Annotated in this window: 196 protein-coding genes, 3 tRNA genes and 2 riboswitches (2 of these 201 cut by a window edge); of the genes, 98 read left to right on the top strand and 101 right to left on the bottom strand. The window is 47.1% G+C overall.

What is annotated here, in order from left to right:
• Positions 1-6: the 5' portion of an OmpA family protein gene (locus MKA69_RS15630; RefSeq protein ID WP_305848443.1), read on the bottom strand. It extends 609 nt beyond the left edge of the window; 6 of the gene's 615 nt are visible here — the first part of the coding sequence; its start codon is at positions 4-6; its stop codon lies beyond the left edge, outside the window.
• A 218-nt stretch (positions 7-224) separates the two neighbouring features.
• Between MKA69_RS15630 and MKA69_RS15625 the strand changes: the two genes are divergently transcribed.
• Positions 225-698 (top strand): FKBP-type peptidyl-prolyl cis-trans isomerase, encoded by a 474-nt coding sequence (locus tag MKA69_RS15625; protein WP_305848442.1) that lies wholly within the window; start codon positions 225-227, stop codon positions 696-698.
• A gap of 55 nt (positions 699-753) precedes the next feature.
• On the opposite strand, the gene MKA69_RS15620 is transcribed toward MKA69_RS15625, so the two are convergent.
• Positions 754-1,392, bottom strand: coding sequence for a beta-phosphoglucomutase family hydrolase (locus MKA69_RS15620; RefSeq protein ID WP_305848441.1), 639 nt, complete (start codon positions 1,390-1,392; stop codon positions 754-756).
• 147 nt (positions 1,393-1,539) lie between these two features.
• Between MKA69_RS15620 and MKA69_RS15615 the strand changes: the two genes are divergently transcribed.
• Together MKA69_RS15615 and dcuC are read left to right on the top strand one after the other, a co-directional pair.
• Positions 1,540-3,306: a methyl-accepting chemotaxis protein gene (locus MKA69_RS15615; protein ID WP_095468944.1), complete on the top strand. Its 1,767-nt coding sequence runs from the start codon at positions 1,540-1,542 to the stop codon at positions 3,304-3,306.
• A gap of 338 nt (positions 3,307-3,644) precedes the next feature.
• Complete coding sequence (dcuC, locus tag MKA69_RS15610; protein WP_000891419.1) at positions 3,645-5,012, top strand: anaerobic C4-dicarboxylate transporter DcuC; 1,368 nt, start codon at positions 3,645-3,647, stop codon at positions 5,010-5,012.
• A gap of 111 nt (positions 5,013-5,123) precedes the next feature.
• On the opposite strand, the gene MKA69_RS15605 is transcribed toward dcuC, so the two are convergent.
• The 3 genes from MKA69_RS15605 to narQ form a co-directional block, all read right to left on the bottom strand.
• The gene (locus tag MKA69_RS15605; RefSeq protein WP_305848440.1) at positions 5,124-6,494 is read right to left on the bottom strand and encodes an L-serine ammonia-lyase; all 1,371 of its coding nucleotides are present in this window, start codon (positions 6,492-6,494) and stop codon (positions 5,124-5,126) included.
• 75 nt (positions 6,495-6,569) lie between these two features.
• On the bottom strand, positions 6,570-7,193 hold the full coding sequence (locus MKA69_RS15600) for a response regulator (protein WP_055029510.1): 624 nt from the start codon (positions 7,191-7,193) through the stop codon (positions 6,570-6,572).
• The gene (gene narQ, locus MKA69_RS15595) at positions 7,183-8,871 is read right to left on the bottom strand and encodes a nitrate/nitrite two-component system sensor histidine kinase NarQ (RefSeq protein WP_055031949.1); all 1,689 of its coding nucleotides are present in this window, start codon (positions 8,869-8,871) and stop codon (positions 7,183-7,185) included. Before narQ ends, MKA69_RS15600 begins: the two co-directional genes overlap by 11 nt.
• 233 nt (positions 8,872-9,104) lie before the next feature.
• Here narQ and napF point away from each other — a divergent pair, with 233 nt between their 5' ends.
• From napF to MKA69_RS15565, 6 genes are all read left to right on the top strand, one after another.
• The gene (napF, locus tag MKA69_RS15590; RefSeq protein WP_055029509.1) at positions 9,105-9,587 is read left to right on the top strand and encodes a ferredoxin-type protein NapF; all 483 of its coding nucleotides are present in this window, start codon (positions 9,105-9,107) and stop codon (positions 9,585-9,587) included.
• Positions 9,588-9,625: 38 nt separating this feature from the next.
• The gene (locus MKA69_RS15585; protein WP_000019208.1) at positions 9,626-9,946 is read left to right on the top strand and encodes a chaperone NapD; all 321 of its coding nucleotides are present in this window, start codon (positions 9,626-9,628) and stop codon (positions 9,944-9,946) included.
• Complete coding sequence (napA, locus tag MKA69_RS15580; RefSeq protein ID WP_000784563.1) at positions 9,943-12,432, top strand: periplasmic nitrate reductase subunit alpha; 2,490 nt, start codon at positions 9,943-9,945, stop codon at positions 12,430-12,432. Before MKA69_RS15585 ends, napA begins: the two co-directional genes overlap by 4 nt.
• A 67-nt stretch (positions 12,433-12,499) precedes the next feature.
• Entirely contained in the window at positions 12,500-12,955 is a 456-nt protein-coding gene (locus tag MKA69_RS15575; protein WP_002045214.1) for a nitrate reductase cytochrome c-type subunit, read from the top strand.
• A 17-nt stretch (positions 12,956-12,972) separates the two neighbouring features.
• On the top strand, positions 12,973-13,548 hold the full coding sequence (locus tag MKA69_RS15570) for a NapC/NirT family cytochrome c (protein WP_000670282.1): 576 nt from the start codon (positions 12,973-12,975) through the stop codon (positions 13,546-13,548).
• A gap of 11 nt (positions 13,549-13,559) precedes the next feature.
• Positions 13,560-13,688 carry a TIGR02808 family protein gene (locus MKA69_RS15565; protein ID WP_000105480.1) on the top strand — a complete coding sequence of 43 codons (129 nt, stop codon included), beginning with the start codon at positions 13,560-13,562 and terminating at the stop codon, positions 13,686-13,688.
• Positions 13,689-13,753: 65 nt separating this feature from the next.
• Here MKA69_RS15565 and MKA69_RS15560 read toward each other — a convergent pair whose 3' ends face one another.
• Positions 13,754-15,055 carry an HD-GYP domain-containing protein gene (locus tag MKA69_RS15560; RefSeq protein ID WP_305848439.1) on the bottom strand — a complete coding sequence of 434 codons (1,302 nt, stop codon included), beginning with the start codon at positions 15,053-15,055 and terminating at the stop codon, positions 13,754-13,756.
• A 307-nt stretch (positions 15,056-15,362) separates the two neighbouring features.
• Here MKA69_RS15560 and MKA69_RS15555 point away from each other — a divergent pair, with 307 nt between their 5' ends.
• The 6 genes from MKA69_RS15555 (at position 15,363) to fbpC (ending at position 23,374) form a co-directional block, all read left to right on the top strand.
• A complete protein-coding gene (locus MKA69_RS15555) occupies positions 15,363-15,989 on the top strand; it encodes a response regulator transcription factor (protein ID WP_095475841.1) in 627 nt (208 codons plus the stop codon).
• Between the two features lie 2 nt (positions 15,990-15,991).
• The gene (gene uhpB / locus MKA69_RS15550) at positions 15,992-17,575 is read left to right on the top strand and encodes a signal transduction histidine-protein kinase/phosphatase UhpB (protein ID WP_095456703.1); all 1,584 of its coding nucleotides are present in this window, start codon (positions 15,992-15,994) and stop codon (positions 17,573-17,575) included.
• Positions 17,576-17,642: 67 nt separating this feature from the next.
• Entirely contained in the window at positions 17,643-18,950 is a 1,308-nt protein-coding gene (uhpC, locus tag MKA69_RS15545) for an MFS transporter family glucose-6-phosphate receptor UhpC (protein WP_305848438.1), read from the top strand.
• 116 nt (positions 18,951-19,066) lie between these two features.
• A complete protein-coding gene (locus tag MKA69_RS15540) occupies positions 19,067-20,101 on the top strand; it encodes an ABC transporter substrate-binding protein (protein WP_305848437.1) in 1,035 nt (344 codons plus the stop codon).
• 109 nt (positions 20,102-20,210) lie between these two features.
• Positions 20,211-22,307, top strand: a complete 2,097-nt coding sequence (locus tag MKA69_RS15535; RefSeq protein ID WP_055044579.1) for an iron ABC transporter permease — start codon at positions 20,211-20,213, stop codon at positions 22,305-22,307.
• Between the two features lie 11 nt (positions 22,308-22,318).
• Positions 22,319-23,374, top strand: a complete 1,056-nt coding sequence (gene fbpC / locus MKA69_RS15530; RefSeq protein ID WP_305848436.1) for a ferric ABC transporter ATP-binding protein — start codon at positions 22,319-22,321, stop codon at positions 23,372-23,374.
• A gap of 78 nt (positions 23,375-23,452) precedes the next feature.
• Here fbpC and MKA69_RS15525 read toward each other — a convergent pair whose 3' ends face one another.
• From MKA69_RS15525 to MKA69_RS15490, 8 genes are all read right to left on the bottom strand, one after another.
• Positions 23,453-25,228, bottom strand: coding sequence for a class I poly(R)-hydroxyalkanoic acid synthase (locus MKA69_RS15525; protein WP_305848435.1), 1,776 nt, complete (start codon positions 25,226-25,228; stop codon positions 23,453-23,455).
• 57 nt (positions 25,229-25,285) lie between these two features.
• Complete coding sequence (locus MKA69_RS15520) at positions 25,286-25,633, bottom strand: phasin family protein (protein WP_055029499.1); 348 nt, start codon at positions 25,631-25,633, stop codon at positions 25,286-25,288.
• Between the two features lie 29 nt (positions 25,634-25,662).
• Positions 25,663-26,868 (bottom strand): acetyl-CoA C-acetyltransferase, encoded by a 1,206-nt coding sequence (locus MKA69_RS15515; RefSeq protein ID WP_305848434.1) that lies wholly within the window; start codon positions 26,866-26,868, stop codon positions 25,663-25,665.
• A 13-nt stretch (positions 26,869-26,881) separates the two neighbouring features.
• Positions 26,882-27,622 (bottom strand): SDR family oxidoreductase, encoded by a 741-nt coding sequence (locus tag MKA69_RS15510; protein ID WP_055029497.1) that lies wholly within the window; start codon positions 27,620-27,622, stop codon positions 26,882-26,884.
• Between the two features lie 682 nt (positions 27,623-28,304).
• The gene (gene secF, locus MKA69_RS15505; RefSeq protein WP_095474705.1) at positions 28,305-29,207 is read right to left on the bottom strand and encodes a protein translocase subunit SecF; all 903 of its coding nucleotides are present in this window, start codon (positions 29,205-29,207) and stop codon (positions 28,305-28,307) included.
• A gap of 2 nt (positions 29,208-29,209) precedes the next feature.
• A complete protein-coding gene (gene secD / locus MKA69_RS15500; RefSeq protein WP_158119324.1) occupies positions 29,210-31,048 on the bottom strand; it encodes a protein translocase subunit SecD in 1,839 nt (612 codons plus the stop codon).
• 69 nt (positions 31,049-31,117) lie between these two features.
• A complete protein-coding gene (locus tag MKA69_RS15495; RefSeq protein ID WP_000498901.1) occupies positions 31,118-31,573 on the bottom strand; it encodes a hypothetical protein in 456 nt (151 codons plus the stop codon).
• A 77-nt stretch (positions 31,574-31,650) separates the two neighbouring features.
• Positions 31,651-32,310: a hypothetical protein gene (locus tag MKA69_RS15490; protein ID WP_162231935.1), complete on the bottom strand. Its 660-nt coding sequence runs from the start codon at positions 32,308-32,310 to the stop codon at positions 31,651-31,653.
• A gap of 408 nt (positions 32,311-32,718) precedes the next feature.
• On the opposite strand from MKA69_RS15490, the gene MKA69_RS15485 reads away from it, so the two are divergent.
• Entirely contained in the window at positions 32,719-34,593 is a 1,875-nt protein-coding gene (locus tag MKA69_RS15485) for a sensor domain-containing diguanylate cyclase (RefSeq protein WP_305848433.1), read from the top strand.
• A 202-nt stretch (positions 34,594-34,795) separates the two neighbouring features.
• A complete protein-coding gene (gene glgC, locus MKA69_RS15480) occupies positions 34,796-36,025 on the top strand; it encodes a glucose-1-phosphate adenylyltransferase (RefSeq protein ID WP_095475847.1) in 1,230 nt (409 codons plus the stop codon).
• 153 nt (positions 36,026-36,178) lie between these two features.
• Here glgC and tnpA read toward each other — a convergent pair whose 3' ends face one another.
• Positions 36,179-36,637 carry an IS200/IS605 family transposase gene (gene tnpA, locus MKA69_RS15475; protein ID WP_055027481.1) on the bottom strand — a complete coding sequence of 153 codons (459 nt, stop codon included), beginning with the start codon at positions 36,635-36,637 and terminating at the stop codon, positions 36,179-36,181.
• Positions 36,638-36,835: 198 nt separating this feature from the next.
• A complete protein-coding gene (locus MKA69_RS15470) occupies positions 36,836-39,985 on the bottom strand; it encodes a chitinase C-terminal domain-containing protein (protein WP_305848432.1) in 3,150 nt (1,049 codons plus the stop codon).
• A gap of 551 nt (positions 39,986-40,536) precedes the next feature.
• Between MKA69_RS15470 and MKA69_RS15465 the strand changes: the two genes are divergently transcribed.
• Positions 40,537-41,685, top strand: coding sequence for an iron-containing alcohol dehydrogenase (locus MKA69_RS15465; protein ID WP_095456694.1), 1,149 nt, complete (start codon positions 40,537-40,539; stop codon positions 41,683-41,685).
• 123 nt (positions 41,686-41,808) lie between these two features.
• Positions 41,809-42,426, top strand: coding sequence for a lysoplasmalogenase (locus tag MKA69_RS15460; RefSeq protein WP_055035256.1), 618 nt, complete (start codon positions 41,809-41,811; stop codon positions 42,424-42,426).
• On the opposite strand, the gene MKA69_RS15455 is transcribed toward MKA69_RS15460, so the two are convergent.
• The 3 genes from MKA69_RS15455 to MKA69_RS15445 are packed head-to-tail and all read right to left on the bottom strand — an operon-like array spanning position 42,423 to position 47,324.
• Complete coding sequence (locus tag MKA69_RS15455; RefSeq protein WP_055065227.1) at positions 42,423-43,685, bottom strand: sigma-54 dependent transcriptional regulator; 1,263 nt, start codon at positions 43,683-43,685, stop codon at positions 42,423-42,425. The genes MKA69_RS15460 and MKA69_RS15455 overlap by 4 nt on opposite strands.
• Entirely contained in the window at positions 43,660-46,032 is a 2,373-nt protein-coding gene (locus MKA69_RS15450) for an ATP-binding protein (protein ID WP_305848431.1), read from the bottom strand. Before MKA69_RS15450 ends, MKA69_RS15455 begins: the two co-directional genes overlap by 26 nt.
• Positions 46,029-47,324 (bottom strand): ABC transporter substrate-binding protein, encoded by a 1,296-nt coding sequence (locus MKA69_RS15445; protein ID WP_305848430.1) that lies wholly within the window; start codon positions 47,322-47,324, stop codon positions 46,029-46,031. Before MKA69_RS15445 ends, MKA69_RS15450 begins: the two co-directional genes overlap by 4 nt.
• A gap of 276 nt (positions 47,325-47,600) precedes the next feature.
• Between MKA69_RS15445 and MKA69_RS15440 the strand changes: the two genes are divergently transcribed.
• Positions 47,601-48,980, top strand: a complete 1,380-nt coding sequence (locus MKA69_RS15440) for an MFS transporter (protein WP_305848429.1) — start codon at positions 47,601-47,603, stop codon at positions 48,978-48,980.
• A gap of 121 nt (positions 48,981-49,101) precedes the next feature.
• Positions 49,102-50,562 carry a pyruvate kinase gene (gene pyk / locus MKA69_RS15435; protein ID WP_305848428.1) on the top strand — a complete coding sequence of 487 codons (1,461 nt, stop codon included), beginning with the start codon at positions 49,102-49,104 and terminating at the stop codon, positions 50,560-50,562.
• 118 nt (positions 50,563-50,680) lie between these two features.
• On the opposite strand, the gene torS is transcribed toward pyk, so the two are convergent.
• On the bottom strand, positions 50,681-53,536 hold the full coding sequence (gene torS, locus MKA69_RS15430; RefSeq protein ID WP_371131883.1) for a TMAO reductase system sensor histidine kinase/response regulator TorS: 2,856 nt from the start codon (positions 53,534-53,536) through the stop codon (positions 50,681-50,683).
• 141 nt (positions 53,537-53,677) lie between these two features.
• Between torS and torT the strand changes: the two genes are divergently transcribed.
• A complete protein-coding gene (gene torT / locus MKA69_RS15425) occupies positions 53,678-54,670 on the top strand; it encodes a TMAO reductase system periplasmic protein TorT (RefSeq protein ID WP_305848426.1) in 993 nt (330 codons plus the stop codon).
• A 54-nt stretch (positions 54,671-54,724) separates the two neighbouring features.
• Positions 54,725-55,180, top strand: coding sequence for a methylglyoxal synthase (locus tag MKA69_RS15420; RefSeq protein ID WP_000754098.1), 456 nt, complete (start codon positions 54,725-54,727; stop codon positions 55,178-55,180).
• Between the two features lie 57 nt (positions 55,181-55,237).
• On the opposite strand, the gene pncA is transcribed toward MKA69_RS15420, so the two are convergent.
• Complete coding sequence (gene pncA, locus MKA69_RS15415; RefSeq protein WP_305848425.1) at positions 55,238-55,858, bottom strand: bifunctional nicotinamidase/pyrazinamidase; 621 nt, start codon at positions 55,856-55,858, stop codon at positions 55,238-55,240.
• A gap of 259 nt (positions 55,859-56,117) precedes the next feature.
• On the opposite strand from pncA, the gene MKA69_RS15410 reads away from it, so the two are divergent.
• The gene (locus MKA69_RS15410) at positions 56,118-56,495 is read left to right on the top strand and encodes a diacylglycerol kinase (RefSeq protein WP_305848424.1); all 378 of its coding nucleotides are present in this window, start codon (positions 56,118-56,120) and stop codon (positions 56,493-56,495) included.
• Between the two features lie 78 nt (positions 56,496-56,573).
• Here the strand turns inward: MKA69_RS15410 and helD are convergent, their stop codons facing one another.
• Complete coding sequence (helD, locus tag MKA69_RS15405; RefSeq protein ID WP_305848423.1) at positions 56,574-58,637, bottom strand: DNA helicase IV; 2,064 nt, start codon at positions 58,635-58,637, stop codon at positions 56,574-56,576.
• 243 nt (positions 58,638-58,880) lie between these two features.
• On the opposite strand from helD, the gene yccS reads away from it, so the two are divergent.
• The 4 genes from yccS to MKA69_RS15385 all read left to right on the top strand — a co-directional run bounded on the left by yccS (position 58,881) and on the right by MKA69_RS15385 (position 63,183).
• A complete protein-coding gene (gene yccS, locus MKA69_RS15400) occupies positions 58,881-61,049 on the top strand; it encodes a YccS family putative transporter (protein WP_305848422.1) in 2,169 nt (722 codons plus the stop codon).
• A gap of 270 nt (positions 61,050-61,319) precedes the next feature.
• Positions 61,320-61,481: a hypothetical protein gene (locus MKA69_RS15395; protein WP_081020398.1), complete on the top strand. Its 162-nt coding sequence runs from the start codon at positions 61,320-61,322 to the stop codon at positions 61,479-61,481.
• Positions 61,482-61,537: 56 nt separating this feature from the next.
• A complete protein-coding gene (locus MKA69_RS15390; protein ID WP_055031913.1) occupies positions 61,538-61,828 on the top strand; it encodes a hypothetical protein in 291 nt (96 codons plus the stop codon).
• Positions 61,829-61,914: 86 nt separating this feature from the next.
• Entirely contained in the window at positions 61,915-63,183 is a 1,269-nt protein-coding gene (locus MKA69_RS15385; protein ID WP_305848421.1) for a hydroxymethylglutaryl-CoA reductase, read from the top strand.
• A gap of 71 nt (positions 63,184-63,254) precedes the next feature.
• Here the strand turns inward: MKA69_RS15385 and modC are convergent, their stop codons facing one another.
• Genes modC through MKA69_RS15365 form a run of 4 tightly spaced genes read right to left on the bottom strand, consistent with a single transcriptional unit; the run spans position 63,255 to position 67,284 of the window.
• Positions 63,255-64,355, bottom strand: a complete 1,101-nt coding sequence (gene modC, locus MKA69_RS15380; protein ID WP_305848420.1) for a molybdenum ABC transporter ATP-binding protein ModC — start codon at positions 64,353-64,355, stop codon at positions 63,255-63,257.
• Positions 64,355-65,044, bottom strand: a complete 690-nt coding sequence (modB, locus tag MKA69_RS15375; RefSeq protein ID WP_055033671.1) for a molybdate ABC transporter permease subunit — start codon at positions 65,042-65,044, stop codon at positions 64,355-64,357. Before modB ends, modC begins: the two co-directional genes overlap by 1 nt.
• Positions 65,045-65,050: 6 nt before the next feature.
• A complete protein-coding gene (modA, locus tag MKA69_RS15370; protein ID WP_055031910.1) occupies positions 65,051-65,809 on the bottom strand; it encodes a molybdate ABC transporter substrate-binding protein in 759 nt (252 codons plus the stop codon).
• An 11-nt stretch (positions 65,810-65,820) separates the two neighbouring features.
• Entirely contained in the window at positions 65,821-67,284 is a 1,464-nt protein-coding gene (locus MKA69_RS15365; protein ID WP_305848419.1) for a cobyric acid synthase, read from the bottom strand.
• A 177-nt stretch (positions 67,285-67,461) separates the two neighbouring features.
• On the opposite strand from MKA69_RS15365, the gene MKA69_RS15360 reads away from it, so the two are divergent.
• The 3 genes from MKA69_RS15360 to MKA69_RS15350 all read left to right on the top strand — a co-directional run bounded on the left by MKA69_RS15360 (position 67,462) and on the right by MKA69_RS15350 (position 69,407).
• On the top strand, positions 67,462-67,860 hold the full coding sequence (locus MKA69_RS15360; protein WP_258463511.1) for a YgiW/YdeI family stress tolerance OB fold protein: 399 nt from the start codon (positions 67,462-67,464) through the stop codon (positions 67,858-67,860).
• 209 nt (positions 67,861-68,069) lie between these two features.
• Positions 68,070-68,588, top strand: a complete 519-nt coding sequence (locus MKA69_RS15355) for a hypothetical protein (protein ID WP_055029468.1) — start codon at positions 68,070-68,072, stop codon at positions 68,586-68,588.
• Between the two features lie 153 nt (positions 68,589-68,741).
• A complete protein-coding gene (locus tag MKA69_RS15350; RefSeq protein ID WP_000268205.1) occupies positions 68,742-69,407 on the top strand; it encodes a PilZ domain-containing protein in 666 nt (221 codons plus the stop codon).
• Here the strand turns inward: MKA69_RS15350 and luxQ are convergent.
• The 6 genes from luxQ to MKA69_RS15320 all read right to left on the bottom strand — a co-directional run bounded on the left by luxQ (position 69,399) and on the right by MKA69_RS15320 (position 75,745).
• Positions 69,399-71,969, bottom strand: a complete 2,571-nt coding sequence (luxQ, locus tag MKA69_RS15345; RefSeq protein ID WP_055065238.1) for a quorum-sensing autoinducer 2 sensor kinase/phosphatase LuxQ — start codon at positions 71,967-71,969, stop codon at positions 69,399-69,401. The genes MKA69_RS15350 and luxQ overlap by 9 nt on opposite strands.
• Before the next feature lie 19 nt (positions 71,970-71,988).
• The gene (locus MKA69_RS15340; RefSeq protein ID WP_305848418.1) at positions 71,989-73,083 is read right to left on the bottom strand and encodes an autoinducer 2-binding periplasmic protein LuxP; all 1,095 of its coding nucleotides are present in this window, start codon (positions 73,081-73,083) and stop codon (positions 71,989-71,991) included.
• 206 nt (positions 73,084-73,289) lie between these two features.
• Positions 73,290-74,450 (bottom strand): conjugal transfer protein TraF, encoded by a 1,161-nt coding sequence (gene traF, locus MKA69_RS15335; protein WP_095468917.1) that lies wholly within the window; start codon positions 74,448-74,450, stop codon positions 73,290-73,292.
• Between the two features lie 100 nt (positions 74,451-74,550).
• On the bottom strand, positions 74,551-74,856 hold the full coding sequence (locus tag MKA69_RS15330) for a GIY-YIG nuclease family protein (protein ID WP_305848417.1): 306 nt from the start codon (positions 74,854-74,856) through the stop codon (positions 74,551-74,553).
• Entirely contained in the window at positions 74,856-75,506 is a 651-nt protein-coding gene (locus tag MKA69_RS15325) for a YceH family protein (protein WP_055029463.1), read from the bottom strand. The genes MKA69_RS15330 and MKA69_RS15325 overlap by 1 nt, the downstream gene beginning before the upstream one ends.
• A gap of 41 nt (positions 75,507-75,547) precedes the next feature.
• Positions 75,548-75,745 carry a hypothetical protein gene (locus MKA69_RS15320; RefSeq protein ID WP_001222790.1) on the bottom strand — a complete coding sequence of 66 codons (198 nt, stop codon included), beginning with the start codon at positions 75,743-75,745 and terminating at the stop codon, positions 75,548-75,550.
• 187 nt (positions 75,746-75,932) lie between these two features.
• Here MKA69_RS15320 and MKA69_RS15315 point away from each other — a divergent pair, with 187 nt between their 5' ends.
• Together MKA69_RS15315 and MKA69_RS15310 are read left to right on the top strand one after the other, a co-directional pair.
• Positions 75,933-76,253: a DUF496 family protein gene (locus MKA69_RS15315; protein WP_001089529.1), complete on the top strand. Its 321-nt coding sequence runs from the start codon at positions 75,933-75,935 to the stop codon at positions 76,251-76,253.
• Between the two features lie 390 nt (positions 76,254-76,643).
• Complete coding sequence (locus tag MKA69_RS15310) at positions 76,644-76,895, top strand: YgjV family protein (RefSeq protein WP_009355552.1); 252 nt, start codon at positions 76,644-76,646, stop codon at positions 76,893-76,895.
• A gap of 64 nt (positions 76,896-76,959) precedes the next feature.
• Here MKA69_RS15310 and glpK read toward each other — a convergent pair whose 3' ends face one another.
• A complete protein-coding gene (gene glpK, locus MKA69_RS15305) occupies positions 76,960-78,477 on the bottom strand; it encodes a glycerol kinase GlpK (RefSeq protein WP_304573015.1) in 1,518 nt (505 codons plus the stop codon).
• Between the two features lie 60 nt (positions 78,478-78,537).
• A complete protein-coding gene (locus MKA69_RS15300; RefSeq protein WP_305848416.1) occupies positions 78,538-79,392 on the bottom strand; it encodes an MIP/aquaporin family protein in 855 nt (284 codons plus the stop codon).
• 654 nt (positions 79,393-80,046) lie between these two features.
• Here MKA69_RS15300 and glpA point away from each other — a divergent pair.
• From glpA to glpC, 3 genes are read left to right on the top strand one after another with little or no spacing between them, the layout of a single operon-like run.
• Positions 80,047-81,690, top strand: a complete 1,644-nt coding sequence (glpA, locus tag MKA69_RS15295) for an anaerobic glycerol-3-phosphate dehydrogenase subunit A (RefSeq protein ID WP_000128108.1) — start codon at positions 80,047-80,049, stop codon at positions 81,688-81,690.
• A complete protein-coding gene (gene glpB / locus MKA69_RS15290; protein ID WP_053034407.1) occupies positions 81,687-82,997 on the top strand; it encodes a glycerol-3-phosphate dehydrogenase subunit GlpB in 1,311 nt (436 codons plus the stop codon). Before glpA ends, glpB begins: the two co-directional genes overlap by 4 nt.
• A complete protein-coding gene (gene glpC / locus MKA69_RS15285; protein WP_053034408.1) occupies positions 82,994-84,235 on the top strand; it encodes an anaerobic glycerol-3-phosphate dehydrogenase subunit GlpC in 1,242 nt (413 codons plus the stop codon). The genes glpB and glpC overlap by 4 nt, the downstream gene beginning before the upstream one ends.
• A 141-nt stretch (positions 84,236-84,376) precedes the next feature.
• Here the strand turns inward: glpC and MKA69_RS15280 are convergent, their stop codons facing one another.
• Positions 84,377-85,465, bottom strand: a complete 1,089-nt coding sequence (locus tag MKA69_RS15280; protein ID WP_000189731.1) for a ketoacyl-ACP synthase III — start codon at positions 85,463-85,465, stop codon at positions 84,377-84,379.
• A gap of 168 nt (positions 85,466-85,633) precedes the next feature.
• Between MKA69_RS15280 and trxC the strand changes: the two genes are divergently transcribed.
• The 3 genes from trxC (at position 85,634) to MKA69_RS15265 (ending at position 88,326) form a co-directional block, all read left to right on the top strand.
• Positions 85,634-86,068 (top strand): thioredoxin TrxC, encoded by a 435-nt coding sequence (gene trxC, locus MKA69_RS15275; protein WP_000102967.1) that lies wholly within the window; start codon positions 85,634-85,636, stop codon positions 86,066-86,068.
• A gap of 188 nt (positions 86,069-86,256) precedes the next feature.
• Complete coding sequence (locus MKA69_RS15270; protein WP_114716785.1) at positions 86,257-87,411, top strand: MFS transporter; 1,155 nt, start codon at positions 86,257-86,259, stop codon at positions 87,409-87,411.
• Positions 87,412-87,537: 126 nt separating this feature from the next.
• Positions 87,538-88,326 (top strand): lipase, encoded by a 789-nt coding sequence (locus MKA69_RS15265; RefSeq protein WP_187380425.1) that lies wholly within the window; start codon positions 87,538-87,540, stop codon positions 88,324-88,326.
• Positions 88,327-88,356: 30 nt separating this feature from the next.
• On the opposite strand, the gene MKA69_RS15260 is transcribed toward MKA69_RS15265, so the two are convergent.
• From MKA69_RS15260 to MKA69_RS15210, 11 genes are all read right to left on the bottom strand, one after another.
• Positions 88,357-89,850, bottom strand: coding sequence for a methyl-accepting chemotaxis protein (locus tag MKA69_RS15260; protein WP_305848415.1), 1,494 nt, complete (start codon positions 89,848-89,850; stop codon positions 88,357-88,359).
• A 10-nt stretch (positions 89,851-89,860) separates the two neighbouring features.
• Entirely contained in the window at positions 89,861-90,388 is a 528-nt protein-coding gene (locus MKA69_RS15255; RefSeq protein WP_055031597.1) for a PAS domain-containing protein, read from the bottom strand.
• A gap of 200 nt (positions 90,389-90,588) precedes the next feature.
• Positions 90,589-90,662: transfer RNA gene (locus MKA69_RS15250), tRNA-Cys, on the bottom strand.
• 24 nt (positions 90,663-90,686) lie between these two features.
• Positions 90,687-90,773: transfer RNA gene (locus MKA69_RS15245), tRNA-Leu, on the bottom strand.
• A gap of 185 nt (positions 90,774-90,958) precedes the next feature.
• On the bottom strand, positions 90,959-91,627 hold the full coding sequence (artM, locus tag MKA69_RS15240) for an arginine ABC transporter permease ArtM (RefSeq protein WP_055044611.1): 669 nt from the start codon (positions 91,625-91,627) through the stop codon (positions 90,959-90,961).
• Positions 91,624-92,313 (bottom strand): arginine ABC transporter permease ArtQ, encoded by a 690-nt coding sequence (gene artQ, locus MKA69_RS15235; protein WP_055029455.1) that lies wholly within the window; start codon positions 92,311-92,313, stop codon positions 91,624-91,626. Before artQ ends, artM begins: the two co-directional genes overlap by 4 nt.
• A 1-nt stretch (position 92,314) precedes the next feature.
• The gene (locus MKA69_RS15230; RefSeq protein ID WP_055044613.1) at positions 92,315-93,046 is read right to left on the bottom strand and encodes an arginine ABC transporter substrate-binding protein; all 732 of its coding nucleotides are present in this window, start codon (positions 93,044-93,046) and stop codon (positions 92,315-92,317) included.
• Positions 93,047-93,116: 70 nt separating this feature from the next.
• A complete protein-coding gene (gene artP / locus MKA69_RS15225) occupies positions 93,117-93,845 on the bottom strand; it encodes an arginine ABC transporter ATP-binding protein ArtP (RefSeq protein ID WP_081020396.1) in 729 nt (242 codons plus the stop codon).
• 294 nt (positions 93,846-94,139) lie between these two features.
• Positions 94,140-94,213: transfer RNA gene (locus MKA69_RS15220), tRNA-Cys, on the bottom strand.
• Between the two features lie 168 nt (positions 94,214-94,381).
• On the bottom strand, positions 94,382-95,827 hold the full coding sequence (viaA, locus tag MKA69_RS15215) for an ATPase RavA stimulator ViaA (RefSeq protein ID WP_305848414.1): 1,446 nt from the start codon (positions 95,825-95,827) through the stop codon (positions 94,382-94,384).
• An 8-nt stretch (positions 95,828-95,835) separates the two neighbouring features.
• Positions 95,836-97,494, bottom strand: coding sequence for an ATPase RavA domain-containing protein (locus tag MKA69_RS15210; RefSeq protein WP_000941300.1), 1,659 nt, complete (start codon positions 97,492-97,494; stop codon positions 95,836-95,838).
• A 289-nt stretch (positions 97,495-97,783) separates the two neighbouring features.
• On the opposite strand from MKA69_RS15210, the gene MKA69_RS15205 reads away from it, so the two are divergent.
• The 4 genes from MKA69_RS15205 (at position 97,784) to MKA69_RS15190 (ending at position 100,584) form a co-directional block, all read left to right on the top strand.
• On the top strand, positions 97,784-98,299 hold the full coding sequence (locus MKA69_RS15205) for an NUDIX hydrolase (RefSeq protein WP_000034748.1): 516 nt from the start codon (positions 97,784-97,786) through the stop codon (positions 98,297-98,299).
• A gap of 8 nt (positions 98,300-98,307) precedes the next feature.
• Complete coding sequence (gene ltaE, locus MKA69_RS15200) at positions 98,308-99,315, top strand: low-specificity L-threonine aldolase (protein ID WP_305848413.1); 1,008 nt, start codon at positions 98,308-98,310, stop codon at positions 99,313-99,315.
• Between the two features lie 117 nt (positions 99,316-99,432).
• Positions 99,433-99,741 (top strand): cytochrome c, encoded by a 309-nt coding sequence (locus MKA69_RS15195; RefSeq protein ID WP_305848412.1) that lies wholly within the window; start codon positions 99,433-99,435, stop codon positions 99,739-99,741.
• 102 nt (positions 99,742-99,843) lie between these two features.
• Positions 99,844-100,584, top strand: a complete 741-nt coding sequence (locus MKA69_RS15190) for a TetR/AcrR family transcriptional regulator (protein ID WP_000570592.1) — start codon at positions 99,844-99,846, stop codon at positions 100,582-100,584.
• A 72-nt stretch (positions 100,585-100,656) separates the two neighbouring features.
• On the opposite strand, the gene MKA69_RS15185 is transcribed toward MKA69_RS15190, so the two are convergent.
• Both MKA69_RS15185 and MKA69_RS15180 read right to left on the bottom strand, forming a co-directional pair.
• The gene (locus tag MKA69_RS15185; protein ID WP_305848411.1) at positions 100,657-101,925 is read right to left on the bottom strand and encodes a DEAD/DEAH box helicase; all 1,269 of its coding nucleotides are present in this window, start codon (positions 101,923-101,925) and stop codon (positions 100,657-100,659) included.
• A 37-nt stretch (positions 101,926-101,962) separates the two neighbouring features.
• On the bottom strand, positions 101,963-102,544 hold the full coding sequence (locus tag MKA69_RS15180; RefSeq protein WP_305848410.1) for an ACP phosphodiesterase: 582 nt from the start codon (positions 102,542-102,544) through the stop codon (positions 101,963-101,965).
• A 477-nt stretch (positions 102,545-103,021) separates the two neighbouring features.
• Here MKA69_RS15180 and MKA69_RS15175 point away from each other — a divergent pair, with 477 nt between their 5' ends.
• Both MKA69_RS15175 and MKA69_RS15170 read left to right on the top strand, forming a co-directional pair.
• On the top strand, positions 103,022-104,224 hold the full coding sequence (locus MKA69_RS15175; RefSeq protein ID WP_000079233.1) for an aromatic amino acid transport family protein: 1,203 nt from the start codon (positions 103,022-103,024) through the stop codon (positions 104,222-104,224).
• A 195-nt stretch (positions 104,225-104,419) separates the two neighbouring features.
• Positions 104,420-105,841, top strand: coding sequence for a methyl-accepting chemotaxis protein (locus tag MKA69_RS15170; RefSeq protein WP_305848409.1), 1,422 nt, complete (start codon positions 104,420-104,422; stop codon positions 105,839-105,841).
• Positions 105,842-105,956: 115 nt separating this feature from the next.
• Here MKA69_RS15170 and galE read toward each other — a convergent pair whose 3' ends face one another.
• On the bottom strand, positions 105,957-106,973 hold the full coding sequence (galE, locus tag MKA69_RS15165; RefSeq protein WP_095458310.1) for a UDP-glucose 4-epimerase GalE: 1,017 nt from the start codon (positions 106,971-106,973) through the stop codon (positions 105,957-105,959).
• 330 nt (positions 106,974-107,303) lie between these two features.
• Here galE and MKA69_RS15160 point away from each other — a divergent pair, with 330 nt between their 5' ends.
• The 3 genes from MKA69_RS15160 to MKA69_RS15150 are packed head-to-tail and all read left to right on the top strand — an operon-like array spanning position 107,304 to position 109,691.
• Positions 107,304-108,044 (top strand): 5-oxoprolinase subunit PxpA, encoded by a 741-nt coding sequence (locus MKA69_RS15160; protein ID WP_000044783.1) that lies wholly within the window; start codon positions 107,304-107,306, stop codon positions 108,042-108,044.
• A gap of 3 nt (positions 108,045-108,047) precedes the next feature.
• Positions 108,048-108,752 (top strand): allophanate hydrolase subunit 1, encoded by a 705-nt coding sequence (locus tag MKA69_RS15155; protein WP_305848408.1) that lies wholly within the window; start codon positions 108,048-108,050, stop codon positions 108,750-108,752.
• A 9-nt stretch (positions 108,753-108,761) separates the two neighbouring features.
• A complete protein-coding gene (locus tag MKA69_RS15150) occupies positions 108,762-109,691 on the top strand; it encodes a biotin-dependent carboxyltransferase family protein (RefSeq protein WP_305848407.1) in 930 nt (309 codons plus the stop codon).
• 51 nt (positions 109,692-109,742) lie between these two features.
• On the opposite strand, the gene MKA69_RS15145 is transcribed toward MKA69_RS15150, so the two are convergent.
• From MKA69_RS15145 to MKA69_RS15130, 4 genes are all read right to left on the bottom strand, one after another.
• Positions 109,743-111,176, bottom strand: coding sequence for an FAD-dependent oxidoreductase (locus tag MKA69_RS15145; RefSeq protein ID WP_305848406.1), 1,434 nt, complete (start codon positions 111,174-111,176; stop codon positions 109,743-109,745).
• Positions 111,177-111,284: 108 nt separating this feature from the next.
• Positions 111,285-112,451 (bottom strand): nucleotide sugar dehydrogenase, encoded by a 1,167-nt coding sequence (locus MKA69_RS15140; protein ID WP_000684080.1) that lies wholly within the window; start codon positions 112,449-112,451, stop codon positions 111,285-111,287.
• A 363-nt stretch (positions 112,452-112,814) separates the two neighbouring features.
• On the bottom strand, positions 112,815-115,262 hold the full coding sequence (locus MKA69_RS15135; protein WP_305848405.1) for an ABC transporter permease: 2,448 nt from the start codon (positions 115,260-115,262) through the stop codon (positions 112,815-112,817).
• Entirely contained in the window at positions 115,259-115,936 is a 678-nt protein-coding gene (locus MKA69_RS15130) for an ABC transporter ATP-binding protein (protein WP_001194964.1), read from the bottom strand. The genes MKA69_RS15135 and MKA69_RS15130 overlap by 4 nt, the downstream gene beginning before the upstream one ends.
• Here MKA69_RS15130 and tesA point away from each other — a divergent pair.
• The 4 genes from tesA to MKA69_RS15110 all read left to right on the top strand — a co-directional run bounded on the left by tesA (position 115,935) and on the right by MKA69_RS15110 (position 121,817).
• Positions 115,935-116,534 (top strand): multifunctional acyl-CoA thioesterase I/protease I/lysophospholipase L1, encoded by a 600-nt coding sequence (tesA, locus tag MKA69_RS15125; RefSeq protein WP_141238909.1) that lies wholly within the window; start codon positions 115,935-115,937, stop codon positions 116,532-116,534. The genes MKA69_RS15130 and tesA overlap by 2 nt on opposite strands.
• A gap of 89 nt (positions 116,535-116,623) precedes the next feature.
• A complete protein-coding gene (gene fabV / locus MKA69_RS15120; RefSeq protein WP_055031613.1) occupies positions 116,624-117,814 on the top strand; it encodes an enoyl-ACP reductase FabV in 1,191 nt (396 codons plus the stop codon).
• 341 nt (positions 117,815-118,155) lie between these two features.
• Positions 118,156-120,054: an EAL domain-containing protein gene (locus tag MKA69_RS15115; RefSeq protein ID WP_009355556.1), complete on the top strand. Its 1,899-nt coding sequence runs from the start codon at positions 118,156-118,158 to the stop codon at positions 120,052-120,054.
• A gap of 113 nt (positions 120,055-120,167) precedes the next feature.
• On the top strand, positions 120,168-121,817 hold the full coding sequence (locus MKA69_RS15110; RefSeq protein WP_000375440.1) for an ABC-ATPase domain-containing protein: 1,650 nt from the start codon (positions 120,168-120,170) through the stop codon (positions 121,815-121,817).
• A gap of 58 nt (positions 121,818-121,875) precedes the next feature.
• Here MKA69_RS15110 and MKA69_RS15105 read toward each other — a convergent pair whose 3' ends face one another.
• Positions 121,876-122,499, bottom strand: a complete 624-nt coding sequence (locus MKA69_RS15105) for a DNA-J related domain-containing protein (RefSeq protein ID WP_055044624.1) — start codon at positions 122,497-122,499, stop codon at positions 121,876-121,878.
• Between the two features lie 238 nt (positions 122,500-122,737).
• On the opposite strand from MKA69_RS15105, the gene MKA69_RS15100 reads away from it, so the two are divergent.
• Positions 122,738-123,325 (top strand): DUF2238 domain-containing protein, encoded by a 588-nt coding sequence (locus tag MKA69_RS15100; protein ID WP_001131381.1) that lies wholly within the window; start codon positions 122,738-122,740, stop codon positions 123,323-123,325.
• 247 nt (positions 123,326-123,572) lie between these two features.
• Positions 123,573-123,782, top strand: coding sequence for a transcription initiation factor TFIIIB (locus MKA69_RS15095; RefSeq protein WP_009355559.1), 210 nt, complete (start codon positions 123,573-123,575; stop codon positions 123,780-123,782).
• 87 nt (positions 123,783-123,869) lie between these two features.
• Here MKA69_RS15095 and MKA69_RS15090 read toward each other — a convergent pair whose 3' ends face one another.
• Together MKA69_RS15090 and MKA69_RS15085 are read right to left on the bottom strand one after the other, a co-directional pair.
• Positions 123,870-124,550 carry an HAD family hydrolase gene (locus MKA69_RS15090; protein WP_000138805.1) on the bottom strand — a complete coding sequence of 227 codons (681 nt, stop codon included), beginning with the start codon at positions 124,548-124,550 and terminating at the stop codon, positions 123,870-123,872.
• 132 nt (positions 124,551-124,682) lie between these two features.
• Positions 124,683-125,189: a hypothetical protein gene (locus MKA69_RS15085; RefSeq protein WP_055031639.1), complete on the bottom strand. Its 507-nt coding sequence runs from the start codon at positions 125,187-125,189 to the stop codon at positions 124,683-124,685.
• A gap of 209 nt (positions 125,190-125,398) precedes the next feature.
• Between MKA69_RS15085 and MKA69_RS15080 the strand changes: the two genes are divergently transcribed.
• Together MKA69_RS15080 and MKA69_RS15075 are read left to right on the top strand one after the other, a co-directional pair.
• Positions 125,399-125,881 (top strand): CreA family protein, encoded by a 483-nt coding sequence (locus tag MKA69_RS15080; RefSeq protein WP_055029436.1) that lies wholly within the window; start codon positions 125,399-125,401, stop codon positions 125,879-125,881.
• A gap of 114 nt (positions 125,882-125,995) precedes the next feature.
• Complete coding sequence (locus tag MKA69_RS15075; RefSeq protein ID WP_305848404.1) at positions 125,996-127,300, top strand: inosine/guanosine kinase; 1,305 nt, start codon at positions 125,996-125,998, stop codon at positions 127,298-127,300.
• Between the two features lie 91 nt (positions 127,301-127,391).
• Here the strand turns inward: MKA69_RS15075 and vesA are convergent, their stop codons facing one another.
• Both vesA and MKA69_RS15065 read right to left on the bottom strand, forming a co-directional pair.
• A complete protein-coding gene (vesA, locus tag MKA69_RS15070) occupies positions 127,392-128,387 on the bottom strand; it encodes a GlyGly-anchored extracellular serine protease VesA (RefSeq protein WP_305848403.1) in 996 nt (331 codons plus the stop codon).
• Between the two features lie 143 nt (positions 128,388-128,530).
• A complete protein-coding gene (locus tag MKA69_RS15065) occupies positions 128,531-130,462 on the bottom strand; it encodes a DEAD/DEAH box helicase (protein WP_305848402.1) in 1,932 nt (643 codons plus the stop codon).
• A gap of 373 nt (positions 130,463-130,835) precedes the next feature.
• Between MKA69_RS15065 and rnb the strand changes: the two genes are divergently transcribed.
• Positions 130,836-132,854, top strand: coding sequence for an exoribonuclease II (rnb, locus tag MKA69_RS15060; protein ID WP_305848401.1), 2,019 nt, complete (start codon positions 130,836-130,838; stop codon positions 132,852-132,854).
• Positions 132,855-132,945: 91 nt separating this feature from the next.
• Here rnb and MKA69_RS15055 read toward each other — a convergent pair whose 3' ends face one another.
• Positions 132,946-133,299: a DUF3024 domain-containing protein gene (locus MKA69_RS15055; protein ID WP_000636804.1), complete on the bottom strand. Its 354-nt coding sequence runs from the start codon at positions 133,297-133,299 to the stop codon at positions 132,946-132,948.
• Between the two features lie 206 nt (positions 133,300-133,505).
• Between MKA69_RS15055 and MKA69_RS15050 the strand changes: the two genes are divergently transcribed.
• Positions 133,506-134,342, top strand: coding sequence for a phosphate ABC transporter substrate-binding protein PstS family protein (locus MKA69_RS15050; protein ID WP_305848400.1), 837 nt, complete (start codon positions 133,506-133,508; stop codon positions 134,340-134,342).
• Between the two features lie 82 nt (positions 134,343-134,424).
• On the opposite strand, the gene MKA69_RS15045 is transcribed toward MKA69_RS15050, so the two are convergent.
• Both MKA69_RS15045 and MKA69_RS15040 read right to left on the bottom strand, forming a co-directional pair.
• Positions 134,425-135,096: a MaoC family dehydratase gene (locus tag MKA69_RS15045; RefSeq protein WP_001261546.1), complete on the bottom strand. Its 672-nt coding sequence runs from the start codon at positions 135,094-135,096 to the stop codon at positions 134,425-134,427.
• A 332-nt stretch (positions 135,097-135,428) separates the two neighbouring features.
• On the bottom strand, positions 135,429-136,979 hold the full coding sequence (locus MKA69_RS15040) for a cryptochrome/photolyase family protein (protein ID WP_305848399.1): 1,551 nt from the start codon (positions 136,977-136,979) through the stop codon (positions 135,429-135,431).
• Between the two features lie 269 nt (positions 136,980-137,248).
• Positions 137,249-137,359, top strand: a riboswitch (cyclic di-GMP riboswitch).
• An 85-nt stretch (positions 137,360-137,444) separates the two neighbouring features.
• On the opposite strand from MKA69_RS15040, the gene gbpA reads away from it, so the two are divergent.
• Positions 137,445-138,902: an N-acetylglucosamine-binding protein GbpA gene (gene gbpA / locus MKA69_RS15035; protein ID WP_055033704.1), complete on the top strand. Its 1,458-nt coding sequence runs from the start codon at positions 137,445-137,447 to the stop codon at positions 138,900-138,902.
• A gap of 111 nt (positions 138,903-139,013) precedes the next feature.
• Here gbpA and MKA69_RS15030 read toward each other — a convergent pair whose 3' ends face one another.
• Complete coding sequence (locus tag MKA69_RS15030) at positions 139,014-139,394, bottom strand: hypothetical protein (protein ID WP_055028071.1); 381 nt, start codon at positions 139,392-139,394, stop codon at positions 139,014-139,016.
• Between the two features lie 192 nt (positions 139,395-139,586).
• Here MKA69_RS15030 and MKA69_RS15025 point away from each other — a divergent pair, with 192 nt between their 5' ends.
• From MKA69_RS15025 to MKA69_RS14990, 8 genes are all read left to right on the top strand, one after another.
• Positions 139,587-140,765: a MerR family transcriptional regulator gene (locus MKA69_RS15025; protein WP_305848398.1), complete on the top strand. Its 1,179-nt coding sequence runs from the start codon at positions 139,587-139,589 to the stop codon at positions 140,763-140,765.
• Between the two features lie 10 nt (positions 140,766-140,775).
• The gene (locus MKA69_RS15020) at positions 140,776-141,318 is read left to right on the top strand and encodes a GNAT family N-acetyltransferase (RefSeq protein WP_055033707.1); all 543 of its coding nucleotides are present in this window, start codon (positions 140,776-140,778) and stop codon (positions 141,316-141,318) included.
• A 212-nt stretch (positions 141,319-141,530) separates the two neighbouring features.
• Positions 141,531-142,043, top strand: a complete 513-nt coding sequence (locus MKA69_RS15015) for a cupin domain-containing protein (RefSeq protein WP_055029427.1) — start codon at positions 141,531-141,533, stop codon at positions 142,041-142,043.
• 102 nt (positions 142,044-142,145) lie between these two features.
• Complete coding sequence (locus tag MKA69_RS15010) at positions 142,146-143,600, top strand: DUF3404 domain-containing protein (RefSeq protein WP_305848397.1); 1,455 nt, start codon at positions 142,146-142,148, stop codon at positions 143,598-143,600.
• A complete protein-coding gene (locus tag MKA69_RS15005) occupies positions 143,597-144,247 on the top strand; it encodes a response regulator transcription factor (RefSeq protein WP_305848396.1) in 651 nt (216 codons plus the stop codon). The genes MKA69_RS15010 and MKA69_RS15005 overlap by 4 nt, the downstream gene beginning before the upstream one ends.
• Positions 144,244-145,074 (top strand): DUF2861 family protein, encoded by an 831-nt coding sequence (locus MKA69_RS15000; RefSeq protein WP_305848395.1) that lies wholly within the window; start codon positions 144,244-144,246, stop codon positions 145,072-145,074. The genes MKA69_RS15005 and MKA69_RS15000 overlap by 4 nt, the downstream gene beginning before the upstream one ends.
• Before the next feature lie 88 nt (positions 145,075-145,162).
• The gene (locus MKA69_RS14995; protein ID WP_305848394.1) at positions 145,163-147,394 is read left to right on the top strand and encodes a glycoside hydrolase; all 2,232 of its coding nucleotides are present in this window, start codon (positions 145,163-145,165) and stop codon (positions 147,392-147,394) included.
• A gap of 250 nt (positions 147,395-147,644) precedes the next feature.
• Positions 147,645-148,178 carry a cytochrome b gene (locus MKA69_RS14990; protein ID WP_305848393.1) on the top strand — a complete coding sequence of 178 codons (534 nt, stop codon included), beginning with the start codon at positions 147,645-147,647 and terminating at the stop codon, positions 148,176-148,178.
• Between the two features lie 99 nt (positions 148,179-148,277).
• Here MKA69_RS14990 and ulaG read toward each other — a convergent pair whose 3' ends face one another.
• Both ulaG and ulaR read right to left on the bottom strand, forming a co-directional pair.
• Positions 148,278-149,345 carry an L-ascorbate 6-phosphate lactonase gene (gene ulaG, locus MKA69_RS14985; RefSeq protein ID WP_095463421.1) on the bottom strand — a complete coding sequence of 356 codons (1,068 nt, stop codon included), beginning with the start codon at positions 149,343-149,345 and terminating at the stop codon, positions 148,278-148,280.
• Between the two features lie 126 nt (positions 149,346-149,471).
• Entirely contained in the window at positions 149,472-150,227 is a 756-nt protein-coding gene (ulaR, locus tag MKA69_RS14980; RefSeq protein WP_017686548.1) for an HTH-type transcriptional regulator UlaR, read from the bottom strand.
• Between the two features lie 363 nt (positions 150,228-150,590).
• Here ulaR and MKA69_RS14975 point away from each other — a divergent pair, with 363 nt between their 5' ends.
• The 7 genes from MKA69_RS14975 (at position 150,591) to MKA69_RS14945 (ending at position 156,619) form a co-directional block, all read left to right on the top strand.
• Positions 150,591-152,351, top strand: coding sequence for a PTS ascorbate-specific subunit IIBC (locus tag MKA69_RS14975; protein WP_305848392.1), 1,761 nt, complete (start codon positions 150,591-150,593; stop codon positions 152,349-152,351).
• Positions 152,352-152,447: 96 nt separating this feature from the next.
• Positions 152,448-152,954: a PTS sugar transporter subunit IIA gene (locus tag MKA69_RS14970; protein ID WP_001897404.1), complete on the top strand. Its 507-nt coding sequence runs from the start codon at positions 152,448-152,450 to the stop codon at positions 152,952-152,954.
• Positions 152,955-152,962: 8 nt separating this feature from the next.
• Positions 152,963-153,655, top strand: a complete 693-nt coding sequence (locus MKA69_RS14965; RefSeq protein ID WP_000286772.1) for an L-ribulose-5-phosphate 4-epimerase — start codon at positions 152,963-152,965, stop codon at positions 153,653-153,655.
• Between the two features lie 5 nt (positions 153,656-153,660).
• The gene (locus tag MKA69_RS14960) at positions 153,661-154,482 is read left to right on the top strand and encodes a Cof-type HAD-IIB family hydrolase (protein WP_095467491.1); all 822 of its coding nucleotides are present in this window, start codon (positions 153,661-153,663) and stop codon (positions 154,480-154,482) included.
• A gap of 5 nt (positions 154,483-154,487) precedes the next feature.
• Positions 154,488-155,135 carry a 3-keto-L-gulonate-6-phosphate decarboxylase UlaD gene (locus MKA69_RS14955; RefSeq protein WP_000165660.1) on the top strand — a complete coding sequence of 216 codons (648 nt, stop codon included), beginning with the start codon at positions 154,488-154,490 and terminating at the stop codon, positions 155,133-155,135.
• 11 nt (positions 155,136-155,146) lie between these two features.
• On the top strand, positions 155,147-156,031 hold the full coding sequence (locus MKA69_RS14950; protein ID WP_000284318.1) for an L-ribulose-5-phosphate 3-epimerase: 885 nt from the start codon (positions 155,147-155,149) through the stop codon (positions 156,029-156,031).
• 156 nt (positions 156,032-156,187) lie between these two features.
• A complete protein-coding gene (locus MKA69_RS14945) occupies positions 156,188-156,619 on the top strand; it encodes a hypothetical protein (RefSeq protein WP_084998109.1) in 432 nt (143 codons plus the stop codon).
• Between the two features lie 51 nt (positions 156,620-156,670).
• Here MKA69_RS14945 and MKA69_RS14940 read toward each other — a convergent pair whose 3' ends face one another.
• From MKA69_RS14940 to vctA, 9 genes are all read right to left on the bottom strand, one after another.
• The gene (locus MKA69_RS14940; RefSeq protein ID WP_232477803.1) at positions 156,671-156,976 is read right to left on the bottom strand and encodes a DUF202 domain-containing protein; all 306 of its coding nucleotides are present in this window, start codon (positions 156,974-156,976) and stop codon (positions 156,671-156,673) included.
• A gap of 5 nt (positions 156,977-156,981) precedes the next feature.
• Positions 156,982-157,317, bottom strand: coding sequence for a YidH family protein (locus MKA69_RS14935; RefSeq protein WP_001913933.1), 336 nt, complete (start codon positions 157,315-157,317; stop codon positions 156,982-156,984).
• 22 nt (positions 157,318-157,339) lie between these two features.
• Positions 157,340-158,185 (bottom strand): MurR/RpiR family transcriptional regulator, encoded by an 846-nt coding sequence (locus MKA69_RS14930; RefSeq protein WP_000359366.1) that lies wholly within the window; start codon positions 158,183-158,185, stop codon positions 157,340-157,342.
• 66 nt (positions 158,186-158,251) lie between these two features.
• Positions 158,252-159,619: a PTS transporter subunit EIIC gene (locus MKA69_RS14925; RefSeq protein WP_305848391.1), complete on the bottom strand. Its 1,368-nt coding sequence runs from the start codon at positions 159,617-159,619 to the stop codon at positions 158,252-158,254.
• A gap of 1 nt (position 159,620) precedes the next feature.
• Positions 159,621-160,523 (bottom strand): N-acetylmuramic acid 6-phosphate etherase, encoded by a 903-nt coding sequence (gene murQ / locus MKA69_RS14920; protein ID WP_305848390.1) that lies wholly within the window; start codon positions 160,521-160,523, stop codon positions 159,621-159,623.
• A 251-nt stretch (positions 160,524-160,774) separates the two neighbouring features.
• Entirely contained in the window at positions 160,775-163,414 is a 2,640-nt protein-coding gene (locus MKA69_RS14915) for a hypothetical protein (RefSeq protein WP_305848389.1), read from the bottom strand.
• 435 nt (positions 163,415-163,849) lie between these two features.
• The gene (locus tag MKA69_RS14910) at positions 163,850-165,043 is read right to left on the bottom strand and encodes an acetate/propionate family kinase (RefSeq protein WP_055034902.1); all 1,194 of its coding nucleotides are present in this window, start codon (positions 165,041-165,043) and stop codon (positions 163,850-163,852) included.
• Between the two features lie 269 nt (positions 165,044-165,312).
• Positions 165,313-165,633 (bottom strand): DUF2218 domain-containing protein, encoded by a 321-nt coding sequence (locus tag MKA69_RS14905; protein ID WP_055034901.1) that lies wholly within the window; start codon positions 165,631-165,633, stop codon positions 165,313-165,315.
• Positions 165,634-165,689: 56 nt separating this feature from the next.
• Positions 165,690-167,669 (bottom strand): TonB-dependent iron chelate receptor VctA, encoded by a 1,980-nt coding sequence (vctA, locus tag MKA69_RS14900; RefSeq protein WP_305848388.1) that lies wholly within the window; start codon positions 167,667-167,669, stop codon positions 165,690-165,692.
• Positions 167,670-167,754: 85 nt separating this feature from the next.
• Between vctA and MKA69_RS14895 the strand changes: the two genes are divergently transcribed.
• Positions 167,755-168,789 (top strand): AraC family transcriptional regulator, encoded by a 1,035-nt coding sequence (locus MKA69_RS14895; protein WP_305848387.1) that lies wholly within the window; start codon positions 167,755-167,757, stop codon positions 168,787-168,789.
• On the opposite strand, the gene vctC is transcribed toward MKA69_RS14895, so the two are convergent.
• The 5 genes from vctC to MKA69_RS14870 all read right to left on the bottom strand — a co-directional run bounded on the left by vctC (position 168,779) and on the right by MKA69_RS14870 (position 173,352).
• Entirely contained in the window at positions 168,779-169,546 is a 768-nt protein-coding gene (gene vctC, locus MKA69_RS14890; protein WP_000615299.1) for an iron chelate ABC transporter ATP-binding protein VctC, read from the bottom strand. The genes MKA69_RS14895 and vctC overlap by 11 nt on opposite strands.
• 2 nt (positions 169,547-169,548) lie before the next feature.
• Positions 169,549-170,499, bottom strand: a complete 951-nt coding sequence (gene vctG / locus MKA69_RS14885; protein WP_055044656.1) for an iron chelate uptake ABC transporter permease subunit VctG — start codon at positions 170,497-170,499, stop codon at positions 169,549-169,551.
• Entirely contained in the window at positions 170,489-171,427 is a 939-nt protein-coding gene (gene vctD / locus MKA69_RS14880; RefSeq protein WP_055029410.1) for an iron chelate uptake ABC transporter permease subunit VctD, read from the bottom strand. Before vctD ends, vctG begins: the two co-directional genes overlap by 11 nt.
• A gap of 51 nt (positions 171,428-171,478) precedes the next feature.
• Complete coding sequence (gene vctP, locus MKA69_RS14875; RefSeq protein WP_095474749.1) at positions 171,479-172,390, bottom strand: iron chelate ABC transporter substrate-binding protein VctP; 912 nt, start codon at positions 172,388-172,390, stop codon at positions 171,479-171,481.
• 203 nt (positions 172,391-172,593) lie between these two features.
• Complete coding sequence (locus MKA69_RS14870; protein WP_055031158.1) at positions 172,594-173,352, bottom strand: class II glutamine amidotransferase; 759 nt, start codon at positions 173,350-173,352, stop codon at positions 172,594-172,596.
• A 639-nt stretch (positions 173,353-173,991) separates the two neighbouring features.
• Here MKA69_RS14870 and MKA69_RS14865 point away from each other — a divergent pair.
• Together MKA69_RS14865 and prtV are read left to right on the top strand one after the other, a co-directional pair.
• Positions 173,992-174,276 (top strand): hypothetical protein, encoded by a 285-nt coding sequence (locus MKA69_RS14865; RefSeq protein WP_305848386.1) that lies wholly within the window; start codon positions 173,992-173,994, stop codon positions 174,274-174,276.
• Between the two features lie 78 nt (positions 174,277-174,354).
• The gene (prtV, locus tag MKA69_RS14860; protein WP_305848385.1) at positions 174,355-177,111 is read left to right on the top strand and encodes a M6 family metalloprotease PrtV; all 2,757 of its coding nucleotides are present in this window, start codon (positions 174,355-174,357) and stop codon (positions 177,109-177,111) included.
• 74 nt (positions 177,112-177,185) lie between these two features.
• Here the strand turns inward: prtV and MKA69_RS14855 are convergent, their stop codons facing one another.
• The 4 genes from MKA69_RS14855 to MKA69_RS14840 all read right to left on the bottom strand — a co-directional run bounded on the left by MKA69_RS14855 (position 177,186) and on the right by MKA69_RS14840 (position 183,412).
• Positions 177,186-178,040 (bottom strand): lipase secretion chaperone, encoded by an 855-nt coding sequence (locus MKA69_RS14855; protein ID WP_305848638.1) that lies wholly within the window; start codon positions 178,038-178,040, stop codon positions 177,186-177,188.
• Between the two features lie 9 nt (positions 178,041-178,049).
• Entirely contained in the window at positions 178,050-178,988 is a 939-nt protein-coding gene (locus tag MKA69_RS14850; RefSeq protein WP_095457365.1) for a triacylglycerol lipase, read from the bottom strand.
• A 279-nt stretch (positions 178,989-179,267) separates the two neighbouring features.
• Complete coding sequence (locus MKA69_RS14845) at positions 179,268-180,914, bottom strand: methyl-accepting chemotaxis protein (RefSeq protein ID WP_055031142.1); 1,647 nt, start codon at positions 180,912-180,914, stop codon at positions 179,268-179,270.
• A gap of 272 nt (positions 180,915-181,186) precedes the next feature.
• Positions 181,187-183,412 carry a leukocidin family pore-forming toxin gene (locus MKA69_RS14840; RefSeq protein ID WP_305848384.1) on the bottom strand — a complete coding sequence of 742 codons (2,226 nt, stop codon included), beginning with the start codon at positions 183,410-183,412 and terminating at the stop codon, positions 181,187-181,189.
• 763 nt (positions 183,413-184,175) lie between these two features.
• On the opposite strand from MKA69_RS14840, the gene MKA69_RS14835 reads away from it, so the two are divergent.
• The gene (locus tag MKA69_RS14835; protein ID WP_305848383.1) at positions 184,176-185,432 is read left to right on the top strand and encodes an SGNH/GDSL hydrolase family protein; all 1,257 of its coding nucleotides are present in this window, start codon (positions 184,176-184,178) and stop codon (positions 185,430-185,432) included.
• Positions 185,433-185,544: 112 nt separating this feature from the next.
• Positions 185,545-186,618, top strand: a complete 1,074-nt coding sequence (locus MKA69_RS14830; RefSeq protein WP_055044776.1) for a GGDEF domain-containing protein — start codon at positions 185,545-185,547, stop codon at positions 186,616-186,618.
• Here MKA69_RS14830 and MKA69_RS14825 read toward each other — a convergent pair.
• Positions 186,609-186,875 carry a hypothetical protein gene (locus MKA69_RS14825; protein ID WP_055029603.1) on the bottom strand — a complete coding sequence of 89 codons (267 nt, stop codon included), beginning with the start codon at positions 186,873-186,875 and terminating at the stop codon, positions 186,609-186,611. The genes MKA69_RS14830 and MKA69_RS14825 overlap by 10 nt on opposite strands.
• Before the next feature lie 264 nt (positions 186,876-187,139).
• Here MKA69_RS14825 and emrD point away from each other — a divergent pair, with 264 nt between their 5' ends.
• Together emrD and MKA69_RS14815 are read left to right on the top strand one after the other, a co-directional pair.
• A complete protein-coding gene (gene emrD, locus MKA69_RS14820; RefSeq protein ID WP_001276504.1) occupies positions 187,140-188,345 on the top strand; it encodes a multidrug efflux MFS transporter EmrD in 1,206 nt (401 codons plus the stop codon).
• Positions 188,346-188,497: 152 nt separating this feature from the next.
• Positions 188,498-188,670, top strand: a riboswitch (Lysine riboswitch).
• Positions 188,671-188,748: 78 nt separating this feature from the next.
• Entirely contained in the window at positions 188,749-190,329 is a 1,581-nt protein-coding gene (locus MKA69_RS14815; protein WP_055034892.1) for a Na+/H+ antiporter NhaC family protein, read from the top strand.
• 43 nt (positions 190,330-190,372) lie between these two features.
• Here MKA69_RS14815 and MKA69_RS14810 read toward each other — a convergent pair whose 3' ends face one another.
• The gene (locus tag MKA69_RS14810) at positions 190,373-191,347 is read right to left on the bottom strand and encodes an ABC transporter substrate-binding protein (RefSeq protein ID WP_001267866.1); all 975 of its coding nucleotides are present in this window, start codon (positions 191,345-191,347) and stop codon (positions 190,373-190,375) included.
• Between the two features lie 176 nt (positions 191,348-191,523).
• Here MKA69_RS14810 and MKA69_RS14805 point away from each other — a divergent pair, with 176 nt between their 5' ends.
• Positions 191,524-193,470 (top strand): ATP-binding protein, encoded by a 1,947-nt coding sequence (locus MKA69_RS14805; RefSeq protein WP_305848382.1) that lies wholly within the window; start codon positions 191,524-191,526, stop codon positions 193,468-193,470.
• A 108-nt stretch (positions 193,471-193,578) separates the two neighbouring features.
• Here the strand turns inward: MKA69_RS14805 and MKA69_RS14800 are convergent, their stop codons facing one another.
• Positions 193,579-195,120: a DUF3369 domain-containing protein gene (locus MKA69_RS14800; RefSeq protein ID WP_000362862.1), complete on the bottom strand. Its 1,542-nt coding sequence runs from the start codon at positions 195,118-195,120 to the stop codon at positions 193,579-193,581.
• 213 nt (positions 195,121-195,333) lie between these two features.
• Between MKA69_RS14800 and MKA69_RS14795 the strand changes: the two genes are divergently transcribed.
• Positions 195,334-197,331: a methyl-accepting chemotaxis protein gene (locus tag MKA69_RS14795; protein WP_305848381.1), complete on the top strand. Its 1,998-nt coding sequence runs from the start codon at positions 195,334-195,336 to the stop codon at positions 197,329-197,331.
• A gap of 19 nt (positions 197,332-197,350) precedes the next feature.
• Here the strand turns inward: MKA69_RS14795 and MKA69_RS14790 are convergent, their stop codons facing one another.
• The gene (locus MKA69_RS14790) at positions 197,351-197,878 is read right to left on the bottom strand and encodes a nicotinate-nicotinamide nucleotide adenylyltransferase (protein ID WP_000717531.1); all 528 of its coding nucleotides are present in this window, start codon (positions 197,876-197,878) and stop codon (positions 197,351-197,353) included.
• A 102-nt stretch (positions 197,879-197,980) separates the two neighbouring features.
• Here MKA69_RS14790 and nadE point away from each other — a divergent pair, with 102 nt between their 5' ends.
• The 3 genes from nadE (at position 197,981) to MKA69_RS14775 (ending at position 201,975) form a co-directional block, all read left to right on the top strand.
• A complete protein-coding gene (gene nadE / locus MKA69_RS14785) occupies positions 197,981-198,811 on the top strand; it encodes an ammonia-dependent NAD(+) synthetase (RefSeq protein WP_158119231.1) in 831 nt (276 codons plus the stop codon).
• A gap of 250 nt (positions 198,812-199,061) precedes the next feature.
• Entirely contained in the window at positions 199,062-200,390 is a 1,329-nt protein-coding gene (locus tag MKA69_RS14780; RefSeq protein WP_000967514.1) for an anaerobic C4-dicarboxylate transporter, read from the top strand.
• A gap of 190 nt (positions 200,391-200,580) precedes the next feature.
• Positions 200,581-201,975, top strand: coding sequence for a DEAD/DEAH box helicase (locus MKA69_RS14775; RefSeq protein WP_305848380.1), 1,395 nt, complete (start codon positions 200,581-200,583; stop codon positions 201,973-201,975).
• A 69-nt stretch (positions 201,976-202,044) separates the two neighbouring features.
• Here MKA69_RS14775 and MKA69_RS14770 read toward each other — a convergent pair whose 3' ends face one another.
• Positions 202,045-203,088, bottom strand: a complete 1,044-nt coding sequence (locus MKA69_RS14770; protein WP_001217706.1) for a GMP reductase — start codon at positions 203,086-203,088, stop codon at positions 202,045-202,047.
• Positions 203,089-203,608: 520 nt separating this feature from the next.
• On the opposite strand from MKA69_RS14770, the gene MKA69_RS14765 reads away from it, so the two are divergent.
• Both MKA69_RS14765 and MKA69_RS14760 read left to right on the top strand, forming a co-directional pair.
• Complete coding sequence (locus MKA69_RS14765; protein ID WP_158119200.1) at positions 203,609-204,160, top strand: outer membrane beta-barrel protein; 552 nt, start codon at positions 203,609-203,611, stop codon at positions 204,158-204,160.
• A gap of 64 nt (positions 204,161-204,224) precedes the next feature.
• Positions 204,225-205,049, top strand: coding sequence for a potassium channel family protein (locus tag MKA69_RS14760; protein WP_000761426.1), 825 nt, complete (start codon positions 204,225-204,227; stop codon positions 205,047-205,049).
• Positions 205,050-205,055: 6 nt separating this feature from the next.
• On the opposite strand, the gene MKA69_RS14755 is transcribed toward MKA69_RS14760, so the two are convergent.
• Complete coding sequence (locus MKA69_RS14755; protein WP_305848637.1) at positions 205,056-206,333, bottom strand: Na+/H+ antiporter NhaC family protein; 1,278 nt, start codon at positions 206,331-206,333, stop codon at positions 205,056-205,058.
• A gap of 241 nt (positions 206,334-206,574) precedes the next feature.
• On the opposite strand from MKA69_RS14755, the gene MKA69_RS14750 reads away from it, so the two are divergent.
• The gene (locus MKA69_RS14750; RefSeq protein ID WP_305848379.1) at positions 206,575-207,570 is read left to right on the top strand and encodes a 2-hydroxyacid dehydrogenase; all 996 of its coding nucleotides are present in this window, start codon (positions 206,575-206,577) and stop codon (positions 207,568-207,570) included.
• On the opposite strand, the gene MKA69_RS14745 is transcribed toward MKA69_RS14750, so the two are convergent.
• The 7 genes from MKA69_RS14745 to MKA69_RS14715 all read right to left on the bottom strand — a co-directional run bounded on the left by MKA69_RS14745 (position 207,559) and on the right by MKA69_RS14715 (position 213,496).
• Positions 207,559-209,031 (bottom strand): NAD(P)H-hydrate dehydratase, encoded by a 1,473-nt coding sequence (locus MKA69_RS14745; protein ID WP_032470201.1) that lies wholly within the window; start codon positions 209,029-209,031, stop codon positions 207,559-207,561. The genes MKA69_RS14750 and MKA69_RS14745 overlap by 12 nt on opposite strands.
• A gap of 50 nt (positions 209,032-209,081) precedes the next feature.
• Entirely contained in the window at positions 209,082-209,528 is a 447-nt protein-coding gene (locus tag MKA69_RS14740; protein WP_000880545.1) for a PAS domain-containing protein, read from the bottom strand.
• Positions 209,528-210,532, bottom strand: a complete 1,005-nt coding sequence (locus MKA69_RS14735) for a response regulator (protein WP_000009682.1) — start codon at positions 210,530-210,532, stop codon at positions 209,528-209,530. Before MKA69_RS14735 ends, MKA69_RS14740 begins: the two co-directional genes overlap by 1 nt.
• Before the next feature lie 87 nt (positions 210,533-210,619).
• Positions 210,620-210,859 (bottom strand): hypothetical protein, encoded by a 240-nt coding sequence (locus tag MKA69_RS14730; protein ID WP_055029385.1) that lies wholly within the window; start codon positions 210,857-210,859, stop codon positions 210,620-210,622.
• A 165-nt stretch (positions 210,860-211,024) separates the two neighbouring features.
• On the bottom strand, positions 211,025-212,350 hold the full coding sequence (locus MKA69_RS14725; protein ID WP_305847582.1) for an IS4 family transposase: 1,326 nt from the start codon (positions 212,348-212,350) through the stop codon (positions 211,025-211,027).
• Between the two features lie 135 nt (positions 212,351-212,485).
• On the bottom strand, positions 212,486-212,863 hold the full coding sequence (locus MKA69_RS14720; RefSeq protein WP_000765286.1) for a hypothetical protein: 378 nt from the start codon (positions 212,861-212,863) through the stop codon (positions 212,486-212,488).
• Positions 212,864-213,271: 408 nt separating this feature from the next.
• Positions 213,272-213,496 (bottom strand): alternative ribosome-rescue factor A, encoded by a 225-nt coding sequence (locus MKA69_RS14715; RefSeq protein ID WP_000660858.1) that lies wholly within the window; start codon positions 213,494-213,496, stop codon positions 213,272-213,274.
• 359 nt (positions 213,497-213,855) lie between these two features.
• Between MKA69_RS14715 and MKA69_RS14710 the strand changes: the two genes are divergently transcribed.
• Complete coding sequence (locus tag MKA69_RS14710) at positions 213,856-214,065, top strand: cold-shock protein (RefSeq protein WP_000106983.1); 210 nt, start codon at positions 213,856-213,858, stop codon at positions 214,063-214,065.
• A 57-nt stretch (positions 214,066-214,122) separates the two neighbouring features.
• Here MKA69_RS14710 and hmpA read toward each other — a convergent pair whose 3' ends face one another.
• Positions 214,123-215,307 (bottom strand): NO-inducible flavohemoprotein, encoded by a 1,185-nt coding sequence (gene hmpA / locus MKA69_RS14705; RefSeq protein ID WP_305848378.1) that lies wholly within the window; start codon positions 215,305-215,307, stop codon positions 214,123-214,125.
• A 193-nt stretch (positions 215,308-215,500) separates the two neighbouring features.
• On the opposite strand from hmpA, the gene norR reads away from it, so the two are divergent.
• Positions 215,501-217,093: a nitric oxide reductase transcriptional regulator NorR gene (gene norR, locus MKA69_RS14700; RefSeq protein ID WP_305848377.1), complete on the top strand. Its 1,593-nt coding sequence runs from the start codon at positions 215,501-215,503 to the stop codon at positions 217,091-217,093.
• Here the strand turns inward: norR and MKA69_RS14695 are convergent.
• The 3 genes from MKA69_RS14695 to MKA69_RS14685 form a co-directional block, all read right to left on the bottom strand.
• Positions 217,090-217,947, bottom strand: a complete 858-nt coding sequence (locus MKA69_RS14695; RefSeq protein ID WP_055029382.1) for a mechanosensitive ion channel family protein — start codon at positions 217,945-217,947, stop codon at positions 217,090-217,092. The two genes, norR and MKA69_RS14695, sit on opposite strands and share 4 nt — an antisense overlap.
• A gap of 209 nt (positions 217,948-218,156) precedes the next feature.
• Positions 218,157-219,389 carry a peptidase T gene (gene pepT / locus MKA69_RS14690; RefSeq protein ID WP_305848376.1) on the bottom strand — a complete coding sequence of 411 codons (1,233 nt, stop codon included), beginning with the start codon at positions 219,387-219,389 and terminating at the stop codon, positions 218,157-218,159.
• A gap of 347 nt (positions 219,390-219,736) precedes the next feature.
• On the bottom strand, positions 219,737-220,945 hold the full coding sequence (locus tag MKA69_RS14685) for a NupC/NupG family nucleoside CNT transporter (RefSeq protein ID WP_055029381.1): 1,209 nt from the start codon (positions 220,943-220,945) through the stop codon (positions 219,737-219,739).
• Between the two features lie 670 nt (positions 220,946-221,615).
• Between MKA69_RS14685 and MKA69_RS14680 the strand changes: the two genes are divergently transcribed.
• Positions 221,616-222,269 (top strand): DsbA family oxidoreductase, encoded by a 654-nt coding sequence (locus tag MKA69_RS14680; protein ID WP_000549398.1) that lies wholly within the window; start codon positions 221,616-221,618, stop codon positions 222,267-222,269.
• Positions 222,270-222,374: 105 nt separating this feature from the next.
• Here the strand turns inward: MKA69_RS14680 and MKA69_RS14675 are convergent, their stop codons facing one another.
• Complete coding sequence (locus tag MKA69_RS14675; protein WP_000997592.1) at positions 222,375-222,575, bottom strand: chromosome segregation ATPase; 201 nt, start codon at positions 222,573-222,575, stop codon at positions 222,375-222,377.
• Between the two features lie 59 nt (positions 222,576-222,634).
• Positions 222,635-224,551, bottom strand: a complete 1,917-nt coding sequence (locus MKA69_RS14670) for a methyl-accepting chemotaxis protein (RefSeq protein ID WP_000475375.1) — start codon at positions 224,549-224,551, stop codon at positions 222,635-222,637.
• 413 nt (positions 224,552-224,964) lie between these two features.
• Here MKA69_RS14670 and MKA69_RS14665 point away from each other — a divergent pair, with 413 nt between their 5' ends.
• The 6 genes in view from MKA69_RS14665 to MKA69_RS14640 are tightly spaced (at most 3 nt apart) and all read left to right on the top strand, a layout consistent with a single transcriptional unit that may run on beyond the window.
• Positions 224,965-225,921, top strand: a complete 957-nt coding sequence (locus MKA69_RS14665; RefSeq protein WP_000009894.1) for a MoxR family ATPase — start codon at positions 224,965-224,967, stop codon at positions 225,919-225,921.
• Between the two features lie 3 nt (positions 225,922-225,924).
• Entirely contained in the window at positions 225,925-226,857 is a 933-nt protein-coding gene (locus tag MKA69_RS14660; protein ID WP_055029378.1) for a DUF58 domain-containing protein, read from the top strand.
• Positions 226,854-227,342, top strand: coding sequence for a DUF4381 domain-containing protein (locus MKA69_RS14655; protein WP_000665189.1), 489 nt, complete (start codon positions 226,854-226,856; stop codon positions 227,340-227,342). Before MKA69_RS14660 ends, MKA69_RS14655 begins: the two co-directional genes overlap by 4 nt.
• Positions 227,329-228,285, top strand: coding sequence for a VWA domain-containing protein (locus tag MKA69_RS14650; RefSeq protein ID WP_055027892.1), 957 nt, complete (start codon positions 227,329-227,331; stop codon positions 228,283-228,285). The genes MKA69_RS14655 and MKA69_RS14650 overlap by 14 nt, the downstream gene beginning before the upstream one ends.
• A 1-nt stretch (position 228,286) precedes the next feature.
• Positions 228,287-230,155 (top strand): VWA domain-containing protein, encoded by a 1,869-nt coding sequence (locus MKA69_RS14645; RefSeq protein WP_305848375.1) that lies wholly within the window; start codon positions 228,287-228,289, stop codon positions 230,153-230,155.
• Positions 230,149-230,686: the 5' portion of a BatD family protein gene (locus MKA69_RS14640; RefSeq protein ID WP_305848374.1), read on the top strand. Its footprint extends 1,106 nt past the window's final position; 538 of the gene's 1,644 nt are visible here — the first part of the coding sequence; its start codon is at positions 230,149-230,151; its stop codon lies off the right edge, out of view. The genes MKA69_RS14645 and MKA69_RS14640 overlap by 7 nt, the downstream gene beginning before the upstream one ends.

The following is a 230,686-nucleotide window of genomic DNA, read 5'->3' as shown; positions in this document are numbered from 1 at the left end:
TTTCATTTTCAACACTCAGCCATTGAACTCTATTCAGTTATCGGCATTTTTTGAAAAACTTTATCGCTCATCAACAACAATTTACAAATGGCTTGCTTGCCATCACACAATCCCTCGTTAGAATGTCAGCCATTCATTACTCCCTGATGGCCTTGTGGTCAGGCGCTTTCATTCTCAAATAGCGTTGATGGGAAAGACATTTGTTAAAGGACACTACACGCTTTATGTCTAAAATTATTATTCCCTTAGTGGTTGCTTTACTCGCTGGCTTTATGATTTATCGTACTTGGACTAACCATAAAGCCGCCGATGCCAACTTTTCTGCTGGCCAACAGTTTCTCGCTGAAAATGGTCAACGTGAAAATGTGATTACGACCGATAGCGGTTTGCAATATGAGGTGTTGCAAGCAGGCACTGGCACTGAACACCCAGGCCCGAAAAGCCGAGTGAAAGTACATTATCATGGTGAATTACTGGATGGGACCTTGTTCGATAGTTCGGTCGAGCGTGGTGAACCTATCAGTTTCGGTCTCAATCAAGTCATCAAAGGCTGGCAAGAAGGTGTACAACTTATGGTGGTGGGTGAAAAAACACGCTTCTATATTCCCAGTAACCTAGGCTATGGAAAAAGTGGTACAGGCCCGATCCCACCTTCTGCCGTACTGATCTTTGAAGTCGAACTACTCGCTATCGAATAAGTGACAACAGGGTTTCGATCTGACAATAAAAAAGCTGCCTCGGCAGCTTTTTTATTTACGCCGCACAAGGATAAAAGGCTAATCCCTGCTGCGTCACCAATACACAATCCATGCCTCCAGCGTGTGCGGCTTGTAACCCCAATTGAGTATCCTCAAAAACCAGACATCGCTTGGGTTGCAGCTCCAGTTGCTCGCACGCCATTAAAAAAGTTTCTGGGTGTGGTTTGTGTTCCGTCACATCGCTTGCCGTCACCACCGCATCAAATTTATCCAGCACTTGTGCTGTGTCCAATAAACGTAAAGCACTGTCACGTTGGCTACCCGTTCCAATCGCCATTTTCTTTTTGCCCTGCCATTCGCACAGCAGCGCATATGTTGCGGGGATCACCTCGGCTTGCATCCCAATACTCGCAAACCGATCCATCTTGTAACCCGCCACGAGCTCCGGATTGAGGGTTAATCCTAATTTTTTGTTGATATGCATCGTAATTTTGGTGCTCGGCATGCCACCTAAGCCGTGTAGCCATTGTTCATCAAATGGAAAACCAAAATGCTCTGCGGCTTCTTTCCAAGCCGCTAAATGAGCGGGCATGGTATCGAGCAGCGTTCCATCCATGTCAAAAATAAATCCGTCATAACAATCAAAGTCGATTTCGAACACATCATCACCCGTTTTTTGTAATAAATTTGTCATTAATATTTAATATAAAGCCGAAAGCCATGAACGACACTAGTATTGATAGTTTCATTATTCTCAGTACACTGCTGAACGGTTTGCACCAAGACACCTATCAACGCTTATTGGTTGTCTATTGAGCAAGAATAATAAGTAGGTAACACCATGAATATTAGAAATAAGCTTTACACTTTGGGCATCATAGCCATTTTAGGATCCATCGCAATTTTCTTTACTACCTCACAATTTGCCCGCACCAACGATGAACTCAATCGAGCCATCAACCAAGTTGATAAACTGGAAGTAAGACTTCTCAATTTAAGACGCAACGAAAAAGACTTTCTGCTACGTAGCGATGCTAAATATCTGGATACCTTCCAAAAAAATAGCGATCTCTTCCTTAGCTTACAAGCTGAACTTGATGCGATCATGCTCAAATACAAACTCGGTGATTCCAATGCGCTGCGCACTGACTTGCTGCAATATAAACAAGGTTTTGAACAATTGGTTAAGGCTTACCAAACTCTCGGTTTAGATCAAGAAAGCGGTTTGCTGAAAAATTACTATCAAGCGCTTAATCAAGCCAAACAACAAGCGACTGCCGAAGAGTTATTAGCCCTTACTGATTTTCATCAGCAAACGTTGGCGGGTTCCGTAAATTCGACAGCGCTGGGTCAATATACGCAACTGATTACCGCAGCGCAGGCGGTAGTGGCTCAAGAGAAAGTGATCGGTTTGAAATATAACGAAGGCTTACTCGGTAGTACTCGAGCCCAATCTCATGATGTAGAAGAGATGTTTAAAACCTTTTCAGAAACGATCACCAAAGCAGTCGCTGAAAAGCAGCAAAGCATGAATAACATTAAGCTAGCGATCACCATTGCCGTTGTATTGGTGATTTTATTGGTGATTTTCCAGATCAGCCGCTCCATCAACTTACGCGTCAGCCAATTATTGTTGGTGATCCAGCGTATTGCACAATCGAATGACATCTCATTGCGGGCCGAGATTAAAGGGCAAGATGAGATCACCTCTGTCGCTCGTTACTTCAACGGCTTACTGGATAAATTCGAAGAATTGATCAGCGGATCACAAAGCAAATCCCACCAACTGTATACCAGCACCTCCAGCATGCATAACGAGTTGGAAGGCGTGATCGAACAATTCAATGTGCAGTCTGAACACATGGCATTAATGGCCACTTCAGTGCAACAAATGGTTTCCACAATCAGCGAAATTTCAGAAAGTACTAACGTAGCGGTAGAGGGCGTAAACCAAGCCGCGCGTAACGCAGAACATGGTCGTAGTGTGGTGGTTAGCACCGTGAAAAATATCGACCTCCTTTCTTCAACCTTGCAAAAAAGCCAACACTCCATTGGTTCACTTAACGCATTTGTTGAAAAAATTGGCGGCGCAGTCAGCATCATTCAAGGCATTGCTGAGCAAACGAACCTTTTGGCACTCAACGCCGCCATCGAAGCGGCTCGCGCAGGAGAGCAAGGACGTGGATTTGCAGTGGTTGCCGATGAAGTCCGTTCATTAGCCACTCGTACGCACCAATCGACAGAAGAAATTACCCGTGTTGTTTCAAACATTCAGTCACAAATGAGCCAAGTGGTGGATGATATTGACCTGTGCAACAACCAAGGACAAGCCACTCTCACCGCATCCACTCAACTTGACGAGAGCTTGCAGCAGATCCTGCGAGATATGAACACCATTCAAGACAATTCCCAGCGCATTGCCGCCGCCATTGAAGAGCAAGGCAGCGTAATGAATCATGTCAGTGAATCCATTACGGAACTCAATACTATTTCCGATAACAACATGCGTTCAGCACAACAATGCCTAACTGAAGTCGATACGGTATCTCGCCAAGCTCATGCTATGGATGAAGCGGTCGCGGAATTTCGCACCAACCGCCGTCACTAACCAACACGGGTTAACGGCCCATAAGTAAAGGCTCCTCACGGAGCCTTTACTCTTTTTGAAACACTCAACTAATAGATGATTAAGATTCACTCACCACATCTAGCACATCGCCACAAAACCACTTATTCACAACACAAATAACTAAAAATATACAGCAACACATTATTAACCAATAAAAAACAAGCGATTATCAAGAATTAATCACCAATAATAATTGATATATTTATTGCTTTAGATCATGCAAAGTGCAAGTTGAACTCGTGCTACAAATTAATTTTCAGTAAATTCCTGACATACATTTTACAGTTTGACATAAACGGACATTTTTGGAGATTGCTATGCTTGAGCTTCTGATTGGCTTAGTCGTAACCTTTGCGGTTGGCTATTTCATCGTTAAGGGCTATAAGCCTGCGGGTATCCTACTCACCGCAGGGATTTTGCTACTGATTTTAACGGGTATTTTGGGTCACAAGGTACTCCCCGGAAAAATGGACACCACCGGTAACCTACTCACTGACTCAATGGAGTATGTGAAATTCATGCTGCAAAACCGTGGTGGTGGCTTAGGTATGCAGATCATGTTGCTGTGTGGTTTCGCCTCTTACATGACCCACATCGGTGCCAACAATGTGGTGGTTAAACAGTTTTCTAAACCACTTTCTTTTATTAAATCGCCATACGTTTTACTCGTGGCGGCGTACATTGTGGCGTGCTTAATGTCATTGGCCGTGAGCTCTGCAACGGGTCTCGGTGTTTTGCTAATGGCAACCTTGTTCCCAATGATGACCGCGATGGGCATTTCTCGCCCTGCCGCCGTGGCGGTGTGTGCTTCACCAGCTGCTATTATTTTGTCACCCACCTCAGGTGACGTCGTCATCGCGGCTGAAAAATCAGGTCTACCACTGCACGTATTTGCGGTTGAAACTGTATTGCCTGTTTCTATTTGCGCGATCCTTGTAATGGCCGCCGCCGCCTACTTCTGGAACAAATATCTCGACAAAAAAGACAATACACCGATGGAGAAAGTGGACCTTTCTGAAATGGAAGTGAAAGCCCCAGCGTATTACGCCATTCTGCCTTTCCTGCCTATCATTGGCGTGTTTGTTTTCAACGGTGAAACACTACCTGGCATTACGCTAGACATCTACACTATCGTGGTTCTTTCGATCTTTATTGGTGTGGTGGTGGATTACATCACCAAGCGCTTTAACGGTAAGAAAACCTTGGAAGATCTTGAAGCCTGCTACGAAGGTATGGCGGATGCGTTCAAAGGCGTGGTCATGCTGTTAGTTGCCGCCGGTGTTTTTGCACAAGGTTTGATGTCGATCGGCGCGATCGATAACCTACTGCATTTAGCGGAAGTTGCCGGTGCAGGCGGTATTGCCCTGATGTTAATCCTAACGGGCTTAACGGTAGCCGCAGCAATTGCGACTGGCTCTGGTAACGCACCTTTCTATGCGTTTGTGGAACTCGCGCCATCATTGGCAGCCAAAATGGGATTAAGTCCGGCGTTCTTGATTATCCCAATGCTGCAAGCCTCAAACCTTGGTCGCACCATTTCTCCGGTTTCAGGTGTGGTCGTTGCAACGGCTGGTATGGGTAAAATCAGCCCATTTGAAGTGGTAAAACGCACTTCGGTGCCAGTTCTTCTGGGTCTTATCACGGTCATCATCGGCACCATGGTACTGGTACCTATGCACGCTTAATTGTGTGTGTAATGAGCAAAACTCAAAAGGGCGTGAATTTCACGCCCTTTCTTTTTCAGTCTAAACGACTTGAGTATGAGATACTCGGCTTTTCTTATGGCCTCTGTTCGATCACTCACAAGGCGGCGCAAGATGGATCAGCGCCAAACCTCCTAACGAAGTTTCGCGGTATTTTTTATTCATATCTTTTCCGGTTTGATACATAGTCTCGATGACCTTATCGAGTGAAATCAAACACTTACTAGTACGTTTGAGTGCCATACGTGAAGCGTTAATGGCTTTCATCGCCCCCATCGCGTTACGTTCAATACAGGGAACTTGTACCAATCCCCCGATGGGGTCGCAGGTCATACCCAGTGAGTGTTCCATTGCAATTTCTGCCGCCATGCAGATTTGCTCATTACTACCACCACGCAAAGCCGTTAAGCCTGCGGCGGCCATCGAGGACGAGACACCAACCTCGCCCTGACACCCCACCTCAGCACCGGAAATGGAGGCATTGGTTTTGTATAAAATGCCTATCGCACCTGAAACCGCGATAAAATCCTTAAGCTGTTTGGTATCGAGCGCCTTGATAAAACGGTGGTAATACATCAAAACCGCAGGGATCACGCCCGCGGCCCCATTGGTGGGTGACGTCACCACTTGTCCACCAGCGGCATTTTCTTCACTGACTGCAAAAGCAAAGAGGTTAATCCAGTCCATCACTTCCATCGGATCATTTTCAATCGCCGCATTCGCTTCCAGCTTTTTGAGCAAACTCGGTGCACGGCGAGTCACATTCAACCCGCCCTCTAAAATACCTTCGGTGGCAAAACCACGTTCCATACATTGGCTCATCACTTGCCATATTTGATCGGCTTTGGCATCAATCACCGCCATGTCTTGAAATGCCAACTCATTACGCAGAATCATTCCGCCTAAACTCAAACCATGTTTTTCAGCTTGGTGCAGCATTTCATCTGCGCTTCGGAAAGGGTAAGTGACGGAAACATCGGCACTGGCGGTGCCATTTTTCAGTTGTTCCTCGGTGGCAACAAACCCGCCACCAACAGAGTAATAGGTTTCAAAATCAATCTGCTGTCCTTGTGCATCAAATGCACTCAGCGTCATACCATTTTCATGCAGCGGCAGATTATCTTGATGAAAGAGGAGGTTTTGATGGTAATCAAAAAGAATCTCATGTTGACCATTGAGACGCAGATTACCCGTTTGCAACGCTTCACGCAGAGTCTGGTTGGCTTCACTAATCTTGATGGTGGCTGGTTGATTACCCATTAAGCCAAGCAAGGTAGCACGATCAGTATGATGGCCTTTGCCAGTGAGTGATAACGAGCCATACAGATCGACCTGTATGCGAGCAACCTGATTGAGTTGTGGCAATAACTGCTGCACAAAGCGGTAACCTGCAATCATCGGCCCATTGGTATGCGAGCTGGAAGGGCCAACCCCAATTTTGTAGATATCAAAGATTGAGAGCATCACTTTCCCCTTAATGCGTAAGAGTTCAAGCTATCTTATCAACCAGTATATACCTTCTCGCCTAAATGCGGCTGTTTAGCTTCCGTACCGTTCTAGATAAAGAATCGTCGCGGCAGTACGCGAAGGCACATTCAATTTTTTCAATAAACTTTTCATATGCACTTTCACCGTCGACTCTGAAATAAACAGGCGATCGGCGATTTGGCGGTTGCGATAACCTTTCGCGACTTCCGACATAATTTGCATTTCACGTTCCGTCAACGCTTCAAAAGGGTTACTCGCTTCATCGCGATTTAAAAGGTAGCGCTCCACCGATTCACTAAAGGCTTTTTCACCTTGCATCGCTTGTTTGAGTAATGTCACCAGTTGATCTGGCTCGGTATCTTTCAGTAAATAGCCATCAGCACCAGCTTTGACCAGTGCTTCAATATCTGCTGCACTATCGGAGACGGTGAGGATCACCACTAAGGCGTCGCATTCATCGGTACGCAGTGCCGTGAGAGTGTCCAAACCCGACATGCCTTTCATATTCAGGTCGAGCAGGATCAAATCAGGCTGTAAGTCATGCGCCAAAGCGATAGCTTCTGCACCGTTACTTGCTTCGGCAACTACCTCAAATTCCGCTTCAAAACTTAGTAATTGATTGATACCACGGCGCATCAGCGGGTGATCATCCACCAATAAAACTCTACAACTCATTTTTATTTTTCTCCTCGCCCTGCTGGTAAGTCAGTACAATTTTGCACCCCTTACCCGGAGCGGATTCCACTTTTAATTCGCCGCGTAAGCGAGCGGTACGTTCTTGCATAATGCTCATACCATAGTGGTTGAGCTTGTGATCTTGTGGGTCAAACCCCACTCCATCATCTTCAATAGTGACTTGAACTGTGTCACCGACTTCTTGGCAATTAACCACAATTCGATTGGCTTGAGCATGCTTGATGGCATTGATGGTCGCTTCTCGGATCAACTGCACGAGATGCACTTGCTGATGAGCATCTAGCGCTATCGAGGAAAGTGCATTGTTCAGTTCAATTTTGGCTTCCGTTTGCCCCGAAAGCTGGCTCAACATACCTTGTAGAGACTGACCAAAACTGCCCTCCGTTAAAGTGAGGCGGAAAGTGGTCAGCAGCTCACGCAGTTGGGTATAAGCGTCCGATAAGCCTTGATCAATCTCGCCAATGATCGCTTCAATGTTATTCATTTCCCCATGCGGATTTGATGTAACCACTGAGCGTTTCAATAAGGTTAGTTGAATCTTTAAGTAGGAAAGGGATTGCGCCAGAGAATCATGCAGTTCTCGCGCAATCGTGGCTCGCTCTTCCATCAAAAGCAGCTGCTCAGCTTGGCGCTGTGCCTGATTGTAATAAATGGCTCGCGATAAAATCAGAGCAAAGTTATCAATTAAAGCGCGATCAGGCTCTGGCGATCCTGCATCCCAATATAAAAAACCAAGATGGCGTCCATCCAACGTCAGTGGGGTGTGAAACATCACCGCTCCGCTTGGTTCACCTTCTTGCAAAATTAATGATTTACCCGCTTCTTCTTCAATTTCTAAGCGTAGTGCGTTAATGCCATCGACTCGGATCCAATGGCGAAGAATGGTTTGAAAATTGCTCGCGGTGATGCGTGATGCCGTCAACTCTTGTGAAGAGTGATACAACACCTGCAACGACTGATTCGCCATTTGTAGTTTGTGCGTTTTTTCGTTGACTGCATGCTCTAACCCGCGGTACAGCTTACCGAGATCCCCCGCCATACTGTTAAAGGTGCGCGTCAGGATGCCCATCTCTGTACTGCTGGTTTCATCCAGCGTCACTTCAAACACCCGATTTTTGATTTTTTCACTGGCTCCTACCATCGCATTGAGCGGGCGAACAACCTCTTCGCGGATGTAGTAAACCACGAACAGGGAAACCGCAAAAATACCCCCTAAGCCAAAACTGCCGACCGCCGCTAAAGCAATCAACTTACGCTCAGAAAAACGCTGCAGCTTAAGAACAAAGTTATCGACTAAACTCACAAAAGGCGCGACATGGTGTAGATATTCTGCTTTATGCTCACTGTTGAGCACTTTTTTTAGCTGATGCCAGCGTTCTATTAATTGGTAATAATCCCGTTGAATATCATCTGGCACTGTCCAATTCAGCAGGGCAAGCATGGAAGGCGAATAGAGCGAGTTTTCAAATAAAAAGATATGGGCAGGATAATCCGGCGATTGGGTTTGGATGTCATAAGCTAAACGGTAGCTTTGCATCCGCATCGAACCAGACACATTCACCGCTTCCGCATCATTGAGAGAGGACGCCAAAGTGACGATCGCCACCCCCGTTGTCAACGCTGACAAAAACAGAATCAACAGCATGGCTTTCGCCATGGTACGAGTTAATGATTTACGAACTGGACTCGACAACGCGGTTTCTCTTTCATTAATGAGCAAGGCTCCACCTCTTTAGGGCTACACACTATCCGAAACGCGCAGGTTAATTTATTGATCCAAAACAATCCACCACCCTATTTACCTCCTAAGAGGTATTTATACTAATATGTCAAAAACTACAATTTGTGTATCGAAATGTGGCAAGTTGTGAACGGTTTTGGAGAGATGAGATGGTCGATTTAAGTAAACGACGCTGGTTTGCCCCCGCTCGTCAGTTAGACCAAAGCCAAGTCCGGCTACCTTGGCTAGCACGCCCACAAACTTTTATCGATGAATGTACCCGTTGTGGTAAGTGCGTAGATGCTTGTGAAACCCACATTATTGAAAAAGGCGATGGCGGTTTTCCACGGGTGAATTTTGCCGTGGATGAGTGCACATTTTGTTATCAATGTGCTCAAAGCTGCCCTGAACCGATTTTCCTACCACAAGACCAAACCCCTTGGAAAGCCGCGGTTGACATCTCCAGCCAATGTTTAGCGAATAACCAAGTTGAGTGTCGTTCTTGCCAAGATGCCTGCCCTGAAGATGCGATTCATTTTGCGCTGCAAATTGGTCGTACTGCGAGCCCGCAGGTGAATGCCCAAAACTGCTCAGGTTGTGGTGCTTGTGTTTCGGTTTGTCCGAGCGATGCCATGACGGTTCACTATAATTAATAACATTGCTGAAACGGCAAGATGATTTGGAGAGCAATATGTCACACCCTGCAGACTCACTACACGAAGTACATATCTCAAGTTTGGTGATTCACACCTTACCGGAGCATTTACTCGCAGTAAAAAAACAAGTGAGCGAACTGCGTGACGTAGAAATTTACGGCGAAGATCCGCAAGGAAAACTCGTCGTGGTGATCGAAACCGATCGACAAGGATTCATCACCGAAACCATTGAATATATAAATAATCTTCCCCAAGTGCTCAACGCTTTTCTGGTATTTCATCAGGTAGAGACCGCAACGGAAGACGAACAATTACACACTGGAAATGCCTTTTCTCAAATCGAGGGTAATGTATGAAAATGACCAGACGCGCGTTTGTGAAAGCAAACGCAGCCGCCTCCGCTGCGGCGGTTGCAGGGATCACCCTCCCCGCTTCTGCCACCAATTTGATCGCTAGCTCCGATCAAACCGCCATTCACTGGGACAAAGCGCCTTGTCGTTTTTGTGGTACAGGTTGCTCTGTACTGGTCGGAACCCAAGACGGTCGCGTTGTGGCGACACAAGGTGACCCTGAAGCACCAGTGAACAAAGGCCTTAACTGTATTAAGGGCTACTTCCTTTCAAAAATCATGTACGGCCAAGATCGTCTAAAAACACCGCTACTGCGCATGAAAGATGGCCAGTACCACAAAGACGGCGATTTCATGCCTGTCTCTTGGGATACCGCTTTTGATGTGATGGCAGAAAAATGGAAAGCGTCATTAAAAGCCAAAGGCCCAACCAGCGTAGGTATGTTCGGTTCTGGTCAGTGGACGGTAATGGAAGGTTACGCCGCAGTAAAACTGATGAAGGCTGGCTTCCGTTCTAACAACATTGACCCGAACGCTCGCCACTGTATGGCTTCAGCGGTGGTCGGCTTCATGCGTACCTTTGGTATTGATGAACCGATGGGCTGTTATGACGATTTTGAACACGCCGATGCTTTCGTGCTTTGGGGTTCAAACATGGCAGAAATGCACCCAGTGCTCTGGACACGCATTACTGATCGTCGCCTAAGCCATCCTCACGTTAAAGTGAATGTGCTTTCGACGTACTACCATCGTTCCTTTGAATTGGCCGATCACGGTTACATTTTCGAACCACAGTCTGACTTAGCGATCGCCAACTTCATCGCCAACTACATCATTGAAAACGATGCAGTAAACTGGGATTTTGTGAACAAGCACACCCACTTCAAACAAGCGGCTACGGATATCGGTTACGGCCTGCGTGATGATCATCCTTTGCAAAAACAAGCGAAGAATGCCAACTCAGGTGATGTCAGCAATATCTCGTTTGAAGAGTACAAAAAATCGGTTGCACCTTACACGGTTGAAAAAGCCTCTGAAATTTCAGGTGTGGCACCGGATAAACTGATCACGCTCGCGAAACAATATGCAGATCCTAACACCAAAGTGATGTCACTTTGGACTATGGGTATGAACCAACATACACGTGGTGTATGGATGCAAAGCTTGGTGTACAACCTGCACCTGCTGACTGGCAAAATCGCAACCCCTGGTAACAGCCCATTCTCACTGACCGGTCAACCTTCGGCGTGTGGTACGGCGCGTGAAGTGGGTACCTTTGCTCACCGTTTGCCTGCCGACATGGTGGTTACCGATCCAAAACACCGTGCGATTACAGAAAAAGTGTGGAAACTGCCTGAAGGCACTATCCCACCGAAACCGGGCTTCCACGCGGTACAACAAGACCGCATGCTGAAAGATGGTGTACTGAACTGTTACTGGGTGCAATGTAATAACAACATGCAAGCGGGTCCAAACATCAATACTGAACGTTTACCGGGCTACCGTAACCCTGAAAACTTTATCGTGGTGTCTGACGCTTACCCAACCGTTACTGCACAAGCCGCGGATCTGATTCTGCCAACGGCAATGTGGGTAGAAAAAGAAGGCGCTTACGGTAACGCCGAACGCCGTACCCAAGTGTGGTACCAACAAGTAGAAACTGTCGGTGAATCTCACTCCGACTCATGGCAAGTCATTGAATTCTCAAAACGCTTCAAAGTTGAAGAAGTGTGGCCAGAGGAACTATTGGCAAAAGCTCCGCAATACCGTGGCAAAACCCTGTATGACGTGCTGTTCAAAAACGGTCAAGTTGACAAGTACCCAGTGAGCGAAGCGCGTGAGCTGAACGATGATGCCCACCACTTTGGTTTCTACATTCAAAAAGGTCTGTTTGAAGAGTATGCCGAGTTCGGTCGCGGCCATGGTCACGATTTAGCACCTTATGATGTTTACCACCAAGTGCGTGGCCTGCGTTGGCCTGTGGTTGATGGTAAAGAGACCAAATGGCGCTTTAAAGAAGGCTCTGACCCTTATGCGAAAGCAGGTTCAGGCTGGGATTTCTACGGTAAACCAGATGGTAAAGCGTGGATCATCTCTTCTCCTTACGAAGCACCACCAGAAGTACCGAATGAAGAGTACGATCTGTGGCTCTGTACTGGTCGTGTTCTTGAGCACTGGCATACCGGCACCATGACGCGTCGTGTACCTGAGCTTTACAAAGCGGTACCAGATGCGCTGTGCTTTATGCACCATGAAGATGCACAAGCACGCGGTTTACGCCGCGGCGATGAAGTGCTGATTTCGAATGCTCGTGGTGAAGTTCGCGTACGCGTTGAAACCCGTGGCCGTAACAAGCCGCCTAAAGGCTTGGTGTTCGTGCCTTTCTTTGATGCACGCATTCTGATCAACAAGTTGATCTTGGATGCGACTGACCCACTCTCGAAGCAAACTGACTTCAAGAAGTGTCCAGTGAAGATCACTAAAGTCGCGTAACCCTGATTGCACTGGGCTGGTCAGCCAGCCCAGACTAAGTATTAAGCCGCAAGGCGGAGAATTTACGATGAAAAAACAACTCATTGCCTTTCTTTCAGTGTTTACTGTGCTGGCAGGTATCGCTCATGCTGAGCTGAACAATCCAGGCGGTATCGGTGGTTTAGAATCACTGCGTGGGGCGAGTGAAATTGAAGCAACTCGCGCTGCAGACCCAATGAAGAAATACCCACGTGAGCAAGCGTTGGACAGTGACTTTGTCTATCAGCCACCACTGATCCCACACAACATTCGCAACTATGAAGTATCACTGAACGCGAACAAGTGCCTTTCTTGTCACAGTTGGAAAAATGCCAAAGAGATGGGCGCAACCAAAATCAGCGTGACTCACTTTGTGAACCGTGAAGATGCGGTACTGTCGGATGTTTCTCCACGCCGTTATTTCTGTTTGCAGTGCCATGTTCCTCAAGCGGATGCAAAACCGTTGGTTGAGAACGATTTCGAACGCGTTGATTCACTGCGTTAAGCGTAAAGAGGCCATTTATGAAATTTTTAAAAGCGTTTTGGCTTCGTTTGTCCCGTCCAAGTAAAGCCGCCGTGGGTGTGGTTTTACTGATGGGCTTCGTGGGCGGCTTGCTGTTTTGGGGCGCGTTCAACACGGGGATGGAAGCAACCAACAGCGAAGAATTCTGTTCAGGTTGTCACGCACCGATCGTCGCAGAAATCCAAGAAACGATTCACTATTCGAACCGTTCTGGCGTTCGCGCAATTTGTTCTGACTGCCATGTACCCCACGAATGGACAGATAAAATTGTACGTAAAGTCCAAGCATCGAAAGAACTGGTCGCGCACTTTATCGGCACTATCGATACTCAAGAGAAGTTCCAAGCCCGCCGCGCACATTTGGCGGAACGTGAATGGGCTCGGTTGAAAAAGAACGATTCATTGGAATGTCGAAACTGTCACCAGTTCAACTACATGGATTTTTCAGAGCAAAGTAGCCGCGCGGTGCAACAGCACTCTACGGCCTTGGCCTCTGGTGAAAAAACCTGTGTTGACTGCCATAAAGGTATCGCACATAACCTACCCGACATGCACGGTGTTGAAGGCTGGCAATAAGGAGAGCCACAATGAGTACTCTTGAATCGATTTTTTGGCACGTGCTAGGCTACAGCGCTATGCCTGTGATCATTCTGGCCGGCTTCCTTGGCGTTGCCGTTGTCTCACTTGGCTTGCTAGCCATGACCAAAGACAAGTAAAACAGATAAGCAAAAAAATAAATCCGGTGCAAAGCACCGGATTTTTATTTTCCATCCACTTAACCTTAGCTGGCATTCATCTGCCGGCCAGAATGCTCGGTCACCCATTCATTGACACTGTCTTGGATAGACAGCGTGTAAAACTCTTCCGCGTTATGCACAATAACCTCGAACACTTTGCTATCGAGGCGTCCACAGCTCACTTCATGGGACAGAATATTCATCACCTCTTTGAGCGACATTCTTCCTCGATAAGGCCGCGCTTGTGTTAACGCTTGAAATACGTCCGCTACCGCAATGATCCGTGAAGGCAGATCGATGTCTAACCCTTGTAACCCTCTTGGATAACCTGAACCATCCAACCGCTCGTGATGATTGCCTGCCCATTCACAAATTATGGAGTTACCAAACATCATCTGTAAGGTGTAGCGAGAATCGGTAGAGTGACGCTGAATGCACAAGTACTCGCTCTCATTGAGTTTTCCGGGTTTATGTAAAATATCTTCTGGCGTATGCAGCTTACCGATGTCGTGGACTAAGCCTGTCAGATATAAAGCCTTTTGCATCTCAGGATCCAACCCTAGCTCTTTGGCTAACCGCTGGCAAATCTCCGCTACTTTTTGTGAATGATAAAAAGTAAATTGGCTTTTAGCATCGACAATATTCGCCATCAACATCGCAATCGACATCACATCATCAACCCCTAACTTTTGCTCAAAGAAAGGAATGGACGGCAGGTTTTGTCCAATCGATTCAACATACTGATATTCCATGGAAAACCAAATAAACTCTTTTTCCAATAAGTTCTGCATTTCTCGAACTAGGTCACGCTCAAACAAGGTTCCACTTAAACGCCCAATCTCTAAGCAAACTTGGTTACGCGCTTCTTGGGTTACGTTGCCAAATTGATCTTTGGGGTACAGTTCTTTGAGGTAATCAATCCGGTCTGATAAAAAAATCAACGCAGCAAAACGTTTATCTCGATCTGCAATATCAATATTTTTCAAATCTTTCCAAGGCGTATGGTGATACAAGATCGCATCAGCAAACAGGGATAAGGGAGGACAGTGCGAAAGCAGCTCATAACCTCTCACACAGTGTTGACGAACATTGTCTGGCTGCATGTTTTCAAGCAAATTATAGAAATCACGCTTCTGGGCTACGCCACAGTCATGAATCAAACCTAAAGAGAACACTAACTGGCACTCTTCTTCACTCCATTCCATCGCTTTGGCGCAGGAATACGCCATATATCCAACACGATGACCATGATTAATATCATCAATGCCCACCGAATCTAACGCTCGCGCGATGCAGAAGAATGTTTGTCTTAAATCGACATGCCACTGGATTTTTACTGATTTCATTATATGCATCTCGTGCCTAACCACTCGATTGAACAATCACCATATAATAAAAATATAGTAGACCACCACGAGCTTGCTAAACGAAAGTTTATTTTGGTGCAACACACCCGCTCGGAAGCGGCATTGTTAAAAAATCACAACGCTAAATACGCAACCAAAACCACTCAACTAATTGTTATAAAAGCCATTTTATAAACATATTGCGATTGATTAGACCATCAATCGCTCTTCGTGCGACATGTCTCAGCCATCCCTCCGTAAAAACATTACACTTTTGTGAATTTGATTCTGCAAAGTGATACGTACCATGATTACCATCGCGCTGATTGATGACCATACTATTGTTCGTTCGGGCTTCGCCCAATTACTCAATCTTGAGCAAGATATCGCGGTGCAAGGTGAGTACGAAAACGCAAAAGAGGCCTTTCATGCCCTCACCCACCATGAAGTTGATGTCGCCATCATCGATATTTCGATGCCCGATGAAAATGGTCTGAGTCTGCTTGAGCGCCTGCGCCAACATAATCCGCGTTTTAAAGCGATCATCCTTAGCATTTATGATTCCGCTTCGTTTGTGAAAAAAGCGTTGGATGCTGGTGCGCAAGGTTACCTTTCAAAACGTTGTGGCCCAAGCGAGCTGGTGAGTGCGATTCGTACCGTTGCCTCTGGCAGGCGCTATTTGTGCGCCGATGCCTTGGTCAATTTGAGTAATCCCGATATCAATAATGTGCTTGCCGACCTCACCAAGCGTGAAGTTGAAGTGTTTGATTTATTGGTACAAGGCAAAGAGGTGAAAGAGATCGCGCAAACGCTGTTTCTCAGCCATAAAACCGTTCACGTTCACCGAGCCAACATTTTGAGCAAATTAAACCTAACCAATAACGTGGATGTGATCCGCTTTGCTTTGCAGCACCATCTGCTCGTGGAAGGTTAAGCATGGCCAAGCTGTTTCCACTGATTTTTGCTTTTGTGCTCTACAGTATTAGTCAATTTAGTCTGTGGAATGTCAGCCAATATTTGAGCCACAATCCGCTCCAAGCCTACTTACTTTTCCCCACAGGTGTACGTTTGGCGGTCTATTTGTTAGCTCGCCAAACACAGACTTGGGTTTGGTTACTCAGTGACATGCTCTTAGCGGGCGCGATCTTAGTGTTACTTCCAGAACAGTCCAACGCCTTGATGTTATTAATGCCTTGGGTCGTTTGGTTTGCCACCTCCCTCGCACGCCAACACTGGCAAAAACTAAACTTATATTGGCAAAAACTGCTGCTGATCGTTGCACTGGTGCTGCTGCACACCATTTTGGTTGGCCTGACTTTTACCTTACTCGCGAAACCACTACACATGGGGGCTGATACGTTAATTGCCGTGAGTATTGCTGCGCTCACGGGAGGCATTGTGCTGACCCCATTTTTGTATCTGGTGGCCGACTATCTTAGTCACCAAACTTGGCATCCGCTCTCTCCGCAACTGATCCACCACGATGTGAAACTTAAGCCGAAAATGCTGGTATGGAGTTTACTGTTTTTCAGCTTAGGACTGCTGGCGGAGCTGACGTTACTTGAGCAGATGAAGCCGTTTGCCCTTTTGATCATCTTACTGCCGACGATTTTTCTTGCCTATCGCTATGGCTGGCAAGGCGGCGTGTTGGCGAGCAGTTTAAACTGCATTCTGCTAGCGACGGCACGCCAGTTCAGTGGCTCCTTTTCTTCGGATCAAGAGTTGCTGATCTTTATGTCAAGCCAAGCGTTTGTGGGGCTTGGATTGGGCATCGCCATCAGCCGCCAACATCAGCTCGCTTTATTGCTGCAAAAAATGAACACCCGCCTAGCCAAAGAGCTGCGTGAAAAGCAAGACCTCGCGCGCCAGCTCGTTTCTGTTGAAGAGCAAATTCGCAAATCGGTGGCTCGCGAACTGCACGATGAGATCGGCCAAAACATTACCGCGATTCAAATTCAATCCATGCTTGCAGAACGTTTAGCCAGTAATCATCAAGCCAAACAGGCGGCCTCTAGCGTGCAGTCGCTCGCTATGCGGATTCATCAATCCACACGTCAGCTCTTAAAGCAACTACGCCCGCATATTTTGGATGAACTCGGGTTAGAACATGCCATTCGTCAACTGGTGCAAGAAATGCGTTTTGCCGAACAAGGTATTACGGTGCGCCTCAATATGGGAGTCAATCCGCAAAAGCTGGACGATACGACTCGGGTGACTCTATATCGGATTGTGCAGGAGTTGCTGAACAACATTTCCAAGCATGCCAAAGCCACCCGCGTACACATCAGCCTATTTCCGGGAAGTGAAATGATTCTGGAAGTCAAAGATGACGGCATTGGTTTGCCCACCGACTGGCGGGTGCGTGGACAAGGCTTAAAAGGATTGAGTGAGCGTGTATCCGCACTCGGTGGTCAATTAAAGATGACGACATCCACTTTCCAAACTGGCACGCGAATAATTGTTAACTTACCCACAAAACGCTCAATAACCAGCGAAAAACTAGGAAATATTCCTAGATGAATACAACTCCTTCCCATGTTTTTCCCACCTCGCTTGATTAGGATGAAACTCAATAAGGACAAGCAATATGAAGATTGTACCTATGGTGCAACCCATTCAGGCAATGGAAATCGATCAGGCTTATCGCCACTGGCGCATTCATTTAATGATTTCCATGTATGTCGGTTATGGCGTGTTCTATCTCACTCGTAAAAGCTTCAATTTTGCGATGCCGCAAATGCTCAGTGAGTTAGGACTCGATTATTCCGATTTGGGTTTTCTCGGTACGCTGTTCTACCTCACTTACGGGGTGTCTAAATTTGTTTCAGGTTTGATGATCGACCGCTCCCGCTCACGCTATTTCATGGGATTGGGGCTGATAGCAACCGGCATCATCAACCTCGCTTTTGGTTTTAGCTCGTCCTTGTTGGCTTTTACTTTGTTATGGACGGCGAATGCCTTTTTTCAAGGCTGGGGCTGGCCTGCGTGTGCCAAGGTGCTAACGCACTGGTATTCGCGTAGTGAACGGGGCTTTTGGTGGTCAATTTGGAACACTTGCCACAACTTAAGTGGCGCATTGATCCCCATCGTGATTGGCTTTATCAGCTTAACTTTTGGCTGGCGTTATGGGTTCTTGTTTGCCGGTGGGATTGCGATTTTAGTTGGGCTTTGGCTCTGCTATCGCATCCAAGAAAAACCGACTGAAATGGGGTTGCCTTCGGTCGGTGAATGGCGCGGTGATGCACTTGAACAGGAACACGAAAAAGAAGGCCAAGGCCTCGCCTTCCGCGTTGCGGTTTATCGCTATGTACTGACAAATCGCTACATTTGGCTGTTGTGTGGATCTTACTTGCTGGTGTACGTGGTCAGAATTGGCATTAACGACTGGGGAGCGCTCTATCTGGTTGAGCGGCATGCGTACAACATTCTCAGTGCCAATAGCGCAGTAGCCATGTTTGAAGTGGGCGGTTTTTTGGGTTCATTGCTTGGCGGTTGGGGTTCCGACTATTACTTTCGCGGCAACCGAGCCCCGATGAATTTGATTTTTGCGTTAGGCATTTTTGCCTCTGTAGCCGCTTTATGGCTAACCCCGATCGATCATTTATGGTTTTTAGCTGGCTGCTTCTTTTGTATCGGTTTTTTTGTCTTCGGCCCGCAAATGATGATTGGTATGGCCGCCGCAGAATGTGCAAGGAAAGATTTGGCAGGCACCGCGACTGGATTTGTTGGCTTATTTAGCTATCTCGGTGCAGCGTTAGCCAGCTACCCCATGTCACTCGCTATTGAAGCATGGGGTTGGGAAGGCTTCTTCTGCCTCATTACTGCGGCAGCAGCCGTGATCAGTTTACAGCTGCTGCCCTTTATAAAAGCTCAGCAAACCGGTGACGGAAGATGAGTGATAAATACAACCAATCTTTACCATCCAATAACGTAACTGTGCTCCACTTTATGACCTGACGCAGTACCGACCTGATAAGGACACAAGGGAGCATCAACCAGAGGGAAAACCCAATGATTGTTAATGCAAAACGCACGCTGCTGGCACTGAGTGTTCTTGGTTCGATGATGACCGCGCCACTGGTTCATGCTGAAGGCCGTTTGGTGGTTTACTGCAGTGCCACCAATGCGATGTGTGAAGCCGGAACCAAAGCGTTCGCGGAAAAATACAATGTGAATACCTCCTTTGTGCGCAATGGCTCAGGCAGTACACTTGCAAAAATTGATGCAGAAAAAAACAACCCACGCGCGGATGTTTGGTACGGCGGCACGCTTGACCCACAATCACAAGCGGGTGAAATGGATTTACTCCAAGCTTACCAATCCCCAGAACTGGCCAACATCATGGAAGGTTTCCGTGATCCGGCTAAACGCAAAGGCAACTATTCTTCTGCGGTTTACATGGGCATTTTAGGCTTTGGGGTAAACACCGAACGCTTGGCACAAAAAGACATTCCAATCCCGCGTTGCTGGGCGGATTTGACTAAGCCAGAATACAAAGGCGAAATTCAAATCTCCGACCCACAAAGCTCTGGCACGGCGTATACCGCTCTTGCGACCTTCATCCAGCTCTGGGATGAACCCACCGCATTTGAGTATTTCAAAAAGCTCGATAAAAACGTCTCTCAATACACTAAATCAGGGGTAACGCCATCACGCAACTCGGCGCGCGGTGAAGTAGCGATTGGTATTGGATTCCTGCACGACTACTCGCTGGAGCAAGCTAAAGGCGCACCGCTGGAACTCATTTCTCCTTGTGAAGGCACTGGGTACGAAATTGGGGGCGTCAGCATTATCAAAGGTGCACGTAACCTCGATAACGCCAAACTGTTTGTTGACTGGGTATTGTCGAAAGAAGGCCAAGAAGTGGCATGGAAACAAGGTGAGTCCTACCAAATCTTGACCAATACCCAAGCGGAACAATCACCCAATGCGCTTGACCCGAAAGCACTCAAACTGATCAATTACGATATGGAAACCTATGGTTCATCCGATGAGCGTAAACGTTTGATCACCAAATGGGTTAACGAAATCAAAATGGGTAACTAACCCGACATCGTAGTCGCGCCGCCACTCAGTGGCGGTATTTCTCTCATGACACTTGGCCTGCTCACTGCTTGCGGGCAGGTTAAGTGCGACTCAATATTAAGGTTTGACCATGCATGAGCCTTCTCAAACGCTAAACCTAACACTCCACCAACCCGTCAAAACCGATCCGGTTTTTTACTGGCTGGCGGCGGTGCTGTTTAGCTTTATTCTTCTGCCATCCTTTGCTCTGGATTATGGGCTGTTTGAATCGACTCCAGATGAATTCTACGCGGCGATGGGTTGGAGTGAGCCAAACATTTCTTGGTTCTGGTTTAGCTTGCCTTTATTGCTCGTATTTCGACCTCGGCAAGCTCAGGGACGTCAATCCACAAACCGCCACTATCTCGATATTGCCTACTCTGGCTTCTGTATGCTGGCTATTTTGCTCAGCGCATGGCTAAACGGTAAAGGGTTGGGCTATTCCAGCATCATTCTGTTCACTGCTCTTGGCGCGATCATGACGCTCGCCTTCGCCCGCTTGGAATACCTCGGTGGCGACCACTTTGTCATTGGCTCGCTGATCAGCATTATTCTGCTGATTGTGATTTTTATTGTTTATCCGAGCATCGCCATTTTCCTGCCGATGTTTAAAGATGACATGGGCAATTGGACGGCATGGCAGTTCATGACGATCCTTTCCCAGTCTCATACCCTCACCGTCATTTACAACTCGATTGCACTCGGTATTGCGGTAGGTGTTGGCGCAACCTTTTTCGGGCTGATTTTTGCCATTTACACTACACGTATTGCTAAGCGCTCCGCCTTTATCGCGCGCGTGTTTTCTATTTTACCGATCGTGACACCGCCCTTTATTGTCGGGTTGGGTGTGACTTTAATGCTGGGTCGTTCGGGTTATATCACTGAGTTGATGGTCGATGGGTTTGGTTTACAGAAAACCAACTGGTTGTATGGTTTCACGGGCATTTGGCTCGCACAGGTGTTGGCGTTTGCGCCGATGTCATTCATGATTTTGGATGGTGCGCTCAAGTCACTGCATCCTTCGTTGGAAGAGGCTTCTTATACGCTCAAAGCCAACCGTTATCAAACCTTCTTTGGCATCATCATGCCGCTGCTTAAACCCGCATTAGCCAACTCGTTTTTGATCATTTTCGTGCAATCATTGGCAGACTTCAGTAACCCCTTAGTACTAGGCGGCAGCTTTGATGTGCTCGCAACGCAAATCTATTTCTATATTGCAGGGGCGCAGCTGGATTACGCTTCAGCCAGTACGCTCGGCTCGGTTCTGTTGCTGTTCTCACTCGCGATTTTTGTGGTGCAGTATTTGTGGATTGGCCAGCGCTCCTACGTCACCATTTCCGGCAAAGCCTACCGTGGCGATGTGCAAGAGATGCCAGCCTCGCTGAAATTGGGCGTCACTGTGACTTTGTATGCGTGGATGATCTTTAACGTTCTGCTCTACGGCAGCATCTTCTTCGGCAGCTTTACCGTGAACTGGGGGGTCGATTACACCCTGACCTTCAAAAACTACCTTAACCTGTTTGGCAATGGCATGTCTGATGGTGCTTGGCCGTCACTGATCACCACCATGATTTATGCGGGTGTGGCGGCTCCGATTACTGCCCTGTTCGGTTTATTGATTGCTTATGTGGTAGTAAGACAGCAGTTCTACGGCAAAAAAGTGATCGAGTTTTCAACCATGCTCTGCTTTGCCGTACCCGGTACAGTGGCAGGCGTTTCCTACATCTTAGCGTTTAACGATGCGCCGATTTATTTAACTGGTACCGCCGCAATTGTGGTTATCTCAATGGTGATGCGTAACGTGCCCGTGGGGATCCGCTCTGGTATTGCAGGGCTTGGACAGCTCGATAAATCATTGGATGAAGCTTCACTGAGCTTACGTGCCAGCTCATTACAAACCATTCGCTACATCATTTTGCCACTGCTGCGCCCCGCGATTCTTTCTACGCTGGTGTACAGCTTTGTACGGGCGATGACTACAGTCAGTGCGATCATCTTTCTGGTTACCCCAGAAACCCGCGTTGCAACGTCCTACATTCTGAACCGAGTCGAAGATGGTGAGTACGGCATCGCTATCGCCTACGGTTCCGTGCTGATTGTCGTGATGTTAGCCATCATTTTGTTGTTCGATTTACTGGTCGGTGAAGCTCGCGTTTCTCGTTCCAAAGCCACTAATCAAGATTCTTAGGAGACATCACCGTGGAAAAACAAAACTTTGTTGTGCTCAAAAACATCTGCAAACGCTTTGGTAGCAATACCGTGATTGGCAACTTAGATCTTGAGATCAAAAAAGGCAGCTTAGTCACGCTACTTGGCCCTTCCGGTTGCGGGAAAACCACCGTTTTGCGTTTGGTTGCCGGCTTAGAGAAACCGACCAGCGGGCAGATTTTCATTGATGGTGAAGACGTCACCGAACGTTCCATCCAACAACGCGATATCTGTATGGTGTTTCAGTCTTACGCCCTATTCCCACACATGTCTCTGTACGAAAACGTGGCTTATGGCTTAAAGATGCTCAAATTGCCGAGTGAAGAAGTGCGTCAGCGAGTTGATGAGGCACTCAAAATTGTTGATCTCGAAGGAATGGGTGAACGCTATGTTGACCAGATTTCCGGCGGTCAGCAGCAGCGAGTTGCCCTCGCCCGCGCTTTAGTGCTCAAACCTAAAGTGCTGTTGTTTGATGAGCCATTGAGTAACTTAGATGCCAACTTGCGCCGCAGCATGCGTGAAACCATTCGCGAACTGCAACAGCGTTTTGATATTACCTCGCTCTACGTGACGCACGATCAGGCAGAAGCCTTCGCGGTATCAGATACCGTTATCGTGATGAAACAAGGCGATATTATGCAAATTGGCACGCCACAAGAGTTGTATAAAGCGCCTAAGTCGATGTTTATGGCAAACTTTATGGGTGAAGCCAACATGTTCCAAGGCCATTTTGACGGGCAGCAGATCCACATTAATGGCTATGCGATTGATGCCGATCTTGAAGTGACGCGGGATAAGCCTACCGGCGAATATCAAATTGGTGTCCGGCCAGAAGCCATTACCTTACATACGCAAGGCAGCGAAAGCCAAGCCTGCCAAATCCTTAAATCCGCGTATATGGGTTCAATGTATGAAGTGACCGTAAAATGGCACGCTCAAGAGCTCCTATTACAGCTCAATTCCACGCAGTTTAATCACGCGTTAACTCAGCACGCGTATTTGGTCTTTAACCCTCGCGGCCTATTTTTGCTGCCCTATGCCGAATAGTGATAATACGTTGAGTCTCTCTCGACATTTAAACTCAAGTACAAGCAAGAATAACGCCACCCTAAGGTGGCGTTACTTTTAAGCTTCTTGGATGGGTAATACCTGTTTTACATACTCACCCGGTGCACTGTACAACACCGGATAGTCGGCATTGCCTAATGGATAAGGTTCGACTTTGCTGCCATCTGCAAAACCGTTTAACCACTCATTCCAATGCACCCACCATGAACCTTCTCGGTGCTGAGCCGTTTCCAGCCAATCTTCCGCAGAATCATCCAAGGTGTCGTTAACCCAGTATCCATACTTACGTTTGTCAGGATGGTTAACGATTCCCGCAATATGCCCAGATTCACCCAGTACAAAGGTTTTGTTACCCCCCGTACGTAATGCGCCGCGGTAAGTGCCTTGCCACAGAGCGATGTGATCTTCCTTGGTGGAAATGAAATAACTCGGCACTTTGATTTTATCTAAATCAATCCAGACGCCACCGACTTTCACGCCCTTGTCCTGAACCAACTTGTTCTCAAGATAGAGCTCTCGTAACAAGAAGTTATGACAAGCACCTGCCACGTTAGTGCTGTCGCTATTCCAGTACAGAAGGTCAAAATCAACCGGACTCTGCCCTTTCAGGTAGTTGTCCACGTAGTAATTCCAGTACAGGCTATTTTCACGTAGCAAACTGAATGTCACGCTGAGTGAGCGTCCATCCATATAGCCTTTGGCATTATTTTGCAGCTCAATGGCTCGAATAATGGTGTCGTTGATGTAGGCTCCCACTTCTCCCGGTTGAGAGAAATCCAGCAAGGTGGTGAAAAAGCTCGCGGTTTTGATGCGTTTTTTCATGCGTTTAGCCGCGTAGTAAGCGATGGTTGTCGCTAATACTGTTCCGCCAATGCAGTAACCTGCCGCGTTGATCTGCTCTTGCCCGGTGATCGACTCAATCGCATTCACCGCTTTGACAACGCCTTCGAGCACATAATCTTCAAAATTGAGTTGGGCTTGCGCCGCTCCCGGATTACGCCATGAGATCATAAACACAGAGTGACCTTGCTCGACTAGCCAGCGCACCATGGAGTTTTTCTCACGCAAATCAAGAATGTAGTATTTGTTGATAAAAGGCGGAACAATCAACAGCGGCGTTACTGCCACTTGCTCCGTCAGGGGTTTGTATTGAATGAGCTCAAACACTTCATTTTTGAACACCACCTCGCCCGGCGTGTTGGCAACATCTTCGCCAAGACGGAAAGCATTATTGTTGGTCATGCGAATTTTGAGAATATCGGCACTGGACGTGACATCCTCTTTCAGTTGCTCAAGACCCGCAATCAGGTTCTCACCATTTTTCTCTAGAGTTAGGCGCAGCAACTCTGGGTTCGTCGCAATGAAATTGCTCGGAGAGAGCGCATTGATCATCTGGCGTGAGAAGAACAAAATCCGCTCTTTGGATTTCTCATCGAGGCCTTCAATAGCGTTGATGGTATCGAGGTAAGTTTTACTAAATAGCAGATAGGATTGTTTGATGAAGTTGAAGAAAGGGTCTTGCTGCCATGCTTCATGGCTAAAACGCTTGTCTCCTTTTTCCGCTTCCATGATGGATTGAACTTTGGACTCTAGCACCACTTTTTGCCAAATCTGGAGTTGCTGCTCCCACCATTGGGTTTGCAATTTTAACAAGGCAGCCGGTTGGTTGGCAGCTTGCTCAAAGAACTTGAGAGAGTCTTCCAGATTGACTTCTTGCATCGCTTTATTGAGTGGGGAATTGACGGCCGCTTTGCTCTGTTCAACCTCTTTCCACCAACGTTGATTCACTTGTTGTAATTGGACAAGGTAGTCCGTAAAGGCATGTTGGAACATACACTTACTCCTTAAAACAGAAAAAAGCGCCGCCCGAAGGCGGCGCGAAATACAGTGTTACGCAGGGGTCACTGTCTTAAGGTTTTCAGAGGCAAGTTTTTCTACATCTTCTTTAAACTCTTTTGCGATGTTTTGCAGTTTTTTGCTGTCATCCATCATTTGCTGAGAGAGCTTGTTCAGTACGCCCAACTGTTGAGAGTTGAACGAGGTTAAGGAAGTCACATCTTTGATCTCACTGGCCGCTTTCATTTGCGCCAAACCCAGATCGCTGTATGTGCGGATAGCATTCAGTTGTAGCTCAGTCAGCACTTCAACATTCTTGGTCACCAGTTTGTTGAACTTGATATACGGTTCGAAGTTTTTCTCTGTCTGATCGCTGAATGTTTTAAAAAATTCCGTGTACATACGTTATCTCCTAATGAATGATTTTTAAATTAAACAGTTTTAATCACGATCGCGGTGCCCATGCCACCACCAACGCACAATGAAGCAACACCATATTTTTGATGGCGACGCTGTAATTCATGAAGCAAAGAAACCAAGATACGATTACCCGATGCGCCTAATGGATGCCCTAAGGCAATCGCTCCACCATTCACATTGGCTTTATCTAAAATCGCTTCTGATTTGATTGAATGCTGATCCGCAAGCCCATGCACAACACCAAGCGCTTGTGCAGCAAAGGCTTCGTTAAGCTCAAACAGATCAATATTCTCGATAGATAATTCAGCCTTCGCCAACGCTTGAGTCACAGCACTGACGGGGCCTAATCCCATAATTTGAGGATCTAAACCTGTCTGCGCGTAACTGATGACCTCTGCGATAGGTGTTAAGCCAAACTCTTGTACCGCACTTTCACTGGCAACAATCACCGCACTTGCACCATCATTAATACCTGAGGCGTTGCCCGCCGTGACCGTACCTTGTGCATCAAATGCGGCTCTCAACCCTTGCAGTGCCGCCAAAGTAGTATTGGGTTTAGGGTATTCATCCGTATCAAAGACCACTGTTTCACGACGTTTTTTCACCGAGATAGGTACAATTTCTCGCTTAAAATGTCCCGCTTCAATAGCGGCCGTCGCTTTCATTTGGCTCGCCAACGCAAATTCATCCTGCGCTTCACGTGAGATGGTGAATTGCTTAGCTACGTTTTCTGCCGTTACCCCCATGTGGTATTGGTTAAAAACATCGGTCAAACCGTCATGGATGAGCAGATCTTTTATTTCAAATGCCCCCATTTTGTGGCCATCACGCAGACTGGCTGGCGTCGCAAATGGAATCTGAGACATCACTTCAACGCCTGCGGCTACTACCACAGCGGCATCTCTAGCTTTGATGTGTGAAACCGCATCCATCACCGATTTCATCCCACTGCCGCACACCATATTGATGCTGTAGGCTGGAACCGATTGTGGTATGCCTGCTGCCAACGCAGCTTGACGGCCAACACCCATGCCTTGTCCAGCACTGATGACATTGCCAACAATCACTTCATCAACGGCTTCAGGTTTGACTTGTGCGGCTACAAGAGCCGCTTGGATGACTTGCCCCGCCAAAGTCCCTGCAGAACAATCTTTGAGTGAACCACCAAAAGCCCCGATTGCTGAGCGCTTGGCGCCCACAATATAGATTTTTTCCATGCATCCTCCTGCTTTAGCGCATATATAAGCCGCCGTTCACCGACAAGGTTTCCCCTGTGATATAGGCGGCTGCATCACTGGCTAAATAACTGACGGCGCTGGCTATTTCTTCCGGCTTAGCTAAGCGTTTCATCGGAACTTGGTCAACAATCGATTGCAAAACCTCAGCACGCATTTGCTCAACCATTGGGGTAAGCGTGTAGCCGGGAGCGATGACATTCACAGTCACACCATAGCGTGCGCCTTCTGCTGCAAGCGCCTTAGAGAAACCGATCATCCCCGCTTTGGCAGCCGAGTAATTGGTTTGACCAAATTGACCTTTTAAGCCGTTGACTGAGGAGATATTGATAATGCGGCCAGATCCTTTCTCGCACATGGCAGCAAACAAAGGCTGAGAAACATTAAATACACTGTTGAGATTCGTCTCTATGACTTCTTTCCACGCTTGAGGCGACATTTTTTTAAATACACTGTCACGCGTAATGCCTGCGTTATTGACGATGACATCAATGGTGCCTTCTTCTTGAAGCAATTTTGCTAAGCGCTCTGCACACTCTTCGGTGTTGGTAACATCCAACTCCAAAAGCCGGACTTGATCCTCGGTAAATTGCTTTTCATTAAACCAATCTAACGCACACTGATGATTACCCGTGTAATAAGTGGCAATCACCCGATAACCTTCACTGACCAACTGGGTTGAAATAGCAGAACCTATCCCGCCTTTCGATCCTGTGATCAAAGCGATTTTTCTCATTAAAGACTCCATTCTCAACAGCAAATTTATATATCTTTACTACAAGTGTGATTCATCAATTTCCCATCATCACAGTAGTAAATCGTTTGGTTAACGTTTTGAAGAATATTTTCACCAACAAGTTATCATTCATGATCAGATATTTATCAAACAATCAATTAGAGAGACCATTACTATTTCCTTGTCATCATTAAAGCTAATCCCTGTTTATGACAATTCCAATTCACTTGGATGTATTTTCTAAATAGATTGATCTAGCTCTACCTTCTGATGAAATGAAAATAAATTGTTAAATAAATAAATGATGATGAAATTTAAGAGATTTTTATTGAGGTGACAGAATGAAAAAATCACAGATCCATTACAAATCATACAGTTAAAAATATTTATTTTGTTACATGTGAACCCATAAGTCTGCCACAGCACCAATATGATACTTTTGATAAATAGTTAAAATAATCAATATAACGAGAACAAAGAATGACAATTCAGTCATTAATAATTTTAACCATACGAATAAGTGAACAGAAGGATTTATATTAAAAGTCACAGGTCTAGCTACTGGAATAATCAGTTCACTGATAGTTTATTTTTAAAAAACAGAATTAAATGAGTTAACTTATTATTTGGTAGATAATAAAAAAGCCAGTATAAACTGGCTTTTTTATCGCTTAAATAAAGATTATGGTGCGGCATCTAACTCTACAGGGAGATAATGCTTCGGCTCTAAACCTAACCATTCTGGTAATACTGTACCAATAGAAATCGAAGACCAAGTTCCTGAAATAACCCCAATAAACATTGCAATCGCAAAGCCTTGTAATGGTGCACCACCCATCAACCATAGTGCTGAAATGGTCATCAAGGTTGTCCCTGATGTCACCATAGTTCGTGAGAAGGTAGCAATGATAGCTTGGTCATTAATCTCTGCCGTAGGTGTTTGTTGTTTCGCTAACAACAGTTCACGAATTCGATCGGCGATGATGATCGAGTCATTCAATGAGTAACCGAGCACAGCCAAGACCGCAGCAAACACCGTCAAATTAAATTCCATTTGGGTGATGGCAAAGAATCCGAGTACCAGTACCACATCATGCAACAGAGCCAATAAAGCCCCACTTGCCAAACGCCATTCGAAGCGAAAGCTCAAATAACCCAGGATAGACAAGAGACAGATCAATAATGCTAAGCCGCCCTGATCGACTAATTCTTGCCCAACCTGTGAACCAACCATACTATTGCTGACAATCTGTACTTGATCCGAGATCTGATGCAGTTCTGCGGCAATATCAACTGGTGTAGAGTTTTCTGTAGGCAATGGATAACGAATCACCCAGCGTCCATCTTCTCCTGAAGGGGTAACGGAAACGGATTCTCCTAACGTCGGTTGTAACTTTTCAAGCAGCTGAACTTTACTGACGGAACGATTAATCGTCGCTTCTGTAACCATTCCTCCCGTAAAATCGAGCCCCATGTTTAGGCCTTTAATCGCAAAAGCACCTAACGAGATCACCATCAATAACAGAGAAATGATGCCCGTGACATAACGAATTGGACGAATTCGAGATTTTAAGTATTCAACCATGATTAGACCCTTACATCACGACGCGTATCGCGTCCCCAGACCAAATTAATTAACGCTCGTGAAGCAAACACCCCACTGAACATACTGGTGAGTAGGCCTAAGCCTAACGTCAGTGCAAAGCCCTGAATTGGGCCATTACCAATCGAATACAAAATCACCGCGGTGATCATGGTTGTGACGTTGGCATCCAAGATGGTACTGAAAGCGCTATCAAACCCCGTGTCAATCGCTTGCGCGAAATTACGTCCTTCTCCGAGTTTGTCTCGGATCCTTTCAAAAATCAGTACGTTAGTATCTACCGCCATACCTACGGTTAATACCAAGCCCGCGATCCCCGGCAAAGTCAGCACTGCACCGGGTAACAGCGCGATAAGCCCTAATAAGCAGGCCATGTTGATCAACAAAGCAACATTGGCCACCCAACCTAAACGACGATACCAAAGCGCCATGAAGGTTAATGTCATGGCCATCCCCAACGCTAATGCAGCAAAGCCATTAGCAATGTTCTCTTCACCCAAAGAAGCACCAATGGTGCGCTCCTCAACAATCGTGACAGGTGCCGTCAATGAACCCGCACGCAATAGCAATGCTAGTTGCTGTGCTTCTTCCATAGATCCAGCACCCGTAATTCGAAACTGGCTACCTAATTGAGATTGAATAGTCGCCACGCTGATCACTTTTTCGCTGCGAACCGTTTCGCCACGAGCGTTGGTTTTATACTCGCGATACACGGTCGCCATGGGTTTACCAATGTGTTTACCGGAAAAATCACTCATGATTTTGCCGCCTGCGTGATCCAGTGAAATATTCACCTCTGACATCCCCATGTTGTCCACCCCCGCACGAGCGTTGACAATGTGCTCGCCACTCAGCACAGGGCGTTTGGCCAGAATCACAGGTCGTCCACTGCCATCAGCTAGAATTAAATCATCGAAACTGCGAGCATCCGTTGCAGATTTGGCTTCATAGAACGCCAAACTGGCAGTCGCACCAATCACATTCTTAGCTTGTGATGGATCTTGCACCCCAGGAAGTTCAATACGAATCGCATGTTCGCCTTGGCGCTGAACGAGAGCCTCAGTAATACCCAGTTCTTCAATCCGATCCCGCATAATTTTTAAGTTTTGCTGAATGGTGGCGGTTTGAAATTCCGTTTTATTTTGCTGTGAAGGCTGAACCTGTAAATGATCCGAGCCCTGACGGATATCCCAACCACGATAGTTTTCTTGCAAGTATTTGCGTACATGATTCAAAGCTTGTGGCTGTTCGGCTTTTACCTCAAAACCATCATTACCAAATGCCGCAATTGAAACGCCGCGTAAACGCTCGGTACGCAGTGAATCCTTCACGGCATCGATCATGCTCTCTCGCTGTTCTTGAAAGGCTTTGTCCACATCGACATTCAATAAAAATTGCACGCCACCACGTAAATCCAACCCTAATTTTATTGGAGAAAAACCCAAATTATCTAGCCACTTAGGTGCTACCGACACATAGGAGTATGTGATGGAATCTCCTTCTTTCACTAGCGAATCCAGTACATTTCTCGCTTGTGATTGCTGGCTCTCATTGGCAAACACCAAGGTTGTTTTATCACCCTGCTGAGTGATCTCATCAGCGGAAAGATTCTGCTTATTTAAGATCTGAGCCAGTTCCGGCACATTACGCAAAACACTGGCGGCATCTTTGGTTTGCAGTTGGATTGAGGGTTGCTCACCATACCAAGTTGGAATTGCACTTAACGTTAGAATGATGATGGTGATGATTAACACCACATATTTCCATGCAGAATAGTGGTTAATCAGGCGCTTTGTAGCCTGTTTTTGTTCTCTTTTTTTCATAGTTTCCCTCTCAGCCTAAACTGAGTTATTCAACAAGTGACAATGTCACACTAAATTTTGAATATGGAACTATGAATACTGGCTGTTAAGAGCAACATACATCGCATTACTCTCTTTCCAGCCTGCGAGTCTGTGAGTAGAAGTGAAAAAGTCGTAGCTTCGATTCGAATAACGGATCGCGATAAACAGAGGTCGACTGACAGCGCCTAATTGAGGTTCATCGGCGTCAAAATCGAAAGGAATATCAGAACCAAAACCAGTGAGTACACGTTGAGTTGGTGCACTACGAGAGTGGTTCAAAATGGCATAGGAGCGATGAGTGATATGTGATTGTGAGCTCGGTATCGCAGGAGGCGATGCCGAATCTAACAACCAATCATGATTAATCGTCTGACCTTGAGAAAGAGGGAAGTCAAGGCTTGGTAGCACCGAGCGTTCATTATCCAGCGCACAAGCCATCACTTGCGAAGGTAGTACCATCGCAAGCAGAGCAAACCAACACTGTATAAGGACACGCCAGAACATGATCAAAGCTCTAACTTACATCAACAAGCCTGCAGTGTAGGCCGATGCCTGCTTTTGCTCAAGAGAAAAAATGTGATCTAACGATAGAAAATTTTCCCCGTATCCGCATTTAGATAAATTTTATTCGCCTGACTCAAGCCCCCACAATAAATAAAATACACGGGTTGCTTTTCAAATGTCACCGAGCGAACCCACCCTCTCAGTTCTTCAAAATCTTTGGGAGAACAAGTGCCTTCCTTGAGTAAGGTATCGGTTGTTTTAAGAAATATGTCTTGGTAGAGCAAAAAGTCATCCGAACCTTCAATATATCCCTTGAGGGTTTTTGTCCGCTCCTCGGGCGTAATCACTGGCGGTTCAACGACTAATCCATCTAAGGGGATCCACTCTGCAACTTCAGGCCCTCCATCTTGATAAACGTAATAATCGGAAATACGCCCCCACCCTGCTTTCTTTTCCAGTAAGTGAACTTTATCACCTCGATATAGCTGTTTATCGACATCAGGATACACATTCGCATCCGGCTGTTCTCGAATGCCTAGCGTCGTAGCATCAACATAAAAGTCCATGACTTCAGGCTTAGCTTCAGCAGCTGGAGTGGGTGCTGTAGGTTCGGTTGCCGGTGCTATTTCCGCGGCAGCATTAGCTTTCGCCGCTTCTGCATCCATTTGTGGTTTGAGGTAAAACAAATAGTACCCCCCACCTGCACACCCCAATCCAATCAATAACACGAGTAGCATTAGTATTTTTTTCATTTACCCTCGCTCGTGAAATCCATAAAAACGCAACTTGCTCAGCAAGAAAATGCGACAGATTTTACTTTTCATATCAATATAGCGGGATAAATGCACAAAACTTAACCAAAACTCACAGAGTGGAGGATCTTTTTTGAAGTGGGAGCACAATTCTGTATGCATTGACGGCTTGAGTAACGCCCACTCAAGCTTATCCATGCTGTCAATCACTGAAACTGATAAACAAGATTTACAATGTAAATGTTGTACATCGCTTATTTAGCGGGGGATATTGAACTCGATCGTTTTATTCAACCACTCGAACTATGATCGAGTGCACGAAGTGAAGTTTTGGAAGCGAAATCTCATTAAAATCACTATATAGTATGCACTTAAATACTTATAAACAGAATTATGTACACGTCAGCTCGAAAATACCTTATTCAATTCTCCATTGTTGCCTTTGTGCTCGGGTTTATTCCTTCACTGTATTTCATACATGAAGCCAGTAAGCTTGAGACACAAGCCGTCAGCCGCGTAGAAAAGCAGACACGCTTACAACTTGAATTTAGTCAGCATGATTTATTACAAATGCTGAAAAAAGCACATCAATCCACAGAAGTCTTAGCAAGAAGTGACACCTTACTCTCCGCCGCCAAAGGGTTGAATACGACTACACTCCATCAGTTAAAAACGCTGTGGGATGTCACCTTGCAATCTCAAGACATTTTTTCCTCATTCCAGTTGCTTGACCTTCAAGGACGCGAGCAACTTCGAGCTATTTATGATGGAAAAAAGGTAACGTTTGTCGAATCCGCGCAAACCACCGATGCCTTTAGCCAAGCGATTGTCGCTAAATATGCCAACCTTCCAACCAACCAAGTGTGGGCAAGCGGTTTAGCCATCAACCCCGGAGACCCATCGGGAGCTTTGCCTACCTTTCGTTTTGTTACTCGTACCGAACAGCATGGCCAATCGCTAGGTTACCTTACCGTGACCGTGAAATTACAGTCGCTTTATCAGCGACTCTCATTTATCTATGACCAGTTCGATTCTCCCGACATTCTAAATTTAGCGGGGGAGTTATTACTGAGCGAATCAAGAACGGATAGCAAGTCTCACTTTAGTTTTCCCAACCAACATCCGGGTCTATGGCAGAAAGTGTTAATCAACCAACAAGGATTCGCTCTGTCTAACCAAACTTGGTTTAGTTACGCGCAAGTTGACCTTAGTTCTGTACTGCCTGACGCGAAACCGTTGGTATTGGTGCTGCGCGTCAACCAAAAAGAGATAGAAAATACTTATGCCAATGCGCAATGGTCCTTATTGAGCCAAGCGGTAACCGTATTATCGTTACTCACCATCATTGCAGCAGGATTCGCCGCATGGAATATCAACCATCTCAAAAATAGCCTCGACAGCAAACTGGCTCGCGCGGCGATGGATGGTATGTCGGCCGTAGTTGTCACCGACCGTAGTAACCGGATCATCAAAGTGAATCATGAATTTACTCGGCTTAGTGGCTATACCTTTGAAGAGGTCAAAGGTAAACAACCTTCTATTTTTGCTTCCGGCTTACATCGAACGGAGTTCTACATGCAGATGTGGAAAGCACTGCAAGACAATGGCGTATGGGAAGGTGAAGTCATTAACAAACGCAAAGATGGGGAGAGTATTACCGAGATTTTACGTATTCAAAGTATCCGTGATGAAAACGATGTGATTCAGTTTTACGTTGCCTCTTTCGTGGATATTTCTCACCGCAAAGCGTTGGAAAATCGCCTCCGAGAATTGAGTGAAAAAGATGCCTTAACCGATTTATGGAACCGACGTAAATTCGATCAAGCGATCCATTTAGAATGTGCCAAGATCCGCCGTTACCCTGACATAGCTCAAGCTTGCTTAGCGATTGTGGATATCGATCATTTTAAAATGATTAACGATAAATTAGGGCATAGTGAGGGTGACCATGTTCTGCGGAGTGTCGCGAATGGGATACAAGAACAGTTGCGTGAGTCTGATTTTGTGGCTCGCATTGGTGGAGAAGAGTTTGCCATTATCTTCCCGCATACCTCAGTAGAAGAAGCGGAGCGCGTGCTCAATCGCGTTCGCCTGTACATCGCTTCCATTCATCAACAAAAAGTGACACTCAGCGGTGGCGTAACCGATCTCTGTTCCATTCCCGATCAAAGTTATAAACGTGCTGACCTTGCATTGTATGAGTCAAAATCCTCCGGTCGTAACCAAATCGCTGTACTCACTGCCGCGGAAATGCATCACTTTGCCTGATGTAAAATTTTACAAAGTTCGAGAATTACTACGAGCTATCTCACAGCTTGTGTATGTTCATATATTAACTTTGCCGTTGTATTACAAAGCGTTTATCTAACCTCTCTATCCTGTACTACGCTTGATATATTTGTTTCAGCTCACATTTTGCGCAGGGGTTGTACCCTAAAGCAGCGTACAAATATCTTCAGGGAGATAAATCATGCAGGACTCTTTAGCTGTCATACTGGCTGGAGGAATGGGATCGCGCCTTTCCCCACTTACGGATGACAGAGCCAAACCCGCCGTGCCTTTTGGCGGAAAATATCGGATTATTGATTTCACATTAACCAATTGCTTGCACTCGGGGCTGCGCCGAATCTTAGTTCTCACCCAATACAAATCTCATTCGTTGCACAAACATCTGCGAAATGGTTGGTCTATTTTCAACCCTGAATTGGGTGAGTTCATTACTGTCGTCCCACCACAAATGCGCAAAGGTGGTAAATGGTACGAAGGTACCGCCGATGCACTATTCCACAACATGTGGTTACTGGCACGCAGTGATGCCAAGTACGTCGTCGTTCTATCGGGTGATCACATCTATCGCATGGACTATGCTGCCATGCTCGAAGAGCATATTGAGAAAAATGCCACTCTCACCATCGCCTGCATGGAGGTGGCTCGCCATGAGGCTTCCGCTTTTGGTGTGATGGCGATTGATGATCAATCACGCATCACATGTTTTGTTGAGAAACCCAGTGATCCACCCTGCATTCCGCACAAGCCAGATCGCAGTTTGGCTTCGATGGGGATCTATATTTTTAATATGGACGTGCTTAAAAAAGCCCTTAAGGAAGATTCGGAGATCGAACAATCTAGCCACGACTTTGGTAAAGATGTGATCCCGAAACTCATCGAAACCGGCAGCGTGTTTGCTTACGCGTTTTGCTCGGGTAAAGGCCGAGTTGCTCGTGATTGCTACTGGCGTGATGTGGGTACCATCGACTCTTTTTATGACGCCAATATGGATTTATTACAGCCCGTGCCACCGATGAATCTGTATCAGAAAAACTGGGCTATTCGCACCTACGAACAACAATACCCACCGGCAAGAACCGTTTCCTCAGCCACGGGGAATGAAGGGATTTTTATTAACTCGATCATTGCTAACGGTGTTATCAACTCTGGCGGTTCAGTGCAGCATTCGATTATTTCTTCCAACGTACGCATTAATGATTCTGCATTGATTGTGGATAGCATTCTGTTTGATGATGTTGAGGTAGGTGAAGGCAGTAAACTGGTTCACTGCATTATCGATAAACACGTAAAAATCCCGCCCAATACTGAGATTGGGTTGAACCCGAGTGAAGACAGTAAACGCTTCCATATTTCAGAACGTGGTGTGGTTGTGGTTCCCGAAAGTTATCAGTTTTTCTGTGAGCTCATTTAAATACGGTGATGTGCTTTCTGCGCACTATGTGTGAACCCCGTGAGTAAAAAATATCCTCCGGCATAGCCGGAGGTTTTTCATATGCGCCTATAAGGCTTTCTTACAAGCAGCACCCTAACAGGCGCATTACGATCTGACATTTGCATATGACGATTAATTACGGCCCGTAAACGGGCTTCCTGCATATGGGATCGACAATTGCTCTCCCATTTTATCCTGCTCCAACTGATGCTTTATGTAGTTCTGTATCTTGGTCGTATTTTTACCAACCGTATCTACATAATACCCTCGGCACCAAAATTCCCGATTCCGATATTTAAATTTCAAATCTCCGAATCGTTCATAAAGCATTAGGCTACTTTTACCTTTCAAGTATCCCATAAAAGCTGAAACGCTCATTTTCGGCGGAATTTCTAAAAGCATGTGGATATGATCCGAACAGCACTCTGCTTCAAGAATGTTCACATTTTTCCATTCACATAGTTTCCTCAATATTTCTCCCACTGCTCTACGTTTTTCTCCGTAGAACACCTGACGTCGATATTTCGGTGCAAAGACTATGTGGTATTTACAGTTCCAGCGCGTGTGCGCTAAGCTCTTTTCGTCCCCCATTGGGACCCCCTTTCAATTTCTGTTTAACTCTCGCAGTTGCCAGACCGCAAGAGTGTTTTAACAAATTGAAAGGGGCTTTATAACTGACTTATAGCTGAAAGCTTTACGGAACCCCCAGCCTAGCTGGGGGTTTTCTCTATACAATAAGAAACCCCGCTTAGCGGGGTTTCTTGACTTAATGAAGCAATCTCTTCAATTCTAAGGACAAGTCACTTCAGTCCAGAACCAATTGGATTGAGTGGGTGATTCCCAAACACCTGGATTATTCTTTGCAACAAAGCATTTTCCATTGAAAATCACGGTATCACCGCTTTTCACTTGTGTAGAGCCAGCAACCCACTGAATAACACTCCCAGTGGAGCCACCAGTATTGCCTCCTGTATTACCGCCCGTATTGCCACCAGTATTCCCTCCAGTAGAAAGATCCGCTTTTGGTAAATCAGGCTGTTCAAAAGCAAAGGCGTAATCCACGTTATTGATCTTCACGCTGTAGTTGGCAGGGCCAGAAATTGGCAAGTAATACACCATATCCAACTCATAGGTTGCACCCGCTGGAAGTGACTTCCAAGAAGGCAGAGTGAACGCCACACGATGCATGGTTCCCTCTAATCCACCAATGTTGTTGGCTTTGCTGTGGCCAGAAGCGATCACTTTCAAACCCGCACCAGACTGGTCCTTCGCGTTATCAGGAGCCGAAACAGGAATGTCAAACTGGAACTCTGTTCCTCCGGGCAGTTCTACGCCCGTATTGTTCGTGAACGTAATTTTAGGGTTAATCGGATAGTTCTGATCGCCCACTTTGAAACCGCCCACTTTCACCGCAATATTCACCGCTTCTGTTGGGGTTGCACCTGTAGCCACTTTATTACCATACGGTGTCGCAGCCTTGAACTTGTCGTAGATAGCTTTGGTCATGGTGTTACCCATGTGGTACTCACCTTTGCCTGTCGCACACGCTTGCTCAGTTGGGTCGACTGACGTGCGTTTGCCGTTAGCATCGAGGTTGTAACAACTATAATCCCCCGCCAGTTCCCAGAACATGATACCGCCAATCTCTTTGTCGATAACATAATCCGCTTTGACATCGATAGACTGTTTATCCTCGGTCGACAAGAACACTTTCTTCTCTGCATTCCACAACCATGGTGCTACGGCAACACTGTCATAATGGCGAGTATACGTTCCAATCAGCGGTGTCGTAGTAGGGTCAAGTTGGTATGCCGCTGCGTATGAACCCCAAATGCCTTTTTCTAGGTTCTTCGCATGCCACATAGGGTTAGAACCGGCGCCCATTTCATCACCAGCGGCATTCACATCATGCCACATGTTGTCGATACCACTCGCACCATAACCACAGTTATTTTTCTCACCCTCTCCGGTTCCTGGTGGGCATTGATTTTGATTCGGTAGCGCGGCTCGTCCCCACAGGCCATTGTCTCCGCCCGTAACACCTTGCCAACCACGGGTATAGTAAGGAACACCAATGTTGATGCGACCTGCTGGCATTGAGCCGCGGAAGTAGTGGTAAGCCCAGTCGGTATTTAGGTAGCCAATACCACTATACTCTGCCGTGCCATACACATTCCACATCGCTAACTCGGAGTCTTTACCGGTATCATACAAGGCGGCATTATGACCAACATGATCATTCCACGCGCCATGCAAGTCATACGACATGATGTTGACGTAATCGAGATATTTAGTCACATCAAAGGTTTCCATGCCACGCAGTAGGTAACCAGAAGATGGTGCGGCGATCGTCAACATGTAATGATGACCATCTTGAGCTGAAGCTCGATCGAGTTTCTCACGTAGAACACGCATCAGTTCTTGATAAGAAGCCCACAAATACGCACGACGTGGTTCCATCTGCGCTTTGTCATCTGGGTTACCGGCTCCCGCCATTGACGTTGGGTACTCGTAATCGATATCCACACCATCAAACTGGTACTTGCGGATCATCTCGACTGCGGATGTCGCAAACTTTTCAATACCGGCATAGTTAATGGAGCCGTCTGCATTGGTGGTCATTGAATAGAAACCACCGTCTGCCACACGATTACCATTGTTATCAAAATGGCCACCCGTTTCAGCCCAACCGCCAATCGAAATTAATGTTTTTACATCGTATTTCTTCTTATACGTCGCTAAAGCGCCAAAATGACCTTTAAAGCCTAGTGTTGGATCAATCTCCACTCCCGGCCACTCTTTACCAACCGCGGCGTTGTTTGGATCGTTCACATCCCCGACATTCACTTTGCCATCAGAACCAATGCTGACAAACGCATAGTTAATGTGAGTCAATTGCTCCCAAGGAATATCTTTTACCAGATAGGCGGTTTGATCGTCATCTCCTGAACGCCAACTGGTGAAGTAACCAATCACACGACGAGGATGATCGGCACCCATTTTCTCACGGCCTGCTTCATCATAAACAGTGCAATACGGTACTTGAACACCTTCGGTTTGATACAAACCATCAGGACGGCAGCTTGCCACAGGAGCAACGCCATTAACGACTAAAGTTGTCAGTGCAGAATCGGTGGTTGCCCCTAAATTGTCGGTGGTACGCGCATAAACGGCCAGTGAACCTGCTTTGGTTGTCGTGTAATTGAGTGTGTAAGGCGCTTTAGCCGATGTGCCAACCAAAGTTCCACCCACATAGAAATCGACCTTATCAACAGAGCCATCGGCATCCGCAGCATTCGCGGTAAGGGTCACTACTGCGCCAACATCCACAGTAGCCGCAGACAGTGTAATGGAAACGGTTGGAGCTTGGTTAGCCGGGCCGGAAGCCTCTTTTACCGTTACGGTTACCGCATTTTTGACACTCACCGCGCCCTTGTCATCAAAGGCTATTGCACTGAATTCATGTGCACCTTTAGTGGCTGTCCAATTCGTGGTGTAAGGAGCTTTGTTCACTTGCGCGACAAGCACACCATCGATAGAAAACTCAACACGAGCGACAGAACCGTCGGCATCCGCTGCATTCGCCGCCAAGCTCACTACCTCACCCTCAGTGATCTGTGCAGTGGCAAGCGGAGAGGTTAGGTTTACGGTTGGAGCTTGGTTAGTACCGCCGGATGTCGAACAAGAATCCACCCGTTTCCACTGAGCGTAGTTACCAGAAAACTTTTCTGGGTCGTTATTTTGTGTCCAGTAGTTGGCTTGATAAGCATTGCCCTTGTACTGAACCTTCGCGCCACCAGTATAGACAGCAGATGATTGCCATTCTGGTAGTGCTGAACAATCTACTGCGGCGTAGCTATTAAACGCCATCAAACACGAGGCGGTTAAGGTACTGAGAGTAAAAATTCTCTTCACGCCCGTTCCATCGTTAATACGCATTTTTATGTTTCCCTTAAGTTATTGTTTCACTAATTAAATAAAACCACGTCGACATGGGTTCACTTAAATTCTTGCGTAAAACAACTTTAGAATAGCGGGATAATTTGGCACTCAGAAAAGTGTGAATTTTAATAATGACTCGCAAATGATTGTCTATTTTATGCAATGAGCAAGGGGTTATTTTGCATCAACAACCAATTATTCATTAATTTTTAGCCATAAAAAAAGCCCCGTTTTTCAGAACAAAATACGGGGTTCAACAAATTTTTTGTGACAAATTTTCCTAAGAGGGAGTGTTAGCCTACAACTATGCTTAATGTTGCAAAAGAGTAAAAATCACGTCTCCAAACTTCCTCTTTTCTCAATCTTTTGATTTTGTTATTCATCTCAACACATAAAACACAAAAAATTCTCGTAATTGACCTATTTTGCACAGTCACTACGTATGAAAATCGGTATCGTATTTCTTAATCGTTTTCACACCCAAACCGCATGGCGAAATTAACGCCAAGTGGTAAAAGTAAACTCATCACACAGATAAGGTGAACACTATGTACTTTAGTTATGTAAACCCGACTAAAATTCACTTTGGACAAGGCCAAATCGCCAGCATTCGCAAAGAAATCCCTAAAGATCACAAAGTATTAGTTATTTACGGTGGCGGCTCTATCAAACGTAATGGCGTTTATGACCAAGTGGTTGAGGCGCTGAGTGAACACCAGTGGGTCGAATTTTCTGGGGTTGAGCCAAACCCCACCAAAGAAACATTGGATAACGCGGTGACCATGGTGAAGCAGCAACACATCGATTTTATTCTTGCGGTTGGGGGCGGCTCGGTCATTGATGGTTCAAAATATGTTGCGGCCGCCGCATATTATGAAGGTGATGGCTGGGATATTTTGACAGGGCAACACACCGTACAACAGGCGACACCGATCGGTGCAATTTTGACTTTGCCTGCCACGGGGTCTGAATCCAATACTGGTGCGGTGATCACCAAAGCGGAAACTCAAGATAAACTGGCCTTTCTCTCTCCTGCCGTTCAGCCACGCTTTGCGGTGCTTGACCCAGATGTGATGAAAACCCTCCCCGAGCGCCAACTGGTCAATGGTTTGGTGGATGCTTGGGTTCATGTTTGTGAACAATATTTGACACTACCTACTCAAGCCATGGTGCAAGAAGGCTATGCTGAAGTGCTGCTAAGAAACTTATTAGCCCTAGGTGCGGATTTTGCGAATCGAGACAACGATGCGTGGCGAGCCAATCTGATGTGGACAGCCAACCAAGCATTAAATGGTTTGATCGGTACCGGTGTTCCGCAAGATTGGGCAACGCATATGATTGGACATGAACTCACCGCACTATGGCACGTAGACCATGCTCGCTCACTCGCTATTGTTCAACCTTCATTGCTACGCAACCAGCTTGAGTATAAAAAGCCCAAACTGGAACAGATGGGCAAAAATGTCTTTGGTCTACCGAAATCCGATGATTTAGCGGAAAAAACCATTGCGGCCATTGAAGCTTTTTACCACCAACTGAATGTGGCGACCCAATTTGGTGAACATGGTATGGAAAAAGCGGCTGCGGTTGACGCCGTCATCCAACAATTGACCACCCACGGAATGTTGAAGTTGGGTGAACAAGGCACCATCACCCTCCAAGAATCACGCAAAATACTTGAAAGCGCTTTGTATTAGATCTGAGGCAAGTAGCGCTATTCTGTCGTCAACAAATCCTGTTACACTCTCGCGGCACGCTAATCCACTATAGATTGCGTGCCTATTTGGGGTGATTGGGGATACGTTGTTGCGGATAAGTTTATGTGGCTGGTGATTATTGCTTTCTGTTTCGTTCAATTAATGACAATTGAGCGCGGCCCGCGTTGGCTATTTTATCTGTCTAAACCTACCCCCATTTTGCTCATGGCGCTGACGATCCTTGTCACCCCCAGTCCTTTATCCGTTTTCGCATGGTGGATTGTCGTAGGTCTCGTACTTTCAGCGTTGGGAGATGTGTTGCTGATGCTTCCCAAGGACAGATTTGTCTCCGGTTTAGTGGTTTTTTTATTAGCACACATCGCTTACACCCTAGGGTTTAGCACCACGGTTACGCACATCACTTGGTGGCCAATCGCCGTTTGGGCTGCCGTGGGAATCATCGCTTTCCTTTTGCTATTGCCCTCACTCGGCAACATGGCACTTCCCGTTGCCGGTTATGTCATCGTTATTGTCTTGATGACATGTGCTGCAACCGAGTACTGGCTTGGATACAACAACAATGCCTCACGCCTTGCTCTGGTGGGGGCCGCTATGTTTATGCTTTCCGATCTGGTGTTAGCGATTGACCGCTTTCGCTCTTCATCGCAGTTCTCGCGACATGTGGTGATGTTTAGTTATTACAGCGCACAGGCTTTACTGACCTTATCTGTCATCCCCTAACCACGGGCTTTAAACGCATCCTTTTCTAAACCATGCTTTTTCATTCTCAGATAGAGCTTTTTACGCGGCACTTGTAGGTAATTCGCGGCATCGGCGACGCGACCAGAGAACAAAAACAGCGCATCTTCAATTACTTGCTTTTCGTAGTCGTCCACCAACTCATCCAGTGGCGACAACATTTCTTCCTGATTGTAGATCCGCTCTTTGCCCGCCAGTTTTACAATGCCAATCGCATACAATTCCGCCACATTGCGCAGTTCGCGCACATTACCCGGCCACTGGTGAGCACGTAACAAGGCGAGATAATGCGCCTCAACATTCGGCATAGGTTTGCCCAGCTTGTAACAGCTCTGTTTTAGGAAATAGTGGAACAGTGCCGCGATGTCATCCGGCCTTTGGCGCAGTAAAGGCACATCGATCTGCCCCTGATTCAACAAATAGTAAAGCTCTGGCAAAAGCTGGTTTTGAGCAATCAACTGCTCGGGTGACTGATCAATCACGGCAATTACGCGCGTTCTTGGTCGATTGAGTCGCTCTTGGTTGAGTAAGCTCTGTACCAAATTGCGCTGCACTTCTTCGGTCAGAAACTCAATATGATCAATCAATAACGTTCCTCCAGCACTTTCCTGAACTTTCGGCTCCATCGCGCTCCATTCGGTTTTTTCCGAAGCAACGAACTCAACCAAGGGTAAGTTGCCATTATTGATAGTGAGCTGATGAATAAGATAGGCGATGGTGTGTCTCCCACACCCCGATTCGCCCACAATCACTACGTGGCGGTTCAACAGCGCATATTGCGCAACATGGGAACGAATTTGCTCCATTTGTGCCGATTTACCAACCAATTCACGCTTCACTGAACGTGAGAGAAGCAGTTTTTGTTCGATGAAAGAACGACGCAACTCAAGATGCTGCTTGATCAGCGTGAGCAATTGAGGCGGGTTGATCGGTTTTTCGAGAAAATCACACGCACCGATTTTTACCGCTTCCACCGCCATCGGGATATCACCATGTCCAGTGATCACAATCACTGGGATTTTGTCGTCCACGGCTTTGATCTGCTTGAGCAATTCCATGCCATGCAGCTGTGGCATGTACATATCGAGCAGCACCACTCCGTTCCAGTCGGGCTGGATATGGTTCATCGCCAGCGTGGGATCAATCACTGCTTTTGCTGTTAAGCCAGCAATCGACATCAAATGTAGATAGGATTCCAACACGTCCTGATCATCATCAATCAGCAGTACGGTACTTTTCATCTTGCTGTAACTCCAAAATGACCATTGCACCTTTCCCCAGATCGGAGGCCAGTGCAATTCGGCCATGCATTTTTTCAACTAATGATTGGCAAATGCTCAATCCCAGCCCCAACCCCACTTCCTTGGTGGTCGTAAATGGGGTAAATAGTTTATCGACAACATCGTGTTCAAAGCCCAACCCACTATCGACCACCGCGATGCGCAACATGCCTTTACTCGACGCGCCCAACACCATTAATTTGACCCACGCGGGTGCGCGAGTGGTTGAAGCATCACAGCCATTCACAATCAAATTGATTAAGACTTGCTCCAAACTCAACGCATCCGCCATAACGATTAAATCGTCAGGTAGCTCATTGATAAGCTGAACTTGCTGCCGCCTCGCCTTGGTTTGTACTAGAACCAAAGCCTGTTCAACAACGCTGTTTAGGCGTATCGGTTGTAGCGTTTCATCGCTGCTATTCTTGCGGGCAAATTGGCGAAGGCTATTCACAATTTTCCCCATCCGCGTGGTTAAGCTTTCAATATGGTCGAGTGATTCTGACAATTGAGCTTGCGGGGTTTCCTCTAATGCCAATCGAGCAGAAAACAGATAGGTCGACATCGCGCTTAGCGGCTGATTGAGCTCATGGGCCAAGCTCGTCATCGTCTGCCCGACTACTGCCATTTTCGCCGCTTGGATCAGTTCGCCTTGTGTTTTTTTCAGGTGAGCTTCGGCACGTTGCCGCTCTTCCACTTCAGCTTGTAACTCTCGGTTTTTCTCACGCAGTGATTGGGTTTTCTCTTTGACCCGCTGCTCCAGCAAGCGATTGGCATGTTCTTGGTCTGTGACGTCGGTAATGGTGACAATAATCTTATCTTGTAGCCCTTGGTTGTAACGACGCAGATAGAGACGCAAGTAGTGAGGCTTTTCCGAGTTACCGAGTGATAGGGTTAAACTCTCCGCCCCTTTCTGAATTAAATTACCTTTTTTATCAAATAATTGGCTTACTTTAGGTTGAATGTATTCAGCAAAGCAGCTCCATAACGTCAGTGGTTGAGCGATAGATTCCAAACGCAGCGTTGCCATCGCACTCGGGTTGGCGGATTCAATTTTCCCCAGCAAATCACAGGTGATCAAACTCGCTTGTGTGTTATTGATGAGGCTTAACGCGTTAGTGCGTTCCATCTCCTCCACTTTTTTGCCATACAAGATGAGCTGTTCACTCAATGCCCCGATCTCGTCTTTACCATCCACGGTGATCGGGTGGGAAAGATCGTTATGAATAATCGCATCCAAACTTTCACTTAAGCGGTGTAACCGTCCAACAATGCGCTTATGAACAAAGTAATACATCAGTAATAAGCTCAGCCCAATCGAAAGGCCAAAGCAAACTAGCAATACTCGGTTGCCTTCTTTCACCAGTTGGGCGGTCTGTTTTTTGACTTGCACAAAGAGAGAATCGGCATTCGCCACCAGATCTGCAATTGCCGTATGCTGCTGATCTAACTGGATTTGTAACTGTTCACTCGTACGATCTAACTGCTGCGTCAATCTCACCATATCACGCAAACTGTGATGAAAATCCCCTTCAAGACGCAGCACATTTCGCCATTCTTCAAGCAGTTGTTGGTAAGCGATGGAGGAAGGCTGGGAAAACAGCGGCTGACTTAATCGATTTATTTCATCAAGTCGATACTGCAAAACACGCATACCGTTATCCACTTGGGTGAGGTGCTTAGCTTTAAGTAGTTCATCTACAAACAAAAAGGCTTGTGTTTCACCATCTAAGATCGTTTGGATCAGATTAATGGTTTGAAACATGATTTGAGCCTGAGGTTGTGCCGCGCCGCCTCGTTCTAATTGCCACTGCAATTCTTGACGCATCGGCGACAGCTCCATCCCAATATCTTGATGCAGCCAATCCAACTGTTCCGCAAAGAGAGCTAAACGGCGATTCACATCAATACGAGCCGAAACCAGATCGTTAATCTGCTGCGTGGTTTGTTGCAATTCCGTGTAGCCTCGTTGCAGAGCCGCTTGTTCTTCCGTTTGCTGTAAACTGGCTAATGCGGAGTGGATCGCGGTGAGATCATCTTGCAAACGTAAGTGCTGCTGACTGAGGATGACTTTACTGGTCGCACTGACGATCAATTGGATTCGCCGGCGGATTTCTGAACTGCGGGTTTCCAATACATAACTCGTGTTGTATTTCGGCACGCTTTGATTGAGCAACTCTTCCACCTGATAGTCCAATCGGCTCCATGTCCCCCACGCCACTAAGCTGACGATGGTGAGCAGCGAAGTGCTAAACGCAAACGCTAGCAACAATCTTGCGCCTATGGTATGGCGAGTGGTCATGCTCATTGCGCTTCCTCAGCGAGCAACATTTTTAATTGCTGATTGGCTTGCTCTAACTGCTTTTCCAAGCGGGTTTGCCATTCATGCCCTTTTTCTGCAAGCAGCATGGCGGATTCCGCTTGCTGCTCTTCACTCAGCGCCGAGTTTGGCGCGATTTGTATGGCTAAAGCATCAACCTCTTGCTCGAAAATCGGCATGGTAAAAACCGTGCGTTCAATCTGCCCAATTTTGCTCAATACGGCAGGACGATGTGCAAACTGCGCCTTCGCTTCAAGTACCGCAAGTAGCGTATCTTTTAGTTGCGGCAGTTGCTTGGTGATGGCCAAATCGAATAAATCGTTCAGGCACTCTTCGCGGCGGATAATGCTGCCCATCGGCAAGCGAGTGAAATGCTCATTAAACAGCGATTTATCTTGAACACTGTGTTTCGCAAAGTCGTTGCCTTCCATGTTGGTTTGTACTGCACTGGACATGAGAAGCTCAATGAACGCTTTCGCATATTGATCGTTATGATTTTGTCTAACTTGGGCGACATACGTCGGCATTAAGGTAAAACTCTCATCGTACACAAATTGCACGTAGTCGAGTTTGCGACCAAGAATCAAGGCATAGCTGTCGATGGTCGGGCCAACCCCAAACTGACCATTGGCAATATAGTCACTCACGCCAAAACTTCTGGCCGAGGCAGTCGCTAGATTGGCGCCGACTCGCAGCAAGATCTCCCACCCTTTTTGCCAGCCATATTTGGCCAATATGCTTTCCACCATCATCTGCGTGGTGCCAGAGCGCGCAGGGGTACTCATGGTGACATGCCCAAAATAAATAGGTTTAGCCAGATCGCTAAATTGCTTCGGCTCGGGAAGCTGATGAGTTTTGAGGTAATCTTGGTTCCAAACCAAACCCGCCCCAGAATAGCCAATGGTTGCGACCTGATCAGTAATCGGTAACGCGTATGGCTTCAACCACTCTGGCGTTTGCATCGGTTCGGGTAAGGTCACTAACTTGCCACTTTGCGCTAAGTGGTGCATCAAGTATGGCGATGAGCTCAACACCAGATCGATGTTCTGGATATAGCTTTTATTGAGCAGTTGTACACTCGATTGAGCTCGCCGATGGATAATTTGTACTTCAACCCCTTGGTAGCGACGGCTGAACTCTTCCACTAAAGGCAGTAAAGGCTCACGAGAGAAGGTGGTGAGAATGACCAACTCCCTTTCTGCGGCATGAACTTGAGCCGGCAGCACACCTAAAGTCAGCAAGAGGCTGGGCAAAATTAAAGCAAAAATCCATCGCTGCATGGGGCAAATCCCTAGTTTTTGTGCGTTCACTCAAATCTCTATCAATTGTTCAAAAAAAGTCATCTGCGTGTTTGGGTCAACTCTGACCTTTCCTGTCATTAATTTTATCAGCAATTGCTTATCCACTGAGGGCAAAATTCCCAGTTTTGACTCACTCATCAAGCGTATTTGAGTCACTTCTGTCCCAAAAGGGGGCTTTTGAGCGACAAGTCGCTTTATTTGATGATGCCTCCCGACAAACAGAACGTTTGATCTCGTGAACTAGGGAGAGCTCTTATGCTTAATTTCTTTAAAACCCGCCCAGACCTGCCGTTACTCAGCAGCTCAAAAGCGGAAATGTTAAAACGTTACAAAAGCTATCAGTGGCAAGTCTTTATTGGCCTGATTTTCGGTTATGCCATGTTCTACGTCGTGCGTATGGCGCTCGGCGTAGTGAAAAAGCCGATGCTGGATGCCGGCATCGTCACCCTCGAAGAACTCGGCATCATGGGTTCGGCATTCTTCTTTACTTATGCCTTTGGTAAGTTCCTGAACGGCTTCCTGTCTGACTATGCCAACATTGGCCGCTTTATGTCGTTCTCACTGCTGCTATCGGGCGTTGCCTCCATTTTCATGGGGATGAACACCGTCGCTTTCTTTTTCGTTCTGCTCTGGGGCTTGAATGGTTGGTTCCAGTCAGTCGGTTCTGCGCCCTCTTGCGTCTCTATCTACCAATGGTTCTCACCAAAGCAACGTGGTAGCCGTTACTCAATTTGGGGTGGCTCACGTAACATCGGTGAAGGTATCACTTGGATCCTAACCGCAAGCTTGGTGAGCTACTTCGGCTGGCGTGCAGGTTTCATCGGTGCGGGTATCGCGGGTGTCGTGGCTTCTCTCATCATGTTTAAGCTACTGAAAGACCGCCCACAAACTTACGGTATGCCCGATCCAGGTACCGTGTTTGATGAAGGTACTGAAATCAAGAAAGCCAACGATCCAAAAGAAACGCGTCGTGCGCAAATGTTCATCCTGAAGCAACCTGTGGTATGGCTCATCGCTCTCGCTTGTGCGGCGATGTACATATCTCGCTACGCGATGTCTTCTTGGGCGGTTCTGTTTCTGCAAGAGCAAAAAGGCTACTCACTGATTGACGCTGGTTTTGCGATGTCTATGTACCCAACAGCGGGTCTGGCGGGTGCGATTTTGTCGGGAGTTTTGTCTGACAAAGTGTTCAAAGGTAACCGTAACATCCCGAACCTGCTGTACGGATTGACCAACATCGCGGGTATGTGTCTGATGTTCTTCGGCCCAGATAACCGTATCGTGGATGCGGTAGCACTGAGCATGATCGGCTTCTCCATCGGTGGTCTAGTCGTATTCCTAGCTGGCCTTATCGCTTGTGACCTGATGCCGAAAAACGCAGTCGGTGCAGTGAAAGGTTTGATCGGTCTTTGTTCTTACATCGCCGCTTCTGCTCAAGAGTTGATCTCTGCATCACTGATCACAGTGACTGAAGTCGAAGGCGTAAAACACTATGACTTCGGTAACGCTCAATACTTCTGGTTGGCCGCGGGTGTGGTTTCCGTACTGCTCGCACTGACAGTGTGGAATGCGAAGAAAGTCGTTGATATCGATGAAGCTGAAAGCAAATCGTTGAAAACCCAAACCGCCTCTTAATCGACACCCGTCCTACTTGGCACTACAGCGCCAAGTAGGACGACGATGACAGCAGGAGCTAAGCTACTGCTTACTTTCTCTTTTTTATTTTCTTGTTGAGCGTCGTTATAGGAATTGCAATATGTGTAAAACCAAAATTGTGGCCACTTTAGGCCCTGCTAGCCAAACTCGTGAAACCCTGACTCAACTCATCCAAGCTGGCGTGAACGTGGTTCGCCTTAACTTTTCTCACGGCAGCGCTGAAGAACACATTGCTCGCGCCGAAATGGTTCGTGAAATCGCTCAAGAGCTGAATGTGAGCGTTGGCGTACTGGTTGACCTGCAAGGTCCTAAAATTCGTATCGCTTGCTTTGAAGAAGGCGCGATTCAACTCGCCGCAGGCGACACCTTTATTCTTGATGGCAATTTAGATCGTCAAGCCGGTACTCAAGATCGCGTGGGTTTAGACTACCCAGAACTGATTGATGATCTGAAAGTGGGCAATATCCTGCTCCTTGATGATGGCCGTATCCAACTTGAAGTGACCGCGGTAGATGCCCAAACTCGCATCGTTCACACTATCGCACTCAACAGCGGCAAACTTTCAAACCGTAAAGGCATTAACCTGCTGGGCGGCGGTCTTTCAGCACCGGCACTGACTGAAAAAGACAAAATCGACATCATTACTGCAGCTGAGCTGCAAGCAGACTTCTTAGCCGTGTCTTTCCCACGTAATGCACAAGACATTGAATACGCACGCCAATTAGCCGTACAAGCGGGTTGTCATGCGCATATTGTGGCTAAAGTTGAGCGCGCGGAAGTGGTGGCCAGTGAAGCGGCCATGGACAGCGTTATTCGTGCGTCCGATGTGATCATGGTAGCGCGTGGTGACTTAGGCGTAGAAATTGGTGATGCTCGCCTGCCAAGTGTACAAAAAGCGCTGATCGCGCGTGCTAAGCATTTAGGTAAGCCAGTGATCACAGCCACGCAAATGATGGAGTCTATGATCGAAAACCCACTGCCAACGCGTGCAGAAGTGTTAGACGTGGCGAACGCGGTGATTGATGGTACTGACGCGATCATGCTTTCTGCGGAATCCGCTGCGGGACGTTACCCTGTTGAAGCGGTGCAAGCGATGGTGCGTATCGCACAAGGTGTTGAGCATGAAACTCACTGCGCGCAAGATTGCTGGGATGCGCTACAACATCTGTGTAATGATGCGGGCAAAAGTTTCGCTCTGTCATCCATGATTTCCGCATCCAAAGTGAACAAAGACCTTGGTGTTGCGATTGTGACGGAGCAAGGCGAAACGCCACTGTTGATGTCACGTTGTCAAAGCCAAGCCACCATTTGGGCGGTGTCTGATAAGCCCGCGCTACTGCGTAAGCTATCCATTCTGCGTGGTGTAACACCGACTTATTTCCAGCATTTAGACAAGCAAGATGATATTGCGACTCAGCTGATTCACTTGCTGCGTAAACCTGCTCAGGATAAGCAAATTTCTTCCATCCTAGTGACTCAACTGGAGTCACTCGAAGGGGTTGGTCACATTAACGTGTGCCGACTACTGAATTTGGCGCAACAGGAAGCCTTGTTCGCCTAACCTAATAAGTGACGTGGAAAGTAGGGTTCCGCGTCACTTATATCCCCCAAAACTTTGTAATCATACTCTCCCAAATGCTCCACATAGGGACTTGACCTGCGCTTGCCGCAGGTCTTTTTTATTCTTTCGTCAATGAATCGAGTGCTTGATACAACGCCTGCTTAGCCTTTTCCACCGCATCGCTCAGAGGGGTTCGCTGATAGACTTCAGCCGGAGATTCGGCTTTCTCAATTTGCTGGCACAGTTGATAAAGTTCCGTTAGCCACAATGCCCCCGCCGATCCTTTTAACTTATGTGCTTGGCTTTTGATCTGCACATCATTATCACTTTTTGCTGCACAGAGTGCGAAAAACTCATCACATCCCAGCTCAAAATACCCTACGATCTCGCGCATTTTATCCACACCGAGGATCTGTACATCTTGTTCAAACTTAGCCAGTTCTATGATCGGGTAACGTTCTGGTTCTACTCGTGTAGGGAGTAAAACGTGTTGCTGAGATGATGATAATGCCTCATTTCCTCCGTTTTTATGGCTAGACAGTTGTTGTCGCAGCATGGTGGCAAGTTGCTCTTTCACTAGCGGTTTCGGCAAATAACCATCAAATCCAGCCGCTAAATATCCTGCCACATCTTCAGTAAATACATGGGCAGAAACCGCAATAAACGGGATCACGGCGTTGTGTGTACTGTCTTCCATCTCACGTAAATCACGCAGCAAATCAACACCATTGCCGTCAGGTAAATGGATGTCGAGCAGAGCAATATCAAAACGCTGTTCTTGGAAACGTCGTTTGGCTTCCTGCACACTTTTGGCGAGGGTGACACGGTGTCCTAAACCGGTTAAAAATCCTTGTGCAACCAGACAGTTCACCTCGTTATCTTCCACTACCAATACGTTAGCTACGGGTAATTCATCAACCGCAAGAATGGGAGTATCAACCGGTTGCCCCTGTTGCAAAGGTAACGTGAAATAAAAACAGCTTCCTTGCCCCAACTGCGATGATAATTGCAGCTCACCGCCCATTGCCTCGACCAACTTACGACTGATCGCTAAACCTAAACCTGTACCCCCTTGTTTACGACGGCCAGCCTCTGCTTGTGTAAAGGCATCAAACAGCGAGACTTGATCTTGTTCTGCGATACCAATCCCTGAATCTTCAACCGCAAAGCAGAGCCCTCCACTTTGCGTATCGAAGCGGACTCGAATACACACCTGCCCTTGTTCGGTAAATTTAATCCCATTACCCACCAAATTGTTCAATACCTGCCCGATGCGGATTTCATCGCCCTGCCAGTATTGCGAGACATTTTCATCAATCTGGTAAGACAGCGTAATGCTTTTTTCTAAAGCGCGGCTTTGCATCAGTTCATGCGTTTCACGCACTAAGCGATAGAGATCGAAATGGGATTGATGGATTTCCAGATGTCCGGCTTCGATTTTCGAATAATCCAACACATCGTTAAGGATCGCGAGCAACGAGCGGCCACTACGGTTAATCACTTGCACGTAGTGTTGCTGAGTTGATGTAAGAGAGGTTTCCTGCAACAAACGCGCAGTACCCAGTACGCCATTCATTGGGGTGCGAATTTCATGGCTCATGGTCGCTAAAAAGGCCGACTTCGCACGGTTTGCCTGCTCTGCTTGGTAACGCGCTTTTACATGGTTCAGCACTTCTTGATTGAGTTTATGGTTAATGTCACTCAATTGATGAGTACGTTGTTCAACCAGTTCTTCCAAATGCTCTTTATGTTGTTGCAGTTCACGCTTGGCTAGCACTTCACTTTCCGCCACCACCTTAAGCGCTTTGGCGGTATCGCGCGCATGCGCTATCGCCAGCCCCATTTGTGCCAACTCATCTTTACCTTGTGTTTCAACCTCAACCTCAAGTTGGCCTTTAGCCACAGAAAGCAGTGCCGCGGTATGTTTATCCAGCCTCTGAATCACCGAACGGTACACCACTTGCCACACTATCCACACCACGATTACCAAACCGAGCACCCCCAAGATGGTCAAGATCAGCTGTGCGTAATACAAAGTATTGGAAAGTTTCCCCACCGCCTCTGTAGTCACTTGGTTTGAGGCGTCCACTAACTGGTTAACCGTTTTATTGAGGCTCGCAAATTGGGTCAGGCTGTCTTGCAACAGTTGTTGTGCTGCTTGTTCGTTATCGTAGCGTTGTTTGAGTAAATAAAACACGATGCGCCGTTTTTCTAGTTCGCGCAATAAACTGACCATCTGTTTCGAACGGGTTGGATCTTCCACCGCTTGCACACGGCGCTGCATAATGCTCAGGTTCTGTGCAAATTCCGCATCCAAAGCCAAGATCCGCTCCAAATCAGTCACGGTTTGCGTTTCTTCAATTTCATTGAGCACTTTAAAAGCCAGAAGATGCAGCTCATGCAAACGCTCCGCCAGATCTAAATCCACCTCAACTAGATTATCTAAAGCCCGATACACCTGTGCTTGCTGCTGTTTTTGTAATAGATCGTAGATGTGAGTGACATTCGCCACCGCAATCGTGCTGGTATTGAGCACTTGCGTGCGCGTTAACTGCTCAAGCTCTTGCGCCAATTTACGCATCTCTTTCACACTCAGCCCCAGCTGTCCCTCCAATGAGAGACGCTGTTCAACTCGACGCCCTAGCTGCGCGAGCGAATCAATCACGTTTTGCACATCCCGTTCTAGGCGATCAAGCAAGACGCTGTCAAAGGCCTCCTCTCCCAATTGCTGAATGTGGGTGAGCAAGGTTTCCAATTGAGTAAACACTTTCTGCCCAGTTTCTTGGTGTTCTTGCTCATTTTTGGCACTAGAGAGGGTTTGGGCAGACGCAATGATTTGGTGGCTAAGCTCCGCCACTTGACGAGCTTCAATCATCGATGGAATGGCATTATTAACCATATCCCGTTCTGTTTTCGCGACCAGAGAAAAGCCTAAAACACCGATCAATGCGGAGAGAAGCACTAGCAACGCCATCGCGCTGAAAGAGAATAAGAGCTTGCGACCAATACTGGCTTTAGCGAGACGCATGGGGAAAACCTTCTTGTTGACTTCTTCTGCGTGACGGATTGGGCTATATTGTGCAGTGTTTACTCCGGTTCGCCAACGAATAACCTCATGTTAAATCTGCGCTTGTACTCATTTTCTCTGATTTCTGCATTTTTACTGCTCTGCCCACTGCCAGTGGCCGCAGCAGTAAAACTTTGTGCGCTCTACCCCCACCTCAAAGATTCTTACTGGTTGTCAGTGAATTACGGCATGGTGGAAGAGGCGCGTAAACTCAACCTTGATTTACGCGTGATGGAAGCTGGGGGTTACCCTAACCACGATAAGCAGAAGCAACAAATTGCCCTATGCGTGCGTTGGGGTGCGGACGCGATTCTGCTCGGAACCGTATCTCCAGAACTCTACCAACACGATTTAGCACGCTATACACGCTCCGTGCCTGTATTTGCTACCGTGAATCAACTTTTGTTGGATGAAAAACAGCAAAAACATCTTAAAGGTGAAGTGGGGGTCGATTGGTACTGGATGGGATTTTATGCCGGAGAATATTTAGCCCGCAAACATCCGAAAGGCAGCGGTGAAGTGAATATTGTGGCATTGCCTGGCCCTGCTTCCAGTGGTGGTACTCAGCCGGTCATGCAAGGATTACAGGATGCCATACGCGACAGTGATGTGCGTATTATCCAAACCTTGTGGGCAGACAACGATAAAGAGTTACAACGCAATCTCATTCAACAAGTGTTAGAGCAACACAAGATACGTTATTTGGTTGGCAGTGCTGTTGCCATCGAGGCCGCTATCAGTGAATTACGGACACTAAACCAAAGCGAGCAAATTGGGCTGATTGCGACCTATTTAAGTCACGGCGTTTATCGTGGATTATTGCGTGGACGTGTTGAGTTTGCCCCAACCGATCAAATGGTCGAGCAAGGTCGGCTTTCTGTACGCCAAGCCGCCGCGTTTTTACGAGCACAACCCTACACAAAACAGCAAGCCCCTAAAATTGAAGCGTTAACTCCAACTCACCTAGAGAAAAAAATCATTGCGGATTCGTTATCTCCATCCGAGTACAGACCCGTTTTTCACGTAAAAGCGGTTGAATAAACGCAAATTTTTGGTTATCAAGCATCTAATCCAAACATATTAGGAAATGTACCAATGAAAAAAACCACCCGCACTATGGCAGCGCATAAACACGTTGCTCTTGTGGCTCACGATAATTGCAAAGGTGAACTGCTGCGTTGGGTACAAGAAAATAAGGAAAAACTGCAACGCCATTTTCTGTATGCCACAGGCACTACGGGGCATATGCTCAGTAAAGAGACTGGACTTGCGATCAAAAGCATGATCAGTGGTCCTATGGGTGGTGACCAACAGCTTGGTGCGTTGATTTCCGAAGGTAAAATTGATGTGCTGATTTTCTTTTGGGATCCGCTCAATGCGGTTCCACATGACCCAGATGTGAAAGCGCTACTGCGTATCGCCAGTGTGTGGAATATTCCCGTCGCGACCAACCGCGCCAGTGCTAAATTTTTGTTTTCGTCGTCTTTGATGGAACAGGAAGTGGATATTGAAATCCCTGATTACCAGGCTTATCTCGCTGAGCGCACCTAAAACTTAGCCTAATCACAACAATGGCTCTCTTTTCAAAAGAGCCATTGTTGAATTCATTTAACCCACGAGTAGCTGTTGCGCATTGATCAACTGACATCCGGCAGTTTGCATTTCATGCCATGCCGTAGCGCAATCCCCGACATTCAGCTCCACACCACGACATGCATCTTGGATCACCCAAGTATTAAAGCAGAGTGAAATTGCGTCCAGTGCAGTGAATTTCACACAGTAATCGGTGGCTAAACCAGCGATATAGACATCCGAAATGCCGTGGCGACTCAAATACTCGGCGAGTCCTGTCGCATGAAAGCGTTGGTTATCAAAAAAACCGCTATAACTATCAACGTCAGGATGGGTTCCCTTGAGCACAGTATGGGTAATCTGCTGCACCTCTAGCCCATCAATAAACTCTGCGCCTTGTGTATTTTGGATACAATGCTCCGACCACATTACCTGAGGAATACCATTGAGCTCTATGACTTCTCCGGGGATTTTCCCCTGAACAGAGGCAAAACTGGCGTGTTTGGCAGGGTGCCAGTCTTTGGTTGCAATAACATGCTCAAACAGAGGAATCAGTTGATTAATCACCGGAACTACAGCGTCCCCATCAGGCACAGGCAAGGCACCTCTGGGTGAAAAATCATTCTGAATATCAACTAATAGAAGTGCTTTGCTCATTGCCTCGTTTCCTTTGTCGGGAGTGGGGGTTATTTAGTGGTGTAACTGATTGGTTTAGGCGGCCACTTTACAAAACTCGTTGCAGCGTGAAAAGAAAATCTTCCCACTCACCTATACCTAAACTCCGTGGAGTGACGACGAGATCAAGCACACAGATTACCCATTGCCTCGTTACCTCAACGCAGATTAACGCTGCCGACATTCCCAATAAGAGTATATAATCATGCACTTATTCTTATAGACTAACCGAGTTCTCTGCATGAAACCCTCTCGTACTGGCTTAACTCGCCTTGTTTACGCCACTGGATATTCGATGAAAGGCTTTGCCGCGGCATGGAAAAATGAAGCCGCGTTTCGTCAGGAAGTAGCCTTATCATTCCCTTTGCTCGCCTTGAGCTTTTTCCTTCCAATAAGCACGGCTGAACAGATATTAATGGTGGGCAGTTTAGTGTTGATCTTAATTGCCGAATTACTCAATTCAGCGATTGAAGCCGTGGTGGATCGCATTGGTGCAGAACGTCACGAATTGAGCGGTCGCGCCAAGGATATTGGCTCCGCAGCCGTGTTTGTTGCCCTCTGTTTTTCCGCATTTACGTGGGGCGTTATTTTATTTAAGACCTACTATTTGGCGAATTAAACACTAGATAAACTACAGTAAGTAGCGGGCGATGGCTTTTCACCAGCCCGCTTTATACCTAAGCTTACAGGGCAACACTTACTTCAGCTTCACGACAGGATAATCATCATTCAGCAGTTCTTGCACAAAACTCGAACCATTACCGCTGAAGGTAACCCAAACTTTCTCTTTGGCACGGGTCAACGCAACATAAAATAAACGCCGCTCTTCTGCATAAGCAAAGTCATCTTCACCTTGGCTCAACGCGCTATCGAGATGCAATGCTTTCACTCTAGCAGGAAATTGTCCTTCATCGACCGCCAAAATAATCACAAAATCAGCCTCTTTACCTTTACTCGCATGGCAAGTCATAAAATCAATTTTTAAGGAGAGATAGCGATTTTGCCAATCTTTCAAAAGCTCTGGTTTATGGTAGTGGTTACGGCCAAGTAGAAGCACTGTTTTTAGTTTATTCGTTGAACGATTGAGCTCATCGAGAATTTTTTCCACCGCGTTATTGGATGCCAGCACGACTGATTTTTGCTTTTGCGTTTTGAAGCTGTTCAGCGTTTTCGGTAACTGATTCGGATTTTGCTGAATAAAGCGGTTAGCGACAGCCCCAATCTGATCATTAAAACGATAAGTCGTATCCAGATGATGCACTGTCGATTGAGCAAAACGTGTGGCAAAACCAGTGGTTAAATCCACATCCGAACCCGCAAATTGATAAACCGATTGCCAGTCATCCCCCACCGCAAACAAGTTACACTGGCCTTGGTTCTGCTCACACAACGCTTGTAGCAAACGTAAGCGCTGCGGCGAAATGTCTTGATACTCATCGACCATGATGAATTTCCATGGCGAACGGAATTTGCCTTTTTCAACATACTCAGTTGCTCGGGTAATCATGATATTGAAATCGATCTGGTTCTGATCTTTGAGCATTTGCTGCCAAGCTTGATAGCATGGCCAACACAGCGAAAGCTCACTGTTTAAGCGCGGAAAATCCTCATGGTCGACTAAGCGCTCCTGCAGCTCTTTCTTACTCAAACCTAGTTGTGCCAACTGATCGAGCTGCTTCTCTAACCAAGCAATCAATTTAGGGTTTTCAACATGACTACCGAGCTCATCATCACCAGCCAGATAAGCAATTGGCCATTTTGCTAAATGCTTTTGCCAACGTTTAAAGTTGGTTGGCGTCATCCAATGTCGCTTTAGCCAATCAATACACCAAGCTTGCTTCAGTTTATTGTCGTTCGCCAGTGGAGACATCATGACCGTTTTTCCTTCCACTCGGTTGAGGATCCGCAATCCCAACTGATGGAAAGTGTTAACGTGCAGCCGATCGGCTTCCAAGCCAATTTTATTTTTTAAACGCTCAGCCATTTCTTGTGCAGCATCGCGTGCAAAAGCCACCATCAAAATTTGCTCAGGCTTCGCCAAGTGACTTTGCAACAAATAAGAAACTCGCGCAGTTAACACACTTGTTTTACCAGAGCCCGCCCCAGCCAACACAAGGTTATGATCATCATTGAGTAAGACTGCGTATTGTTGCGATACATTGAGGGGCGAAGATTCACACTGTGAAAATAGCACCGCCCAATTTGCACGCTCTATCTCCAACCAAGCTTGGTTGCGTTCATGAAGTGCGGCTGAGGTGTCGAGTAACCAAGGCAATAAAGTATCAAATACCGTAGGAAGGTGCTTTTGTGCTTCATGCAGCGTCATATCCATCCGTTTTAAGTCGGCGTATACCTGCTCGACCCAAGCTTCGATAGACGAATGTGACAAGAAAGAAGGCAGACGTTTTAAGCGCGACAATTCTTGTTGCCAGCGAGGAAAATACAGGCTCAACTGCTCACACTGTTGATTGTGCCAAGCCTGATAATGCGCGACGAGTTGATGCGCAAAATGCCGACACTCTGGCCAAGGTAGCCCTTGTACTAGCCAGCTACGTTGTACGCCATTCTCAGGATGCGCAAAAAACTGCAATGTCCCCCAGACTAACCCTCTGCGGATCTGCACTTCTCCATTCCACACATGGAATGGAATACGCTCTTCGCTACTGAGCGAAGTAAGAACCAGCCACTCTTTTTCAAGTTGGACTTGGTAATATTCATTGGCAATAAAGAACTGTGCAGTCTTATTTGCGTTCAGCTGCATTGGTAAAAGCCCACTAACAAAGTTGTCGGCAATAATAACCTAATCCCCCTCCCCGATGAAAAGATAATGTCAATATTCTTAGTGATTAATCAATACTCAACAATCACTTGGCAGCCCGGTGATTCAACCAACCCCACCTTATCGCTTCATAGCAGAAAGACGATTTTTCTTTATCTTGATCAGAATCTTATTACTTCAATCTGCTAAACTCCCCACTTTCTATACTCACTGACGTGCTGCGCTGTGCCAAAAATCAACCAACTGCGCCTCTATTGGGCAAATAAAACTGTTAACTACAGTGTTTTGATCTTACTGACTTTACTTGGTGTAGTGATCCCCGCTTGGCACTATCAGCTCAATACTTGGATTACCCCTCTCATTTTAGGCGTGATTGCGGCGGCACTCGCCGAGCGTGATGACCGTTTTAGCGGGCGCTTGAAATCGATCACCCTGACATTGATCTGTTTCGCGATCGCGGCTTTTTCAATTGAAATTCTGTTTCGCACCCCTTGGTTGTTCGCCATTGGCCTTTTCAGTTCAACCTTCGGCTTTATCATGCTTGGCGCGCTGGGATCACGTTACGCCAGCATCGCGTTTGCTTCACTGTTGATCGCGATTTACACCATGCTCGGGGCGCACCAAAGCACCAATATCTGGTTCCAGCCTTTGCTGCTACTCAGTGGCAGCGCGTGGTACTACTTAATGTCGATGCTTTGGCATGCATTCTGGCCAATGCAACCGGTACAGCAAAATCTCGCCAATATATTTTTGCAATTGGCTAATTACTTGGAAGCCAAATCCATCCTGTTTCATCCCGTATCGAATATGGTACCGCAGCCTTATCGCATCACAGAAGCGAACCTGAACGCCGCCACAGTAAACGCACTGAACCAGTGTAAAGCCATCTTTCTTACGCGCTCTAAACGCGGGCATGTCGACAGTGCCAGTGACCGATTTTTGAACATCTATTTTCTCGCGCAAGATATTCACGAACGCGTCAGCTCAAGCCACTATCGTTACCAAGAACTGGCTGATCATTTTGGTCGCTCAGACATCCTCTTTCGCTTTAAATATCTGTTGGAAACGCAAGCCAAAGCTTGTCGGGATATCGCGCAGTCCATCCGTTTAGGTCACAGCTACCAGCATGATTCAGCATCCATCGTCGCACTGGATGAACTGCAACTGTCTCTCAGTTATTTACGCCAGCAAGATCGCCGAGATTGGAAGAGTTTACTCGGCCAATTAGGGTATCTGTTTAATAACCTCGCCACTGTAGAAAAGCAGCTCAATAACGTGAGTAACCCGGATGTCGCAAAGCCTGAAGAAGGGATGTTAGATGATACCGAAGCACACACCTTAGGCAGCATGTGGCAACGTTTACGCGCAAATCTAAATAAAGATTCTTTGTTGTTTCGTCATGCGTTACGCATGTCTATCGCACTAACCGCCGGTTACGGCATCATTCAAGGATTAGGAATTGAGCGCGGTTACTGGATCTTGCTCACCACCTTATTTGTTTGTCAGCCAAACTATGCCGCGACCAAACAGAAACTCACCGCTCGAATCATAGGAACGTTAGCCGGATTGTTTGTCGGTGTACCATTACTGACATTCTTCCCGTCACAAGAAAGCCAACTGGTGTTTATTGTGCTTTCTGGGGTGATGTTCTTTGCCTTTCGCTTGAACAATTACGGCTATGCCACAGGCTTTATTACCTTACTGGTGCTGTTTTGTTTTAACCAACTCGGGGAAGGCTATGCTGTTGTACTACCAAGGTTAGCCGATACCTTAATTGGTTGTGCTCTAGCCGTTGCGGCCGTCGCGTGGATTTTGCCTGACTGGCAATCGAAACGCTTACATAAGGTCATGGCTGAAGCTGTGGATGCCAATAAGCAGTATCTCGCGCAAATCATCGGTCAGTATCGAATTGGGAAAAAAGACAGCTTGAGCTATCGCATTTCTCGCCGTCATGCCCATAACCAAGATGCGGCGCTTTCTGCCGCAGTCACCAATATGCTGGCGGAACCGGGGCGTTATCGAGCGGCAGCCGATGAGAGCTTCCGTTTCTTAACCCTCAATCATGCCTTGCTTAGTTACATCTCTGCGCTCGGTGCTCATCGAACTCGGCTTGATGATGAAACGGTGCATCAGTTGGTGCTCGATTCACATCGCGTGATTCATCAGCATCTCGACTTGCTTCACCAACAGTTATTCCACCACTGTGAAGAGTGTGATACCAGCAACATTGATAGCTCGGGATTGGAAAAACGTCTGGCTGAATGGCGTGAAGATGATGATGGTTCAGCACGGATGGTACTGCAACAATTGCACTTGATATATCGCATGTTGCCAGAGCTGCACTCCCTCGCGAGTAAGTTTGCAGTACGAGTGAGTTCGAATACTGACAAATAATACTTAAGCCAGTCCGATGACGACTGGCTTTTTATCCCCTCAAACTCCGCGACATCGAACTCATCTTAATTATCCTCGAACGTTATTGAGCTTTCTCTAAACTATATCACCGCATTTTTTGAAAACACTGACACTTTTCGGACAAAAAAACACCGGCTCAGCGCTAATTTTTGCCTATTACAACAAAGCGACATGGAGCGAATCAAAATGAGCACCGATTGTCGAAAGCGTCTAAACAATGACCTATTTTTATTACTACCGGAACACACTATGAATCATCAACAATTTGAACGCTGGAAATCGCAATTACAGCAGTTAAGCCCGCAGCAACTTCGTGCGCTACAAGGCGAAATTGATCGTTCACTCCACCAAAATGCAACCTCAATTTTGACGGAAGAAGAGCGCGATGCGATTGCACATCTGTTTTCTTAGCTTGAGTAACCGACACGATACGACTAAACTTTAATCACAACGGTGAGGTAAGCACTATGCCCGTATCAGCAGTTCCCAATGGTTCATCGATGCTCATGCAATCTTCCAAAATGATGGAGGATGCCGCGCGTGACATTCAACAATCTAGCCTCCCTGCTGAATCATCAAACAACAAAAATGTTGACCCAAGCCTACAACCTGCCCCTCCGGCACTCAAAAAACAGTATGCTGATCATATTGATGCTTTAAATGCCCTCAACCAAGCATCACATTACAGTCGCATCGGTACCAACATCATTCAGCGCGATCAAGACATGCTCGGCACCATGCTGGATGTGCGTGTTTAAACCAAACTGTAAGCTTTTTTATCCTTGCGTTGAAATTCACCTCGTTCGCTTTACAATGCCCAACAAACTCAATACCAAGAATTGCTATGCCCAAGTTTGCTCTGCTGCCCCCGTACTCGCCAGATGTGGCGACGATCGAAAACCATACTCTTGATAACGATAGACTCACCGAGCAACTGGCTCCGCGCTTTCACCGCCCCCATTTACGCCTAACACCCAGCCCAGCCTTAACTGAGCAACAAGTGATGAAACGGTGGCACAAACTGGATGCTCCCCAAGCTCAAGCACTACTGCTCGATGAACATACCGAGCAGACCATGCTGGCGTACCAGAAAAACATCGAATATTTTATTGGCACGGTGAAGTTACCGGTTGGTATCGCAGGCCCACTGCGTATCAATGGTTCACATGCTCAGGGAGATTATCTAGTCCCACTCGCCACCACGGAAGCGGCCTTGGTGGCGTCATACCACCGCGGTAGCCAATTGATCACCGCAGCAGGTGGCGCAAGTGCGCTATTGATCAATGAAGGGGTGACTCGAACGCCTGTCTTTGCCTTTCTCTCTTTGGCGCAAGCCGGACAATTTGTCGGTTGGGTCACCAGCCAATTCGAGCAGATGAAAGAGATTGCTCAATCCACCACCGCTCACGGTAAGCTCAAAGATATTCAAGTCAATATTGAGGGTAATCACGTCTATCTGGTGTTTGAATACACCACTGGCGATGCGAGTGGGCAGAACATGGTGACCATCGCTACGCACGCGGTATTTGAGTTTATTTTGAGCCACTCTCCGGTCACACCGACTCAAGCCTTTTTGGACGGTAACCTCTCCGGCGATAAAAAAGCCAACAGCTACACGCTACGCAGTGTACGTGGTAAGAAAGTAACCGCCGAAGTTCACCTATCCACTGAGTTAGTCAAAAAATATCTACACACCACACCAGAAAAAATGGTGCAGTTTGGGCAAATGACCACAGTGGGAGGTGCACTCAGTGGCACCATCGGAGTCAACGCGCATTACGCGAATGCCCTAGCGGCACTCTACATTGCGTGCGGACAAGATGCCGCATGTGTGGCGGAATCCGCGATTGGGATGACACGTATGGAGATCCCCCCGAAAGGCGGCCTGTATGCCAGCGTGACGTTACCCAATTTGATGGTAGGAACGGTTGGGGGCGGAACAAGTCTACCCAGCCAACAGGCTTGCTTATCTTTAATGGGTTTAGCGGGGCAAGGTCACGCAAGAGCCTTAGCGGAAGTGGCGGCAGCACTCTGTCTTGCCGGTGAGTTATCGATTGTCGGGGCGTTTTGTGCAGGGCATTTTTCGCGTGCACACCATAAGCTCGCGCGCTGAACACTCAGCGCGCAAAACCCATTTCCTGTGCGAAGCAATACCAGAATCAGTAAGGCTAAGGAACAAAAAGATTAGTGGGTCAGGATCACATCGCGTTGTGACACACTGACCCCTTTAATTTGCGCGAATACTGACATCCCCACATTTAGCGCCAACTCCGCGTAAGCCCATTCCGTAACCGCCGCCCACAAGTAGCATTTCGGTGCTAACTCCAATTTCAGCGAAACACTTTTTTTGCTCGGTTGTTGGTGTTCAATCGCCACAATGCGCGCTGGCAAAATATTTCGAATAGAGCTCGCGGTGGGTTTGTCTAACGCTATCGACACATCATTGGCACGCACTTGCATGCGCACACTGCTGCCGATTTCAGCATCCACTTGTTGTACCCAAAGTAGAACCTCGTCCGCCAAGCGAACTTGGGTCAAACCGTATTCTTGGTGATGTTTGCTCACCGTTGCGGAAAACAGAGTGCTTTGTTCACTGAATGATTGCCAAGGGCGCATCGCTTTGGATGACCAAACTTGCTCAATCGGCCCCGAACTCAAAACTTTGCCCTGTTCCAACACCACCAGATGATCGGCCAAGCGCAAAATTTCCTGCATGCTGTGTGAGACATAAAGGATCGGCAGTTGAAAATGCTGCGCGAGGTTTTCCAGAAAAGGCATCACCTCTTTCTTGCGCGGCATATCGAGCGATGCCAGCGGTTCATCCATCAGCAACAAATCGGGTTTAGACAGCAGTGCGCGGCCAATCGCCACACGCTGCTTTTCTCCACCGGAGAGATCGCGCGGGTGACGATCTAATAACGGCTCTAATGCCAATAAGCGAGCGACGCTGGCAAAGTAATCAGGATCGGCTTGAGTCACCCCGTAATTGAGGTTACCACGCACCGTATAGTGCGGAAAAAGCCGTGCATCTTGGAACACATAACCGATCTTGCGCCGTTCAATTGGCAGATTAATGCACAGTGATGAACTAAACAGAGTCCGTCCGGCAAGGTGAATTTCACCGTGCTCAGGCGTGGTTAATCCACTGATCAGGTTAATCAGCGAGGTTTTCCCCGCTCCAGAACGGCCAAAAATGGCGCAAATTCCTGATGCAGGCAGTCGTAAATCCACATCGAGGTGCGTTTCCCCCAATTGCTTTTGGATCTGTAAAATAACCTCGCTCATTACTGCACTCCTAGTCGGAGCTTCATGCGCCGACTTAACCATTCCGAAGTAAACAGTGAACCCAATGCAGTAACGATGGAGATCACACACAGCCGTGCGGCTTCCATTTCCGAACCCGGTGTTTCTAAAAAGGTGAACATGGCCAGAGGGATGGTTTGCGTTTCCCCAGGGATGTTAGAAACAAAACTGATGGTGGCGCCAAACTCGCCAAGGCTACGCGCAAAAGCCAACATCACCCCAGTCAAAATTCCCGGCAAAGTTAAGGGCAAAGTGATGGTGAAAAAGACTCGCAGTGGCGATGCGCCTAAAGTGCGGGCGGCTTGTTCGAGTTTTTGATCGACGCTTTCCAGACTGAGACGAATCGAACGCACCATTAAAGGCAGCGCAATCACCATGCAAGCCAACACTGCGCCACGCCAACTGAAGCTGAAACTCAGCCCAAACACTTGATAAAGCCATTGGCCGATAAAACCTTGCCGACCCATACTGATCAGCAGCAAATAGCCAATCACTACCGGCGGCAAAACCAGTGGTAAGTGTACTAAACTATCAATCAGCCCTTTGCCGACAAAAGAAGTACGCGCCAACACCCACGCTAGCACGATGCCGATCGGCAGCAGCCATAACGTGGCGTAGCCCGCCACTTTCAAACTCAGCACCAGTGCTGCCCATTCGTAATCGGTCAACACAACGCATTACTCGCTAACAGATTCAAAACCAAAGCCTTGCAAAATTTGTTGTGCTTGGGCTGAGCGGAAATACTTCACCAACTCAGCACTTGCGGCTTTATCGTTAAGTTGTGCCAGTGGATAACGAATCGCTTGATGTGACTGCGCCGAGAAAGTCGTCACGATCGTGACTTTGTCACTGAGCATCGCATCGGTTTTATAGACAATCCCAAGGGGAGATTCACCACGTTCCACCAACGCCAGAGCCAAACGCACGTTATTGGTTTGCGCAAGGCGTGATTCCAGTGGCGACCATACTCCGGCATGTTGCAAAGCTTGCTTGGCATAAATACCCGCAGGTACGGCATCGACTTGTGCCACCGCCAATCGTGAGTCCGCTAATGCCGCTTGCCATGCTGATAGATTTTGCACATCAAATGCTTCAATAGGCTGCGTAGAAGGACGAATCAAGACCAAACTGTTTGCCGCAAGCGTTGTGACGTTTTGTGCCTTGACCAAAGACTTTTCAACCAAATAATTCGCCCACTCTTCATTGGCGGAGATAAACAGGTCAGCTGGTGCGCCCGCTTCAATTTGGCGAGCCAAAGAAGAAGAACCACCGTACACCGTCACCAACTTAACATCATGCTGCTGTTGATAGGCTTCGACCAAGGCATTGACCGCATTGGTCATCGACGATGCCGCATAAATGTGCAGTGTCTCTTTTGCGCTCACAACCTGCACGTTAAAAGCGATACACAGCACTAACAAGATTCGTTTGAACATGTGAATTTTCCTTATAAGTCTGGCCACAAGAGTTTGAGATCGAGGTGCTCTTCAATCGCATCGGCGATACGGTCAATCGCCCGCTCTTGTACTGCTCTGTGGTCATACTGTTCGATTTCGACAGCGCCTGCCCATTGGCAAACACGCAGCGCGGTTTCAGGGCGGTCAAAAATACCATGTAAATAGGTACCAAAGAGTTGATTGCAGTCACTGACTAACCCATCGACACAACCATCACTGAGCAAAATCGGACTTTTTTGATCTTCAGTCCAAGTCGAACGCCCAGCATGGATCTCATAACCTTGCGCGATAACTTCTTGTCCATCGAGCATTAAAGTGCCTTGCACATTGGTGAGACGCTTTTCTGCGGTGAGCTCAGTTTCCATCGCAAATAGACCCAGCCCTTCGCAGCTTCCGGCTTCACCTTCAATACCAAGCGGATCATGTACCCATTCTCCAAGCATTTGGAAACCGCCACAAATGCCCATGACTTTGCCACCCAAGCGCATGTGACGAAGGAGCTCTTTATCCCATCCTTGAGAACGTAAATAAGCGAGATCCGCTCGCGTTGATTTAGTACCGGGGAGAATGATCAGATCCGCTCCCGAAAGTGATTCACCCTGCCCGACATAACGAAAATCGATATTAGGATTCAGTCGCAGCGGGTCAAAATCGGTGTGATTGCTGATTCGGGTAAACACGGGGACTGCAACACGCAGTTGGTGATCCGCCGAAAGTGTTTGATGTGCTGAAATCGCATCTTCCGCTTCCAGATCAAACCCGTGCAGGTAAGGCAATACGCCAATCACAGGCTTCCCCGTTTTCTGCTCTAACCAGTCTAGTCCAGATTGCAGCAACGCAATATCACCGCGGAAACGGTTAACCACAAAGCCTTTGACTCGTGCCTGCTCAGACTCTGAAAGCAAAGCCAACGTGCCATATAAATGGGCAAACACGCCACCGCGGTCAATATCTGCCACAATAATCACCGGAACATCAGCCTTTTCTGCAAAGCCCATATTGGCAATGTCATTGGCACGTAAGTTGATTTCGGCAGGGCTACCCGCCCCTTCAATCATGATCGCTTCGTAGTCGTTTTGTAGATGCAGGAAGGAATCCATCACGGTATCCATCGCGACTTTTTTATAGTCATGATAAGCGTTAGCTTCCATGTTGGATAATGCACGTCCTTGCAAAATCACTTGTGCACCCGTATCGGAATTGGGTTTGAGCAATACCGGATTCATGTGCACGCTTGGGGCAATACCGCATGCCTGTGCTTGTACGGCTTGCGCACGGCCAATTTCCCCACCGTCAGGGGTTACCGCGCTGTTCAACGCCATATTCTGGGGCTTAAACGGGGCTACCTTGATGCCACGGCGAGCCAATACACGGCACAGCCCCACAACCAAAACACTTTTGCCAGCATCTGAAGTGGTGCCTTGTACCATCAAGGCTTGTGATGTCGAAATCATGTCAACTTAACTCTCTGAATTTGGCGACATAATAAGTGCTGAACCCAGCTCACTCAACAAAATGAACCGAATATTAATCGTCACCTCAGTATTGGTTCAAATCCGATCGCGTTTAATAGCCACATCAAGACAACAAAGAGTCTCACTACGAGACAACTTCATTAAAAAGGAAAAACTATGAAACGTACTATTATCGCTCTGACTTCTGCTCTGATCCTAGCTCCTGCTATCACTATGGCTGCTGATAATTCTCAGCACATCAAATTTATTGGCGATAACCAAACACAAACCGGTGTGCAATTCCAAGGTCCTGTGGAAGTGGTGAAAGTGCAATCTCTGCTGGATTCATCAAACCCTTTCATGGAGCAAAAAGTAGTAGTGGAAGGCAACTTGGTTCGCCAACTGCGTAAGGACACTTATATGTTTTCTGATGGTAGCAATGAAATTCAAGTTGAGTTGGATGATGACATTCACCTGAATACAACCCTAACTCCAGAAACCAAAGTGCGCCTATTCGGTGAATTTGAAAACGGCCGCACACCTGAAATCGAAGTCGATCATATCGAACTGCTGTAATTTCAGACGCTGATCATCAATAGCGATGCCTTGCGCATCGCTATTGATTTTCCTTTTGAAACACGTCATGACCTCTCTTGAACACCTCTGAGATCCCTTTTTCTGGCGTAAAATCCCCCAATAAGTCCTCAATTGGAATAAATGGCCTGTAATTTGCTTCCTATTACGGTATCTTTGCCACCTATTTGATTGCTTGCGGACAACGTCACATGCTTAACAAACAACACCTTTCCTTGCTACTCGGCTTAGCACTTTCAGCGCCCGCGATGGCCAACAACTTTAACTACAACTTTCTTGAGTTCAGAACCGCAATGAACCCAGAGTCTGGTGGCGTCGAGTACAGCACTTACTTTACCGATAATTCACACTTTATTGCACGCATCGACTCTCAACTGGATAGTGATTGGGATATTGCAGGTGGGATTGGTTTTAATGGTCCAGTGAATCAATTTGCCGATGTGTATGGGCAAATGTTGGTGCACAACATCCGTATGCCGAAAGAGTTAGGCGGAGCAAAAGAGACCGAGCTTGAATTCAACCTCGGCGGCCGTGTTTGGCTAACCAACCAAGTAGAAGGCCATGCGCGCATCGGTCGCTTGGGAGATCACTCGGTTTTCATGGCTGGGATTCGCTTTCATTCAACGGATCAGTTGTCACTCACGGCAGAAACTCGTAATGCTGGCGTTTGGGGCCCACAAATCGGTATGGGCGTACGTTTTCAGTTTTAATGCTCAACCGTTTTGTCGCCAAGTTGAGACAACACTCAGCTTGGCCTCATCCTATCCGTCAACTTAGTGTAAGAATGCAGAACAAGAAGTAGCAAATACCCAGCTTTCAGGTGTATAACTTTGCCAATAATAAAAAACCTCTAAGAGTTTGATATGGCAGTCGGTTCCAATGACCTCAATAAACTGGCGTTACTGTTAAAGCCCGGCATGCGAGTCTCAGCTGAAATTCAATTCGGACCTCAAGACAACTACGCGTTCCACACCACTCTTATTGGCCACAAGATCGATCAACACATTATTTTGGATTTTCCACTCAAGGCTCATGAAGCCTTAGTGATGCGCAAACTCAACAATGTGCAAATTGTGCTGCGCGGTATGTGTGATACTGAATTGGGGCATATTCTGGCGTTTCAAAGCTCGATTTTACAAGCCAACACCAAACCTTTCTGTATTTTGTTTTTACGCCCGCCTAAACATTTTGCCACCAAGGCCATTCGTAGCCATGAACGCTACAAAATTGCTATTCCTGCAGAGCTCAGTGAAGGCGATAAAACTTACATCGGGATGCTGGTTGATTTTTCCGCTTCTGGCTGCGGAGTGTTTATTGAGGGTGAAAATGAATTAAACAAGGGTTCCAAGGTTCGGATCAACAGTGAACTGGATTCGTATCTACCCAAACGGATCAAAAGTCATATCGTCAATATTCGCCGTCAAGGCAACGGGCATCTGATCGGTATCCAATTCGATCAACCAATTAGCTTAACGGAAACTCTCAAAAAACAGGTTTTAGAGCAAGCCTTTCTCGCCGGCTCAATTTGAGCTTCTCTGATTCAGATGCTGGTTTTTGAAATGCTCTAACGCTTTATGTAAGGTTTGTTCTTTAAGTGGCTTAACCAAAACATATTCCGCCCCTGCGTGGAAAAAGGCTTGTCGAGTCTCCTCTAAACCATCGGCAGTACAGGCATACACCACCGTCGGTAAATGCAACACCTGTTTGATGGTCCTCGTGGTTTCCACACCGTCCAGATAAGGCAACTGATTATCCATCAACACTAAGTCGTAGCGATGCAATTTCAACTCTTCAATGGCTTGCAAACCATCGGTAACCCAACTCACATCCAGACCATATTTTCGACAGAAGGCTTGTGCAATAAAAGCATTCGTATGGTTATCTTCAACCAATAACACTCGCAGAGGTTTATCAAATAAGCGATGAAGATCAGGCAACAACAATGGAGGTTGCGCCGGCTCGACCACTTCTACCAACTCGATAGGTAGCTGGATCTCAAAACGGGTGCCGACACCATATTCTGAGCTGACATGCAGCTGTCCACTGAGCATTTCCACCAAACTATGCACAATGGTTAACCCCAAACCACTGCCGCCATATTCACGCGTGGTGGTTGATTCCGCCTGCATAAAAGGTTCAAAAATCACCGCCAGATCTTGCTCACGAATACCAATTCCCGTATCAATCACTTGAATCACTAATTGTGCCAGTGGATCACCCACCATCAATTCCAGTTCAACTCGCACTGAGCCTTGGTGGGTAAACTTGATCGCGTTGTTGAGTAAGTTAAATAAGATCTGATTGATGCGAATTTGGTCACTACGTACCATCGTTGAGCGGGTAATATTCGAATTGACGATCAGTTGTAGCCCTTTGTCATTGCAGAGTGGACGATAAATTCGGTCAATAGCACACACTAGCTCTTGGAGAGGAAACTCATTTTTTTGAATGCGGAATTTACCTTGCTCTAAACGAGAAAAATCCAAAATATCATTCAGCACCGCAAGCAGATGTTCGCCACTGCTGCACAAGACGGCGACATGTTCACGCTGCTCATCCGTCAATGATGTGCGTTTAAGCAGCTGCGAAACCCCTAAAACTCCATTCAGTGGCGTACGTAACTCATGGCTCATCTTCGCCAAAAATTCGGCCCTGACTCTCGCAGATTCTTCAGCCTCTCGGCGGGCAACTTGGCTCTGTTTTTCGGCTTCCGCTATCGAAGTTACATCCTGACCTTGGGTGATAACAGAAATAATTTGCCCTTCCACCATAATCGGGGAGAGGTTCCAGCGATACACTCGTCCATCAACTTCCGTCGTCACTTCACTGGGATTTTTACCTTGTGCAACGTAGGTAATCATCGGTAACAGCTGTTTTTCAAGAATCTCAAACAAGAAGTGGTTTTGAGCATCTTCACGTAAAAACTGAATTTGTGCAGAGGGATTCATGCGAATCAAACGCCCCGCGGTATTCCACAGCATGGTGGGTGATAATGCAAAGTTAAAGAGATCTTCAAACTGCTTTTCTTTATTCGCTAAACGGCGAAATGACTGTTCGAGAGTTCGCCCAAAATAATCGAACTCGTAAATTTTTGACCCCGCAAATTGGCTCTTCGTATCCAAATCCATCAATTTGTGGGTGTAATTCATTAAGGTTTCAATTTCGGCCTGAATACGTTTTTGTAACCACCAACGAGAAGCCATTGAAACGCCGATCATCGTCACCAATGCAAACGCCATCCAAAAATAGAAGTTATCACGTAAAGTCAGTACGTTTTGGTTAGTTTGGATAGAATAAACACACAGATACGTTGGTACGTTTTCTACTTCTAAAAAAGTTTGCCCAACAATGAAGCTATCACGCATCGCATCTTTGGCACTATGCACGACATAATCTAGCGAGTAGGGTTCGTTCCCTTTTAAGGTGGAAACCAGTGGCGTGCTGTCTACCGCCAGCACGAGATTTTCGGAATTACTGCCACTGCGAATGGTCTCCACCAGGGCAAAATTGTCATTCAAGACCACGCCGACATAGAGATACCCCATCACATGTCCGGTAACGGATTCAATCAAAGAGGAGCGACGAACCAAAACATAAAGCGATTTACCATCACTCGGCATTTGAACTAAATGCCAGTTACCGCTGATCGCAACTTTACGGATCAACTTATTCAGCTCTTGCGCGGCAATCCCGTAGAAAGAGGCATTACCGTCATCCCACAAAATCGTATCGTTACTGGAAATAAAACGCAGATCAGGGGAATTAGACAATTCGAGCTCATCAACACTCGAAAAAAACTCATCCAACTGGCTAGCTTGGCGGCTGTCTAGCGCCCGAATTAAGCTGGCATTTTTGGCGGTACTGTCTTGATGAATCTTGAGTGCAGCAAGCCGAAAATCAAATAGGCTTTGAATTAAGCTGGAAGTTTGAACAGAGGTACGCTGCCCTTCTTGAGCCATTAAACGACTGCTGATCTGATAGCTTTGAAATAAAACACTGACGATCAAAATCCCCATTGCGATAACGACAGCATGCGTAATGAAGGAGGCAATGCGTTGTTTGTGCTTTATTTGGCTAGGTCGAATGTTCAAACACGTAATCCTCTTTTCCCTAGCGATCTGAATAACGGAACGCGCGGGCTTTCAATGCTTCAACGTGTTTGGCGGAGTCTTGTTGAGTCACGATTTCAAAATCTCCGGAATATACCAAAGGCACCATTTTGCCTTCCAGATCCCATTTAATCGCTTCCGCCATGGCCACTCCCGTATCATCGTTCATACGCATCACGGTCATATTGAGTTCGCCATTGGCCAACGCCTCCAACTCCGCAGAGCCCCCACCCCAACCATTGAGTAGAATATCCTGCCGCCCCAGTTCTTTTAACGCTTGAGCTGCGCCCAAAGCAATGTCTGTGGCACACGCATAAATAAACCCAATTTCTGGGTTGTTCTTGACTATGTTCAAGGTCGCCTCATACCCACTTTGCTCGGTCGCCTTAGTGTAATAAGAAGAGGCGAGCTGAAAACGCTGCGCTTCATTCATTTCTTGAATGAACGTATCTCCGCGCGCTTCGCTGATATAGCCCTCAGAGAAATACAGGATCGAGTATGGTTTGCTCGGAGCCATCGCTTGGTAGTGTTTCGCTAATTGCAGCGCCCCTAACTCATGGTCGAAACCGATATACATCATGGGCTGTCGGCCTTGCCAATCTTTCACTGGCGTCGTGATGTTTTGTAATATCAATTTAGTTTGCGATGACTGTAGTACGTGCTCAATAAACTTGCGATGACGCGTCGTATCTAGTGTAAAGATCAGATAATCGCTTTTGTTTTTGAGTGCTTCCATCAATGAAACACTTTGTTGGCGAGTATCGAGATTAGGGCGAGTAAAGACTTGATTAATTTGGTAGCGAATCCCGAGTTCATCCATCCTTTTTTCAAAAGCTTTGATGTTCCGAACCCAATAGTCCGAGATTTGTTGCCCTGGATAAACAACAGAAATCACCACGGGTTGTTTTTGCTCAATACCAAGAGGGATCGGTTTATCTCGAACCGTTTTCGCCAGTTGATCCGTCAACTGATGTTGTTCGGGGAACTCCGCGAGAAACTCATCGTAATGCCAATAACCTTTGAGTGAATCGGCGTAACCTTCTGCACTGAAGAGTGCTGCTGTTAAAAGCAGCGAGAACATTAGCTTTTTTTTCATAGCTTCCTCACGAGCTTTCTTCCCCCTCTGACCACGAATGGCACCAATAAGCTCGGTGACGGTTCATAAATAAAAGGTGAACTTTTTGCCCTGAGTGGGAAATCGATGTTACTGATTATTAAGCATCATGGAGGTAATTCATAGTGCAGGTGTGGGAAAAATGGATTCTCACACCTGCAACTGCTCACTTATTCAGCAAATCATCCTCAGAATGTAAAGGCGATATTCGCAGAAAGCCCAAATTGGTTATCCCCGGCATAAGAACCTGCAAAATCAAGATTCACAAAGTCTCCGGGACTGATACCCAAACCAACAGAAACCGAATTAGCTAACGAGTTTTGCAAATCCACTTCATACCCTGCTCGTAGCTGCGCCCAGTTCCAAGCATTCCCTTCAATCCCGAAACGCATAAACTGTGTATCGTCATTATCACCGTTAAATCGACGCTGTTTAGTCACATCAAGATCAATGGCCGCAACGAAAAAATTGCTCACATAGCTGGCAGATACCGTTACTTGGGTATCGAGCTTGTAGGTGTTGTTTTTATTCATGGTTTGGATATCTTTGGCAAACAGATCTTTCGCCACCACCCCCAAACGATACTGATCTAGCAACCAAACCGCACCCATATCCAAGTTAAAAGAGTTATCTTTTACTTCACTCTGATCATAGTTATCTAATTCAAATGCTTTGACGGAGACATTCTGTTGATAGGTTCTGAGTTGCTGCACTTTGGGCGTGACCCCTAATGCCACCGTTTGTCCCGCCAGAACCACTTGCTTGGCAATAGCAATACCCACTTCGGTATAACCAAACGCCGTTAAATCCACATCCGAGTTCTCATAACGGCTTTGCACATCGTTAGCGGTATTGCCGGTTTTATCTGCCACATTGGCTTTGCCAATCACTTCAGCATAACCGCGGGTGAAAAAATTCAGTGATACCGCATCCATCGGTAAGGCAACCGCCAGACCAATACCGGCTGTCACCGCCAACGGTTTATCATCCGCAAGATCATCAAGATAGCGATTGAGCTGATCAATATTATCTTGAGTTGCCGCTCCCGCGCCAAGGCGTTCAAACTGATTAATTGAATCTTGTAAATCGTCAATCGTCGTCAGTGAACTGTCTTTGTCCTCGGCTCTGACCCCAATCGTAGGAATCAACACGCCAAAAGAATCTTTTTTCCGATAAACCGCGCTCAGCGCTGGGTTGTAATAAGGAGCAAGCAGGTAGTCTGCCGTAGAAACGCCTGTATTTCCCATGCCTGCACCACGGGCATCCATCACTAAATTGGTGGCGAACGCCGTTGATGAGGCTGCCATAGCAATGGCCACTGCTAGAGTTGTTTTTATCTGAATATTCATTCCTTTACCAACCTATTTTTGGTGATTCCATAAACAAGGTTAATACAAGAATGAGGTTTGCCAAGTAGACCAGGCGATCCTGTTCACTAATTTGGAACAATTACCTGAAAATGATGTCACTTTGTTCGATGTAAGCACAACCAGAAACTAATGCCTCTTTCTGCGCTTTAGAGAGTGTTTTGATTCGGCATTCGAGTTTGAGTGCGGCGCTTTTTCCCTCCGCAACAGGGAGTGTCCAAACCAACGTCAGTGGCCCTTTACCACGTAACGCTTTCGCGCCGCTGCCCTTTTGATGTTGGGCAAAGCGGCGTGATACATCGGTAGTGATGCCACAATAGAGTGCGTTGTTAGCACAACGCACCAAATAAACAAACCAAGGTGAAAGCAATTCTGTCGACGTTTCCATTAGCCTAAATGCAGTTCAATCAGTGCGCGTAGTTCTGCCACTTCTTCACGCAGTGCTGCCACTTCTTGCTCTAATTCTGCTAGCTGAGAGGATGCCACGTTTTCGTTTTCCGAACTCGACGCAAAAGCACTCATATCAACATCACCGCAAAACAGATGGTGATAACGTGACTCACGTTTGCCCGGTTCACGGGGTAACTTCACCACTAAGGCTCCAGAATCGCGGTTGGCCAAACGGTCTAACACCGCTTCGGTTTCTTTCACGTCGCTAAAGTTACACAAGCGATTAGTGCGGGTGCGCAGCTCACCCGGTGTTTGTGCTCCACGCAGCAATAAGCAGCAAACCAAACCTAACTCTTGTTCATTGAGCTTCAAATCACCAAATTCTGTATTGCAGAACCGATGCTGATATTTGCTGGTGCGGCTATTAAAGCTGCTTTCGTCGCTAACTAAACGACGGGCAATCAGCGCCTCCACCGTATCTTGTACTTCCGCTTCACTGAGGTTGAGTACCGGTTCACGATTGCTCTTTTGATTGCATGCCGTCGTCAGGCTATTCAGCGTCAGTGGGTAATGGTCAGGGGTCGTGACTTCTTTTTCAATCAAACAGCCAATTACGCGGGCTTCGAGTGGGGAGAGTTGAATATTCATCGTGCTGTCCTTCTGCTGGCGGGCGAACCCGCAGTCGGTATTTAGTGCTCGGTTAACAGGGGTAACCGAACCAACTTGCCATCCTCGTCAATCATGACAATTTTGGCGCGGTTTAATTCAATTTCGGTCAACTCAAGCTCATGACGCTCTTGCACATAAGCTTCACGCAACTTTACTGCAGTCGCGTCAGGCTCAGTTTGCACCGGCGGCTGGGGAACCAAAATCTCAGAAATACGCATGGTTGCTCATCATGTCTTCATGAATGGCGCACATGATATAGCGCATTTTTTCTTATGTACAATCGACTAGCGCACTGAGTGGCGATAAATTGGCCAAGTTAAGCCGCATATTGATCTTAAGTCTGTTATGAAAAGAATTGTTGTGTTTTAATCTTCGCAGTTGCATTAAAAGTAGGAAAAGGAACCTATGAACAGCGTATTTGAAATTGTGAGCTTGGCTCGTCGCAAAAATAAACTTCAACGCGAACTCGATGATAACGAGAAAAAAGTTCGTGATAACCGTAAGCGTGTTGAACTGTTGGTTAACCTGTTGGACTACATCAAGCCAAACATGAGCCACGAAGAGATTCTTGGCATCATCAAAAACATGAAGTCTGACTATGAAGATCGTGTCGATGACCACATCATCAAGAGCGCGGAAATTTCTAAAGAGCGCCGTGACATCAGCCGCCGTATCAAAGATTTGACTGAGCACGATAAGCAGATGACTCAAGGCAAGAAAGCCTAATGATTTAAGACCCACCGCAAGGTGGGTTTTCTTTTTTGATTCGATCTATCCCGAAACTAACCTCTCTATCAATCGATGAATGCGAAAACTGAACGTGATCGACATTAAACGTTTGCGTAATCGCTAACCTTCTCCGAACAAAATTACGAGCCTTTCATCACATATTTTCCATTGCTATAGTGGTGGTAGTGAATCAACTGGATGCCCCAGCAAGCGCAACATTGACTAAAATAGCGATACAGCGGCATCTTTTCTTGAGGGTTTGAGCCTGTATATTCAGCCTTAAACTTACCAAGATAACCATTCGAGGCATGGAGCTTCCTCACTACTCTCACGATGAGAGGATTGGTACGACACTGACACTGTCCACACTTTATAGAGGGTCAAATAATGGAAATGAGTATGGTTGAAATTTTGGGGTACGCGGCATCAATTATGGTGGCGGTATCGTTAACCATGAAGGACATCGTAAGACTGCGTGTACTAAATTTTATTGGTTGTGCACTGTTTACCGCATACGGTCTGATGATTGATGCTTGGCCTGTAGTGGTCACCAACGGTTTTATTGCCTGCGTCAACGTCTACTTCTTGGTGAAAATGCAGCAGGAAAAAAAGCCTGACGCGTCTTCGAGCGCGGCTTAATTCCCCCAGACGAAAAAATAATGCCCGGTTTACCCGGGCATTATTTTTGTCAAGAAGGCGACTTCTACTCTTCTTCGTTATGCAGCTCAGCCCATGCTTGGGCGCATTTCACCGCACGTTTCCAACCTTTGTAGCGACGTTGACGTTTCTCTTCATCATGGTGTGGTGCAAAGCTACGATCGATTTCCGCTTTGCCTTGCAGCTCTTCCAAACCATCCCAGAAACCAACAGCCAGACCGGCCAGATACGCGGCACCTAATGCGGTCACTTCCGTGACTTTCGGACGATGCACTTCGGTATCAAGCACATCGGCTTGGAACTGCATGAGGAAGTTATTCGCCACCGCACCACCATCGACGCGCAGCGCAGAAAGCTTGATGCCGGAATCCGCTTGCATCGCATCCAACACATCACGTGTTTGGTAAGCGATACTTTCCAGCGTTGCGCGAATAATGTGGTTAGAGTTCACACCACGAGTTAAGCCGACAATCGTGCCACGCGCATACGCATCCCAATATGGAGCGCCTAAGCCAGTGAAGGCTGGCACTACATACACACCATTTGAGGTATCCACTTTGGTGGCGAAGTATTCTGAGTCGCGAGCATCGGAAATCAGTTTCAGTTCATCACGCAGCCATTGAATAGATGCACCGCCCATAAACACCGCACCTTCCAGTGCATAAGCGGGTTCACCGCGTGGGCCACACGCTAGCGTGGTCAGCAAACCGTTGTTCGAGGTCACTTTTTCTTGTCCCGTGTTCATCAACAAGAAGCAACCCGTGCCGTAGGTGTTTTTCGCTTGTCCCGCTTGCACACACATTTGGCCGTACAGCGCCGCTTGTTGGTCACCGGCAATACCGGCGATAGGAATACGTGTACCGCCTTTACCACCAATGTTGGTTTGGCCATACACTTCCGACGATTTTTTCACTTCCGGCATCATGGAAAGCGGAATATTGAATTCGGCGAGAATTTTTTCATCCCACTGTAACGTGTTGATGTTGAACAGCATGGTACGTGATGCGTTGGTATAGTCCGTCACATGCACACGACCTTGGGTCATTTTCCATACTAGCCAAGTATCAACGGTTCCGAACAATAGTTCACCTGCCTCGGCTTGTTCACGCGCCCCTTCTACGTTATCCAAAATCCATTTAATTTTGGTGCCTGAGAAGTAAGGGTCGAGCACCAAACCGGTGTTTTCACGAATATAACTTTCTAATCCACGTGCTTTTAGCTCTTCACAAATTGCCGCGGTACGGCGACATTGCCAAACAATCGCGTTGTAGACAGGCTTACCTGTTTCTTTATTCCACACCACTGTGGTTTCACGTTGGTTGGTGATCCCAATCGCCGCCACTTGATCACTGCGGATGCCCGCTTTCCCTAACGCTTCAACCAGAGTTGAACTTTGGGTTGCATAAATTTCTAGCGGATCGTGTTCTACCCACCCAGCTTCTGGGTAGATTTGAGTAAATTCACGCTGAGAAACGCTCACGATGTTCGCATCGTGATCCAATACCACAGCACGAGAACTGGTTGTGCCTTGATCGAGAGCGACGATGTATTTTTGCTCAGTCATGTTCTATTCCTTATAGTTTCACGTTCTTGCTTAAAAGGTTCTTTTCTGATTTTTTACGTGTTATACGTGGGCTTCTTTGGCGTCTTCTTCACTATCGCATTGATTAGGGATAGTACAACCTGTACCCGTTTTTGGCAGATAAACCGCGATAAACTTCGGATATGCCCACGCGCCAAAACATGCACCCAAAATCGGAGCCACAATCGGTACGATGAAATAAGGGATCTCTTTTGCGCCAGTCAGGGCATAATCCCATCCCGCGAAGTAGGCAAACAGTTTAGGGCCGAAATCACGCGCAGGGTTCATGGCAAAGCCCGTCAATGGGCCTAATGAGCCACCAATCACCGCAATCAAAATACCGATTAACAAGGGGTTCATCGCATTGCGATGCGCGCCATTGTTTTCATCACCCAACGCCAAAATCGCGAACATCAGTACCGCTGTAATGGTGAACTCAACGGCCATGGCTCCCATAAAAGAGAGAGAAGCATGCGGATAAGTTGAGAAGATCCCCGCAGTCGCTAAGGCTTCTTGGCTGCTACGTACAAAATTGTGGGCGATTTCGTAGTCGGTAAAAAGGTTGCTGTACAAGCTGTAGACCAGTGCCGCAGCACAAAACGCACCAGCCACTTGCGAAACGATGTAAGGTAATACTTTCGCTTTATCAAAACCGTGGAAAGCGGCCAGAGCGATAGTGACGGCAGGGTTAATGTGCGCGCCAGAAACCCCAGCCGTACAATAAATGGCAATCGATACGCCAAAACCCCAGACAATGCTGATTTCCCACTGTCCGAATTGAGCACCTGCTAAAACGAGTGCGGCCACGCAGCCGACGCCGAAGAAAATCAGTAATCCTGTACCGATAAACTCGGCGATACACTGCCCGAGCAGAGTATGTTGCTTTGTTTGGTTCATAGTTCAGAGTCCTTTTTGTTATCTTGCTACCAGAGCCGTATCGAACAGCCATCCACACCCGTTATACTTAGAAAGTCAGCATAAATATCTGCAGTCTCACTATTTTTCGGTTTATATTGTGGTCGCCGCCTACACCCGTCGGCTCTAATCGCATCATGAAATAGCCGTTATTGGATGAACAATCTCACTGTTCGCGGTGAATCTGGCACAAAAATATCACCTCGAAAACAAACGACCGCAATTAATGAGTGTTCGAGCACAATTATGTTATTAACAAATTCGTTTTTTGTTAAACAACGCATCTTTTTTCTCTCTCTTCTCCGGTGTCTGAAAATGGCTAATCTTTTGGTTTAGCAATCACTAAATCATGAGTGCAAGCCAGATTCAACGCACGATCGCGCTAAAAAATCGACAGATATTCCCTTATTAAGTCACGAACATATTCACTCAAACGAACATTAAATGTGTCATATATGTTACAAACAGTGTTAATCATCAATAAGTGAATCGCATAAAATTACGCCACTGAAAGGTTCCATCCACTTCTATCCGCCATTTAATGCTCGTTCGCGCTTTTGTGAGCAAAACAACGAACATGAAATGAAAATAATGGCACACTAACCGTATGTGTTTTGATTGCATAAGGTTGAGCTCATGACGGCTTATCAAAGAATGGAAACCGACGTGGTCATCATTGGCGGCGGCGCAACAGGAACTGGAATCTTGCGCGACTGCGCATTGCGCGGATTGCGCTGTATTCTGGTTGAAAAAGATGACATTGCCGCGGGCACCACAGGTCGCAATCATGGTTTGCTGCACTCCGGCGCTCGTTACGCGGTCACTGACTCTGAATCAGCACGCGAGTGTATCCAAGAGAACAAAATTCTGAAATCCATCGCGCGCCACTGCGTTGAAGCCACCGATGGTTTGTTTATCACTCTGCCAGAAGATGATTTAGGCTTTCAGGAGTCGTTTATTCACGCCTGCAGTGATGCAGGGATTGAAACGCAGCGCTTAACACCTAAAGAAGCCTTGTTACTTGAGCCGAATGTCAACCCTGCTTTGATTGGCGCGGTGAAAGTGCCTGACGGTACGCTCGACCCTTTTCGCCTGTGTGCGGCCAATGTGCTGGATGCCAAAGAACATGGCGCGCGAATGTTTAACCGCACTATTGTGACCCAGTTGATCCGTGAGGGAGATACCGTGCTTGGCGTGCGTTGCCAGCATTTAGGCAGTGGCGCTAAGTTTGATATTTTCGCCCAGCAAGTGATTAATGCGGCAGGTATTTGGGGACAAAACATCTGCGAATACGCGGACCTCAATATCAAGATGTTCCCAGCCAAAGGCTCGCTGCTGATCTTGGATTACCGCATTAATAATCTGGTGATTAACCGCTGCCGTAAGCCATCGGATGCGGACATTTTGGTTCCCGGCGATACCATTTCGCTGATTGGCACCACTTCCGAACACATTGATTATGACCAGATCGATAATCTGCATGTCACTGAACGAGAAGTGGATATTTTGCTCGCCGAGGGCGCCAAACTTGCCCCGATCATGGCCAACACTCGTGTATTGCGCGCGTATGCGGGCGTTCGTCCACTGGTCGCGGTGGATGATGATGGCAGTGGCCGCAATATCAGTCGTGGCATTGTTTTGCTGGATCACGAGCAGCGTGACGGCTTGAAAGGCTTCACCACCATTACCGGTGGCAAACTGATGACTTATCGTTTGATGGCCGAGTGGGCCACCGATCTGGTCGCCAAAAAACTTGGCAATACCCAAAGTTGCCAAACGCACCTGCGCCCTTTACCAGGATCTCAGCAAGCGCCAAAAGCACTCAAAAAAACTGCCAGTATCGCCAAACCGGTTTATGAATCCGCCATTTATCGCCACGGTGAGCGTGCTGCGAGCTTTTTAGCCAACGATGCGAAAAGCCAAGCGGTGATCTGCGAGTGCGAAATGGTCACCGCCGGTGAAATCGAATACGCCATCAAGCAGTTGGATGTGAATAATTTGGTCGACCTACGACGCCGTACTCGTTTGGGTATGGGGCCTTGTCAGGGTGAGCTGTGTAGCTATCGCGCAGCCAGTCTGTTTAGTGAATACGGGCAAGTTTCGGGTTGCCAATCGAGCCACTTATTGGTCGATTTTCTGGAAGAGCGCTGGAAAGGCATCAAACCGATTTTCTGGGGCGATGCGCTACGCGAAGCAGAATTTAGCTACTGGATTTACGAAGGCTTGCTCGGTGCAAGCGATTTACCTTCCTTCGACTCAGCCACGGAGAAACAACAATGATGCATTATGATGTGGCCGTCATCGGTGGCGGAATTGCCGGATACAGCGCCGCCCTGCGCGCACTGCAAGCCGGAAAAAAAGTGGTGTTAATCAACCAAGGGCAAAGTGCGCTGCATTTTTCTTCCGGCTCGATTGATGTGCTTGGCCGTTTGCCGGATGGCAGCGTAGTGAATCAGCCGTTTGACGCACTTTCAGCTTTACAACGGCAAGCACCAGAGCACCCTTACAGCAAAGTCGGACGCAAAAACAGCGAAAAAGGTTTGATGTGGTTCAAACGTACTTTAGACAGTGCACACGTCCCTTTGCACCACGAACCCGATGGGGCCAACCACTGGCGTATTACCCCACTTGGCACTCTAAAAAATACTTGGCTGTCGCAGCCTTTTGTTTACCCTTATCGCGGCAATGCCGACTTTTCACGCATTATGATTGTTGCGATTGACGGCTATCGCGATTTTCAACCTGCGATGCTGCGCGATAACCTCGCTCAGCGCCCTGAGCTTGCTAACACGCCGATGCTCACAGTGAATGTTTCTATCCCCGGCTTTGAAGGGTTCAGACGTAATCCTAACGAGCTGCGCTCGATTGATATTGCCCGTTTGCTGCGCCAAGAATCGGCGTGGAATTCATTGTGCGATCAGCTGATGCGCGTTGCGCGTCCTGATGATCTGGTGATCATGCCTGCCATCATGGGCAACGGTGATGGTTTGCATTTGATGAGCAAACTCCAACAGGTAACCCAACTGCGCTTTCATGAAGTGCCGACTATGCCCCCATCACTGCTCGGGATCCGCATTGAAGAAGCGCTGCATCGTAGTTTCATCCAAGGTGGCGGCGTGCAACTCAAGGGAGACAAAGTGATTGGTGGCGATTTTGCAGGCTCTCGCCTCACTGCTATTCATACTCAAAATCTGCGCGATTTCCCAATCAGTGCTGAGCACTATGTGATGGCGACCGGCAGTTACTTCAGCCAAGGATTACAAGCCTCACAACATGCGATTCAAGAGCCGACCTTTGCGCTGGACGTCCAGCAAAACCCTGACCGCGCTCAGTGGCGACATGCCCAATTTATCGCCGCACAATCACACCCGTTTATGACTTTCGGCGTCACTACCGATGCCAATTTGCATCCGTCACGCCAAGGAAAAACCATTGACAATCTATGGTGTTGCGGCGCAATGCTCAGTGGGTACGACCCCGTGTTTGAAGGCTGTGGCGGAGGCGTAGCGATTGCGACCGCTTATCATGCCGTAGAACAGATCCTTGCGACTTATGCGCAACCCAAACAACCGGAGGTGCTGCTATGAACCATGCCTTTATTCACTCTGCACCGCAAAATACCACCTTTGATCAATGCATCAAATGCACGGTGTGCACTGTGTATTGCCCCGTTGCCAAAGCCAACCCAAACTATCCCGGCCCCAAACAGTGTGGCCCAGATGGTGAGCGTTTACGGATCAAAAGTGCCGAATATTATGATGACGCGCTCAAGCTGTGCACCAACTGTAAACGCTGTGAAACCGCCTGCCCTTCAGGCGTTAAAATTGGCGATATGATCGCCGTGGCGCGTGGCAAATACGGCAAAAAACCGCTTAACCCTAAATTGGTGCGCGACTTTGTGCTCAGCCACACCGACTTATTTGGCTCGATCGCCACACCGTTTGCGCCACTCGTCAACGCCGCAACCTCGTTGCCATTGGTGAAAAAGCTGATGCACAAAACCATTGGCGTGCATGACCATAAAACCTTGCCCAAATATTCGCACGGCACCTTCCGCCGCTGGTTTAAACAGAACTGTACCAGCCAGCCGCTCTACCAAAGACAAGTAGCTTATTTCCATGGTTGCTACGTTAACTATAACCATCCGCAACTGGGCAAAGACTTTGTGCGAGTGATGAACGCGATGAACATTGGTGTGCGTTTGCTTGATAGCGAAAAATGTTGCGGTGTGCCCCTGATCGCCAACGGTTTTCACAACAAAGCGCGTAAAAACGCGCTGCACAACGTCAAACACCTTACGGCTATGGTCAATGATTACCATGCGCCGGTGCTTTCCACCTCTTCCACCTGCTCGTTTACCTTGCAGCAAGAATACCCGCATGTGTTAGGGGTAGATAACAGCCAAGTGGTAAATCAAATTCATTATGTGACGCGTTTTCTGCTCAAAGAGTTTATGAGCGGTAACGCGCCGAAGATGAAACCCGTCCACAAAAAAGTGGTGTATCACACCCCTTGCCATTTAGAGCGCAGTGGTAATGTGATGTTTACGATTGAGCTACTGAAAATGATCCCCGGCTTAGAGCTGGTGGTGCTCGACAGTGAGTGTTGTGGCCTAGCCGGAACCTATGGTTTTAAAGAAGAGAACTACGAGGTATCGAAGAAAATTGGTTCGCATCTGTTTGATGCGATTCAAACCTCTGATGCCGATTATGCGGTGACCGATTGTGAAACCTGTAAGTGGCAAATCGAAGAAAACGCGCACTTGGAAACCATTCATCCAGTAAGTTTACTGGCGATGGCGCTAATCGATGAGCCTCGTGCTTGAGCGTGAATAGCCACTTCCTACTTGAAGCCAAAAGCTGGACGGAAATATTAAACAATCACCACTGCTGAAAGCCGTGGTTTAGGGAGGGCAGTAAATAGGGCAAGTAAAACTTGCCCTATTCTTATTCCAACATTCAGAAAATCATTCTGATTGATGACGCTTGCAGTGCTCAATAGCCTTGCTCAACAGATCTAACGCAGTGTGATCACAAGCAGGCAATTGCGCATCGCTTTTACCCAGAGGCGTTACCCGCTCACCCCAGCGAATATGACCCGCTCCCCACGTTAGCCCTGCTCCAAAAGCAGCGACCAACAGATCATCATGAGGTTTGATTTTGCCTTGCTCTAACGCTTCGCACAGGGCAATCGGCACCGTAGCCGCAGAGGTATTACCGTAGCGATGAATATTGACAAAGGCTTTGTCTTGCGCGATGCCCGCCAAATCACACAGGGTTTGAATAATGCGGATATTGGCTTGATGCGGGATCACCACATCGATTTCTTCGGTCGATAAACCGCTACGCGCCAGCACTTGCTGCGCCGCAGCACCCATGCCACGCACCGCACGTTTAAAGATCTCTTTACCCACGAAATCAAATGCCCAGTAACCATTGTCTGCATCAAAACGATCCATCGCGGTTCCAAACTTAGGTACCGCTAAAATATCTCGTCCTTGGGCATCACAGCCAATTTGCGCATCTTGCAAGCCCACTTTCTGTTCGGTCTTGCTCAATACCACAGCACCTGCGCCATCTCCAAACAGCACGGCGGTGTCACGCTTCGTCCAGTCCAGATAGAAAGAGAGGCGCTCAGCACCAATCACCAAAGCATGGCGATAATGGCTCGCTTGCATCAAGCGTGTCGCGGTTTCTAAACCATAGAGGAAACCAGTACAGGCGGCGTTGAGATCAAAGGCGGCAGCAGAAGGAATGCCTAAATTTTGCTGCACTTTTGAAGCAATATTGGGAATTAACGAATCCGGTGAACAGGTTGCCACAATAATCAGGTCTATCTCTTCAACGCTTACGCCCGCACAGGCAATAGCATGCTGAGCGGCAACGGTGGCGAGATCGGAAGTATTCACATGGCTGATCCGACGCTGTTCAATCCCAGTACGTGATTGAATCCACTCATCGGAAGTATCAAGAAAGGTGCTCAAATCGTGATTGGAGAGCGTCGCAGGTGGCAGACATTTACCCCACCCAGTAATTTCGGCATAACATTGAGTCATAAAAATTCCGTCTATGCTGCTTATTGTAATTTGGCGGAGCGTCCCAAGATATTGATCAACGCCCGTGGCCATTGTCGGCAATGGGCAGAAGTATACGCCGATTTTCGAACCATGGTTAACCATTGAGCTTAAACTGGTAACGAAAGCGCAAAATAAAGAGAGGAAGTCATGTCAACATTCAATACCCGCTGCCCATCTTGCCACAGCCTTAACCGTGTGCCAGAAGAGCGGATTACCGAAAGCCCAAATTGTGGCAAATGCCAAAGTGCGCTACTCGATGGCGCACCAATTGAAGGTACCGAAGCCAATTTTTCCGCGCTGCTGCAAAGCGACAAACCTGTCGTCGTCGATTTTTGGGCACCATGGTGTAACCCTTGTGTCGGCTTCGCACCGATTTTTAGTGATGTTGCCGCCGAGCGTAAAGGCCAGATCCGCTGCGTGAAAATTGATACTGAAGCGCAGCAAAATCTTGCTGCACATTTTCAAATTCGCAGTATTCCCACCATTATGGTGTTCAAAAATGGCCAACGCATCGACATGATCAATGGTGCACTGCCAAAATCTCAATTTGACCAATGGTTAAACCAAGCGCTGACTAAATAATCGCATCTGGCGATCGACAATTAAGTTGGCATTTTCGATAAAATTATGCCAACTTAACTGGCACTTTCCCCGCCCTTCTCCTCAACAAGCAAAGTTTATCGTCAAGAACGTTTTTTTTCGTTTTACTCTGCGCATTATTCGTCCCATATTCGCGCCAACTGTTCCTTCTGCTGTTCCCGAGGCCTGCTGTGGAAATCCATTCTTCTGCACCAAACCGCATTGCGGTGCCTGTTATTGCGTTAACTCTGTATGCGATTGCCGCAGGCTACTTAATGAGTCTAGTGCCTTTAATGCTGCCGCATTACCAACTCGAATCTGATTTGGCCAGTTGGCTGGCAAGCGTTTTTTATGGTGGATTATTAGCGGGCGCGCTGGTTGCAGAGCCTTTCGTTAATCGTTTAGGCCACCGTAAAGCCTTTGTATGGTGCTTGAGCTTACTGCAACTGTCGATTGTGGTTATGCCGCTATTGCCCTACGCCAGTGTTTGGCTTTTGGCGCGCTTGGTCGCAGGTATCGCCGTGGCCGGTATTTTTGTGGTGGTGGAATCTTGGTTACTGCATGGCGATGAACAAGGTCGCGCTAAGCGTCTTGGCATTTACATGGTGTCACTCTATGGCGGTACTGCACTCGGACAAATGGCAATTGGCCAACTGGGGGTGGCAGGTGCCGTGCCTTTTATTGCGATCACCACACTACTTTTGATTGCTTCCATGGTGCTGATGTACGTAGATTCGGATCAGCCTTCCACGCAGCAAGCCAGCTCACTTTCGTTGCGTCAGATTTTCAAGCTCAGTAAAGCGGCGATGATCGGCTGCCTCGTTTCGGGCCTGACATTAGGAGCAATTTACGGTTTGATGCCGGTGGAACTTGCCAACCGTGGCATTAGCCATACTGATCTGGGTAACTTAATGGCGCTGGTGATTTTAGGCGGAATGGCGGTGCAACCTCTGGTGCCTTGGCTGTCAAAATTTTTAGGTCGCACTCTGCAGATGGCGCTGTTCTGCTTACTTGGCACAGCAGCCATCACGCTGACCGTGTTCGATGATTCGCTGCTCGTACTGGGCGTTAGCCTGTTTATTTTAGGCATGGCGACCTTCGCCCTCTACCCAATCGCGATTAATTTAGGCTGCGACAAATTGGATGCGAGCTACATTGTTTCTGCAACCCAAGTGATGCTGCTCAGCTACAGCGTAGGCTCGGTGGTGGGTCCGGTATTGGCCGATTGGTTTATGCAAGATCGCCACGGCTTGATGGCTTACTTGTTTGCCATCCTACTCGCGACTTGTTTGTATATGCTGATCAAAAGCGTCAAAACCAAACGCCAATGGGTGGCGGGCGAGTAACCTTCTTTTAGAGCAAGTTTCTATCACTCAGCGTGAGGGAGAGAAACTTGCTTTTCCGACCCAAGCTTAATCTAAGCTTCATATTTGCCCCATACAGTCATCATAAACCGAATCATTGATGTCACTGTGAAACCACTCAAACGCTACCAATACGAACGCTACGCCGTTTTGTGCAACCTCTCTTATCCGCGCATTTTTAAGCAGACTCGTTACGGGTTTGATCCTAACGGACAGCGTGTGATCACCAATCAGTTTGGCAAAATCATGATCCGAGTATTGTGGAGCCGAGCGAGCGATGAAGTAGTCGTTGTGATTAAAGGCTCACACAGCCTCACCGACTGGCTACTCAACTTCGCCCTCTGGACACGTAGCTGCCGCCATTTAGGTCTGCAATACCGCATTCATGCTGGTTTTTATCACTTACTGCATCAAGAGAGCCAACCGAGCCGCAACCAAGATACGCTTGGCATGACGGTGATTGAAAAACTGGAACAGACCCTACTGCCGCTGATTGAACAAGGCAAACGCATTGCAATCACTGGGCACTCTTCCGGCGGCGCGATTGGCTGCGTGTTTGCGGACTATTTTGAACGAAAATATCCACGCACGATCAAGCGGGTCGTCACTTTTGGTCAACCTGCGATCGGGGATTGGCGCTTTCCGAAATACTATGGGCTGACTCATAAAACCTATCGCATCTGCTGCGATCTGGACATCGTAACCTTCATGCCGCCCGTGCCATTTCTGTACTGGCATGCCGGAAAATTACTCTGGCTGTATAACGGCAGAATTTACGAAAACACACCGACATGGGAGCGTTTAGGACGTTCGATCATCAGTTGGTTAATTCGACCGTTTTCTTATCACTTGATGAGTAAATACATCCGCAATAAAGATTTTTTTGATGAACGCTAATCCATTCCGAAATTACGTTTTACATCTGCTTCATACCCGTCCATTATGCTTAATGCGATGTTTCTCGATCACCATATCCGAGATGCCGCGCACAACCTTATGACTTGCCGCCTCCGCTTTTGATACAGCATTAACCACACCATTAAGTACTGAATCATCCGCCATCCAGTCTTTGGTAACCAGTGCCATGGCTTGCTGCATATATTGATGTACATCTCGATGAAATGGCTCAGTTTCACGATACGATGGAAGATGACTAAATGAGTGGAAACCTTGCCCTTCGTAATACCATTTTCCAAATCGGCAGTTATGATGATTCACACCCACAGCATGTGCTTCATGCCCATCACCGTGGTTTTCTAAACCTATGTAGCCATTTTGCATATAGATAATGTGATCCAACTTAACCAAAGAGGCAAAAGAGACATCCTTAGCTTCACTCACTAATGAAATTGATTTTTGCGATGCATTGGTCACTTGCTCAAAACTGATAGAAAAATTATTTATCGTATCACTCGCCATTTGAGTGTATTTTTCCGCATCCATCGTTTGACGAACCATTTCAGAAATTTGGTTCGTCAGCGAAGAGATCACTCCACTGATCTCAACAGTTGAGGTTCTCGTCCTATCCGCGAGTAACCTAACCTCATCCGCAACCACCGCAAATCCTCGTCCCAGATCGCCTGCCCGAGCAGCTTCTATAGCCGCATTCAAAGCCAGTAAATTGGTCTGCTCAGCAATATCCGTAATCATACTCACGGTTTCTGAAATTCTTACGCTGTCTTGCCCTAGCTTTTGAGCTCTTTCACCCATTAGCTTCATGCGTGAATTCATATTGTTAAGCTCATTACTTAGATCTTTGACCAACGATCGGCTCTCTTCTGCGCCATCACGACTTTCCGTTGCGATTACTATGACATCGTCCATTTTGTTCGATAACGCAACCATCTCTTCTTGGTTGTTTTTTAATTTTATCAATAGATTAGAAGTATTTGTTTTATGTAGTTCGCTGCGCAATCGATCTTGCCTAGAAAAAACATAAGCATCTTGCATGGATTGAACCGCTTTATTGATGTTTTTCATCGTGTGTGAAAATTCACCCGGTAAGCCATCATGAAACCCTTTACGATGAAACTGATGTTGCGCGGTTTTTTCAAAAGTATTGGAGAGTTCCTTAAAGTTAGTTTCCACAATGTCTAACAAATCATTGAGTTCCCACGCCACATGCCCTACTTCACCCAATCCTTTGGTATTTGTGATACGAACATGGATATTACCGTTTTTAGCTTCAGCCAAAACCTCTCGAATTCGCTCTAACACGGCTAATGGCTTTTGGTGATCATAAAGGGCATAAAAAGTAAACAAAACACTGGCAGCAGGTATGACTAAATTAGAGAGATGAAAGCCATACAAAAATATATTTGTCGCTGATAGGACAATATTAATCAGGACAAAAATCATACACATCAGAATAAATTTCTGCCTTAAAAATAGAAACTTCTTACTTACCTGACTGGTACGCATGCGAACTCTCCTAATTCTGGTATTGCTTATACAATGCCAGCACAAACTCTTCGTAAGACTGTTGATGTTGTTGAGAGATCATCTCCACTAAGCCGTTCCATGATTTCTCTGGCGCCTCATTTTTATTCATGCGCAGCTCATTACTCATCATATCGCTGTATAGCTGGGAGATAACCTTAATCGCTTGCTTTTCCGGTGCTCGACGTACGGAGTAATACCCAACAATTTTTCCATTCATGATGTCTGGTGTGATATTCGCAAACACCCAATAGTAGTTTTTATCCGCAGTATAGTTTTTAACAAACCCAAAGAACTCATCACCGGACTTCAGTGTTTTCCATAGACCATAAAAAACACCTCTGGGCATAGAGGGGTGTCGAATAATGTTGTGATTTTGGTTGAGTAGCTGTTGTTCAGAATAATTAGACACACGCATAAATGTTCGATTTGCGTAAGTAATCTTTCCTTGAACATCTGTTTTACTGATAATAAGTTCATCACGCGAAAAGGTGATTTCTTTTTCTTGGGGAGATGACATTTTTGCCTCAACAATAATAGCCAACTCAAATAACTATATGTGTTAAGTAGCATCTAGCAAGGCAGATTCCCGCAATTATTTCAAAATTCTAGAGATCAATTATAGATTAGAAAAAACTAAAAACGATCCAAACCAAGTTATCAATCGCTCAAAGCAAAATGGAATAAAAACAAGAAGAAATTAGACATGAAGAAAGAGTATGGAGGCGCGTCCCGGAGTCGAACCGAGGTTCACGGATTTGCAATCCGCTGCATGGCCACTCTGCCAACGCGCCTTAATGGATGTGTCTTGAGGATGATGGTGCCCCGGGCCGGACTTGAACCGGCACGACTCGAAAGTCGAGGGATTTTAAATCCCTTGTGTCTACCGATTTCACCACCAGGGCAACGCATACTGCGATGGAAGACACCATCTGTTCTAACGAGCTTTGCCGTGAGAACGAGGCGTACTTTAACGGATTGAGATTTCTGGTCAATAAGAAATTTTCATTAATTTAATCAAGTGATTAAAAAGCGATCCACAAAGTACAAATGACACGCACAACGCCTAAAAACCACGCAACCTTAAATGTTAATATGATTCAAACGCTAACGCTTTTTTCTCGATTTGGCGGAAGAGCAAGGTCAGAATGCCATTCACCGCAAGGTAAAATGCTCCGGCAACCCCAAAGACCGTCAGCGTATCGTAGGTTTGAGCGTTGATGCGTTGCGCATAGCCCATCAAATCCATAATGGTGATCGTACTAGCCAACGAAGTGCCTTTAAACACCAAAATCACTTCGTTGGAATAGGCTGGCACCGCACGGCGCAAAGCATAAGGTAGCAACACTCGTAGCGTTGCAATCTTATTCATGCCCAATGCGCGGCACGCTTGCCACTGCCCACTAGGAATGGCGTTAAATGCGCCTTTAAACAGTTGCGTGCTGTACGCTGCCGTGTTGAGCGCCAAAGCAAACATAGCGCAAAACCATGGTTGGCTGAGCCATACCCAAAGTACACTTTCGCGGATCCATTCAAACTGCCCAGGGCCGTAATACACCAAGAAAATTTGCACCAACAGCGGAGTGCCAGTGAACAAGGTGATCACCGCACGGCTAAACCAATGCACAACGGGCGTGCGCATGACTAAGCTCACGGTCATCAAGAGCGACAATATGCAACCCACCAGCAGCGAAGCCGCCGTCAGTTGCAAACTGGTGCCTAGGCCTTCAAGCAATTGCCATAGATGTTGCTCCTTCATGCGTTGGCTCCTTGGCTATGGCTCATACCCTGTACGGCAAATTTGTGATCAATGACTTTCACGGCGCGTTGTGTGATCAATGTGATGACCAGATACACCGCGGCTGCCGTAGCATACCAAGTAAAAGCTTCATGAGTTGCGGCAGAAGTGAGTTGCGCTTGCTTGAGCAGATCCGTCACCCCAATCAAAGAAACTAACGCGGTATCTTTAAGTAACACTAGCCATTGGTTCATTAAACCCGGCAACGCGTGGCGTACCGCCTGCGGCAGCACAATCCGGAAGAACGCATGAGCCGGCGGAATACCTAATGCGCTAGCCGCTTCACGCTGCCCTCTGCCCACGGCTTTGAGTGCGCCACGCAACGTCTGCGCAGCGTACGAAGCAAAAATCAGCGAGAGCGCAATCACACCAGAGATAAACGGGCTGATCTCAATGAATTCACCAGTAAGCAAAAACAGCACTTGGGTCGAGCCAAAATAGATAAACAGCACCACTAATAGCTCAGGCAAACCGCGGATCACGGTGACCAACAAGGTGGTTGGCCATTTGATCAGCTTGAGTTTTGCCATTTCACCGCCAGCAAAGACCAGTGCCAACAGTAAACCGACCAGCAAGCTGGCAAACGCAATTTGCAGCGTCATCCAGCTTGCTTGTACCAGTGATAAAGAGTAGCCCGTTAACACCATCTTAGTTTCCGAAGTACTTATTAAAGATCGCGGCATATTCGCCATTTTCTTTCACGGCTTCCAACGCGGCGTTGAGCTGATCGACTAGCGCTTGGTTATCTTTATTCACGGCAATGCCAAAGCCATTACCGAAGTACTGCGCATTCGTGACACGCTCACCAACGTAAGCAAGGTTGTTATCACCCTTAAACCATTCTGCAACAACGGCCGTGTCACCGAATACCGAATCAATACGGCCATTTTTCATATCGATGAACGCATCTTGGTAGCTTGAGTAAGGCACCGCAACCACGTCCGGCAGTTGCTCAAGTAGGAAACTTTGATGCGTCGAGCCATTTTGCACACCAACACGTTTGCCTTTCAGTGCCGCTTGATCTGCCACTTTGCCCGCCAGAGAAACAAAGGCGGCTGAGTTGTCGTAGTACGGATTGGAGAAATTCACCTGCTCTAAACGCGCTTCGGTGATGTCCATTGCCGAAATGGCAGCATCATAACGTTTGAATTTCAGGGCTGGGATCAAGCTATCAAACGCTTGGTTGTGGAAGCTGCATTTCGCTTCAAGTTGCTTACACAGCGCATTGGCTAAATCCACATCAAAACCTTGGATCTGGTTGTTCTCATCCATGTATTCGAACGGCGCGTAAGTCGCTTCCATCACAAACTTGATCTCTTGTTGCGCAGCTGCGCTAGCAGAAACCAAACCAATCAAAGACGCAAGTAGGATCTTTTTCATTGCAATACTCCATGTGTTCTGCGAAATCTGGCACATCACTGGCCAGAATCTGTGGGCTAATATCAGTAACTTAATGTTTCAAATAATCGGCAAACTGCTGAGTTTGCGGATGAATAAAGGATTGATGCGTACCGTGTTCAATGATGCGCCCTTTTTCAAGGTAGAGCACATGGCTGGCAATTTTCTTGGCAAAGTCAACTTCATGAGTCACCACCACTTGCGTGATCCCAGTTCCACTTAACTCTTTGATAATTTTGACGACTTGATTAGTAATCTCAGGATCAAGTGCCGCCGTTGGCTCATCAAACAGCAGTACATCGGGTTTCATCATCAGTGCACGCGCAATCGCCACACGTTGCTGCTGACCACCCGAGAGCTGTAGCGGCCACGCGTCGGCTTTATCTGCCAGTTGCAATGTTTTCAGGATGTCCATCGCTTGCTGTTTAGCTTGCGTTTTCGCCACGCCTGCAACTTTCACAGGGGCTTCCACCAGATTTTCCAACACGGTCATATGTGGCCATAAATGGTATTGCTGAAACACCATACCCACTTTGCGACGTAGCGCTAAGCCTTGTTGCTCAGAAGGATGGGTTGAAAAATCAAAAGATTGGTTCGCGATATGCAGTTGGCCGTTATCGGCAGTTTCTAATAGGTTGAGCACGCGCAGCAAAGAACTTTTACCCGCACCACTAGGGCCAAGTAACACTAAGGTTTCGCCTTTCGCGCATTCAAAATGGATGTCGTGCAGCACCTGAGTGGCGCCATAAGACTTGTTAATTCCGTTAACTCGAATACTCATGCTGACATACTGCATTAATTATCATCTGGCATTCATACTACTACGAATGTATTTTTATGCAATAAAAATGTATAAAAACCAAGACAACTGAGTTTTTGTATAAAAAATCGTCATTAGAATAGCAAAAACGACTGGTTAAACCACACACAGATGCATAAAGCGTGATAAGCAAACAGGAAATACTCTCTAAGGAGCAATGGGACATAAATGGGGTATAGAATGAGGACTTGATTGAAAAACATCAGGCACAAAAAAACCAGCACGTGGCTGGCTTAAGCGTTAACTTCAGAAAAATGGAGGCGCGTCCCGGAGTCGAACCGAGGTTCACGGATTTGCAATCCGCTGCATGGCCACTCTGCCAACGCGCCTCTGAAGTCAAACAAGGTTATCGCCCTTGCTGCTTTCGCTGCGTACTTTACGGATTATGCGAGTCGAGTCAAATAAAAAAAGGCAATCGCGGTTCGTTTGCTGAGAATTACAACGATTTGTTTAACTAGCACGCAACATAGCACACCACGACATGGGTTTACCGCCCGTTACCACTTCTTCATTAAGCGTCCAACCAAACTTGGATGATAGCTCCAGCAGTGATCAAACATGCTCATCAACTGCGGATTACCGTATTTAGAGAGGCTAATGGCATGGAAACGATTTTTCCGAGCTTTCAGTGCTGCGACTTTTGCCAGCAGTTCTTCACTCTGTTTCGGTGCAATGAAATCCGACATGACCACTAAATCACCGTTGCGGTATTTATCGCTACTCATTAACTCGATGGATTTTAAAATCACTGGCTCAAAGTCTGTACCGCCGTGGAAGGTGTAGCTGAGAAAATCGCTCGCTTCACGTAACCCATCTTGGCGCGTTAATTCATAAGTAATGAATTCGGAGGAAAACAACATCACATAACAATCACGATCTTCTGCCAATGCAATTTGCATTAAGGCGTAAGCCATGGCTTTGGCACATTGTTCTGGAAAACCACTCATCGATCCAGAGGCATCAACACAAAGTACAAACGGCCCTTTTTCGATATCAACATGCTTATTGTCCGGCCGATGCGCCCTCACTTTACGTAGTGTGCGAGATTTGCCCTGCATTCGATAGTTCATCAACCGTTTATCGACCAAGTGCTTATAAAACACCACTTCCAATTCTGGGTAGGCCAAGAACATGGTTTCGTTAGGCAATAACTTATTCAGATCGTCACTTTCGTGAATACCAACAATATCATCGGTGGCTTCGTCCGAACGCTCCTCAACCATTTGCAGCTCTTCAGCGGGAGCTCGGTTGAGATCAGGATCATCCACCTGCCCTGCCATTCGGCCAAGTTGCTCAGCGATCTCCTGCATCCCTTTGTGTTTTTTGAGGAACTCTGCGTAACGCTTCATCACACTCAAATCACCACGGCTCAATTTTTCGGAGGCCATATCCCAAAGCCGGCCAACGATCGCTTCATCGCCCGCAGCGGTGACGTTGTCCATATTACGCATGGTTTCCATACGTTGATAAAGATCCGCAAACATGCGTTCTTTATTGGCGGTAAGTTCTAGTAGCTGAGCTTGGCGAATCGCATCGGACAGCGATTTATACCATTGATCGCAAAAGAAATGAGGAAACATTGGGTTATGGTGTAGCTGCTCTTTTTCGATCAAGCGGCGCGCTTCCAAATAAAATGCGGAATCCCACTCTAGCTTTTTAAGCACCTCTGGGACTTGCGTGAAGAAGGTTTCCTCATCCCAATGAATCACTTCTTGATAAAGCGCTAACTCACGTTGAAAACGCTCCGTTTCGCACACTTTGGTCATACGGCGGCGAACATTACTTCGCCACTTGAGAAGGTGGTTTTTCACCGAAGTGCCGACACCGCGGTTTTCTGCCATCATCATGACCTGTGAGCGTGCGATCAAATCATTGACCGCGGTATCAATCAACCCAGACTCCGCAATGCTTAACACCAGATTGAACGCGTCCGCACCTAGCATAGCAACCCCTAGGCAAAAAATTGATTGAGATTACGAATACGCATTACGCTGCGCTCACATTCCACTTGCGTTGATTCCAACTGCTGCTGCAACGAATGCAAAGTGGCCTCCATCGCGGTTGGTAGCTCAGGGTCAATAAAGCTGTGGGGTAAAGCATCATGAAATTTCAAACGGACTTTGCGTAGATGATGTTCGGCATGCGTTAATTGCGCCATAGCTTGGTTTGCTTTCGCCAACCAGTTTTGATAAAGCGTTTCTTCCAAGCCTTGCTCAGTGACCATCGACACCAGTACCGAACGGTTGGCGATGTCTTTAATCACGAGATTGTTGCTGGCATCAAGGTCAAAACGCAGGCGGCAAAGGTTGGTGTTTTGGTTTACGTAACCATAGGCTTCACCGTGGCCCTCTTTAATAACGCGTTCTAACTCACTTTTCGGTACGTAGATCCAGCGGCTATCGCCTTTTTCTCCTTCGGATACTGACATATTGCTTTGAAGCAGAACGAGTTTGATCAGATTTGCAGTGACGCCAACTTTGTAAATTTTAGCGTCTGATAAGTCATATTGGTGGTGAACTTGCTTTTTGATTAACCCATTGGAGGTTTCGAGTGAAAGCACCATCGCAAATTCTGACTCTAACTCTTCTTGGATCTGGTTTAACTCAAGGCGGCAAAGATCTAATTGTTGTTCAACTTCGGCTTGGTCAAAGGCGTAGCGCAGCGCAAACTCGCGGATCACCTCATACACTACTTCGTGAGACTCTGGGGTATTCCACAAACAGTTTTGTAAAAGCAGCAGATCCAGAGGATTGATCTCATCGCGGCCATTAAAAAAGGCACTGGCTTTCAAAAGTTTTGCGGCTTTTTTCCAACGTCGGTCAGAAACATACATTTCCAGATCCGAGCCGGCGCTGTCTTTTGAGCGTTCTTCAACCATATTTTTCAGCTGATACAACTTTTCAAACACATCATCGGTGAGTTCCAGCTTGTCGAGCTGTTTCTGCCATTGGTGGTACTCTGCATCAGTGATCGGCAGCCCTGCGGGTACTTGCGCTTCTTGCGCCGTTCCAACCGTAAGCATGGATTTGAAGTTTTGTTTGTTTTGAATTCGGTTAACGAAGATACGCACTAACATCCGATCGTAAAGTGCTTCAAGTCCGCTGTCTTCATCGGGTAATTCGTTAGAAGCGGTGACCAACAAGCGCATCGGTACACGTTCTATATCACTGCCGTTTTTAAATGTTTTTTCGTTCACAACGGTCAATAAGGTGTTGAGAATCGCAGGGCCAGCTTTCCAGATTTCATCCAAAAAAACCACTTGTGCGGTGGGCAAGTAACCTTTGGTTAAGCGCACGTAGCGACCATTATCTTTTAATTCTTGAATACTCAGTGGACCAAACACTTCTTCTGGTGTCGAGAAGCGAGTCATTAGATATTCAAAGTAACTACTGTTGTCGAAGGCTTGGATCAAACGTTTTGCGATCAAACTTTTGGCGATCCCGGGAGGGCCTAACAAGAACACGCTCTCACCCGCGAGTGCCGTTAATAAGCAGAGCTTAATGGTATTTTCTCGCTCATACACACCATCAGAGAGCGCTTTGGCCAGCTTATTGATTCGCTCTGAAAGCAGCGCTTTTTGCGCGTGAGAGCCAGTGGTCGGTTGCAGCATCTCTTCATTCCTCGGACAAGAAACCCAGCTGGGTCAAATAGAATTCATAAACAATCAGTTTATACATTTGTTGTGGTTTTGTTACAAAGTGTATTTTCGTTTTTGCTCACCCTTATAACAGATCTCATTTCCTTGAAACAACTGGTAATCATTGATTGCATATTTCATGGCTCAACTTCTCACCAACTCGCTCCAAGCCGCTCAAAAAGTGTAATTTATTCTTGGGGAAGCTGCTTAACGTGAGTTAAGGTAACCCTTTCATCACAACGCTTCGTTTTCAAGACATCCCATGAGCAAAATCATCCATCAATGGAAAAGTATCGCGCTGGTCGAGGAAGAGGTTTTGCTTCCTAATGGTCATTCTGTGACGCACACCACCATCGCTCACCCTGGTGCCGCTGTGATTTTACCGGTGACAGAGCAAGGTGACATTGTGCTCATTCGCCAGTTTCGCCCTTCTCTTAACAAGTGGTTAATCGAGCTACCCGCGGGCACCATAGAGCAAGACGAGCCGCCCTTAGCCTGCGCCCAACGCGAGCTGGAAGAAGAAACGGGTTTTAGCGCCACGCAATTTATTGAATTAGGTCAGGTGACGCCATTAGCCGGATTTTGTGATGAAATCCAACATCTGTTTGTCGCCAAAGGCCTGAGTAAAACGGCTCGCTATTCTTGCGATGAGGACGAAGTGATTGAAGTCCTGATTCTTACTGCGCAAGAATTGGAGTACAAAATTATTGCTGGCGATATTACCGATTCAAAAACCATTGCTTGTTTAAGTAAAGCCAAACTTTGCGGATATTTGTAGGAGAAAAGATGGACTTTCGTTCGGATACAGTAACCCAACCTACCGAAGCTATGCGTTTCGCCATGGCACAAGCTCCTGTCGGTGATGATGTGTATGGCGATGACCCGACAGTGAATGCTCTAGAATCTTGGGCGGCTGAGCGTCATGGCTTTGAAGCCGCGCTGTTTACCACTTCAGGCACTCAAGCCAACTTATTAGGCTTGCTTGCTCACTGTGAGCGAGGCGATGAATATCTGTGTGGTCAACAAGCCCATAACTATCGTTATGAAGCTGGCGGCGCCGCGGTGCTCGGCTCGATCCAACCTCAACCAATCGAAAACGAACCAGACGGCACTCTCGACTTTGCCAAACTGAAAGCGGCGATCAAACCGGATGATGCCCACTTTGCGCGTACCAAACTGCTCAGTTTAGAAAACACCATTAATGGTAAAGTGTTGCCTTTACGTTATTTGGCACAAGCGCGTGACTTCGTTAATCAACATGGTTTACAACTGCATCTCGATGGTGCTCGTGTTTACAATGCTGCCGTCGCACTGAATGTGGATGTGAAAGAAATTGCGCAATACTTTGATTCCATGACCGTGTGCCTCTCTAAAGGGTTAGCGGCACCTGTCGGCTCATTATTGTTGGGCTCTCACGAGTACATTGCCAAAGCAAGACGCTGGCGCAAAATGGTCGGTGGCGGCATGCGCCAAGCGGGTATTTTAGCCGCAGCGGGTAAATTGGCGCTGACCGAACAAGTGGCTCAGCTCAAAATCGATCATGACAATGCCTACTACTTGGCGCAGGAGCTCAACAACTTGCCCGGTTTCTCCGTTAACACGCAATGGGTTCAAACCAATATTGTATTTGCGAAGTTAGAAGCGGATATCGATATCACCTCGATCGCAGCCAGCTTGCTTCAAGAGGGGATCATCATTACACCTGGAAATCCGCTGCGCTTAGTTACTCATAAAGACATTACTCGCAGCGATATTGAAACTTTTCTGGTCAAGCTGAAAACCATGCTCGCTTGAGAAGCGAGCCTCTCTGCCGAGCGAATCGCTCATCTCCCAAGCTTTAACTCTTGAGCTTCCCCTTAGGGGAAGCTTTATACTGCGCGCCATCTACTGAATGTTGATTTGGAACCAACAATGTATCGTTCATTGACCTTTATTTTGCTCTCTTTACTGTCTAGCTATGCCTTCGCCGCGGGCGAGCCGATTCTTGGTCAGCAAAAAGCCCAAAGTTGTGTTTTTTGCCACGGCAGTGATGGCATCGCCACCCAATCAAGCTATCCTAATCTGCGTGGTCAAACCGCAGACTACCTGTTTCAGTCCATGAAATCCTATCAACAGGGCGAGCGAAGTGGCCCAATGGCAGACCTGATGAAAGCACAGTTGCAGCGTTTGAATGATCAAGATTTGCGCGACGTTGCCGCATTTTATGCATCAAAACCGTAAGTTTTCTCGGCAAATCCCGCTTTTATGCGAAATGGCGATGAAAAGTGCACGCAGATCTGGTAAAAACGAGGCGTTTCCGTGACCGCTAAACGTTAGGTTGACATGATTGAAAAAAAACAAGGGCGCCGTAGTGCACAAGACGCCCAAAAAACGCGTTATCACATCATCACCATTGCCGCAGAACTGTTCTGCGAGCTAGGCTATTCACGCGTATCACTACGCCATATCAGCGAAAAAGCGGGTGTCTCGCACAGCTTGATTCGCCACCATTTCGGCAGTAAAGAGAAGATTTGGCACAGCATTAGTGACGGTTTACACGCCTACATGATTCGCTATATGCAAACGGTATTGCAGGCGATCCCAGCAGAAACTCCAGTCAACGTTAAACTTTACTACTTCCTCATGCGCATGTTGGCTCACGGTTTGATCATCAAGCAGCCGATTCAGTTGATTGCCGACGCCGTACGCCAAGAAGATAAGTTGTTCGATTATTTCCTCGACACTTCCGGAGAGATTGAAAGCTTGGTTGAATCCTTGGCGGACGACTACAACCGGCAGCATCCTAAAACGCCGATCCACCTGTGGGAAATCAAATGGCAGCTGATTATGTACACTCACAGTGCCGCCAGTTTAACTCCTTTCATGCGCTCAACTTGGGCTCCTGAGATTGAAGATATGGCAGGTTGCCTCCTCAAACATTGGCAGCTTTTTAACTCGATCATGGCTGAGAAATTTCATGTTGCTCAGTCTTACATCATGCAGCCAACATCCGTTGATGCACTGGTGTATACCTTGAACTGTGATTGGCGTGATTTCTATAAAGAAAGCGAAGAGTGGGATTAGATAAAAAGAAAGCGCAATGCGGTTCCGATTTGTAATCGAAAAACAATATTGCGCTTTTTATTTTTGCCGTGTTTAACGCGCTTTTTTACCACGTTGCGCATGGATTTTAAGCTGTGCTTTCATCTTGCGCTTTTCTGCCGAACGCCCACTTGAGCGGCGAGGCGAATTTTCCTCTCGCACTTCTGGGCTTGGCTCAAAACCTTTTAACCACTCTTGTGGAAGACGCGTGTTCAGTAGACGTTCAATCGCTTCCAATTGTGGTGTTTCATCGTGTGACAGCAGAGAAACCGCCAAACCAGCCAAACCTGCGCGGCCAGTACGCCCAATGCGGTGTACATAATCTTCCGCTTTAAACGGCATATCATAGTTCACGACTTGCTCCAGTTGGGCAATGTCTAACCCACGAGCGGCCACATCGGTAGCAATCAACGCACGCACTTTACCCGCTTTGAAATCATCCAGAGCTTTCTGGCGCGCACCTTGGCTTTTATCACCGTTGATCGACACCGCTTTGATGCCATCTAGCTTTAACTCTTCGGCAAGTGCATCACTCCCCTGCCGAGTTTTGGTAAATACCAACACCTGCTGCCAATTTTTAGAGCCTATCAAATAAGCAAGCAGTTCACGCTTACGCTTTTTATCTACCGGATACACCATCTGCTGCACCGTTTCTGCAGTCGAGTTCGATGGTGTCACCTGTACTTCGGTCGGATCACGCATGATGCGATACGCTACAGCTTTGATTTTGCTATCAAACGTTGCAGAGAAAAACAATGTTTGGCGCAATGGTGATAAACGGCGCAGTACACGCTGAAGATCCGGCATAAAGCCCATGTCGAGCATGCGATCCGCTTCATCGAGTACCAAAACTTCAACTTTACCCAAAAACAGTGATTTGACATGAGCGTGATCGAGCAAGCGACCCGGTGTCGCAATCAAAATATCCACACCACCACGCAGATGGTTGAGCTGAACTTTCATACTCGTGCCACCATACACCGCAACGATCTTAAGGTCAGTCCCTTTTGCGTAGGCTTGCAGGCTATCCAAGACTTGCTGAGCCAGTTCACGCGTTGGCACTAAGACTAATGCACGAATTTCTTTACTGTTTTCCTCGCGCTGCCAAGGTTGATCGATAAAGCGTTGGATCAACGGCAGGCCAAAAGCGGCGGTTTTCCCAGTTCCGGTTTGCGCACCTGCCAATACATCTCGTCCTTGCAATACATGCGAAATAGCTTGCTGCTGGATAGGGGTGGGATTGACGATTCCCAGATCGCTCAACGTATTCAGCAAACGAGAATCTAATCCGAGTTGCGAAAAAGTGATGGGGGTTTCTGACATGTCGCGTACCTAATGAACTTTGGGGGCGCGGATTGTATCAAAGAGTGCGGCGTTTGGCTTTCTCTAAAACATCATGATAAAGCAGATTAAACTGCGCTTGTAAGGCGGCATAGTTTGCTTCAAGCGCCTCGGCACTATGAACCAGAGGTTGCATCCGTTCGCTACGCAAAGCCATCCGGCTCAGCGCATAACGAATGTTGTCAAACTCAGCATAGGACTCAAGCCATTGCCCTTGCCACATGGCGGTATTCACTCGCTCAAAACGCTCAGGCAACGTAACGGTGCTTTCCGCCGTAATGCCTTGCCGTGTTCGCGTTAAAAACTGCGTTAAAGGCTCGGAGTGCCAACTCGACCACGTATTCACTAAACAGTGATCCCAAAACAGATCCAAAGCAATCGGAGCAAAGCGTTGCTGTGAGTTAGGAAAGAGCAATTTTGATGCTTTCATCACTGGGTGGCTATCGGTATAAGCATCAACCCAGCGATGTAAACGGATACCTTGCACCACACTCTGTGGATACTGATTTGTCGGATCACCTTTGACAAAATCCCCTAGCAAATTGCCTAACAGGCTACTTTGACAGTGATGGGCGATATGCAGATGGGCAAGAAAATTCATGGACGTGTGATATTCGGCTCACACCGAACTGGGGATGATTATGCTGGTGTAACGTCTGATGACTCTTGAGCTTCGGTTTGGTAATGGCTCAAGGCAAAACCAATTTCCATCGCATCAAGCAGCTCTAAGCATTCATCATATTGACTGTGGTCACTCATGGTTGACCTCCTTCTTTAACTCTTCTCTTTATCCTTTTAACCATTCTTGATGAAGCTTTTATGACAAGCTCAATCAGAACGCGATTAAGATGTACCACAGCTTGCAGTAACTACCAAGATTTCTTTCTACGAAAAATTGGTCACACTAGAAGTGTAAAATTTAAATTACACTTTCGGGTTTAAATTTTTACAAACAGATTGACGCAAATAGATTACTTCTACAAAATAGCGAAAACCTAGCGTAAGACGACTACCATTTGCTCAACTTTCGCACAAAACACTACCCACAACATCCAGAATCGTATAAAAGAGTTTACACATGGCACAATCAAAGCTTTTAGGCAGTACTTTGATTATCGCGGGCACCACGATTGGTGCAGGAATGCTAGCGCTGCCTCTAGCTTCCGCTGGTATCGGTTTCTCCACTTCACTGATCATTATGCTGGGCTTGTGGATGCTAATGGCATTTACCGCACTGCTGATGGTGGAAATTCATCAATACGCAGAAAAAGAAGCCACATTACATACCCTCGCTAAGCAAATTTTAGGTGATAAAGGTAAATGGGTGGCGACCTTTGCTATGTTGTTCCTGTTTTACTCACTGTGTGCGGCCTACATCGCCGGTGGCGGTGCGCAATTTACTCAACGGATTAGCACCATTACTGGAGTGACCGTCGGAGGTTCGAGTGGTACGTTGCTGTTTACTTTGATTGTCGCGTTAGTCGTAACCATTGGCACAGGTACGGTGGATCGTGTCAACCGCGTTTTATTTGCTGGCAAAATGATCGCGATGGTGGCGGTGCTCTTTTTCCTCGCCCCTAACGTTTCACACTCTTACCTGTTGAGTATGCCGATTGAACAAGGTTTGATCGTGGCTGCCATTCCGGTAATTTTTACCTCTTTCGGTTTCCACGGCAGTATTCCAGCCATAGTCAATTATTTGGATGGCAACACACCAGCACTACGCAAAGCCATTTTAGTCGGCTCTGCCATTCCGCTGGTGATCTACATTTTCTGGCAACTGGTGACTCTCGGCGTAGTCAGCCAATCCGCCCTACTCGATAACATGGGCTTAACCGCGCTGATCGGGGTGCTATCAACCACGGTTCATCAATCGAACCTAAGCAACATCATTGGTGTATTTGCAGACTTAGCACTGCTCACCTCTTTCTTGGGGGTCAGCTTAGGCTTGTTCGAATTCATGGGGGACTCTCTGCGTAACAAGCAAGGAAAAATCAATCGCCCACTGGCTTCTATGGTCACCTTTTTACCACCATTGGCTTTTGCGCTGTTTTATCCTCAAGGCTTTATTATGGCACTGGGTTACGCAGCGATTGCTCTCGCGATCCTAGCCATCTTTTTACCTTTGGTGATGGTGGTGAAAGTACGCCAACAAGCGACTGACCAACATTACCAAGTGACTGGGGGAAATATGGCTCTGATACTTACAGGCTTAGTGGGATTCCTCATTATCAGTGCGCAAATTTTTATCACGCTAGGCGTGTTACCCGCACTGGGTTAAAGGCCAATCTAAAAAGCAATCTAGGGCGGATATTGATGTATTCGCCCTGTTTTTATGCAACAGAATAGATTTGAATTCCGTCACAAAATTAAGCCAATCCAAGGAGCGCATTTCATTTTTATAAGATGCAAATCTCACTTTTGTCACTAAAATCGGGTTACCTTGTGCCAGCAATTTTGCTAGGCAGGAACCATTATGAAAGAAGTTCAATTCAGGACGATTGATCGAATCTTCATCCGTATGTCAATCAATGACAAAATGTGGGTGATTTTTTTACTGTTTCTTACTGCAATCACTACGATTGCAGGCGCTCGTTACTGGCACACCTTAACCAGCATTGAGCAGCAATCACAATTGGCGGTCGAATACAAATTACAAGGGTTACTCACCCATCCCGACCCCGCCCAACTCCCGATGTTGAAAGCTCAAAACCGGTTAACGGAAACCGCTTATTCACAAGGTATTGTTACGGCCAGCGCCACCAGTTCAAGTGGGCAAATATACGCTTATAGTGAATCAATGCAGCAGTATGAACAGCCAGCTCGCGGACAAGCCCTACGTAGCTTTTTATTGGCCTACCTGTGGGCAATTCCTTTTGCAATCTTTACCTATTGGGTCGCGACTTTCATTGGTGGTGCGCTGTGGGTGCTTTATTCTACGACTCAAAAAATCGCCGATGGAGATCTGACCTCACGATTGGGATTTCATCCTGGACGTGATGAGTTTGGGACGATTGGTTGTGCTCTTGATAAAGCGATGGATACTCTCGCAGAACTGATTATCGCCGTAAAACAAAACAGCGCTACACTACGTGACACTGCCAATACTTTCGCGCAGGAAGTGAAAGAGTCTGAAATTCAGATCCAAAATCAATACAGTTCGCTGGATTCTGTTGCTACCGCTATGGAACAGATGACCGCATCGGCAGAAGAGGTGTCTAGCACTTCACAACGAGCCACAGAGCAAACCGAGCAGGACACGCAACAAGTTGAACGTAGTCAGCAACGCGTCAAAAAAGCCATTCAAGATATTGAACAGCTTTCTCGCTATATCGCACAGGCGTCTTCCTCAGTTGACACTCTCAATACTAATGCCACGCAAATCAACGCCGTAATCACCACCATCAATGCCATTTCCGAACAAACCAACTTGCTTGCCCTCAACGCGGCAATTGAAGCCGCAAGAGCCGGCGAACAAGGACGCGGATTTGCCGTCGTCGCCGATGAAGTACGAACTCTGGCAAGCCGTACCCAATCGGCGACCGTTGAAATTCAAGCGATGATCGAAAAGTTGCAAGTGGAAAGTCAAAACATTGCCAAGCTAACCGAACAAACGGTTAACCAAGCACATACCAGTAGCCAATTAGTGAGTGAAGTGGGTAACGATGTACAAGCCATCGCTCATTCTGCGCAGTTGATTAACGAACTCAGTGTGCAGATTTCCACATCCGCCACAGAGCAAAGCTCAGTCGCCAGCGGGATCTCCTCAGAGCTGAGTGATATTCGCAGCCAATCCAATACCTTACGCCGCGTCGCGCAACAAACATCGCAAGGTATCAGTGAGATCACTCAAGCCACTCGGAATTTGGGTGATATTTTGTCTCGTTACCGCACTTAACGGCTTATCCGTCTTGGAACATCAGTTCCACAAGTGAACACCCAAAAAAACAAACGCCCATCGAATAGATGGGCGTTTGCGTATGATGCATTGAGTTGATGAAGCTCTGGAATACTTACGCTTCAGGATAACCTTGTGGGTTATTGGACTGCCAACGCCAAGTATCTTGAGTCATTTCATCGAGAGTGCGGGTGGCTTTCCAGCCAAGATCTTGTGCAGCTTTACTTGGGTCTGCCCAGCACTCAGCAATGTCACCAGGGCGACGCTCTACAATACGGTAAGGCACTTCACAGCCAGAGGCAGCTTCAAACGCTTTCACCATTTCTAAAACGCTGTAACCATTGCCTGTGCCTAGGTTGTAAATATGCAAACCTGCTTGTGAACCTACCTTTTCCAGCGCAGCGATATGGCCATCAGCCAGATCCATCACATGGATATAATCACGCACACCCGTACCATCTTTGGTTGGGTAATCACTACCAAACACCGATAGAAACTCACGGCGTCCCACCGCCACTTGTGAGACAAACGGCATCAGGTTATTGGGGATGCCTTGTGGATCTTCGCCAAGCTCGCCTGATGGGTGAGAGCCAACTGGGTTAAAGTAACGCAGTAGCGTAATACTCCAATCTGGATTGGCTTTTTGGAAGTCAGTTAAACACTCTTCTACCATCAACTTGCTGCGGCCGTATGGGTTAGTCGCACTGGTTGGGAAAGATTCCGTAATGGGTACTGAGGCAGGATCGCCATACACAGTCGCCGATGAACTGAACACGAGCGATTTGACACCCGCTTCACGCATAGCGGCCACCAGCACTAAAGTACCGTTGACGTTGTTGTCATAATACTCAAGCGGTTTTTGCACTGATTCACCCACCGCCTTTAAGCCAGCAAAATGTACAACGGCTTTAATTTGGTGCTGTTTCATCAGCTCAACCAGCAAAGCTTGATCACGAATATCGCCCTGCACAAACAGAGGACGAACACCCGCCACTTTTTCAATCCGCCCAAGCACAGTGGATTTGCTGTTATACAAATTATCTAGGATCACTGGGGTCATACCCGCTTGGATCATCTGAATACAGGTGTGACTACCGATATATCCCATGCCACCTGTAACTAATACTTTCATTCCTAGCCTCCTTGATGTTTTCGGCGATTGTAACGGCTTTTTAGCGTTCGCCAAAGCATTGATGCTTCTGGATTTACAGAATAGCTCGCACTATACCTTAATAAATTGCGTCGAATCTGAGATCCCGACTTCAGTTTCTAGAAACATCGTTTCATTTTTAAAAGAGACTGTTATGCCATGAATCGCTCAAAAAAGAAACCAATGCTATTTTTCGTTCTCACTGGATGGCATTCGCACACGCAAATGTAGTTACTCGAAAGCAAATTCGGCTGACGAAATCCTGCTTTTTCGTTACCTTAACAAACAGAATTGACAAAAGGATGTACGACAGTGAGCAAACGGACAATTCAACTCAATTGCGATATGGGTGAAAGCTTCGGTATTTGGACTATGGGAGCCGATGAAGACGTGATGCCTTGGATTGACATGGCCAATATCGCTTGCGGTTTTCACGCTTCTGATCCCCATGTGATGAGTCGTACTATAGATCTCGCGCTTGAACACCAAGTCATGATTGGCGCTCATCCTAGCTACCCAGATTTGCAAGGTTTTGGGCGCCGTTCGTTGGCAATGAGCGAACAAGAAATCAGTGAAATCATCCTCTATCAAGTGGGGGCTCTGAAAGCACTGTGCGAAAGTAAAAATGGCCAGTTAAGTTACGTGAAACCTCACGGCGCGCTGTATAACGACATGATGAGCGATCCCAGTATCTTTCGGGCGGTGGTTGATGCGGTTTCCTGTTTTAATTTGCCCTTAATGGTGCTCGCCTCTGCCAACAACCAAGATTATCTCGATATTGCTGATCGCTTTGATGTACCGCTGCTGTTTGAAGCCTTTGCTGATCGTACTTATCTCGCCAATGGGAAACTGACGCCACGCTCACAGCCCAATGCAGTTCTTACGACTGATGAAGATATTTTGAGCCAAGTGCGGCAAATTGCTCGCTACGGTAAAGTCACCAGTTCAGATGGTTTTGTGATTCCGATTGAAGCCGATACCTTATGTGTACACGGAGATAATCCAAACTCGATTGCTTTGATCGCGCGAATTCGTGCCGCGTTGGATGAGTAAACCATGTCCATTCCATTTCAAATTGAACCGATTGCCGAAGGCAGCTTACTGGTGCGCTTTCAGCATTCGGCCGATGCCACTTTAGCGATTCATATCGGTGCATGTGCTCATGACATCATGCAGAATTTTGCGCATGGACTGATGAATGTCACGCCCTCTTACACCACTTTACTGATTGACTACCTTCCCTATCGTGTAGCACAAAACGATCTGATCGCTCAGTTAACCTCGCTGTTAAACCAACCTCGGCTTACAAATCAAACCAATGCAAATATCATTGAGTTGCCCGTTTACTACCATCCTGATGTGGGACCGGATATCATTCGTTATCACGAGCAAGGGCTTTCATTCTCAGAGGTTATTCAGTTACATACTTCCGTCACCTACACCGTATGCGCAATTGGGTTTGCACCGGGTTTTGCCTTTATGACGGAGGTCGCTGAACCGTTACGCCGACCTAGACGCACTACTCCGCGTTTGATGCTACCGAAAGGCAGTGTGGGCATCGCTGAGCACCAAACCGCGATTTACCCCAACGACTCACCAGGAGGTTGGAATATTATCGGCAACTGTCCGGTGAGTTTATTTAACCCAGACCAAACACCAATGTCGCCGTGGCAAATTGGTTCCCAAGTGCGATTTCGTTCCATTGAACGAGAGGAGTTTGTCCAATTAGGCGGTGTCATTCAGCCACAACGTTTTCAGTAAGGAAGAAAGATGCGAGGGATGCTAAAGGTGCTCAAGGCTGGGCCAATGACCTTACTTCACGATTTGGGACGTTATGGCTTCAGTCATTTGGGGATTAGTCCATCCGGCCCCTTGGATGAATACGCTTACAGTTGGGCTAACCATTTGCTTGGCAATCCAGTCAATCAAGCAACATTGGAGATCACTTTAGGCCCTGCAGAATTTCGTTTACAGCGCGATGCGCAGCTCGCAATCACAGGTGGCGATCTCAACGCGACTCTTGATGGTGTTCCCATTCCGAATTGGAGCCGCTTTTATGTACAGAAGGGGCAAATTCTGCGCTTTGGTCTGCCACGTAACGGACTCCGCGCTTATCTCGCGGTTCAAGGTGGCTTTATGGTAACGCCGCAGCTTGGCTCCGTCTCGACTCATATTCGACAAGGTTTAGGCGGTTTTCACCAACAAGGGCAAGCGTTACAGCAAGGTGATGAGTTGGCCTTTGACTCCTTACAAATCGCCTTAAAACCCGCACATATGACCTTCCGCTTCCGTCCTGATTACAACTTGCCTTTGCGGCTCAGAGTCATTGAGAGTTACCAACATAGTCAGTTTTCCCAATCGGCAATAGAGTGCTTTTATCACAGCAAGTTTGTGGTGACGCCAAACAGCGATCGCATGGGTTACCGTTTGCAAGGTGAAAGCGTGACACCGCCAGAAAAGCCTATTTTATCGGAAGGGATTGCCTTGGGTGCCATTCAAATCCCCCCCGACGGCCAACCGATCATTTTGCTTAATGATCGACAGACAATTGGTGGCTATCCCAAATTCGGTTGTGTGGCGAGAATTGATTTACCCCGTTTAGCACAAGCTAAACCGGGGCATTCCGTACAGTTTGTCGCTGGCGATCTCGCAGGACTACAAGCGGTATGGTGCCGATGGGCGCGTTTCTTTGGTTACTAAGCTGTTATTGGACCACTGAGCTCAAGGCCCGTGACCTTGTCTGAATATCTTTTACAACCCATACACTCTGGCTAGCGCACTAGGGTAACCACGTTCCTGAGTTAATCTGATGGCATGCTGCTCAACCTGATCTGCCGTTAACATCATGCTCTGTGGATGCGCTTCTTCGATGGAGAACGTCGTTTGAGTTGGCTTCAGTTGCCACACTTCCACCAACTGCCGAGCTGCGCGCAGTGCAGACGAACCTTTCACCACTTCCAATCTCGCGTAATGGTTCGCTTCAAAGCTGACATCCGCCGCGCGCAACGTCACATCATCACCGGGAATTTGCTGCGCCCCAAACAGTGGCGTTCCTGCGTATTCTGCATGGCCAAACGCAGGTACAAACCGGCTCATGTGTTCAATAGCACGTAGAGTTCGCTCTTGTTGAGCGACCATCGGCCAACCGCGTGCAATTTTATGCTGTAGGTAGCTCGGTAATTGAGGCTGCGCAGAATCAGCACTGGAGGCCACTAGGCCATCAGAAAATAGAGTGATCGCTTCTGTCATACCGTGCAGCTGGAACGTGCCATCCGCATAAGGCGTTAACTGCGCCATGCCATTCTCACTGCCACGCGGCCCATGGAAGATCACTTCCGGCCACCATTGATGACACGCAGGCCAATGGGTCACATACGCAGCTTTAAACTCCACCAAACGCTGTCTAGGGTGGCTTGCCATATCGTCCACCTGTCCGGTTTCAAAGCCACACGCATTGACCAGATAATCGACGGTCTGTGTATGACGCTCACCTTGTGCATCCTGATAGGTTAATCGCCACTGGTTATCTTGATACTGCGCATCAACAAGCTCAGTACGTAGCATCACTTCACAATTAGGCAGTGCAGCAAGCGTGAGATCCACACTCGCCGCGAGACGAAACACGCTCCAACCATACTCTTGCACCAACACCACTGGGTATTTGAGCTGATCCAAATCCGCGTTTTGCGCAAAAGGTATAACCCAATCGTCATCACTGCGTGGCGGGTTAGGCTGCTCCGCTTGCGCGAGATGATCCAACTCTTCACGCTGATAAAGGCGGTAATAGTTTTCGACTTCACCCAACACTTTATTAGCCGGATCTTGCTCTACCCTCTGCTGGTAAGCATTTTGAATGGTTGCTAATCGCGGCAAAATATCTTGAGGCTCACCCGGATCCGATTTAGGAATGGTGATAAGGGTTGGACGCACATTCAAGGTGTGTGGATAAAGACGAACGGTTTCAATTGATTGATCAAGCAAATCAATACACTGTTGCTCAGAGATTTCTCGATAGAGATTTCCCCCCGCATGTAAATGACAAATCGGTGGTCCGCTGACTAACCCCGCACTTTTTTCGATTAACAGTACATTCAATCCAAGCTCACCCAAGTGAACGGCCGCGGTTGCACCTGCAATACCACCACCAATGATAGCAATTCGGGGATCTTGAGATCTCAATGTCATATTTTACCTACAGTTACATCAAGGCGAACAAAAGTGGCTGCTATTCTAAAGGGTATGAAACGTTAATAAAATCACATTTTTTACGCGGACTTATCCTTTGCGGATCACTCAATCTTGCCCAAACAGATCGCGGGTATAAATTTTGTCCTGCACATCGTCGAGTTCTGCCACCAGACGATTGGTCACAATCACTTCCGCCACCGCTTTAAACTGCGCTAAGTCATTAATGACGGGAGAGCCGTAGAACGTCGATTCGCTGAGCACTGGCTCATAAATCACAACGTCGATACCTCGGGCTTTGATGCGTTTCATAATCCCCAGAATTGACGAAGCACGATAATTGTCAGAGCCCGCTTTCATGATCAACCGATAAATCCCCACCACTTTAGGGTTTCGATTCAATATTGAAAACGCAATATGGTCTTTACGTGTGGTATTGGCATCAACAATCGCACGAATCAAGTTATTCGGTACATCTTCAAAATTACGCAATAGCTGGCGGGTATCTTTCGGTAAACAGTAACCACCATAACCAAACGAAGGGTTGTTGTAGTGATTGCCAATACGAGGATCAAGCCCGACGCCTTCAATAATCTGTTGGGTATCTAAACCATGCGTTTCCGCGTAAGTATCCAACTCGTTAAAGAAAGAGACACGCATTGCAAGATAAGTATTAGAGAAGAGCTTGACCGCTTCAGCCTCGGTTGAATGGGTCAGTAAAATTGGAATGTTGGTCTTCTTTGCACCCTGAGCTAATAGCTCGGCAAAGGCCTGTGCGCGCTCTGATTTTTCGCCCACGATGATCCTTGATGGGTATAAGTTGTCATACAAAGCGCGGCCTTCGCGTAGAAACTCTGGGGAAAACACAATATTGTTGCAGCACAGCCGCTGTTTGATGCGCTTCGTATAGCCAACTGGCACTGTGGATTTGATTACCATGATGGCATTTGGATTGATGGCTAGCACATCATCAATCACCGCTTCCACCGTTCGTGTGTCAAAGTAGTTGGTTTCTGGATTGTAATCTGTCGGCGTAGCAATCACGACATACTGCGCATCTTGATACGCTTCCTCTTTATTGCAAGTGGCACGAAAGTCGATAGGTTGATGTTGCAGGAATTCTTCGATTTCCGGATCTGCGATAGGTGATATTTTATCATTAAGCTGCTGAACTCGACTCGGCACAATATCCAGAGCAACCACTTGATGATGCTGAGCGAGCAGCACTCCATTTGATAGACCGACATATCCAGTACCCGCAATCGCAATCTTCATGCTTGATCCTTTCACTTGATGTTCTAAGACGTTTCAAGTTTTACCATGCCATAAAAAATTGACGATTTAGTGACTGCAAATCGCTTGCCGAAAAGGTCCTGAAGAAACAAAAACAACCTGTAACATAAGGATTTTTGATCAAACGCACTCGGGCTAAACAAAGACGGTTTTAAGCCGAAAAAATATAAAAAAATGCTTGACTCAAATTTGCCATTATTGAGTTTTCATCACTTTGTGAATAACCCAATCTCGCAAACCTCGGCCACTACGGGGCTAGCACCTAATCACCCCGAAATAGCCTCTTTACTTATCCCAGAAGTTATCCACTGATTTTGTGGATAACTAACCCATTTACCCAATGTCTCAATCACTGAACGCTTTATTCACGGGGGCTAACAGCCGTTTGAGCATACTGCTCACAACCACAGCAAGTGTGCAAAAAGTCAGGGCGGGTAAAGCCAACCACAACACCATATGCAAACTGGGATTTAAGCTAAATCCCCATTTCATCACCGCAGCAACGACCAGATCGGCACTCAAACTCGCCACGAATCCGCCGACCAATGCCATCACCCCATATTCGGCCCAAATGGTGTGTACCACTCGACGGCGACTCGCGCCTAAGGTGCGGTATAAACGAATTTCCTGCTGACGTTGGCTGAGGCTTAAACGCAGTAAAGTGAAAATCAACAGAACTCCGGCCAATACTCCAAGCGCAGCCAGAACAGTCACAGACCACACTATCTGCGTCAGCAAAGCTTGAATTTTTGCCCCCATAGTGCGGATATCCATCAGGCTCACCGTGGGATGTTGACGCGAGAGTTGACTTAGCAATGCATCATGCTCGGGCAAAACGCGAAAGCTAATCAAGTAACTCACGGGCAGGTTTTGCACCACATCGGGGCTAAAAATGAAGTAAAAATTGGGCTTCATTTCCCGCCATTCAACCTGACGAATGGTGTTCACTTTTGCGGTCACCACTTGGCTATTTATCGTAAAACTGAGCGTATCACCCAGCTTGAGGCCAAGATCGCTCGCCACTTCTTGCTCCACTGACACGCCATTGTGGCTTTGCCATTCACCTTGCAAAATCGGGTTGTAATCGGGTAGCTGTTCAGCCCACGTTAAGTTCAACTCTCGGCGCAGCGCATCGGAACTCTCTTCTCCATTCTGGGCATAGTGTTTGGCTTCTTGCCCATTAATATGGGTTAAGCGGCCACGCATAATCGGGTACGCTGCCGAGCGTTCAATATGGGCATTGTCTAATGCGGCCAGATATGTGGTTTTTTCCGACTCGCTGATATTGAGTGCGAATGCATTCGGCGCATTTTCGGGCAGCGTACGTTGCCAATCTGAGAGTAAATCGGTACGCACTAACCAGATGATCGCCAACAGCATCAAAGAGAGCGCTAATGCGCCAAATTGTAAACCGCTAGCCGTGCCAGAGCGATTAATTCGGCTTAATGCTAATGCCATCGGTGGATTTAACGGAAGCTTAGCGAATAAACGAGTGACCACCACACTCACCAAAGCCAACACCACAAACAGGGCAACAATCCCCATCAGCACAATCCAAATCAGTTGGTTTTGCCAATACACCAGTAGCAGGGGTACGACAGGCACCATCATCAGCAGCAGATTACGTTGCCAACGCCGCTCAGGTTGCACTGGCTGCATCACCGCCACGGCACTCACCGACAATAAGCGGCCAAGCGGAATGCCCAAAGCAGGAACGGCAATCAATAAGCTACTGGTAAGCGCAATCCACAGAGGACGTAAACCGTAACTGGGGAGTGGATCTGGCAATAAATCTTTTAGTGGCAAACGTAGCAGCGACTCCAACCCAACACCAATGATACCGCCCAACACCACCGCAAACGCCAGCAACAGAGCCACTTGCAGTGCTAACCAACGACGTAACCACTGACGACTTGCGCCAAGACTTTTGAGCATTGCGATGGTGTGCATTCGAGTGGACACATAATGCTGACAGGTCAACACCAAGGTGGTCGCCGCCATCAAGATCACAATCGCCACCGTCAACGAGAGATACTGTTGAGTGCGCTCAAACACTTCATTGGTGCGGCTCGCACTCTCTTGATCACGCCAGCGATCACTCGGTGTTAAATTAATCTCTTGTTTAATCGCCTTAATCACCGAATCATCACCGGTAATAAACAAGCTAAATTGCACACGACTACCGGGTTGAATCGCCCCGGTTTTGGCGATATCCGAAGCATGAATATAAACCGAGGGCATTTGTTGGAATGGGTTAAAACTTAGCCCAGGCTCTTCGAGCACTTCACCACTCACCACAAAATCCGCATCTCCTATCGTGACATTGTCACCGATATTCACACCCAACTGGTCTTTCACTCTCGGCTCTAGCCACAGTTGGTTAGCACTGACGTGATTCAACACCTGTAGGCCATCACTCAAACGCATTTCGCCACGCAGAGGGTAAGCACTATCTACGGCTTTGACCGTCACCAACTGCATACCTTGATCACTGAACGCCATCGTGGCGAAACGGGTCATTTGCGAAGTTGGTGTGGCTTGCTTAGCCGTTAAAGTTAATAGCGATTCCGGCAGTGGGTTGGCAGAGACAAACACGGTGTCCGCAGTTAAAGCATCGCGCCCTTGCTTAACAATCACTTGCTCCATACGTTGTGCCAGTGCCGTTAATGCAAAAATGGAGGCGATAATCAACGTCAGCGCCACTGTAACCGGCCACAACTGCCCGTGACGGATTTCACTCAAACTCCAGCGCAATAAACGGCGATTCAGCGCCGCAGAGGGCAATGCCGTCATACTCGCTCCTCCAACTCACCCGCTTGCATGAAAAATCGGCGCTGGCAGCGCTGCGCCAGTTTCGGATCATGGGTCACCAAGACTAATGTCGTGCCATGTTCACGGTTGAGTTCAAACAACAGGTCAATCACTTTCGCGGCGGTTTCTTGGTCCAAGTTTCCAGTCGGCTCATCGGCGAACAGCACTTGCGGACGAATCATAAACGCGCGAGCAATCGCGACACGCTGTTGCTCACCACCGGATAATTGCGCAGGAGAATGGTGTATACGGTGTTCCAACCCGACCGATTTCAGTAACATTTGCGCACGTTCGCGATCTTCCGCCTCACCTTTAAGCAAACAGGGCAAGGTCACATTTTCCAACGCCGAAAGGCTTGGGATCAGCAGAAAGCTTTGAAATACAAACCCGACCGACTCACTGCGCAGTGCTGCGCGCGCCTCATCATCAAGCTTTGATAATGGCTTACCCAGTAAATAAACTTCGCCTTCACTGGGCGTATCGAGCCCGGCAAGCAAGGTCATTAAGGTGGACTTACCGGCACCAGAGGCACCAACAATCGCCACGCTTTCTCCCGCCTGAATCGAGAGATTCACCTGTTTGAGGATTGTTAAATGTTCCTGATTGGTGGACACTAGTTTGGATAATGACTGCGCTGAAATAATGGATGTTTGCATGACTCGACGACTTTCCTTTGTGTTTATTCTTCTTTTTTCCGCTACGGTGAGCAGTAAAACCCTGTTGATCCTTGGCGATAGTTTGAGCGCGGGATACGAAATGCCCATCGAACAAGCGTGGCCCAGTCTACTGGCTGGCGCACTGGCTGAAAAAGGCAAAACAGTATCCGTCGTTAACGGCAGCATTTCCGGCGACACCACAGGTAACGGATTAGCTCGCCTGCCTTCGCTACTGACTCAACATACCCCAGATGCAGTGCTGATTGAACTAGGCGCAAACGATGGTTTACGTGGTTTTCCGCCCAAAACGGTGAGCACAAACTTAGCCACCATGATTGAACAAATCCAAGCTCAGAATACGGCTGTAATTTTAATGCAGATCCGTATACCACCTAACTATGGCAAACGCTATAGCGATGCTTTTTATCAAGTGTATCCGAGCTTAGCGCAGCAATTCTCCGTTCCACTCATTCCGTTTTTTCTTGAGCAAGTGATTGTAAAACCGGAATGGATGATGAGTGATGGCTTACACCCAAAACCAGAAGCGCAGCCTTGGATCGCCGACTTCGTAGCGGATCAAATCATCACTTATTTGTAACACCATCCCTCTATTTACTGGTTTAGCTCAATAAAATTTACTCAGCTTTACGTTATTTTTGAGCTCTTAACCACACAATAGGTAACCCTATGCACATCAAGCCACTCATTCAGGGCGTTGTTGCACGCAGCGCCCATCCTTATGGCTGCGAACAGGCAGTTCTACAGCAGATCCAATACGTAAAACAGGCAAATCCGATCAAATCAGGTCCTAAACGTGTATTGATCCTCGGCGCCTCTTCTGGTTTTGGGTTAGCAGCGCGGATCGCTCTCACCTTCGGAGGTGCAAAAGCCAACACAATTGGTGTCTCTTTTGAACGCGCACCCAGTGAAACTCAAACTGGCAGTGCTGGCTTCTACAACAACCTCTTTTTTAAGCAATATGCAGAGCAAGAAGGCCGTATTGCAATCAATTTAGAGGGCGATGTGTTTTCTGCAGAAATGCGTGAACAGGTAGTTGAAGCGATTGAAACCTACTTTGAAGGCGAAGTGGATTTAGTGATCTACAGCATCGCGAGCGGCATGCGCCGTAAGCCTGATGGTGAGTTTTGGCGCTCAGCAATCAAGCCAATTGGTCAAGCCGTCTCCGGCGCATCCATCATGTTAGACAACGACACTTGGACTGACACCACTTTAGAGCCTGCTACAGAAGAGGAAATTGAAGGAACGCTACGTGTGATGGGCGGTGATGATTGGGAAAATTGGATTGATACCTTGATCAATGCCGAATCACTTGCCGAAGGCTGTAAAACCATTGCGTTTTCTTACATGGGCCCAGAAGTAACCCATCCTATTTATCTGGATGGTACTTTAGGCCGAGCAAAAATCGATCTTCACCAAACCAGCCACTCACTGAATCTTAAACTCGCTAATTTTGATGGCGGTGCATATGCCGTGGTTTGTAAAGCCCTCGTAACCAAAGCCAGCGTGTTCATCCCCGGCTTAAGTCCCTACCTCATCGCACTCTATCAAGTGATGAAGAACAAAGGGACTCATGAAGGTTGTATCGAACAGATGCAGCGCTTGTTTAGCGACAAATTATATGGCCATTCCCGCATTCCTCTTGATAGTGAACGCCTCATACGCATGGATGATTGGGAGATGAATCCCGATACCCAAGCACGAGTTGCGGAGCTCCTCGCTCAAATGAACAGTCATAATTTTCAGCAATTCGGTGACTATGTGGGCTTTAAACAAGCATTTATGCAGTTGAATGGTTTTGAGTTTGAGCGGATAGACTATAGCCAATCTGTTGATATGCATAAGTTTATTAACAAATAAATGATACCGCATTCTGTTTTAGATTTGAGAATTCACACAAGCTAATCGAAATCACTCTGCCATTCTGATCGGCTTTTGTTAGAGTGACTGACCATTGAAGTAAAGGTATTACTTCTCAAGTACAGTCACTCTAACGACACAAATATTCAATGCCGCACTATTCTCTAGGAAGAAGATAGTTGCTGCATGTATACCTCATTAACTTGCCGTTGCAGCCAGTTGACAGAATCGATGGTTGTCCAATACCCAAAGGCGTTTTGGATCCTGACAAAACGAGCATGACTGCGCGATAAGAGCAAGAGATGGGTAACGTTTTACCAGCCAAACTCAAGGACTCATTAATGGCACCGATCCTTCCACAATCGATACCCATCCCTGCGACGATGCTTGCGAGTTGGCAAAATATGCTCAATTTACTCGGCGAGATACTTAAGGTGCCAGCCACCGTGATTATGCGATTACGCCATCACGATCTTGACGTCTTTTGCGCCAATCAGGGACTCGATAATCCATACCGAGTCGGTATGACCGAACGGTTAGGAAAAGGGTTGTACTGTGAAACCGTGATCAATACTCGCCAACCTTTAATCGTGAGTAATGCCGAAACCGATCCGCTCTGGAAAGAGAACCCCGATATGGAATATGGCATGCGCGCCTATTGTGGAGTCCCCTTGTTATGGCCTAATGGTGACCTTTTCGGCACTCTGTGTGCTACCGATCGCAAAGAACACCACTTTCTCGCTTTAGAACAGCAGTTGCTCAGCACGTTTCGAGAATCGATTGAAGCGCAACTCAAAACCCTCTATCAGCGTGAAACACTGCTACAAATGAACCAAGATTTGCATTTCAAAGTCCGTAACAAAATGCAAAGCATTGCTTCACTTAACCAATCGCTTCACCAAGAAATAGACAAACGTCGCGCAGCAGAGCAGCAAATTGAGTACCAGCGCAGTCACGATGTGGGGACCGGTTTTCTCAATCGAAATGCACTAGAACAACACATTGCCTTACAGCTCAATCAATTAGAAGAAAATGAAGAACTCGCCGTCGTGCATATTGGCTTTGCTAATGCTCGCCAATTACAAGCACGGATTGGTTTTCATCTGTGGGATGATGTATTAAAACAGCTACGCGAGAGGCTCGGTCCTGTTACAGAAGGCGAATTACTCACCGCGCGCCCTAACTCGACCAACCTCACCTTACTGTTGAAAAGCACACAATTGGATGGGCATTTAAACCAGTTGTGTCATCGCTTGATCCATGCCGGCCAAGCACAATTCATTGCCGAAGGCCTGCCTTTGCATCTCAACCCTTACATTGGAGTTGCCCTTAGCCGAGAAACGCGCGATCCGCAGCAATTGTTACGCCATGCGGTCAGTAGCATGTTGGCATGTAAAGATTCGGGGTATAAAGTTTTTTTCCATTCTCCCGCATTGGCCGACAACCATGCTCGACAAAATCAACTGGAAAATTACCTCTTACAGGCTGTGCGCAATAATGACCTAATGCTCTATTTTCAGCCCAAAGTGAGCGTAAAAACACAGCATTGGGTTGGCGCAGAAGCACTGCTGCGTTGGAAGCATCCGCTGTTGGGTGAATTTTCGAATGAAACCTTAATCCATATGGCAGAACAAAATGGCTTAATTTTCGAGGTCGGCCATTTTGTGCTGCACCATGCCATCAAAGCCGCCAGCGACTGGTTAGCCATATACCCAAACTTCCATATCGCAATCAACATCTCTTCAGTGCAGCTAAAAAACAGCCGCTTTGTTGACCAGATTCGTGAACTGCTCGCGCTTTACCATTTTCCAGCGCATCAATTGGAATTAGAAATCACGGAAAGTGGTTTAATTGTGGATGAACCGACAGCCAGTGACATACTCAATAGACTACACACTCTGGGCGTAACCTTATCATTAGATGATTTCGGCACCGGTTACGCTTCTTTTCAGTACCTAAAAAAATTCCCATTTGATGGCATTAAAATCGACAAAAGCTTTCTAGAACAAATCGAACATAGCGAAAGCGATCAAGAAATTGTGCGTTCTATGCTGCACGTTGCTAAAAAACTCAAACTGAATGTGGTTGTGGAAGGCATCGAAACCCCACAACAAGAGCAGTTTATTCTGGAGCATGGGTGCGACATCGGCCAAGGTTTTCTATACGGCCGGCCGATGCCTAGCGATGAATTTGAGCAGAAGCTAAAAAGTCACACTCAACCATCACACAAGCCAGAATAAGTACAGGGATGGTTGTCGCTCATTAAGAGATTGGCTTATCATTCCTTTACTCTTCAGTGGGCGCTACCTATAATCGCGCTCCTCTTTTTCTTTCCCTATGAGCGATAATCGAGATGGATCGACTAATTGCAACACTTAAAAAACTCGAAAAGCAGAACTATCGTGCTTATCAGCAGATCAAAGGTCAGTATGACTTTGGTGACTTTACTCTGTTCATCGACCACATTCAGTCTGATCCATACGCTTCAGCCTCTCGCCTGCGCGCGACTCGCGCTTGGTCGTTGACCGGTTTAGATTGGCTCAAAGAAAAATCGCCTGCGTATCAAATGGCAGCGCGTGATTTTATTGCTCGCGCCTTTGCTGAATTTGCAAAGCAAGACAATAGCCTGTCCATCGCTATCAGCGGCCAAACCGTTCTCGACAGCACTTCTGTCCTGTTTAACGAGCACGGTATCGAACTGCGTTTTCGCATGAGTATGCCTGCGGAAGGACGTGATATTTTGGCTAAAAAAGCGCTGAATATTCTGACTTTCCATCTGCCAAAATACATTCGCCGTGCCACGTTGGAGCGCGAACTGGATAAAGCGGCCCTGCTGCAACACTGTGAAGTGGTGGAAGACCAAGAAGCAATGCGCGCGCAACTTGACGACCTCGGTTTGGTCGCTTTCGTTGCTAACGGTAGCGTACTGCCACGTTTGGCGGGTAACTGCGATCTTCCGATGAAAGATGCCGTCCCATTCCAAGCGCCGCAATCCCTTGAAGTCACACTTTCTACACCAAACCAAGGTGAGTTGGTTGGCATGGGTATTCCGCAAGGCATTACCTTGATTGTCGGGGGTGGTTTCCACGGTAAATCAACCCTGCTGACGGCGCTCGAACGCTCTATTTACAACCATATCCCTGGTGATGGTCGTGAACGTATGGTGACCGATTTCAACGCGATGAAAATTCGCGCAGAAGAAGGCCGCTGCGTACACAATCTCAATCTATCCAACTACATCAACCATTTGCCTATGGGGAAAGACACGACCGATTTCAGCACGCAAGATGCTTCAGGTTCAACGTCGCAATCGGCATGGTTGCAAGAATCGATTGAGGCGGGGGTGACCACGCTACTGATCGATGAAGATACTTCCGCGACCAACTTCATGATCCGTGATGAGCGTATGCAAGCCCTTGTCAGTAAAGGGGAAGAACCGATTACACCGTTGGTGGATCGTATCGGTCAATTGCGTGATGATTTGGGGGTTTCCACACTGGTCGTCATGGGGGGATCTGGCGATTATTTAGATGTTGCCGATACCGTGATTCAAATGCACGACTATCAACCGTTGGATGTCACAGCCAAAGCACGAGAAGTGATTGCTCAGCACCCCACTCAACGTCGCAATGAGTGTGAAACGCCATTAGCCACCTTCAAACCTCGTGCATTACACTGCGCTACCCTGCAAAAACTGCTGTTGGAAGGCAAATTCCGCGTTTCAGCAAAAGGTTTGGATGCACTGCGTTTTGGTAAAGAGTTCACTGAGCTCACGGCTTTGGAGCAATTACAAAGTTCAAGCGAAGTGAATGCGATTGGCTGGCTTTGGTTCCAACTGGCGCAACTGCCGGGTTGGACAGAAAACCCAGCGAAAGCAATGAGTAAGATGCTCGAAGGCGATTGGTATCAAGCCATGCCAAACCATGGCGATCTGGCGAAGCCTCGTATCATGGACGCGATGGCCGCACTCAACCGTATGCGTAAAGCCCAATTTAAAGCTTAAGTGACACAAAGCTGAATTATTAATAACGCGACCAACAGGTCGCGTTATTGTTTCGTCGTCAGGGCTCTTGCCTTAACACGTTCCATGCTTCACATAAAATCCGAAAACGCTCAGCGTTGCCGTTATCTCGATCGGGGTGCCAACGTAAAGCGAGCTTACGCCAAGTTTTGCGGATCTCTAGCGAACTCGCCTCTTCACTGAGCTCAAACAGACGTAAAGCCTGACCTCGGCTTAAATCTTTACCATTATGGCTACCAACAGAATGACGATAACGAGTCCAGAATTCGTTGAGTAGGCGCTTAACCTCCCCTTCATCCGCTTCATAGTTCATCCACTGTGTGTAGTAATCACGAAGTGGATCATTTACGTCAATATCATGAAACTCACTGCGCATCATCGGCATTAAAATGATGTTCATCGCCTCAACTTGTAACCATTTCTCTGGATGCAATGTTTCTTGTAGTTGGTAAAGCGCATTCATGATCAAAAAATTACGCTTAAACAAGTCTTTCTCCGGCTGAGTATCCAACACCGGCATAATCCCTAACTCACTTAAATGCGCGGCTAAGGTGTGCACTTTCCAGCCTGACGGCTGATGTTTCAGTACCTCAAAAATTGGCCACAACAACGGATTTTCCATGTACGTTTGAAACGTTGCGGCAAGTTGGTGACTGTCTGACATAAAGCTTCCATTCCGACGAAATACCGTTTTTCAAGATCAATCTAACCCATTTATCACCACGGTGAAATGAGAAATCTTGAATGTGTGAAGATCAATCAGCATAAGGCTTACAGAGCATTTTTCTGACACAAAAATAGCCAGAATTCTGGCGCATTACCGGGGAAATCAATCCAGCAATTGAACAATGTTCATTAGAATGGCAGGATAGTCAGCATTCCATTGACGGAGCTATGCCATTATGCCGCTATCACGCCCACTCATCGGCTTAACCCTACTTTACAGTTTCATATTTGTCTTTTCCGCCATTGCTCCCCATTCACGAGCAGTTTGGTTTGCAGAGATTATCCCAGCCATCCTGATTTTAGGGGGGATTTGGTGGATATCTTTACGCTGGTCATTCAGCACCACAGCCTATGTTTTGATGTTTATCTGGCTTTGCTTGCACACCATTGGCGCCAAATACACCTTTGCGGAAGTGCCGTTTGACTGGTTCAATTCGATGCTCGGTTCAACCCGAAATCATTTCGATCGCGTCGCGCATTTTTCGATCGGCTTTTACGCTTATCCGATTGCCGAATGGTTAATACGCAAACAACACACCAAACCTTGGTTAGCGTACAGCTTCGCACTCTTTAGCATCATGAGTTTGGCCGCAGGTTATGAAATCATCGAGTGGTGGTATGCCGCTGTCGCTGGCGGGGACGAGGGCATCGCCTTCTTAGGCTCACAAGGTGATATTTGGGATGCACAAAAAGATATGTTATGCGACACGCTCGGAGCGTTGAGTGCACTAGGATTATTCAGCTTGCAACGAATTCGTCATTAAACTGTTATATGTTATTGAGCTTGGCATCACAGCATCTGACCAAGCTCGATAAGAATATGATCTGTGGCATGCAATACATGCAATTTCTATGAATTGCATCTCAACTTCGGAACAAAGATGACAAAGCTGACCAACAAATCACCAGAAAGTGTTTATGCTAAAGACAAACAAAATAAGACATCCAAGCCAAGTGTTGACTTCAACACGAAGCAACATAAACACTCTTTTTGCTGCTGAGAATCAAAAAATGAATAACCCAACTGTAGAAGAAACCATCGAATGCTGCCCACTCTGTCAACACGACGAATTTTTCATTTCTGCGGATAAAGAGAAATTCTTCTGTGCGCAGTGCGGTTTTCACACCAATACACTCACCAGCATTCAACCAATGCTGGCAGCCAAAGCCAACCATCTCGGCAACCGGTTTGTTCACTTTGGGGTAAAAACACGTCAGTAAATTGATTCAGCGGAAACGACACCCCATCCACCTATCATGGTGGATGGTTTTTTTTTAGGGGAATAAACTGGATACGATTTTGGGACTTTACGCCGATTGACGCAGCGGATGAGCCGTTAAAAATTCAGCTAGTTGAAGCAAATTGCTCAGCACAATCACCTGACTGGAATCACTGCGGCTTTGTGCGTTTAAAGGGCTTAACTGGAACGTGAGCACCCCCGCATTGAGCCCAGCCTCTACACCTTTCGGCGTATCATCGACATACACACATTCATCTAGAGTAAAACCCATATTCATCGCACAGTAGCGAATCAGATCCGGTTCGGGCTTCCAGCTATTTGCATCAAAGGCCGAAAATATCCGTCCTTTGAAGTAACCATCCAGTCCCGCTAAAGTAAGCGTCATTGTGATTTTTTCTCGCGGAGCGTTAGACACAACACAAAACTCAATCTGATTGCGTTTTAAATAATGCAGCAGAGCACGTGCGCCCCCCATCGGAGACAACTTACGGCTGAATGTGGCAGCCACAATCGAGCGGTAACGCTGTTCTAGCAAATCAATATCCGCGGTGATCTGCGCCAATTGACAAGCTGAATTGAGGATGTCAGCGATTTTTCCACCGGAAAAATGTTCCGCGACTTGCTGATAGCTTAGTGTAACCCCCATTTCGCCAAACACCTGCACCAATGCCTCACAGCACAAGCGTTCGCTGTCCACTAAGGTTCCTTCACAGTCAAAAATGACACATTTCACTCTGGGTTCTGTCATTGCACATCCTCCGTTCTATGAGCAGTGTATATCCCACTGCCACACTAAAAAGGATGGAGTTAACAGAATGGTAGAAATCAATGCATGAGTGTGCATAACTTCTACCAAGGTCACTTTTTTCGAAACGGAATGTTAAAGCTCGATGAAAGGAAGAGCATCACTCTCGGTCATCGATTGCCATTTCGTATACAGTGCATGGGCAAACTGTTCACGCGCCCCAAAAGGGCTCCCAGTTTTAACCACTAAATCCGAGAGCAACACACTTTGCTCATGTTGGGTCACCATACCTGCGGCTACGGGCTCGCCAAGGTGAAAACCAATAAATAGCTGGCAAGGTGGCGAGTAGATGATCTGAGTGAAAAACTCAACCAAGCGATCTTGCTCATGCTTAGAAGTGCCACGAGTGGCCTGTAAAAGCGCAAACCATACCGTCAAACGGTGAAAATCAACCAAATAGATCTCTTGTAGGAGCTGCTCATCACAAGCTTGTGGCTGGAACGGGGTAACTTGATTTTGTTGAGATAAGGCTTGGTATACATCACGCCCTTCTAAACTTTCAGAGGTCGGGAACTCGACATCTACCTGACTGAGTAACCACTGGTTTTTAACCGTAACCACAGGCGAGGGAGAATAATTCATAGCGGGCTTCTTCTCGATTGGTGAAGCAACGTTGTCTTTGATATCCGTTGCAATAACGGCAGCATACTCATCCCGACTTGATGCGACAAGCATTAATCCTTTTTCTGCGGGATTTCCCCTGCTAATTCACCATTCTTCTTAGCCATGAGGCTACACAGATACTAGAAAATCAGTATGATAACGATACTTAAACTGAACGGTACATTCTTATGCTCAACCCAATTCGCAGTGCCTTGCTTCTTTCTTTCGCTTTCGTATTGAGTGGCTGTGATCGCTCAGAAGTCGGTGATGTAAGTCTTGGCATGTTTACCTTGAAAGACATTAAAATCAACAACCTGACTGATCCCATTGTCACTGGCGTCACCTGCCATGTCGCCAGTATTGAAGCCGATTTGAGCCTCGCCGACCCTTCCGATTCCTCCATTTCTTGCCGTCAAACGGGCGAGATCACTCCGGAAATGATCGCTCAAATAGACAAATCAACATCAGGTGAAGTCGTCTTCCAAAAATCTAAGAGCATCTTTTTTAAATCAATGAAAATTCGCCGTATTTTTGATGCAAAGAATCAAACCCTAATGTATCTCTCCTACTCGACTAAAGAGACATCCGGCAGTTTCAAGCATAGCTTATCGACTGTCCCACTTTGGGGAACTAAAGCCTATAATGCATTTCCTGAAACAGCGGCGAAGTAACCCCTTCAGCAGCCTGAGTTGTGCGTCTTAGATCACTTCAGGCTGCAATAAAATGAAAGTAATCTGTCACATCTGTGATATCATGCGCGAAAATTTTCAATCAACACTTTCAAAATGAAGTTTCCCGGTCAGCGCAAATCTAAGCACTATTTTCCTACTCACGCCCGAGATCCACTCGTAAACCAAATTCAGCAAACACCCAAGCTCCACCGCCCGACGATTGTCGGTGTAGGCCAAACTATCGTAGATATTGAAGCTCGCGTCGATGACGAGTTTTTAACTCGCTACGATCTTAGCAAAGGGCATTCGCTGGTATTGGAAGAGAGTAAAGCCGATGCACTTTATAAAGAATTGGTGGAACGTGGCTTGATCACACACCAATATCCGGGAGATACCATTGGTAATACATTGCACAATTACTCCGTTTTGGCGGACAGCAAATCGGTTTTGCTGGGTGTAATGTCGAAAAACATCGAAGTCGGCTCCTACGCTTATCGCTATTTGTGCCGAACATCTTCGCGCATGAACCTCAACCATCTGCAAACCGTGGATGGACCAATTGGTCGCTGCTATACCCTGATTTCGGAAGATGGCGAGCGCACATTTGCGATCAATGAAGGGCATATGAACAAGCTCCGCCCAGATAGCATTCCAGAAGAGGTGTTTGAAAAAGCCTCTGCACTGGTCGTGTCATCTTATTTGATGCGTGGAAAGCCAGAAGACCCGATGCCACAGGCGGTACAACGTGCTATTGAGATTGCCAAAGCTCATGGCATTCCTGTAGTACTCACTCTAGGCACGAAGTACGTGATCGAAGGCAATGCCGAGTGGTGGCAAAACTATATGGAAGAGCACATCACCGTTGTGGCCATGAATGAAGAAGAAGGTGCGGCACTGACGGGAGAACGCGATCCCCTACTCGCTGCCGATAAAGCCCTAGAATGGGTTGACCTTGTTCTGTGCACAGCAGGTCCTGTTGGTTTGTACATGGCTGGATATATTGAAGAGTCAGCAAAGCGTGAAACTGAGCTAGCACTCTTACCCGGGAATATCCCTGAGTTTAACAAGTACGAATTCAGCCGTGCTATGCGTAAACAAGATTGTACCCATCCGCTGAAGGTGTATTCACACATTGGCCCATATTTAGGTGGCCCACTGGAAATTAAAAACACCAATGGTGCTGGCGATGGCGCACTTTCAGCCTTGCTGCACGATATGGCGGCGAACGCGTATCACCAACGCAATGTGCCAAATTCAGCCAAGCATGATCAACCTTACCTGACTTATTCATCGCTCTCTCAAGTGTGTAAATACGCGAACCGTGTGAGCTATGAAGTGTTAACTCAGCACTCTCCACGCTTATCACGCTCACTGCCTGAACGGGAAGATAGCTTAGAAGAAACGTACTGGGATCGTTAATTCCATTGTGGCACGATGCTCCTCGTAAACGTTATGACAATAATAAAGAAGGCGACCTGTGGTCGCCTCCTTTATTTACAGCATCCATTCATTACCAATACTTCACTTTATTGCGCCGTATAAGAACGATGCCCAAAGCTAAAAGAGATAGGCCAACCGACCCTCCACTACTATTATTGCTGCTGTCCGCATCCGAAACATCAGACTCACTATCGACCAACTGCCGTACTCCATTACTCTCAGTAACATAATATTTCGGCGTTTCTAGCCCATTCATCACCCGTAAAATCCAGCTGTAATAGTCAGAGATTTCCGTGAATACCGAGGTTACTGGCTGAGTTCCATCACCACAAACGGATGGGCCAAAGCTGGTGATCCCAATTTGTACATAGCCCGAACCATTATCGACATAGACAGGCCCCCCTGAATCACCCGAACAGGTTGAGTTCTTATATCCCCCCGTCAACTGACCCGAAAAGCAGATATGTCCTGAACCTAAATTGGCACCGTAATAGTTCGAACAAGTCGAAAAAGAAACAAACGTTAGCGTGGTTTCTAATAATTGAGTTCCACCCGCTACGTTGCTATACACATTGCCATGACCCACCGCTTTATAAACACCATTGACGTCATAGTTGCCATTGATCGTACTGTTGAGCACCCCGACAAAATTACTCACGTTAAGGTCACTTTCTAATTTAATGATCGCAATATCATTCGGCCAATAAACGGAAGAGGAATTCACATAGTTGTCTGGATAATAGAACTCTGCACCACGCGCAAACTGAATGTTGCCATTCGGGTAATCATTTTCATCTTGTAACTGGGGGATGGCGACCGTGTAGAGCATGGCATAACTATCACCATAGATGCAGTGTGCCGCGGTGAGAATGTAACGGGAGTTAAGAACCGTCGCACCACAGTAGGTTCCAGAGCTGTATTGATAAGGAGAGATATAAATCGCCAAACTCGCAAAAGAAGGGTAATTCGCAACGTTCGCATTCGTTCCATTCACGATATAAGGTGAAATGTCCACGGCTGAGACTCTCGTCGTTAACAATAAAAACATCCATAGCCATTTGCGCATGCTCCACCTCATTGGTTGAATTGATTGTTCTGCTTATTTATCACCCGCTTAAAGTGTAGCAATGAAATGAAAGTATGCGATGCAGATAACAAAAAACCCGCAGTTTTACCTGCGGGTTTATCAATTCAAATCACATGAGTGAATTATGCTTCTTCGCGACGACGGCTATGGCCACGTTCACCACGGTAGCTACCACTGCTCTCACCACTACGGTTGCGTTCAAAACGACGCTCACCTTCACGGAAAGGACGGCCTTCACCACCACGGCCACGGCCACCTTCGCGGCCGCCTTCACGACCACCACGGAAACCACCTTCACGGTTGCCTTCTGGACGACGACCACCGTCACGACGTGGGCCACCTTCACGACGAGCACCACCACGAGATTCGCGGAAATCGTCGAAGTCACACACGACTGCGCCCACTTCTTTTTGGCGGATACGCAGCTTGCGTAGCTTGCTAGAAACGTCGCTCGACATGGCTTTTGGCAGCTGAACAAACGTATGGCCTTGAGCCAGTTTGATCGCACCGATAGAACCTTTAGTCAGACCCAGTTCGTTTGCGAGAGCGCCAACGATGTCTTTCACTTGAACGCCTTGGTCACGGCCAACTTGCAGTTGGTAAGTATCCCAATCGTGGTTCTCTTGATCACGGCCACCGAATTCACGGCGAGCAGGACGATCACCATCACGACGGTCATCACGACGCTCACGACGACGTGATTTTTCACGCTCCATCGCTTCGATCATTGGGTCAGCACCTACGTAGAACAGTGGACGCTTACCTTGCTGACGTTTCAGCAGGATTGCAGCCAGAGTCGTTGCATCGATTTCCAGTGACGCTTGCAGCTTTTCAACCAGCTCAGCGAAACGCTCCAGTGAGCTGAACTCTTTATCTGCTGCCAGCTCTTGACCCAGCTTAGTCAGACGAGATTCAGCCACTTTATCGCGGTGTGGCAGTTGGATCTCTTCCATAGAAGAACGAGTTACACGCTCGATAGTGCGCAGCATGCGGATTTGGTTAGTACGAACCAGCAGGATCGCCTTACCTTTACGTCCAGCACGACCAGTACGGCCGATACGGTGGATGTAAGATTCCACATCGAATGGGATGTCGTAGTTAAATACGTGAGTGATACGTGGAACGTCCAGACCACGTGCTACTACGTCAGTCGCAACCAGAATATCAATCACACCTTGCTTGATATGATCAACGGTGCGCTCACGCAGAGACTGAGGGATATCACCGTGCAGAGCCGCCGCTTTAAAGCCACGTGCACACAGCCAATCCGCTAGACGCTCAGTATCCTGACGAGTACGTACGAATACGATAGAAGCATCCGTTTCTTCGGTTTCAAGCAGACGAGCCATCGCTTCATCTTTCTCAACACCTTTTACTACCCAGTATTGCTGCTCAACTTTAGCCACAGTTTGGTTAGAACCGGCTACGTCAACACATTCTGGGTTACGTAGGAAACGTTCAACGATCTCTTTAACCATAGGAGGCATAGTCGCAGAAAACAGTACGCGTTGTGCGGTTTCTGGCGCTTGTTCCATGATCCAAGTAACGTCATCAACGAAGCCCATTTTGAGCATTTCGTCTGCTTCATCAAGGATGAACGTATGACATTCGTCTAGGTGCAGACGATCACGAGTGATCAAATCTTTTACACGACCTGGCGTACCCACAACAATGTGAGCGCCAGATTTCAGAGCGCGCATTTGATCAAGAATTGAAGCACCACCGTAGATTTCAAGAACCTTCAGGCCTTTGATATTTTGGCCAAGGTTTTTGATCTCAGCCGCTACCTGAATCGCCAGCTCACGCGTTGGCGCCATAACAATAGCTTGTGGCTTGTACTGAGATAGATTAAGTTTGTTGAGCAGAGGCAAAGAGAATGCCGCTGTTTTACCTGTACCTGTTTGCGCTTTACCCAGTGCATCACGGCCTTCTAGCAGAACAGGAATTGCTGCTGCTTGGATAGGAGTTGGTGATACGAAGCCCATTTCGGTTAGGGCAGAAAGGATGGCGCTGTTCAGTGCTAAATCACTGAATTGAATTGCAGTATCTTGCATGGGGATCCCACTAAATGAAGAAATAACCAAGGTCCCACGTGCTTTACCATTTCCAACCAATCCAATGAATTGCTGAGTCCGTTCAGATGCGGATAAGTATTAAAACGCATCAAGCCGCTAGGGACATATAAGGGACGCGGATTATTCCCTAAAAGCATAAAAAAAGCTAGGAAAAATTGAATTTCATCACAAAAATTTCTTAGCAAAGGAAAAATGATGCCTCATTGACCGGAAAACCCCGTTAAAACACCAAAATTGCTGACAATTTCAGCGAATAAATAAACAGCCAACGGCGCTCAATCTCACGTTTTCGGTAGTAATCCAGCCCCTCAATGATTATAGTGTGCCCAACTTAAACGGTTAGATAAAAAAGATGTTCCAAGACAATCCGCTCCTCGCGCAGCTTAAGCAAAAAATCCAAGAAAACCTGCCTAAAAAAGAAGGCACCATCAAAGCCAGTGACAAAGGTTTTGGCTTCCTCGAAGTCGATAGCAAAACCAGCTACTTTGTTCCGCCTCCTTATATGAAGAAGTGTATGCATGGCGACAAAGTCGTGGCTTTCATCCGCACCGAAAATGAACGTGAAGTGGCTGAGCCTTCTGAACTCATCGAGCAATCGCTGACTCGCTTCATTGGTCGCGTAAAGCTATTTAAAGGCAAACTCAACGTCGCGCCTGATCATCCACAACTGAAAAAGCTGTCGCTGAAGGCAAAAACCAAGAAAGGCCTCAACGAAGCTGACTTCCAAGAGGGTGACTGGGTGGTCGCTCATCTTGTGCGCCACCCGCTGAAAGGTGACGATGGTTTCTTTGTGCAGATTTCACATAAAATCACCGATGCCAATGACAAAATTGCCCCTTGGTGGGTGACATTAGCAGAAAACGATCTGCCCAACAGCGAGCCAGCGGGCATTGACGATTGGCAATTGAAAGATGATGCAGACTTGGTTCGTGAAGATCTGACCGCGCTGCCTTTTGTGACTATCGATGGTGAATCGACCAAAGATATGGACGATGCGCTTTACGCACAGCAACTGCCAAACGGTGATTTTGCGCTGACTATCGCGATTGCCGATCCAACCGCTTACATCACCCCAGAAGATGAGATGGACAAAGTTGCTCGCGAGCGTGGCTTTACCATTTATTTGCCGGGTCGCAACATTCCCATGTTGCCACGCGATCTGGCTGATGAGCTTTGCTCTCTGATGGAAAACCAAGTTCGTCCAGCGCTATGCTGCTCAGTCACTATCCGTAAAGATGGCGTGATTGGCGATGATATTCGTTTCTTCGCAGCCAACATCAAATCTCATGCACGCCTAGTTTACGACCATGTTTCTGACTGGTTGGAGACTGGCAGCTCGGAACAATGGCAACCAAGCGAAGAAATCGCCCAAGTAGTGCGCGACCTCTACGCTTTCTCACAAGCACGTGCGAACTGGCGTGAGACCCATGCCGTAGTGTTCCCAGATCGTCCAGACTACCGCTTCGAACTGAGTGCCGATAACGATGTTGTGGCGATCCATGCGGACATGCGCCGTACGGCAAACCGCTTGGTTGAAGAATCGATGATCACTGCGAACATCTGTGCGGGTAAAACGCTGCAAACTACATTTGGTTTTGGTGTATTCAATACCCACGCGGGTTTTAAAGCTGAAAAAATGGCCGATGTAGTAGAGCTCATGGCGGTCAACGGCGCACCCAATGCGGATGCAGAAACGCTGGCAACCGTGGAAGGCTTTGCCGCTCTGCGCCGCTGGCTAGCCACGCAAGAAACCAGCTACCTCGATAATCGTATTCGTAAATACCAAAGCTACAGTGAGATTGGTAACCAGCCTCTCCCCCACTTCGCGATGGGCCTTGATGTGTACGCAACATGGACTTCGCCGATTCGTAAATACGGCGACATGATTAACCACCGTCTGCTGAAAGCGCACATTCTCGGCAAAGCCCCGGTGCAAACGCCGGATGAGACAGTTGGTGAAGAACTGGCTCTGCACCGTAAGCACCACAAAATTGCTGAACGTAATGTGGCAGATTGGCTCTATGCGCGCACGCTGGCCGATGAGCCTGCGAAAGAAACCCGCTTCCAAGCTGAGATCTTTGATATCAACCGTCCGGGCATGCGTGTTCGCTTACTCGAAAATGGCGCAATGGCCTTTATTCCGGGAGCTCTGATCCTCGATAACAAAGAGCGTATCGAATGTAATGGTGAAGACGGCACGGTACTGATCGATAAAGAAGTGGTGTACAAACTTGGTGATGTGCTGGAAATCGTCCTGACAGAAGTCAATCAAGAAAACCGCAGCTTAGTGGGTAAACCAACGCAAGTATTTGCCGACCTAACCACAGAAGCAAAGCCGAGCACCGAAGATAAGAGCGAACCTCAAGCGTAATCCGTTAAGCTCAGGCTTTCTCCCTCTTACCGAAAAGGCATTCTCAGGAATGCCTTTTTTATTTCGCCAACCACACGCTATATCACTGAAACTAAACCCAGAAATAAGCTTTAGGGTCTTTTTCTACTTCGCGCATCATTGCCGTCAAATCTTCACTACGCGCTAAAAATGGGTAAGGAATCCAAGGTTCACTCGTGGATTGTTCTTCATCATAAGCGTAAAGAATCCACTGTTTCGAGGCCTCTTCCCATACGATTTTTGCCACCAAACTTTCATAGTCACAATGGCTCGAGTCCAATTTGTAATGGCATAAAATAAACTGCACACCATTTTCTATCGGTTCAAAGCTGGATTTGCCTAACTCAGCAGGCAAACTCTGATTGCGGCTCATGCAAAGCAGTTCCGCACGACGTTCGAGTTGTCGCTGTAGAAGGTTGACAATCATGTTTAACCTCACTGTGACTTGGTGTATCCAGTATGGCGCTCTGCTCGCGGTAATTCTATGATCCCAACATCATTTGAGTATAAGCAATCGCAACAATCTCTATTGATTTCACAAATCCAACACTAAACCTAGGAACGCATTCACATTTTTGTCATACGTTTCAGGCATACTGCTTAAGATTTTTTTGACAACATGGGAGCTACTTTATGTTTAGGATGGCACTTGCCGCCGTTTGCGCATTTTTCTTTTCTATCACTGCGATAACACCGTCTGCGCAAGCAAGTGAAATTACCGTTTCGGGTTCCACTTCCGTAGCCAGAATTATGGATGTACTGGCCGAAGAGTATAACAAGACGCACCCAGACACTTATGTCGCGGTACAAGGCGTAGGCTCCACCGCCGGCATTGCGTTACTCAAAAAAGGGGTAGCCGATATTGCGATGACATCCCGTTATATGACGGAAAGTGAAAGCCAAGAAAACCTCAATAGCTTTATGCTTGCTTTCGATGGCATGGCGGTAGTCGTTAACCAAGCCAACCCGATCACTAATTTAAACCGCGAACAGCTGTATGGCATCTATAAAGGGCAGATTACTAACTGGAAACAGGTCGGTGGAAATGATCAAAAGATTGCGGTAGTCACTCGTGAGGCTTCATCGGGTACCCGCTACAGCTTTGAAAGCTTAATGGGATTAACCAAAACGCTTAACAAACGTGAGGTTTCTGATATTGCCCCAACCGCATTAGTGGTGAACAGCAACAGCATGATGAAAACCTTGGTCAACCACAATATCCAAGCGTTAGGCTTTATCTCAATTGGCTCGGTAGACAAATCGGTTAAAGCGTTGCAGTTTGAGAAAACGGAGCCTACAGCCGACAACATTGCAAAGCACAGTTATCAACTCTCTCGACCTTTCTTAATCCTGCACTACTCGGATAAGGCCGATGAACAAACCAAGCAATTCATCGCGTTTTTACAGTCAGACCTAGCGAAAAAGTTGATTGTTGAGTATGGCTATATCATGCCAAGCGATGTGGAATAAATCCTAATCGTCGTTTCAACTCATTGAAAACAAACAAGGAGAGCATTCGCTCTCCTTGTTTTTATGTTCTGAACACCATTGATTAAAAATGCAGTTGGATCACCGAAACGACGACACAACCTGGACGACGAACACCTTCAATTTCGACTTTGATTTCACGCTCGATCTCAAGACCTTTCTTGATTGGCGTGACTTTTGAGAGTGTACTCACGGCACGAACTCGATTACCCGCTTTGACTGGATAAGGAAAGCGCACTGAATTAAGGCCAATATTCACCACCAATTTCGCCGTGGGGAATAGGGATTTTTCTTCATCGACGCTGTCGGTTAAACGAGGCAGCAGAGCTAAAGTCAAAAAACCATGGGCAATCGTTGTTTTGAACGGAGATTCCAACGCGGCGCGATCAGGATCCGTATGAATCCACTGCATATCTTCAGTGACAGTACCAAATTGATTAATACGCTCTTGGTCAACGAGCAACCAATCACCAGTATGCATCACTTCACCCACTTGGGTTTGTAGCTGATCATACAAAGCCTGTGCTTCCGGTTTGAGCACAATCGGTTCTGGGATCGGTGTTTCTTCATTGGCAGGCAGGTGCAGATCTTTCACCCACGCAAACAGCGGGCGACGATTGGTTTTGGTCAAAATATCATCCCAGTACTCACGTACAGAGGGAGACATCCACTGTTTAAATTCAGTGTGCTTAACCAAGTTTTCAGCTCGATGCTTTAGAAGATCCGCGACTCTCATCAAAACCTCATTCTTAACCAAGAAGAAATGGAAACAACCTAATTTTGAAGTACTTCACAGTAAGCTGCAATGACTTTCGGGCGTACATGTGTAATCCGCAACAGAAAAAAGCAAATAAAAACAATATCTTATCAATAAAACATTATTTTATTAGATTTATAGTCATTAGAGTAAACATACCATTTGTTTCGGCACTTTTGCCTAATATTGACTCGAATGACCGTGCCATTGTCCCCTTAATGACAGCACTCAGGTCCACGGCTTAAAGATTCACCGACAATACTAAGCAAATATTGCGCCGAGTTGTCGTATTCACGGATTTTTAATTGTTGTTACAAGTTATCTATCTGGGCTAGGTAGGATTCGGCGGTCGCTAAAATCGCCAGTTGATCGACGCTAGCTATCTTATCCCATGTTTTATAGAGCATTCCAATGCGAGGATTGTTAGCGAGCTGTTCACGATGTTTGAGCATAAAGCGCCAATAGAGTGAATTTAGCGGGCAAGCCCCATCACCGGATTTGAGTTTCACTTGATAAGGGCAAGAGACGCAGTAGTCACTCATTTTATTGATGTAGGAACCACTAGCCGCATAAGGTTTAGTCGCAATCAATCCCCCATCGGCAAACAGTGCCATTCCCCGCGTGTTCGGGAGTTCGACCCATTCAATCGCATCAATGTAGACGCCCAAATACCACGCATCAACTTCATCGGGGTCACATTCGGTGAGCAGGGCAAAGTTGCCTGTTACCATCAATCGTTGAATATGGTGCGCATAGCCAAAATCCAAGGATTGAGTGATCGCTTGTTGCAGGCAGTGCATCTTCGTTTGACCATTCCAGAAATAACTCGGCAAAGGGCGCCGAGCACCAAAATGATTGCGAGTTTTGTAATGAGGCATGTTGCTCCAATACATACCGCGTACGTACTCTCTCCACCCCAAAATTTGACGTACGAAACCTTCGACTTGTGCTAAAGAAACTTCGCCTTGGGCAGCTCGATAGGTATCAATCGCAGCGCCAATTACCTCTTGTGGGGAAAGTAATTTGCAATTCAATGCAAACGATAGACGGCTGTGATAAAGGCTCCATCGATATGGGTGCTGTGCCGTCATCGCATCTTGAAAGCGGCCAAAATTGGGTAAAGCGCATTGGCAAAAATGCGCCAATAGAGATAAGGCTTGCGCACGATTTATCGGCCACAGTAATGATTCTCCGACGTTGCCGATCGATTTAACGTTATGACGTTCAAGTCGTGATTTGATGGATGAAATGGAGTTATCAAAGCGAAGCGGAGTGGGCAAGTGCAGCAAATCAGGCGCTTTCAGCTTATTGCGATTCTCTGCATCAAAATTCCACTGCCCGCCTTCTGGCTTGTTTTCCGATTCCATTAAATAGCCAAAACGTTTACGCATGCGGCGATAAAAATGTTCCATCAATACCGCTTTTCCCACCGGAAATTGTTGGGGGATCTCCGCAAATGGCAACAGAAAATGTTCCGTATCGACGCAACCAATCACCACTTCGGGGATACGTAAATTCGCCATCTGTTCTAGTAAGCGGTATTCATCTGGTCTTTGGTATTGAAAGGCATGGGCATTAACCTGATGGCAAATATGCTCAATTAAGTGTGGTAAGTCGGCAAACTCTGCGGTGGCATCCAAATCTAAATGCAGAACGTGATGTCCTTCTGCCGTCAAACGCTCGGCAAACGCTTTCATTGCTGCAAAAAACGCACACTGTTTCTGGGTGTGGTGACGTACATACCACTGCTCCTGATGCAGTTCTGCAATCAAGTACAGCACCTCTTCTCGTGGTTCAGCAAACCAAGAGTGGGTATGGTTGAGCTGATCGCCCAATATCAATCGTACAACCGGGTAACGCATTATGTTCCTTAAGCCGCATTTTTATTCAATGTCGACATTGGTTTTATTAAGAGTCACTTTATCTACGAGTGGCAGGCCACGCCGATCACTAAATCGCTGTTCTATTTTCGAAACAAACCCTGCTCTATCCATTTTATCAATCAAATAAACACCTGATATTTTGTATGAGAATTGGTTATTTAACTCTAAAAATTAAGCCTGAGAGCTTCATTCCACAAACGTTGTCTTCGCTTAGCCTTATTGAACAAAGTTAGTTAAATTTGCTACCGATCACATTTCGGCAAACCATTTGAAAAAATGGGACGCAAAGCCTCCGGTCTGTCGGTTCGAGAAAAGCTCAACAAACGGTTTTCTCAATCTATGATAGCGGGGTCGCCATAACCATATTGCATAGTTATGCCTTGCTGAGTGTGGTAGGACTCAGAATACCTCTGAGTTCTGTCAGCCAACAAAAAAGAGTCTGTGATGAAAAAACAACCTAAATTGACCGCAATCGCTCTGATCCTTTCTGGTATCAGTGGATTAGCGTATGGACACGGTTATGTGTCAGCAGTGGAAGACGGTATTGTAGAAGGGCGCGTTACGTTATGTAAATTTGCCGCTAATGGTACTGGTGAAAAAAACACTAACTGTGGTGCGATTCAATATGAACCACAAAGCGTTGAAGGCCCAGAAGGCTTTCCGGCTGCTGGCCCACGTGATGGCAAAATTGCCAGTGCTCAAAGTGCACTTGCCGCTGCGCTTGATGAACAAACGGCCGACCGTTGGGTAAAACGCCCAATCCAAGCTGGACCACAAACCTTTGAGTGGACGTTTACGGCAAACCATGTCACTCGAGACTGGAAATACTACATCACCAAGCCAAACTGGAACCCAAACCAAGCCCTATCACGCGATTCTTTTGATCTGAATCCATTCTGCGTGGTCGAAGGCAACATGGTGCAACCACCCAAACGCACTAGCCATGAGTGTATTGTGCCTGAGCGCGAAGGTTACCATGTGATTCTTGCGGTATGGGATGTGGGTGATACCGCGGCAGCCTTCTACAACGTGATTGATGTAAAGTTTGATGGCAACGGTCCTGTATTACCTGATTGGAACCAAGCAGGACAGATCATCCCAACCATGGATCTGAGCATCGGTGACACCGTGTTTACACGCGTTTTTGATGCGACCGGAGAGAACCCTGCGTACCGTACTGAACTGAAAATCGATTCAGAAACGCTCACTCAAGCGAATCAGTGGTCACACGCTTTAGCGGCTAAAATTAACCAAACACAAAAACAGCAGCGTGCTGGCCAGCTCAATGGTGATCAGTTTGTTCCCGTTTACGGGACTAACCCGATTTACCTAAAAGAAGGCAGCGGCTTGAAGCGTGTTGAAATTGGCTACCAAATCGAAGCGCCACAGCCTGAGTATTCACTGACAGTTTCAGGTTTAGCGGCAGAATATGAAATTGGCGAACAGCCTGTTCAACTTGACCTAACGCTAGAAGCACAAGGTGAGATGAGCGCAGAGCTCACCGTTTATAACCATCACCAAAAACCGCTAGCAAGCTGGACTCAGGCGATGACCGACGGCGAGCTCAAATCAGTAACCTTACAGCTGAGCGAAGCCAAAGCGGGTCATCATATGCTGGTTTCTCGCATCAAGGATCTTGATGGCAACCTACAAGATCAGCAAACGCTAGACTTTATGTTGGTTGAACCACAAACGCCACCGACTCCGGGAGATTACGACTTTGTTTTCCCGAACGGTTTGAAAGAGTATGTTGCGGGCACCAAAGTGCTAGGTTCGGATGGCGCGATTTACCAGTGTAAAGCATGGCCAGCATCAGGCTATTGCCAACAGTGGACAAGCAATGCCACTCAGTACCAACCAGGTACTGGTAGTCATTGGCAAATGGCGTGGGATAAACTCTAATTGCCCCTCTAAAACACAAAATCCCTCAGCCACGCTGAGGGATTTTTTATTTGAGCTAGAGACAAATCTCATCGCTTATAGTGCGAAAAAGTCTCAAGGTTAAGCCTCGTTTTACTCTTCATCCATCTCGCAATCGGTACAGCTTTGCAAAGCGATTTCGTGTTCAAACACCACCGTTTCATTACCTTCTGCCAATAGCTCAGCAATTTCATCCGCGACTTCTTGTTCATCTTCCGCTTCAACTTGATTCGCTAACTCTTCTTCAGAATAACCGTAGAAGTTTAGCAATAAGTAGTCACGCGCTTCTTCTTTGGTACAAGTCACGTTCACGGAAAGGTCAGGCTCAACGTTGTCTTGCGCAAGAATGTCGGCAACTTGAGCTAACACATCCTCTTTCATCGCCGCGGTTAACCAGCCGAGATCCGTGCTTACTGTGGTTTTTTTACAATCAAAGCAAGGCAGTTGATGAAAGTAATATTGAAAATTGGTCATAGGTCATTTCTTCTTTCAGAGTGAGTAGCAAGATTATGCGCGATTTCTCGCAAAATACTATCTCAATCATGAGGAAAGATCCGCTCACTAGGCTGACTGTGTGCGTAAACAATTGCTCAATGCTGCTTGACCTGTCTATAGCTCTACAGTTCATACTAACCACATCTTCAGCCTCTTGAGGTCAGATCAAATATGTATTTAATTTCAGAATTAGCGGTCAAGGCGGGGCTCTCTCGAACCACACTACTTTACTACGAGAAATTAGGATTGATTCGGGGGCAACGTCTTGACAATGGCTATCGCTACTACAGCGAGAGTGATCTGCAGCAACTGTTTCTTATCCAACAGCTTCAGAGTGCGGGGCTTTCATTAAAAGAGTGTGAAGAGTGCTTACAGGCGAAACTAGACCGAAGCCTATTGGAAAGTCGTTTAAGCCAACTCGATGATGAAATTGAGAAAAAAGTTCGCGCTCGTGAGTTGCTTTTAGCCTTGCTCGGCGAACGTCCACAAAGAGAGTTACACCACTCTCTCAGTAAACATGCGCCAAACGCTTACTTAAGCTGGCTCAACACGCAAGGTTACAGTGAAAAAGAGGCGCTCCGATTAAAATGGTTATCGAAAGATATGAATGAACATGACATCTATATGCAAGATTTCATGGCAGTTTTTGCCACTTTGCAACGCTGGAGCCCCGGTAGCGAGCAAGATACCTTAAAAGCCATTTCCTTGATGTCGATACAAAGCATGCAGCATATCCTCGATGTCGGCTGCGGAACGGGCCTTTCAACTCTCCTGCTGGCAGAAAACAGTTCGGCGCACATTACTGCTGTCGATAATGAACCCATCGCGATTAAACAACTTGAGAAGCAACGCCAGCACTCGCCATGGAAAGAGCGGATATCCCCAGTCTTGGGTTCCATGACCGCACTCCCTTTTGCCGCGAAAAGTTTTGATGCGATTTGGGCTGAAGGCTGTGTTTACATCATGGGCATGGAGAACGCTCTCAAGCAGTGGAAACCTTTTTTAGCGGATAACGGCATCTTGATGGTCAGTGATTTGGTCTGGCTCACTGAGAATCCAGAACCGGAAACTCAACAATTTTGGCAATCCGAATACCCAGATATCCAATCGATACCTTCTCGAATCAAGCTTTTCAAAAAGCTGGGTTATGAGGTGATGGAGCATTTTTCATTAGGCGTTGATGCATGGCAAAACTACTGGCTACCACTGCAAAACCGTGTCGAAGAGTTAAAACTTCGGCTGACAAACTCCCAAGCTTTGTCTGACATAGAAAAGGAGATTGCTATCTATGAACGAAGTGCTGCCAAAGACTTTACTTATCAATATTTTATTTTGAAAATTAACCACTAGAGACTTAAGAATGAATTTTTCTTTATACAAATCACAGCAAAAACTAGAGATTATCGACCTGTTCCAAAACACCTTTTCTGATTCTGAAGGATCAGAAGAAGGCACTGTGATTGGAAAACTGGTCTCCGATTTTCTCAGCCACTCCCTTCAAGAAGATGATCTTTTCGTGTTTGTCGCATGCGATGATCACCAACGTGTTATCGGCAGCATCCTTTTCTCCAAGCTCTCATTTCCTAATGAGGAAAACGTGTATCTTCTCGCGCCAGTGGCAGTAGCAACGAAGTGGCACGGTCAAGGCATTGGACAAGCACTGATCCGTTTTGGATTAGAGACGTTAAAAGAGAAAGATATCAGTCATGTCATCACCTACGGTGATATTCGCTTTTACTCCAAAGTAGGATTTACTGCGATTAATGAAGAGATGATTCAAGCGCCATTGACCTTGTCCTACCCTGAAGGTTGGCTTGCTCAATCGTTAACAGGGCAAGCGATCACCCCGATCAGCGGTAAACCCACATGCTTAGAAGCGATAGCAAATCCTGTTTACTGGTAGGCTTAAATTATGGATGACACTCTATGTGACCCGATGATTTTTCTGGTAACAAATGGCAGCATCATTCCAAAGCCGACAACAAGGTTGACTTTGCTGCCAACTTCCCTCCTCTTTCCTTTTTGTTGACACTCGGATTACAAATCCAATTACAAAGTCATTACTATGCCTGAAATTGGATTACCCCCTCACTGGCGCAATAACAGGAGAAGAAAATGGATCGTCATCCCTGCATCAAACATTGGAGTGAACTACAGGAAAAGGAGCCTCGTTACTACTCTGGTAGCCAAGAGCCGCTGTCTATCGGCTGCGCGCTCGGTCATTATTTTGGCTTCGCGCGGATCGGTATTCACCATGAAATTGTCGAGCCCGGACATCGCACCAGTTGGCCTCACGCGGAAAAAACGGAAGATGAATTTGTGCATGTATTAGAAGGCACACCCGATGTCTGGCTAGATGGCGTCCTCTATCGACTACAGCCGGGCGATTCGGTTGGCTTCAAAGCGGGCGATGGTCTCGCACATACTTTTATCAACAATACCGACCAGATCGTCCGCTTATTGTGTATCGGAGACACCGAACGAGAAGATAACCGCATTCACTACGCCGTCCATCCGGAACGGAACGTGCGTCTTGGCAAGCTCAACTGGCATGATGTACCTGCCCGCGAGCTCGGTGATCACGATGGTCTACCGGACAAACTTCGTGCTAACAACGGGCCGTTCTAGACGGTCACGGCTTTTAACCAGCAGAATTGTTGACACCCAAATTACACATCTTGTGATGAAGCGGCTACTATTGGCATGAACCCAATACTAAGTATTTAAATCATGACGTTGCTGCTGACTCACCGCAGGTTAAGCCTCTTACTGTGTAGCTTATGGGCTGCTTCCGCACTGGCCAGTATTGACCTGCCTGAAACTCAGCGTTGGTCGATTTTTTATCGCGCAGCGCTTGAGCAGCAAAGCACGCCACTGGTGGCGAGCCAAACCCTCAATCAATACCCGTTAGCGCTCCTCAGCAGTCACAGTCAATATCCTGATTTTACTCAATATACGTGGCAAGACATCGCAGATTTAGCCGCCACGGCCAAGCAGTGCCAGCCGCTCAACTCCTCTTCGCCGTATTTGGCGAAAGCGGTCGAATTTGAGTTGGCGCTATGTCGCCAAACACCGCTCGGCGCAGAGTGGTTTCAGCGTGTTGCGTGGCAACATCCGGCGGGAGGCAGCTACGCAGATCGCTATATTGAGCACTTAGCGGATGCAGAGCAGGCAACCTTTGCCTCTGCGCACCCAACACGTTTCACCTTGGCGAGCCATTATCATCCGTTGCATGCCTTATGGCAACGACCGGGCGCTGCCGGGGTAGATGCACTGCTCAACGGCTTTCGCCTGTATCTTGCGCCAAATGATGAACTGTGGCTCAGCAGCGAAGCGGGCTGGCATGTGCTTTCGAGCGTGCACTGGCGCGCACTCACCGCACCACTGCCATTCACGCTTGAGCCTTATCAAGCGCAAAAGCCTTGCGATGAGCGTTACAGCAACCTCTGCTTTAATCAGCGCGTTAGCAGTCATGCGTGGCTGTATAGCGGTTTGGTGATCGGTGTGTTGCTTGCGTTTGGCGCTGCGCTGCGTTCACTTTGGCTGCGCTATCAAGAAGGGCGCGAGCGGCGCTTTATTTTGCAACTGCTGACTCACGAACTGCGCACGCCCATCACCAGTTTAGGGTTTACCGTCGAATCACTACGCAGCCAATTTGATGAGTTATCCCCCAAGGCGCAAGAGAGCTTATGGCGATTAATGGCCGATCATCAGCGGCTAGCACAACTGAGCGAGACCAGCCGCCACTACTTGAGCCCGAGCCACGACAGCATGGCGCGCCATCCAGCGCAGTTGAGTGACTTTATCGAGCATTGTATCGAGGACTTTGAGGTTGAGCTTCATCTCAAACACGACCCAATACTCGCACTGCCCTATTACTGGCTTGGGCTGTGCATCACTAACTTACTCAGCAATGCCAAGCAGCATGGCGCGCCACCTATTCGCCTGACGGTGAGTGTGGTTGCACAAACGCTGCGCATTGAAGTGGAAGATTGCGGTGAATTTCCCTCTTTCTACCAACGTCTGTGCAAACGACTTTCGAGGCATCAAGACACTCACTCGCGCCCAAACACAGATAACATGGGCGTTGGCTTGCAGTTAGTGCGAAAACTCATCACCCAAATGGGCGGCAAACTGGTAATCCGTCGTCATCCAACCCGTGGTATTTTGGAGCTGCCGCTATGAAGCGTATTTTGCTGATTGAAGATGACACCTTACTCGGCCAAGGTCTGCGCGATTATCTGCATGACCATGGTTATGCATGCGAGTGGGTAACGCAGAGCCAACAGGTCGAAAAGCACTGGTTCAGTATCGATCTGGTGATTTTAGATCGGCAATTGCACGATGGTGACAGCCTGAAACATCTGCCGCACTGGTTGATGCTCAAAGCCCTGCCGGTGATCATACTGACCGCCAAAATTGAAGTGGAGCAACGAATTGAAGGGCTCAAAGCGGGGGCGAAAGATTATGTGCTCAAGCCCTTTTCCCACCAAGAGTTGCTGGCACGCATCGAAGCGCAACTGCGCCCGCTCGGCAGTAGCGTACTCAGCTACGCGGATATTGTGGTCGATGTGGCCAATCGCTCTGTACTTAATAACCAAACGCCGGTTGAACTCAAACCGAAAGAGTTTCAACTGCTGCTGATGCTACTGCAAAATCCGGGGCGCGTTTATCACCGTGATGAGCTGCTCAATCTTATTTGGGGTTATCAATATTTCCCAACCACGCGCACCGTGGATAACCACATTTTGCATTTGCGACAAAAGCTGCCGCAACTGGATATCGAGACCCTGCGCGGCGTGGGTTATCGCCTCAAAGGAGCCTCCGTATGATCTGCGCCTCTTTTCGCAATCACATTGCGCGACTTGGCATACTCAGCGCGTTAGTAAGCGGCGCCGCGATAGCGGAAACGCCGCCAAGCCCCACCCACGCTTGGTTTCGCACCACACCGCTGCAAAGCAGTTACCAGCTATTGGTTGAGGGGCATCCCACGCAAGCGTGGCACGAGCTCATCCACACACTGTCTACCACGCCCGTAGCCGAGGCTTTTTGGCAACCCATCAAAGAGGCCATTCTCAGTCAAACCCAGTGTGGACAGGCACTTCCAAGCACATCGCCTAACGATCTCGCGATTGCGGTGACTTTTATTCATAAGTTCAATCAGACCTTTCAAGGCTACCAAGTGAGGCTGAGCGCCGAAAACCTCACCCAGCCGCTGGCGGTGCGTCTGGCTTCTGCGAAAGGTGCAACCTTGTTAGCAGCAGAGCTTGCGCCTGCCGATTACGCCGAAGTGGAAAGTCGCGATCTGCTTTCGCCGTATGCCGCAGGTGTCTATTGGCTCACTCTGGGCGAGCAACGCATGGCGCTGCTGATTTCGGCCCCTTCCAACACACCGTGGATTGAACAATCCAGCGCGACCGATCTCACTATCCGCTTCCCCGCCACGCCTTCGGGCTGCGCATCGTCACTGGCTCGTTGGCAATTTTTTGATCAAAACTTTACCCTGCTACACTCACAAACCGTCAACCGAGATCAGCCTCCTGCCCCACCTTCTGCCCCTTCTCAAGCGCGCTGGCGTAGCCTCAGCATCACTCAAAGTGAATACCAAGGCACTATTCGCGTTGAGCAAATGCAGCGCCTCACGATACCCATTGACTAAGTTCAGGCAAAAGAGGGAAAGACATACTGGTGACAAAACCTATCGACGGACAAGGTTAAATATCTGGGTTACTCGATAGGAGACCGATATGAAATTGACCTTTTCCTCACTGGGGCTACTGCTGCTGGTGAGCGCGCCGAGCTTTGCGTTGACCTTAGAACAGGGCGATCAGCACTGGCAGATTGACCCCGACACACTGGCCATCATCCTCAAGCAAGACTCACAAACTTTCGCTATCAACCAAGGCTGCCTACAGATTGACGGGCAGACACAACAGGCAACGCAATTAACCCAAAGCGCCGAGCAAGCCACATGGACACTTAAGCCAAGTGGCGTGCAAGTGTCTGCACAGTTGCAACAAGGGTTGAACATCGATTTTCGCTGGCCAAGTGCTCGTGAGATTGAACGCCAAGCTCCTAAAGCACTGCGCTGGTTTGATCTCAGTGAAGTATCGACCCAAACGCTGTTACTGCCGTTTGACGAAGGAATGCGAGTGCCAACCGATAACCCGACTTGGACACGTTATTTGATAGACAATCATTCGGGTGCCAATACCACGCAAGATCTCAAAATGCCGTTCTGGAGCGCGCAACAGGGCGAACACTTCATCAGCTATCAACTGCTCAACGCCACCAATAACCAGCTGCACTTTAGTGAGCAGCAAAATAAGCTGGACTTACAAGCGGAGCACTGGTTTACCCCGCTGAACCAAAGTGAGCCTTTTAGCGTGCGCATCACCGTGGGCGATGAGATGCTAGCCGGAGCCAAAGCGTATCGCGACTGGCGCGAAGCCGCGGGGCTGCGTGTTTCACTTGCGGAAAAACGCAAGGCAAATCCGCAGATCGAAAAAATGATTGGTGCAAGCCACGTCTATCTGTTCGGGCGTGATTTAATCGCAGTGCAAGATGTGGTGGATTGGTGGGGACTGCGCGATTGGTTTTGGCGCTCTGAGTTTACCCCTTCACCAGAATTACAAAAGGAACTGGCGAGCCTAAAAAAAGGCCAAGACTGGCTCAATCAGTATCAGAAAAAATTGCTGGTCGGAGAGATAAACCAAGCCTTGAACCAAAAGTTCAGCGCCGATCCATCGTCCATTCAAGCGCAGTACCAAGCCGCGCAGCAGCGCAAAGCGTGGCTGACTGAACACGTTGGCGCATACCTCAAACCAAGCGATCAATGGGGACAAGGGTTAGCGCAACCCATGATCAGCACCCTTCAGCAAGCAGGATTAAGCAAACTCTGGCTAGGTCTTGATAACTGGATGCCAGCCTTTTATCAGCCGCAAGTGGTCGATAGGGCCAAACAAGCCGGCTATTTGATTGGCGTGTATGACTCATACAACACCGCGATTAAAAAAGGCATCAACGACAGTTGGCTGACCGCGCAGCTGCCGGGTCGCATGCGTGAAAGCTGCGCGATTGAAAAAGCCGACGGCACGTTGCAACTGGGCTTTCGCGGTAACGGCTTTTATCTCAATCCCGCCTGTGAACTCGGTTACGTTAAACAGCGCGTGCAAGACATTCTCCATTTCGGGCGCTTTAACAGCCTGTTTCTCGATGTGGATGGCACCGCCATGGCGCGGGAAAATTACCGCTCGCGCAGCAACGAAACCGCGATGCTGGCCGCCTTTAACACTCGAATGCAGGATATTGCAAACACGCCGACGCTGATTTTGGGATCGGAAGATGGCAATGCCCTGACCACTCAAGGGCTGGTGTTTGCTCATGGTATGGAAACGGTCGGCTTTGGTTGGACAGACCAAGCGATGAAGAGTGACAAGCAGTCACCTTATTATCTGGGCAACTGGTATCCCGATGAAAAGCCGGATTTTTTCTTTAAATCAGCGCAAGTTAAAGAGCCCTACCGCAGCTTACTGTTTGCCCCTGAATACAAAGTGCCGCTCTATCAAGCGGTGTTTCATGATGAGCTGATCAGTAGCCACCACTGGCACAGCGACAGTTTGAAGTTTTCGAATGTCAAAGCCGTGCGTGATTTGCGTGCCATGCTGTTTAACACTCCGGCGATGGTGCATTTAAGCCGCGATGAAACGCGTAAAAACTCCGCGCGTATCGAGCAGCTCAAGCACTATCAACAAGGTTTTTTACCCTTGCATGAGCAGTTATGGGATAAAGCCTTGGTCGATTTTCGCTGGCTGGATAAGCAAGGGCAAGTGCAGCAAACGCGCTTTAGTGATGGCTCGATTCTCAGTGCGAATTTTAGCGCGCAGCCATTTAAGCTCGCAGGAGGAGAAGTGATCACGCCACACAGCCTATTGGCGCAATTGGCGAATGGGCAAACCCATCAATGGCAGCCTAAATAGAAATCGTGCGAATAACGCTCAAACGAATAACCATCGCGCGCAAAAACCGCGCGATTGGGCAGTTCAATCAAGGCTGTGACCTTATGGATTCACAGCCTTGTGATGAAGCGATGAGAAGCTAGCTCAATGGGTGATGCGGCTCGGCATCATACCTTGTTACCTTTACCTAAATTTACTCAGACAAACTGTTCACAATCTAAGCTAATCGCGCATAATAGCCATGACATTATGAAACTTGTGGAAATGGATTATGGATAACACAAAAACCTATTCGAAAACCTCGATTGCTCTGCACTGGATAGTTGGTATGGCCTTTATTGGCGTATTTATCGTCGGAGCCTATCTATCCGACTTACCGCGTGGGCCAGAAAAAATGGAACTGGTGGCGCTGCATAAATCCTTTGGCGTGCTGATCTTGCTGATCGTGCTCGCGCGGGTCTTTTGGCGAATCAAAGAAGGGGCGATTCCGCCAGCCTCTGTGATGCCAGCTTGGCAAGAAAAAGTCGCGAAAGCGGTTCATGGTTTATTGTTGCTCGCCACACTGGCGATGCCACTTTCTGGGATCGCGATGAATATCGGCGGAGGGCGTGCACTGGAAGTGTTTGGTTATACGCTGGTTGCGGCAGGTGAAAAAGTGGTTTGGTTGCAAGAGCTTGGCGCAGCCGTTCACAAAACTGCGCCTCCCATCATTATTGCTATCGTGCTGCTGCACATCGCGGCGGTGCTTAAGCATCAACTGATTGATAAAGATTCCACTATGGCTCGTATGTTAGGCCGTGGTTAATACCCTAGCCTCTCATGTTGTCCATCGTACCTAGCGGAAATTATTAGGTGCAAGCATAGAAAAAGCCACCAACGCATGGTGGCTTTTTATCATTCATCCTTACAAAAAGGCTTTATAAGGCAGTTCTGGCTCATTTTTGAAGATATCTTGGAAGCCACGGAAATGCTGGTAATGCATGCGTCCTTTATCAGTTGGGTAGGTGTATTTACCGCCAACTTGCCAGAAGAACGGCGCAAATTGGTACTGTAAGCGATCTTTTTTCATATTCCACAGCACTTCGATTTCACGCGGATCATTTTGGAAGTTCGCCCAGATATCGTGGTGGAATGGCACGACAACTTGGCAATCGAGCGATTCTGCAGCGCGCAATACATCCGAAGAGGTCATTTTATCGGTCACTCCGCGTGGGTTCTCACCGTACGACAGCAGCGCCACATCAATCTGGTAATCGTTACCATGTTTCGCATAGTAGTTTGAGTAGTGTGAATCACCGGAGTGGTACACAGAGCCACCCGAGGTTTCAATCAAGTAGTTGACGGCTCGCTCATCCATACCATCCAAAATCGCTTTGTCGTAAGACGATACGCCTTTCGGTAGTGTCACTAACGCTGTGCGATCGAACGAATCCAGCACGCGAATCTTAACATCGCCGATTTCAAGCACATCACCGACTTTTGCCACAATGCAGCGCTCCTGCGGAACACCCCATCCTAACCACAAATCAACACAGGCTTGTGGGCCAATGAATTTTACGTGCTCGCCGCAGTTTTGCAGCACCGCTGCAGCAACGTTAACGTCAATGTGGTCAGCGTGATCGTGTGAAGCCAGCACCGCATCAATTTCTTTAATTGCAAACGGATCGAGTGGGAAAATTGAGGTACGTAAGTTAGGTTGCAGCGCTTCCACACCGCCCATACGCATCATCTGATGTTGAACGTTCATCAAGCGATTTTTCTGCGTTTTTTTACCGGTTCCGCACCAAAAATCGATAGAAAGGTTGGTGTTGCCAGCACTCTTTAACCAAATCCCAGTACAGCCTAGCCACCACATCGAAAAGGTATTTGGCTCCACGACCGTTTGTTCAATCTCTTCATTTAGCCAAGTTCCCCACTCAGGGAACGTACTCAAAATCCAGGATTCGCGAGTGATTTCATTCACTTTACTCATAACAACACCTCTTGTTTCACAACGTTAAGATAAATTTTGGATGTAGGGAGCCAAGCGCCGAAATCCTGAGGATTGGCACTGGCCAGTTGGGTTAGTTTTTTTAATTTGGTAAAAGTGAGTGAAACGCTACACTAAAATCACTTGCGTCCCTTGCGCTTCAATGGCTTTCACCACTTCAGCATTCGCATTTTTACCTGTGATGACGATGTCAATTTTGCTGGTAGGGCAAAACAGCATGCCGGTACGCTGCCCGACTTTTGAGCTGTCCACTACGACCACCAGCTTATCGATCTGCTCCAGCATCTGCTGTTCGGCAACCGCCGTGAGCATATCGGTTTTGTACAATCCCGCTTCGGTTAGCCCTTTGCCAGAGGTAAACATCCAGTTTCCAGCATAACCGCCAAGAGAATCTGGTGCGGGGTTGAGGAAAATGCTTTGCGCTCGATTGTATTGTCCGCCAATGATGATCACATCGTCATGATCTTCATTGATCAGATAGCTCGCCAAAGGAAAATAGTTGGTCACTATCTGTACGTTTTCGCCACACAACTGCTGACCCAGCAAAAAGGCGGTCGAACCACAGTTGATCACCACACTATCGCCCGGTTGACACAGCTCAGCCGCTTTCAAGGCAATCAGCGATTTCTCTTCATAATGCTCTGTGCTGTTGATATTGAGCGGCGACCACTTTCTTTTTTTCGTTTCAATCCGCTCTGCCCCATTACGCACTTTGCGCAGCTTACCTAGCTCATCGAGCTTGGCGATATCGCGCCGCGCTGTGGCCGGAGAGACATTAAAGCGCTCAATAATGTGTGAAACGTTAATTGCTTGATTCTCTTCAAGCAGAGACAAAATACCGTTATGTCGTTGAACTTCATTCATACCATCACCTAACTGAGAAAAACTCACCGAATGTCGACTTAGTGATTACTTGGTGATTAATCTTGATTGAATTTGATTCTAATAATCACCCATAGACTTGTCAAACTTTCTGAACATAGAAATCATACATTTATCACAATTAAATTTAAGTGATTGAATTTAAATAACTTAATTAATTATAAGTGATCTACCTATCATTTATGCGGTTTAATTTTGGCCAAAATTGATAAAAATCAAAATAATCACAAATGAGCATTGAATGATTACTTTTGATTGTTAAAGTCTATTCCGTGAGCAAAAGGAGCGATTTTTCGCACTACCAAAAATCACTCTTCCTACATCAAAACAACTAAGGGTAGAGATATGGAGTTCTTGTACGACGTTTTCTATATTTTTTACAGCCAAGTAATGACCAAAGCCCCTTTGCTGCTAGGGCTAGTCACCTTAATCGGCTATTGGCTGCTAAGACGCGATGCGACAACCATCATTAAAGGTTCAATCAAAACGATTGTTGGTTTTATGCTGGTACAAGTGGGCGCAGGCACACTGGTTGCTGGCTTTAAACCTGTGATTGAAAAGCTGTCGCAATACCACGGTTTAACCGGATCAGTGATTGACCCCTACACCTCGATGATGGCCACCATGGAAACCATGGGCGACAACTATTCATGGGTCGGGTACGCCGTACTGCTGGCGCTGGCGATCAACATTCTGTTGGTGCTGTTTCGCCGCTACACCGGCATTCGTACCATCATGCTGACTGGACACATCATGTTCCAGCAAGCGGGTTTGATTGCGGTGTTCTACTTTGTGCTCGGCGCTGGCATGTGGGAAACCATCATTTATTCGGCGGTATTGATGGCGCTCTACTGGGGCATCTCTTCTAACATCATGTTCAAACCGACCGAAGCAGTCACTGGCGGCGCGGGTTTCTCCATCGGCCACCAACAGCAAGTCGCTTCATGGATCGCCACCAAAATTGCTCCCAAACTGGGGGATAAAAAAGACAGTGTTGATCACCTGCAACTGCCTAAATGGCTGCATATTTTCCACGACAGCATCGCTGCCACCGCGATTGTAATGACCGTGTTCTTCGGCATCATTCTGCTCTCTTTCGGTCTGAATAATCTGCAAGAGATGGCGGGCTCCACCCACTGGACTATCTACATCCTCGAAACGGGCCTTAAGTTTGCCGTCGCGATCCAAGTGATTGTGGCCGGTGTGCGTATGTTTGTCGCCGAGCTGTCCGAAGCGTTTAAAGGCATCTCCGAGCGCGTTATTCCTAACGCGGTGCTCGCGATTGACTGTGCGGCGATCTACGCCTTCTCCCCCAATGCCATGGTGTTTGGTTTTATGTGGGGCGCACTCGGCCAGTTTGCAGCAGTCTTAGCCATGCTGGCGTTTAATGCGCCAATCATGATCATTCCCGGCTTCATTCCTATGTTCTTCTCCAACGCAACGATTGGCGTCTTTGCGAACCATTTCGGCGGTTGGAAAGCGGTGATGAAGATCTGTTTTGTGATGGGCATTATCGAAGTGCTCGGCTCGGCATGGGCAATTCACCTCTTCACCCAACAAGGCACCGAATTCAGTGGCTGGATGGGCATGGCCGACTGGGCACTGGTCTTCCCACCGATTATGCAAGGTTTGTCCGCCTCGAAACTCTTCTTCTTCGTACTGGTTGCACTGGCGTTGGTCTACATGTTCTTTGCCTCCAAACAGTTACGCGCCGAAGAAGATGCACAAGGCAGCATCACGGTCAGTGACGAGCCGGAAGTGATTGAAGCGGTTGAACAAGCTCTGCAAGCCGCGCAAGGCACTCGTCCAGTGAGCATTCTGGCAGTGTGCGGTAACGGCCAAGGTTCATCGATGATGATGAAGATGAAAATCGGCAAGTATTTGGAGCAAAAAGGCATTCCACATGTGATGGATTCTTGCGCGGTGTCTGATTACAAATCCAAACTCGCGACCACCGACATCATTGTCTCCTCGAAACACCTCTCAGCCGAGATGGAACCGGGCGAAGGCAAGTTTGTGCTCGGGGTGCAGAACATGCTCAACCCAAACTCGTTTGGCAATGAGCTGCTCGACATTATCCATAACCATTTTGTGAAAATTCGCTAGCTCGATAGGCGGTGGGTAGCCGCACCTCTCTGGTTGCCTACCGCCCCTACGACAATAAGAAGCTGATTTGATCAGCTCTACTCTGGAGATAGAACCATGGGACTCAAACAATCCTTAATCGAAAACAACTCAATCCAACTGCAAGCCAAAGCCAATAACTGGCGTGAAGCGATCAAAATTGGCACCGATATGTTGATTGCCTCAGGCGCCATCACTCCAGCCTATCACGAGGCGATCATCGCCAGTGTCGAGCAGCTCGGCCCCTACATCTGCATCGCTCCTAATCTTGCCTTGCCCCATGCGCGCCCTGAAAACGGCGTGTTGAGAACCGCTTTTGCGCTGGTGACCTTACAAGAGCCGATCTATTTCGAAGGCGAAGATGAGCCGGTGGATGTGCTGATTACCTTAGCCGGCAGTTCCTCCGATGAGCATATGGAAGGACTGATGGAAGTGACGCAAGTGCTGGATGATGAAAACAGCGACACCGGAGTGGATCTGGATAAGCTGCGCCGCTGCCGCGATAAACAGCAAGTGTATGCGGTGATTGACCAAGCCCTCTCGCAACAAGCTTCTGCCCAACAAGAATTAGCGCACATCGCGTAGGAGGGAGTATGTACAGCGAACTGAAACAACGCGTATTCAACGCCAATCTCAAATTGCCCAAATACGGCTTAGTGACTTTTACTTGGGGCAATGTGTCGGAAATTGACCGCGAACGCGGCGTACTGGCGATTAAACCGAGCGGCGTGGAATACGATGCGATGCGCGCCGAAGATATGGTGATTGTCGACCTCACGGGCAAAGTGGTGGAAGGCAAATTGAACCCATCGAGCGATACCGCAACCCATATTGAACTTTACCGCGCCTTTCCCGACGTCGGCGGCGTAGTGCACACCCATTCGCGCAGCGCCACGATTTGGGCTCAAGCGGGCATTGATATTCCCGCGCTCGGGACAACCCATGCTGATTACTTTTACGGCGACATTCCCTGCACGCGTAAGCTTTCGCACAGCGAAATTGCTGGTGAGTATGAAAAAAACACCGGCCTAGTGATCGTCGAGGAGTTTCGTCATCGTCATATCGATCCGATGGCGGTACCGAGTGTGATTGTGGCCGGACACGCGCCTTTCTCTTGGGGCAAAAATGCCGAAGATGCGGTGCACAACGCCGTGGTGCTGGAAGAGATCTCCGCCATGGCACTCGCCACTCGCTCGCTCAATAGCGGCATCAAAATTCAGCCCGAATTGTCCGATAAACACTACCTGCGCAAACACGGCGCGAACGCTTACTACGGCCAGAGGTAATCGCTATGTATAAAGTGCTCGCCTTAGATCTTGATGGCACTGTGCTCAGTGACGATCACACCATCCATCCACAAGTCAAAGACGCGATTCGCGCAGCTCAGCAGCATTGCCATGTGTTGATCGTCACAGGTCGTCACCACACCGCTGCGCGCCCTTACTACGATGAACTGGGTCTGACCACGCCCATCATCTGTTGCAACGGCACGTATGTGTATGACTACGCAAGCGAAACGGTGCTGGAGCACAATGCGATCGATAAGCAAGATGCGCTGACCTTTATCGATCTGGCCCAAGAGTTTCAGCTCAAGCTGGTGATGTACATCAAAGATGCAATGACTTACTCGCAGCGCAGCCCCATCGCGTACATGCAAGCATTGGAAAAATGGGCGCAAGCAGCTTCTCTTTCTCATCCGCCGCAAATCTTTGCGATTGACTCCTTTCACCAAACTGCGCGTGACTCTGAGTTTGTGTGGAAATTTGTCGTCGAAGGTTTACCAAGCTCGGTCGAACGACTCCTAGAGCATCCGTGGGTGAATACCCGTTTTAATGGTGAACGCTCTTGGTCAAACCGCATTGATTTTGCCGCCAAAGGCAACAGTAAAGGCCAGCGCCTTGCACAATACGTCGCCCAGCTTGGCTACGCCGCCAACCATGTGATGGCGATTGGCGATAACCACAATGACATCTCCATGCTGCGCTATGCCGGCCACGGCGTGGCGATGGCCAATGCCGATGACACCGTGAAATCTTACGCGCGCAGCCTTTGCTCAACCGATAACAACCACGCTGGGCTTGCCCAACTGATACGTGAACATATTCAAGGATAAACAGTATGACCAAACCAATGATTCAAATCGCCCTCGACCAAACCAACCTAACCGATGCCGTGGCCGTAGCAAGTAATGTCGCCAGCTACGTCGATGTGATTGAAGTTGGCACCATTTTGGCTTTCGCGGAAGGAATGAAAGCGGTGTCGACTCTGCGCCACAACCATCCGGATCATATTTTGGTGTGTGACATGAAAACCACCGATGGCGGAGCCATTCTCTCGCGCATGGCATTTGAAGCGGGGGCCGATTGGATCACCGTCTCAGCCGCCGCGCACATCGCGACCATTGCCGCGTGTAAAAAAGTGGCGGATGAGCTGAATGGCGAAATCCAAATCGAGATTTATGGCAACTGGACGATGCAAGATGCTAAAGCGTGGGTCGATTTAGGCATCACTCAAGCCATTTACCACCGCTCACGCGATGCAGAATTGGCAGGGATTGGTTGGACGACGGACGATCTCGACAAAATGCGCCAGCTCTCTGCGCTCGGCATTGAGCTTTCGATCACCGGCGGCATCGTACCAGAAGATATTTACCTGTTTGAAGGGATCAAAACCAAAACCTTTATTGCCGGACGTGCATTAGCAGGCGCCGAAGGCCAACAAACCGCGGCGGCTCTGCGTGAGCAGATCGACCGTTTCTGGCCATAACAGGAGGCCGCATGTATCAACATTTACTGCGCAACCGCGTTGGCTTGTATGAAAAAGCGCTGCCCAATCACTTAAGTTGGGAGGAAAAACTGGCCTGCACCAAAGAGCTCGGCTTCGATTTTCTGGAGATCTCGGTGGATGAAAGTGACGAGCGCCGCAGCCGCCTCGATTGGGATGATGTCACCATTTATTCATTGCGCCGTCTTTGTGAAGAGTATGGCGTGCCGCTGCAATCCATGTGCCTTAGCGCTCATCGCAAGTTTCCGTTTGGCTCGGCCGATCCCGCGCTGCGCGATGAGGCGCTGAAAATTATGCAAAAGGCGATTACCCTCGCCTACAAACTGGGTATTCGCACCATCCAATTGGCGGGGTATGACGTCTATTACGAGCCCGCCAACTCAGCCACTCATCAGCGTTTTATTGAGGGCATGCAACACGCCGCCCGTTTAGCTGAGCGCGCTGGCGTGATGTTAGCCGTTGAAATAATGGATACCCCTTATCTCAATGCGCTGAGTAAATTTGAAGTGCTGAATCGGCAGATCCAATCGCCCTTTTTTACGGCGTATCCAGACGTTGGCAATATCTCAGGCTGGAATTATGACTTGCTGACCGAACTCTCGTTAAGCAAACCTCACATCACTCAGATCCACCTCAAGGACACTTACAAGGTGAGCGAACAGTACGCCGGACAGTTTCGTGATTTAGTGATTGGCGAAGGCGACGTCGACTTTGATGGACTGTTCTGCCGCTTAAAAGCACTGGATTGCGTGGTGCCGTTAGTGATTGAAATGTGGGCGCACGATGAACAGTGGCAACAGCATATTCACACCGCGCAGCGTCGATTAAACCAAGCTTGTGATCGCGCCGAACTCCCTCGCTTGTTCCCTCATCTTTAAGCTCCTGAGCCGCGCAACGCGGCACTTCCCGAACAGGGAATGTGCGGTAGGTTTCCCCCAACCTACCGCACCTTTGCAAGCTCATCTTCATGGTTGACTTCATCCGCACCTTGACGCACAGTGGCGACTGTTTGTTTGAAATTCCAACCGGTTAGCATGAAATTACTCCACCTTCAGCTGTTTTGGTACGAGAAGCACCACACCCTACTTGAATTAGAGGCCCTGCCACAACTGAGCCCAACACAACAGCAAGAACTCGAAGAGTGGATCAAAACGCGGCGCAAAATTCTCAGTTATGAAGTGCATCAACACGCGTGGATTAAGGTCAACGCCGATGGTTTTTCATCACTGCTGACCTTTAAACCCAACGGCACCTTGATTGAGAAAGACATGTTCAGCGACAAAGCCCTGCATGGTTTGTGGAAAGTGATGGATGGCTTCTTGTTCGTCAAAGTGATCAGCGGCGAGTTTATTGTCGAATACCAAATTGTCGGTCACCAACCTCACCCAGTGCACTGCGGCATTGAATACATCAATGGCCGCGTGAGTAGCTACAGTAAGTTTGCCCAATTGGCCTCGAAAGAATAGCGCTTCAAAAGCCACCGTCTCCTTAGCCTTCCGGTTTATTAGGTTTGTTGTTCAGATTATCCGGTCTAAACATACCCAAAGTGCACATATCGCCACCGCACCACTTATCCATAAATTTCGCAGCAGCATGGCACGGTGAAACACGCGGCTTTGGGTCGCGATTTCATTTTTGCGCTTTAGAATTTGCTGAAGTAACAACCATAACCCCAACAAAGCGAGCGCCAGTTGCAGTGCAGAAAACAGCCCGATTTTGATCAGCAATAACATACCTGCCGTTAATGCTAACGAACTGCGAGTCCACGCCAGTTGCGTTCTTTCACGCTGCAAACCGGGGTCGCGCTCTACCTCAGTTTTCATCCCACTCATAATGCCCAAAACCCAATCAACACAGCGAAAGCAATGACCACACCGGTCATCACCATCAGGCTTTTGCTGTATTTAAACGGGCCTTCAAGCCGCATCGCTTTCTCGTTTTGGTACCAACGCAGAAATGCCCACACGGCAGTGGCAAATGCAACGCCTGCCAATGCCGGCGTTAGCCACTGGCTGTGGCTTAATATCGCCGAATCGTGCGTCGCGCTGAGCAGATCTATCCCCACCGCAGTAGCAAGAAAGGCCAATGCCGTACGAATCCATGCCAAAAAAGTCCGTTCATTCGCCAAAGAAAAACGATAATCCGGATCTTTACCCATCTTCATTGCGAAAAACCTTAATGTGCAATCACTGTTGTATGTGTTGAATCGAGCTCAGTGCGGTATGCATGCTGAACGAATCTGTCAAAGTAATGAGTTTGAAAAAGACGATATCAAAAGCCGCCATTTGCAGCAGTTGTGGTGTCACCATGCCTAATTGAGAATGCTCTTCGGTGTAACTATAAGGGATCACATAATCCGCCAGTTGCGCCACTTTATCGCGCCCATAGCGTGTTAACGCAATCACTTGCGCGCCATTTTGTTGAGCACGCTCAATCGCGGTCAACACTTCTTGGGTATTCCCCCGCGCAGAAACCACCAACAGCACATCATCCGCTTTAAGCAGTGAAGCTTGCACAATTTGAATGTGATAATCCTGATTAAACTGTACGTTAAAACCCGCACGAATCAGCTTGTGGTTGATATCTGCCGCGACGATCGCCGAAGCGCCAATCCCCGCCAACGCAATCTTGTTAGCCTTGAGCAGTTGCTGCGCGCACTGCTCTACCGATTCCGCATCCATCAGACCAATCGATTGTTCGATAGTCGAAACAAACAGATGTTTGGCTTTTTCAATAATTTGCGCCGTGGAATCACCTGTCTCAATGCTGGCATAAACAGATTGAGCCGTACGTGCCATAACTTGTGGCGCTTGGGCGGCGAGTTTTAACTTCAGATCAGGAAAACCACTACAACCGAGACTTTTCGCATAGCGAATCACTGACGAATCACTGATCCCAAGCAGCGCGCCGACTTTCGTCGCGCTCAACTCCGATAAATCGAACTGTCGTTCAACAATCAATTGCGAGAGCTTTTGCTCATTTTGATTACTCGAATGTACTAACGTTTTTACCTTGTTGATGAGTTTATCCATCGAAGATCCTTGTTAACTCAAAAAGCCGCCCCCCATTAACGCGGTGACGGCCAGATACTACCGATTCTACTGGTTTTTTTCGACTGGCTCAGTGAAGCCAAGCAACATAGAGGCAATAAAACCCACCACCCATGCAGCCAACACAGCAAACAAGAAAGAAGGAATTTGCCCTTCACCCACGAGTGGGATTAATGACAGGCCAGCCGTACCAAATGGAATGATGATGCCCACTTTAAAAGCCGCCATCATAGCGCCCCCTGCAAAACCGCCGATGCAACCTGCGATAAAGGTTTTTCCAAGCGGCAGCGAAACACCAAACAGCAGTGGCTCGCCCACACCCAGAATCCCTACCGGTAAGGCACCCGTAATGGTTTTCTTTAAACGCTCATTTTTGGTTTTTAAGAAAACATAGGCCGCCGCACCCACTTGGCCCATACCGCCCATCGCCAAAATAGGGAACAGATAATTGAGGCCAAACGTTTCTAGAATTTGCGCATGGATTGGGATCAGCCCTTGGTGCAAGCCAGTTAACAGTAGGAATAAGAAGCCGCCCCCAAGCACACCACCAACAGCAACAGAACCCGCTGACTCATTAAGCAATGCAACAGAAACCAGATTGCCTAACCAAAGGTTCACGGCGTGTGCAATCGGCTGTAACACCAGCAACGCAACCGCAGAGGAAACCAGAATTGTCAGGGTTGGTGTGAGAATCAGATCAAGGCTTTCCTTACAGTGACTGCGAAACCAGAGTTCAAATTTGGATGAAAAGACACACACCAGCAATACGGCAAACATGCCGCCACCGCCCGGTACTAAAGTATTTCCAAACAGTTGAATATTGGCCAGCCCCGGCGCCGCTAAAATGGCTGCCATCACTGCGCCAATCGCGGGTGAAGCGTGCAGCTCTTTCGCGGTGTTCATCCCGATCATCACCGATAACACGGCGAATACCGCTTTACCCACCACGGTGAACAGGTCAAAAATTTCTGGGTAAGTCGCCACAAATTCTGGCGATACCAGTTTAAAAATGTTGACGAGACCTAAAACCAAGCCACAACCAATCAAAGCAGGAATGGTTGGGACGAAAATTGCGGCTAAGGTGTTCAGCACACGGCGAACCGAGAATGGCTGAGCGGCTACAGGAGCACTGGTTTGAGCCTTTACACCACTACCTGACATTCTCTTTTGCAGCACACCCGTTACCTTCGCTGCCGTACCCATTCCCACAATGATTTGATACTGCTCGCCAGCATCTACCACGCCTTTAATGCCCTCGACTTCACGCAGCGCTTGCATATTGAACTGGCTGCGATCTTTAAGCACAAGGCGAACCCTTGTCATGCAGTTGGTTAAGGTCGCGACATTCTCAAAGCCACCAATATGGCGTTCAATCTCGTCGGCAATGATTTCCAAATGTTCTATCTTGTTAGCCATATCAGATTCCTTGCAGTAGCTGCTGTTTGAGGGATTGGAAAGGTTTAGAGGCGATAAGAAGAGCTTTAGATGGCTCAATATCCAACCAATGCAGCAGCACCGCAGCGCGCACATTGTAATTGACCTGATTGAGTAAGGCTTGCGCCTCATCCCTCTTCACATCACAGATTTCACTGACGATGCGCTGAGCTCGCACACGTAATTTCTCGTTGCTAGCTTTGACATCAATCATTAAGTTGCCATGAACTTTACCTAGCTGAATCATCACCGCCGTGCTGAGCATGCCAAGTAACATCTTTTGCGCAGAACCACTCTTCATACGCGTAGAACCTGACAGCACTTCTGCACCAACATCGGGTGCAATCGCAACATCCGCCAGTTCGGAGATCAAACCCCATCCGCGAGTACTCAATGCAATGGTTTTAGCGCCTACTTGTCTTGCGTATTCAAGCCCAGATAGCACAAAAGGTGTGCGTCCACTTGCTGCAATACCAAGTACCACATCTTTCGCACAGAGCTGCCGGGCTCTTAACTCAGCAGGTGCAGACTCTCGACAATCTTCGATATTTTCTACAGCACTCAGCATCGCCGCATGACCGCCCGCAATAATCGCCTGAACCAATTCCGGTTCAGTGCCAAAAGTCGGGGGGCACTCAGCAGAATCCAGCACACCAAGACGTCCGCTGGTTCCCGCACCGACATAGAACAAGCGACCACCTTGGCGCATCTGTTCAGCAATAAGGCTTACCGCTTCCGAAACTTGCGGTAATACACGGCGGATCGAGAGCGCAACACTGGCATCATGTTCATTCAGTAATTCAAGAATTTTGAGCACTGGCAGATCCGACAAATTCGCGGTCTCCGGGTTTAGCTCTTGACTCACAGTGGATAACAACTCACTCATAACGCTCTCCGTTGGTTTTCGACATTGAGATAATAACTTAATGTCGAAAACCAACAACCATGCAATTAGTAAAAGTCGAGATTCGTCACAAGGAATTTCATTAACGATACGAATTGATATCAACCATCCATCGCAATTAACAATGAATGTCCGAAAATTGACCATAAAAAAATCCGAGTGCACGAGGCACTCGGATTAGCAGACATGACTTATAAGTTTTTAGTTCTCCTCGTCATAAGACGAGAAATCAACTAGTGACTAGCAGGTAATGACTTCGCTTCCATGACGAGATAAGCATCCCAAGATTGTTCATCACGAATACGTTTTACGAAGCCGCGGTTGGTCAACCAGCTTTCACTCGTCTCTGTAATAGCAGGCTTAGTCAGCTTAGTTTCACGCGTCACTTTACAAGCTTCAAACGTGCCTGCTGCAACTACAACAGTTTCTTTACCCATATAAGTATCCGAGTAACTAAAATCCGAGTTAGGCCATGCCTTAGTAATCTCCGTCAAATCTGTTTGTTGGGTTACAGTGCGTAAGCCTTGCACCGTTGAATCGCCAGCGTTAAAGCTCGCCAAAGGCGCATTGATTGCAGGACCTGAAGTGACTGGGATGCCCAAACGTTTTTCACTAGCGGAAACTGATTTTTCTAAAGCTACCTTGGCAATGCCCCAACCAAAGGAACCATCGGGGTTAAAACCTTCTTGGCCCAGATCGTAGCCCTGTGCAGAATAAGCCTCTTCATAGCCTAATAAATTCCCATTCAGGTCCTTAACATCGATGATGGTTTTTTCCAGTAAACCATCCCACGCAGTGATCCAAATTGGCATTCCTGAGACTAAATTCACCTCCGTGAGCCAAGAATAATGGTTGCCAGAATAAGAATATTCAAAGATCAATTTTGAAGGTTTGTCACTAACCGTGCGATCAACAGCATATACCACTTTGTCTCCCACTTGCTTTGTATAGCCAGCATCAGGTAGCGAAGCTAAACATGCTTCTAATGTTGCCGGTGATATGGGTTTTGGTGGTGTTGACTGTGAATAATTATCAACAATCAACTGCGCAGCAGTAGAATCAAACAGATAGTTTGAATCTGATTCATCCTTTTGATCTACAAAATGGGCAATTCGCACGAAACCATCGAATTCCGTAAGGTACAGTGTATTATCCGCTGTGTTGAAATTGCTCCAAGTTGTCTTGCCAGCAATAGAAGCAGGCAGTGTCACTTTGCGTAGCGCTTTTCCATGGTGAGTAATCTCTTGCCACTCACCTTGATCGGCATACTTAACAAAGTTCTCATTCCAGTCCCAACCTCTTGAGTAATACACCACTTTGCCATTGGATAATAATTGAGCAAAAACATGACCATCAGCCAAACCTGCGATTGGAATTAAGTCAACTGAATTAGTGGTACCTTCACGGCTTTGGGCATTAGCGGCTACCGTATCAACCAATGTGGCAATCCATGTATCTTTCTCATTTTTAATAGCACTGATGCCATTACACATTTGATTTAAGGCTGCATAGCGCTCAGGGCTGTCCTCCTTACACCTACTTCCTTTATTAAAGGTATAAAAGCCACCTTCTAGTTTTTCGGACGAAACCAAGTAGCCATAAGTGTTGGAAGGGAACATCAAGTCTTGTGGGATAACACTTGCCCACACTTCATCGTCAGCACTCTTCTTAAGCACTGAGCTCACATTCAGACCACTGAGATCCATTTTTTTCGCTGAAACTTTTTCATTCTTTGACGAATTACCCGTTTCTAAAATAATAGAACCATCATTGTTGAGGGTGATTTTTACAATGGCATCAGTCTCAGCTTCCCAACCCTCTTTATCTAGAATTAATTGTTCAGGATTAGCCATGTTGATAACTGGAACAAACGAATCTGAGGCATGATCAAGCTCATATTCTTGATCGATCACCTCATCATTCTTACCCAGTGCCACAAAGCCGTAGCTCAATTCTTTGAGACCGTTTTCTTCTTCACCGGCAAACCATGTCAATGTTTCATTTTTAATCAATTCAGCTAAGTTAGCCTCAGTGGCACTCTTCGCAGCTTCGTTGATATTCACTTTATCTTTTAGGTTCTCAACACTGATGTCCACATGCTGTTTATCAATATCTTGGCCTGCTTTAATAGGGTCAAAATTCTCCCCTGCAGTTTCAACCGTAGTCACGACATTTGAAAGCACCTTACTGACTTCAGTTGCAATCAGCGACGTTAGCTTGTCAACACTGATACCTGCATTAGCAGCTGCTTGCTCTAACTTATCGGTATTTTCGGCCATGATGGTAGCGGTGACTTGTGCGATGCGATGAAGTCTTGCGAATTCTTTTTGATCGGCAGCGCTAAGCTCTTTTGATGATTTACCTGCGACATAATCCGCGGCCAAATCGAGCTTCGTACCTAGCTTAGCTTGTACTGCTGCTTTAGCTTCTTCAAGCGTGCGACCATTTTCAATTTCGTTATGCACTAACGTAGTCAATGGGCTGATAAATGAAGAGCTCGGGGGTGCACTTAAGCGGTAGCTTTTTGTCAGTGGCTTGTCACCATAATCAGCATCTTTGGTTTGACCTGCGACAACCTCAATCAACAGGCTGCCTTTAGCAATCTGATCTGGAGTCAAACCTTGTAGCGTGAACTGCCCATTTTCACCAGTGGTTGCCGAAGGCTCATCACGATCACACATTTTATTGACATTAAGGTCTAAACACGCATTTGCGCCAATGAGATAGCCGTCTGCAGCACGCGCTGTCAGCGACATATCTGGACTTGGCTTATCAGCACTTGGTTGGCTAATATTTGACTGAGGGCTATCACTTCCACACGCAGCCAATGTTAGAGCGATCGCCATAGCCAATACTGAACGTTGAGGGCTCATAATAATCTCCATTAATATAAAAATTTCGCAGTTATCCGTGACAGCTAGTCTATTTAGCCATCATTACTTATTACCCTGAGTAATCGAATCGCAAAATAACAGAACGAATTTTTATCTAACCTCTGTGTGATCATGATTCATAATCAGAAATTATAGAAATAATGTTTTTTATTAAATTTTTGCGAGTCACTTCTAAATGCTCAATAAAGTAACCTACTGATTTAATATGACTATTACTTACATTTTTAATGACTGAAAATGCTTTATTCATCTCTTCTAGAAAGAGAATTTATGATTTATCCAACCGGAAGTTTGGTCAGCTTCTTATCAAATCGATTTATAATTGACCAAATACAAAGCATTTAGATTTTTAAAAGCAGGAAAAAACAAAGGCGAGCCATTGGCTCGCCTTTTATCGATATTTCGTCGTAACTATTACAATAACTCAACCGACTGCTGGGCAATCACGAATTCTTCGTTGGTTGGAATCACCATAGCTACGGCGTTAAGCAGTTCAGATTTTGCAATGATGCCCGCGTTACCAAAACGCGCGGCTTCGTTGCCTTTTTCATCTTCCACGAAACCAAGCAGTTTTAGGTTGCCGAGAATTTCGCGGCGAATCGGCAGCGAGTTTTCACCAATACCACCGGTGAAGATGATCGCATCCAGATGCTCTAGCGGGATCAGGTAAGAACCGATGTATTTCGCAACACGGTAGGTGAACACTTCAAACGCCAGTTTTGCACCTTCGTGACCATTTTCCATCGCTTCCAAAATGCCGCGCGCGTCAGAAGTAAGGCCGGACACACCCAAGAAACCAGATTTCTTGTTCAGAGTGTCAAACACTTTCTCTTGGCTCCAACCTTTCTTCATCAAAAATTCGATGATGCCGGGATCCAAGTCGCCAGAACGCGTACCCATCATCAGACCCGCCAGTGGGGTGAAGCCCATTGAGGTATCGACTGATTGACCGTTGCTGATCGCACAAACGGAAGCACCGTTACCCAAGTGAACCGAGATAAAACTCGCTTGCTCAATCGGCTTGTTCAGCATTTTGGCGGCTTCGCGGCTGACATAATAGTGGCTAGTGCCGTGGAAACCGTAGCGGCGGATACCGTATTGTTTGTACAGTTCATGAGAGATAGCACCAGTGAATGCCTTTTTCGGCATCGTCTGATGGAAGGCGGTATCAAATACAGCGAACTGTGGCAGGCTTGGGAAAGCTGCCATCGCCGCTTGGATACCTTTCGCACCGGCTGGGTTGTGGAGCGGAGCAAGATCGGACAAGCTTTCGATTTCAGCCAGTACTTCTTCATCAATACGAACGGTCGAGGTGAATTTCTCACCGCCGTGTACAATACGGTGTCCTACCGCTACTAAGTCTTGAGCAAAGCCCAAGCTTTCCATTAAGCCCACAATGCGGTTGATCGCATGCTGGTGATGATTATCGGCGGCGGTAATCGCCTCTTCCGTTTTCTCACCCTGATATTTCCAACTGATCACGGCTTCAGGCATGCCGAAGCACTCACCAAGACCTGAGATCAGCGCGTCCCCCGTTTGGGAATCAATCACTGCAAATTTCAATGATGAGCTACCAGAGTTTATGACCAACACATACGAGTTCGACATGGGGGCTGTATCCTGTTTCAGACGTTAAAGGGAAGCATTGTTGCTTCGTCATTATAGAGATTGCATTATTCAATAATTTTTGAATCTTTCAACTTTGTTTTAGTTTTTTGTGCGATAGAAACGTTTTTTTGTTGATCTTAAACAAGAACCGATTTCTTTTTAGCCGAGAAATATTTCAATTTTTAAGCAAATAAAAAAGCGCTCGTTCATCACCACGAGCGCTGATGCAGAAAGGGATGAATGCCGTGTTCGGCTGGGATATTTAACGGCTATGCAATCGATATCGCTTGCCAATCGAGCGTGATTGACTCTCGGCGTGAGAACATATCGATATGAGAGTTGATCACCGCTTGTTGGGCAGCCACTTTTTGTTCACTTTCACCCTGACAAACAAAAGTCAGCGTTTGGTTTTTCTCACACACAGCTAAGGAGGTCACCCCCGCAGGAAACTCGATTTGGCCTTGTGTTTCATCCCAAGTCGCGGGAACTTTACGGGCAAAATGGCGGCACAATGTCACCAAGTATTTGGCAACATGCTCCGAGTGTAAGGTGGCTTGGGATTGATACAAAGCATTATGTTGACTCGACATAGAAAATCTCCAGTACAAAAGCCCGCACTGTGCGGGCTTAAAGGTAGAAACAATGGTTAGAATTGGTAAGCGGCCGATAGCTTGTAGCTGCGCCCCGGCTCTTTGTCATCCAAGGTGAAACCGCGGGCAACACCAAGGCGTGAAGCATGAGAGGTGTACAGCTCATCAAACACGTTATCCACACCAAACGTCAGCACTAGGTTCGGAACTGAATAAGGCGTCCACTGCGCATAGAGGTTGTGTACGTCATAGCCTTCTTTCTTATCTGAACCTGCAACCACGTTGTATTCATCAAGAACCACGATCGATGTCCAACCAAACAGGGTATCGATCGAATCGGCTTGGTAGCCCAGAGTCAGCGCGATGCTGTCACCCATATCGGCACTGGTACCAACAGAATTGAGCATTGGCCCACCGTTAGTGACGTCATTCGCATCTGAGCGAGCGTAAGAGAACTTGGCACTCGCGGCTTGATACGCGTATGTCGTGCTCAACTCGAAACCTTTGATTTCCATATCCCCCACATTGCTGATCAGGTAGCTGTTGTCGGTGCGGATATGGTCATTAATCTTGGTTTTAAACAACGTGAAGTTGGCGCCAACAAAATGCTCTCCCAACGTTTTATCAAAGCGCACCCCACCTTGCGTGTTTAAACCCGTTTCAGCTTTGATGTCATCTGCTAGGCGAGCTTGATCTTGGTAACGAATAAAGGTTTCCAACAGCTCTGGGCCTTTAAACAGCGAGCGGGCGTTGGCAAACAGCGTCCAATCGCTGGTCACATCCCATTCGGTACCGAGCGACCACGTAATATCATCAAAATCTTTACTGCCCGTCATCGCTTTACGCTGAAAATCATCAAAACGTAGACCAGCAGTCACTGACCAAACGTCATTCACATACAGTTTGTTCTCAGCAAACAGCGCGGTAGAAACCGCAGACTCTTTCATAAAGGGCGTGCTACCGTAGGTCGCTTTGCTGGTTTGATCTAAGTAATCTACACCATACGTCACTTGGTTACGGCGTGCTGCCAGCTCGTAGTCGGATTGAAATAGTACATTCACGCCCACGTTACGGTTGGTCGCCGTGTTGTGAGAGACACGGTTGCCCGGCCAAGCGCCAGCCATCACGGTTTCATCTCGCTCAATGTCAGTTTGGCTGCTGTATAAGGTGACTTTTCCGCGGTGCTTATCTTGTTTGAGTTCATAAGAGCCGGTGATGGTATCGCGATCGTAACGAGTTGGAATTAAAAGATTTTTGGTCAAACCTTCGTTGGCGCTTCCTGCCATATCAGGGCGAGGGCTATAGTCGCCTTTATCACGATACACGTCATACGAGAGTTGGAATCGGTGACCATCGACAGGCTCAAAGCCCACTTTGGCAAGTACGTTGTAGGTATCACCGGCAGCACCGAAGGTTTCTTTGCCTGATCCATCTTCAAAGTTGTCACGCGAGATGCCTTGACCGTACACCATAGCATCCACGGTTTCGTTTAGTTGACCATAAACGGTCAGTGAGCCTTGTTGGTTATCGTTTGAGGCATAGCCGCCAAAAATGCGTGCACCAAACTGCTCGCCTCCTACCAACAGGTTCTTAGCGTTTTTAGTTTCAAAATACACCGCGCCACCAAGGCCACTTTGCGTCACCGAGTTGTTACCCACCTGAACATCCGCCGATTTCAAAATGTCTGGGTTCAACGTTAAGTTACCAATGTGATGGAACATATTGGCGTGCTGTGAAGCGCCATCCAAACGAATATCTAGGTTGGTTTCACCCAATCCGCGAATGTTAATTCGTTGGTTAACCGAGTGCGTTCCGCCTACATCAACCCCAGGAATATCACGCAACAAATCCGACATGTGATCGGCTTGTTTGAGTGATAGGTCGTCCGTGGTGAGAGATTCCGAGCTGCTCGACACTTTCGTACCCCATACCACCACATTTTCCTGCTCCGGTGTCGCTTTCTGCTCAGCAACCGCGTTGGCCGACATCGCGGCGGCCATCGCAAGCCATAACGCAGACTTCTTACAAATATCCATACTGGCTCAATTCCTCAAAATACAAATGATAACAATTCGCATATATGTTAAATTGAGCCCAACCAATAGAGAAGTTGAATTGATTATGCAAAATCGCACATCCGTTATGGGAAATGAGCAAAAACACAATAAGGTCATGATGAAGCATGGGGCTCGACACACGGTCACCTTGGCACGCCATGTTATCGCTGAAAACAGTGAGCAGATTGTGGCGCAAAGTGTGAATCCACCTGTGATGGCACAAGGTCATTTTATTGAATACACCAGCCCGACAGGCTTTACCTTGCATGGTGGGTCTAGCCTTGAATTGGCCGATTGCGATGTGATGACCACTAGCGCTCCCGCCCTCATCATCATTCTTTTGTTGGAGGGCACCTTACGTTTCGCCTATGACAACCACAAATTCGAATTGTGCGCTAATGAACAGCCACAAGCCATGATGGTGAACTTACAGCAACCTTGCATTTTTCATCGACGGATACATCAAGGAATGTCGGTACGCAAACTCAACATCATTTTGACGCCCGATAAATTACAACCTTTTGCCCAGCAAGAGTGCCCGTTGCACCATTTTATGCAGCAGGATAAAGCCTTTCTCCGCCTCTCTCTGCACAACGAAAGTTGGCAAGCCGTAGCAGAGTTACTCAACACGCATGGGGCAAAAACGGCGAGTGCACACATTACTCGTGAAGCGTTGGTCTGGCGTTTAGTTCACGAGGCGATCTTGCAATGCCCAGAGCAAGGCGGCACTTCCCTTCCCGCGCACCATGAACACACCGAAAGCGTGATTAACCCACTGCTGCATTACATTGACCAACATTTGTATAGCGAGATTTGTTTAGAAAAACTTGCCGAACAGCATGCGATGAGCGTTTCAAACTTACAGCGTAAGTTTAAATCTCGTTTCAATATGACGATTGCGCACTACATCCGGCACCGACGTTTACAACTGGCGCGTCAGCAATTAGAGCGAGGTTTGGTCACCATCACAGAGGCCGCGTATGAAGCGGGCTACTTGCATCCGTCCAACTTTACTGCCGCCTTTAAAAAAGCCTTTGGTATTTCTCCGCAGGCTTTTCTAGAGCAAAAACAACCAGTACAAAATCCAATTAATCGGTAGGCAGCGTATAAAGGCACAAACGCTGCCCTTGCATCTCAATCACATTAAACGGGGTTTCGTAGATTTGGCTCAAAACATCCGATTGAATCACATCTGAAACAGAACCTGTTGCCACCACTTCCCCTTTTTTCAACGCGACGATTTTATCGGCGTAACAGGAAGCAAAATTGATGTCGTGGATCACCACGACTACCGCCTTATTCAGTTCATGAGCTAAACGACGCAGTGTAGACATAATTTGCAACGAGTGTTTAATGTCCAGATTGTTTAGTGGCTCATCAAGAAATACGTAGTCGGTGTCTTGCGCCATGACCATAGCGATAAATGCCAATTGGCGCTGACCACCACTCAGCTCATCCAAATACTGATACTGGATGGTTTCGAGATCGAGATACTCAATCGCCTGATTGATGATCTGCTCATCTTGCGCGGTCAATTTTCCTTGGCTGTAAGGAAAGCGGCCAAAAGCCGTCAGTTCACGCACCGTAAAGCGCATGTTCAGCACGTTGGACTGACGCAGCACCGCCAGCTTTTGTGCCAATGCTTTGGTATTCCAATCCACTAGCTCACGCTGCTCAATCCAAACTTTACCCGCATCACGGTTAACCAAACGGCTCGCCATGGAGAGCAGCGTACTTTTACCCGCGCCATTAGGGCCAATAATCGCCGTCACCTGCCCTTTATCAAACTGGGCGCTGGCGTCATGCACCACGCGCTTAGTGCCAAAATGTTTGGTGAGATTGTCCAGTTGAATCATAGCTAAACCACTTTATTGCGAAGTAATAGCGAGAGGAAATAGATCCCGCCGATGAAATTGATCACCACACTTAAGGTAGTGCCGAAATGGAACACTTTTTCGATCACCCATTGCCCAGAAAGCAAAGCACACACCGACATCGCCGACGCTGCAATCAACAACGTAGAATGTCGATAAGAGTGAAACCACTCGCGAGTCAGGTTGGTTACCAGTAAACCGAAGAACAGGATCGGGCCCACTAGCGCCGTGGAAATCGAAATCAGCAGTGCGCTACTGAGCAAAACATTGCGCGTCACTTTGTGCACATCCACACCTAAACTGACCGCATTATCTTGATCTAACCAAAAGACATCGAGCACACGATGCTGGCGAAACAGAAGCACGCAAGCTAACAGCAATAAAGGCGACACCACATACACCAACTTGGTGTTGACGTTATTAAAGCTGGCAAACATGTTGGCTTGTACCGACGCGAAATCGTTCGGATCCATTAACATCACAAAGAAAGACGCGATATTTGAAAAAAGCTGCCCTAGTATCACGCCAAGCAACAGCAGCACAATCAAATTGCGATGCCCAGTGCGAAAATAAAAGGTAAACAGCAGCGTTGAGAAACTCAGCATCGCCGCAACCGAAAGCGAAAAATTCCAGTACACATTCATTGCAATGCTGCTCATGCCGCCAAACAGCACCACCACCAGCACTTGGGTGAACATATACAGAGCATCAAACCCCATGATGCTTGGCGTGAGAATACGGTTATGGGTAATGGTTTGAAACGCCAGTGAAGACTGCGCAATCGCAATCCCTGCAAACACCATGGCGAGCACTTTAGGTACGCGGCGCGACAAGAAGTATTGGTAGTTATCCGCATTGAGCCCCACACCAATAAATAGCGCGGCAAACAACAGCGAAATCACGATCAAGAGCAGTAATTTCGTTCTATCCTGCATGACGTTGCCCTCGCAAAATAAGAACAATAAATACTGAACCGCCCAAGATGCTGATGATCATTGAAATGGGCACTTCATACGGGAAGATGATCACCCGCCCGACCAAATCACACACCAAGACAAACAACGCGCCAAATATTGCAGTGCGCGGAATGTTCTTGCGCAAATTATCGCCATAATACTGACTGACCAGATTTGGCACGATTAACCCTAAAAAAGGCAGCTGACCCACAATCATCACCACCGTCGCCGACATCATCGACACCAATGCCACGCCGATGACCATGACTTGGTGATATTTCAGGCCAAGGTTGGTTGCAAAATCTTTCCCCATCCCCACCGCTGAAATCCGCGCCGCATACAGGTAGCTGAAGATTGCCACTGGAATCGCCAGATAGAGCAGCTCAAAATCGCCTTTAAGCAAATTGGCAAAATTTGCCACTGCCCAACCGGACAGGTTTTGGATCGCATCGTATTTATAAGCGATAAACGTCGCGAGAGAATCAATCACATTGCCAAAAATGATGCCAATTAACGGCACAAAAATGACGTTTTTAAACTGAATACGTTGGATAAAAAAGACAAACACTAAGGTGCCCAACATAGCGACACCAAAAATCAGCCATAAGTTTTCACCATGACCAAACAGCACAAGGCTCAGCACATAGCCGAGCATGGCACACTCCACCGTTCCCGAGGTGGAAGGAGCTGCAAATCGGTTTTGGCTCACCTGCTGCATGATCAAACCCGCAATACTTAACCCCGCACCAGAGAGAAGAATGGCCAATAATCTTGGTACTCGACTGGTCAGCAGCAACTGCCATGCGCCAGCATCACCTTGAATCAAACCGGCGAGCGGTAAATGCCCCACGCCAACAAACAGTGAACAAAAACTCATCACGCCTAAAACAAGCAATAACTTTTTCAAAGCTAACCTCAGCTTGTCAGCCAGAGGAGGGTTGCCCCTCCTCCGCATCTACTACTGCATACCTACCGATGTTTTCATATCGGCAACCATTTGCTCTGTGGCTTTTACCCCAGAAATTGCGATGTACCAAGCATTCACATCGAGGTAAGCAATATGGCCGTTTTTGTATGCCGTGGTGGCTTTAACCAGATCATTTTCAAAGGTTTGGCGAATATTCGACTCGGCTTTGCTCACGACTTTATCACGGTCAACCACCAACAAGGTTTTGGGGTTATGTTCACGGATATACTCAAACGAGATCAAATCACCGTGGCCACTCTCTTTACTCACTGGCACAGTCTCGCTAAAGCCAAAATCTTTATAAACGGAGGAAAAACGCGAATTCGCGCCAAATGTGGTCAGGTTACCACCAGAGCTCATCACCAACATCGCATCACTTTTATGTTGTTGGTTGTATTGCATGATGGATTTAAATTGCGCGTCAACTTGCTCAATTTTGGCTTCGACCGCAGGTTCAATCGCAAACACTTTACCTAAGTTGCGCCACTGTTGTTGGGTACTCTGCCAGTAACCTTGATCAGCTTCTGCCGCAAACACAATGGTCGGTGCAATCTTCGACAATTCGTCGTAGCTTTTCGCCGCACGCGGGCCAATCACAATCAAATCCGGCTTTTGGGTATAAATCGTTTCAAAGTCAGGCTCAAATAGGGAACCTGCACTTGGGTACTGATCACTCTTGTATTTGGCCAAATAGTCAGGAGAACCATCAAACTTAGAGACGGCCACTGGCTCAATACCAAAGCTATCTAACGCATCCAGCGCACCCACGCCAATCACAACCACTCGCTGTGGTTTTTGTTCTAACGTGGTTTTACCCAAGCGATGTTCAATCGTAACGGTCTCTGCTTGTACAGCAAATGAAGCCAACAATCCTAAAGTAGTCCAATGAAGAAGAGGTTTCATACGTTCCTTCCGACGGTAGTTGAGATGGCAAAGTAAATTATTTTGATAGTCATTCTCATTAAGAGAGTGCGTACTATAATCAAAACTGACTTCGCAATGCAACTGTGTGAGGGAAGATATCGTGTCATGATGTAAAAACAACAAACCCTTGCTAATTCCTATCAATAGCAAGGGTTTGCGATATTAATACGATGAATTTCTGCTCAAATCGTATACGGTTGACATTCCGCGCCGAGCACATGGGTGATGGTTTGTGGCTCAACAAGCAACCAGTTGGGGCAACCATCCAACGGTTCTGAGGCTAAAATAATCCCATCTTGCCAAGGTTTACGGTAAACCGTAGGAGGCTGACCATCACTACTGTAACGGACTAGCCAAAACTGCTGCCCATCAGAAATACAGATAGAGGCTTTAAACGGTAGCAGCACACTTTTAGCTTGCATCAATACTTCGATCTCACTAATCGTTTGGCGAATCGCCGCCACCGGATCTCGCTCCAAACCGTTTTTCAGCATCAGCAGAAAAATCAATTCACTGTCTGTCGTACCTGTCCGTCGAATATAAAGATGCTCAGGCAGTGAACGCTCCAGCTCGTATTTCACGGCACAATAATCACCAATTTGACCATTGTGTAAAAACATCCAGTGGTTGTAGATGAAAGGATGGCAATTCGAACGCGACACTTGCGTGCCAGTAGAGGAGCGAACATGAGCCATAAAACGGTGTGAACGAATGTGGTGAGCTAACGAGCGTAGATTTTCATCTCCCCACGCAGGCAATACTTCATGAAAACGTCCGGGCGTACTGCGCTCAGTATACCAACCCAATCCAAAGCCATCCGCGTTGACTCGTGTAACCGCCTTACGGGCTTCTAAACTTTGATGAACTAACGAATGCTCAGGTTGATAAACCAACTGTTCTAGATAAATGGGGCTTCCTTGATAAGCCAACCAGCGACACATAAACCACGTCCTGTAAAAAAGTATTTCTGATTTCAATAAAGCATGTTTAGTTACGGGGTGCAATACGGGCTGAAAAATATAACGGATTTCGAACCAAGGCTTGTGGTGTAAGGCTTTCACGCTCACCATTTTGGGGCAATACTCTCCTTATATTACGCTTTAAACTCGGCTTTTCGCCCCTCTCCTTCCCCTACGCCCTCCTCCAACCAACCGATCGGCAGCCAATGCTTATTGAAGTGTCTCTATCTCTATTTCAGGGCTCTCCCAAAGAGATCTCATCAAAAAGAAATAAGTGAAGCAAGATCAAATTATTTATCTTTCTTTAAAAATGAATCCTTTCGTTATTTTTAACATATTTCAATAAGGTTTTTATTTTCTTTTGAAATCGACCGTATCGGTTTTCACTCGATTTATTTAACACAAGTAACTCTTTCCATATTTCATATCGACATCAATATCATTTATTCATGTAATAATAACGAATATTTAACTGTTTTATTTATAATTAATACTCACGTAGTTTCGTTTACTAAATTTGTTGTAAATGTGACCTTATTTCAAACGCCGAATAATTCACACTTGCTATCAATTCCCCTCAATCATAAATTGTTACAAATACTTTACATATGGATGTGTTGTATGCGCTTTCTATTGGGATTAGGGATTATCTGCCATTCTGGCTTATTACTTGCGAGCGTATCGCCCAACGATGAAAGGCTGATCGAATCCTTGATTGAACAAGGGGTTATCTGCCAAGACTTATCTTACGAACAGCAACAAAAAGCCTTATCGATATACTTACAAAAAAAAGTCGGGAAAAGAAAAATACCAACAGAATCACTGCCAAATACAGCACCAGAAACCTCGTCACCTGAACCGACGGGTGAATTAAAACCAAACTGTATTAATCCAGATTCTCAATAGTCACCACCCTATCTGGTTAACTGAGCCGTTTCAGTTAGCTTTGTCATACCTTAAATAAGGAAATATTAAGGAAATAAAATGAAAACAATCAGAAAAACGCTATTAGCGACCGCGGTAGCGACTTTTTTTAGCAGTGGCTTATATGCTCAAACTCCCGTTGATTTGGGCGTGGTGAATGAGGATAAATTAATTGAGATGTTAGTGCGTACTGGGCAAATTTCTGCCGACGCGTCTGACAGTGATAAACGCATTGCACTTGAGCATTATTTGGATGACAAAATTCGCTCTGGTTTTAAAGGCGATGCGCAATTTGGCAAAAAAGCGTTGGAGCAGCGTGCGAAAATCCTTAAAGTCATTGATAAGCAAAAAGGCTCACATAAAGCGCGAGTTTTTGCACTGGATGTCAGTGCCAAACGCACGGATAAGGTGTTGGCTTTATTGATTGACTTCCCGGATCTCCCTTGGGATGACAACCGTCTGACCCAAGACCACACAGAAATGCTTTACGATCGTTATGAGGCTTCCCACTACCAAGATTTGCTGTTTTCCGATAAAGGCTACACCGGACCGAATGGGGAAAACTTTATCTCGATGCGCCAATACTACGAGAGTGAATCAGGCAATACATACAGTGTTGCAGGCCAAGCTGCCGGTTGGTATCGCGCCTCAAAAAATGCCGCGTATTACGGTGGTAACTCACCGACCACCAACAATGATTTACATGCTCAAGAGTTAGTGCGTGAAGCGCTCGATCAATTGGCTCGCGACCCGAACATTAATCTTGCTGACTACGATATCGAAGATCGCTACGACTACAATGGCAATGGCAACTTCCGTGAGCCCGATGGCGTGATTGACCATTTGATGGTTTTCCATGCTTCTGTGGGGGAAGAAGCCGGTGGTGGCGTGTTAGGGGCGGATGCCATTTGGTCACACCGCTTTAACCTTGGCCGTTACCACGTACTCGAAGGCACCAAGAGCAATGTTCCGGGACGCTTTAATGGCCAATTTGCGGCATTTGACTACACGATTCAGCCCATTGATGCCGCTGCAGGCGTTTGTGCTCACGAATACGGTCACGATCTAGGCTTACCCGATGAATATGACACCCAATACACAGGAGCCGGTGAACCGGTCTCGTATTGGTCTATCATGTCGTCTGGTAGCTGGGCAGGTAAAATTGGTGGAACACAGCCCACCGCGTTCAGCTCTTGGTCAAAACAATTTTTACAAAATGCTATTGGTGGTCGCTGGATTAACCATGAACAGTTGACGATCAATGAATTGGAAAAAAATCCTCGCGTCGTCACACTATTCCAAACCACCGACAATTCACGCCCCAACATGGTGAAAGTGACTTTACCGATGAAACGCGTGGACGGCATCAAGCCGGCGGAAGGCGAGTTTTCTTTCTACTCGAACCGTGGCGATGATTTGAAAAACCGCATGAGTCGATCACTGCTCATTCCAGCGGGTAGCCATGCGACTCTGAGTTTTAAAGCTTGGTTCCAAATCGAAAAAGATTATGACTTTGCTCGTGTACTGATCAACGGCCAGCCCATCGCAGGCAATATCACCACCATGGATGACCCATACAATACTGGCCTAGTCCCAGCGATTTCTGGTGATTCTTCTGGCTGGGTGGATGCACAGTTCGATCTTTCTGCTTGGGCAGGACAAAGCGTTGAACTGGCGTTTGATTATGTCACCGATGGTGGTCTGGCGATGGAAGGCTTGTACATCGATGACTTACGTCTGACAGTCGATGGCTCTGAGAGCTTGGTGGATAACGCCGAGGGTGATTCCAGTTTTGCCTTCAATGGCTTTACCAAAAATGGCGGCTTCCACGAAGCTAATCATTACTACTTGCTGCAATGGCGTAGCCACAATGACGTCGACCAAGGCTTAGCCAACTTAAAACGCTTTGGGCAATTAATGTCATTCGAACCCGGCTTGCTGGTGTGGTATGTGGACGAATCTTATGCGGATAACTGGGTGGGCAAACATCCGGGTGAAGGCTGGCTAGGCGTTGTCGATGCGGATCAAAATGCCTTAGTTTGGTCAAAAACCGGCGAAGTGGCACAAACGCGTTTCCAAGTCCGTGATGCAACCTTCTCACTGTTTGATCAAGCGCCGCTCAAACTGGTCACGGCCGATGGCAATACGCTGGAAGATATGAACTTAACTGCGAATGCCTCGTTCTCGGACGATCAAGATTACAGCTCACCACAAGCGCCAGATTCTGGCCGCAAAGTGATGCCATTTGGTCTGAAAATCGATTTGCTCTCACAAAGCAAAGAGAATGAGTACGGTGTTGTTCGTCTGTCTAAAGTCAGTACAGCAAACGTTGCACCAGTGGCGCGATTTGAACTGAACGTAGAAGGCTTGAATGTCACCACGCAAAACACCAGCAGCGATAGTGATGGTTCCATCGTGAGCTACTTGTGGGATTTTGGTAACGGTCAAACCAGTACCGAAGTTGCTCCAACTTGGTCTTATACCAACGCGGGTAGTTACTCTGTTACCTTAACAGTGACGGATGACAAAGGTGATAGCGATACTCATCAACAAATCATCAAAGTGGAAAAACCAAACGCTTTACCAGAGGCGAATGCTCACTACATTCACCTTGGTCGCTGGGTCACGATGTGGTCAACCAGTACCGACAGTGATGGCCGCATTGTTGACACGGAATGGACGCTGCCGAATGGCAAAATTAAGCGCGGCCGTATGTTTACTGCCATTTTCCCAAGCTACGGCCAGCATGATGTGCAGCTAAAAGTAATGGATGATCGCGGCGCTGTGACCACCAAAACCATTAAAGTTAAGTTGTAATTTCCCTTCTCTACCATGGATTTGGGCACCTTCGGGTGCCCCTTTTTTTGAGGCTCATACCGATGCGAAAAGCCTTATTCCCCGCTATCTTTCAGCCGTTCTAACGCATCAATACGCCGCCACTGCTCAGGCGCAAAGCGCTGCTCTCGTAACTGCTGAATTTGGGTGTTCTGCTCGTGAGAAGAAAGATCTGCTCGCGCTAAAATAACCGCCCGCTGCTGATAATATTGCTCAAATTGCTGTGTAAAATCATCTCGGGTCTCATCCAATGTCGCTAAGCGTTGCGCGGCTTGTTCACCCACCAAGCTGACACGAGTCAAGTAGCGTTGTTGGGAATCCCCTTGCTCGGCTTCCATCAACTGAGGCAGTAATTGTGCTCTCCCTTCGCTGCGCTGAATAAAATCCGGTTGCTCACTCAATACCTCCTGCCAAACCTTATCGGCCAGTTCTCCTTGACCATATTGCTCATGGATCAATCGCTTTTGAATCGCGAGTTCACGCAGCTGATTTTCTTCAGCAAATAACGCTCGTTGCTCAACAGTAAAATACTGCGCTTGAAGCTCCAATAAGGCTTGATGTAACTGCCACCATGCTTGTCCAGTTAGCCCTCTATCAACATCGGGAAATCTCAACTCCGCCACGGCAGCTTTGTAATCGACATACCGAGCAAACACATCGCCATCCAGCAACAAACCTTGTGTTTGCTGCTCATACTCTTGTACCTGCTGCTTAATGGCAGGTAGTGAAGATTCCCCCATGCCAGAGAGAAAAAATTCTAAGAGATCTCGTGGGCTGGATTGATCGGGCTGAATGTCTTCCTGCGACAATGTACCCAGTGCTGGCGTTAGCGTACTGCCTGATAACCCAAAGATCGCACAGAGCGCGCCAAGGGTAACTAATGTTCCTACACTCCATACGATCTTCTTCATCATCTGCTCCTACAAACCTGCGAGTTTGAGTCGATTGGCATGCTGACGATACAAAGTGAGGGGATCGGTTTCTAACAGAGAGTGGATACCCAGCAAGCCGTTAATTTCATCGAGATGGTTCATTCGATAATCATCACGGATCACCTTACCAAGGTGAGTACTACAGGTCGCAACTAAACCATCGTTCGGCTCAGAAAACACCAGACCCAGTATGCCCATTGCAGCATCACTCGGATCCAATATATTGGTCACGTTGGAGCCACCACTCCATGAGTAGTAACGCACGCCATTCACTTCATACTCACCTTCTCCACACTTGGATGTAGGAACCCCTTCTGGATAGTATTGGTTGAATTTCAGTGAGCCCTCTGTCGTCAGCGCGGCAAGTGATGCGAGAGGATCTTGTGGATGAGATTCTCCGCCAGACAAAAGATCAATTAAGGCAACAAAACTTTGGGTCAACGCAACGGCAACTTGCTCAGTGTTTGAGCCAGGGGGAATGGTACCGCGCAATAAATCCGCTACCGCCGAGCCTTTATGCACTCCACCAATACTGGTCACCGATGCCACCAAATCAGGCCTCACTGAAGCCACATAGCGAATGGTAGGACCACCATGACTATGACCAATTAAATTGACTTTTTTTGCCCCCGTCACGGCCAACAGAGATTCAATCTGCGCCAGTAACTGCTCCCCTCGCCGCTCAGAGCTATGGGTTGCCGAAACTTGTGCCACATACACTTGAGCACCATCTCGGGTCAGCGATTGGGGAATACCGTAAAAATAATCCACCCCCGCCAACGTATCGAATCCAAATAATCCGTGAACCAAAACGATGGGATAACGGGTTTGCGTATAGCCAGATTGATTTAACGCATTAGCACTGGTTCCTGCCCACAAGGAGAATGAGCACAGTGAGAGAGCAATAAAAATGATGATGTTTTTCAAGAGATATTCCTTCTCATTCTAGCCTTCAATCCTTGAAAACCTCAGACATTGCGCCACTTTCATAGGTGAAGGCATGGGATACATGAGCAAGAGATCCGACCTCTTGCTGTGGATTAGGCTAGAAGAGAAGTGAACGAATACCGAATGATCAAAGTTCAAAATGTGAACAGGGCAGGCAAATTAATAACAATTGGTTAACAATAAAAAGACAGCCCCAACGTTGGTTGAGGCTGAAAAGGAACCCATTTACTCTTTTTGACAGGGGGCGAAAGAACAAGCCTACAGCTCGAAACCACCAACCAGTTTATCCAACTGCGAAGAAAGACGTTGTAAGTTTGCGCTGGCACGGCTTAGCTCATCGGCCACGTGTGAGGTCTCCGTCGTCAGTTGGTTAATGTCTTCAACATTGCGATTAATGTCTTCCACCACGGTCGACTGCTCTTCGGTCGCCGTTGCTACTTGAATATTCTGATCATTAATTTGATCAATCTGGCGATTAATTTCGGTTAAAGACTGGTTCGCTTTGGCCGAAAACTCCACTACGATGTCGCTTTGTGAACGGCCTTTTTCCATCGCTTCTACAGCACGATTCGATTCACTCTGTAAACGATTAATCACTTGTTGAATTTCTTCCGTCGACGCTGCAGAGCGGCTTGCCAGAGTACGAACCTCATCGGCCACCACCGCAAAACCACGGCCTTGCTCACCAGCACGCGCCGCTTCAATTGCCGCGTTCAGAGCCAGCAAGTTGGTTTGTTCAGAAATACTGCGAATGGTATCAAGGGTTGAACTGATGCCATTGATCTGCGTGGCAAGAGACGTCACCACTTGAGTCGCATTGTCTAACTCAGTAGCCAGTGTTTGAATACGAGTTTGTACCTCACCCACCACTTTTTTACCTTCGCCAGAATGCTGTGTTGCTTGTTTCGCCACATCCGCAGCCATCGCCGCGTTAGAGGCAATTTCCGATACCGTAGCGCCTAGCTCATGAATCGCCGTCGCAACCTGTACGGTTCTGTCACGCTGTGATGCACAGTTAGTCTGTGTGGTATGTGCACGTTGTGAAACACTTGACGCCATAGAGGCCAGCTCTTTGGAGTTTTCTGCCACTTCTTCAATCGAATGGTGCACTTTATCAATAAACGCGTTAAAGCTATTGCCGATATCACAAAGCTCATCGTTACCATCTAGCTCAATTCGCGCACGCAGCGACAAATTCGCCGCCGCTGAACTCATTTTGTCCTTCAAGTAAGCCACTCGGCTACGTAAGTTGGTAATGATGATTAAAGATGCGATGAAGGAGATCAGCAGCCCCGCCGCAATAATGATCATCTGCTTTGTGCGCCCAGATTCAAAGCTCTCCACACTCGCTCGGTTTTGCTGTTCTGCTTGTTGCAAAAGCGTATCCAAGATCTGGTTAGCTTGTTTGCGCATTTCACCGTAGGTCGGCGCGTATTTATCGCGGTAAATGTTTTGTGCGGTGGTCATATCATTATTAGCAAAAGCTTGCAGCATGGGCTCTAGCTCTTCACGTACCATCTGCTCAAAGCGAGCTTGAAGTTTACGAGCCTGCTCTTTGAGTTCTGGATTCACTTGCGAATCCACCGCCAATTGCATCGCCTGACGCATTTCAGGAATGTCTTCGGTGCGCGCTTCTTCAACGCGTTTGAGTACCCCTTTTGCGTCTTTGAGCGCCGTTTCTTGCAGTAGCATCATATCAATACCAACACGCATCCGCGGAATGCGCGAGGTTGCCTCCGCCATTGCACGCATGGGGGCTGCAGTATTGGCATACAAACTATTGGACTGTGCCTGCATCACTGACATGGTATTTAAGCTAGTGAAAGCCACAAACAGCAGTGCTATCGCGGGGATAGCGACGGCGATAGCCAACATCCATTTAAGGGAAAATTTATTGATGATCATGTCTCGTACCTATCGTTCAGAAAAAAAGTCTGCTGACCTATAAGGGTTGTAGGGATGTCAGCAAACAGGGCTTGCGCTGTCTCGCGCTTAGTATTGTGATTACGTACTTTTACCCTAATGTGAAAGGGAACGCTGTACACCAAAATCCGTTCAGCATTTGAAGTAGTATGGCAAAATTATTCTGCTTCTGAATGGTTAAGTCGATAAATGAAGTCATAAAAAGCATTAACAACATAAAATGCCCTGAAATATCAGGGCATCCTTCCGTCTTGCTAGTTCAAATCAAATTGAACACCTTTGACTAACCAGTCATCAGCCCAGATCTTCAGTTGGGTGATTTTGGCTGCCGCAGGCAAATCAAACCTATCTTCGTGAGCGTTACTCACATAAGCAGTTGAACCTACGGTCTGTTGGCGTCCATCTTGATAGTTGAACGTTAGGGCAACCAGTTGCTGACCTCCGTATTGAAAATCACCAGAGGTTGCAACGATGGAGGTCACACCAGACAGATCCACCGAGGTTAAGCTGCCACCTTGACCGCCAATCAATTGATCCGGCGTTGAGCCTAACGCATCAATGGCGGCACCCGCTCGAACATATAATCGGCTCTCTTGCCCGATAGACTGTTGGTTTATTGTCCCTTGAGTAAACCCAAGCACAGGTGAGCTTTCCTGTACATTAAACACATCCGTGTAGGCGGTGATGGTACGTAGGCTAACCGCATCGCTGCTGCTTGAATAAAGCCCTAGCTCACCAGTTTGTTTATCGTGTCCTAGCACTTCACCACTGTATACGTTACCCAGTTCATCGGTACCTTCACGCCACTCCCAACGTTGTGTTAAGTTTTGGCTACAAGCTTGTAGAGAATCTAACCCTGCGCCATCAAGACAGAGCTTGGTATTACTCGCACTGACATAACGGCCAAGCTGATCATAGATGAACGACTGAGCGGCACGTTGGTTATCACACGTATTGGCCGTCAAACGACCTTGCTCACCCACTTCAATACAACGGTTATTGAAACTGGCTAACTGTAGATTCACCGGACGCCCCCCAGTAAATACAGGGTGATCCCAGTCTACGGTGAAGCTTGCTGATTTGGTAACACGGCGACGAGGTGTATCCTCAAAACCGTGATACGACTGATGTGCGCCAAAGACGTAATAGTGTTTATAAGCACCGTTATAGATAGGACGGAGGTTGACCGAAGAATCAATCACAAAATCCGTACTGCCAGTTTCCGTCGGTGACGCTTTATAAATCACATCCATTTTCGGAACAAAGCTTGCGTAACTCAGTGGGCTGATGCGATTGACATCCACCGGATAGGTGTTCACCCATAACGCATCGGTAGAACGATTGAGCAAAGATTCTGCCGTCGCGTACTGTTGGCGGTTCCAAGTAAAGCTGACATTTTGTGCGTTTTTCGCATTCCGTTCGATGCGGTAATCTTGCGTGTTGTAAGTTAACCAACGGCTTTGCGTGTAGCTGGCTTTCGCTTCCAGTTTGGCTTTAGGGCCATTTTTATCCACTTCGACACCACCAGAAACACCGAGTTCGAAGCCGGATACTTCTTTACGCTCAAAATTGGCGTTTACGTTTGTCACAGGGAAGGTTTTTAAGATCTGCGCTTTGCTGTTCGACGCGTTAAAAGCAAAACGGTAATCCTGCGCGATTGCATCGGTTGACCATTCACGGAAATAGGCATCTAGGGTGACATAATCGGCCCCAAATTGGCGATAACCGAGCTGATCATTGAGATGGATCCCTGCCCCCGTGCTATCGTCATCCAAACTAATGCGCACGATTTTGGCATCCGGTGTCGCTGAACCCACAATTCCGTATTGCAATGAACGCTCTAGGTTTACTCTATAAATCAGAGAAATATTGGCATCTTTACAAAATGGGCGGCTGCCCTTTTCATTTTTCCATAACCAAGAATTACTGAACGTACATTCTTCATCACTGATAGCACGGTTTACGTTGATGTAAAAAGCCACATGCGGCAAGGTGTTGGTTTCACTGTTGGCCGGCGTAGAGCTAACAAACCCTGCTCTGGCGAGCAAGCGAGCTGTACGTGGCGCATCAAGCAGTTGTGGATCAATCTCTTCTGCACGGTCAAACGGCGTAAACAGCAGCTCGCCTTTATGTTCGGTGATTGCAATGAAAGCATTGGCAAAACCTACACCATAAGCCTTTCTAAACTTTGCCTGCATTGCTGATTGTTGTTCTGGATCGCTAATCTGATTGAAGTCGATCAAAACGCGAAGTTGTTGGTTAATCACCTGATCACGCAATTCTGCTAACGTGGGTAACGAGCTGTCTTCTGCTTGCCACTCAGCAGCATTGTAATATTTTACTGCCTGACTATTCGCAACTTGGCTAATAATATCAACAGCTTCACCACTAGGTTCGTTGATATTCGCCAACAGGGTTGGACTGGATATTGCGCTGCATATCGTTAATATCGCGACTGCACAACGATTGAGTTTTGGCATATAAACCTCACTGACTCTGTTATTTTTAGCGTTATTACAAGAGAGATTTTCAAACAAAGTGATTTATATTCAAACTACTGAAAATCCAGTGGTAAACCATTTTATTCAAATAAACAGGCATCCCGTACCTATCGTTAATTTTCTGAGTAAAATTGAGAATACTCGTGTGCTTTCAAGTAATCAGAACATACCCATTTTGATTGTGTCTCATGGGGTACCCTCGTCATCCTTGATGTGTTGCATGTGCCGATAGTGCTAGGTAGCTGACTGCAGTTCCATTGAACAGTGACAATCGAAATATATCTTCCCAAGATATGTTTTCATATATCTCTTGCCTCTGCATACTCAATGAAATATCACCAATATTTCTAAATGTAAAATGCCACAAAATAAAAAAGTCACAGCAGATCACAAATTTCAAACAAGAAAACTTTTTATTTATTGTAAAATAATCACATCCTAAAACAACCCTTGCTAATATTTTTGTTATTGATAAACCCTAATTAAATTTGAACTAAATTAGGCTGAGTTAATTTATACATTTAGAGATGAAATATTATTTTTACTGTTATTTCAGTGCTCTACTTCAGCATATTCTTCGCAACAAAATCTATTGATGCTTTAGTAAACAACAGTTGATCTTACTTCCAAGCTAGAGCTACGACCGCCCAGTTTTCATTGACCCGATGAATGTCTCATTCACAATACAAACAGATCTGACCAGATCGTCAATCTGTCTATTCAACCGATAAGAAGATAAACAATGAAAACAGCGCTCTTCACCTTAATCGCTGGTTTAACCAGCCTCTCGGCCTCCGCCGCAACGGAACCGTGGACAAAAACTGAAATGCCACTGATGAGCCGTGCTCAAGTGGAACAGGTTCAAGGCAAGCAAACTTACACTTATGTACGGTGTTGGTATCGTCCTGCCGCAACGCATGATGACCCATACACCACTTGGGAGTGGGCAAAAAATAAAAATGGGAGTGACTACACAATCAACGGCTATTGGTGGTCAAGCATCAGCCATAAAAACATGTTTTATACCGATGTTCAGCCAGACACCATCAAGCAGCGTTGCTATGAAACGCTTGGTGTCACGCATGAAACTGCCGATGTGACCTATTTTGCCGCAGATACGCGGCTCTCATACAACCACACCATCTGGAGCAATGACTCTTCAGCTCAACCACACAAGATAAATAAGGTGATCGTCTTTGGTGATAGCCTTTCCGATACGGGCAACATTTTTAATGCTTCACAATGGCGTTTCCCAAATCCCTCATCGTGGTTTCTGGGCCATTTTTCAAACGGTTTTGTCTGGACGGAATATTTGGCGCAAGGGTTAAACATCCCCATTTATAACTGGGCTGTTGGAGGGGCCGCGGGACGTAGCCAATACATCGCTCTGACCGGGGTTTACGAACAAGTCAGTTCATACCTGACTTACATGCAGTTGGCGAAGCATTACCAACCGGAAAACAGTTTGTTTACTTTGGAATTTGGCTTGAATGACTTTATGAACTACAACCGCTCACTCGCTGACGTTAAAGCCGATTACAGTTCTGCGTTGATTCGCTTGGTCGATGCGGGAGCCGAAAACATTGTTTTGCTCACGTTGCCAGACGCAACTCGTGCGCCACAGTTTCAATATTCAACTCAAGAGCAGATTGAAACGGTGCGCAGCAAAATTAAGGGGATGAACGCGTTTATCCGCGAGCAAGCCCGTTACTACCAAATGCAGGGGATTCGTATTGCCCTGTTTGATGCATACGCGTTGTTCGAAAGCATGACCAGTGACCCTCAATACCATGGTTTTGTGAATGCAAGTTCACCGTGCTTGGATATTCGACGCAGCTCAGCAGCTGACTATTTACTCACCCATTCACTTTCCGCTGAGTGTGCAGCCCAAGGCTCCGATCGCTTCGTGTTTTGGGAAGTCACCCATCCCACTACGGCAACACACCGCTATATTGCGCAGCTAATTCTTGCCACTCAAATGGCTGCATTTCCTCTCTAAGAATGGCACGCAATGAGGATAGGTTCGCCTATCCTCATTTTTGCGACACCTCTGACTTTGCTTTCTGACTCATCTCTTCGTAGCCTTACAAAAAGGGCAGAGGGTGAACGTGATGAAAAAACCAAATCAAACTTCTGCTTTTACTGGTTCAGAGCTATTGAATATCTACTATCAGCGTCGGGTGTCGATCTTCATCGCCTCGATTTCCAGTTTGGTTTTTTTTCCTTTAGCAATAAAAAATCTGATGATTAATCAGATCGTTTTAGGCGGTTTGATCATCGTTTTTCAATGCACGTTGTTGTTTGAAATCTCCGCCATCTATCATCAGACAAAAACGCCATGGGGATTTCGGCTCCCCCTCTCTTTGGTGGTCATCATCGTAGTGATGGCGATCCACCTATTTGGCACACTGGCGAGTTACTGGCTTTTTCCGGTGATCATTTCGATTGCTTTTTTACTCCCGCCCAAAGACAACTTACTGACCATTTTCATCATTATTCCATCGAGCATATGGGTTTTGATTCCCCATCAAACCACGGAAGTCACTTTGCGCTTTAGCCTTGCGATCAGCGCCTGTGCCGCCATCATGTATGTGGTTGTGGATGCCATTCGTAAGCTGCACACAGAGTTATTCTATCTATCAACTCGTGATGCATTGACTGGCAGCCTGAATCGCCACCAGCTTGAGAGTTTTTTGCGTAAAAACATTCAACTCTGCCAGATGGGTAATCAATATTCGGTTATTGCCGTCATCGATATTGATCATTTCAAAACGATTAATGACCTATACGGCCATGACACTGGTGATAAGGTCATCACGCAACTGGTCGAGATGATTAACACTCACAGTCGTGAATTAGATTTGCTTTTTCGATTAGGCGGCGATGAGTTTTTGCTGCTGTTTGAAAACACCAGATTGAATGAAGCCATGATGGTCGTCAGCCATATTGGGTGCCGAATTCAACAGGCGCACTACCCTAAACATGCCGAAGTCACCATCAGTGCTGGGTTAGCCGAAGTGCTGCGCACCGATACTCCGGAACAGTGGTTTAAACGGGCGGACCTTTCGCTCTATCATTCGAAAAAAATGGGAAAAAACCGAGTCTGTTCTGAGGAGAACCAAGTGATTGAGCTCAATAGCATACAGTGTGACTCGCTGCTGAACTCAACCCATGGTCATCGTTGAGCCATCATCACCATTTGCACGAGTTGTGGCACTACAATCCCCAAACAGAATAAAGCCCCTTGCCATTTGGGAAGTTTAATCGCCAGTATAGCCGGAGCCATAAAATACAGGATCACCAATACCGGTAACGCATTGATGTGCTCGAAACCAACCAACGCAAGCGTTAGCAACACCGCGCCCATCGTGAGTTGATGAGGTAATTTCAATTTATAACCAAGCAACCCAATAAAAAGCAACGCAGCAAACAATAACACCATGTCCATAACCACCCCCACAAAGTGATATTAATTCTCATTTACCACAATAATAGTCTGCTCTTGTTCTAGATTCAAGTTGTAAAACAAGCAACACAACCATTAGAAAAAATAATCCAATCTATAGATATTTATCGTGAACAGAAAAGCAAGAATCGATTGATAGATAAGGGATACAGCAATACTATCTCGCGCCGAGAGCAGTGCTCTCTCACGAATTTTCATTAGCTGATTTTAATAAGATATTGTTTGTATCTGGAGATAACGATGTCTGCCTCGCTTTCTGTCGCAAAACTGACCTTTTTTATCGCTATTCTGGCTGCTGTCGGTCAAGCAACCCAAACCATGTACGTGCCTTCGATTGGGTATATGGCACAAGAATTTTTAGTTTCACCGGCTGCACTACAAGCGGTGATGGCTTGCTATCTTATTCCTTATGGCTTATCGCAATTCGTTTACGGTACGCTGTCCGATCGCATTGGTCGTAAACCTATCATCATTGCAGGGTTGATCATTTATGTACTCGGTTCACTGATTGCCCTTTTTGCACATCAGTATTCTTGGTTTTTGATTGGTAGCTTTGTGCAAGGCCTCGGGATTGGTTGTGGCGGTGCGATGTCCCGCACACTCTCTCGTGACTGCTTTGACGGAGCTGAATTACATAAAGTGAACAGCTTAATCAGCATGTGCCTAATTTTCTCACCTTTGGTGGCACCAGTCTTAGGCGGCTACTTAACGGAAAGTTTTGGCTGGCGTTCAAGCTATTTATTCTTGTCTCTGTTTGCGATTGCGGTCGTGATTACCATGATGACCAGCATGGTAGAAACACTACCTGCGGCTGCGCGTAAGAAAGAGCCAGTATTGCGCAGCTATCACTATGTGTTGTCCGATCGCCGCTTCCAAGGTTACTTAATTTGCCTTGTTGCCACTTTTGCAGGTCTTGCCGTTTTTGAGGCCGCTGCCGGCGTGTTACTCGGTGGTGTACTGGGTTTGCCTGCAACCACAGTGAGTTTGCTGTTTGTATTGCCCATCCCCGGCTATTTAGCAGGCGCGTGGCTTTCTAACTTAATTGCTCGCCACTGGCGTGAAAAAGCCGCCATGCGCGTTGGTTTGATCGCAATCCTCACCGGCTCTCTGGTGATTATGTTGCCCGGCCTACTTGGCCTGACCACCGCATGGTCCTTAATTGGGGGCGCTACCATTTACTTCCTTGGTGCTGGCATTTTATTCCCAGCCGCAACCACAGGTGCACTCTCACCTTTCCCTTATCATGCAGGGACTGGTGGTGCAATCTTAGGTGGCATGCAAAACCTAGGCGCGGGGCTCGCAACACTGTTTGCCGCGATGTTCCCAGCGTCAGATCAACTGCCACTCGGCACCATCATGTTACTGATGTCGGTAGTGGCACTGTGGGGGCTAAAACGCGTTTACACCAAACAGCCACCTTCAGATGAAATGCCTATCGCCATCTAAAGAGAGAAAATTCTCACAGTTCCGCGAATATACCGGATGAGATCAATTTCGCTGCAGAAATGGGGAAATTAAATCTTGTCGTCACCTGAAAAGGCAGTAATATACGTTGCGTGTCACAGTTTTTGAGTGAATCACTCAAAGTGGTACACGTTCCTTTAAGTAGAGGCGCGCTGTTCATGAGTCGCCAGTCGTAGGTTGACCCCGATGATGACTGGTTAAAGGGTACAGCGCCGAAGTGATCGTTGCGTCATCAACGTTCGCTGGGCCAGCATTGAACAAATGCCGGACTGCCATAGTTTGTTGTCTATGGAGCGCTACCTTGAAGGATAAGAAGTGTTATTTCGCTGAAATGTGTTTTTTATCCTGCTGGTAGATCTCCACCTGAAAAGGTGATGTGAGATCCATGAATTTAGCCGTTTATTCTGACTCGATTTACTCGGTCATCCCGCCGCTGCTCGCGGTGCTACTCGCGATTACGACCCGCCGAGTGTTACTCTCTTTAGGTGCTGGCATTGCCGCTGGCGCAGTCATGCTTAACCATTTCTCTCCTCTGAGCACACTACAATACCTGTTCGGTAAGATCAGCGGCTTGTTCTGGTCAGACGGTGCGGCCAACAGCGATAACATCAACATGTTGGTGTTCATGCTACTGTTGGGTGGGTTGATCAGTTTAATGACCGCCTCAGGCGCAACACGCGCTTTTGCAGTATGGGCTGAACGTAAATGTAAAGATCGCCGCAGTGCAAAAGCGCTGACAGGGTTAATGGTATTTGCCTTTTTCATCGATGACTTTTTCCATAGCCTGTCTGTCGGCGCGATTTGCCGCCCAGTGACGGATCGCTTCCAAATCTCGCGTGCTAAACTCGCCTATTTGCTCGACTCTACCGCCGCGCCTGTCTGTGTGATTACACCGATTTCCTCTTGGGGTGCTTACATTATCGCCCTGATTGGCGGAATTTTAGCCGCCCACGAAATGACAGAAATCAGTGCCATATCAGCCTTTGTACAGATGATCCCGATGAACCTGTACGCGGTATTTACGCTGCTTATGGTGCTCGCGGTCATTTTCCTGCCGATGGATATCGGCCCGATGCGCCAACACGAAGCGTGGGCTCGTGAGGGAAAATTATGGGATGAAAGCAAAGGCCGCCCTGCGGGCTTAGATATGGAAGGCGGAGAAACCGCACGCGGCACCATGATTGATATGGTTTTGCCCATCGCGGTACTGACCATCACCACCTTGATTTTCATGATCCAAACCGGCAACGCCGTATTAACCGCTAACGGTGAAGCTTTCTCTTTGATCGGCGCCTTAGAGAACACCAATGTGGCGCAATCACTGGTTTATGCCGCACTGTGCAGCTTAGCGGTCTCGATTATTTTGTCACTGCGCTTAAAACTGTCTGCGCAAACTTGGTTATCCACAGCGCCAAAAGGCGTTATGGCCATGATGCCTGCAATCATCATTCTGCTGTTTGCTTGGACCATTGGTGGCGTTGTGCGCGATCTACAAACTGGCATTTACCTCGCTTCACTGACGCAAGGTAACCTACCGGTTGAACTGCTGCCGGCTTTAGTGTTCGTACTCTCTTGTTTGATGGCGTTTGCCACAGGCACCAGTTGGGGTACTTTCGGTATCATGCTGCCATTGGCGGGTGATATTGCTGCGGCTTCAGACATCAGCCTGATGCTACCCACCCTCTCTGCCGTATTAGCGGGCGCAGTGTTTGGTGATCATGCCTCACCAATTTCCAGTACCAGTATCCTTTCTGCGACTGGTGCGGGTAGCCACCATATTGATCACGTGGTGACTCAGCTTCCGTACGCCATCAGTGCCGCGATGGGTGCATTGCTCGGTTATCTCGCGATGGGCTTACTGCATTCCGTTTGGGCAGGTTTAGCAGCGAGCAGTGTGTGGTTTGTGCTGTTCTGTGCCTTTAACCTACGCCAAAAACGTTGGCAACAGGAACCGGTTGAAGCCTAATTTTTCACACCGCCCACACGGGCGGTGTTTTTTTCTGTCCTGATCATTCCTTGACTGGCCACCAGTCTTTCGGCGGCGTTAACCCCCAGCGCGCAAATTCTTCAGGCTGATAAATGCCTCGTCCTTGACGGTTGATCTGGATCGGAATGTATTTGGCGGGTTCTTGCTTATCTAAAATGCGGGTCACCAGTTCAGCCGCCATTTCACCTTGCTCTAATCCAAATAACACGACCCCACCCGCCGCCTTACCTTTGCCAACGGAGAAATCCCAAAATCCAAATAAAGGTAATCGTGAATGTTGATTGGTCCAACTGAGAATATTTTCCGCAGGAACATGACGCCCAGTGTCATCAATGAGCGTCTGATATAAACCGACGACAATCGCGCCATACCCTTGTTGAGGTGCTTGCTCAATCGCATCGTGCCACTGCACCTCCTTCTCAATCGCGCGGATCTCCACATCCAACCCTAGATTTTTCTTAATCAGCGCATATTGACTTTGCATATACTCCAACGCAATTTTTGAAGTATTCCCCGAGTCAAACAAAACCAGTACGCGATGTTTATCTTGCGGTAATAAACGACCCATTTCTGCCATGTTTTTTACAAACAGTGGCTGCTCTAAAATGCCCGTCACTTGAGCAACTCCCGAATACTCATCCAGCAACTCTCTTGGGTTTGAGTTAATGCCGAGAAACACTATCGAGATCGGTTCGTTGTACAGTTTGGGCAAAAGGTAATACAGTGCGTTGTCATCCCCAAGCACCACCAGCTTAGGTTTTAGCGCCTGATAGGTTTGAAAAGCCCGCTCCGCGGCTGCACTGTATTCTCGCACCGGGATCCGCTTAGTATTCATTTCAAAAAAGTGCAATTGGTGCGGCGGCTTTATCCCTTCTTTTAAACCTTGGATGTAGCTTGCATCCCAAGCATAACCCGAGTGATAACTTTGAATCACCAGAACATCATCTGCCCATGCAGGCATGCAAAAGCACCAGATTAACCCTATCCACCAACGCATATTCTTTCCTCCCTAATGTCATGCAAGTGTAGCCTAGGCTCACCAAACTGCTTGCTTCAAAACACGTTGTGGCTATTAAGGTCTCTTTTCGATCACATCGTTCCTCACTAGCATGTCCTACATTCCATCGAGTCCATCTATACTCAATCACAAGGTTTCTAAAAGAATGCACAAGAATGACCCATCGAAATATAGAAGAAATGGATTCCAATCCGATACTCAGCCGTATCGGCCGCCGCATCATTCTTATCATGGTGATTTTAAGTGGCGCCGTGACGTTATTGATGACCCTCACTCAAACCTACATTGATTACAATCGAGAATTCAATAACGTTGAAGAGCGGCATAATGAAATCAAAACGATTCATGCCGATTTATTGGCAAGCTCGCTGTGGAACTATGATTTGCTGGTTCTCACCCAACGGCTCGAAGGCTTAGTCAATCTGCCGAATGTGGATTACATGGAAATCACGTCGGGTAACTATCGTTTCTCTGCTGGGCAGCCTGTCTCTAGCATGGCTTTAAGTAGCCGCTTTCCTCTCAATTTCACCAACCCTGAAACTCATCAACCCGAAAATATTGGAGAGCTGTATGTAGAATCGGATGCTCAGGGCATCTACAACTATTTAATCCGCCAGTTTCTGGTCACTCTAGCCGTCAATGCGCTCAAAACGGCGATTGTCTGTTATTTGATTTTGTTAATTTTTCACGCCAGTGTGAATCAACGCATTTTTGCCATAGCCCAATTCTTACGTCAGTACAATCCACGTCACCCGAAGAAGCCTCTGCGTTTGCCTTATAACCACTGGATTATGGAAAAAAACGATGAATTACAGTGGCTAGGCGATGAAACCAACAAAATCGCTAATAGCGTCACCACGCTTTACCGGAACATCAAAGCGGAACAAGAACGTTTGGAAGACTTTGCTCAAGCCGCCTCTGATTGGCTATGGGAAACCAACCAGCTTGGAGAGCTGATCTACAGTTCAGAAGCGATGAGCAAAGCCCTAGATCTGACGGATGACACAAAACCCCAAATGACTTTGATTGAGCCACTCAGATCATCCAATGCATTGATGGAGAGCTTGATCCACCAACGTGATTTTTCCAACTGTGAAGTGGAAATCCAACTCCATGATGGCTCACATGCCTACTTGCTCTTTCAAGGCATTGCACGCTATGCCGATCAACAATTTCTTGGTTTTCGTGGCACCGCCATTAATGTGACGTCACTCAAATTGGCTCAACTGAGTTTAGAAATCATGAACCAAGATCTTGAGCAGCAAGTGGCAACCAGAACCGAAGATCTCGAATCCAGCTTAAAACGGTTACAAGAAACTCAGTCTCAATTGATTGAATCAGAAAAGCTGGCGGCATTGGGAGGCCTAGTCGCTGGTGTAGCACACGAAGTGAATACTCCATTGGGGATTGCGGTTACCGCCGCTTCCGTGATTCAAGAGACACGAGAATCCCTATTGCAGGCCTTCAACCAACAAACGTTAACCAGCCAGCAATTTGCCGAATTGATGGAGCGAATGACACAAAGTGCAACCATGTTAGAAAGCAATCTCAACCGCGCTGCACGATTAGTCCGTGATTTCAAACAGACTGCCGTTGACCAAGTGTCAGAAAGCCGAAGTCAATTTAACGTGAAACAAGTGCTGGAAGCCCTTATGGCGAGTTTACACAGTGAGACACGTAAAATTCCCGTCGAACCTCAACTGCATGGCGATGAAGCGATCATCATGAACAGCTTGCCGGGGGGTCTAACGCAAATCATGACAAACTTGGTCATGAACAGCGTAAACCACGCGTTTGCTACGTGCTCTAACCCAATGATTAACATCCAGTTTTATCAAAATGAGCAGAACATCATTATCGAATACACCGATAATGGATGCGGAGTTGGCAAGGAATTACATCAAAAGATCTTTGAACCCTTTTTTACCACCAAACGTGGACAAGGCGGTTCAGGGTTAGGACTCAATCTCGTCTTCAATCTGGTAAAACAGAAACTGCATGGTCGGCTCTCTTTTTCATCCGAACTGGGGCAAGGCGTACATTATGTGATCACCTTACCGCAGGCTTTACCACAAACGGCATTATCCAGTGCCGATATCTGACCCAGTTCAGACCTATAAACCGTCATGTGACAAAGCACATCCACAGCGATTTGGCTGATGTTTGAAAGGACCTAGAGAGGTTAACGGACTTCATTAATCGGGTAACAATTAATCGGGCAACGAGGAGCGAATCGCAATGAACTCATCCCAGTGTTCTAGCAATAACTCCACCAACTTAGGTTCAAAATGTCGGCCTTTTTGCGCCACCAGTTCATTGCGGATTTGCTCATCCGGCCACGGTTCCTTATAAGAACGTCTGGCTCCTAACGCGTCAAACACATCAGCCAGTGCGGTGATACGCCCAGAAATCGGAATGTTATCCCCTTGCAATTGATTTGGGTAACCGCTGCCATCCCACTTTTCATGGTGCGTAGCAGCAATCTCCTTCGCGACATAGATTAAACGTCGTTTCGAACGACTCAGGATATCCACGCCATACTCGACATGTTTTTGCATGATCGCCCACTCTTGGGCATCCAGTTTCCCCGGCTTGTGCAAAATACTATCTGGAATCGCGACTTTACCGACATCATGTAATGGCGAAGCATTTTTGATCATCTCCGCATCCGTATCTGATAACCCATACAAGTGCGCCAATCGCTCACTGAATAAAGAGACACGCTGCACATGTGCGCCCGTTTCTCGGCTACGCGCTTCCACTGCATTGGCAAGGTTATAAACGAGCTCCTTCGAGGTTTCACGCAAATCCACCATCAAATTAATGTTTTCGAAAGTAAGGCCAATGTTGTACATGTAGATTTCGAGAAGTTTTCGGTCTAATTCAGAGAGCGCCTGCTCAAGCTCCACATACAGCACGCTATCAACACCACGATCGTCTTGTTTAAAAAAAACATAAGCGTCACCGTAATCATAAGAACAGCCGTTATTCAGCACTTCTTTACAGCGCGCCTCAACCTCTGTTGGTAAACCTTCGAAGGGGGATTCCACGTATAAATCGACGCATTCTGCAGTGGTGGCGACCGTAAGTGCACTGTACTGCTCACTTCCAGGGTGTGGATTAACGACACAATAAAAAGCGGAGGCATGCAGTTTAAGCAGCGAGGTAAGCTGGCTCAACACTGCCATTGCATAGGTTTGTAGGGTTCTCGTATTCTGCACATTCGCTGACGCTTCAATCACGCGGCTCAGGCCCCGTTTTTGATCTTCAATCAGGCACAAATCACGATAAGCACGCAGCATCGAATAGAGTAAGGTTCTTAGTTTTTGAGTGGTGAGCTCTGTCTTTTCTTTGTAATCATCGATTTCGTAATCTTTAATCACTTTGTCTTCTGGCGCCTGCCCCGCCTGACCAGTGCGTAACACCAAACGAACTTGGCGATTTTGCAATGTATCGCGAATGTATCGCACTAAATCTAAACCGGCATCCTCGGTTTCCATCACCACATCAATCAGAGCTAAGGCAATGTCCGTTTGCTCAGCCATCACTTTTTGCGCTTCAAGCCCCGATAACACCGAAATCAACTCTAGAGAGCGATTTTGAAACTGAAACCCGCTCAATGCTAAACGGGTGATTTGATGCATCTGTTCGTCATCATCAACCAATAAAACACGCCAAGGATCCAAGTTATGTAGCATGGTCTGTTCCTTCGCTACCACCTCACCTTGCCGCATATCTGCAAACAGATCCATGTTCTCTCCATATTCAAACGCTACTGACCTTATTTAGTTTTAGCACAATGATGTGATATCAGCGGGTAATATTCCCTATTTTTCAATGATAATTTTGTTAAGAAAGCGGTTATTGCTTCGTCCTCAAGCCAAATTGGTTATAGTTTCACATCGTGAAGACAATTCATTGTCTAAACTGGTTGGATAAAAAATAAATCGACGTCAGAGGTATTCATGAAATCATTGTTGACTTATTACCCGTTATACAAAATTGTCACCGTGCTAGCGGGGCTACCTATCCTTATTGCGCTGTTGCTCGCCACTGACTATTACATGGGTTATCAAGAACGATCCATCAGTGCTGAACATGATCAAAAAACCGTTCAATTGATCCTTTTGTACGATAACCTCGCACATAATTTAGCACTGGAACGAGGATTAACCGCTGGCGTGATCGGTGCCAAAGGGCAAGGCCCACAGGTCGAAGCTTTACAAAAACAGCGTCAAGAAAGCGATCGACACATTGCCGCCTTACTGGATTTCCACTCTGCGTTATTGGATGCCCGCCTTCTTGAACAATTGAAAGCCGATGTCAAAAGCCAACTCGCGAACTTAAAAAACGTGCGTGAACAAGTTGATGCGTTGAAACTCTCGTTGTCTCCTTTCACTTACTATTCAAACCTCAACCAGCTCGCCATTGATAACAGTTTAATTATGCTCTCAACGATTGATAGTCCTTCAGTCGCCGAGTTAGGAAGCTCCTTGATTTCCATCGTCATCATGAAAGAGCGCGCAGGACAAGTGCGAGGGGCGCTCAATGGTGCATTCGCCAGTAAACGTTCAGATGCCGCGCAGTACACGGCGATTAGCGGTTATATCGAATCTGGCCGCTATGCGGAGCGTTCAGCACTGATGACGATGTCCGATGAACTTGGCAGCAGTTTGAATCAAATGAAAAATACCAGTGTATGGCAAAACGTACTCAACACTCAGCAGAGCTACCTTAGCCAAAAAACATCGCTCGATAACCTACAAGGCCCCGCACCTCAAGAATGGTTTAGTGCAGCAACAGAACAAATTAAGCTCATTAACCAACTGCGAAACAGCATTCAAGCCCAGATGATTGACCTCTCCACCTCTCAGGCTAAGCAAGCAGAAAGCAATAAATGGAGCATACTGCTACTGAGCATCCTCATCGGCTTAGCTTTACTGAGCTCACTCTATTTTTCTGTTCGTAGCCTGAAATCCCGCGTGGGACACCTTACTCAAGGATTGGCACAGATGTCGGCACATCGTGATCTAAGCCAAACCCTCAAAGACACAGGTAAAGATGAAATTTCGCAAATTTCACGTAGTGTCAACGGATTAACCGACAGCATCCGCCGAGTGCTACAACATATACTCAACACCAATGAACACAGCACTGAGCAACTCACACAGATCGTCACCAGCTCTCAGCAACTGGGTCGCAGTAGCCAAGAAACCAATGCAAAATGTTCAAATATCGCTGCGGCGATGACCCAACTATCGCAATCCAGTGTGGAAATCGCCCAATCCTCAGAACGAGCTTTAGAAGAAACTAAACAAATGACCGACAAAGTCATTGCTTGCCAAACGCAAAGCCTGACTTCATTCAGTTCCGTGGAAGCGTTAGTTGAACAGATTGAACAAACTCAAAAATGCATGAAAGATTTGGAAACGGATGCAGAAAACATCAGCAAAATTGTCGATACCATCAATGGGATCTCCGAGCAAACCAACTTACTGGCACTCAATGCGGCCATTGAAGCAGCACGTGCTGGTGAGCATGGTCGAGGTTTCGCGGTGGTTTCATCCGAAGTCCGCGATTTGGCACAGCGCAGTAAATTAGCGACAGAGCACATCAGCCAGCTACTAGCGAATATCTCCTCCAACACCAATACTGCCGTGAAAAACATGGATAAAAGCCGTGAGGCCACACATGTCACCTTTGATTCTGTTTCGACCGTAAAAACCAGTGTTGCAGAACTGGAGTCCGTGATTGAGTTGGTCAACCAACACATCAACAGCATTGCCAACGCCACCACTGAGCAATCGACCGCCAGTGACGCGGTCGATCGTGATGTCGATGTATTAGCCGAAATTGCGCAAAACACGGGATCATTGGCGAATACCATGAACGGCATCGTCAGTGAATATCAGCATGAGATGGAAGAGATTCGCCACCAGTTAACCGAGTTCAAACTTCAATAACTCGGTTAACTAAGAAAATTTAAGGCTCAGGATTGAGGTATAACTGGCGCTGAGATAACAACGTTGCCACCCCAGAGGTGGTCAACGCCGAAATAGATTGCCCCCGGAGCAGTGCTTCGCGAAGCGTGGTACTCCGAATAGCCACTCGCTCAGGGCATGCCATGACAGTCCAACGTTGCAATATCTCCTCAGCTTTGTAGAACTTAGCAAAGTTGAGGAGATTATCAGGCCCCATCACAAAGGTAAGTTCACCATCAGGATACCGTGCTTGTAAACGGCTGAGCACAGCATAGGTGGTCACTGAGCTTTGCGGCGTATACAACTCTTGCTCAACGTCTGAGCGCTGCACTTTATTAGAATCAATATCTGCGATGAATTGATCCAGCAGCTGCAGTCGTTGCTCATAATCGAGCATCACTTTGCCCCAAGCATGAGCAATGCTTGGCACCAACAGAATCAAATCAAAATGCCCGAGCGAATCAATAATGCTTTTGTGGCCTAAGGTCGGCGGATTAAAGGCACTGCCAAACACCGCAATCTTTTTCATTGTGCACCTAGCCGATCAGGAAATACCCTTTCTCGGTTTTCTAATTCAACGATTGCGGTATCATACACCGAAAAATTGACATTGCTTGCAGGAAAGGAACCTATGGAACACAAGATCCGTGAAGAAATGCGCGTACTGCCTTCGATCGATCCTCATTTTGAAATCGAACGTCGCGTGGCTTTTATTAAGCGTAAGCTGACTGACGCTCGCTGCAAATCCCTCGTATTGGGCATCAGTGGTGGCGTTGATTCCACCACCTGTGGCCGCTTAGCCCAACTCGCTGTCGAAGAGCTAAATCAGCAACACAATACTTCTGACTACCAATTTATCGCGGTACGTTTGCCTTACGGCGAGCAAAAAGATGAAGAGGAAGCGCAACTCGCACTCTCCTTTATTCGTCCAACTCACTCGGTTTCCGTCAACATCAAAGCCGGAGTCGATGGTTTGCATGCTGCCTCTCACCACGCACTGGCGAATACCGGACTTATCCCAAGCGATCCGGCTAAGGTTGATTTCATCAAAGGCAACGTGAAAGCGCGCGCGCGCATGGTTGCACAGTATGAAATTGCGGGATACGTGGGCGGATTAGTGTTGGGTACCGATCACTCGGCAGAAAACATCACGGGGTTTTATACCAAATTTGGTGATGGCGCCTGTGACCTCGCCCCCCTTTACGGCCTCAATAAACGCCAAGTGCGTTTGCTTGCAGAAACCTTGGGAGCTCCCACACAACTGGTACACAAAACACCCACCGCGGATCTTGAAGAACTTGCGCCGCAAAAAGCCGATGAAGCAGCCTTGAATCTGACTTATGAGCAAATCGACGATTTTCTGGAAGGAAAACCTGTTCCAGCACACGTGAGTGAACGTTTAATCGCGATTTATCATGCGACTCAACATAAACGTCAGCCGATTCCAACTATTTACGACTAGACGACTTGTTGACCTATATCAAGCCAAGTCTTTCGCTTGGCTTGATGGTCAAAATAACGCCTTGTGTGGCGCAACATACTCGTTACACAAAACCACCTAAAATCTTTACTTTTCAGCCTGATAGTGTGATTCCCTCCTGAATATCAACATCTGATATTTCCCGCATAGGATTCTGTGAACTCTGCTTCATAATTTTTGCAAATGAAATCCGACAATACATACAACTTCAATTAAATATAGGGAATATTGAATGCTGTATGTGGAATTTCTCTTTCTACTTCTGATGCTGTATATCGGGTCACGCTATGGCGGTATTGGCTTAGGGGTTGTATCGGGGATTGGTTTGGTTATCGAAGTTTTTGTCTTCAAGATGCCACCAACCTCACCACCGATCACCGTGATGTTAATCATCCTCGCGGTTGTCACTTGTGCCTCGATTCTCGAAGCGGCTGGCGGCTTAAAATACATGCTGCAAGTGGCCGAGCGTATGCTGCGCAAAAACCCCAAACGTGTCACGTTGATTGCCCCTTTCGTCACGTACGCCATGACATTTATGTTAGGTACGGGCCATGCCGTGTACTCAATCATGCCAATCATCGGTGATGTGGCGCTGAAGAATGGCATTCGACCTGAGCGCCCGATGGCAGCAGCCTCTGTCGCGTCACAAATCGCGATTACCGCTTCACCGATTTCGGCCGCCGTGGTTTATTACTTAGCTCAGATTTCCAATCTCAACCATGACATCACTTTGCTCTCCATTCTGATGGTCACCGTACCTGCAACGCTGTTTGGCACACTACTGATGTCCTTGTACAGCTTAAAACGCGGTAAAGAACTGGAAAACGATCCTGAGTATCAAGCAAGGCTGCAAGATCCTGTCTGGCGCGAGAAAATTCTCAATACCACCGCTACGTCACTGGATGAAACCTTGCCAGCTTCAGCACGTAACTCCGTGCTGCTGTTTATCTCCTCCATTTTCGTGATCGTTTGTATTGCCATGTGGCCTGAAATCCGCACCATTCAAGAAGGCACCAAGCCAATTGGTATGGATATGGTGATCCAGATGATCATGCTGTGCTTTGGCGGTATCATTCTGCTCGCCACCAAAACGGACCCACGTTCTGTACCTAACGGCGTGGTGTTCAAGTCTGGCATGGTTGCTGCGATTGCCATCTTCGGTATCGCATGGATGTCTGACACCTACTTCCAATACGCCATGCCACAATTTAAATCTGGCATCGTGGAAATGGTGACCAACTACCCTTGGACATTTGCTCTGGCGCTGTTCATTGTGTCTGTGGTGGTAAACTCACAAGCCGCCGTCGCACGGATGATGCTCCCTGTTGGTTTAGGGCTGGGTTTAGAGCCTGCACTGCTGATTGGCTTGATGCCAGCGTTGTACGGTTACTTCTTTATTCCGAACTACCCATCGGATATCGCCACCGTCAACTTCGATAACACAGGCACCACCAAGATCGGTAAGTGGTATTTCAACCACTCCTTTATGTCGATCGGCCTGATTGCGGTTATCTCCGCCTGCTGTGTAGGTTTTGTGCTCAGCAAAATCATCATCGGCTAAACCGGGGTATGTAATAAAGAGTAAAGAGCCACGTCATGTGGCTCTTTTTGTTAACAACCACATATTCATTTTCTCTCTATCCAAATGACTTGGCATTGTAGATAGCGGTTGCTACTAATCACTAAAGGCCTCAGAATGGCAGGCTTTGCGCGGATTTGCCGCGTTATTTGATTACTGTTGAGAATGATATATGGGTTTTACCTCGCTCGGTCTGTCTGCGCCAATCCTTAAAGCTATTGAAGAGAAGGGATACAACACGCCTTCACCGATTCAGTTACAGGCTATTCCTGCGGTTTTAGCAGGCAAAGACGTGATGGCCGCAGCTCAAACCGGCACAGGAAAAACGGCCGGCTTTACACTACCAATTTTAGAATTGCTGGCAAAAGGACCAAAAGTTCGCGCTAATAAAGTCCGCGCTTTGATCCTTACCCCAACACGTGAACTGGCCGCTCAAATCCAAGACAATGTACTGATCTATGGCCGTCATCTACCGCTAAGCAGTGCGGTTGTATTTGGTGGTGTGAAAGTTAACCCACAAATGCAGCGAATGTGTAAAGGTGCGGATATTTTAGTGGCAACCCCAGGCCGGTTGATGGATCTGTATAACCAAAATGCGGTCAAATTTGATCAGTTGGAAATTTTGGTACTGGACGAAGCAGATCGCATGCTCGACATGGGCTTTATTCGTGACATTCGTAAGATACTGAAATTATTACCAGAAAAGCGCCAGAACCTATTATTTTCAGCCACCTTTTCGGCCGAAATCCGTGAACTTGCTAAAGGCTTGGTGAATAACCCAGTCGAAATTTCAGTCAGCCCAGCCAACTCAACGGCAAGAACTGTTGAGCAGTGCATTTATCCTGCTGATGTGAAAAAGAAACCGGACATGCTGGTGAAATTGGTCAAAGAGGGGAATTGGCAACAAGTGCTAGTCTTTATGCGTACCAAGCATGGTGCCAACCGTTTAGCGACCTATCTCAACGAGCAAGGTTTAACCGCGGCCGCGATTCACGGCAATAAGAGCCAAGGCGCACGCACCCGAGCACTGGCGGATTTTAAAGCGGGAGAGGTACGTATTCTGGTCGCAACAGATATTGCGGCGCGTGGCATTGATATCCCGCAACTGCCTCAAGTGGTGAATTTTGAATTGCCGAAAATTGCTGAAGATTACGTGCACCGAATTGGCCGAACAGGCCGTGCAGGTGAAGTCGGTAAAGCAATATCCTTGGTAAGTGCCATTGAAGCACCGGAATTATTTGCGATTGAGCGTTTAACACAAGCCTTACTGCCCCGTGTAAATTTAGCGGGATTTGAGCCGACCAACCAACTCCCTGAGTCAAAGTTAGACACTCGACCTTTGAAACCGAAAAAGCCCAAAAAGCCTAAAAAAGTAGAGGGAGCTGGAGAAAACAAAGGTAGCGCAGCTGAAAACAAACCTAAAGCAGGCCACCGTGGCCAGCCTACAGGGCAAGCTCGCACAGCGAAAAAAGGCGGCACTCATTCAGCGCCGAAAAAAACCGCAAACCACCCTCGTCGCAGTTCTTCAAAACCAGTGACAAAATCATCATCGGCTAAACCGGTTTAGATGAGTAACCAATAGCAAAAGAGCCACATCATGTGGCTCTTTTTGTTGCTTCTATCGAGACAAAAGTGATTACTCACGCCCGTAGACGTTGTTCTCTTGCTCTTGAACTCGGATAAATGTTGTACGCTTAGTTAGCTCACGAAGCTCCGCCGCGCCTACATAGGTACAGGTTGAGCGCACGCCACCAAGGATGTCTTGAATGGTGCCGTGTACGCTGCCACGGTATGGCAATAGTACGGTTTTTCCTTCGGCTGCACGGTAACCTGCTACACCGCCAGAATGCTTGTCCATCGCGCTCTTCGATGACATGCCGTAAAATTTCATGAAGGTTTCGCCATCTTTTACGATGAGTTCACCGCCTGCTTCTTCATGACCTGCCAGCATACCCCCAAGCATCACGAAATCCGCGCCGCCGCCGAAGGCTTTCGCGACATCTCCCGGACACGTACAGCCTCCGTCACCGATGATACGACCACCAAGGCCGTGTGCAGCATCCGCACATTCGATAATCGCGGACAGTTGTGGGTAGCCGACACCGGTTTTTACGCGTGTAGTACATACAGAGCCTGGGCCAATGCCCACTTTAACAATGTCGGCACCCGCTAGGATAAGCTCTTCTACCATATCGCCTGTTACGACGTTGCCGGCAGAAATCACTTTGTCAGGAAACGCAGCGCGCACTCTTTGCACGTACTCGACAAGGTGCTCCGAGTAGCCGTTCGCGATATCGACACAGATGAAGATCAACTCATCCGACAGTGCCATGACATCTTTGGTTTTTTGGAAATCCGCTTCCGATGTGCCGGTTGAAACCATGACATTGTTCAGCGTCGCTTTGTCAGCACTTTTCACAAACTCGGCCCAATCAGCCACAGTGTAATGTTTGTGCACTGCGGTTATTACACCATGCTCAGCCAGTGCTTTCGCCATGGCAAAACTGCCTACCGAGTCCATATTGGCGGCAATCACAGGTACGCCTGACCATTGACGACCACTATGTTTGAAAGTAAACTCGCGGGTTAAATTTACTTGAGAACGGCTTTTCAGGGTTGAACGTTTCGGGCGAAACAGGACATCTTTAAAACCTAACTTAAGTTCTTGTTCGATACGCATTGTGTAATTCCTTGATTAATTGACCATTTGTGTCTCTTAGCAGAGTGCGTAGTACCTTCGTTGGCAGACGTCAGTACATTTCGGACACAAAAAAACCGGAGCGTTGGCAGACGCTCCGGTTTTCAGCATTATAGGCCGCGTTTTTTTTCTCTCAAGACTGATATTTGACTTTTTTTTGTGTTACCCTTTCGAAGCTTTCATACCTATTCAGTACGTACTTTTTCCACATCCGACATTCCTCTTAATAAACATTGTGTTAGGTTAATTTCGTCAAATTTACGACAGACTCTTCGCCCCAGAGAAATCGTTTGCTTCACCGCTGAGATCTTAATAACCTGAGCTAGATCACTTTTTAAACCCATTCTGCTTAGCTCAATTTATCACCTACACCAACAAAATCGATCACAGTCACATCACATATAAATAATTCATCGAAGTGAATCATTCGGCGCATTTATTGCTTAGCTTTAACTATCATTACGTTAGATGTGGCCCTTTCAAGGAAAGGAACTGGTGATCTATGGCACATTCACATTATTGGCTGTTAGTTTGCTGTTGTTGGTTAGCTCTACCTGTTTATGCAGGCTCTAGCCCCTATTCATTTTCTCTCAATACGGGATTTAGCCGTATTGATAACTCGGCGAGTACCAATGAAGCTTGGGTGACTCAATTTGGTTATAACTATCAGTTTTCTCCCTTCATCGGTTTAGATCTCGGTTATTCTGGGATGATCGGTAATGGCGCTGAAATGTTGAATATACAGCGGCAAAAGATTGACGTGAAAGTAGAAGGTTTCTACTTCGGAGCTTTCATGGAACAGCCTATCAATAATGTCACCACCCTTTATGCAAGAGGCGGTGTGGCTCGGATGAAGGTGAAAGAGCGCTATGAAGTCGGCTCTATTGAGGATAACCAGCAATTCTCAGGTACCCATCCCTATTTAGGCATTGGCACCAAAGTTCAATCCAGTCTCGACAAAAGCTTGGCACTAACAATGGAATTGAGCTATCAAACTCTCGAACAAGATTATTCGAGCCTCTCTTTTACTGTCGGTGGGCAATATCGTTTTTAACCAACACGAGTGCGATATTTTTTGATAGGCTAAGGCCACATTTACTCTATATCGCCTGTGTTTTATGAAGTTAGCCATTCGAAAGAAACTGTTAGAAAAAGTCGAGAACACAACAGAAACCCCCATGTTAATTCTGTCTGTGGTTTATGTTGTGGTGGCTCTATTGCCTGATATTGCCGTCTTAGCTCCGGATGATTTGGAATTTCTTGATGGTTTACTGTGGATTGTCTGGGGTATTTTTGCGACTGAACTATTAGTTAAAATCACCGTTAGCCCAAAACCCTTACAATATATGGTGCAGAACTGGCCAGATGTCTTGATTGTAGCGATGCCATTTCTACGACCATTACGCTTTTTACGGATTTTATTGGTTCTGCCAAAAGCGTGGAAACAAACCAAATCTGTGCTGCGCCAAAAAACGTTTAGTTTTATCGGTCTCACCAGTCTTTCTACCGTTTTACTCTCTGCTGCTTTTGTTTATTTGGTGGAGAAAGGTACACCAAGCCCAATTAACAGTTATTCAGATGCACTCTGGTGGGCGATGTCGACGATTACGACTGTTGGCTATGGGGACATGTATCCTGTGACAGGATTTGGGCGAGGTGTCGCCGTATTTTTGATGTTAACTGGGATCACTTTATTTGGCTTACTCACAGCAAGTGTCGCCTCCTTTTTTGTAGAAGATGACACATCCAAGAAAGATCACCAATCGATCAACACGCTGTTGGAGAAAAACCAGTTATTGGAAACACAACTGAGCCAATTGGTGGCGGCTCAACGTCCGAAACGACGTTTCCATCTGGCGAGCTATCGTCAACAGCTCGCCCAACGTGAAAATGAGAGACAAAGCCAGAAGCCTAAGACAAAGCGTCGTCGTTTATCTCTTTGATTGTCGCTAACGCATGGTGTGGCGGCGAAATACCGCCACAACGGCAGCTACCACGAGGAAGAAGCAGTAGTAAGAGTAACTCACTACACTCAGCGGCGACATATGGAATATCGAGCCCAGTAGCAGCGCTTGAGCACCATATGGCAAGATACCCTGCATAATACACGAGAAGATGTCCAGTAAGCTGGCAGAACGCTTAGGCGTCACATTATTTTGTTCTGCGAGTTCTTTTGCCACGCCACCACTTACGATGATTGCCACTGTATTATTGGCCGTGCATGCGTTGGTTAACGCGACTAAACCGGCAATCCCTAATTCACTGGCACGCATCTTCTGTACATCACCGTGTGAACGAGCAAACTTATTAATCATTCGGCTAATTTGGTGTGTGAGAAACGCTAATCCACCTTGCTGCTTCATTAGCTCACCCATTCCCCCGATCAGCATCGACAGTAGGAAAATTTCCTGCATATTTCCAAAGCCTGCATACACATCTTTTGTGAGAGCAGATAGTGAGTAGCCATCACTAAAACCTCCGACGCCAGCAGCCATTAACGTCCCGACTAGCAGCACAAGGAACACATTGAATCCCATCACCGCAAGAACGAGGATCGTCAAGTATGGCAACACTTTCAACCATTCAATCTCACTCGTTGCTGGTGATTGTGCGGTTTGGCTACTGAGTGTAAATACCACCAACGCAAGTATTGCAGCAGGCAGAGCAATACGAATGTTTTCTTTAAACTTATCACGCATGTGGCAGCCCTGAGAACGAGTCGCCGCAATGGTGGTATCAGAGATGATGGATAGGTTATCACCAAACATGGCGCCACTAAGCACGACACCTGCCGTCAAACCCAAATTCAACTCTGCCGCTTGAGCAATGCCTAGAGCGACCGGTGCAATTGCTGCAATCGTCCCCATAGAGGTACCCATTGCAGTTGCAACAAAAGCAGAAATCACAAATAACCCAGGCAGAATCAGGCTAGCCGGCAACAGAGCCAAGCCAAGATTTACCGTTGCATCCACACCTCCCGTCGCTTTCGCTACGGCAGCAAATGCACCAGCAAGCAGATAGATGATGCACATCGCCATGATATCGCTATGACCCACACCACGTAGGAACTGTTCAATCGCACGGTTGAGTGATTCTTTACTCAAGGTGATCGCCAACACGACAGCAGGCAACACAGCTACCGGAGCAGGTAACTGGTAAAATGCAAATTCAACCCCTTGTAAAGTGAGATAACTGCCCACTCCCATAAATAGCAGTAAAAAGACCATGAGTGGTAACAGGGCAAGAGCATTGGGTTGTTGGGGCTGTGATGAAGGTGTGTAGTGCATGCAGAAATCAAATCATCTTAACTAAATTGGGCGCAAAGCCTAAAGGCAAGCCGCACACATGTCAACTGTCTAGACGTCCAAACATCCATTTGTTGCACACTTAGACGTAATAATTTTGGGGTTTATTTTTCCCGACAATAGGTATATCAATACCGTAGAATCATTAATAACAGGAATTACTATGCTCAACGTCGTATTTTTTAGCGCAAAATCCTATGATATCACCTCATTTAATCCACTGGTTGACCCCTCACGGTTAGCGCTGCATTTTCATGATTTTCGGCTCACCGAAAAAACCGCACAAATGGCTAAAGGCTGTGAAGTCGTATGCGCTTTTGTCAATGATGATCTGAGCGCGCCGGTTTTAGAACAGCTGTATCAAGGTGGCACACGTTTAATTGCCATGCGCTGCGCGGGATTCGATAAAGTTGATTTGGCCGCCGCGAAAACACTCGGTATTCAAGTAGTGCGAGTCCCAGCCTATTCTCCCGAAGCCGTAGCGGAACATACGGTGGGAATGATGATGTGCCTTAACCGTCGTTTCCATAAAGCCTACCAGCGCACAAGAGATGCTAATTTCTCGCTAGATGGCTTAGTTGGCTTTAACTTTTATGGCAAAACAGTGGGGGTCATCGGCTCTGGAAAAATTGGCGTAGCAACCATGCGTATTCTAAAAGGGCTCGGCATGCAGATTCTCTGTTTTGATCCTTACCCAAATCCAGAAGCGATCACGCTAGGCGCACGCTACGTTGAACTGCCTGAGCTATTTGCTCACAGTGATGTCATCACTTTGCATTGTCCTATGAGCAAAGAGAACTACCATTTGTTAAATGATGTCGCGTTTGAACAGATGAAAGATGGGGTCATGATCATCAACACCAGTCGAGGCGAGTTGTTAGATTCTGCCGCCGCGATCGAAGCTCTCAAACGAGGACGAATTGGCGCATTAGGTTTGGATGTTTACGACAATGAGAAAGATCTGTTCTTCCAAGACAAGTCCAACGATGTGATCGTCGATGATGTCTTCCGTCGTCTTTCCGCTTGTCACAACGTGCTGTTTACGGGTCACCAAGCCTTTTTGACTGAAGATGCGCTCAACAACATTGCCCAAACCACACTCAACAATATTGAGCTTTTTTTCAGCAACCAAACATCAGGCAACGAACTAATTCAATAACTCACGCAGATGTGGCAATAAATCACTGGCCAGAAGCCCTCTCTGGCCATGTGCTTTGGCATCTAAATCGGCGGCGCTACTGTGTAACCATACGCCAAGTTTCGCGGCCTCTGCTAAACCAATTTTTTGGGCTAAGAGCGCCGCAATAATTCCGGTGAGCACATCGCCCATCCCACCACTGGCCATTCCAGGATTTCCTTGTAAGCAAACCGCAATCTCTTTGCCATCATAAACAAGAGTTCCAGCCCCTTTCAGTACCACAACCCCGCCATAACGCTGTTGTAAAGCACGAACCGCTGCAAAGCGATCCTTTTCAATCGCTTCCACATCACATTCCAATAGGCGTGCTGCTTCAACAGGATGTGGGGTAATAATGCGTTGGGCATCATAGTTTGGCGTTAAGGAAAGAAAATACAGAGCATCAGCATCCCATACTTTCGGCACAACCAGTGGACTCAAACGTTGCATGATCTGCTGAGCCTGTGCATCTCTGCCCAAACCGGGACCTAGCGCAAGCGCATCACACCATTGAATACGGTCTTCAAATAAGTGCTGTTTACTCCAACTGGTACTCATCACTTCAGGAGTAATCGTCAACATAGCCGTTACATTGTCCGGATGAGTCATCGCCGCCGTTAATCCGGCTCCCGTTCTGGCACAAGCAGAAGCACAAAGAATGAGAGCCCCACCCATACCCTCATTTCCGCCCACGATCAGTGCTTTGCCATTTTGACCTTTATGGGTACACGCCGCTCTCGGTGGAAGTAAACTGTGTCGTAACTTACCTTCAATCGCGACCACGGACGGCGCATTGTGTTGTGCAAATACTTCTTCAACGCCTAAACCCGCATAATGTAAAGCACCAACATAGCAACGTGCCTGCCCCGTGACTAACCCTTGTTTTAGGCCAATTAAGCTCACCGTATGCTGCGCCTTGATACAAGCACCCATCACTTGACCTGTATCGGCACATAAGCCAGAAGGGACATCAATCGACACAATAGGCTTACCACTAAGATTCAACTGTTCAACCAAAGGTACAACTTGTGGCCGCAGCGCCTCTTTCAAGCCAATCCCAAATAGCGCATCAATAATAACGTCCACGGTTTCAGGCAGTTCTATTTGTGGAGCATAAACCACTCCCCCCAACTCCTTCCATTGTTGATAGGCTTGATGTGCTTCAGGAGGGAGGTTATCTGGATCGCCTAGCTGCCAAACAGTGACGTCAATCCCCATATGCCGCGCTAAAACAGCCACGATATAGCCATCACCTCCATTATTTCCACCACCACAACAAATCAGCCAATGATGACTGGAAGGAAATTGGGCAAAAGCGATCGTAAAAACCGCTTGGCCTGCCCGCTCCATCAAATTGAACAGGTCAAGTCCACGCTCTTGTGCGGCTTGTTGTTCACCTTGTTTGAGCTGCTGTGTCGTATAAAAATGACTGGGTAACGGCATAAGAATATCCAACTGCAGGTAAGCGGCCATGGGGAATGGCCGCTTAGCATTTATTGAGCTGATGCTTGTATAGAGATCAAAGCTTCACTGGTGGCATCTTGAATCGATAAAAACAGCGAATTGACCACTCCGGTTGGGGTTCGCATGGGATTTAGCGTCACGTTTTGGTACATAAAGTTAGCCTGTTGGGTTACAGGCCGTACGTTACGGCAATGAAAAAGATAAGGACGCTGTTGCCATGTAATGAAGCTGCGACATCCAAGGTCATAAACGGGTTTCGCCTTGAGTTTAAACCATTCGCGAGGGATTTCAGGAAACAGTTCAAACAGCGATTTACCAATGGCATCATGGGCTTGTTTACCACTGTGGTGTGTCATAAACCCGTTCCACACTTGGACATTGTAATCACGATCTATCACGATCAATCCCATATCGACATTCTGCACCATGTCAACCATCCAGTGGAATTGCTCAAACTCCGCAGGTAACGCTAACATCAGAAGTCCTCCATTAAATAGGAAAGTTTGTTATCTAGCAGCGGCAAAGACTCATCCACAAACATAAACAACAAGTCACAACGGATCGAAGTCCCCTCAATGTTATAACTCACTTCAAATGTCATCGTTTTTCTAAACGATCCTGCAGTAGAGTTGATCACCGAATCGATAGAAAGGTGTCGTCCTAACAATACTGGAGAGCTTTGGAAGAAACGTACTTCAGCTTGATGCCCCAAACCGTTCAAAAACGATCCCACTAGAATATTGGAAACATCCATCAACAGTTCTAATTCTTGCAGGTCTTCACTGTCTACAGGCACTTTCATCAATTTTTTGAGATCAGCGACACTCGAATCACTCAGTAAAACGAGTGCTTCACCAGCAATACCTTCACCACTAAAACCCTGACAAACCCCCGAAACTTGACTGTTATCCGCCAGATCGCGTAGTGCCATATGTAACTCACTCACCTCAAATATATTGACATTGGGTAAGGGCAACTCAACAAACACATCGAAGTGACGGGCTAAAGCATCAGCCGCTCGGCCAATGGAAACGTTAGCGACTTCCATATAAATGTCACGACGTTTTAAAATTGGCAGCTCAACCGAAACAGGCGTAACAATACGCGGCTGGGTCGGCGGTTCCACCAACATCTTAAGAACATCATTCAAAACATTCTTATCAATCGGCTTTTGAATGAAAGCTTTCGCGCCCAACGCAAGCACACGTTCTTTCGCTTTAGGCTGGATATCACCAGAAACAACCACAACCGGAGTCGTATGCCCCTTTTTCCCCATTGCCTCTAATGTCTCGAAACCATCGAGCTCAGGCATAGTGAGGTCCAAAAACATGAGCTTAAAGCTTTGATTTTCTAAAATGCTCATCGCATCTAGTCCGTGCACCGCAAACGTGATATCCGCATTAAGCGATGCAGGAAGCGAACGCGCCATTTGTTTGCGCGCGAGTGGAGAGTCATCACAGATGAGAACAGGGAAAGACATGCCACCACCTTGTTTGTTTTTATCAGTTACTAAAGTGTATACCCAAAATTCAAACAACAGCTAGGTAAAAGGTGGTCAGACTGAAAATCAGATTGCAGGCCAGAAGGTTAGCAGTGCAATTCGTAAGATCACCGCAAATAAAATACAGCTGATCCCTAAACGGTACCATTTGAACTCTTCAACAGTCATCGGAATACGTTTATAAAACATCGTAACGACACCTTTCCAATCTTGGCTACGTCGTCCATAACGCATTATCCCCGTCAAAACCAATAAAATGCCACCAACCAGCATCAGTTTTTCTACCCAAAACAGCGCCATATCCATATTCAAGCCCTCCTATTCATTTTTCATAGTGTAAACAGGAGCCTTCTTTTTTTCTGTTGTACAAAAGTCGAACATGCACACTAGGTGATCATCATGGAAGGTAAAATAGAGACGGTGGTTTAGGAATGGCAATAAAAAAGCAGAGCTTAGTGGCTCTAATGCCGTTCACTTAAGGTGAGCGGCATTGTATTTTCTAGGGTATCGGCTTGGCTTCTTCTTCACGACTCTAGGGAAGGCTCTTTCTCGCCTTGGCTCAAGTATTAAGCTTCCACTCATTGCGTAGAAGTTTTGCAGTTGCCTTGGTATTGCTCCTGGTGACGAGTAGGGAAGTCCCACTATTAGGCGCATGATGTGGGCTAAGGCTCCATTGAAGCTCAGTTGGTATGGCAAGTAGTCTCCATTCAACGTATTACACATCTGCACCATTTGATATCTGACTAAGTTGTATGTCAGGAGTATTCCCCAGAGCTCTTGTCTCACCAGCTCTGGGAGTCGGCTTCGCAGTGTAAGACGGTTACCAAGCATGTATTGCTTTTGCTCTCGGTACCCCTGTTCAATTTCCCAACGGTATTCATATAAACCGACTATATCTGATTTCGGATAACGCATCGGGTCAACCATTGAGGTGAGAACATCGTATTGTTTCCCCTCTTTAGCTCTCGTGATTAAACGTACCACTACCTCTTCTTCTAGCTCTGGCCATTTCTTACGCGCTTGCGGGTTACTCTTCAGTTTTATCAGTTTATCTTGTCGGCCAAAAGACTGAACAACTTCATAAATCAGCCCTTTTTTCATGGGGATAAGCCAATGTCGATTGATGCCTTGCGAACACCATGCTTGAAGTAAACCTAGGGAGTAAAAGCCTTTGTCGAAGAGCGTTAAGCTGTTATCGGGGGTTGTGTCGATAAGCTGCTCTGCCAGCTTCATTTCATTAACGGTATAACAGCCAAAAGCGCTGCCTGTGATTAAGTGACTGCTCAGCTCCATCTGACAGACCATACGTACCTGTGGGTACTGTGTTTCTTTACCATCCCGATTAGTGGGCTTAGCAAACGCTTCAGCGTTATCTTTTGAGTCTTCTGTTCGCCATAAAACCCCATCAACACCCAGTAACGTAAGTCCGTTCCAGTTTGGTAAGTTAGCCTGTTTGAACCAATGACGTTGCGTACACTCAAAGAGCGCTTTAGCCGCTGACTCACCAAGGTTTTTTCTTCGCTGTGTTAATGCACTTGGAGCAACGAATGGCTTGCCTGTGCGGTCAACAATATCGAGCATATTTACAATGTCAGCCATGGATTTATCGTTATAGATAGCCATGCCAACCAGTAACCATGCCATCGACTCTAAAGTGAGCTTTCGTTTTCTTAGAGTCACGGTATCCGTAAGCTGATAAGCACTATTGATGAGTTCAATGGGCAGGAGGTCTGCGAGTGTTTCAACGTGATTGGGTTTATAACTGTTGATGATGTCGAGGGCTTGAGAAACGTGCATAAAAAAATCCGATAAACAGGGTCTACCGGATTTTTACATACAGGCAGGATCGTTCAACTGATCTGCCGATTAAAGTCTTAACTGATCGGCATTAGAGCTTAGTGGCTCTGCTTGCATTGAAACTTCGTCTCTCTTTTAGTGAGAGTGGGATTGTGTGTGCGTGGCGATAATTTTCGCTCTGAGTTTCACCGCTAACTCGCGATAACGGAACCAGAAATAGGTCGCGACGATGGAGAAGAAAAGATAGGACAACGCAAATACAAATGGCGATGTCATCAAATCATTTGAAATACCCCACATAACGCCAACCACAGTCACCGTAATTTTGGCAAAAAAGCCACACAACAGTAAAAATACAGCCAGTTGTGGAAATCGAGTGCTGCGGAAAGCCAACCAGTAACAACTTCCAACCGCTAAAGATGCCACACCAAACCCGAGAATAAACGAGTAAAGATGTTCAGCTGACGCAATACCGCCAGACACAGAAAGCATGAGAATTAAAAACAGTTTCATGATGCACCTACCTCAATTTACCTCAAAAAGCATCCATTCATTTTTGAAAACTCATTTTTAGTTAATTTTGAACCTTCAGAAATTTATTTCAAGCTCAAAAAGCATGCAGATTTTGTATCTAAATTTTAATGAAGATCATTGTTAAATAAAGGTTAAAGGCAAACCGCTTGCCAATTAATGCTTAGGATGAGGGAATATAGGACAAAAGCAACAAAAGGAAACATTTTAAACAAATTGCTTACAAATGACTTTTGGTACTTTTTCTCCATTATGAGATGTCAGACCAGCTTTACAGCGCCAGTATTGAAAGCTATATCAACGAATTAGGTTTCTGTTGTGAAGTGAAACAAAGGGGGAGAGTTAAGAGGGATTGTGAGTGCTAAAAATCTAAGTTGAAAATAGAGAGTGTTACCCGAAAACGATCGTATTCATCGTTTTTGGGTAACACTCTTTACCTTTGAACTTCATTTTGCGCGAGTAGCTACCTTTGCCTTTTTTCGCTTTTTCCGTGCGGCAACGAAACAGTGTGCTGGTGACTACCGCTTTAAGCGCATTATCTTGAATGGTACCGCGTCCACATTCGGTATCCATTACCGCTTGAGTAACCGCTTTCACTACCGTTTTTTCTTTCATTGAAATCTCTCCATACAGGTTCATCATCATACAATAGTGTACGGCGATATTTTGTACTTAATTCCATCACAGTCAAACGATAATTTCTCGGAATAAAGAGAAAGCGTAGTTACATAGAAATGGCATTGAGCGCAAAAAAATGGATTATTTTTGTTAACAGGTTTCGACTCTATTCAAGATTCGATTGACAAGCCAATGGTTTACTCTAGACTCGATCGCGGCTAGAAAGAGTTCTTTGTATACACATCGCTTGGTTGGATTATTCGTAACCGTCCGTGTCGTACGCAATAGCAAGCTACTTTTCCACGCTATCCGCGCCGTAATCGGCCTACGTTAAAAATGTTTTTAGGATATTTATTATGTCTACTCCAGTTACTGGTACCGTGAAATGGTTCAACGAAACTAAAGGTTTTGGTTTCATCAAGCAAGAAAACGGTCCTGACGTTTTTGCTCACTTCAGCGCAATCCAAGGTGACGGTTTCCGCACTCTGGCTGAAGGTCAAAAAGTGGAATTCGTGATCACTCAAGGCCAAAAAGGTCCACAAGCTGAAAGCATCAAAGTTCTGTAATAGACTTGCCAAAGATTTTAATAGCCAGCCTAACTAGGCTGGCTATTTTTATTTCTGCTACGCCATAAGCTGAGCATGGGGACCAAACACTTCATAATGAATACGTTCCATATCCACCCCAAGCGTTAATAGCTGCTGAACCACGCTCTGCATGAATCCTATCGGCCCACATAGATAAAAATCACCCTCTTGAATAGGAAGTGAAAGTGGCGCTAACTGCATCTCACCTTGTAAAGCATGCTCTGATGTTTCATCTCGATACCATACCTGTTGTTGCCAACCGTGCTTAACGACTAGATTTGCCGTTTCTTGAGCAAAAGTATGTTCCTTAGCACGGTTACACGCATAAAGATAAGTCACATCCGATTTGTTTTGCTCCGCTAACGTGTGCAAGATGGCTTGCAGTGGCGTAGCGCCTACACCGGCAGAAATCAACACCACAGGACGCTTACGCTCAACGTAGACAAAGTCTCCCGCGGGAGCATAGAGCTTGACACTGTCTCCTACTTCCACTTGGTTGTGTAGATAGTGGGAAACTAGCCCAGGGTTATCACTGCCTACGCCTTCACGCTTAACCGAGATACGGTAAGCTTTGCCATTTGAGCTTTGAGACAATGAGTATTGGCGAATTTCTCGGTAGTCACTGCCTTGCGGAGTGACTTCAATACCAACGTACTGTCCTGGCTGATAATCAAGCACTACCCCACCATCGGCAGGTACCAAAATAAAACTAGTCACGTATTGCGATTCCATTCGCTTCTCTTGCACCGTAAAGGTTCTTGCGCCTTGCCAGCCCCCCAACGCATGTTTGCGTTCCAAGTACAAGACCCCTTCTCGGTCAATAAATACCTGAGCTAAAAAGAAATAAGCCGCTGTCCACGCCTCTTCAACTTGTTCAGTAAATGCTTCAGGGGCTAACTCACGCAATGTTTCAAGCAAATGATGTCCGACGATCTGATAGTGCTCAGGCTGAATATTAAAACTGGTGTGCTTATGAGCAATACGCTCTACCGCACTGGTCAGTGCCGCTAAATTATCAATGTGTTTTGCATAAGCCGCAATTGCTTCAAACAGGGCAACACTTTGTCGTCCTGTTTTCTGGTGAGTCATGTTGAAGATATGTTTCAGTTCCGGATTATGGTTGAACATTCTTTGGTAAAAATGCTGGGTTAACGCAGGGCCGGCAGACTCCAACAAAGGAATGGTACTTTTAATAACGGTGATGTGGTCTTGGGTAAGCATAACTTCTCCTCAATAAAGGCATTAAAACGGTGGCTTGAGCCACTCTCACAAGCTGAATTAAAGAGCAGAATGCATGCCAAACATTAACTATATGAAAAATATAACTAATGTAATTAAACCTATGTCAATTAAACACTTTGATATAAGTCTATTTGACACTAAACTATCAAAAAATCCCAATTCAAAAACGAAGATGCAAGAATTTTCTCTCAGCACATTGCTCGAAATGACCGTTGGCCTTGCCAGCGGAGCCAATAATGAAGAACGTTTCCATCGGTTGCTTGATGCCGTACGCAAAGCCGTCACCTGCGACTGCGTGGTATTGATGTCTCTGCAGCATGACATGCTCACTCCCTTAGCGATGCAAGGGTTAACGCGCGATACCTTAGGCCGTCGATTCATCGTCAGTGAACATCCTAGATTGGCACAAATTTGCAACGCCGCTCTCCCTGTTCGTTTTGCGGCAGACTGCCCGCTTCCTGATCCTTTTGATGGTTTGTTACTGGATAGCGAAGATGATCTCCCTATGCACTCTTGTATGGGCTTACCGCTGCACTTTGGTGAACAACTACTGGGTATTTTGACCTTAGATAGCTTGAAACCCGATGCATTTGATCATCTTTCTCCTCGCAGTTTGGAGATGCTAGCGGCAATTGCTGCCGCCACATTGAAGATGGCACTCACCTTCTCCGAGCTAGAAAACCAAGCGAAACAAACCCAACAACGTTTAGAAGAACTCACTGAGGAAGCATTAAGCCGCAATAACATTGAAATCATTGGTAATAGTGGCCCAATGCTAGCCATGAAAGCCGATATTGATGTCGTCGCACCATCACAGTTCAATATTCTCATCCATGGTGAAACTGGGGTTGGCAAGGAGTTGGTCGCTCGAACCATTCATCACCGCTCTAGCCGTAAACGGCAACCTTTGGTGTACGTTAACTGTGCCGCGATTCCCGAGAATTTGTTGGAAAGCGAGTTGTTTGGACACGTTAAAGGCGCTTTCACGGGAGCCGATCGTGCCAGAATGGGAAAATTTGTCCTCGCCGATGGCGGCACTCTGTTTCTGGATGAAATTGGTGAGCTACCGTTGAGCGCGCAAAGTAAAATTCTGCGAGCCCTACAAAATCATGAAATTCAACCTGTTGGACAAGATCGCGTACAAACAGTTGATGTTCGAATTCTGGCCGCAACCAATCGTGACTTAAAAAAAGAGGTTGAAGCAGGCCGCTTTCGCGCCGACTTGTATCACAGATTGAGCGTCTATCCGGTTCACATTCCACCACTGCGCGAACGCAAAGGGGATATTTCTCTATTAGCGGGCTACTTCGTCGAACAAGCCAGACGCAAGTTGGGCATTGCTCAGTTGAAGCTGCACGCCGAGGCACTAATTCAGCTGATTCAATATCCGTGGCCAGGTAATGTGCGTGAACTGGAACATGTGATCAATCGTGCAGCGCTGAAAGCAAAAGCCCGTCAACGAGGTCGCCCTGTGACAACCTTAAAGGCTGAAGATATTGGAGAGCTACACGGCCCCAAAGCCCCGATGGTGGAAGTTTCGCAAAGCGAAGCTTTTCTCCTTGGTGAGCTGAATCAAGACCGTGGCTTACGGGACGCAACCGATGAATTTCAGCGCCACTTAATCAGTGAAACCTTAACTCAAGCTAACTTTAATTGGGCAGAGGCAGCACGCCGCTTGCAAACCGATCGTGCTAACCTCACTCGGCTAGCGAAACGGCTAGGGCTCAGTGTTTCACGTAGTCATGCCATTGAGCGCTCACATTAACTCACTGGCGTGGGGATCGGGCGTGGAAAAGCGCGTTCGTACTCTTCCATAAAATCTTTACGGATCAACTGCTCCAATTGATTAGCGCGCTCCGTCGGGCAGAAAATCATAATGTGGACGATTTGCTCCCCTGCTGCTGAGCTACTGATTTCAATGTGTGGCTCAGCACTTGGCAAATCGACCCCAGCATGGCGCTCAATCACGGTATTATATCGACGAGCCACCTCCATAAAATGCGCAAAGTGCTCATCAATTTTTTGGTGCAACACCGGAACCAAAGGGAAAAGGTTAACAAACTCTGGCACCACAATATTAAAGTTATGGAACACATAGCGCTTCATAAAGTTAAGATTTTTCACGGGATAAGAGAAAAACATGCTGTTTGGCAAGGTCGCCGTTTTCCCCGTGTAATGGTATTGGCCGTGATGCAAATCAATCTCTTGGATCACGGTTGCCATCAGATTGTGTTCGATCACTTCACCACATAATTTCCCCACTTCAATCCAGTCGCCAATACGAAACGAACGTGAACTCGCGCGCTGAATCGATCCGGTAAAACATAAAATGATCTCTTTAGAAGCGACCACAATCGCGACCGCAATCGCTGTCACTGAAAGGGCAAACTGGCTGATTTCTGATTGCCAAAGGATGAAAAGCGTCAGTAACGTAGCCGCAAACACACCATTTTTAGTGCGCGACATCCATTTACGTTGTTTTTCTGTGATGAGCGCGGCGTCTCCTCGGATATGCTCTAACACAAGGCGGCGTACCGAAATAACACTCAGTAAAATCAATGCACTAAACAGCAGCTTATGTGTGAGCAAAAAATCAATCATTGTGCTCAATTGTTCCATGTTCTTCTCCTACTACGGCTTAACCCGCCGCTTCGTTTGTTATGTGTTGCAAGGCGCGCCAATTTCACCATTGAACACCCTAACATGACAAGCGCAATCCCTAAACTCTTGGCTCTCTTACACAGGAAAACAATCACTACCACTAAAAGCGCGGTTTAGGGAGATAATAAAAAAGCCGCTCAATGAGCGGCTCGTCTTAGCAAGATGGCTTATGGTCGATAATGCAGTGCTGTTTTCTCTGCCAGTTTCACAATCACTTGAACGGCAGCTTCCATTCCCTCGATTGTGATGAACTCATGAATACCGTGGAAATTGTAGCCTCCGGTAAAAATGTTTGGGCAAGGTAATCCCATAAATGACAACCGCGCACCATCCGTACCACCTCGAATTGGCTTAATTTTCGGTTCCACATCACAATCAATCATGGCCTGTTTTGCCAATTCAATGATATGAGGATGAGGCTCCACCATCTCTTTCATGTTGGCATAGCTCTGTTCAAAACTGACTTCGATGCGGCCCTTTTTAAGCTGATGGTTTAACTCATCGATTTTCGCTTGCATCAACGCTTGTCGCGCTTGTAAGCCACTAGCATCAAAATCACGCAGGATGTACTTCAATTCGGATTTTGCTACGCTCATCGTCGCACTCGAAAGATGATAAAACCCTTCATAGCCTTCTGTGTGCTGCGGAGTCTCACTTTCTGGCATCATCAAAATAAACTGCGCAGCGATGTGCATCGCGTTGACCATTTTATCTTTCGCGGTACCCGGATGAACATTCACTCCGTGGCAAGTCACCGTCGCCGTTGCAGCATTGAAGTTTTCATACTCCAACTCTCCGATTGGCCCACCATCAATGGTATACGCCCACTGTGCAGCAAACTTGGCGACATCAAAGTGATTCGCACCGCGACCAATTTCCTCATCCGGAGTAAAAGCAATGGAAATATCGCCATGCGCAATAGAAGGATTCGCGAGCAACATTTCAATTGCAGTGATGATTTCGGCAATACCCGCTTTGTTATCGGCGCCCAGCAAGGTCGTACCATCGGTCGTGATCAGGTTATAGCCATGCAGTAAATGCAGATCGGGATATTGGATCGGCGATAGCACTTCATCCCCTTTCCCGAGGGCAATATCCCCACCTTGGTAATCTTCAACGATTTGCGGTTTCACATTTTTACCGCTTGCATCCGGCGCGGTATCCATATGCGCAATAAAGCCAATCGCGGGTATGGAATAATCCACATTGGATTTGAGTTTGGCCATCACGTAGCCATGCTCGTCCAGTGATACATCACTCAAACCTAGTGCCAACAACTCTTCATACAGCGCTTGTGCAAAGACTTTTTGCCCAGTGGAACTTGGGCAATGATGGTTTTTGGGTTTAGATTGGGTATCAAAAGTGACATAGCGCATAAAGCGCCCAACAAGATTTTTCATATAGCAAACACTCATCATTCAAATACGCAGCGCTGTGTAACAACGCTGAAAGGGTCATAAGCAGTGAATTGCATCCCATACTACGTATTCTTATTAGTGATGAGTTGTTACAAATCAGTTTTTCACCGATTAATCATAATGAGGCGCTATTCCTCACTTAAAAAACGGTCGGCGAGCACAATGCTACGTGTTTTATTCTCTTTTTTAGGCAGCGCACGATGCACAAACGCTCATCACCGCTAAAAGCGTTGGTTTGGAGATGAAAACAAAAAGCCTACCCAGAGGGTAGGCTTAACGTGTGCCAACGCATTCGATTGCAGCTCGCCACAAACTTGATGATAAAGCGCTTAAAGAGCGATAAATAGCCCAGCTAAGCACGCACTCATCAGGTTTGCTAATGTTCCTGCAATGACGGCTTTAATACCAAGATTGGCGACCTCTGAGCGGCGCTGAGGAGCGATCACCCCGATCGAACCAAGTTGAATCGCGATCGAACCAATATTGGCAAAACCGCACAGAGCAAATGTGATGATCACTTGGCTATGTTCAGAAAGCAGTGCTTTATGTTCAACGAAGTCGATGAAAGCAACAAACTCATTCATTACGACTTTTTGACCAATGTATGAACCAGCCGCTAACACTTCATGGCTTGGAATGCCAATCACCCATGCCAGTGGGGCAAATAGGTAACCAAACAGTGCTTGTAGCGTAACGCCACTAAAACCAATCAGGTCACCGAGATTTTCAAGGCCCGTGTTTACCATCGCGATAACACTAACGAAAGCGATCAACATAGTACCGACAGCAACCGCTACTTTCATACCATTCATCGCACCACTGGCGAGAGCGTCAATCAAATTGCTTTCTTGCGCTTTGTCCAATGCCACTTGGCTTTGGTCAATCGGCGTACCACGCTCTGGCACAATAATTTTCGCCATCATCAAACTGCCAGGAGCCGCCATAAAACTGGCTGCAATCAGATATTTCAGCTCAACCCCTAAACCGGCATAACCACCCAATACAGAACCGGCAACCGAGGCCATCCCCCCCGCCATAACCGCAAACAGTTCTGAACGAGTCATATTGGCGAGAAATGGGCGAACCAGCAGTGGCGACTCACCTTGTGATAGGAAGATGTTGCCCGTAGCGACAAGAGATTCCGCTTTGCTCGTTCCTAAAAAACGTTGAATACCACCACCAATCAGGGCAATCACTTTTTGCATCACACCCAGATAGTACAATGCCGAAATCAACGCACTGAAGAAAATGATGATAGGCAGTACACGAACCGCGAAAATAAAACCAGTATCCGCCAAGTCACCAAACAAGAAGCGAATCCCAATATCCGCAAAGCTCAACAAGCCGGAAACACCATTACTTAAACGGCTAAGTGCCGCTTGTCCCCATGGGAAATAAAGCACCAATGCGGCGAAACCGATTTGCAGCAACAAAGCGCGAGAAACCGTTTTCCAATTAATCGCGCTACGGCTTTCAGAAAGCAGATACGCGCATAAGATCAGTACCGAAACACCGATGATTCCAAACAAAATCGCCATAATTTACCTAGAAAAATGTGAGTAAAAACAGGGTATCCCAATGGCTTGGTCACGGTGTAGGCAGAGAGGGCTGCGAAAGGAGAGAATAAAAATTCATTGCTCACTCGCCATCAACGTCAACAGACACAAGTTTAGGAATTAGCTGGTCCTGTCCTTGGGGTCATTCACATTTCCTTGTGACGGCTTGTACTGGCAGAGCAACCGGCTCTTAGCCGGGCGGAAAGTATAACGATAAAAAAATGAGTTTCATCACATTTTTTCACGCAAACGTTTATTTATGACATTTTTCCTTCAGCCCTGTTACCAATGAGGGATTCACAGTGCAGTGACTCTAAATCAACACACTTGCACCATGCGGCCACATATTGAATGGAACGCATATCACAAAGTTGCACTCTTTTATCGATTGGTCACAAAACAATCTGGCATAAGCACAAAAATCGGCCTAGTTTTAACTCAATTTCATGTATCGAATAACCATTACTAACAACGTCAGTGTCAACGCCTCACGCGTTTCTTAGAAACCGTGAGGCTTTTTTTTTCAGCTCCACTTCACTTTTTGCGCATTTTTCACACAACAAAATACAACGCATCGCCCCTAAAGTCGGTCGATAACGTTATGATGAACAGAGCTCATCAATTGGACCCCACACTGGCGAAGGAGAGTACGATGCACAAGTTAACGATTGATCTTGTCTCGGATGTTGTCTGCCCTTGGTGTGTCATTGGCTACTTTAGGTTAAACCAAGCGTTATCTAGGCTACCACACATTGAAGCAACGCTCAGATGGCATCCCTATGAACTGAATCCGAGGCTGGCTGCCGGAGGCGAAAACTTGCGTGAGCATCTTGCGAAAAAATACGGTACGAGTGTCGAAGCAAGTCAACAAGCCAGAAATACCTTAACGGAACTGGGTAAAGAGGTAGGGTTTGAATTCCACTTTTTTGACCAGATGCGAATTTACAATACGCGCAAAGCCCACCAATTGCTCCTATGGGCCAATCAGCAAGACAAACAATTGCCACTAAAACTCGCTCTGTGGCGTGCTTATTTTCAGCAAGGAAAAGCGATTGATGAAGATGAGGTGTTGCTTGAGGTTGCCGAAACGGTCGGTTTAGAGCGTACGGCTTGCCAGCAAATTCTCAATGATGAATCTTGGGCTAAAGCGGTTGCCAATACGGAGCAACAGTGGCTGCAAGCTAGCATTCACGCTGTGCCTACATTAATTATTGAGCAAAAATATTTAATTTCTGGTGCGCAAACCAGCGATATTTTGTTTGATGTACTGCAGCGGCTTACCGCGAAAACGGAACATGGCCATTAGCATATCTGACGGGTTTTAAAGTGGTTGGCTGAACACTACCCCCGCAGAGAGAAGTCGAGCCGCAAAGCGGCTCGATAAATGGAGGGCGGCGAGATGTTAACCAACCTAGTGAATTGGCGTTTCAGCTTTCACGTAGTATTGACCAAAATAGGCTTCAAGCACCTCTGGAGTTAGCTTCCCTTCCGCTTCCAACTGCTTGAGTTTTTCAGCAATCGCTTTTTGCTCTTCCAGACTGGGCAGTTTGGTTTCCGGCTCATCGGCCACCTGCTGAGACATCAACTCCAGTTCTTTTTCGAAATCGTTCATCACTCTTTACCTACTTGGTTTTTACTGGCCGGAAGTGTAACCAACTCCCGGCGAGGTTGCTAGAGTTTAAAGTTACCCACCATTTTGTCTAAACGCCCTGAAAGCTCACGCAAGGATTTACTTGCATCCGCCAACTCTTGCGCCGTGCTGGTAGTGACTTCGTTGATGGCATTGATCTCTTCAATATTTTGGTTGATGGTGTGCACAACTGTCGATTGCTCTTCTGTTGCGGTCGCCACTTGGGTATTACGATCCGAAATGTCGTGAATGCGCTCAGAAATACTCATCAGTACATTCACCGCCTCATCAGAAGAAGCCACTCCTTGATGAGTAATCGCTTTACCGGCATCCATTGCCGATACAGCATTCTTGGCATCTGTTTGCAACTGATTGATCATTTTTTGAATTTCTTCGGTCGATGCGGCAGTACGGCTTGCCAAATTGCGCACTTCATCGGCCACAACCGCAAAACCACGCCCCTGATCCCCAGCGCGCGCAGCTTCAATCGCCGCGTTCAGTGCCAACAAGTTGGTTTGCTCTGAAATGCCTCGAATTGCATCCAAAATTGACCCAATCTCTTGCGTCGTTGAAGCCAACTGCTCCACTACTTTACCGGTGTTTTCAATATCCACGGCTAGGCGGCTGATCGCATCTTTCGCCTTATTCACCACATTACGCCCTTGATCCGCATTACCGGATGCTTGATTGGCGGTTTCTGCCGCGGTCGCCGCATTAGAAGCAATTTCACTGATGGTCGCGCCCATTTGGTTAATCGCCGTCACCACTTGAATGGTCTGATCACGCTGCTGCTGGCTATTATCATGGGTGACTAACGCTTTACGCGATACACCTTCCGCGGCCACTTGCAGCTCGCGACTGGTTTGTGCCACATCTTTAATCGATTGATGGATCTTTTCAATAAAACCATTGAAGCCCTTTGAAAGCTGAGCAATTTCATCATTGCCTTTTACTTCTATGCGTTGTGATAAATCTCCATCACCTTTCCCTAAATCGGTAAAGCGTTTGGCAATTTGGTTAATCGGGGTTGCGATGCTGTTGGCAAGAAAGATCCCCATCACAATGAAAATCCCCGCCACCACGAGAGTGGTCAGCATCATACGCTGCGCAACCGCATCCAGTTCCGCAAAAACCTCATGCACAGGTACAGTACCAACTAAGAACCAATCCATACTCTCAATGTAGAGGCTCGCAACCATCACCTCTTCACCTTGATATTCAGCAGAGATCAAATTAAATCCATTTTTGTTGAGTAGCGCACTTGCCTCAGAACCATAGATTTTCTGCAAGTTGGATTTAACCTGCTCTTTTTGGCGATGAATTTGTACATCACCTTGCGCATTGGTTAAAAACACAAAGCCCGTATCCTCAATTTTAAAGCTGTTCAGTAATCGCACCATATCATCCATGGATTTCGACATACCCGACATGGTGTCGCCATTCACCAATTGGTAATTGGCAAACATTTTTACTTCCCCATTCGCTTCTTGAAACATGCTCACCATGGTCGGTTTACCTGAGTGGGTAAAGCCAAAAAACCAACCATCTTGCTGCTGATTCAGTTGTCGCAAAAAGCCATTTTGGTTCCAGTAGTAGGCCGTTTTGCGGTTTGCCACGGAAGCATCATTCAGTTTGTATTGATCCCGCAAATTATTCAGTTGCTTAATCAATAAAGCCTCAGTTGCGGGATCTCTTTCTGTACTTGCAATAGCTTGCTGGACAAACTCGTTACTGGCAATTTGCTGTGCCGACGCCAACAGTTGAATAACCTGATGGTCAATATCCGTTTTAATTAAATTCAAAATATTGGGCAGTTCCAAATCGATCAAACGATGTTCTTGAACTTCTCGTGCCTGACGCTGTGCCATTACCCCAACAATCAGGGTCGATGCCAACACGGCAAAAGTAACGCCTAACACAACCTTTTGTTTGATACTCATTTGATGCAGTTTAAACATACTCTCCGCCTAATTATGGCTATCATCGAAACCTATCTATTATCGACTTAAGATCACGCGACTTAAGAAAATTCTTACAAAATCTCACGCCAAACCAATCGCAGATCACACTTTAATGCAAATTGCATAAGCGACACTTATAAATCACTACTTAAATACTGATAACAGAGAGAAAACGTGCACGTTTTCCCGCTCACCGTCGCTATATGGCTCCATCAGCATAGATCAACAATCCGCTTCCAGTAGGCCAAGATCATGAACCGCGAATCGTGGCGTTGTTAAAGCCCGATCGACACCACCGACCGCCGAACGGATAAAAATCAACCATCCAAACTCGACGTAGGCGTTTTTTATGGAACTTTCTGCGAAATACGTAACACTAACCGCAGAGATATCAAGGAGTGGAAGAATTCATGTCGTTTCAACCTTTTCAAACGTTGCAGCACTATTTGAATCAACAAGTGATCGGTCAAACCGATTTCATTAACCAGCTGCTCATCGCCCTACTTGCTGATGGACACATTCTGGTTGAAGGCCCTCCGGGGCTGGCGAAAACACGAGCGGTTAAATCACTTGCCGAATGTATTGAAGGCGATTTCCACCGCATTCAATTTACGCCAGATTTGCTGCCGGCCGATCTTACCGGTACCGATGTGTTCCGTCCGGAAACCGGTGAATTTGTATTTCAATCCGGCCCGATTTTTAACTCGTTGGTGCTCGCGGATGAAATTAACCGCGCCCCAGCCAAAGTGCAGGCCGCCATGTTAGAAGCCATGGCAGAAAAACAGATCTCAGTGGGGCGAAAAACCTACCGCTTACCAGAGCTCTTTCTCGTAATGGCGACACAAAACCCTATTGAGCAAGAGGGAACCTACCCTCTCCCTGAAGCGCAACTCGACCGATTTTTGCTGCATTTAGAGGTGAGTTACCCAAATGCACAAGATGAGTTAGCCATTTTGCGCCTCAATCGCGGTGAAGCGAAAGGAGAGCAAACGCTAGATAAGCCGTTGATCACTCAACAACAAGTCTTTAGGGCTCGCCAAGAAGTGCTTAATGTGCACATGGCAGAATCAATCGAAAGCTATCTTGTACGCTTAATTATGGCCACCCGTCAGCCAGCCAATTACGACCAGAAGCTGGCACAATGGCTTGCGATGGGAGTAAGCCCACGAGCAACCATTGCATTGGATCGTTGTGCGCGAGCCCACGCTTGGTTACACGGCCGAGACTTTGTTACGCCCGAGGATGTGCAAGTGATGGCATTTTCGGTGTTGCGCCACCGGCTGCTACTGAGTTATCAGGCACAAGCGGAAGGAGTACATCCGAATCAAGTCATCAACCATCTGTTGGCTTTAGTTGGCAGTGCGTAGCTTATGACCATGCCCCATTCGCTGCCCTTGCATGCTAACGGCGTCACTCTGTGTCTTGAAGAGTTGCTTGCCTATGAACAGCAAGCCGTGCATTTTTTGCCCCCTGCACGCCAAGTATGGTCGCAACGCATCGGCCAGCATCAAAGCCGCCGTCTAGGACGAGGAATGGATTTCTCAGAAGTGCGCCAGTACCAAGCGGGGGATGATATTCGCTCAATTGACTGGCGAGTTACCGCGAGAACGGGTAAGCCACACACTAAGTTGTTCAGTGAAGAGCGAGAAAAAGTTGTCGTACTTTATATCGATCTAAGCCAGTCGATGCAATTTGGTTCCAGTTTACTGCTCAAAGCAGTTCAGGCGGCACATTTAGCCAGCTTGCTCAGTTGGCTTGCCGTGAAGCAACAAGACCGAGTCGGCGCTGTGATTGATTTAGGGCATCGTCTGGTTGAGATAAAACCGAACAGCCGCCAACGTGGAGTCTTGCCTATTTTAGCGGCCTGCATTGAAGCACAACATAAGCCGTATTCAGAACACACACCAAGAAATCTGGCATTGCATGATGTATTGAGCACTCTCAATCGATTATGCCCCAAAGGCAGTGAAGTGGTGTTGATCAGCGATTTTGTTGATTTAGATGTACAGCAGCATGCACTTTCCCTACGTCAGTTGTGTCGGCACAACCGCGTACGCATGGTGCAAATTTACGATCCATTAGAGCAAGGAGACACCTCATTTCGTGGTATTGAGCAAGTACAAAATAACCAAGAGACGCGCTGGCTCAACTTTTCGATAAATAGTACGCGTGCAGGTATCAAAAAAGCCTTTGAAACTCAAAAAGAAAAACTAAAATCACTCTGTCTATTATTGGAAATGGACTACCGCTCAGTTTCAAGCGGGATACCTTTGCTGCAACAATTATCGGACCATAAGAAATGAAGGAATCGTCAATCACATCACTGGATCTCAACGCCCTGCATTTGCCAGAGCTCCCGAGCTGGTTTCCATTAGCTTGGGGATGGTGGGCAAGCGTAGGTGGTATTCTCATCGTGATGCTCATCATCGGATTGGCCGTGCGTTGGCGTCGCCGTCGTCTCGCCCCTAAAAAATCCGCGTTACGTCTTCTGAGCTTAACGGTAAGCCCACAAACGCCCTCTTCAGCCATTGAGTTGGTTCGTCAGGCTGCACTGTGCTATTACCCTCGCGAAGAGATTGCGCATTTAACCGGTAAAGATTGGTACGCCTTTTTAGACGCCCAAGTCGGACACCCACTTTTCGTACCAAATGAAACCCTGTGGCAGCAAGCGTTATACCAAAAACAGAAAGTGAACAATGCCGATGAGCTGGTTCACCACTGTTATCATTGGGTAGAAAGCGCCTTGCCGCCGAGAAAGCGGAGAAAATCAGGCATTGGCAAGTTTTGAGTTTATTTGGTGGTGGGCATTTTTATTGCTCCCACTGCCTTGGCTTATCTATTTTTTTGCACCAGCCATTCAATCTCGGGCAGCCATTAAGCTGCCCTATCTTCCTGATACATCTGGTATCCAAGCTCGTTCTTGGCTTCCTCGTATACTCGCCGTCGGATTGTGGATTCTGTTGCTTAGCGCAGCAGCAAGGCCAGTTTGGTATGGAGAACCAGTAAGCACCAGCACTTCACATCGTGATCTGATGTTAGTGGTTGATCTTTCCTATTCAATGAGTCAGGAAGACATGCAATCCGGTCAACAGATGGTCGACCGCCTCACAGCGGTAAAACAAGTGTTGTCTGAGTTTATTGCCAAACGTGAAGGAGACCGTATTGGGCTTATTCTGTTTGCCGACCATGCTTATTTACAAACACCACTCACGTTGGACAGAGAGACCGTCACTCAACAGCTCAACCAAGCGGTTTTAAAACTCATTGGTACCCAAACTGCAATTGGTGAAGGCATTGGGCTAGCAACCAAGATTTTTATCGACAGTGACGCACCACAACGAGTAATGATTCTGCTCAGTGACGGTAGCAATACTGCTGGAGTTCTCGACCCACTCGAAGCGGCGAATATTGCCAAGCAATACCACTCTACAATTTATACCGTTGGAGTGGGAGCCGGTGAAATGGTAGTCAAAGATTTTCTGTTTAGCCGCAAGGTCAATACAGCGCAAGATCTGGATGAAAAGACTCTGCAAACCATCGCCTCAACCACCGGGGGGCAGTATTTCCGTGCACGCAACCAGCAAGACTTACAAAATATATATGACACCATTAACCAACTTGAACCCATTAACCAAACCAACCAATTTTGGCGACCACAAACCGAGTGGTTTTTCTACCCATTGAGTGTGGCATTACTGCTTTCTGTCATTCTGGTTATTGTGAGGAGATAACATGCCACTAACTTTCCTCTATCCATACTGGTTATGGTTACTGATCCCTTCACTAGGTTTCGCATTTTGGCTGAGAGCACGTAAAAACCAGCGGGGCTTAATTGCTCCTCATCTTGCTCACGTTATGGGGATTGGTGTGCCTCAAGGCCACTACCTCAGTGGATTACTGGGAGTCGGATGGATGATCGCGGTGCTTGCACTCGCAGGGCCAAGTTGGCAATCGGCTGAGCGACCCAGTGTGCAAAATAGCGCTGCGCGAGTATTAATTATGGATATGTCACAATCCATGTACGCCACTGATTTAGCGCCAAATCGACTAACTCAAGCTCGTTATAAAGCGTTGGATCTGCTGAAAGGCTGGCATGAGGGTAGTACAGGATTGGTCGCTTACGCTGCCGATGCTTATGTGGTGAGCCCTCTGACTCGTGACAGCGCAACACTGGGCAATTTGATCCCCTCGTTATCTCCCGAGATCATGCCCTATCAAGGGGCGAATGCGGCAAATGCAGTGGGTTTAGCCATTTCCATGCTGCAACAAGCGGGCCATCAAAAAGGTGATTTGATTCTGCTGACTGACGATATTCGTACCGCTGAACGAGAGAAAATCACTCAACAGTTAGAAAATAGCTCATGGCGTCTGATTTTACTTGCCATCGGGACATCAAATGGTGCTCCGATTACCTTGAGTGATGGCAGCTTACTCAAGAGTCCTCAAGGTCAGACGGTGATCGCCAAAACGTCCTTTGAACCAATGCAGCAACTCACGCACAGCGTGCAAGGGGTATTCACCGCCTATCGCGCCGATGGCGCAGATGTTGAGCAGATTTTACACCTCACACAACAGCAAACCGATATCGCCAACCAAACCTCGCGTAAAGTCGTTACTGAACGAGTCAACAACGGTTATTGGCTAGTTCTGCCTTTAGTTATCGCCGCTTTAGCTATATTTCGCCGTGGCGTGATTTTTACCTTGCTGCTGATTGTCGGTACTCACTTTCCTGTCCAAGAGGCTTCGGCATCCCCATGGCTAAATCAGGATCAGCAAGCAATGCGCGCGTTCGAAGCCAAACAATATTCGCAAGCGGCTGAAACATTTCGAGACCCGAAATGGCAAGGTGCAGCGCGCTACTATGCAAAAGATTATCCCGGTGCCATTGAAGCGTATTCGCGTATTGAGAACCCTGATTTAGAAACACAATACAACTTGGCGAACGCTTACGCACAAGCGGGAAATTTCCCTAAAGCGCGCGAATTGTATGAGCAGGTGCTCAAACAACAACCAAACCATCAAGATGCTCAGCACAATCTGCAAGTTGTTAACGCCGCAGAGCAGCAACAGCAACAGCAACAGCAACAGCAACAGCAACAGCAACAGCAACAGCAACAGCAACAGCAACAGCAACAGCAACAGCAACAGCAGGATTCATCATCGGGAGCCTCCAGTCAAGAGCAGCAAGAATCCCCATCGGAGACAACTAAGGCACCCGCTACGGATCCTCAAACAAAACGACCGTCGGATCTCGATCGATCTCAGAATCCACAAAATAATGCGCAACCCGAGGCGAGTGAAAAAGAGCAGGCTCAGCCGACATCAGCTAACTCTCCCCGTACTGAACAAGCGTCGGAGAAAAATGAACAACCAAATCAGCAGCAAAACCGCTCTGAGCAAGTCAATAAACAAGACGATGAACAGCATAATGCTCAGCAATCCGAGTCTGTAACATCTTCGGCGGATCCCAACCTCGACCCGCAGCTACGCAAATTAGAGCAAGTCGAGAATGCGCGCGATCCGAGCGCTTTATTACGTGCGCAACTGTTTTTACAAGCCCAACGTAAACCTCAACCAATGGAAACCGACCAGCCATGGTAAAGAAGCTCTCTGTTTATCACTCCGCACTTTTCTGGCTCACGCTCGCGGTTAGCCTATTCGGGCTACCAGCCCATGCTGCCGATTTAGTGGCCAGTGTCAGTAAAAATAAAGTAGTTAAGAATGAAGTGATTCAGCTCAGGATCATCAGCAGTGACAAAGCCTCTGCCGATGCACTCGATTTTTCTCAACTGGAGCCGGATTTTTTCGTTGGTCAACCGAGTTTTGCCTCTTCAACCAATATCATAAATGGCAACTACTCCCAGCGTAGCGAATGGACAGTGGCGATTGCCGCTCAAAAAACCGGCATCATTACTATTCCCCGCTTTCAGTTGGGTAATGCCCAAACCACACCTATCGCCATTCAGGTCACAGAAGATCAGCATCAACCAGCACAACAAGAGTTGGCAGAAGTGCGTAGCCGTTTAGAGCGCACGCAACTATATCCGGGTGAAAGTACCTTGTTTCATGCTCAGTTGATAATTAAAGAAGATGTGCGCCGGCTACGTGACCCAAACATTACGCCGCCGAAAG

It is taken from the genome of Vibrio sp. AH4 (assembly GCF_030710545.1).
Taxonomy (GTDB): Bacteria; Pseudomonadota; Gammaproteobacteria; order Enterobacterales; family Vibrionaceae; genus Vibrio; species Vibrio metoecus.
Note: the sequence above shows the minus strand (reverse complement) of the source record. Positions and strands in the feature narration are given on the sequence as shown.

Coding starts and splice junctions, on each gene's coding strand:
- MKA69_RS15625 (WP_305848442.1), top strand. CDS start 225: ATGTCTAAAATTATTATTCCCTTAGTGGTTGCTTTACTCGCTGGCTTT.
- MKA69_RS15620 (WP_305848441.1), bottom strand. CDS start 1,392: ATGACAAATTTATTACAAAAAACGGGTGATGATGTGTTCGAAATCGAC.
- MKA69_RS15615 (WP_095468944.1), top strand. CDS start 1,540: ATGAATATTAGAAATAAGCTTTACACTTTGGGCATCATAGCCATTTTA.
- dcuC (WP_000891419.1), top strand. CDS start 3,645: ATGCTTGAGCTTCTGATTGGCTTAGTCGTAACCTTTGCGGTTGGCTAT.
- MKA69_RS15605 (WP_305848440.1), bottom strand. CDS start 6,494: ATGCTCTCAATCTTTGATATCTACAAAATTGGGGTTGGCCCTTCCAGC.
- MKA69_RS15600 (WP_055029510.1), bottom strand. CDS start 7,193: ATGAGTTGTAGAGTTTTATTGGTGGATGATCACCCGCTGATGCGCCGT.
- narQ (WP_055031949.1), bottom strand. CDS start 8,871: ATGGCGAAAGCCATGCTGTTGATTCTGTTTTTGTCAGCGTTGACAACG.
- napF (WP_055029509.1), top strand. CDS start 9,105: ATGGTCGATTTAAGTAAACGACGCTGGTTTGCCCCCGCTCGTCAGTTA.
- MKA69_RS15585 (WP_000019208.1), top strand. CDS start 9,626: ATGTCACACCCTGCAGACTCACTACACGAAGTACATATCTCAAGTTTG.
- napA (WP_000784563.1), top strand. CDS start 9,943: ATGAAAATGACCAGACGCGCGTTTGTGAAAGCAAACGCAGCCGCCTCC.
- MKA69_RS15575 (WP_002045214.1), top strand. CDS start 12,500: ATGAAAAAACAACTCATTGCCTTTCTTTCAGTGTTTACTGTGCTGGCA.
- MKA69_RS15570 (WP_000670282.1), top strand. CDS start 12,973: ATGAAATTTTTAAAAGCGTTTTGGCTTCGTTTGTCCCGTCCAAGTAAA.
- MKA69_RS15565 (WP_000105480.1), top strand. CDS start 13,560: ATGAGTACTCTTGAATCGATTTTTTGGCACGTGCTAGGCTACAGCGCT.
- MKA69_RS15560 (WP_305848439.1), bottom strand. CDS start 15,055: ATGAAATCAGTAAAAATCCAGTGGCATGTCGATTTAAGACAAACATTC.
- MKA69_RS15555 (WP_095475841.1), top strand. CDS start 15,363: ATGATTACCATCGCGCTGATTGATGACCATACTATTGTTCGTTCGGGC.
- uhpB (WP_095456703.1), top strand. CDS start 15,992: ATGGCCAAGCTGTTTCCACTGATTTTTGCTTTTGTGCTCTACAGTATT.
- uhpC (WP_305848438.1), top strand. CDS start 17,643: ATGAAGATTGTACCTATGGTGCAACCCATTCAGGCAATGGAAATCGAT.
- MKA69_RS15540 (WP_305848437.1), top strand. CDS start 19,067: ATGATTGTTAATGCAAAACGCACGCTGCTGGCACTGAGTGTTCTTGGT.
- MKA69_RS15535 (WP_055044579.1), top strand. CDS start 20,211: ATGCATGAGCCTTCTCAAACGCTAAACCTAACACTCCACCAACCCGTC.
- MKA69_RS15525 (WP_305848435.1), bottom strand. CDS start 25,228: ATGTTCCAACATGCCTTTACGGACTACCTTGTCCAATTACAACAAGTG.
- MKA69_RS15520 (WP_055029499.1), bottom strand. CDS start 25,633: ATGTACACGGAATTTTTTAAAACATTCAGCGATCAGACAGAGAAAAAC.
- MKA69_RS15515 (WP_305848434.1), bottom strand. CDS start 26,868: ATGGAAAAAATCTATATTGTGGGCGCCAAGCGCTCAGCAATCGGGGCT.
- MKA69_RS15510 (WP_055029497.1), bottom strand. CDS start 27,622: ATGAGAAAAATCGCTTTGATCACAGGATCGAAAGGCGGGATAGGTTCT.
- secF (WP_095474705.1), bottom strand. CDS start 29,207: ATGGTTGAATACTTAAAATCTCGAATTCGTCCAATTCGTTATGTCACG.
- secD (WP_158119324.1), bottom strand. CDS start 31,048: ATGAAAAAAAGAGAACAAAAACAGGCTACAAAGCGCCTGATTAACCAC.
- MKA69_RS15495 (WP_000498901.1), bottom strand. CDS start 31,573: ATGTTCTGGCGTGTCCTTATACAGTGTTGGTTTGCTCTGCTTGCGATG.
- MKA69_RS15490 (WP_162231935.1), bottom strand. CDS start 32,310: ATGCTACTCGTGTTATTGATTGGATTGGGGTGTGCAGGTGGGGGGTAC.
- MKA69_RS15485 (WP_305848433.1), top strand. CDS start 32,719: ATGTACACGTCAGCTCGAAAATACCTTATTCAATTCTCCATTGTTGCC.
- glgC (WP_095475847.1), top strand. CDS start 34,796: ATGCAGGACTCTTTAGCTGTCATACTGGCTGGAGGAATGGGATCGCGC.
- tnpA (WP_055027481.1), bottom strand. CDS start 36,637: ATGGGGGACGAAAAGAGCTTAGCGCACACGCGCTGGAACTGTAAATAC.
- MKA69_RS15470 (WP_305848432.1), bottom strand. CDS start 39,985: ATGCGTATTAACGATGGAACGGGCGTGAAGAGAATTTTTACTCTCAGT.
- MKA69_RS15465 (WP_095456694.1), top strand. CDS start 40,537: ATGTACTTTAGTTATGTAAACCCGACTAAAATTCACTTTGGACAAGGC.
- MKA69_RS15460 (WP_055035256.1), top strand. CDS start 41,809: ATGTGGCTGGTGATTATTGCTTTCTGTTTCGTTCAATTAATGACAATT.
- MKA69_RS15455 (WP_055065227.1), bottom strand. CDS start 43,685: ATGAAAAGTACCGTACTGCTGATTGATGATGATCAGGACGTGTTGGAA.
- MKA69_RS15450 (WP_305848431.1), bottom strand. CDS start 46,032: ATGAGCATGACCACTCGCCATACCATAGGCGCAAGATTGTTGCTAGCG.
- MKA69_RS15445 (WP_305848430.1), bottom strand. CDS start 47,324: ATGCAGCGATGGATTTTTGCTTTAATTTTGCCCAGCCTCTTGCTGACT.
- MKA69_RS15440 (WP_305848429.1), top strand. CDS start 47,601: ATGCTTAATTTCTTTAAAACCCGCCCAGACCTGCCGTTACTCAGCAGC.
- pyk (WP_305848428.1), top strand. CDS start 49,102: ATGTGTAAAACCAAAATTGTGGCCACTTTAGGCCCTGCTAGCCAAACT.
- torS (WP_371131883.1), bottom strand. CDS start 53,536: ATGGCGTTGCTAGTGCTTCTCTCCGCATTGATCGGTGTTTTAGGCTTT.
- torT (WP_305848426.1), top strand. CDS start 53,678: ATGTTAAATCTGCGCTTGTACTCATTTTCTCTGATTTCTGCATTTTTA.
- MKA69_RS15420 (WP_000754098.1), top strand. CDS start 54,725: ATGAAAAAAACCACCCGCACTATGGCAGCGCATAAACACGTTGCTCTT.
- pncA (WP_305848425.1), bottom strand. CDS start 55,858: ATGAGCAAAGCACTTCTATTAGTTGATATTCAGAATGATTTTTCACCC.
- MKA69_RS15410 (WP_305848424.1), top strand. CDS start 56,118: ATGAAACCCTCTCGTACTGGCTTAACTCGCCTTGTTTACGCCACTGGA.
- helD (WP_305848423.1), bottom strand. CDS start 58,637: ATGCAGCTGAACGCAAATAAGACTGCACAGTTCTTTATTGCCAATGAA.
- MKA69_RS15395 (WP_081020398.1), top strand. CDS start 61,320: ATGAATCATCAACAATTTGAACGCTGGAAATCGCAATTACAGCAGTTA.
- MKA69_RS15390 (WP_055031913.1), top strand. CDS start 61,538: ATGCCCGTATCAGCAGTTCCCAATGGTTCATCGATGCTCATGCAATCT.
- MKA69_RS15385 (WP_305848421.1), top strand. CDS start 61,915: ATGCCCAAGTTTGCTCTGCTGCCCCCGTACTCGCCAGATGTGGCGACG.
- modC (WP_305848420.1), bottom strand. CDS start 64,355: ATGAGCGAGGTTATTTTACAGATCCAAAAGCAATTGGGGGAAACGCAC.
- modA (WP_055031910.1), bottom strand. CDS start 65,809: ATGTTCAAACGAATCTTGTTAGTGCTGTGTATCGCTTTTAACGTGCAG.
- MKA69_RS15365 (WP_305848419.1), bottom strand. CDS start 67,284: ATGATTTCGACATCACAAGCCTTGATGGTACAAGGCACCACTTCAGAT.
- MKA69_RS15360 (WP_258463511.1), top strand. CDS start 67,462: ATGAAACGTACTATTATCGCTCTGACTTCTGCTCTGATCCTAGCTCCT.
- MKA69_RS15355 (WP_055029468.1), top strand. CDS start 68,070: ATGCTTAACAAACAACACCTTTCCTTGCTACTCGGCTTAGCACTTTCA.
- MKA69_RS15350 (WP_000268205.1), top strand. CDS start 68,742: ATGGCAGTCGGTTCCAATGACCTCAATAAACTGGCGTTACTGTTAAAG.
- MKA69_RS15340 (WP_305848418.1), bottom strand. CDS start 73,083: ATGAAAAAAAAGCTAATGTTCTCGCTGCTTTTAACAGCAGCACTCTTC.
- traF (WP_095468917.1), bottom strand. CDS start 74,450: ATGAATATTCAGATAAAAACAACTCTAGCAGTGGCCATTGCTATGGCA.
- MKA69_RS15330 (WP_305848417.1), bottom strand. CDS start 74,856: ATGGAAACGTCGACAGAATTGCTTTCACCTTGGTTTGTTTATTTGGTG.
- MKA69_RS15325 (WP_055029463.1), bottom strand. CDS start 75,506: ATGAATATTCAACTCTCCCCACTCGAAGCCCGCGTAATTGGCTGTTTG.
- MKA69_RS15320 (WP_001222790.1), bottom strand. CDS start 75,745: ATGCGTATTTCTGAGATTTTGGTTCCCCAGCCGCCGGTGCAAACTGAG.
- MKA69_RS15315 (WP_001089529.1), top strand. CDS start 75,933: ATGAACAGCGTATTTGAAATTGTGAGCTTGGCTCGTCGCAAAAATAAA.
- MKA69_RS15310 (WP_009355552.1), top strand. CDS start 76,644: ATGGAAATGAGTATGGTTGAAATTTTGGGGTACGCGGCATCAATTATG.
- glpK (WP_304573015.1), bottom strand. CDS start 78,477: ATGACTGAGCAAAAATACATCGTCGCTCTCGATCAAGGCACAACCAGT.
- MKA69_RS15300 (WP_305848416.1), bottom strand. CDS start 79,392: ATGAACCAAACAAAGCAACATACTCTGCTCGGGCAGTGTATCGCCGAG.
- glpA (WP_000128108.1), top strand. CDS start 80,047: ATGACGGCTTATCAAAGAATGGAAACCGACGTGGTCATCATTGGCGGC.
- glpB (WP_053034407.1), top strand. CDS start 81,687: ATGATGCATTATGATGTGGCCGTCATCGGTGGCGGAATTGCCGGATAC.
- glpC (WP_053034408.1), top strand. CDS start 82,994: ATGAACCATGCCTTTATTCACTCTGCACCGCAAAATACCACCTTTGAT.
- MKA69_RS15280 (WP_000189731.1), bottom strand. CDS start 85,465: ATGACTCAATGTTATGCCGAAATTACTGGGTGGGGTAAATGTCTGCCA.
- trxC (WP_000102967.1), top strand. CDS start 85,634: ATGTCAACATTCAATACCCGCTGCCCATCTTGCCACAGCCTTAACCGT.
- MKA69_RS15260 (WP_305848415.1), bottom strand. CDS start 89,850: ATGCGTACCAGTCAGGTAAGTAAGAAGTTTCTATTTTTAAGGCAGAAA.
- MKA69_RS15255 (WP_055031597.1), bottom strand. CDS start 90,388: ATGTCATCTCCCCAAGAAAAAGAAATCACCTTTTCGCGTGATGAACTT.
- artM (WP_055044611.1), bottom strand. CDS start 91,627: ATGAAGGAGCAACATCTATGGCAATTGCTTGAAGGCCTAGGCACCAGT.
- artQ (WP_055029455.1), bottom strand. CDS start 92,313: ATGGTGTTAACGGGCTACTCTTTATCACTGGTACAAGCAAGCTGGATG.
- MKA69_RS15230 (WP_055044613.1), bottom strand. CDS start 93,046: ATGAAAAAGATCCTACTTGCGTCTTTGATTGGTTTGGTTTCTGCTAGC.
- artP (WP_081020396.1), bottom strand. CDS start 93,845: ATGAGTATTCGAGTTAACGGAATTAACAAGTCTTATGGCGCCACTCAG.
- viaA (WP_305848414.1), bottom strand. CDS start 95,827: ATGCTAGGTGCGGACGCGTTCAATCTGGTGTTAAGCATTGCGGAGTCT.
- MKA69_RS15210 (WP_000941300.1), bottom strand. CDS start 97,494: ATGCTGCAACCGACCACTGGCTCTCACGCGCAAAAAGCGCTGCTTTCA.
- MKA69_RS15205 (WP_000034748.1), top strand. CDS start 97,784: ATGAGCAAAATCATCCATCAATGGAAAAGTATCGCGCTGGTCGAGGAA.
- ltaE (WP_305848413.1), top strand. CDS start 98,308: ATGGACTTTCGTTCGGATACAGTAACCCAACCTACCGAAGCTATGCGT.
- MKA69_RS15195 (WP_305848412.1), top strand. CDS start 99,433: ATGTATCGTTCATTGACCTTTATTTTGCTCTCTTTACTGTCTAGCTAT.
- MKA69_RS15190 (WP_000570592.1), top strand. CDS start 99,844: ATGATTGAAAAAAAACAAGGGCGCCGTAGTGCACAAGACGCCCAAAAA.
- MKA69_RS15185 (WP_305848411.1), bottom strand. CDS start 101,925: ATGTCAGAAACCCCCATCACTTTTTCGCAACTCGGATTAGATTCTCGT.
- MKA69_RS15180 (WP_305848410.1), bottom strand. CDS start 102,544: ATGAATTTTCTTGCCCATCTGCATATCGCCCATCACTGTCAAAGTAGC.
- MKA69_RS15175 (WP_000079233.1), top strand. CDS start 103,022: ATGGCACAATCAAAGCTTTTAGGCAGTACTTTGATTATCGCGGGCACC.
- MKA69_RS15170 (WP_305848409.1), top strand. CDS start 104,420: ATGAAAGAAGTTCAATTCAGGACGATTGATCGAATCTTCATCCGTATG.
- galE (WP_095458310.1), bottom strand. CDS start 106,973: ATGAAAGTATTAGTTACAGGTGGCATGGGATATATCGGTAGTCACACC.
- MKA69_RS15155 (WP_305848408.1), top strand. CDS start 108,048: ATGTCCATTCCATTTCAAATTGAACCGATTGCCGAAGGCAGCTTACTG.
- MKA69_RS15150 (WP_305848407.1), top strand. CDS start 108,762: ATGCGAGGGATGCTAAAGGTGCTCAAGGCTGGGCCAATGACCTTACTT.
- MKA69_RS15145 (WP_305848406.1), bottom strand. CDS start 111,176: ATGACATTGAGATCTCAAGATCCCCGAATTGCTATCATTGGTGGTGGT.
- MKA69_RS15140 (WP_000684080.1), bottom strand. CDS start 112,451: ATGAAGATTGCGATTGCGGGTACTGGATATGTCGGTCTATCAAATGGA.
- MKA69_RS15135 (WP_305848405.1), bottom strand. CDS start 115,262: ATGACGGCATTGCCCTCTGCGGCGCTGAATCGCCGTTTATTGCGCTGG.
- tesA (WP_141238909.1), top strand. CDS start 115,935: ATGACTCGACGACTTTCCTTTGTGTTTATTCTTCTTTTTTCCGCTACG.
- MKA69_RS15130 (WP_001194964.1), bottom strand. CDS start 115,936: ATGCAAACATCCATTATTTCAGCGCAGTCATTATCCAAACTAGTGTCC.
- fabV (WP_055031613.1), top strand. CDS start 116,624: ATGCACATCAAGCCACTCATTCAGGGCGTTGTTGCACGCAGCGCCCAT.
- MKA69_RS15115 (WP_009355556.1), top strand. CDS start 118,156: ATGGCACCGATCCTTCCACAATCGATACCCATCCCTGCGACGATGCTT.
- MKA69_RS15110 (WP_000375440.1), top strand. CDS start 120,168: ATGGATCGACTAATTGCAACACTTAAAAAACTCGAAAAGCAGAACTAT.
- MKA69_RS15105 (WP_055044624.1), bottom strand. CDS start 122,499: ATGTCAGACAGTCACCAACTTGCCGCAACGTTTCAAACGTACATGGAA.
- MKA69_RS15100 (WP_001131381.1), top strand. CDS start 122,738: ATGCCGCTATCACGCCCACTCATCGGCTTAACCCTACTTTACAGTTTC.
- MKA69_RS15095 (WP_009355559.1), top strand. CDS start 123,573: ATGAATAACCCAACTGTAGAAGAAACCATCGAATGCTGCCCACTCTGT.
- MKA69_RS15090 (WP_000138805.1), bottom strand. CDS start 124,550: ATGACAGAACCCAGAGTGAAATGTGTCATTTTTGACTGTGAAGGAACC.
- MKA69_RS15085 (WP_055031639.1), bottom strand. CDS start 125,189: ATGAATTATTCTCCCTCGCCTGTGGTTACGGTTAAAAACCAGTGGTTA.
- MKA69_RS15080 (WP_055029436.1), top strand. CDS start 125,399: ATGCTCAACCCAATTCGCAGTGCCTTGCTTCTTTCTTTCGCTTTCGTA.
- MKA69_RS15075 (WP_305848404.1), top strand. CDS start 125,996: ATGAAGTTTCCCGGTCAGCGCAAATCTAAGCACTATTTTCCTACTCAC.
- vesA (WP_305848403.1), bottom strand. CDS start 128,387: ATGCGCAAATGGCTATGGATGTTTTTATTGTTAACGACGAGAGTCTCA.
- MKA69_RS15065 (WP_305848402.1), bottom strand. CDS start 130,462: ATGCAAGATACTGCAATTCAATTCAGTGATTTAGCACTGAACAGCGCC.
- rnb (WP_305848401.1), top strand. CDS start 130,836: ATGTTCCAAGACAATCCGCTCCTCGCGCAGCTTAAGCAAAAAATCCAA.
- MKA69_RS15055 (WP_000636804.1), bottom strand. CDS start 133,299: ATGATTGTCAACCTTCTACAGCGACAACTCGAACGTCGTGCGGAACTG.
- MKA69_RS15050 (WP_305848400.1), top strand. CDS start 133,506: ATGTTTAGGATGGCACTTGCCGCCGTTTGCGCATTTTTCTTTTCTATC.
- MKA69_RS15045 (WP_001261546.1), bottom strand. CDS start 135,096: ATGAGAGTCGCGGATCTTCTAAAGCATCGAGCTGAAAACTTGGTTAAG.
- MKA69_RS15040 (WP_305848399.1), bottom strand. CDS start 136,979: ATGCGTTACCCGGTTGTACGATTGATATTGGGCGATCAGCTCAACCAT.
- gbpA (WP_055033704.1), top strand. CDS start 137,445: ATGAAAAAACAACCTAAATTGACCGCAATCGCTCTGATCCTTTCTGGT.
- MKA69_RS15030 (WP_055028071.1), bottom strand. CDS start 139,394: ATGACCAATTTTCAATATTACTTTCATCAACTGCCTTGCTTTGATTGT.
- MKA69_RS15025 (WP_305848398.1), top strand. CDS start 139,587: ATGTATTTAATTTCAGAATTAGCGGTCAAGGCGGGGCTCTCTCGAACC.
- MKA69_RS15020 (WP_055033707.1), top strand. CDS start 140,776: ATGAATTTTTCTTTATACAAATCACAGCAAAAACTAGAGATTATCGAC.
- MKA69_RS15015 (WP_055029427.1), top strand. CDS start 141,531: ATGGATCGTCATCCCTGCATCAAACATTGGAGTGAACTACAGGAAAAG.
- MKA69_RS15010 (WP_305848397.1), top strand. CDS start 142,146: ATGACGTTGCTGCTGACTCACCGCAGGTTAAGCCTCTTACTGTGTAGC.
- MKA69_RS15005 (WP_305848396.1), top strand. CDS start 143,597: ATGAAGCGTATTTTGCTGATTGAAGATGACACCTTACTCGGCCAAGGT.
- MKA69_RS15000 (WP_305848395.1), top strand. CDS start 144,244: ATGATCTGCGCCTCTTTTCGCAATCACATTGCGCGACTTGGCATACTC.
- MKA69_RS14995 (WP_305848394.1), top strand. CDS start 145,163: ATGAAATTGACCTTTTCCTCACTGGGGCTACTGCTGCTGGTGAGCGCG.
- MKA69_RS14990 (WP_305848393.1), top strand. CDS start 147,645: ATGGATAACACAAAAACCTATTCGAAAACCTCGATTGCTCTGCACTGG.
- ulaG (WP_095463421.1), bottom strand. CDS start 149,345: ATGAGTAAAGTGAATGAAATCACTCGCGAATCCTGGATTTTGAGTACG.
- ulaR (WP_017686548.1), bottom strand. CDS start 150,227: ATGAATGAAGTTCAACGACATAACGGTATTTTGTCTCTGCTTGAAGAG.
- MKA69_RS14975 (WP_305848392.1), top strand. CDS start 150,591: ATGGAGTTCTTGTACGACGTTTTCTATATTTTTTACAGCCAAGTAATG.
- MKA69_RS14970 (WP_001897404.1), top strand. CDS start 152,448: ATGGGACTCAAACAATCCTTAATCGAAAACAACTCAATCCAACTGCAA.
- MKA69_RS14965 (WP_000286772.1), top strand. CDS start 152,963: ATGTACAGCGAACTGAAACAACGCGTATTCAACGCCAATCTCAAATTG.
- MKA69_RS14960 (WP_095467491.1), top strand. CDS start 153,661: ATGTATAAAGTGCTCGCCTTAGATCTTGATGGCACTGTGCTCAGTGAC.
- MKA69_RS14955 (WP_000165660.1), top strand. CDS start 154,488: ATGACCAAACCAATGATTCAAATCGCCCTCGACCAAACCAACCTAACC.
- MKA69_RS14950 (WP_000284318.1), top strand. CDS start 155,147: ATGTATCAACATTTACTGCGCAACCGCGTTGGCTTGTATGAAAAAGCG.
- MKA69_RS14945 (WP_084998109.1), top strand. CDS start 156,188: ATGAAATTACTCCACCTTCAGCTGTTTTGGTACGAGAAGCACCACACC.
- MKA69_RS14940 (WP_232477803.1), bottom strand. CDS start 156,976: ATGAAAACTGAGGTAGAGCGCGACCCCGGTTTGCAGCGTGAAAGAACG.
- MKA69_RS14935 (WP_001913933.1), bottom strand. CDS start 157,317: ATGAAGATGGGTAAAGATCCGGATTATCGTTTTTCTTTGGCGAATGAA.
- MKA69_RS14930 (WP_000359366.1), bottom strand. CDS start 158,185: ATGGATAAACTCATCAACAAGGTAAAAACGTTAGTACATTCGAGTAAT.
- MKA69_RS14925 (WP_305848391.1), bottom strand. CDS start 159,619: ATGGCTAACAAGATAGAACATTTGGAAATCATTGCCGACGAGATTGAA.
- murQ (WP_305848390.1), bottom strand. CDS start 160,523: ATGAGTGAGTTGTTATCCACTGTGAGTCAAGAGCTAAACCCGGAGACC.
- MKA69_RS14915 (WP_305848389.1), bottom strand. CDS start 163,414: ATGAGCCCTCAACGTTCAGTATTGGCTATGGCGATCGCTCTAACATTG.
- MKA69_RS14910 (WP_055034902.1), bottom strand. CDS start 165,043: ATGTCGAACTCGTATGTGTTGGTCATAAACTCTGGTAGCTCATCATTG.
- MKA69_RS14905 (WP_055034901.1), bottom strand. CDS start 165,633: ATGTCGAGTCAACATAATGCTTTGTATCAATCCCAAGCCACCTTACAC.
- vctA (WP_305848388.1), bottom strand. CDS start 167,669: ATGGATATTTGTAAGAAGTCTGCGTTATGGCTTGCGATGGCCGCCGCG.
- MKA69_RS14895 (WP_305848387.1), top strand. CDS start 167,755: ATGCAAAATCGCACATCCGTTATGGGAAATGAGCAAAAACACAATAAG.
- vctC (WP_000615299.1), bottom strand. CDS start 169,546: ATGATTCAACTGGACAATCTCACCAAACATTTTGGCACTAAGCGCGTG.
- vctG (WP_055044656.1), bottom strand. CDS start 170,499: ATGCAGGATAGAACGAAATTACTGCTCTTGATCGTGATTTCGCTGTTG.
- vctP (WP_095474749.1), bottom strand. CDS start 172,390: ATGAAACCTCTTCTTCATTGGACTACTTTAGGATTGTTGGCTTCATTT.
- MKA69_RS14870 (WP_055031158.1), bottom strand. CDS start 173,352: ATGTGTCGCTGGTTGGCTTATCAAGGAAGCCCCATTTATCTAGAACAG.
- MKA69_RS14865 (WP_305848386.1), top strand. CDS start 173,992: ATGCGCTTTCTATTGGGATTAGGGATTATCTGCCATTCTGGCTTATTA.
- prtV (WP_305848385.1), top strand. CDS start 174,355: ATGAAAACAATCAGAAAAACGCTATTAGCGACCGCGGTAGCGACTTTT.
- MKA69_RS14855 (WP_305848638.1), bottom strand. CDS start 178,040: ATGAAGAAGATCGTATGGAGTGTAGGAACATTAGTTACCCTTGGCGCG.
- MKA69_RS14845 (WP_055031142.1), bottom strand. CDS start 180,914: ATGATCATCAATAAATTTTCCCTTAAATGGATGTTGGCTATCGCCGTC.
- MKA69_RS14840 (WP_305848384.1), bottom strand. CDS start 183,412: ATGCCAAAACTCAATCGTTGTGCAGTCGCGATATTAACGATATGCAGC.
- MKA69_RS14835 (WP_305848383.1), top strand. CDS start 184,176: ATGAAAACAGCGCTCTTCACCTTAATCGCTGGTTTAACCAGCCTCTCG.
- MKA69_RS14830 (WP_055044776.1), top strand. CDS start 185,545: ATGAAAAAACCAAATCAAACTTCTGCTTTTACTGGTTCAGAGCTATTG.
- MKA69_RS14825 (WP_055029603.1), bottom strand. CDS start 186,875: ATGGTGTTATTGTTTGCTGCGTTGCTTTTTATTGGGTTGCTTGGTTAT.
- emrD (WP_001276504.1), top strand. CDS start 187,140: ATGTCTGCCTCGCTTTCTGTCGCAAAACTGACCTTTTTTATCGCTATT.
- MKA69_RS14815 (WP_055034892.1), top strand. CDS start 188,749: ATGAATTTAGCCGTTTATTCTGACTCGATTTACTCGGTCATCCCGCCG.
- MKA69_RS14810 (WP_001267866.1), bottom strand. CDS start 191,347: ATGCGTTGGTGGATAGGGTTAATCTGGTGCTTTTGCATGCCTGCATGG.
- MKA69_RS14805 (WP_305848382.1), top strand. CDS start 191,524: ATGACCCATCGAAATATAGAAGAAATGGATTCCAATCCGATACTCAGC.
- MKA69_RS14800 (WP_000362862.1), bottom strand. CDS start 195,120: ATGGATCTGTTTGCAGATATGCGGCAAGGTGAGGTGGTAGCGAAGGAA.
- MKA69_RS14795 (WP_305848381.1), top strand. CDS start 195,334: ATGAAATCATTGTTGACTTATTACCCGTTATACAAAATTGTCACCGTG.
- MKA69_RS14790 (WP_000717531.1), bottom strand. CDS start 197,878: ATGAAAAAGATTGCGGTGTTTGGCAGTGCCTTTAATCCGCCGACCTTA.
- nadE (WP_158119231.1), top strand. CDS start 197,981: ATGGAACACAAGATCCGTGAAGAAATGCGCGTACTGCCTTCGATCGAT.
- MKA69_RS14780 (WP_000967514.1), top strand. CDS start 199,062: ATGCTGTATGTGGAATTTCTCTTTCTACTTCTGATGCTGTATATCGGG.
- MKA69_RS14775 (WP_305848380.1), top strand. CDS start 200,581: ATGGGTTTTACCTCGCTCGGTCTGTCTGCGCCAATCCTTAAAGCTATT.
- MKA69_RS14770 (WP_001217706.1), bottom strand. CDS start 203,088: ATGCGTATCGAACAAGAACTTAAGTTAGGTTTTAAAGATGTCCTGTTT.
- MKA69_RS14765 (WP_158119200.1), top strand. CDS start 203,609: ATGGCACATTCACATTATTGGCTGTTAGTTTGCTGTTGTTGGTTAGCT.
- MKA69_RS14760 (WP_000761426.1), top strand. CDS start 204,225: ATGAAGTTAGCCATTCGAAAGAAACTGTTAGAAAAAGTCGAGAACACA.
- MKA69_RS14755 (WP_305848637.1), bottom strand. CDS start 206,333: ATGGTCTTTTTACTGCTATTTATGGGAGTGGGCAGTTATCTCACTTTA.
- MKA69_RS14750 (WP_305848379.1), top strand. CDS start 206,575: ATGCTCAACGTCGTATTTTTTAGCGCAAAATCCTATGATATCACCTCA.
- MKA69_RS14745 (WP_032470201.1), bottom strand. CDS start 209,031: ATGCCGTTACCCAGTCATTTTTATACGACACAGCAGCTCAAACAAGGT.
- MKA69_RS14740 (WP_000880545.1), bottom strand. CDS start 209,528: ATGTTAGCGTTACCTGCGGAGTTTGAGCAATTCCACTGGATGGTTGAC.
- MKA69_RS14735 (WP_000009682.1), bottom strand. CDS start 210,532: ATGTCTTTCCCTGTTCTCATCTGTGATGACTCTCCACTCGCGCGCAAA.
- MKA69_RS14730 (WP_055029385.1), bottom strand. CDS start 210,859: ATGGATATGGCGCTGTTTTGGGTAGAAAAACTGATGCTGGTTGGTGGC.
- MKA69_RS14725 (WP_305847582.1), bottom strand. CDS start 212,350: ATGCACGTTTCTCAAGCCCTCGACATCATCAACAGTTATAAACCCAAT.
- MKA69_RS14720 (WP_000765286.1), bottom strand. CDS start 212,863: ATGAAACTGTTTTTAATTCTCATGCTTTCTGTGTCTGGCGGTATTGCG.
- MKA69_RS14715 (WP_000660858.1), bottom strand. CDS start 213,496: ATGAAAGAAAAAACGGTAGTGAAAGCGGTTACTCAAGCGGTAATGGAT.
- MKA69_RS14710 (WP_000106983.1), top strand. CDS start 213,856: ATGTCTACTCCAGTTACTGGTACCGTGAAATGGTTCAACGAAACTAAA.
- hmpA (WP_305848378.1), bottom strand. CDS start 215,307: ATGCTTACCCAAGACCACATCACCGTTATTAAAAGTACCATTCCTTTG.
- norR (WP_305848377.1), top strand. CDS start 215,501: ATGCAAGAATTTTCTCTCAGCACATTGCTCGAAATGACCGTTGGCCTT.
- MKA69_RS14695 (WP_055029382.1), bottom strand. CDS start 217,947: ATGGAACAATTGAGCACAATGATTGATTTTTTGCTCACACATAAGCTG.
- pepT (WP_305848376.1), bottom strand. CDS start 219,389: ATGAAAAATCTTGTTGGGCGCTTTATGCGCTATGTCACTTTTGATACC.
- MKA69_RS14685 (WP_055029381.1), bottom strand. CDS start 220,945: ATGGCGATTTTGTTTGGAATCATCGGTGTTTCGGTACTGATCTTATGC.
- MKA69_RS14680 (WP_000549398.1), top strand. CDS start 221,616: ATGCACAAGTTAACGATTGATCTTGTCTCGGATGTTGTCTGCCCTTGG.
- MKA69_RS14675 (WP_000997592.1), bottom strand. CDS start 222,575: ATGAACGATTTCGAAAAAGAACTGGAGTTGATGTCTCAGCAGGTGGCC.
- MKA69_RS14670 (WP_000475375.1), bottom strand. CDS start 224,551: ATGTTTAAACTGCATCAAATGAGTATCAAACAAAAGGTTGTGTTAGGC.
- MKA69_RS14665 (WP_000009894.1), top strand. CDS start 224,965: ATGTCGTTTCAACCTTTTCAAACGTTGCAGCACTATTTGAATCAACAA.
- MKA69_RS14660 (WP_055029378.1), top strand. CDS start 225,925: ATGACCATGCCCCATTCGCTGCCCTTGCATGCTAACGGCGTCACTCTG.
- MKA69_RS14655 (WP_000665189.1), top strand. CDS start 226,854: ATGAAGGAATCGTCAATCACATCACTGGATCTCAACGCCCTGCATTTG.
- MKA69_RS14645 (WP_305848375.1), top strand. CDS start 228,287: ATGCCACTAACTTTCCTCTATCCATACTGGTTATGGTTACTGATCCCT.